The organism is Mesorhizobium sp. M0960, assembly GCF_040319055.1.
Taxonomy (GTDB): domain Bacteria; phylum Pseudomonadota; class Alphaproteobacteria; order Rhizobiales; family Rhizobiaceae; genus Mesorhizobium.
On sequence record NZ_JAMYNN010000002.1, the window covers coordinates 387,714 to 611,540 of the forward strand.

The window sequence follows — 223,827 nt, forward strand, 5'->3', positions numbered from 1 at the left end:
CCATCCGGCCTGGACCGGCGGCCAGCAGACCCTGCTCGACCGCGGCGGCCGCCTGTCGAAGTTCAAGAAGCGCTTCGAAGGTTTTGGCCTGTAAGGTCGAAGAACGCTCAAGCCGCATTGGCTGCCTGCAGATAAAAAACCCGCCCTTGTGGCGGGTTTTTTATTCAGCGGATCGTCGCGCGAACGAAATCGCCCTTGATGACGATCGAGGGTTTGGCGCCGGCGGTGTTGGGAAGCGAACTGTCGACGAAGGACGCCAATGCTGTCACCGAATAGCTGATCGGAACCTGCTGGCCGAAGGACAGCGTGGCATCCAGCGCCTTGCCGGCAATCGCGATGTTTTCGTCCTGCCGGATGCTGCCATAGAAGAGATTGACCTTCAGCGCCTCGCCCTTGAGATCGATGCTCGAAGCATGCCCGTCGAGTGAAACATCGGCGGCCTTGCCGGCGATGGCGATAGTAGAGAAATTCCCCGCCATGTTGGCTTGCAGCGCCGCTTGGTCGATCGACACGGAACTCTCGGGTTGGATGTTGGCGTTGATCTCGACCACGCAGTCCGAAGGATCCAGCCACGAGGAGGGAGCAACATCGATGCGTAGCGTCGAGGCCACCAGCTTCATGTCGCTGGCGGAACGGCAGTCACTGGCGAACCAACTCGAATACCAGCTCGCAAACCAGCCTTCACGGCGGCCGCTGATCGTCGCGTGGTAGGGTGCCGCGGACGAAGTGGTGAGCTTGACGGAACTGGCTTCGCCGGTGATGACGACGGCGCTCACCCCGACGAGATCGAGCGTCTTGGAGGCCTCACCGGTCGCCGGCGATGCCAGGGCAACGCCGGCAAAAGGCAGCAAGACGAGAATTGCGGATTTCATCATTGTCTCCGATCATGTTGGGCGGTCGCGACTGGACCGTGGCGTTGTCGAGATGATCTGAAACGTCGATTTCCGCGACCTTGATCGCGATCCGGGACGACCGCGAACGCAATCCGGGTCATTGTCGGCCGCTGCCCGCTTTGGAACCACGCTTGCGATCATGATCTTCATTCCCCTGCCATTCGTCGTTGCCCTGTTGCTGGTCATCCTGCTCGTGCAGATGGTCCGCCGAAACGAGGCCGATCTGCGTGAAAACATCGCCTTCATGCTGCTGATCGCCGCCTATGCCTTGCAGTCGGTGCTGATCGGCATTCGCTGGGGTTATGATGTCAGGGCAATCATGCCGTTCCAGTCGGTCCTGGCGACACTGATCGCACCCCTTGCCTGGATAGCCTTCAGCGGTTTGACAAAGGAACCGTCCGCGCATCGCCTGGCATCACTCTGGCCGCATTTGCTGCCGGCCTGCCTGGTTGTCCTGCTCCTGATCTTCTGGCGCGAGCCGGTCGGGCCGGTGATCATCCTCGTTTTCCTGTCCTATGGCGCCGCCCTTCTTTGGCTAGCGCTGGCCGGTCCGGATGTTCTTGTCGAATCGCGTCTCGACGGCGTCTTGCGGTCCTACCGATCGCTGTTGGTGACGGCGCTGGCGATCCTTGCATCGCCGGTCACCGACATCATCATCAGCTTCGACCTCGAATGGACAGGTGGCACTCATTCCGGCGCGGTGATTGCCGCCGCCAACGTCCTAGCGCTGATGCTGCTCGGCAGCGCGGCCGCTGTTGCCAGCGAAACCGCTGCTTCCGACGAAGAGGAAGAGGATGTGTCGCACGCCCAAACCACGCCACGGGTGACCAGCGAAGATTCCGCGGTCGCGGCGGCGGTCGACGCGCTGATGACATCGAAATATCTCTACAAGGATGTCGATCTCAACCTCGGGCGCATCGCCAGGCGGCTCGGCCTCCCCGCACGGCAAGTGTCATCGGCGGTCAATCGCGTCCACGGATCGAGCGTATCCCAATACGTCAACGGCAGGAGGATCGATGAGGCCCGCCGCTTGCTCGCGGCGACCGACGAACCGATCACCCGCATCATGCTCGACGCCGGTTTCCTCAGCAAATCGAACTTCAACCGTGAGTTCCTGCGCATCACCGGCCTGAGCCCGAAGGCATGGCGGCGGAAGTATCGGCCGCCGAAGGGCACGATGCCGGCCATCTCCTTGCCAGGCAAGGGAAAATGAATGCGCGCGGCGCCGGTCAAGCGCCGAGCAACTCTCGCAGAGCCATCCGCTTGTAGGCCGCAACCAGCCTGTCACCCTCTTGCCGGTCGACCGAAATCGCAAGCCGCATTGCGGCCTCGCCCATCTGCCAGATGAGAAATGCCGTGGTTTCCAGCGCTTCCGGATCGGCGGACGGCCGCAACCGCTTCAGCACCGTGGTGAGGAATTCGGCGTTGGCCCGGCTGTCGGCAAGCTCAAGCTCGCGCAATGCTTTGTCGGCCTGTGTCCCCGACCAGATGTCGCGCATCACCGGCTCGGCCAGGAATAACCGGTAGTAGATATCCACCAGCTCCGAAAACGCCTGGCGCAAGCCGTCGGCGTCACTGACGTCGGCGAGTGCCGCCGCGATGCAGGCCTGGCTTTCGGCGGTGTAGCGTTCGGCCAGCGCCCAAATGATTGCCCGCTTGTCCGGGAAGAACTGGTAGAGCGAGCCGATCGACACGCCAGCCCTCTCGGCCACCTCGCCCATGCGCATCGCATCGCTGCCTTGCTCGGCGATCAGCGCCGACGCTGCGGCCAGCATGCGCTCGACCCGCTCGCGGCTACGCTGCTGGCTCGGCGTTCGGCGCGGCGATGCGATCTGGCCATCCTGTGAATCCGATACGGCAGAGCCTTCCATCACTGTCTCCAGGCGAACAATCAACAAATTGGCTTGACTCGCAAAATACGAGGGTTTATCACGTTTGGCAAATGTGAGGATTGCTCACATTTGCAAACTGAGGAAAATCGACATGAACCCTACTGTAACGAAACCAACTTTGATCCTCGGCGGCACCGGCAAGACCGGCCGCCGTCTCGCCGAGCGGCTGACGGCGCGGGGCCTGCCGGTGCAGATCGGCTCGCGCTCGGGTACGCCGCCCTTCGACTGGGAAAATAGCACGACCTGGGAGCCCGCGCTTGATGGTGTCGGCGCCGTCTACATCAGCTACTATCCTGATCTTGCGGTGCCCGGCGCGGCCGACACCGTCGGCGCCTTCTCTCGTCTTGCCGTGGAGTGTGGTGTGCGCCGGCTGGTACTGCTGTCGGGGCGCGGCGAAACGGAAGCACAGCGCGCCGAAGAGATGCTCAAAGCTTCAGGCGCCGATTGGACGATCCTGCGCTGCGCCTGGTTTTCCCAGAACTTCAGCGAAGGCTTCCTCGTCGAATCTTTGCAGGAGGGCGAGGTGGCGTTGCCGGTCGGCAGTGTGGGCGAACCATTTGTGGATGCCGACGATATCGCGGAGGCCGCCTTTACCGTACTAACCCGGCAAGGACATGTCGGAGAGCTCTATGAGCTGACCGGGCCGCGGCTGCTGAGCTTTGCCGACGCGGTCGCCGAGATCGGCAGGGCCGCAGGCCGCGACATCCGTTTCAAGCGGGTTTCCCATGCCGAGTTCACCGCCGCCATAGCCGAGCACGAGTTGCCGGCCGAGTTCGCCTGGCTGCTCAACGAGCTGTTCACCGAAGTGCTCGACGGCCGCAACGAAACGCTGACCGACGGCGTCCAGCGCGTGCTCGGCCGCGCCCCAAAAGACTTTTCCACCTACGCAACCGAAACCGCCGCCACGGGCATCTGGAGGAACTGACATGATCATGAAACTGCTTCCCACCCTCACCTTCGTCGCTGCCATTGGCTCAGGCGTTGTCGGCGGCGTTTTCTTCGCCTTCTCCAACTTTATCATGCCGGCGCTCGCCCGCTTGCCTGCCGGAGGCGGCATCGCCGCCATGAATTCGATCAACATCACCGTGATTACGCCGGCATTCATGACCGCGCTATTCGGCACCGGGCTGGTCTGTCTTGTGCTTGCCGCCGGCGCTCTTATCGGCTGGAGCCAGCCGGGCGCGTTCTGGCTTCTCGCCGGCGCCCTGATCTATCTCGTCGGCAACCCGATCGTGACGATGATGTTCAACGTGCCGCTCAACAACGCCCTGGCCGCCGTCGATCCGGCAAGCGCCAACGGCGCCGCGGTATGGGCCACTTATCTCAAGGACTGGGTGATGTGGAACCATGTCCGCACCATCACCGCCATCGTGGCGCTGGGCTGCTTTATCTTCGCGTGGCGGTGAATGCCGGGGCAAGAAGACCCTCAGGCAGGGTCCTTCGACTTATGACCCTTGCGATCGGCATGGCCGAGATCGCGATCCGGATCGATGACGTCGCGAACCAGTTGCTTGAGCTTTGCGGCGTCGGGAAAACCGCCGTCACGTTTGCGGTCCCAGACCAGCGTGTCATTGCAGGAAATGGTGAAGATGCCGCCGGTACCGGGCACCAGCGTCACTTCGCCGAGATCGGTGCCGAAAGTGGACAGCAGCTCCTGCGCCATCCAGCCGGCCCTGAGCAGCCACAGGCACTGCGTGCAATAGGTGATGCGGACTGTAGGCAGCGCGTGTTGGGTCATGCCGCGCTGAGCTTCGCCAAGGTCTCCTCGTCGACCTCGAAATTGGCGTAGACGCTCTGCACGTCGTCGTCATCTTCAAGCGTCGCGACCAGCTTCATCAGCGATTGTGCCCGCTCCTCGTCAACCGCGATATTGGTCTGCGGCTTCCAGATCGGCTTCACCGATTCAGCCTCGCCGAGCGCGCCTTCCAGCGCCTTCGACACCTCGCCGAGATTCTCGAAGGCGCAGTAGATCGTGTGGCCTTCCTCGTCCGACTGGACGTCGTCGGCGCCGGCCTCGATCGCCGCGTCCATCACCTTTTCGGCGCTGCCGGCCGATGCCGGATAGTAGATCTCACCGACGCGGTCCCACATGAACGACACCGAGCCGGTCTCGCCCATCGCCCCGCCGGCCTTGGTGAAGGCAGCGCGCACATTCGACGCCGAGCGGTTGCGGTTATCGGTCAGCGCCTCGACGATCAGCGCGACGCCGCCCGGCCCATAACCCTCGTAGCGCACGGCCTCGTAGGTCTCGGCATCGCCCATCGACGCCTTGTTGATGGCGCGCTGGATGTTGTCCTTCGGCATCGACACCGCCTTGGCGTTCTGCACCGCAAGGCGCAGGCGAGGGTTCATCGATGGATCGGGCGTGCCGCTCTTGGCGGCGACGGTGATTTCGCGCGCCAGCTTGGAAAACATTTTCGATCGCACCGCATCCTGACGGCCCTTGCGGTGCATGATGTTCTTGAACTGTGAATGGCCAGCCATGGCACCCCTGTCGTCTTCTCGGCTAGAGCATCCGCGGCCTGGTGAACCACCCGGCGCCTTGCAAAGTGCTCGAATTCAAAATCTCAGAACGTCCTGCTGCGTCCGGACGGACGTACGGCGCTCTATGTCGGAATGGCCGGCTTATAGATAAATCGGCTCAATTCGTCCAGCCGCGCCGTGGCAGACGACACGCAAGGGCTTGAGACCCGAAAAGGCAGGCTTCGGCGGCCGTTCACCCCTCCAGATCGGACTTCAGCCGGTCGAGAATGCTGATCGCGTGCGTGGCATATTGGCTGATCCAGCGGTCGTGGATGTGCTTGATCGGCAGCGCGTTGAGATGGTTCCAACGCTCGCGGCCCTCGCGCCGCGCCACGACCATGTCGGCCTCCTCCAGCACTTTCAGATGCAGCATGATCGTGCAGCGGTCCATGTCGGGGAAGGCATCGCACAACATGCCGGTGGTCTGCGGCGCATCCTTCAGCCGGTCCAGCAACTCACGCCGGCGCGGATGCGCCAGCGCCTTGAAAACATTGTCGTCCCGCGAATGGCTTGACATGTTATGTTTCTATAACATATCGTTGAGCCATTCAAGGAAGGAGCTGTGGATATGTCTCTTGGATTCAGGGTTTCGGGCCGCATCGGCAAACCTGTCGCCGAAGTCTTCGACGCGGTCGTCAATCCGAAGAAGCTTAGCGGCTATTTCACTACGATCGGCGGCGCCAGCGCGCCGCTGGTGGCTGGTGCCGGTGTTGTCTGGTGGGGCAACGTCCCCGTCGAGGTCGACGAAGTGATCAAGGACAGCCGCATCGTGCTGCACTGGGACGCCTCCGATGCCGACGGCAAGCCAGCCTACAAGACCCGCATCGAGATGAATTTCGAACCGCTCGATGATGGCGGCACCTTTGTCACCATCGCCGAGACCGGCTGGCGCGAGGACGCGGTCGGCCTGAAGAAGTCCTATCTCAATTGCGAGGGCTGGTCGCAGATGCTGGCCTGCATGAAGGCCTATGTCGAATACGGCATCAATCTGCGCGACGGCTATTACCGCAGCGAGATGAAGGGCGAGCCGGCCAACGAGAACAACATCTGAAAAACCACCAAGATGACGGAGGCCTGCGATGAAGCAAGTGACGCCATTTCTGATGTTCGAGGGCAAGGCCGAAGAGGCAATGACCTTCTATTGCGAGACGATCCCCGACAGCAGCGTCCTTGACGTCACACGTTACGGCTCCGGCGAAGACGGCCCGGAAGGGACGGTCAAGCTGGCGCGCGTGTCCATAAGCGGTCTGGAAGTGATGGTCTACAACAGCCCCGTGCACCATGCCTTCACATTCACGCCGTCGGTCTCGCTGTATGTGGATTGCTCCACGGAGGCAGAGCTGAACGGCATTGTCGAGGCCCTGGCCAAGGACGGCAAATTTCTGATGCCGCTGGACAATTATGGTTTCAGCCGCCGGTTTGCATGGCTCAACGACAGGTTCGGAGTCTCCTGGCAAATCAATTTGGCATAGCGGGTTCTGGACCGAACCGGCCAATCGAACCTGAACACGGGAATGGAGCCAGCAAATGACCGCGAAGATCAGCGGCGGCATCAACATCGCCATGAAAGTGCCGCCACATCAATACCAGGCAACGATCGCCTTCTATCGCGACGTCATCGGCCTGAAGCCATTCACGGCCAAGGCGCCCGCTATCGGCTTTGAACTCGGTCCCAATCGCCTGTGGATCGACGAGGCGCCGATGCTTAGTCAGGCCGAGGTCTGGCTGGAACTGTTCACCGATGATTTTCCAGGCGCGGCGGACCATCTCGCCAAGGCCGGCGTCGTGCGCTGCGACGCCATCGAGGCACTGGGTGAAGGCTTTCGCGGCGGCTGGATCACCAACCCGGCCAACATCATTCACCTCGTGCGCGAACCCGATGCTTGGTGAACCGGGGCGGCGCCGTGGAAAGGAGGACGCTATGGAAATCCGTGAAACACCGACCGCCGAAGCCGGCATGCTGATAAGGCGGCCGGTCGCCGACGTGTTCGAAGCTATCGTTGATCCGGCGATCACGACAAAATTCTGGTTCACCCACGGCAGCGACAGGCTGGACAGCGGCAAGGAAATCCATTGGGAATGGCGCAGTATGGCGCCTCGACGACGGTAACGGTCAGCGAGATCGTGCCGAACGAGAAGATCGTCATGCAATGGAGCGATCCACCGACCACGGTGGTGTGGACTTTTACCGAGATGCCCGGCGGCACGACCTTTGTCGAGGTCCGCAATTTTGGCTTTGCCGGTAGCGGCGACGAGCAGATCAAGCAGGCGATCGACTCGACGGGCGGCTTTGCGCTGGTGCTCGCCGGCGCCAAGGCGTGGCTCGAGCAAGGCTTGACGCTTGGCCTGACCGGCGACCGCCATCCGAAGGGTTTGCCGGCGCAGTAAGGTCTTCGGGTGCCAAAAGCCATTCCGCAGCGATCCCTCCGTCCCGCCAACCTCTCAAAGGTTCTGCATGGCCGCGACGATCGAGACCGAGCCCTAGTTCTCTGCGCTGCCGGTTCGCTCCGCTGGACTCAGTGCCCGCCGCCCTTGGCCTTCTTCCGCCGTCGCGCCAGCATGTTGAGTCCTTCGACCAGTGCCGAAAAGCCCATGGCGGCGTAGATATAGCCTTTCGGCACGTGGTAACCCATGCCGTCGGCGATCAGCGTCATGCCGATCATCAGCAGGAACCCTAGCGCCAGCATGACGATGCTGGGGTTCCTGGCGATGAAATCGGCCAGCGGCCCGGCCGCCAGCATCATCACGCTCACCGCCACGATCACCGCGATGTACATGATCGCGATTTCGTCGGTCATGCCGACGGCGGTGATGATCGAGTCGATCGAGAAGACGAGGTCGAGCAGCAATATCTGGAAAATGGCGCCGGCCAGCGACAGCTGCAGTGTTTCGCCCATCATCGTGTCCTGGTGATCATCGAGATCGACCGTGTGGTGGATCTCCTTGGTCGCCTTCCAGACGAGGAACAGGCCGCCGGCAATCAGGATCAGGTCGCGCCATGAAAAGCCGTGGCCGAAGGCGGTGAATATCGGCATCGTCAACTGGACGATGATCGAGATGGTGGCCAGCAGGATCAGCCGCATCACCAGCGCGGCGGAGATGCCGAGCCGCCGGGCGCGGGCTCGCTGCGCTACCGGCAATTTGTTGGTCAAAATCGAGATGAAGATCAGATTGTCGATGCCGAGCACGACCTCCAGCACGATCAGCGTCAGCAGCGCGACCCATGCCGTCGGGTCGGAGACAAAGGCGAAATGCGGCGCCAGGAATTCGACTAGCTGCATGGAGGTCGTCCCCTCTACGATCTAGAGCAGTTTCGCCGGCAATTGGGTATTGCAAGCGTCCATATCAATGTCACGACCAGAAGGATGGAGCCGTTTCCTCCAGCCGCGGGCCGCGGCGAAACGGCGCGATCCGTTCAGTCAGGCCGCTACGGTCGGAAATGTCGACGCCGACGCCGCACAATGTCGCCGGTCCGGTCGACGCCTCGAAACGGCCTTTCGGCACCTTGGACAAAAACCGGTTGAGCGGCTCCTCCTTGTCCATGCCGAGCGAGGAATCGTAATCGCCGCACATGCCGGCATCGGAAATATAACCGGTGCCGCCATTGAGGATCTGGTGATCGCCGGTCGGCTGATGCGTGTGGGTGCCGACAACAAGGCTGGCACGGCCGTCGACGAAATGGGCGAAGCACATTTTTTCCGAGGTCGCCTCGGCATGGAAATCGATGACGGTCGCATCGGCCTGCTCGCCAAGCGGACAAGCGGCAAGTTCGCGCTCGCCGGCCTGGAATGGATCGTCGAGCTCGGGATGCATGAACACCCGGCCCATGATGTTGGCGACCAGCACGCGCGCGCCGTTCCTGGCGATGTAGACGCCCGAGCCGCGCCCCGGCGTGCCTTTCGGGAAATTGGACGGACGCAGGAAGCGTTCCTCGCGCGGCGCGAAAATCAGCGCATCGCGTTGGTCCCAGACATGGTTGCCGGTGGTGACGACATCGGCGCCGGCCGAGATCGTCTCGCGAAAAATCTCCTCGGTGATGCCGAAGCCGCCGGCGGCGTTCTCGCCATTGACGATGACGAAGTCGAGTTTGAAATCCGAGATCAGGCCGGGCAGTTGTTCCCACACCGCCGTACGTCCTGTCTTGCCGACCATGTCGCCGAGGAAGAGAAGTCTCATATAAGCGTGATCCCGAACCGAAGGTCAGCGAAGCAAAAAGCTGCATGACTTTCGAAAAAGACCATGCGTCCAGGAACTTATCTACAATTTCGGCGCGAACAGGCGCAACCCGCTCTCGGTGAGTATTTCCGGAATGATCACGTCATGCGGCTCGTCCGGCACCTGGGCCACCTCCTGGCAGTCGAAGGCAATGCCGATCAGCCGCAGCTGCTGCCCCTTGTCGGCCAGCCGCGCGATCGCCCGGTCGTAATAGCCGGCGCCGTAACCGATGCGGTGGCCGCGCGCATCGAAGGCGGCAAGCGGCACCAGCATCACCTGCGGATCGAGTACCTCGGCTTCCTCATGCGGCCCGACGGTGCCGAAGCCCATGTCGATCATTGGCGCGCCGCGCACCAGTTCGCGAAAAACGATGGTGGTCTTGTCGAGAATGGCCGGCAGGCAGAGCCTCGCGCCCTTCTCGCGCAAGGCAAACATCAGCGGCCGGACGTCGACTTCCGAGCGCATCGGCCAGAAGCCTGAGACGATCTGGCCCGGCTCGACGGTGATCTGGTCGCGCGCCGTCTCGGCCATTTCGAGTGCTGCCTCCACACGCCAGAACGGATCGAGCGCATCGCGGCGCCCGAGGGCTTGGTTGCGAAGATTTTTTTTCAGGTCTTTTGAGGAGGTCATGGAGCCAGGATAGAAAAAGTCGGATCTGGACGGGGTTTTGGGAGCGACGTTTCCTACCGCATGGCCCACTGAAATGTGAGTGACGATCCACACAACCGGTGGAGAGAGCGATCCCGGGAACCTACAAAGTAGGTGGGCGCCGTATGAGAAAACCCACGGGTCTTCCCAGGGACAGCTCCCTAGGGATCATTAAGGCCCCGGGGAAAATGTTCTCCTGCCGGGAAGCGCAGACCGTCCCCGCCAATATAGGCAGACGGCAGGCCCAGCGCCAGAGAGACGACACGCTTCGAGTCTTAAATCGACGCAGAACCCCTCAACGAGGTCAGCGCCGGCAAAATCCCCGCTTCGCCAGCAGCGCCTTGCACACCGAAGGCCGCGTCCTTAGGGTCGCGCGATGAACCCGGGAGCAAAAATGCGTTTCGAAGGCACGGCAGCCTATGTTGCCGACAAGGATCTGATGGTGGCGGTCAACGCGGCGATCGCGCTGGAGCGGCCGTTGCTGGTCAAGGGCGAGCCCGGCACCGGCAAGACCGAACTTGCCCGCCAGGTGGCGGCAGCGCTCGGTCTGGATCTGATCGAATGGCACGTCAAATCGACCACGCGGGCGCAGCAGGGTCTCTATGAATACGATGCCGTCTCGCGGCTGCGCGACAGCCAGCTCGGCGACGAGCGCTTCAACGACATTCGCAATTACATCAAGCGCGGCAAATTATGGAATGCCTTTGCCGCCGGCAAGAAAGTCGTGCTTCTGATCGACGAGATCGACAAGGCCGATATCGAGTTCCCCAACGATCTGTTGCAGGAATTGGATAGGATGGAGTTCTTCGTCTACGAGACCGGCGAGACCATCCGCGCCACCGTCCGGCCGATCGTCATCATCACCTCCAACAACGAGAAGGAATTGCCGGACGCCTTCCTGCGCCGCTGCTTCTTCCACTACATCCGCTTCCCCGACGTCGACACTTTGCACAAAATCGTCGACGTGCATTATCCCGGCATCAAGCAGAACCTCGTGCGAGCAGCACTGACCCAGTTCTACGAGATCCGCGACGTGCCGGGCCTGAAGAAGAAGCCGTCGACCTCCGAGGCACTCGACTGGATTCGCCTGCTGGTCGCCGACGACATCGCGCCCGAGGACCTGCGCGCCGACCCGAAGAATGCTTTGCCGAAACTGCATGGCGCGTTGCTGAAGAACGAACAGGACGTGCATCTGTTCGAGCGCCTGGCCTTCATGGCGAGACGGCAGGGGTGAGGAGCCGGTCAGTCGGAAGCCGACGAAAGCCCTCGGACAGCGGTTTCCCGTCGCTGGACCGTTGCCCTTGGCCAGGCACGGCGGCAGCTTCGGGTTGCCGACTTCAGAGGGAGATGAAATGACCGAGATCACCGTCCGCCCATTGGCGCAATCCGACCATGCCGATTGGCGGCGTCTGTGGACCGCCTACCTCACCTTCTACGAAACCACGTTGCCGGAAGCGGTTTACGCCGTCACCTGGAAGCGGCTGTTCACGGCGGGCGAGTTCGAGCCGAAAGGCTTTATCGCCACCCTCGACGGCAAGGCCGTCGGCCTGACGCACTATCTCTACCATCGCTCCTGCTGGTCGGAGATAAACAACTGCTATCTGCAGGACCTGTTTGCCGACCCCGATGTGCGCGGCAAGGGCGTCGGCGCCGCCCTGATCGAAGCGGTCAGGCAGGAAGCCGGCAAGATCGGCGTCAAGAACGTTTACTGGATGACGCACGAGACCAACACAACCGCACGCAAGCTCTACGACCATGTGGCGCGCAGGACCGGCTTCATCGAGTATGATCTGCTGTAGACCGTGAGATGTTCATTCCCTTCTTCCTCGAACTGAAGGCCGCGCGGGTTCCGGTCTCGCTCCGCGAATATCTGTCGCTGCTGGAGGGGCTGGAGGCCGGGCTGGTCGACTATGATGTCGAGGGCTTTTACTATCTCGCCCGCGCCGCTCTGGTGAAGGACGAGCGCTACATCGACCGCTTCGACCAGGTCTTTTCGCACATCTTCAAAGGTGTCGAGGCGCGGGCTGGCGAAAACCCGGTCGATGTCGCAAACATCCCGGAGGAATGGCTGCGGAGGCTCGCCGAAAAGCACCTGACCGATGAGGAGAAGAAGCTGGTCGAGGCGCTGGGCGGCTTCGAAAAGCTGATGGAGACGCTGAAGAAGCGGCTGGAGGAGCAAAAGGGCCGGCATCAGGGCGGTTCGAAATGGATCGGCACCGGCGGCACCTCGCTCTTCGGCGCCTATGGCTACAATCCCGAAGGCGTGCGCATCGGCCAGCACGAAAGCCGCAACCGCCGCGCGGTAAAAGTCTGGGACAAACGCGAGTTCAGGAATTTCGATGATGCCGTCGAGCTCGGCACCCGCAATATCAAGGTCGCGCTGAAACGCCTGCGCCGCTGGGTGCGCGAAGGTGCCGAAGAGGAATTCGACCTGCCAGGCACCATCCACGCCACCGCCGAGCACGGATATCTCGACGTTAAGACACAACCCGAACGTCGCAATGCGGTCAAGCTGCTGATGTTCTTCGATGTCGGCGGCTCGATGGACGACCACATCAGGAGCCTCGAGGAGCTATTTTCGGCTGCCCGCGCCGAATTCCGCCAGCTCGAATATTTCTACTTCCACAACTGCCTCTACGAGGACGTGTGGAAGGACAATCGCCGCCGCCATGCCGAGGTGATTCCGACCTTCGATCTCCTGCATAAATATGGCCCCGACTACAAGGTGATCGTCGTCGGCGACGCCTCGATGAGCCCCTACGAGATCGCCCATCCCGGCGGCTCGGTCGAGCACTGGAACAAGGAGGCCGGCGCCGTCTGGCTTGGCCGGTTGCTGCAGCAATGGCCAAATGCCATATGGCTCAACCCGGAAGCCGAGAAGAACTGGGGTTTTACCCATTCGATTGCCATGATCCGCGATATTTTTGACGGCCGCATGTTTCCACTGACGCTCGCCGGCCTCGAAGCCGCGACGAAGCAACTTTCAAGGAAGCACTGAATGGATCCACGCAAAACAGGAAGGTCGACCTGTTTCCTTTGCCTGCAATGCGGTGTCCAGTTCGCGGCGACAGCGACGCCGCCGCGACATTGCCCGATCTGCGAGGACGAGCGGCAATATGTGCGTTGGGAGGGCCAGGCCTGGACCACGCCGGAAGAGCTCGCCGCCGGCCATCGGCTCGCGATGAGAGACGACGCCGGTGTGCTCGCCTTCGGCATCGAGCCGCGCTTCGCCATCGGCCAGCGGGCATTGCTGGCGCAAACGCCGCACGGCAATGTGCTGTGGGACTGCATTTCGATGGTCAGCGACGAGGCGGTGGCCGAGATCAACCGCCGGGGCGGCCTCGCCGCGATCGCCATTTCCCACTGCCATTATTATTCGGCAATGGTCGAGTGGAGCGAGGCGTTTGGCGGCGTGCCGATTTATCTGCACGCCGATGATCGTCAGTGGATTATGCGGCCGCATCCGGCGATCATCAGCTGGCAAGGCGAGACGCGCGCCATAAACCCGTCGCTGACGCTCATCCGCTGCGGCGGCCACTTTGCCGGTGGCCAGGTGCTGCACTGGAAGCGCGACGGCGGCAATGCCATCCTGGCCGGCGACATCGTGCAGGTGACGCCGACTCGCCGCCATGTCAGCTTCATGTACAGCTACCCGAACTATATCCCGCTCAACGCGACGAAACTGCACGGCATCAAGGCTGCGCTTGAGCCTTTCGCGTTCGACCATATCTATGGCGCATGGTGGAACCAGAACGTCATCGGAGATGCAAAGGCGGCATTTTCAGCATCGGTTGCGCGCTATCTCGCCGCCATCGCCTGAGGAATTCTTCGCGACAGGATAGAAATACGGGCAAACGCGGTAACAAATCCCTATTTCAGGCGAAGTTGGGAATGCAACCCAAATAGCGACCTAAGCTAAGAGGAAAAAATGGACAGCCACACCTACCCCGTTACCCGCACCGACGCCGAATGGCGCGCCCGGCTGACGCCTGAGCAATATGCGGTGATGCGCAACCACGGCACCGAGCGGCCGGGAAGCTGCGCCCTGCTGCACGAGAAGCGCGCCGGCACCTTCTCCTGCGTCGGCTGCGACCAACCCTTGTTTGAATCCAAGCTGAAATTCGAGAGCGGCACCGGCTGGCCGAGCTTCAACGACCCGGTGCCGGGTTCGGTCGAGACTACTGTCGACCGCAGCTACGGCATGGTCCGCACCGAATGCCATTGCGCCCGCTGCGGCAGCCATCTCGGCCACGTCTTCGAGGACGGCCCGCCGCCGACCGGCCTGCGCTATTGCATCAACGGCGTGGCGCTCAAATTCGAGCCGGCCGCCTGATCGTCAGGCCACGACCACCAGGATCAGCCACAACGTGGCGCCAAGCGTCATCAGCGAGGCCTTGGCGCCACTTGATTTTCCGGCAGTTCGCCAAACGGCAAAAGTCAGGAAGATGTTGTAGGGCACCGGCGCGAAATGCACCGCCAGAACCAGCGCAAGCGGCAACTTCAGCCCGAGCAGAATGAGCGCCGCCACCGATGACGCGACGTTGATCGCTGTGCCGACAACGACCAGGTCGCGCCAGAACAGCCGATCGATCGGCACGCCGCCCAGCCAGCGTGAGCGGAAGAAGGCGGCAACGCGCGACATGATCGTCATCGATCGACCGGCTCCTCGCTCTGCTCACCAGCGCAACCCTTCCACAAGGATTGCGTCTGGAAACCCTGCTTTATTCCTGACCCAGAACTTCGGCAATCGCGCGCTCGAAACGCGAGGCTTCCGTCACCAGCCAGTCGGTCATCGCCGGCCAATTGTCTTCGGCAAAACAATTCACCCGCCACATCGAATTGATGCCGAGGCCGTCGCAACTTTGTTCTGGCCTGAGCTTCAGCCTGTCTTCGATGGCCGGCTGGAACGGCTTCAGCCGCGACCAGGCTTGCGTGGCACCGAACTTCTCGTTGCGGCCGAAGAAGACGCCGACATGATTCTGCGCAGGCGCGACGTACATGGAAAGGACCAATGCGAAGTCGGGCAGCCCACGCTGCCAGAACCACGGTCCACGCCTCGCCAGCAGAGCCCTTTCATCCGGATGCCGTTCCGCGAACAGCGTCCAGAAGCTGCGTTGGCGGAATTCAGAGGCGCGGCGGGCGCCAAAATCGAATTCGCTCATGTTCGAACCGTTGAGGGGCGCCGCAACCGGCGCCCAAGGCTATTACCGGCCTACACCATTCCAAGCGCGGCCTTGTACAGATCGAGGATGGACTCCTCTTCCTGCCGCTCGGCCTGGTCCTTCTTGCGCAGCCGGATGATCGACCGCATCGCCTTGGTGTCGAAGCCGGTGCCCTTGGCCTCGGCGAACACTTCCTTGATGTCGTCGGCAATCGTCTTCTTCTCTTCCTCGAGCCGCTCGATACGCTCGATGAAGGCGCGCAACTGGCCGGCGGCAACAGTCTGGCTGGTCTCGGTGATGTCGTCGGCCATATTCTTCTCTCCGCGTCGTTTTCTCACCGCGACTCGGGGTGACCCGAGCGGCGAATTGCAGCGGTTCGATGCCCGACCGGGCGCGGCGGGTCAAGGTGCTATCGATGCGGCATGAAGGGCTGCTGCCAGGCGCCGACAAGGCTGTCTGATGCCGGCCTATTTCACCCGAATGCGATCAGCAGATCCTTGGCATCGATCTGGTCGCCGGCCTTGACGAGCACCTCGGCGATGGTGCCGTCGCGCTCGGCATGCAGCGCCGTTTCCATCTTCATCGCTTCGATCGACAGCAGCACGTCGCCGGCCTTCACCGCCTGGCCGGCAGCGACCGCAAGCGCCGAGACGACGCCGGGCATCGGCGCGCCGACATGCGCCTCATTGCCCGGCTCCGCCTTGCGCCGTGCCTTGGCAGCGGAGGCGCCATGCGCCCGGTCCGGTACCTTCACGCGGCGCGGCTGGCCGTTGAGCTCGAAGAACACGGTGACCATGCCCTTTTCGTCGACATCGCCCATGGCAAGGCAGCGCACCACCAGCGTCTTGCCTTTCTCGATGTCGACGAAAATCTCGTCTTCCGGCTTCATGCCGTAGAAATAGGTCGGTGTCGGCAGCACGCTGACCGGCCCGTAGGTCTCCTGCGCGGCGGCAAAATCGGAAAACACCTTCGGATACATCAGCCACGACGCGAACTCGAATTCGCTGAGCTTGCGCTCGAGCTTTTCCTCGACCTCCGCGCGGCTGGCCTTGAGGTCCGCCGGCTTGAGCAGCGAACCCGGCCGCGCCGTGATCGGCTTTTCGCCCTTCAGCACCTTCTTCTGCAATGGCTTTGGCCAGCCGCCCGGCGACTGGCCGAGATCGCCGCGCAACATCGACACCACCGAATCCGGGAAGGCGATGTCCCGCGCCGGATTCTCGACGTCGGCGACGGTCAGGTCCTGGCTGACCATCATCAGCGCCATGTCGCCGACGACCTTGGACGACGGCGTCACCTTGACGATATCGCCGAACATCAGATTGACGTCGTGATAGGTCTGCGCCACTTCGTGCCAGCGCGTCTCCAGCCCAAGCGAGCGCGCCTGTTCCTTGAGGTTGGTGAACTGCCCGCCAGGCATTTCGTGCAGATAGACCTCCGATGCTGGCCCCTTCAGGTCGCTTTCGAAGGCGGCGTACTGGTTGCGCACCGCCTCCCAGTAGAACGAGATATTCCTGATCCATTGCGGGTCGAGGCCCGGATCGCGCTCGGTGCCCTTCAGCGCCTCGACGATCGAACCCAGGCATGGCTGCGAGGTGTTGCCAGATAACGAATCCATCGCCGCGTCGATGCCGTCGACACCGCTCTCCACCGCTGCCAGCACGGTGGCCGCCGACAGGCCGGATGTGTCGTGCGTGTGGAAGTGGATCGGCAGGTCTGTCGCATCGCGCAGTGCCTTGAACAGCACGCGGGCAGCACTCGGCTTTAGAAGCCCCGCCATGTCCTTGACGGCAATGATATGGGCGCCCGCCGCCTGCAATTCGCTGGCCAGGCCGACATAGTATTTCAGATCGTATTTCGCCCGCGCCGGATCGAGTATGTCGCCGGTATAGCAGATCGCCGCTTCGATCAGCTTGCCCTCGGCGCCGACCGCATCCATGGCCACACGCATGTTCTCGACCCAGTTCAGGCAGTCGAAGACGCGGAACAGGTCGATGCCGCCAGCAGCGGCCTGGTGGACGAAATGCTGGACGACGTTGTCGGGATAGTTGGTATAGCCAACGCCGTTGGCGCCACGCAGAAGCATCTGCAGCAGAAGATTGGGTGCTGCCTCGCGCACCAGCGACAGCCGCTCCCATGGATCTTCGGTGAGGAAGCGCATGGCGACGTCGAATGTTGCGCCGCCCCAGCATTCGAGTGACAAAAGCTGCGGCAGAGCGCGCGCATAGGTGCCGGCGATGCCGGCGATGTCATAGGTGCGCACACGCGTCGCGAGCAAGGATTGATGCCCGTCGCGCATTGTCGTGTCGGTGACCAGCACCTCTTTTTGCTCGCGCATCCACGCCGCGAATTTCTCCGGCCCGAGCACGTCGAGCTTCTGCTTGCTGCCGTCAGGCACATTGCCGTTGAGATATGGCACCACCGGTGGCGCCGCATCTGCTTTTGGCTGCGGCCGGCCGCGCGTCTCGGGATGGCCATTGACCGAAACGTCGGCAAGATAGTTGAGCAGCTTGGTCGCGCGGTCCTGCCGCTTCACGCTGGCGAACAGTTCCGGCGTCGTGTCGATGAACTTGGTGGTGTAGGAATTGTCGGCGAAGCTCCGGTGATTGATGATCGCCTCGAGAAAGGTGAGATTGGTCGCCACGCCCCGGATTCGGAATTCGCGCAACGCCCGGTTCATGCGGGCGATGGTCTCGGCCGGCGTCGGCGCCCACGCCGTCACCTTTTCCAGCAATGGATCGTAGAAGCGGGTGATGACCGCGCCCGAATAGGCGGTGCCCCCATCAAGGCGGATGCCGAAGCCGGTGGCGCCGCGATAGGCGGTGATGCGGCCATAGTCGGGGATGAAATTATGCTCGGGGTCTTCAGTGGTGATGCGGCACTGCAGCGCGTGCCCGTTGAGCCTGATGTCCTTCTGCGTCGGCACGCCCGATTCCGCCGTGCCGATGGCAAAGCCGTCGAGTATGTGGATCTGTGCTTTGACGATGTCGATGCCGGTCACTTGTTCGGTGACGGTGTGCTCGACCTGGATGCGCGGATTGACCTCGATGAAATAGAATTTTCCGGTATCGGCATCCTGCAGGAACTCGACCGTGCCGGCGCCGATATAGCTGGTTTCGCGCGCGATCCTCAGCGCGTAGCCGCAAAGCTCCTCGCGCTGCGACATTTCGAGATAGGGCGCCGGCGCCCGCTCGACCACTTTCTGGTTGCGGCGCTGGATCGAACAATCGCGCTCGAATAGGTGCACGGCGTTGCCATGCGTGTCGCCCAGCACCTGCACCTCGACATGGCGGGCGCGCTCGATCAGCTTCTCGAGATAGACCTCGTCCTTGCCGAAAGCCGCCTTCGCCTCACGCTTGCCTTCCATCACCTCGCGGGCGAGATCGGCCTCGGAGCGGATGGCGCGCATGCCGCGGCCGCCGCCGCCCCAGGACGCCTTGAGCATCACCGGGTAGCCGATCGTCCTGGCGAGTTCCTTCACCGCCGCCATGTCGTCCGGCAAGGGATCGGTGGCGGGAATTACCGGCACACCGACTTCGATTGCGAGATTGCGGGCGGCGACCTTGTTGCCCAGCCTGCGCATCGTATCCGGCTTTGGCCCGATGAAGATGATGCCGGCCGTGGCGCAGGCCTCGGCGAATTCCGGGCTCTCCGACAGCAGGCCGTAGCCTGGATGGATGGCATCGGCGCCCGAAAGCCTGGCGACGCGGATAACCTCCTCGATCGACAGATAGCTTTCGATCGGCCCCATATCCCTGGTCAGGTGCGGCCCGCGCCCGACCTGGTAGCTTTCGTCGGCCTTGAAGCGATGCAGGGAGTATTTGTCTTCCTCCGCCCAGATCGCCACGGTTTTGAGGCCGAGTTCATTAGCCGCGCGGAAGACGCGGATGGCAATTTCGGAGCGGTTGGCGACAAGGATCTTCGAGATTGCCAAGGACAGGGCTCCGGACACGGGGAAGGGAACTGCCGGACATGATTAGCGCGAAAATGCTGCAGTGCAAACAAAATCGGGCAGCGGCTAAACCGATTTAAATCAACTCGATGTCGTCAAAACGGAAATGCCCGGCGCAAGCGCCGGGCATCTCCAAAATTATCGTCGTCGACAGGCTTACATCTTCTGGATGTAGGTGTACTTGCCGTCGTCGCCCTTCTTCCACTCGTACATGACGTAGCCGGGCAGCGTCGGATCGCCCTTCGCGTCATAGGAGAGGTCGCCCAGAACGGTCTTGAACGGACCCTTCTCATGCAGCGCCTTGGCAACTTCCTGCGGGTCGTTCGACTTGGCAACGGTGGCTGCTTCGGCGATCGCCTGCATGGCGGCGTAGGAGTAAAGCGTGTAGGCCTCCGGTTCGAAGCCCTGCGCGCGGAACTTCTCGACGAGTTCCTTGTTCGTCGGGATCAGACGCGGATCCGGGCCGAACGTGTTCAGCGTGCCCGCAACTGCGTCGCCAGCGATCGAGGCCAGCTCGTTCGACACGATGCCGTCGCCGGAAACCAGCGTCGCCTTGAGGCCCTGGTCAGCCGCCTGGCGGATGATCAGGCCGGCTTCGGTGTGCAGGCCACCCCAATAGATGATGGAAACGCCGGCTTCCTTCATCTTGGCGATCAGCGCCGAGAAGTCCTTGTCGCCGACATTGACGCCTTCGTACATGACTTCCGTCAGGCCGGCTGCGTTCATCGCCTTCTTGGTCTCATCGGCAAGGCCCTGGCCGTAGGTCGTCTTGTCGTGGATGACCGCGATCTTGGCATCCTTGAAGTTCGCCGCGAGATAGGCGCCGGCGATGCTGCCCTGCTGGTCGTCACGTCCGCAGGTGCGGAACGTGTTCCACATGCCGCGTTCGGTGAACTTCGGATTGGTCGCGGCCGGCGTGATCTCGAGGATGCCGTTTTCCGCGTAGACTTCCGACGCCGGGATCGAGACGCCCGAGTTGAAGTGGCCAACCACGAACTTGACGCCGTCGCCGACGAACTTGTTGGCGACCGAGATGCCTTGCTTCGGATCGGAGACGTCGTCGCCGACCGAGAGCTTGATCTGCTCGCCATTGATGCCACCGGCCGCATTGATGTCGGCGACGGCCTGTTCGGCACCCTTCTGCAGCTGCGCGCCGAAGGCGGCATTCGGACCGGTGATCGGACCGGCGACGCCAACCAGGACGTCAGCCCACGCGCTGCCGCTGAACGCGATCAGCGCGGTCAGGGCGACGGCGGACAAAAGTGATTTTTTCATGTAAAACGCTCCCATTTACGGAGTGGGCGTTGGATGATGCTTTCATGCGATGCCCACTTTTACTCGCAGAAAACGTACTTTGCCGATTTTCAGGCACTTGTCACGCCGATTCATCCCCGAAACGGCGTTAATCATGAACGTCAACCTTTCGGCTTCCAGCTCAAAACCGATGCTCTTTCATAGAGCCAATTATACTGTGTCACCATCTGGTTTGTGCGCGTGTATTGATAGCCGATGAAGCCCAATATCATCAGTACGATCGTATCCACGATATAGTAATGCAGCGAGAACATCGTGCCGCCGAACAGCGCGTGATGAATGAACCTTACGCCAATGCCAAGGCCGAGCATGTAGGCGAACAATTGGAGGAAGCTGCGCCATGTCTGGGCGCTGGCCTTGCCGGTCATCCATGCCGCCCAGCCGCCGAGCAGGCAGGTGACGAAGAAGAACTGCCAGATCGAGGGTTCCTCGTAGAGAATGCCCTGCATGATGAAGTCTCCTGAACTCAGTGGTGGCCGCCTTCGAGATAGGCGGCGCGCACTTCCGGATTGGCGAGCAGCTCCTTGCCGGTGCCGCTCATCGTCACATTGCCGTTGACCATGACATAGCCGCGCGTCGCGAGCTTCAGCGCGCCGAAGGCGTTCTGCTCGACCAGGAATACGGTCAGCCCTTGGGTCCGGTTCAACTCGCGGATGGCGTCGAAGATCTGCTTCACGATCAGCGGCGCCAGGCCGAGCGACGGCTCGTCGAGCAGGAGCAGCTTCGGCCGTGCCATCAGCGCACGCCCGATCGACAGCATCTGCTGTTCGCCGCCCGACAGGGTGCCGCCGCGCTGGGCGATGCGTTCCTTCAGGCGCGGAAACAGCGTGAACACCTTCTCGACGTCCTCGTCGTAATGCTTGAGGCCGTCGAGGCTGGCGCCCATCTGCAGGTTTTCCATCACCGTCATGCGCGGGAAGATGCGCCGGCCCTCCGGCGACTGGGCGATCCGCATGCGCGCGATCTCATGCGTTGGCATCTGGGTAATATCGGTGCCGGCGAAGGTGATCGTGCCCGCCCGGGCCCGCGGAGCACCAAAAATGGTCATCATCAGCGTCGACTTGCCGGCGCCGTTGGCGCCGATCAGCGCCACGATCTCGCCCTGCCTGACGGTGACGTCGACACCGTTCAGCGCCCTGATGTTGCCGTAGTAGGTCTGGACGCCTTTGATATCGAGCAGCGTTGTGCCGGCCATCACTTGCGCCCTCCGCGCTTGCCCGCAGGTGCGGCAGCAGTCTTGCCGGCAACTGTTTTCGCAGTTTTCCCGGAAGCGTGGCTCGTTTCCACTTTCCCGGCGTCGACGCGGCGCGAAAATTCCGTCTCCTTGCCGGCGGCGAGAAGCTTGGCCTGACCAACCCAGTCCTCACGGGCGATGCGTCCGTCGAAGGCGAGATAGACCTCGACGGCCGCGACGTCGGCTTTCTTCCATGCCGCGATCTGGTCGAAATGGAAGATGCCGTGCTGGTTAAGCTTCTTCTCGTTGACCGTGCCGATGCCCTTGATGCGGGTCAGATTGTCGGCCTCGCCGCCACGTGGCGCTGTGAGCCGGTTCGAAACGCCCGCGACCTTCGACTTGGCCGGCGCCTTAGCCGTGGAGGGTTTCGCGGTCGGCTTAGCTGCAGCGGGTTCCGCCTTGGCCGGGGGAGCGGCGGCTTGCGCTGCTGCCTTGCTTGCCGCGGCACTCGACTTTGCATCGAACTGCCCGGCTTTCGAGGCGCCTTTCGACACGGTCACGCGCTCGCCCTCGCTGTGGCCGATCGTATCGGTCACCGGTCCGGCGAGATACGAAGACGATGTGCCTGGGCCGTGCGCGGAATCGGGACCGGTGTCCAATTGCTCGATGACGTCCTCGTCGCCGACTTCGGTCAGTACCGTCTCGACTTCCTCGTCTTCGACGCCGAGATAGGCAGCGATGACGCGCGGGTCCGTGCGTACCGAATGCGGGCTGCCGTCCGATATCTTGCGCCCGTATTCGAGCACCACGACGTGGTCGGAAATCTGCATGACCACCGCCATGTCGTGCTCGATCAGCAGGATCGAGGTGCCGGTGTTGTCTTTGATGTCCATCAGCAGCGCGTTGAGCGCCATTGATTCTTTCGGATTGAGGCCGGCAGCCGGCTCGTCGAGGCAGAGCAACTCCGGACCCGTGCACATCGCTCGCGCGATCTCGAGGCGTCGTTGCGCGCCATAGGGCAGGTCGCCGGCCGGGTCGTCGGCACGGTCGACGAGATCGGCCTTCTCCAGCCAGTGCCTGGCCAGTTCGACCGACTCGGCCGATGCCTTCCGGTAGCCGCTGAAGCCGAACAGGCCGAGCACGGTGTAGCCGGACGCCTTCATCAGCTTGTTGTGCTGGGCTACCAGCAGGTTCTCGAGCAGCGTCATGCCCGAGAACAGGCGGATGTTCTGAAAGGTGCGCGCCACCTTGGCGCGTGCCGGGATTTCATGGTTCGGCAGGCGTTCGAGCAGATAGCTCGAGCCGTCGCGCCGGTTGAGCGTGAGCATGCCTTCCGACGGTTTGTAGAAACCGGTGATGCAATTGAACACCGTGGTCTTGCCGGCGCCGTTCGGTCCGATCAGCGCGGTGATCTCGCCGCGCTTGGCCTGGAAGGAGAGATCGCCGATGGCGACCAGACCGCCGAATTTCATCGACAGATGGTCGACCTGCAGGATGGCATCGTTCATGGGAGATGGGTTCGTATCACTCATCAGCCGTGGCCTTCCTTGGTGAAGGAGCCGGATACGGCCTTGCTCTTCTTGAGGAAGGCTGTCGGTTCACGGCTGCCGACGAAGCCGCGCGGCTTCCACAGCATGACGATGACCATGGCCATGCCGAATAAAAGCATGCGGTAGAGTTCCGGGGTGAAGTCGGGGCCGAAGACCTGCTTCAGGAAATCGAGTTCGCGCAGCACCTCCGTGCCGCCGATCATCACCATGGCGGCGACGGCGATGCCAACCAGCGAACCCATGCCGCCAAGCACGACCATAGCCAGAATGATGGCCGACTCTAGGAAGATGAAGGACTCGGGGCTGACGAAACCTTGCCGTGCCGCGAAGAACGAGCCGGCGAAGCCGCCGAACATGGCGCCGGTGGCAAAGGCAGTGAGCTTGGTGGTGGTGGTGTTGATGCCGAGCGAGCGGCAGGCGATCTCATCCTCGCGCAGCGCTTCCCAGGCGCGGCCGACAGGCATGCGCCTTAGCCTTATCGTGACGAAGGCGGTGAGCAGGCAGAGCCCCAGGATCAGATAGTAGAGGAATATCTTGTAGTAAGCGCTCGATGTGGCGATATCCAACACCTTGGCGATATAATTCGGATCCGAAACGTTGAACGTCATCAGGCCGAAAAAGGTGACCTTGGGGATGCCGGAGATGCCGGCCGAGCCGTTCGTAACCTCGCGCCAATTGATCAGCACGAGACGAATGATCTCGCCGAAGGCAAGCGTCACGATCGCCAGATAATCGCCGCGCAGACGCAGCACCGGAAACCCGAGCAATACCCCCCAGAAGGCGGCCATGGCGCCGGCGGCGGGCAGCAGGATCCAGAACGACAGGCCAAAATGCGTGCCGAGCAGCGCATAGGCATAGGCGCCGACCGCGTAGAAGGCGACGTAGCCGAGATCGAGCAGGCCGGCGAGGCCGACGACGATGTTCAGCCCCCAGGCCAGCATCACATAGATCAGGATCTGGATGCCGAAATTGTCGACCCATTTCAGTGAACCCTGGAACCCGCCGGCCATCGACCCTGCGTACACGGCAAGCACCGCCACGACGATGATCGGGTAGAGCGCCAGTGCGGTTATGCCCAACGCCGAGAAATGGGCGAGGATGAAGGTGCGGAAATAGAACAGCACCGAGGCCAGCGCATAGATGATCGCCAGCGCCCGCGCGAAGCGCGCATAACCGGCGAGACCCGGCCCCAGCAAACCATCGAGCGAGCCGGCCAGCAGCGCCAGCACAGCCACTACGACGACGGCAGCAATGAAATACGGCAACCGGAAGAACCGCGTCGCCACGCTTTCCGGCAACAGCCCGGTGGCGATGTCGGCAATCTTCTGGTTGGCCAGGAAGGGCTGGCCGTAGGCAACGTAGAGAAAGCGGCCGAGCATGGTGGCGATCACCACGGCGGCGAGCAGGCCCCAGCGCTGTACGAGGATCAGCTCGTTGGAGATGTTCTGATCGGTCCGCAGGCCGATGAACAGCACGAACAGGCCGAGCGCGATGGCACCAGCATAAAGCGCCTCGCGCGTGGCGCGTTGCACTGGGGTGGCGACGACGCCGCGCTCCGGAGATACAGTGACCGCCATGACCTCAGACCTTTTCGACTTCTGGCCGGCCCAATATGCCGGAAGGCAGGAAGATCAGGACGATCGCCAGGATGGAGAAGGCGGCGACGTCCTTGTAGTCGATCGAGAAATAAGCCGACCACATGCTTTCGATGAAGCCGATCATCAGCCCGCCGAGCACGGCGCCGGGCAGCGAGCCGATGCCGCCGAGCACGGCCGCGGTGAACGCCTTCACGCCGGGCGTGAAACCGTCGGAGAAGGCGATGACGCCGTAATACATCAGGAACAGCGTGCCGGCGACGGCAGCAAGGGCCGCACCCATGACGAAGGTGATCGAGATGGTGCGGTCGACGTCGATGCCAAGCAACGCCGCCATCTTGCGGTCCTGCTCGCATGCCCTTTGCGCCCGGCCCAGTGAGGTCTTGTTGACCAAATACCAGAACAGCGCCAGCAGCAGCGCGGTGACGATGACGATGATGATCTGCTTCAGCGATACGCTGATGCCCTCGATGTTGTAGACCGTGGACACCATCGGCGGGATCGGCTTGTTGCGCGGCCCTTGCGTCACCTGGACGAAGTTCGACAGGGCGATCGACATGCCGATCGCGGTGATCAGCGGGGCCAGCCGGAACGAACCGCGCAAAGGCCGGTAGGCCACCTTCTCGATCGTCCAATTATACAGGCTGGTCAGCAGCATCGCGACGATCATCATGATCAGCAGCGCGATCACCACCGGCAAGGAATAGAACAATGCGCCGAGAATGAGGAAAACGATGAGGGCGGTGAATGCCCCGACCATGAAGATGTCGCCATGGGCAAAATTGATCATGCCGATGATGCCGTAGACCATCGTATAGCCGATCGCTATCAGCCCATAGATCGATCCCAGCGTCAGCCCATTGATAAGCTGCTGGACAAAATACTGCATGCTGTCGTGGCTCCCCTGGAATGTCGCCCATGCAGACGCATTCCTTTTCGTATTTCCCCTAGTCGTAAAGTTTCGAGCCCGGATTGCAACGTGATTTTTCGATGGCTATGCGTGTTTTCGCCGCACGCCGTCCGATTGCCCGTTTTATTCCCGTCCGGCCCCTGGACCATCGCGGACCCTACCATTGGCCTAACGCAATGTCTTTGACGATTCAACCGCACCATGCGCCTCGTTTCGAAGAAATCGCCGTCAAAATAAGTTAATGAGCGGGATCGCTGCGTCGTTGATCGCAATCCGTTTACGCTCTCTTTCTTCCCCTGCGTCAGCGTTTTTTCTATTTGACGACGAAGCCGTGCGCGAACGGGTCGCGGTCGTCGATGAAGATCGTGTTCAATCCGGTCATCCGTGCCCAGCCGCCGATCGACGGAATGATCGCCGGCTTGCCGGCGACGGTGACCTCTTTTTCCACCCTGCCCTTGAACAGCGAGCCGATGATCGATTCATGGACGAAGTCGTCGCCAACCCCAAGCTTGCCCTTGGCGTGAAGCTGCGCCATCCGCGCCGAGGTGCCGGTGCCGCAGGGCGAGCGGTCGATCGCCTTGTCGCCGTAGAAGACGGCGTTGCGGGCATCGGCTTGCGGGTTGGTCGGCGCACCGGTCCACAATATGTGCGACAACTTGTCGATGCCGGGATTCTCCGGGTGGACGAAGGAATATTTCTCGTTGAGCCGCTGCCGCACCACCGGGCTCCAGGCGATCAGCTCGCCCGCCGAATGGTCGGCCATGTCGCGATAGTTCGTTTGCGGTTCGACGATGGCGTAGAAATTGCCGCCATAGGCGACATCGACGCTGATCTCGCCGAGCCCGGGGCATTCGACCGTCAGTCCCTCGGCATAGAGGAAGGACGGCACATTGGTGATGCGCACCTCCTCGACATAGTCGCCGACCTGCTTGTACTCGGCGACGACCAGGCCCGCCGGCGTATCCAGCCTGAGCACGCCCGGCGTCTTCGGCTTGATCAGCCCATGTTCGACGGCAAAGGTCACAGTGCCGATTGTGCCGTGGCCGCACATCGGCAGACAGCCGGAGGTTTCGATGAACAGGATGGCGATGTCGCAATCCTCGCGCGTCGGCGGATAGAGGATCGAGCCGGACATCACGTCATGGCCGCGCGGCTCGAACATCAGCCCGGTGCGGATCCAGTCATATTCGGCCAGGAAATGCGCTCGCCGCTCCATCATCGTCGAGCCGTTGAGCAGCGGTCCGCCGCCGGCGACCAGCCGCACCGGATTGCCGCAGGTGTGGCCGTCTATGCAGAAGAAGGAATTCTTGGCCATGCCGGCTCCCAACTGAATGTCTTCGATCTCAAAACCGTTGCGGACTGAACGGACCGAGATCGAGCGATGGACTCTGCCCGAGAACGAGCTCACGGATCAAGCGTCCGGTCGCCGCGGCCTGGGTCAGGCCGAGATGACCATGGCCGAAGCCATACACCACCGACGGCGTTTTTTGCGACCGCCCGATCACCGACAACGAATCCGGCAGCGACGGCCGGAACCCCATCCATTCGCGGCCATTGGCCGGATCCAGCCCTGGCAGGAATTTTTGCGCCTTTTCGAGCAGTGCTTTCGAGCGCGCATAATTGGGCGGCCTTTCGAGGCCGCCGAGCTCGACCGCGCCACCGACGCGCAGGCCGGTCTCGAGCGGCGTGATGACAAAGCCATGCCCGGAGAAGATCAATTGCCGCTTTACGTCGAACGCAGTCTTCGGCAGCGTCGTGTTGTAGCCACGCTCGGTCTCCAGCGGGATGCCGTCGCCGAGATGTCTCGCCAGTAGATGCGACCAGGCCCCGGCAGCGATGACGACATGCTTTGCCCGACGCGTCGTACCGTCGGCCATGGTCAGGATCGCGTCGCCCTGTCCCGCCTCGATACGCTCGATCCGGGCCTTTTCGAACCCCGCGCCCAACCTCTCGGCATAGGCCCATAAGGCCTTTCCAAGCAGCTTGGGGTCGGCGACGGTCTTCCACCCCGGCACGAACGTGCCCCTGGCGAAGCGCGGCGACAGGCCGGGCTGCAAGGCGGCGAGAGCGCTGCCTTCGACATGGTTGAAGCCGATGCCGAAGCGCTGCCTTGCCGCCCAGCCGGGCAGCGACGCCTTGAACTCGGCCTCGCTTTCGTAGAGTTCGAGCGAGCCGTCCTCGTGCAGCATCGGCCGTGTGCCGGAACGGTCGAGCAAGCCCATCCATTCCGCCTCGGCGAGCTTCATCATCCCGGCCTGCGCGGCAAGGCCGGCTTCATAGCGGTCGCTTCGGCCGGCCCGCCAGAAGCGGACCAGCCAAGGCAACAGCTTCGGCAAATAGGCGGGCGGAATGCTGAGCGGGCCGAGCGGGTCGGCGAGCCATTTCGGCAGCTGCCTGATCATGCCCTTGTGGGCGAGCGGCAGCACATCGGAGAAGGCAAAGGCAGCGGCATTGCCGGAGCTGGTTTCCTCGCAGATCCCCGTCCGATCGAAGATCGTGACGTTTCGCCCCGCCTCGGCCAGAAAGGCGGCGGCGCAGATGCCGATGATGCCGCCACCAATGATGGCAACATCGAGCGTAGCATCATCATTCATTGCCATGCGCCGCGCTGCACATCTGCAAATAGCCTCAAAGTGACTGGATCAGAATGTCGGCAGCTCTGGCCGCACCGCCAGCGCATCCCTGACGATCTTTTCGACAGCCTTGCGGCGCTCGCCCGACAATGGCTGGCGCGGCATGCGCACCCGGTCATTGGTATCGATGGCGAAGACTTCCGCGAGCTTGATGTTCTGCACCAGATAGGTCGATACGTCGAGATCGAGCAGCGGCCGGAACCAGCGGTAGATCTTCAGCGCCTCCTCACGGCGGCCCTGTCTCATCAGCTGGTAGATAGCGACCGTCTCGCGCGGGAACGCGGTGACCAGGCCCGCCACCCAGCCGATAGCGCCGACCGACAGCGCCTCGAAGGCGAGATTGTCGACGCCGGTGAACAAATCGTAGCGGTCGCCGAGGCGGTTGATGATCTCGGTCGAGCGGCGGATATCGTCGGAGGACTCCTTGATGGCGACGAAGCGCTGGTCCTTCGCCAGTTCCTCCATCTGGTCGACGGTGACGTCGACGCGGTAGGCAAGCCGGTTGGAGTAGATCATCACCGGCAGGTCGCCGGCCGCGGCGACGGCGCTGAGTGCCGCGACTGTCTCCTCGGCATTGGTATGGTAGATCGGGCTCGGCACCACCATCAAACCGTTGGCGCCTTCTTTTGCGGCGCGGCGCGCGATCGTCGCCGCCTCGCGTGTGCCGGCTTCGTTGACCGTCAACAGCACCGGTTTGTTGCCGGCGATCTTCTGCGCGGTCTTCAGCACCTCGATCTTTTCGTCATGCGACAGCATCGGTCCTTCGCCAAGCGAGCCACAGACGATGATGCCGTCGCAGCCGGCCTCCATCTGCAGCGCAAAGCAGCGCTCCATCTCGGCATGGTCGAGGCGATCATCCTCGGTGAATTTGGTCGTAACGGCGGGGAAAACTCCGGCCCACATGTCGGTTGCTCCATCTGATATATCAGTCGTATATTTCTTAAGAAGCCGGCTGTCAACGTTGAATCTGATATGATATATCAAAAATATATCAGGAGACGCCGCATTGGTATATGACAACCCAGGCTCCGAGCCGGCGACTGCGAAGGCCTACCGCAGGCTCGAGCATATGATCGTAACGCTCGAACTGGCGCCCGCGAGCTTCATCACCGAGGGGGCGCTGATCGACAGGCTCGGCCTTGGCCGCACCCCGGTGCGCGAAGCGATCCAGCGGCTGGCCTGGGAGGGGCTGCTCGAGGTCCGGCCGCGTGCCGGCATTGCCATTGCCCCGCTTCACCCTGGCGACTGGCTGCGCGTCCTCGACGCCCGCCGCGGCGTCGAGGTCGTGCTTGCCCGCTCGGCCGCCCGCTTCGTCACCCGCGAGGCCGCCGACCTGTTTCATGACGCAGCGCTGGCCATGCAAAAGGCCGTGATTTCGGAAAATGTTCTTTGCTTCATCCAAGCCGACAAGGCGCTTGATGAGGCGCTGGCGCTGGCTGCAGACAACCCGTTCGCGGCGCGCCTGGCGGCGCCCTTGCAAACCCACAGCCGCCGCTTCTGGTTCCGCTACAAGGCCGATACCGGCTTGGCCGAATCCGCCGAGCACCATGTCGCATTGATCCGCTCGATCCTCGCCGGCGACGAAGAGGCCGCGGCCAAGGACGCCAAGCGGCTGATGGCGTTGCTGCGCGGCCACGCTGAGGCAGCTGCTACGCGCTGACGCCGCCCGCTCCCTCATGAGTTTTGGCCGGGCAGGGCCTCCACGCTTTCCCAATTTTCGCCGGCTGCGACAATGCAGCTTCTGCCGGCGACGTCGGTCACGATGACCGTCCAGCTTCCGCTATCGGCGACAAAAACTTCCATGACCGCCTCCTGACCGATCAGTCCGAGAGCAAACTGTCTTTCCTGGAAATTCTCACTCAGGTGGGCGACGAGGTCGCCATGTTCAACGCAGTATTGATATTGGGCGCTTGCGGCATTCGTACCCACCGCGAATAAGCCAGCAAAAGCTACGGTCTTCACCCATCCTAACAGCGATTTGCGTGCCATAGGGCACCTCCTTTGCCATCACGATCCGGCAAAGGGAGGTGATTGACGGCCTCATTTTGCCGGAGCGATCCAGGCCGGTTCCGACGTCATCATCGCGTCGCTCCTTTCCGTGTTCCGGTCTGCCGCCAGCGGGAACGATTCTGGATGTTCTCGCTATGTTCCATATATGGTATCGCTAACGAAAAATAGCAAGCCGTGCGCGCCTCAAGTGGGCGCGGGGAGATCCGTTTCAAGGTCGCCGAGAACAGGGCCGCAGCCCGGCTGTCGTGCCGAGGCTGCGGCCAGGTGAATAGGAAAGGCCTACTTCAGGTACCGGGCAGCGCCGCTATCGTCATCGCGCTCTCCCAGCCTTCGCCGACTGAAATCACGCAGCTTTGACCTTTTGTATCGCTGGCGAGGATGGTCCAGGTGCCCTTGTCGGAAACGAAGACTTCAAGCACCACATTCGGATTGACGACGCCAACCGCGCTCGGGTTTTCATGAAACTTCTCGCCGAGCGCCTTGACCATATCGGCGCGTGCCGCGCATTGCTCAGCAGCCATTGCCGGGATGGCGGAAAGCGCCGCCGTTGCCGCGCAAGCTATGATCGCCATGAGACGTGTCATCTGACATCTCCTTTGCGCCGGACGATATCCCCCGGAGCCGTCACCAGCGCCGTTGGTTGATCTGCCAACTCCTCCTTCGCGGCAGGACTGCAACCTAAGAGGATTGCTGCCTTCTTGGTTCCATCACATTCGTGTTCATGCCGATGAGGACGGCGACAAAAAAGGCCCGGGCTCCAAGCCCGGGCCTTTTCTTGCTTTCTGCGATTTGGATCAGTTCATCGTCGGGATGACGAACTCGGCGCCGTCCTTCACGCCGGCCCGCGCGCCCGCAGCCGAAGCGAGGACGCGCAGACAGGAAACCGTCCGGCTAATTCATCGTCGGGATGACGAACTCGGCGCCGTCCTTCACGCCGGACGGCCAGCGCGACGTCACCGTTTTGGTCTTGGTGTAGAAGCGGAACGCGTCCGGCCCGTGCTGGTTGAGGTCGCCGAACGAGGACGCCTTCCAGCCGCCAAACGTATAGTAGGCGATCGGCACCGGGATCGGCACGTTGATGCCGACCATGCCGACCTGGACTCGCGAGGCGAAATCCCGCGCCGCATCGCCGTCGCGGGTGAAGATGGCGACGCCATTGCCCATCTCGTGCTCGTTGGCGAGCTTGATGGCGTTTTCGTAAGTCGGCGCGCGCACCACCGACAGCACCGGCCCAAAGATCTCTTCCTTGTAAATGCGCATGTCGGCAGTCACGTTGTCGAACAGGCAGCCGCCCATATAGTAGCCGTTCTCGTAGCCCTGCATGGAAAAGCCGCGGCCATCGACCACCAGCTTGGCGCCTTCCTTGACGCCGGTGTCGACATAGGATTTGACCCGCTCCAGCGCCTGCGCCGTGACCAGAGGGCCGAAATCGGCGGAAGAATCCGTCGACGGACCGACCTTCAGGCTCTCGACGCGCGGCACCAGTTTTTCCATTAGGCGGTTGGCGGTGTCGTTGCCGACCGGGACCGCCACCGAGATCGCCATGCAGCGCTCGCCGGCCGAGCCGTAGCCGGCGCCGATCAGCGCGTCGACGGTCTGGTCCATGTCGGCATCGGGCATGATGATCATGTGGTTCTTGGCGCCGCCGAAGCACTGCACGCGCTTGCCGGCCGCGCAGCCGCGCGAATAGATGTACTGGGCGATCGGTGTCGAGCCGACGAAACCGATAGCCTTGATGTCGGGATCGTCGAGGATGGCGTCGACCACTTCCTTGTCGCCGTTGACGACATTGAGGATGCCCGCCGGCAGGCCGGCCTCGATGAACAGTTCGGCAATCCGCATCGGCACGCCCGGATCGCGCTCCGACGGCTTGAGGATGTAGGCATTGCCGCAGGCGATGGCCGGCGCGATCTTCCATAACGGGATCATCGCTGGAAAATTGAACGGCGTGATGCCGGCGACGACGCCGAGCGGCTGGCGCATCGAATAGACGTCGATGCCGGGGCCGGCGCCATCGGTGAACTCGCCCTTCATCATATGCGGCGCACCGATGCAGACCTCGACCACTTCGAGGCCACGCTGGATGTCGCCCTTGGCGTCGGCGACGGTCTTGCCGTGTTCGCGCGCCAATATCTCGGCCAGCGCATCATACTCCTTGGCGACCAGCTCGAGGAACCGCATCAAGACGCGCACGCGCCGCTGCGGGTTGGTTGCCGCCCAGCCGGGCTGTGCCGCCTTGGCGTTTTCGACCGCTGCGCGCAATTCCGCCTGCGAAGCCAACGCCACCGTGCCACGCACCGTGCCGTCCATCGGCTGCATGACGTCCTGCTTGCGGCCGCTGGTTCCGGCGACACGCTTGCCGCCGATGAAATGACCGTATTCGATCATGGTCTCTCTCCCTGGTTCGTGATGAGGCATTGTCCGCCTTTGCGGGAGCGATGGCAACGCGAGTGAAAACGCAACCGTTGTGCAGAAAATAGATAGCGGCGCGCGATTGTGCATCAAATGGCGCAAATGGTAGGGAGTGTACTCCTATCGCTTGGATTGCTGAGTTGAGTTTCTTCACACCCCCCTGTGTCCTGCCGGACATCTCCCCCGCAAGGGGGGAGATTGGCGACTTCGGCCTTACCGCCCTTTTTGCGACGTTGGAGATTGGCGAAAGCCGACCGGACATCCGATCTCCCCCCTTGCGGGGGAGATGGCCGGCAGGCCAGAGGGGGGTGGGCGGGAACACGGCGCTCTTTATCGAAACGGACCATCCCCATGAACTGGGATGACGTTCGCATCTTCCTTGCCGTGGCGCGCGCCGGCCAGATCCTCGGCGCCGCCAGGCGATTGGAGCTCAATCACGCGACCGTCTCGCGCCGCATTGCCGCCCTCGAGGATGCATTCAGGACAAAACTGTTTCGCCGGCTTACCACCGGCAGCGAGCTGACGCCGGCAGGCGAACGTTTCCTCGAAATCGCCGAACGCATGGAGGGCGACATGATCGCCGCGCGCTCGACCGTTTCAGGCGAAGGCGACGACGTTTCGGGCACCGTGCGCATCGGCGCGCCGGACGGTTTTGGCGTCGCCTTCCTGGCCAGGCGCCTCGGCGCGCTGACCGCTCTGCACCGTGAACTCACCATCCAGCTGGTGCCGGTACCGCGCTCCTTCTCGTTATCCCGGCGCGAGGCCGACATTGCCATCACCGTCGAACGGCCGACGGAAGGCCGGCTGGTGGCGGGAAAGCTGGTCGACTACACGCTCGGCCTGTTCGCGTCGCGGGCCTACGCCGACACGCATGGCCTGCCCGGAAGCGCCGCCGAGCTGGGCCAGCACACGCTGATCGGCTACGTGCCGGACCTGATCGTCAGTCCCTCGCTCGACTACGCGGCCGAATTCAGCGCCGACTGGCGCACCAGCTTCGCCATTTCCTCAGCGCTCGGCCAGGCCGAAGCGGTGCGTTCCGGCGCCGGCATCGGCATACTGCACACCTTCGTTGCCCACTCGATGCCGGAGTTGGTGCCTCTCGATATCGTCGCACCCATCCGCCGCGCCTACTGGCTGGTCTATCATGAATCGGTCAGGCCGCTGCGCCGCGTTCAGATCGTCGCGAGCTTCATCACCAAGGCCGTCGAACGGGATCGGGGATTGTTCGCGTGAGATCTATCGGCCGCTGGCTGTCTTAGCTGCTGGGGGTCTTACTTGGCGTATCGTCCCGGCCCGAGATCGCCGACGTCGATGTCTGGCACCCGGCTGGAGATGATGTCGGCCAGAACCTTGGCCGAGCCGCAGGCCATGGTCCAGCCGAGCGTGCCGTGGCCGGTATTGAGATAGAGATTGGAGAAATCGGTGCGCCCGATCAGCGGCGGCCCGTCCGGCGTCATCGGCCGCAGCCCGCACCAGAAGGTGGCCGACCGCATGTCGCCGCCGCCCGCGAAAAGGTCGCCGACCGAATGTTCGAGCGTGCGGCGCCGCGATTCGTGCAGCCGCATGTCGAAGCCGGAGATTTCCGCCGTGCCGCCGACCCGGATACGGTCGCCGAGGCGGGTGATCGCCACCTTGTAGCTCTCGTCCATCACCGTCGACACCGGCGCGGCGGCGGCGTCCTTGATCGGCAGGGTGATCGAATAGCCCTTGACCGGGTAGACCGGGATGGGCCGCTTCAGCATGCGCATGAACCGCGCCGAATAGCTGCCCATCGCCATCACATAGGCGTCAGCGACCATCCAGCCCTTGCTGGTGCTGATGTTGGTGATGCGATCGCGCTTCTTGACGACGCGCCGTATCTCCGTGTCGTATTCGAAGGTGACGCAGCGTGCCGCGCAAAGCTCCGCAAGCCTGTCGGTGAACATCTTGCAGTCGCCGGTTTCGTCGCCGGGCAACCGCAGGCCACCGACGAATTTCTCGCGCACGCCAGCCAGCGCGGGCTCGGCAGCAATGCAGCCGTCGGGGTCGAGGACCTCATAAGGGACGCCATAGGTCTTCAGCACCTCGACATCGCCGCCGACGCCATCGAGCTGCTTTTGCGTTCGGAAAAGCTGCAGCGTACCCTTGGCGCGCTCGTCATAGGCGATGCCGGTCGCCTCGCGCAGCGCCTTCAGCGTGTCGCGGCTGTATTCGGCCAGCGGCACCATGCGCGCCTTGTTCAGCGCGTAGCGTTCAGCCGTGCAATTGCGCAGCATCTTGACCAGCCATATCCACATATGCGGATCGAGCGCCGGCCGCACCACCAGCGGACCATGCTTCATCAACAGCCATTTGACGGCCTTCAGCGGAACGCCGGGCCCGGCCCAGGGCGAGGCATAGCCGGGCGAGATCTCGCCGGCATTGGCAAAGCTGGTTTCCAGCGCCAGGCCTTTCTGGCGGTCGATCACCGTCACCTGATGGCCGGCCTCGGCAAGAAAATAGGCGGTGGTGACCCCGATCACACCGCCGCCCAGCACGAAGATCTTCATCGCTTAGTTCTCCGCAACGGCGTCTCGTCAGGGTTCGGGTCCGGGATCATCGCCGCCTTCTGTCTGCCGGATTCTGCGGCGTCCGCCAAGTGCCGATGCTGAGGGAAACGACATGCGTGAGGACAACAAGCTTGCGTCCTAGCCATTCACATAGCGCCGGTGGAAGCGGTGGCCGAGGCTGGTCAAGACCTCATAGCCGATGGTGCCGGCCTGGCCGGCTACCTGGTCCACGGTCTGCGACGACGGCTCGATCAGTTCGACGAGGTCGCCGGCCTTCAGCTTGCCGGGCGGCAATGCGGAAATGTCAAGGATGATCGAATCCATCGAAACCCGGCCGATGAAGGGCAGCCGCACATTTTCGAACCAGGCAGCGGAAGCGGCGCGTCGATGCCAGCCATCGCCGTAGCCGAGCGAAATCGTCGCCGCGGCAAGCGGGGCCTTGGTGTGGAAAGTGTGGCCGTAGCCGACACCGGCGCCGGCCTCCAGCATCCGCGTCTGGATGACCTTGGCTTGCAATCGCACCACCGGCAGCATCGGGTTGTCCTTCGCCGGCGTCGGATTGATGCCATAGAGAGCGGCACCCGGACGAACGAGGTCGTAGTGATAGCGCTGCCCGAGAAAAATGCCTGATGAATTGGCAAGCGACGCCGGCGCTCCCGGCAGCATCCGGCGCAGCCGTTCGAATTCCAGCCGTTGCTGCTCGTTGGCCGGTTGCTCGGGTTCGTCGGCGCAGGCGAGATGGCTCATCACGAAGGTCAGTTCGACACCATCGAAAGCCTGCGGATCCTGCGCGATGGCTTTCACCTCCTCGGGCGCCATGCCGAGCCGCGACATGCCGCTGTCGACCTGGACGGCGGCAGGCAATTTATGGCCCACCCGCCCGGCCATCTCGCGCCATGCCGCAAGTTGGCTGGCGCTGTTGACGACAGTGCAAAGCCCCGCCGCAACCGCTTCCCGTTCCGCACCTGGCGGAATGCCGTTCAGCACGTAGATGGCCGGGTCTGAGCCGAGCGCCTTGCGCAGCAAGACGCCGCCGGCCAAATGCGCGACGAAGAAAATATCACAGCCTTCAGCCATCAGCGCCGCCGCCACCGGCGCCGCGCCAATCCCGTAACCGTCGGCCTTGACCACTCCGGCACAGCTGACGCCGCCCAGACGCGCCTTCAGCCGCCGGTAATTCTCACGGACGGCGCCAAGATCGACGGTCAGGATCGCCCCCGCCGCCGCTTCGCTGATCGGCTCACTCGGGGCGCCGGCCTGCGGTAGAGAGACGGTCTGCGGAAGGGATTTGCTGGAGATGTCGGTCATGCCGACCTGTTTTAGCGGAAGGCCGGCGGCTACGCCACCAGGTGCCGGAACGCTGCCACCACGTCTTCGTAGACCTTGCGCTTGAACGGCACGATCAGACCGGGCAGTTCCAGCATCGGCCGCCACGCCCACCGGTCGAACTCGGCCTTGTGGCCACCCGGCGGCGGATTGATTTCGATCTCGCTTTCGTCACCGTGGAAGCGGAAGGCAAACCATTTCTGCGTTTGGCCGCGATATCGTCCCTTGAAGGCGACGCCGACCAGATGGGCCGGCAGGTCGTATTTGATCCAGTGCGGCGCCTCGGCCAGCAGCGACACCGAGCGCATGCCGGTCTCTTCGTAAAGCTCGCGCTCCGCCGCGGGCAGCGGCTCCTCGCCATCGTCTATGCCGCCCTGTGGCATCTGCCAGAGCTGCGTGGTTCCAGCGAATTCGCTGTCCGGCTCGGCAATGCGATGGCCGACCCAGACCATGCCATCGCCATTGAGGACCATCACCCCTACGCAGGGCCGGTAGGGCAGTGTCTCGGCGTCAACGAGCTTGTTCTTTGCCATGTCAGCCTTTTTCCGGATCTATGGCCACCGCCGAAATCGGCACGATCTCGATGCCGCGCTTCTTGGCCTCGGTCACCCAGGACGACACGGTATCGACTGTCAGGTCGAAGGCCGAGCCGATGCCGACGGCAAAGCCTTTCGCCCGTGCCGTCGCTTCCAGCCCATCCAGTTTCTTCAATATGGCGCCGCGGTCCTGCACCGCGTCGATCGCCGTATCGCCGCCGACGAACGGCACGCCGTCCTTCAGCGCCAATTCGGATGCCAGGCTGCGCGCCGACGAACCGTCGTCGACATAGGCCAGACCACGCTTGCCAAGCTCGGCCATCAACGGCCCCATCGCCGTCGCGTCGGCCGAAAAGCGGGCGCCCATATAGTTCATGACGCCGGTGTAGTTGGTCGTTCGCGACAGCGCCCAGCGTAAATTCTTCAAATTCTCGTCCGGCGCCGCTGCCACGGTCAGCGTGTTACGGCCGGGGTTGACGTTCGGATAGTCGAACGGCTCGAGCGGCACCTGCATGATGACCTCATGGCCGCCTTGCCGCGCCACCTGCATCCAGCGGCCGATGCTGTTGCCTTGCGGCGCGAAGGCCAGCGTCACTTCCGCCGGCAGCTTGGCGATGGCTGCCTGCGTGCCGGTCTGCGACACGGCAAGCCCGCCGATGACGAGCGCCACGCGTGCACCGCGTGCGCCGGACCACGGCCGCGCATAGACATCGAACGGGCGCCGGCCGTCGGCGGCGCGGATCGGCAGCGGACCGGTCTCGCTGGCCTCGATCAGCGCCTTGTCGGGAATGTGCGCGATCCTGAGGTTCTGGCCGATCGTCGAAGGGTCGCGGATGACAATGGCCGCCTTGGGCGGACCGTCGCCCTCTTCGGTCTGGACATGGATGATCTGCGGACCGCCCATCTTCCCGCTTGTCGTTTGTTCGCCCGTCTTCTGTTCGCTTGCGTTGCTTGGCGCTTCCGTTGCGGGCGTCGCCTTGGCCGGCGCCGCGGCGGGATCCGCCGCTGCCGGCATCTTCGGCGTCGAAACGGCGACTTCTTGCGGCTTGCGGAACGGCTTGTCGCGCAAGGCGATCGCGCCGGAAACGCCGACCACGGCCAGCACGACGAGCGCGGCCGCGACTGCACCGGCGCTGATCCTGCTGCCTGGGCGCGGCGCCCGGATCGCCTGTCCGAGAGGTCGTTCTATGTCCTTGCCGATATCAGCCAAGCCCGCACCCCCGGCGCGCATCTCCGAAGTGAAACCTCCGGAGGCGCAAATCCAAAATGTCGGCGCGTCCCCTCGCTTCACTGGACGCGCAGCATGCCGGCCGCCCCGAATCAAACTGCCGGAGCCTCGCGGCCCGGCAGCATCGCATCGCTTCGCTCAGGCAGCCAGACCTGTTTGGCCCGGCTTGCCTGCCCTTACTGGTTCAACACGGCCTTTTGCGGATTCGGCGGGAACGCCGGATCGGTCTTCTGGCCGCGCAGCAGCTGCTCGGCATAGATGAGCTGCAAATCGTCCTTGGGCTCCGGCGGCACATAGGCTGCCGAACCCGAACCGGTCGTGCCTTCGTCGGCGCCCTTGATATGGCCCTTGAGGTCGGATTCGCCGCGCGTCAGGTCCCTGCCCTGCAGTTCCGCCGGCAGCGGCTGGTCGACCTTGATGTCGGGCGTGATGCCCTTGCCCTGGATCGACTTGCCGGACGGCGTGTAGTAGAGCGCCGTCGTCAACCGCAGCGCCCCGTTCTCGCCGAGCGGGATAATGGTCTGCACCGAACCCTTGCCGAAGGACTGCGTGCCGACCACCGTGGCGCGGCGCAGATCCTGCAGTGCGCCGGCGACGATTTCCGAGGCACTGGCCGAGCCGCCATTGACGAGCACGATCAGCGGCTTGCCGCCGATGTCGTCGCCGGCCCGCGCGTCGAAGCGGGTGACGTCCTTCGGATCGCGGCCGCGCGTCGAGACGATCTCGCCACGGTCGAGGAAGGCATCCGACACGCTCACCGCCTGGTCGAGCAAACCGCCCGGATTGAGGCGCAGGTCGAGCACGTAACCCTTGAGCTTGTCGTTCGGCACCTGCTTCTTGATGGTGTCGATGGCATTCTCGAGGTCGTCATAGGTCTTTTCGGTAAAGGAGGTGATCTTCATGTAGCCGATGTCGTTTTCGACCCGGAACTTCACCGCCTTGACCTTGATGATGTCGCGCACGACCGTCAATTCGATCGGCTTGTCGGCGCCCTGGCGCAGGATGGTGAGCTTGATCGGCGTGTTGACAAGCCCGCGCATCTTCTCGACGGCGTCGTTGAGCGTCAGGCCGCGGACCTCCTCGCCGTCGATCTTGGCGATATAGTCGCCGGCGAGCACACCAGCCTTGGCGGCCGGCGTATCGTCGATCGGCGTGATCACCTTGACCAGGTCGTTCTCCATGGTGACCTCGATGCCGAGGCCGCCGAACTCGCCCTTGGTCTGCACGCGCATGTCCTGCGCTTCTTCGGCATTCATGTAGGAGGAGTGCGGGTCGAGCGAGGACAGCATGCCGTTAATGGCATTTTCGACCAGCGATTTGTCGTCGGGCGGCGTCACATAATTCGCCCGCACCCGCTCGAAGATATCGCCGAAGATCGCCAGTTGCTTATAGGTCTCGGAGCCCGCAGCCTTCGCCGTCGAGCCGGGCGCGCCATAGACCAGGCTCATCGCCGATGCACCCATCAGCGCACCGGCAAACAGAAGCGACAGTTTCCGCATCATTCACGTCCTTCCAGAAAAACGGTCCGCCCACCATGGGGCCGGATCGACGGGTTTTCCATCCTTGCGGAACTCGACATAGAGCTCCGGCGTGGCATTTCCATTCTTCGATGCCGAGGTGCTCGCCACCCGGGCCTCTCCCATCGCGCCGACCGGCTCACCTGCGAGCACCGACTGGCCAGACGCGACGCTGATTCTGCTCATCCCCGCTAGGACGACATGATAGCCGTCACCCGCATTCAGGATCAAGAGTTGACCGTAAGAGCGGAAAGGCCCCGCATAAAGCACGTTTCCATCCGCCGGCGCTGTGACGATGGCTCCCGATTGTGTCGCAACCATGTCACCGAGCATCACCGCGCCGTTACCGTCGTTGGCCCCGAAGCGCCGCTTGATCCTGCCGGTGACCGGCAGCGCGATCTGCCCTTGAAGCGCGGAAAACGGCGCAGCAGCGGTGAGCCTGTTGCTCTCCGGCACCGGCAGCGAGGCCAGTTCCGTTGGCGCCGGGGCCGATGCCTGGCCCTTGTCGGCGTCCACCGTCTTTTGCTCGGCTGCCTTGGCCGCATCCGCCGCCTTGCGGGCCCTGTCGGCCTCGAGCGATGCGATCAGCTCTTTCAGGCTGCCGGCCTTGGCCGCCAGCGTCGCGGACCGTTGCTTTTCGGCGGCCAGCGCGGTTTGCGTATCGGCGGCGAGCTTCTGCTTGGCTTCGAGCAGCATGCCGAGCCGCTTTTTTTCCGCCGCCTGCTCGCCGACCGCTGCCGTCAGCCGCGCCCGCTCGGCCTCGATCGAGGCCGTCACCCGCGACTGCTCTTTGAGATCGGCCAGCAACATGTCGGTCTGCTGGCGCAGTTCCGGCACCACGGCACCGAGCAGGATGGCGCTGCGCACCGACGACAATGCGTCCTCCGGCTTGACCAGGATCGCCGGCGGCGGATTGAGCCCCATGCGCTGCAGCGCGCCGAGCACTTCGGCCAGAACGTCACGTCTGGCGGCCAGTGAGGCGCGTATCTTCTGCTCCTGCGCCTTCAGCCCTTCCAGCTTGCCGCCAATGTCCTCGATGTCCTGGCCGAGCTTCTGCTCGGTCATCGCCGACTGGATCAGTGCCGCGGTGATCGAGGCATGGTCCTTCTTGACCGCCGCTATGTCGGCGGCGAGCTTGGCCAGCCGCTCGGACGACAGCGTGATCTCTTTCGATACCTTTTCGTATTCGGCGCGGCTCTGGTCCGGGTCCGGCGCCAGGTCGAGCGTGTTCTCAGCCCGCGCGATCCCGAGCGAAACCACGATCACCGCCGCTGCGATGCCGTAGCGCACGCGCCAGGAGCCCGTTCGTGATTTCCAGTCTTCAGACATTGAAGCCCAACTCTATGCGCGGCTTCGTTAACGAACCATCAACCATGTTCGAGCCCGGCCGCCATCCGCAAACCCCTATGAGCCCAAACTGTCGATGAGCATTGGGGCAGAAATCCGGGCGGCTGGCGTCAATTCGCTGATCGAACCGGCTTCATGAACGATGGTAGGGGTGGCCGGAAAGGATCGTGGCCGCCCTGTAAAGCTGCTCACCCAGCATGACGCGGACCAGCTGATGCGGCCAGGTCAGAGCGCCGAGCGACACCGTCAGATCAGCCAAGTCACGCAGCGACTGGTCATGGCCGTCGGCGCCGCCAATGGCGATCACCAGCGCCTTGCGCCCGCCATCGCGCAGCAAGCTTATGCGGCCGGCGAAATCCTCGGAGGAAAGGTTCTTGCCGCGCTCATCCAGCAGCATCAGCGCCGTGCCCGGTTGCAAGTGCGTCTGCAGCTTCTGGCCTTCCTCGCGCCGGCGCTCATTGGCCGTCTGCGCGCGGCCTTCGGCAATCTCGGCGATCCCGGCGAATTCGAGGCCTACGGCAGGGCCGCTCTTGGCGAAACGCTCGAAATAGCGGTCGGCCAACTGCTTCTCGGGGCCGGCTTTCATTCGGCCCACGGCATGAACGGTAATCTTCATCCCTGCCTCGGAGAGCCGCTGATGCGTGTCGCACAACGACATGCATCAAGACGAATACGGCTCAGTGGAGGGTCTCTTCCTCAAGATCCGGCGCCTGCCACATCTTTTCGAGATTGTAGAAGTCGCGGACCTCGGGACGGAAGACATGGACGATGATGTCGCCCGAATCGATCAGGACCCAGTCGGCGCCAGCCAGCCCCTCGACGCGCGCCGTGCCGAGCCCGGCATCCTTGAGCGCCTTGAGGAGATGATCGGCGACAGCCGAGACATGACGGTGCGATCGGCCCGACGCGACGACCATGTAGTCGCCGAGGCTCGATTTCCCCTGAATGTCGATTGAGACGATGTTTTCGGCCTTGGAGTCTTCCAGACTGGCAAGGACTGTCTTGATGGCGCGGGACACGGCGTCGTTTACGCTGATCCCGGCCGGCGAAGGCACGATGTCGGCCTTCTTCCGCAGTGCTGTTCTCAGTGTATTTCCTTTCGCAGCAAGAACAACCAAATCACCTTTCAAATCAGGTGACACTGCTTAGATAGGCAGAGTTAGGTTGCAGTTTCAAGACACCGCTCGCAAGCAGACGCCCGGCAACGGCCGAATATGCGGCTTTTCCGGGCCAGAAATTCGGAACCGCCTCGCCCCGCAGCGGTTATCGGCTCATCCACGAACCGGAATCCCGACATGCCGATCGATCCTCAGAACGCCCTCCTCACCGTGCAATCCGGCCTGGCGCAACTCAGCACGCTGATCGTCTCCTACTCGCTTTCGGCGGTCGGCGCCGTCATCCTGCTGGTCATCGGCTACATCGTCGCCGGCCTCGCCGAGCGTTCGATCTATGCCGGCCTCGGCCACGTTCACGGCTTCGACGAAACGCTCCGCCATTTCTTCTCGCAGGTCGTCCGCTACGCCATCCTCGGGCTTGTCGTGATCATGGTTCTCGGCCAGTTCGGCGTGCAGACGGCTTCGATCATTGCCGCCATCGGTGCCGCCGGCCTGGCCATCGGTCTGGCGCTGCAAGGCACGCTGCAGAACATTGCCGCTGGCATCATGCTGCTGGCGCTGCGGCCGTTCCGCATCGGCGAATATGTCGAGGTCGGCGCCATATCCGGTACCGTCGAGGAGATCGGGCTGTTTGCAACAACGCTGAGGACGGTCGAAGGTGTATACGTGCTTGCACCTAACTCGACCCTGTGGAACCAGCCGGTCCGCAATTTCACCCGCAATGGTGTGCGCCGCGGCGACATCACGCTCAGCATCGGCTCGTGGAACGACATCGATTTCGCGCAAAAGACCATGCTCGGTGTCGCCGCCGCCGACCGGCGCGTCAGGCGGCAGCCGGCGCCGATCGCCTTTGTCGCGACTGTCGGGGACAGCACTGTCGCCATCACCTTGCGCTACTGGACGGCGGCTGCCGATTTCTTCGCCGCCCAGATCGACCTCACCAAGAGTGTCAAGCAGGCGTTCGATGCCGAAGGCCTTTCAATTCCGGCGCCGGCGCCGCAAGCGCCGCAGCCGGAGGCCTCAGCCACGCAGCAATAGAGCATTTGAAGCCAGCCCGCAGATGGCCCTCAAAGCTCTCCGCGCCCGCGCTGATCTTCGGGCGCGAAGGCGAGATCGACAGGCAACGGCGCCTGCGCCGTCATCGGCGCGAAACTGCCGGTCTCGGTGGCGGGCACGGGCCGCACCATGCCGACGCGCCAGAGAACGAACAAGCAGTAGGCGGCGGCAATGACGATTGCCACATAGATGAAGGCCTGCGTGCCATAGATGGCGGAAAGCCCGGTCACAATGCCGGGCACGACGAAGCCGGACAGCGACCAGGCAAACAAGAGCGAGCTCGACAGCGCCACCATGTCGTCCTTGCCGGCGCGGTCGCCAGCATGGGCGCTGGCCAGCGAATAGATCGATTCCGAGGCGCCGTCCCAGACCACGTAGATGACGAGCAGCGTCGCCAGAGCGCCACCGTCGAAACCCAGTGCAAACAGGCCCGCCGCGGCGGCAAGCGCCGACGCCGCGATCAGCACAAAGCGCCGGTCGGTGCGGTCGGAAATCCAGCCGAGGGGAATCTGCAGGATCAGCGTGCCGACCGGCATTGCCGAAAGCAGCAAGGCGACGTCGGCCTGGCTGTAGCCTCTGGCGGTGGCATGGATTGGCGCAAAACCCGAAATCGTCATCGACAGGCCGCCGACGGCAAGCATGCCGGCAACGCCGACCGGCGAGATTCGCCAGGCGCGGCCGAGCGCCACCGACGCCGCTTGCGGCGCCGGTGGCTGCGCGAGCCGCGTCAGCCCGACGGGAAGGATCGACAGCGCGGTGAAGGCAATGCCGATCAGCGGCGCATCGGCCGCGCGGATATCGATCAACGCCAGCGTCGAATAGCCGACGCCGAGTCCGGCGACATAGGCAACGTAGAAGATAGCCATGACCCGGCCGCGGATGGCGTTTGCGACGACATCGTTCAGCCAGCTCTGCGCGACAATGAACAGGCCGCATATGGCAAAGCCGTAGAGCGCCCGTGCAGCGATCCATGGCAATGGGTGCGGCCCGGCGCCGACCGCGGCGTTGGACAGCACGATCAGCGCCGACAGTACCATGAACACGCGGGCATGGCCGACACGCCGCACCAGCGGCCCGGTCAGGATGCAGCCAGCGAGGCCGCCAGCCGAAAGGCCGGTGACGATCAGCCCCGCCCAAGTCGGATCGAAGCCCTCGGCGCCGAGCCGGACTGGGATATAGGCGAACATGAGCCCATTGCCGACGGCGATCAGCGCCATCGACAAGAGGATGCTGGCAATGGCGATCGAGGGCGCCGGCTGCCCTAGACCGTTCTTGTCCTGGTCGCGCTCGAGAATCGTCATGACCGAGGATCGCCCATCAAGCAGGTCAAGGCAGCGGCAAATGCGACATGGCTGGACTTGCCTTCCGCCCGCTCAGCCCTTTGCCACATTGCGGATCGCGCTCGACGACAGCGACGAACGCGGGCCGTGGATGAAGGTCCAGGCCGGCGCGTTCATGCGGGCGAGCCGCGGTGCGTCGCCTTCGTCGACGCGGGCATAGTCGAAAGTCTTGGCGACCACGGACGACAGGAACGACAGCGTCGCACCTGGCCGGTCGACCACCGCGATCGGGAACGTCATCACGATACGGCGCCAGCGCTGCCAGCGGTGGAAGTCGCGAAGCGAATCGGCCCCCATGATCCAGACGAAATCGACGCCGGGGTTACGCGCCTTGACCAACGCCAGCGTGTCGGCGGTGAAGCGGACGTGGTGGGCCGCCTCGAAGGCGGTGACCTTGATCTTCGGGTTCTTGGCGATCTTTTCAGACAGCTGCAGCCGCTCGGCCAGCGGCGCAAGTTCACCAGCGTTCTTGAGCGGATTGCCGGGCGTCACCATCCACCACAGCTGGTCGAGAGCAAGGCGTCTGAGTGCGATCTCGGCGACCAGCGCATGCCCGGCGTGCGGCGGATTGAACGAACCGCCAAACAGCCCGACCGCCACGCCTTTCCCGGCATGCGGCATCTTGAGGTAACGGGAGGATATGGCATGTTCGGACAAGGCAAGCATGCGTCAGGCACCCCCCTCTGCCCTGCCGGGCATCTCCCCCTCAAGGGGGGAGATTGTCAGCTTCAATGACAGCTTGAATTCTGCCCGCCCGGCAATTGGCGAAATCGCGAACGAGAGCTGATCTCCCCCCTTGAGGGGGAGATGTCCGGCAGGACAGAGGGGGGTGGCTGGGCGCAAGGCTTCAGGTTCTTTGAACACAAAGCTTCAAGGCCTCACCTGTCCCGACCCGCGTACACGATATTTGAACGACGTCAGTTGCTCGACGCCGACCGGTCCGCGGGCATGCATCTTGCCGGTGGCGATGCCGATTTCGGCGCCCATGCCGAATTCGCCGCCATCGGCAAACTGGGTCGAGGCGTTGTGCAGAAGGATCGCCGAATCGACCTCGTTGAAGAACCGGTCGACCGCTGTGGCGTCCTCGGCGACGATCGCCTCGGTGTGATGCGAGGAGAACGTCTCGATATGCTCGATCGCGCCGCCAATGCCGTCGACCAGCTTCACAGCGATGATCGCGTCGAGATATTCGGTCACCCAGTCTGCATCGGTCGCGGGCTGGGCATCGGCATAAAGCCTCAGCACCTCGGCATCGGCATGGATCTCGCATCCTGCCGCCCGTAGGGCCTCCAGGATCGGCACCAGGTGCGTGACGGCGACGGTACGGTCGACCAGCAGCGTCTCGGCAGCGCCGCACACCCCGGTGCGCCGCATCTTGGCATTGACCGCGATCTTGACCGCCATGTCGAGATCAGCCGATCGGTCGATATAGAGATGGCAGATGCCCTCGAGATGGGCGAAGACCGGCACCCGCGCCTCCTTCTGCACACGCTCGACCAGGCTGCGGCCGCCGCGCGGAATGATGACCTCGAGATTGCCGGAAAGCCCTTTCAGCATTTCGCCGACGGCGGCGCGATCGGTGGTCGGCACCAATTGTATGGCATCCTCCGGCAGCCCGGCTGCCTTCAGCCCCTCGACCAGGCAGGCATGGATCGCGGCGGAAGAATTCGCTGAATCCGAGCCGCCGCGCAGGATCACCGGATTGCCCGCCTTGAGGCAGAGCGAACCGGCATCGGCGGTCACGTTCGGCCGGCTCTCATAGATGACGCCGATGACGCCTAGCGGCGTGCGCACCCGTTCGATGTGCAACCCGTTCGGCCGGTCCCATCCAGCAATGATTTCGCCGATTGGGTCGCGCAACTCGGCGATCTCGCTGATGCCGTCTGCCATGGCGCGGATGCGGACGGGATCGAGCTTCAGCCGATCCATCGACGCTGCCGATAGGCCAGCCTCCTCGCCATTTCTGATGTCGATTGCGTTGGCGTCGAGGATATCCTGCTCATGCCGAAGGATCGCCTGAGCCATGCCGACCAGCGCCTTGTGCTTGCGCTCGGCCGCTGCGATGGCCAGCGGTCGGGCCGCGGCATGCGCGCGGCGGCCGATATCGGCCATCAGCGCGACGGTGTCATCCCGGGATTTTTCATGCAGCGTCAGCATGGCTCATCCTCCGCTATGTAACCTGGTCACCGACTACTTGCTCACCACCGGCATGGCTCACCACAAGGTCGTCGCGGTGGATCATCGCCGAACGCGCCTCGTAGCCGAGCACGGTTTCGATCTCGGTCGTCTTCAGCCCAGCGATCCTTACGGCATCGGCGGCATCATAGGCAACCAGCCCGCGCGCTATCTCGCGGCCCTCGGGCGACAGGATCGCCACCGTGTCGCCACGCGCAAAATTGCCGCTGACCAATTTGACGCCGGCCGGCAGCAGCGACTTGCCGGAGAGCAGCGCGCCGATGGCGCCGGCATCGACGGTCAGCCGGCCAGCCGGTTCGAGCTGCCCGGCGATCCAGGTCTTGTAACCTTTGACCGGGCTGCTGCTCGGCCGGAAGAAGGTGGCGCGCTCGCCGCGCTCGATTGCCAGCAGCGGCGACAGCCGCGTGCCTGATGTGATGATCATGGCGGTGCCGGCGGCGGTTGCAATCTTGCCGGCATCGAGCTTGGTGCGCATGCCGCCGCGCGACAATTCCGAAGCGGCGGCACCCGCCATCGCCTCGATGTCGGGGGTGATGCGGTCGACGATCGGAATGAACCGAGCGTGCGGGTCACGCGCAGGCGGTGCCGTGTAGAGCCCGTCAATGTCGGAGAGCAGCACCAAAAGGTCGGCGCCCATCATGGTGGCGACGCGCGCCGCCAGCCGGTCGTTATCGCCATAACGGATTTCGGAGGTGGCCACCGTATCGTTCTCGTTGATGACCGGCACCGCCTTCATCTTGAGCAGCGTCGAGATCGTCGCCCGCGCGTTGAGATAACGGCGGCGCTCTTCCGTGTCGCCGAGCGTCAACAGGATCTGGCCCGATTTCAAACCATTCTTGCCGAGCGCATCCGACCAGGCGCCGGCCAAGGCGATCTGCCCGACGGCGGCCGCCGCCTGGCTCTCCTCGAGCTTCAGCGCCCGCTTGCCGAGGCCGAGGATGGTGCGGCCAAGTGCAATCGCACCGGAAGACACAACGAGAATTTCGGCGCCGCCATTGGCCAGCACGGCGATGTCGTCGGCAAGCGAGGCCAGCCAGTCGCGCTTCAGGCCCGTCGTGCGGTCGACAAGCAGCGCCGAGCCGATCTTGACGGCAATGCGCCGATAATTTTTCAGCGATTGCGCGGCCATGGCTATGCGTTCCAGCGCGTCTCGACCGGCGCAGCGACAGCTTCGCGCGCCTCCGCCACCACAGCCATCAGCGCGCGCAACACCGCCTCGACGCCCTCGCCGGTGACCGCCGAAAGCAGCATCGGCGCGCGGCCGGCGGCGCGTTTCAGCGAGGCGGCCTTCTTTTTGCGTGCGTCGGCATCGAGTATGTCGACCTGCGAAAGAGCGACGATCTCGACCTTGTCGGTCAGCCCGTTGCCATAGGCGTCGAGTTCGGCGCGCACGGTCTTGTAGGCCTTGCCCGGATTTTCTTCCTGCGCCGAGACGAGGTGCAGAAGGACGCGCGTGCGTTCGACATGGCCGAGAAAGCGGTCACCGATGCCGACGCCTTCATGCGCGCCTTCGATCAGGCCGGGAATGTCGGCAATGACGAATTCGCGCCCGTCGATGCGGGCCACGCCAAGGCCCGGATGCAGCGTGGTGAAGGGATAGTCGGCGATCTTCGGCTTGGCCGCGGTGACGGCCGCCAGGAAGGTCGACTTGCCGGCATTGGGCAGCCCGACCAGGCCGGCATCGGCGATCAGCTTCAGCCTGAGCCAGATATTGAGCTCTTCGCCCGGCAGTCCGGGGTTGGCGCGGCGCGGCGCCTGGTTGGTCGAGGTCTTGAAATGCTGGTTGCCGAAGCCGCCATTGCCGCCCTTGGCCAACAGGAAGCGCTGGCCGACGACCGTCAGATCGCAGATCAGCGTCTCATTGTCCTCGGCAAAGACCTGTGTTCCGGCCGGCACTTTCAGCGTCACGTCGGCACCCTTGGCGCCGGTCATGTTGCGGCCCATGCCGTGCGTCCCGGTCTTGGCCTTGAAATGCTGCTGGTAGCGATAGTCGATCAGCGTGTTTAGTCCGTCGACCGCCTCCACCCAGACATCGCCGCCGCGGCCGCCGTCGCCGCCGTCCGGGCCGCCGAACTCGATGAACTTTTCGCGCCGGAACGACACCGAACCGGCGCCGCCGTCGCCGGAGCGGATGTAGACCTTGGCTTGATCGAGAAATTTCATCGGATTGTATGGTTTCTGCTATTGGCTTTGCGGGATTGCTCTAAAGCAAGGCGGGTCGAAGGGCGAGGGCCGTTTTTGCTACTGTAACGTCGCGCGTATCTCTGGACGCGTAGCATTTGGTTGACCCTTGCCGAAAATCGATCTTCGGCTTTCCAAGCGCGAGATGTCGGAATGAAGCTGGTAACTTACAATATCCACTACGGCATCGGCCTCGACGGCCGCTATGATGTCGGTCGCATCGCCGATGCGGTGCGCGGCGCCGACGTGATCGCGCTGCAGGAGGTCACCCGCGCCAACCCGAAGAATGGCGGCCGCGACATGGTGGCCGAGCTCGGCGAGGCGCTGCCCGACTATTTTGCCGTCTACGGCAGCAATTTCGAAGCCGACGCCGGATCGCGCCTGGAGAACGGCCGCGCCATCACGACCACCTTCCAGCTCGGCAACATGGTGCTGTCGAGAACGCCGATCCATCTGTCGCGCAATCTCCTTTTGCCGCGCAGCCGCAGTTTCGAGGCGATGAACTTCCAGCGCGGCGCGCTGGAGGCGCTGATCGAAACGCCGCTTGGCTTCGTCCGCTTCTATTCCACTCATCTCGACCATCGCAGCCCGGTCGAACGCCTGAGCCAGATCCGCTTTCTGCGCGAACGCCTGTTGAACTACCCGCTCGAGGGCGGTGGGCTCTCCGGCGTCGCCGAGATCGGCTTACCGGACTTGCCTTGTCCCGAAGCCTTCGTCGTCATGGGCGACTTCAACATGCTCGCCGGATCGCCGGAACACGTCGAACTCGCCGGCCAGCCTGACCATGAATTCGGCATGCCGGTGACCGCCGACCTCGCCGTCGATGCCGCCGCGCGCCTCGGCGCGGCCGGCGCCGATCTCGTCACCTGGGTCGACCCCAAGCGGCCGGGCGATGCCAGCCGCCACAAGCGCATCGACTACATCTTCACCAGCGCCTCGCTTACCAAATCGCTGAGGCGCCTGTGGGTCGACCGGCAAGCGGCCGGTTCGGATCACTTGCCGGTCTGGGTCGAGATGGCGTGAGCCGCATCCATCAAAAATGCACCCAATTCCTGAGGCTGGTCCAGGTCTTGCGATCGAGGCGGTAGCGCTCGACCGGCACCTGGCCGGCAACGATCGAATTCAGCATGCCCTGGCCGGCATACTGGAAGCCGCATTTGTGGATGACCCGGCGCGAGGCCGGATTGATCACCCGCGTCGAGGCGTGCAGCACCTGGATCGTGGTTCTCTGGAAGGCAAGGTCGACCAGTGCGTGCGCTGCCTCCGTCGCGTAGCCGCGTTTCCAGTACGGCTCGCCGATCCAATAGCCGAGCTCCAGCCCGCGATCCGTGGTGTTGAGCCCGGCACAGCCGACGAAGGTCTCGGTGCCGGCCAGCGTCAACGCATAGGCGATTCCGGCCCGGCGCGATGCCGTCATAGCCAGGAAAGCGCGTGCCTCGGCCTCGCCATAGGGATGCGGCATGCGGGCCAGCATTTCCGCGACATGGCGGTTATCGGCGAGCGCCACCAATTGCTCGATGTCGCTTTCACGCGGGGTCCGCATGACCAGCCGCTCGGTGACCAGGACCGGGCAATCTATCGCGTAACTTTCGTCGTCTGTCGCTTCCGCTTCGGCAACCATGTCAGTCCTCCAGGCAAGAAAAAGGGGAGATGGAAACCCATCTCCCCTGATCCATTTCCTGGCTTGGCCAGACACCGGTCCCGAGATGGGTGCCGGTGTTCTCTTGCGGAACCGGCTACTCCGCTGCCTTCGTCATCGGGTTCACCGATACGTAGGTTCGGCCATTGGCTTTTTTGTTGAAGGTGACTGCGCCAGCTTCCAGCGCAAACAGCGTGTGGTCCGTGCCAATGCCGACATTGGTGCCGGGATGCCACGTCGTGCCACGCTGACGAATGATGATGTTGCCTGGAATCACGGCTTCGCCGCCGAATTTCTTCACGCCGAGCCGCTTGGAATGGGAGTCGCGACCATTGCGCGACGATCCGCCAGCTTTCTTGTGTGCCATCTAACTACTCCGATGCGCCGCGAGGCGCCTAAACGATCTTATGAACGCGTTCGCGTTCCGTTTCAAGTCCGATCCGGCGACGATTGCGCCAGTTCGTTCTACTTCTTCGCCAATTCCTTGGCCTGCTCGCGCCAGTCCTTGATCTGGTCGGCGCTGAACGGCATGTGCTCGTCGATCTTGGCGACATCCTTGTCGGACAGCTTGGCGATCTGGGCGAAGGTGGTGATGCCCTGTTCGTTGAGCTGGCCGGCGGCAACCGGGCCGATGCCCTTGATCACCGTCAGATCGTCCGGCTCGCCCTTCGGCGCCTTGAACAACGGCGCGGCGGCTTCGGCAGCCTTGTCCCCGGTCGTCTCGGCCTTGCCTTCCTTCTTCGGCGCAGCCTCTGCCTTGGCTGCGGCCTTCGGCGCAGCTTCAGCCTTCGCCTCGGTCTTGGCGGCAACTTCGGCCTTCGCTTCGGTCTTGGCGGCGGTCTTCTTCGCCGGCTTGGCGCCATCCAGCAGGATCTCGGCGATCCTGACAGTGGTCAAAAGCTGGCGATGGCCGATCTTGCGGCGCGAATTCTGCCGGCGACGCTTCTTGAAGGCGATGACCGTGCGGTTCTTGCCCTGCTCGACGACTTCGGCGGTGACCATCGCACCATCGACGAACGGCGCGCCGAACGTGACGTTCTCGCCTTCGCCATGCGCGAGCACATTGCCGATTTCGACGATGTCGCCGACATTGGCTTCGAGTTTTTCGATCTTCAGGAGATCGTTGGCGGCAACGCGATACTGCTTGCCGCCCGTTTTGATGACTGCGAACATTTTTTGCCTTTCGCTGTTCGGTCGGCCTTGATGAACCGCCTGAGGCGGTTCGGCCGTCTTTTTGTCAGTCTGCGGGTTCAAAAAACAAGCGGCGCGGAAGATCCCTCCACGCCGATTGCGCGCTGTCCCTAACCGAAGGTTCGGCTTGAGTCAAGGCAAGCGCCGCGGGCAAGCTGCGAATGGGCTGAGCCCAGTCCGGCAAACATGGAACATCGGGCACCGCAGCTTTGAACGCAGCACGGACGGGAACCTGCGGCGCCGGGGCAGATTGGCCCTTGTAACCTGCCTGTCCAGCCGTTATCTAGTGCGCCGCGCCGGCAACGGCGGACCATGACCGCGGAGAGGTGGCAGAGTGGTCGAATGCACCGCACTCGAAATGCGGCATGGGTGCAAGCCCATCGGGGGTTCGAATCCCTCCCTCTCCGCCAGTGATCCTAATTTCATTTTTTGATTTTTGCCTGCCGAACTCAGCCATAAATGCTCGTGAAGCCGCGGAGCTCAATTGCAGCCCGGCGTTAACCCTTGGCCCGCTAGGTCGTTGACCAAGCAACCGAGCGGTGTTGCGGAAGGTTGTCGGTTCGCAATGTGGGTCAAGCGAGCGTCAGCTGGATCGTGTATTTGGTGATCGACCCGTCGCGAACCTACCCACGACCTCATCGAGCACATGGAACGGAGCAAGAAACCACTTTCGTGGTCGCATTGGATGGTGGCTGGGTTCCGTCGCGAGCAGTTGCTGATCAACGCGGTGACTTGTGTCTGGGTCGGCAAGTTCACCAAAAATCACCGAGCGATGCACTAACTGCTGGAGTGCGCCCCGCCTTCGACGTATAAATGGCGCTACATTCCGGGAGGAAGAGCCATGAATGCAGTGCCTCAATGGTGGCTTGCAGGCGACTGGTTCGACATCTGCAGCTGCGATATCCCTTGCCCTTGCGAGTTCGCCCAGCGGCCGACCGGCAATCACTGCCAGGGCGTGCTCGCCTGGCATGTACGCGAGGGTCAGTATGGCGACGTGAAGCTCGACGGCCTGTCGCTGGTGGCGCTCGGCGAGTTCGAAGGCAATCTATGGGCCGGCGAGGCAAAGGCTGTGATGGGCATGTACCTCGACGAGAAGGCGAACGAGCGGCAACGTGAAGCCCTGCAGGCGATCTTCGGCGGGCAGGCTGGCGGCTGGCCGGCGGGTTTTGCCGCCAACATCGGCGAGATGCGTGGCATGGAGTTCGTGCCGATCACTTTCGAGGTGGCGGGCGACCTTGCCACCTGGCGGGTCGAGATTCCTGGCCTCGTCGTCGGGCATGCGGAAGCGCTTTCAGGTCCCACAACACCACCCGGCAAGCGGGTGCAGACGATCAACCCGCCGGGCTCGGAGGTCGGCCCGGGCCAGGTTGCCACCTGGGGGCGTTCGGTCGAGGTGAGCACCAAAGGCTTCGGGCTCGACTGGACGGGCACGGCGCGCTCGAGCAAACACATTCCGTTCGACTGGACCGGCCCGAACTAGGACGTGCCGATGCCTGACGCGTTCCCCGGGAAATCGTCGCGGCTCCGGAATTTGCGTGGCATGCCGCTCGGTGTTCTCGCATCGCTCGTCGTGCTAACAGCGGCGGCGTGGGCGCTGACCCTCAGCATGGATATGCCTATGGGCATTGCGGTGCGCGGCGGGATGGAGGGTATGGAAGGCATGGCCGGCATGGCGATGGCAGGAATTGCCGCCGACGGCTGGTCACTTGCCGGCGCCGCCGCCTTTCTTGCTGTATGGACGGTGATGATGGCTGCCATGATGCTGCCGGCGGCCGCGCCCATGATCTTTATGTTCGCGGCGGCGCAGGCCAGGCGCGAACAGCACGTTGCCATCCCGACGTGGATATTCGTCGCGGGTTACATGCTCGTCTGGGCGGCGGCGGGCCTTCTCGTGTATGTCCTGGTCCAGTTCGGAAGCGAGTTTGCGACCAGCCTCGATCCGCCTCAGCGTTCGAAATGGGCGCCGCTCGCGCTCGGTATCACGCTTGGCGTCGCCGGACTCTACCAATTCACGACCCTCAAGCACATTTGCCTCAGCCATTGCCGTTCGCCGCTCGCTTTCGTTGCGCAGCATTGGCGCGACGGGCGGGTTGGCGCACTCGAGATGGGGCTGCGGCACGGGCTCTATTGCTTTGGTTGCTGCTGGGCGCTGTTTGCCGTGCTGGTCGCGGTGGGCATCATGAGCGTCGCCTGGATGCTGCTGTTGACGCTGGTCGTCTTCGTCGAGAAGCTGCTGCAGCGCGGCCGCCGCTTCGAAGTTGCTTTGGGCATTGCGCTGATGGCCCTCGGGATCGCTGTATCGTTCGGCGCGATCGAGATGCCTTGGATGAGCGGCTAGCCCCCAGCCGGGTGGTGAAATTCCAAACATATCGGTCCTTAAGGATAAGGGCGGGTCGTTGTGTTTGGCGAACCGATACTAGCAGCTGGCAGCCCTCTGATCGGGTCGGTGATGGCTCAAGATGGCAGACTATGCAGCCTTCCGCCGCAATTGGCTCACACTCAGCCACACCGCCGAAACCAGGAAGTAGAGGGCGCCTACTGCGGCATAGCCGGCCACGTTGGTGATGGATGGCGGCATCGGCATCCGCGCCTGCGCGATGAAAAACGTGCCTGCCAGTGCTGATTGCCCTCCGCTCAGGATCATCGCCCACTGCGCGCCAGAGCTCTTCCAACGGCGGACCGCGGTGCCGAGTTGAAGCAGGCCAGACAGGATCGCCCATAGGCCGAACACCCCGAGCACCCAATTCATGCTCATCTTCAGCGCAACAACGACCGCGAGCGTTGTCGCCACACTGACCACGACGTTGATGGTCTGGGTGCGATTCTGTCCCAATCCTCCGCTGCGCGATGCGTCGACAAAATTGGCGAGGGCATCCCATGCAGGATAAGCCACGAGCAAAACCGCCGCCGCCACCCCGGAATTCTGTCCCACTGTAAAGGCAGCCGCCACCCAGACAGCCGAGACCGCCGTCCGTGCGAAGTAATAGAGCTTGAGCCATTGTTTCTGGCTGGCGCGGGAAAGATCGCTATTGTGAACCGTCATTGGATGTCCTTTCGACTAGTAGGTAGGGCTCTCGACGAACGTCGCAGAGCCGTTACGGCTATGGTTAGTTGAGATCTTAGGATTGTATCTGGAGGGAACGCGGAGCGAGCCGCTCCAGGAGCGGGCGTGTCACGACGGCGAATATCTTCGGATCGCCATAGGCCCGTGCCGAAAGCATCGCGCCGTGGACAGTCGCCATGAACGCTTCAGCCTCGGCACGAGGGGTACTCATCAGTTGAAATCGGCCGAGCCGCGCACCGCGCTCCAGCACGGATGTCAGCCAAGCCGACAGGGAGCGGAAATGCGCCCGGACCTCAAGGCCAACTTCCTCGGGCAGCACGGGGAGTTCGCTTGCCAACAGCGCGCAGATACAAAACGGAGCGCTGGCATCCGCGATGCAGACTTCCCAATAGCCAGCGTAGTCCTGAAGCTGTTCGAGCGGATCGGAGACCTGAAGTTCGAGATTCGCCATCCCCGCTTCAGCTTCTTCCCGATACCGCGCAACCAGCGTTCGGACCAGATCGACCTTGCTTGGGAAATGGTGATGGATGCTCGCCTTACGAATCCCGACCACATCAGCGATGTCGGCATAACTGAAACCGTTGTAGCCGCCAGCGACGATCAGAGAACGCGCACAAGCCAGGATGTCGTCGGAGGTAGTAGACGCGTTGCCCATGCCCTTACCTACCTTCTGGTAGGATGGCAGTCAAGCCCTCTTGCAACGCAACGACCAAAGAGAGAGCAGTAGCGTGGAATTGGGTGGCTATGGCGTAGACGTTAGTCGATGTTCCTTGTGTCTCGGCCGCGATCAATTCAAAAAAGCGTCCGGTGTTTGTCGATCGAAGTAGCCGTCCCACTTCGACGAGAAGGCAACACCCTCCGGCCGACCGGACCACGGCTAATCGCCGCGCGGATCTGGGCGTTTGCACCGACCGCGCTATCTCCCCATCGTTAGCCCTTGCTCTATCGCTGGTTGAGATCGGGAGGTTTCCATGGATCGGCGACTATTTTTGACAGGAATGTTTGGCATTGCCGGGGCCGCGGCCCTTGCAAGCACAGTTCGGCCAATCAACGCAGTGGCCGGCGTTCCAACTGCCAGAAGCGGCATTCTCGATGAACTCGAGGCGCCGGATGTCGAGACCTTCGACGACGACGAAACTCAAGCAGAGTTGCAACCAGTCTATCATCGCCGGTGGCACCGGCCGCGTCGGCGCCGCCGGCGCGCTTGGAGAAGGGTATGTCGCGTTTACTGGCGAAACGGCTATCGGCGCAGACGGTGCTTCCGCAGGCGCGTCTGGGTCTGGTTTCGATTCTAGCAACTGGCCGGCTTGAACCCTGGCCATCGCGGCCGGGGTTTTCGCCTCAGGCGACCGTTAGCGCCCTTAGAGAGTTTGTCTGACGGCGCGCCGGAGGAGGCTGACGGTGTTTGCAGGTTTCAGAGCCACCAGCTTGCGACTGGACTATACGACCATTTTCGCAAGGGTCGGTGGCACCGGTCCGCCGCTGCTGCTTCTTCACGGTTTTCCAGAGACGCATCTGATGTGGAGGGATATCGCCGCAGCCTTGGCGCCCCGCTTCACGGTGGTCGCCGCCGACCTTCGAGGCTATGGCCAAAGCGGATGCCCGGTTTCCTCTGCCGATCATAGCCAATACGCCAAGCGCGCCATGGCCGGCGACATGGTTCAAGCCATGAAGCAGCTGGGGTTTGAGCGGTTCATGGTTGCCGGGCATGATCGCGGCGGGCGGGTTGCCTATCGCCTGGCGCTCGACCATCCCGACAAAGTGCTCAAAATCGCCGTCCTCGACATCGTCCCCACCGCCGCAACATGGGATCGGGCGGATGCCAGGCTGGCGCTCGGCTTCTGGCCCTGGAGCCTGCTTGCCCAGCCGGAGCCCCTGCCGGAACGTCTGATCGGCGCGGCTCCCGATGCAGTCGTCGACGATGCAATAACGCAATGGGGATCGTCGACGAAAATGGGCTCCAAAGAGGTCAGGGACGCCTATGTTGATGCGCTTCGCGATCCCGCGCATATTCATGCGATCTGCGAAGAGTATCGCGCCGCTGCGACGATCGATCGTGAACATGACGCGCTGAACCAGGCAAACGGTCGTCGCATCGAGTGCCCGCTAATGGCGCTATGGAGTGGCGAAGGCGCCCTGGAGAACTGGTATGCGCAAGAAGGCGGGCCGCTGGCTATCTGGAGGAAATGGGCTGACAGAGTGGAAGGACGCGCTGTCCAAGGCGGGCACTTTTTCCCAGAAGAGCACCCCGACACGATAGCAGCGGTTCTCTCGGAATTCTTCGAGGACAAATAGGACGGTCAGGACAGAGGGTTGTAGAGGTCACATGCTTCAGTTACGCGGAACCTCGGGAGTGCTTCGCGGCCCCAGGTCGAGCATCCTCCGATATTCGTCTGTCCGGCATCAACGTGCTTGATAAGAGAATGAAGCCGATCTCCATGGCCACGCCTGTGATATGCAGCCTGATGTTTGTCGGAAGTTGTGCATCGCCTTTGCCTGCATCCTTTGATGCTGCGAAATACGACAAGATGAGTTGCGTCGAGCTCAACGTGGCGATCGGCACGGTCGCTGACGAGATGTCGGCAACAGCCATCGCTCGCGGCAAAGTCGTCCACACCAACATTCCGGATTGGCTGTGGGGAGGGCAGCGTGTCGCCTCGACCGTCGCTGCCCGCCAGAGCGCGAAGATCGAGCGCTTGCGGCAGCAGGAGGCTGCGATTGTGGCGGCGAGACGAAGCAGGTGCTGATTGCGTCACTGAAGTGGGTCTTCAGCCCGCCACACCGGACTGATGCGCAGCGATCGCGCCGAGGAATATCTCGCCGAAATCCTTGAGCTTGGCGGCGCCGACGCCGTTGACCGCGGCGAAGGCGTCCAGATCACGCGGGCAGCGTTCGGCCATATCGATCAGCGTACGATCCGAAAAGATCACGAAGGCCGGCACTTGGCGTTCCCGGGCAAGACGCAGCCGTACCCCCTTGAGCGCGGCCAGCAGTGCCGAATCCAGACCTTCCGTGCCTGCTGCGGTATCCTCAGGACGTATCTTGCCTCGCGATGACTGGCGCGCATCCACGCGATACCGGAACGAGGCCTCGCCCCGGGCCAGCGCACGGCCCTTTTCGGCAATGACGAGGCCGCCATGGCCGGCTGAGTCCAATGTCAGGAACCCTCCCGCGACGAGTTGGCGGAGCAGCGACATCAAGAGATTCTTCTTATGCGCCACACCGGTGCCGAAGCTGGCAAGCCTGTGGTGGTTCCTGGCCAGGACCTTCTCGGTCTCATGGCCGAGCAGGACATCGACGACATGGGCGGCACCAAAGCGCTCGCCGGTCTGTGCGATCGCCGCCAGGATGATCCGCGCCTCGGCGTCGCCATCCGCATGCGGCGCCTGGTCGAGGCAGTTGTCGCAATTGCCGCAAGGCGAAGCACTTTCGCCGAAATAGCCAAGCAGGATCTGGCGGCGGCACTGCGCCGTCTCGCAATAGCCCATCAACGTATCGAGCCGGCCATGCGCGCGCCTCTTGTGCTCCGCCGGTGCGCCCTCGTCGTCGATGAAAAGCCGGCGCATACGGATGTCGCCGAGACCGAAGAGCATATGCGCCTCGGCCGCCCGCCCGTCGCGGCCCGCCCGCCCGATTTCCTGATAGTAGGCTTCCAAGCTGCCCGGCAGGTCGGTGTGGAAGACATAGGCGACGTCCGGCTTGTCGATCCCCATGCCGAAGGCGATGGTCGCCACCATCACCACCCCGGACAAGGTCATGAAAGCGTTTTGATGCGCTTCACGCGCGTCCTTGCTCATGCCGGCATGATAGGCGAGCGCGCGTACGCCGTTCCGCTCGAGGAACGCCGCCATCTCTTCGGTCTTTTTGCGCGACAGGCAATAGACGATCCCGCTTCGGCCGGCATGGCGCTGCACGAAATTCAGCAATTGGCGCTTGCTGTCCTGCTTGGGCTCGATGCTTAGCTTGATGTTCGGTCGGTCGAAGCCGAGCACCACGGTATCGATGCGCCCGTCGAACAGTTGCGCGGCAATGTCGGTGCGCGTCGTCTCGTCCGCAGTCGCCGTCAGCGCAATGATCGGCACATCGGGGAAGATGCCGCGCAGCCGCGACAATTCTTCGTATTCGCGCCGGAACACCGGTCCCCATTGCGAGATGCAATGTGCCTCGTCGATGGCGATCAGCCGGACATCGAGCTTGGTCAACGCCTCGAGCATCCGCGGGGTCATCAGCCGCTCCGGCGCAAGATAGAGCAGCCGTGTCTGCCCTGCCGCGACGCGGCGCCATGCAGCGACATTGGCATCGCGGTCGAGCGAGGAATTGATCGTATCGGCCGCCACACCGGCAAGGCGCAATGCGGCGACCTGGTCCTGCATCAGCGCTACCAGCGGCGAAACGACAATGGTGAGCCCGCCCAGCACCAGCGCCGGGACCTGGTAGCAGAGCGATTTGCCCGCACCCGTCGGCATGACGGCCAGTACATGATGCCCGGCCAGCAGCGCCTCCATCACGGCCGCCTGGCCGAGACGAAAATCATCGAAGCCGAAGACATCCTTCAGGACGCGCCGCTTGGAATCCTCTGCCGGGATGCTCGCCGCAATCTGCATTACAGAACTTTCGGGGATACGACCTGCCGAAATTCCCCGGCGAATCGCCGGGTGATTGCCTGGACAGCAGATTCGAACATTTATTGACCCCTCTGGTCCTGTCCTCGGCACCGCCTGAAGCGAACTTCTCTCTCATTGGCCGATATCAGACCGTCGTTCCAGCCCCTATTCGCCTTAGCTGTGAATATCGCGCCGCCTCGGAGCGGTTAATCCTATCTTCACCATCATTCGGCAGGTTCAGGTTCTGCGGTGATGTTTGAGTACCGCGGCGCCACAAGCGCCCAGGCAACACGCCCGCGTCTCTCCGGAGGCGCGGGTTTTTCGTTCCGAGAACTGACAGCCTGATCTTCGGGCCCGCAGCTCAGTCGAGGAAATCGGCGCGGGGCGGCGTAAAGTTGTCGACCAGTCGTCCCGCCTCCAGTGCCTTGACGCCATGGACCAGGTTGGAAGGAACGATGAAGCTGCTTCCGGTTTCCAAGATCTCGGTCCTGCCGTCGATGGTGACCTCGAAGCGGCCTTCGGCGACGTAGCTCGCCTGGACATGCGGATGCGAATGCAGCGCGCCGACGCCGCCCTTGTCGAAGGCGAACTCGACCATCATCAGTTCGTCCGTGTGCAGGAGCACGCGCCTGCGGTTGCCATCCGGCGTCGGCGTCCACGCACCCTCGCCGGCATGCGAGAAGATCTTGGTTCCGGTCATCGCCAAACTCTCATCTTTGTTGTTCATCGCGCCAGCCAGCCACCGTCCACCGGCATCACCGCGCCGTGCATATAGTTCGACGCCGGCGCCAGCAGGAAGACGGCTGCGTCGCCGATGTCTTCCGGCGCGCCCCAGCGCCCGGCCGGAATGCGCGCCAGGATCGAAGCGCTGCGGTCGGGATCGGCACGCAGCGCCTCGGTGTTGTTGGTCTCGATATAGCCTGGCGCAATGCCGTTGACGTTGATGCCCTTTGCCGCCCATTCGCAGGCGAGCAGTCGGGTGATGCCGAGCACGCCATGTTTGGAGGCGGTGTAGGAGGCGACGCGGATGCCACCCTGAAAACTCAGCACCGAAGCGATGTTGACGATCTTGCCACGCCGTCCCGGGTCGGCAAGCACGCGCCTGGCAAAACTCTGGCTGAGGAAGAACACCGTCTTGAGGTTGACGCCGATGACGTCGTCCCAGTCGGCTTCGGTCAAGTCGACCGCATCGGCACGCCGGATGATGCCGGCATTGTTGACCAGGCCGTCGAGCGGCCCCGTATCGTCCCAGACGCGGTCAAGCATCGCCTGGGCGGCGGCATCATCGCCAAGGTCCCAGCGGACCGCCTCGAAGCGTCCGCCGGCCGCCGCAATCTTCTCCGCCGTCTCGTCCATCGCCGAGCGACCGACGCCGACGACCGCGCCGCCGGCACGCGCGATCGACACGGCGATGCCCTGGCCGATGCCGGTATTGGCGCCGGTGACGAGGATACGCTTGCCGGCAAGGCTGAAGGCCGAGAGGTCGCTCACTTGAGCTCCTCCATCGCCACCAGGTCGACATCGGTATAGTCGAGATTGTCGCCGGCCATCGCCCAGATGAAGGCGTAGTTCGAGGTGCCGGCGCCCGAATGGATCGACCATCCCGGCGACAGCACCGCCTCCTCGTTGCGCACGACGAGATGACGCGTTTCGTCCGGTTCGCCCATGAAGTGAAACACCCGCGCCGTCTCCGGCAGGTCGAAATAGAGATAGGCCTCCATGCGCCGGTCATGCACATGGCACGGCATGGTGTTCCAGACCGAACCGGGGGCAAGCTGGGTCATGCCGACGACCAGCTGACAGGTCTTCACGCCGTCGGCATGGATGAACTGAAAGATCGAGCGCTCGTTGGAGGTCGCCTGGCTGCCGAGATCGAGCCGCTTGGCATCGCCGATGCGGATCAGCCGGTTGGGATGGCTCTGATGCGCCGGCGCGCTGAGCAGGTAGAACTTAGCCGGCTCAGCCGGATTGGTGGCAGCGAACGACACCTCATCGGTGCCCATGCCTAGATAGAGCATGTCGCGCGCCTGCAGCTCGTAGGATTGGCCGCTGGCTTTCACGACGCCTGCACCGGCGATGTTGACGATGATCATCTCGCGGCGGTCGAGAAAATTCTTGGTCCCGGTTGGCTTGATCGCCTGCAGCGGCAGCGGCGCGCCGGCGGGCATGGCACCGCCGACGATCATGCGGTCGTAATGGGTGTAGGTCAGGCCGATACGGCCTGGCTGGAACAAGTCCTCGATCAGAAAATTGTGACGCAGTTCGTCCGTGCCCATCGCCGCGGCAGAAACAGGATCGATGGCAAAGCGCGAGGTGAAATCCGTATGATTGTCAGTGTGATTCATTGCTGTCCCATGGAGCTGCCTCAATTGCTTATTCAGTTGCCGCGGCCTTGACCGAGTCGGCATAAAACACCTGACGCGCGTGCAGGCGTTCGCGATAGCGCTGCTGGCTGGCACCGAGATGCGCGCGCATCGCCTCCCGTGCCGCCTCGGCATCGCCTGCCGAGATGGCATTGAGGATCATCAGGTGTTCGCGCTGCAGGCCGCGCTGGTAGGCATCGGACTGCGCGAATTCGGTCGACCAGGGCGAGGTCACATCGCAAGGGATAGCGCGCCGGCCGAGCACATCGAGCATCTCGACATAGAACGGATTGTTGGTGGCGCTGGCGATTGCGCGGTGGAAGGCGAGGTCGGCCGGTCCCGTCGGCTCGCTGTTGAGGAGCAGCCGTTCGAACTCGAAGAAGGCCTCCTGGATCGCCGCTTCCTGTGCGGCGTTACGGCGGAGGGCAGCGAGCCCGGCGGATTCGATCTCGATGGCCAACCTGACTTCGAGCACGTTGAGGGCGATCGAATCCTTGCTGCCCATCTCTGCTGCCAGAGCACCGAACGCTGTCGAGATATGCTCGGTGACGAAGACGCCGGCGCCTTGGCGCGGTTCGACCAGGCCGTCCGCGGCGAGCTTGGCCAGCGCCTCGCGTATCACGGTGCGGCTGACCCCGAAGGTTTCAGTCAACTGGCCCTCGGTCGGCAGCTTTTGCCCAGGCTGGATCTCGCCCGCCTGCAACTGCTTGCGGATCGCCGCGACGACGGTTTCCGAAAGCTTCGGTCTTCGTTCGACGCGGAGCCCGACTGCGGTGTCCGATGCCATGTCGCACCCCTATTTGAAGACGCTCGGCAGCCATAGCGAAATGGCTGGAATGTAAGTGACGAGCGCCAGCACCACGAGGCCTGCGCCATAGAACGGCCAGATCGAGCGCATCGATTCCCAGACGGATATCTTGCCCACGGCACACGCCACGAACTGCACTGCGCCCACCGGCGGCGTGTTCAGCCCGATGCCGAAATTGAGGATCATGATGACGCCGAAATGCACCGGATCGACGCCGTAGGCCTGCGCCACGGGCAGGAAGATCGGCGTGCAAATGATGATCGTCGGCCCCATGTCCATGAACGTGCCGAGGAACAGCATCAAGAGGTTGAGCAGCAGAAGCACGACCAGCGGATCGTCCGAGATCGCGTTCATGGAGGCTATCAGCGCTGCCGGTACTTTCAGGAAGGCCATCAGCCACGAGAATGCCGCCGCCATGCCGATGATAAGCAGCACCATGGCCGTGGTGCGCACGGCGCCATGGGTGGCATGAACGAACCCTTCCCAGGTCATCTGCCGGTAAACGAAGACAGTCACGAGCAGCGCATAGATGACGGCGATACAGGAACTCTCGGTGGCCGTGAAGACGCCCGATCGTACGCCGCCGAAGATGATCGCGATCAGCAGCAGGCCGGGCACCGCGACGGCGAAAAGATGCGCGACCGCGGTGAAGCCCGGAAACGGCTCGGTCGGATAGCCGCGGGAGCGCGCCACGAAATAAGCGGTGACCATCAGTGACAGGGCCAGCAGCAGGCCCGGGATGATGCCGGCCGTGAACAGATCGGCGATGGAGATCTTTCCGCCTGCCGAGATCGCGTAGATGATCATGTTGTGCGACGGCGGCAGCAGCAGCGCGATCAGCGCCGCCATCGACGTGACGTTGACGGCGTAGTCCGCTCCATATCCACGCGCCTTCATCTGCGGGATCATCAGGCCGCCCACCGCGGCTGCCTCCGCCACCGCGGAGCCCGAAATGCCGCCGAATAGTGTAGCGGTCGCGATGTTGACCTGCCCGAGGCCGCCGCGCAAATGGCCGACGAGCGAGCCGGCGAAGGCAACGATCTTGCTGGCGATGCCGCCGCGCACCATCAAGTCGCCGGCGTAGATGAAAAACGGAATGGCCAGCAGCGAAAAGACGCTCATGCCGGAATTCAGGCGCTGGAAGACGATCAGCGGCGGCAGGCCCATATAGAGGACGGTGGCCAGGCTTGCGACGCCGAGGCAGAAAGCGATCGGCGTGCCGATAAGCATCAGCAGGGTGAAGACGCCGAAGAGAATCCACAGTTCCATGGCGTCAGACCTTCACGTTGGCGGTGTCGAGTTCGGCTGCGACTTCGGCCGGCGGCAATTCATCGAGGGCATCGTCGATCGGCGCGCCGGAGAGGCGAAGCACGATGCGCTCCAGCGTGAAGAGCACGATGAGCGCGCCTCCCGCGACAAGCGGGACATAGTCCCAGCCCCCCGATATGCCGAGTGACGGCAAGACAGAGCCCCAGGTCAATGCGACCAGCTGGCTGCCATACCAGATCATGCCGATGCCGAAGGCGAGCGCGACGAGGTCCGAAATCATCCGCAGCCAGCGCTTGCCGCCTTTTGGCAGCACGTAGAGCAGGACGTCGAAGCCGAGATGATAGTTCTCGCGCACGCCGACGGCAGCGCCGAGGAAAATGAACCAGCTCATCAGCATCACCGAGCCCGGCTCGGTCCAGCTCGGCGAACGATTCAGAACATAGCGGCCGAACACTTGCCAGGCGACGAAGGCGGTCATCAGCACCAGCCCGATGCCGGCGATCGACAGCGCCGCCGTGCTGACGCGCGACATCACTTGCGCGACGCCGGACAGGAGCGGTCTTGGTTTTAGGCTGGAAGTCACCGGTTTTCTCCGCAAGAGGACGGCGGCGCGGGATGTCCGCGCCGCCGCTTGATCACTGCACGGCCTTGATGGCTTCGACCATGGCCTTCAGCTTGTCGTCCTTGACGTGCTTCTCGTAGACCGGGCCCATCGCGTCGATGAAGGGCTGCTTATCCGGCGTCGTGATCTGCGAACCGGCCGCCTCGACCTTGGCGCGCGATTCCTTGACCTTGGCGGTCCACAGCTCGCGCTGCTTGGCGACGCTCTCCTTGGCGGCCGCTTTGAAGATCGCCTGGTCTTCCGGCGTCAGCTTGTCCCAGCTCGACTTCGCCATGACGAAGGCTTCCGGCACCATCGTGTGCTCGTCGAGCGAATAGTATTTGGCGACTTCCGCGTGCTTGGCGGTGTCGTAGCTCGGAAAATTGTTCTCCGCACCGTCGATCACCCCGGTCTCGATCGCCGAATACACCTCGCCATACGGCATCGGCGTCGCGTTGGCGCCGAGTGCCGCCACCATATCGACGAAGATGTCGGACTGGATGACGCGGAACTTCATGCCGGCCATGTCGGCTACAGTGTTGATCGGCTTCTTCGAATTGTAGAAGGAGCGCGAGCCGCCATCGTAAAAAGGCGAGCAGCACCAGCCCGACCTGGTCGAACGCCGCCGCGATCTGGTCGCCGATCGCCCCGTCCATGACCTTGTGCATATGGTCTTCCGAACGGAAGATGTAGGGCAGCGAGGGTACGGTGGTCTCCGGGATGAGCCCGTTGAACGGCGCCATCGAGACGCGGTTGAGATCGATCACGCCGGTGCGCACCTGCTCGATCGTGTCCTTTTCCTCGCCGAGTTGCGCGGAAGGATAGAGTTCGACCACATAGCGGCCGGCCGTGCGCTCTTTCACGAGCTCGCCGAAATATTTGACCGCCTCGACCGTCGGATAGCCGTCCGGGTGTGTGTCAGACGAGCGCAGGACCGTCTGGGCGCTTGCCGTTCCGGCCAGCAGTGCGGCGGCAAGTAGCGTAGCTCCCGCCCGTCTTGAAAAATGCAGCATTGGTTTCCTCCCGTTTGAACGATGGCGGCAAGCGCCGTTAGAGCCGGTACGCCTTTTTCGCGAGCGTATAGGCAAGTTCCTGCGCCAGCTCGTGCGCCTCGTCCTCGCCGAGCCGATGCTCGGCGACGAGACGCGCCAGATATGCGCAATCGACCCGGCGCGCCACATCATGGCGGGCCGGTATGGATGGAAAGGCGCGGGTGTCGTCGTTGAAACCGACGGTGTTGTAGAAACCGGCCGTTTCGGTGGTCATCTCGCGGAACCGGCGCATGCCTTCGGGGCTGTCGTGGAACCACCAGGCCGGCCCGAGCTTCAATGCCGGGTAGACACCGGCGAGCGGCGCCAGCTCGCGCGCATAGCTGGTCTCGTCGAGGGTGAAGAGAATGATGGTGAGATCGCGCACCAGCCCGACACAGTCGAGCAGCGGCTTCAACGCCGTCACATAATCGGTTCGAGTCGGGATATCGAAGCCTTTGTCCCTGCCGAACTTCTGAAAGACAGCCGGCGAATGATTGCGCCAGGAGCCGGGATGGATTTGCAGGACCAGCCCGTCGTCACGGCTCATCTTGGCCATCTCGGTCAGCATCTGGGCGCGAAACAGCTTTCGCTCGCGCTCGTCGTTCGAGCCCCGGCGGATGCGGTTGAACAGCTCCTCGGCGGCGGCATCCGAGAGATTGGCGGTTTCGGCCGTCGGATGGCCGTGATCGGAGGAAGTCGCGCCAAAGCTCTTGAAGAAGGCGCGCCGCTGGCGATGCGCATCGAGATAGCCGGCCCAATTGCCGGTGTCGCAGCCGGTGATCTCGCCAAGCCGGTCGAGATTGGCCGAAAAGCCTTCGAAGTCGGGATCGACGATCGCATCCGGCCGATAGGCGGTGACGACGCGGCCCTCCCAGCCGCTGTCGCGGATCATCTGGTGCCATCTGAGATCGTCGAGCGCGCCTTCGGTCGTCGCGATGACCTCAATGTTGAAGCGCTCGAACAGCGCTCGCGGGCGAAAATTCTCCCACTGCAGCAGCGTCGCGATCGTGTCGTAGTGGCGGTCGGCCGTCTTGGCATTCAGCGGCTCGTCGATACCAAACAGATGGGCGAGCACATGGTCGAACCACAGCCGGGTCGGCGTGCCGCGGAACAGGTAATAATGCTCGGCGAAGCGCCGCCAGATCGTTCTGCCGTCGGTTTCCACCGGCGAACCGTCACGCGTCGGCACGCCAAGCTCCTCAAGCCGAACACCCTGGCTGAACAGCATGCGGAAAATGTAGTGGTCCGGCACGATCAGCAACTGCGCCGGATCGGGAAACGCCTCGTTGAGCGCATACCAGCGCGGATCGGTGTGGCCGTGCGGGCTGACGATCGGCAGGTCCTTGACCGCGGCGTAGAGATCGCGGGCCAGCGAAAGCGGGGGCGCCTCGGCGGCAAACAGCAAATCTGGATCCGTCAATGCGGCCACGTAAATCCTCCCAATCCGGACATCGGTAGGGTTGGAAAGAAATAATGTCAACATACAAAAAATGGGTTGTTGTATGATGACTTTTCGTCGGCCATTGCCCATTGTGCGTGACGGCAACGGGTGATACGCCGCCTGCCAACAGTGACCCAGCAACCTCGATCAGACACGCCGCGCAATGACCAATAGACGCCTTTCCAACAGCACGCTGAAGGCACTGCCGGCTTCGGTCGCGGTTCCCCGCTACGACCGCGGCGCTATTGCGCCAGGCATCGTCCATCTCGGCGTCGGCGCGTTCCACCGCGCCCACCAGGCGGCCTATGTCGACGACTGTCTGGCGGCTGGAGAGACAGGCTGGGGCATTGTCGGCGTGTCCTTGCGCAGTCCAGACACGCGCGACGCACTGGCGCCGCAGGATGGCCTCTACACACTGGCGATCAGGAGCAGCGTCGAAGAAGAGCTGCGCGTCGTCGGTTCGATCCTGTCGCTGCTGGTGGCGCCGGAAGATCCGGCTGCGGTGCTCGCCGCTCTGACCGATCCGCTCACCCGTATCGTCACGCTGACGATCACCGAAAAGGCCTATCTGAGGGCAGCCGGCGGCGGACTGGACAATACCCACCCCGACATCGTCCATGATCTGGCTAACCCGCAAATGCCACGAACGGCGCATGGTTTCCTGACGGAGGCGCTGTCGCGCCGCCGTGCCACCGGCATCCAGCCTTTCACCGTGCTCTGCTGCGACAACCTTCCGGCCAATGGCGCCACGCTGCACCGCCTGCTGGTCGAATTCGCCGCACTGCGCGATGCCAGGCTCGCCACTTCAGGCGATGCCAGGCTCGCCGCACACATCGCCGGCGTCGCCTTTCCGTCGAGCATGGTCGACCGCATCGTGCCGGCGACCACGGATGCCGACCGGGCGCGTATCGCCGTAGAGCTCGGCGTCGAGGATGCCTGGCCGGTGATAACCGAGCCGTTCTGCCAATGGGTGGTCGAGGACGACTTTCCGGCCGGCAGGCCGGCCTGGGAAAAGTTCGGCGTCACTATGGTCGGCGACGTCGGGCCGTTCGAGGACATGAAGCTGCGGCTGCTCAACGGCTCGCATTCGGCAATCGCCTATCTCGGCCTGCTCAGCGGCTACGACACGGTCGACCGCGCCTTTGCCGATCCGGCGATCCGGCAATTCGTCGACGGACTGTGGGCCGAGGCGATCCCGACGCTGCCGCAGGACGCCGGGCTCGATACGGCCGGTTACACGGCCCAGCTCGCCGAACGTTACTCGAACACGGCGCTGGCCCATCGCACGGCGCAGATCGCCAATGACGGCAGCCAGAAACTGCCACAGCGCATCGTCGCCTCGGCCGTCGAGCGGCTGAGTGCCGGTGATCCCCCAGCCCATCTGATGCTGGTGGTGGCCGCCTGGATCGCCGCTTGCGAGGCGCGCGGCAAGACCTTGCCCGAAGCCCATTTCACCGACCCGATCGACACTCGGCTTACGGCGCTCGGCAGCCGGCCGGCTGATGAAGCTGTGACAGCGATGTTCGATCTCGCCGGCTTCGCCAGGGACCATTCCCAGCGCATGACACTGATTGATCTGACGACAGCCCATCTCGAGCGCCTGCGGCGGGGCGGGCCTGCCGCTGCCTTGGCGGCGCTTGGCATAGGGAGTGAGAAGCCATGAGACAGACTTGGCGCTGGTTCGGGCCCGACGACCCGGTGACGCTTGCCCATGTCCGTCAGGCCGGCGCCGTCGGCATCGTCAGCGCGCTGCATCACCTCAATGACGGCCGCGCCTGGCCGGCGGACGAGATCGCCAGGCGCAAGGCAGAGATCGAGGCAGCAGGCCTGACCTGGGACGTGGTCGAGAGCATCGTCGTCCACGAGGACATCAAGACCCGCAGTGGCGACTGGCGCACCCTGATCGACAATTATAAGGCCTCGATCCGCGCCGTCGCTGCCGCCGGCATCAACACCATCTGCTATAATTTCATGGCGATCACCGACTGGACGCGCACCGATCTCGACTATCCGATGCCGCATGGCGGCACGGCGCTGCGCTTCGATGTCGTCGAGCTCTGCGCCTATGACGTCTTCATCCTCGAGCGAAAACGGGCGGAGGCTGATCACCCGCCGGCCCGTGTCGAGGCGGCGCGTGTGCGGCTGCAAGGCATGAGCGAAAGCGACAAGGCGAGACTGGAGCTCAACCTGATCGGCTGGGTGCCGGCGCGCGAATTCATCTTCGATCGAGCGAGCTTCCGCCGCGCCCTCGACCTCTACAAGGACGTCTCTACCGAAGGACTGCGCGAAAACCTGTTTGCCTTCCTGCGCGAGATCGTGCCGGTTGCCGAAGAGGCCGGCGTCAGGATGGCGATCCACCCCGACGATCCGCCTTTTTCGTTGTTTGGCCTGCCGCGCATCGTTTCCAAGGCAGCCGATGCCCGCGCGCTGCTCGACGCCGTCGCTTCGCCGGCTAACGGACTGACACTGTGTACCGGCTCCTACGGCGCGAGCGCGCAGAACGATCTGCCGGCAATGGCGAAGGCTTTCGCCGAGAACATCCATTTCGCCCATCTGCGCAATGTCACCAAGGAGCCCGACGGCTCCTTCCACGAAGCCGAGCACCTCGACGGCGACACCGACATGGTGGCGATCGTGTCGGCGCTGATTGGCGAGGAGCGGCGGCGCAAGGCGGCAGGCAGGGCGGACTGGCAGATTCCGATGCGTCCGGACCATGGCCATGCCATTGTCGACGACATCGGCAAGAAGGTGAACCCCGGCTATTCCTGCATCGGCCGCCTGAAGGGCCTCGCCGAACTGCGCGGCGTCATGCGCGCCGTGGAAGCGCTGACGGTGTGAGCTATTTGCCTGACGGATCCAATACTTGCCGGGAAGAATAGTCGACGCCTTTAGAATTCCAGAACAGCCGCACGGCCTTGCCGACCAGATTTTCACTGGGAATAAACCCGACGCTGAATCGGCTGTCGGAGGAATCGTCCCGATTGTCGCCAAGTGCAAAATAGTGGCCTGCGGGCACGATCCACGAGTTCGTGTTGTCCCCGATGGATGAATCTGTCAGGTTGAGAACGGTGTAGGACGCGCCCTCTGGCAAAGTTTCACGTTGAAGTTTGACTGGATCGGGGAACTCTTCGGACGAAAAAGAGCCGATATCCTCGAGCCCCACCGCTACCTCGTTGATGTAAAGCATCCCGTCGATGATCTGGATCTTTTCGCCCGGAAAGCCGACGATCCGCTGGATGTAGTTCACGCTCGGATCGGGCGGGAACTTGAATGCCATCACATCTCCCCTTTTGGGTTCCGCGCCCAATAGGCGCCCGTCAAATGAGAGCACGTTGAAGGGCACGCTGTAGCGACTGTAGCCGTATGCGGATTTGGACACGAAGAGATAGTCGCCCTCCCGCAACGTCGGCGTCATGCTGCCAGACGAGATCGAAAACGATTGGAACACCAACGAGCGGATTACAAACGCAGCCACGATGGAGGCGTAAAACGCCAACACGAACACCGACACCCCTTGCGCATACCATTTGTCCGGCTTGAACCGATGCGCAAAGGGAACAACGAGCGTCGCCCGCAGGATCATCAAGCCGATACCTGAAAAGTTGCCCGCCGCCGCAAGATCCATGCCCGGCACCACCGGAATTCCGATGTAGCAAAGCGCGATGCTGACAGCACTGATCACAAACAGGCTTATGACAGCCAGTTTGCCAGCGCCAATCCATAGAAATCCGCCAAACGGGCCGCCAAGGGCCGACACCAGGGCCGTCGACCATCTGGATCGCGAGACTGTTTCTTGTTGCACTGTTTGTTCTGTCATCGGCCCCCCACGCCAAGGCAGCCTGACTGTTCACCAAATAAAAAAGCGAGGCAAGCCTCGCTTTCTCGACGCCGAACTGATCCTTCGCGTTAAGCCGGCAGGATGGCGCCTTCAAGCGTGGTGAGCTGGTTAAGGAACTGCTCGGCCTTGCTGCGGGTCTGGTCGTCCTTGGCGTCGGCGGCGTCTTCCCTCGCCTCCTGGATGCGGCGGGCAAGCTCGGCGCGGTCGATGTCGCCGACGGCCACAGCCGATTCCGCCAGCAGCGTGCAGCCGGCCGGAACGATGTCGGCAAAGCCGCCGAACACCACGTAGCGTTCTTCCTTGCCGGAAGCGGTCTTCAACGTGACGACGCCCGGCTTGATCGTGGTCATGACCGGTGCGTGATGCGCCATCACGGTCATTTCGCCCTCGGCGCCTGGGATGACGACGGATTCGACCTGCTCGGAAACCAAGAGGCGCTCCGGCGAGACCAGTTCGAACTTGAAAGCTTCAGGCATGATCAATTTAGCGAATAGGGAATAGTGAGTAGCGAGTAGTGAAGAAACTCGTCCGGCTCATAGACCCCTATTCGCTACTCCCTATTCGCTATTCGCTTTGGCTTACGCCGCTTCAGCCGCCAGGCGCTGTGCCTTCTCGACCGCTTCCTCGATGCCGCCGACCATGTAGAAGGCGGCCTCCGGCAGGTGGTCGTAATCGCCGTTGCAAAGGCCCTTGAAGCCCTTGATGGTGTCGGCGAGGTCGACCAACTTGCCCGGCGCGCCGGTGAACACTTCGGCGACGAAGAAGGGCTGCGACAGGAAGCGCTCGATCTTGCGGGCGCGGGCAACCGTCTGCTTGTCCTCTTCCGACAGCTCGTCCATGCCCAGGATGGCGATGATGTCCTGCAGCGACTTGTAACGCTGAAGGATCGACTGCACCTGGCGCGCGACCTGGTAGTGCTCCTCGCCGACAACCATCGGGTCGAGCATGCGCGAAGTCGAATCGAGCGGATCGACCGCCGGATAGATGCCCTTTTCCGAAATCGCGCGGTTGAGCACGGTCGTCGCGTCGAGGTGGGCGAACGAGGTTGCCGGCGCCGGGTCGGTCAAATCGTCGGCCGGCACATAGATCGCCTGCACCGAGGTGATCGAACCCTTGGTCGTCGTGGTGATACGCTCCTGCAGCGCGCCCATGTCGGTGGCCAGCGTCGGCTGGTAGCCCACGGCCGAAGGAATGCGGCCGAGCAGCGCCGACACTTCCGAGCCCGCCTGCGTGAAGCGGAAGATGTTGTCGACGAAGAACAGCACGTCCTGGCCCTGGTCGCGGAAGTATTCGGCAACCGTCAGGCCGGTCAGGCCGACGCGCGCGCGCGCGCCCGGCGGCTCGTTCATCTGGCCATAGACGAGCGCGGCCTTGGAGCCTTCGCCGCCGCCCTTCTTGTTGACGCCGGACTCGATGAATTCGTGATAGAGGTCGTTGCCTTCGCGGGTGCGCTCGCCGACGCCGGCGAACACCGAGAAGCCGCCATGCGCCTTGGCGACGTTGTTGATCAGTTCCTGGATCAGCACCGTCTTGCCGACGCCGGCGCCGCCGAACAGGCCGATCTTGCCGCCGCGGGCATAGGGGGCCAGCAGGTCGAGCACCTTGATGCCGGTGACCAGGATCTGCGCTTCCGTCGACTGCTCGACATAGGTCGGCGCCGGCTGGTGGATCGAGCGCATCTCGATGCCGTCGACCGGGCCTGCCTCGTCGACCGGCTCGCCGATGACGTTGATGATGCGACCGAGCATGCCAGGGCCGACCGGCACGGTGATCGGCGCGCCGGTGTCATAGACGTCCTGGCCGCGAACCAGACCTTCGGTGGAGTCCATGGCGATGCAGCGTACGGTGTTTTCGCCGAGATGCTGGGCCACTTCGAGCACCAGGCGATTGCCGACATTGATCGTCTCAATCGCGTTCAGGATCGCCGGCAGATGTTCGCCGAACTGCACGTCGACAACAGCGCCGATGACCTGGCGAACCTTGCCCGCCAAGCCGGTTTTCTTGATGGTAGCGGCCGGCGTATTCACGGCGGCGGCCTTGATTGCTGCCGCCTTCTTGGCCGGAGCGGCCTTTGCTGCCGCCGGAGCCTTTGCTGGTGCCGCGGCCTTAGGGGCTGCCGTCTTCGGGGTCGCTGCTTTCGCCATCGTCTTTACCCTTTTCGTCTCTTTGTTTCTCACACGCTTGAGGTCGATGACCTCCTTGGGAGCGTGCCTAGAGCGCCTCGGCGCCCGAAATGATTTCGATCAATTCCTTGGTGATCTGCGCCTGCCGCTGGCGGTTGTAGGTGATCGACAATTTGTTGATCATATCGCCGGCATTGCGCGTCGCATTGTCCATGGCGCTCATCTTGGCGCCCATCTCGCCGGCAGCATTCTCGAGCAGCGCGCGAAAAACCTGCACGGAGATGTTGCGCGGGATGAGATCGGAGAGGATTTCGCCCGGCTCCGGCTCGTATTCGTAGACGGCGCTGCCGCCATCCTTCACTTCCGCGGCAGCCGAAACCACGCCCGCCGGGATAATTTGCTGCGCCGTTGGGGTCTGGCTGATCACCGACTTGAACTGCGAATAGAACAGCGTGCAGATGTCGAAGCCGCCTTCGTTGAACAGATGGATCACCTTCTTGGCGATGGCATCGGCATTGACGAAGCCCAGCGTCTTGACCTCGCGCAGATCGACACGCTCGATGATCAGCGCCCCGTAGTCGCGGCGCAATATGTCGAACCCCTTCTTGCCGACGCAGATGATCTTGACCTGCTTGCCGTCGGCCAGAAGCTTGCGGATGTGGTCGCGGGCAAAGCGGGCGATCTGCGAATTGAAGCCGCCGCACAGGCCGCGTTCGGCCGTGCAGACGACAAGCAGATGCACGTCGTCCTTGCCGGTGCCGGTCATCAGCGCCGGGGCATCGCCGCCGCCGCCGATCGCCTGGGTGATGTTGGCCAGCACCGCGCCCATGCGCTCCGAATAGGGACGCGCCGCTTCCGCCGCTTCCTGCGCGCGGCGCAGCTTCGCCGCGGCGACCATCTGCATAGCCTTGGTGATCTTCTGCGTCGCCTTGACCGAGGCGATACGGTTACGAAGGTCTTTTAACGAAGGCATGCTTCAAACCTGATCCCGTCCGGCCCACTCAAGCAAAGGTCTTGGCGAAGGCGTCGATCTCTGCCTTCAGCCTGGCGCGCAGATCGTCGGACAGCGCCTTCTCCTTGCGGATGCCGTCGAGCACGTCCTTGCCGGTCGAGCGCATGTGCGACAACAGCCCCTGCTCGAACTTGCCGACCTGGTTGATCGCCAGCTTGTCGAGATAGCCGTTGACGCCGGCGAAGATCACCGCGACCTGCTCCTCGACCTTGAGCGGCGAGAATTGCGGCTGCTTCAAAAGCTCGGTCAGGCGCGAGCCGCGATTGAGCAGGCGCTGCGTGGCGGCGTCGAGATCGGAGCCGAACTGCGCGAAAGCAGCCATTTCGCGGTACTGCGCGAGCTCGCCCTTGATCGACCCGGCAACCTGCTTCATCGCCTTGATCTGCGCCGAAGAGCCGACGCGCGACACCGACAGACCGACATTGACCGCCGGACGGACGCCCTGGAAGAACAGATTGGTTTCCAGGAAGATCTGGCCGTCGGTGATCGAGATGACGTTGGTCGGGATATAGGCCGACACGTCGTTGGCCTGCGTCTCGATGATCGGCAGCGCCGTCAGCGACCCGCCGCCATTGTCGTCGTTGAGCTTGGCGGCGCGCTCGAGCAGGCGCGAGTGCAGGTAGAAAACGTCGCCCGGATAGGCCTCGCGGCCCGGAGGACGGCGCAGCAGCAGCGACATCTGGCGATAGGCGACGGCCTGCTTCGACAGATCGTCATAGCTGATCAGCGCGTGCATGCCGTTGTCGCGGAAATATTCGCCCATGGTGCAGGCGGTGAACGGCGCCAGGAACTGCATCGGCGCCGGATCAGACGCGGTCGCAGCGATGATGATCGAATAGTCGAGCGCGCCGCGCTCTTCCAGCACCTTGACGAACTGCGCCACGGTCGAGCGCTTCTGGCCGACGGCGACATAGACGCAGTACAGCTTTTCCTTCTCCGGGCCGTTGTCGTGCACCGATTTCTGGTTGAGCATGGTGTCGAGGATGATCGCGGTCTTGCCGGTCTGGCGGTCGCCGATGACCAGCTCGCGCTGGCCGCGGCCGACCGGGATCAGCGCGTCGATGGCCTTGAGGCCGGTCGACATCGGCTCGTTCACCGATTTGCGCGGGATGATGCCGGGCGCCTTGACGTCGACGCGCTTGCGTTCGGTGGCCTGGATCGGGCCCTTGCCGTCGATCGGGTTGCCGAGCGCATCGACGACGCGGCCGAGCAGGCCCATGCCGACAGGCGCGTCGACGATGGCGCCGGTGCGCTTGACGGTATCGCCTTCCTTGATGTCACGGTCGGCGCCGAAGATAACGACGCCGACATTGTCGGCTTCGAGGTTGAGCGCCATGCCGCGGATGCCGCCGGGGAACTCGACCATCTCGCCGGCCTGGACATTGTCGAGGCCATAGACGCGGGCGATGCCGTCACCGACGGACAGCACCTGGCCGACTTCGGAGACCTCGGCCTCCTTGCCGAAATTCTTGATCTGGTCTTTCAGAATTGCGGAAATTTCCGCGGCGCGGATGTCCATCAGCCGACCTCTTTCAGTGCAAGCTTGAGCGAATTGAGTTTGGTTTTGAGCGACGTATCGATCTGGCGCGAGCCGATCCTGACCACCAGCCCGCCGAGCAGCGACGGATCGACGGTGACGGTGATCGCCACATCCTTGCCGGCGACGCTTTTCAGCGCCGCTTTCAGCTCGGTTTCCTGGGCAGGCGTCAGCGCATGCGCCGAGGTGACCTCGGCGGCGGTCTCGCCGCGGTGTTCGGCGGCGATCTGGCGGAACGCCTTGATCATTCCTGGCACGGCGAAAAGCCGGCGGTTCTGGGCAACGACGCGCAGGAAATTGCCAGTGAGGCCCGTGATCCCCGCTCTGTCGGCGATCGCGGCGATCGCCTTGGCCTGGTCTTCGCTGGAGAAAACCGGGCTCCTGATCAGCCGCGAAAGGTCAGCGCTGCCTTCGAGCATCGCTTCGAAACTGTTGAGGTCGGTCTCGACGCTGGCCACCGAATTGGCCTGCAGCGCGAGTTCGAACAGCGAACCCGCATAGCGTTCTGCGACACCTGAGATTGGCGATGACGATTGGGCCACGGACCGTCTTTTCTCTTGTCTGACAGGCCGCAGATTGTTGGCGCGAGCAAAAACTCTGGCTAAATCTTTGACCTTACTGCATTTTTCCAAGCACGGAGGCGCGGCTTCCGCTATCCCCGGTCGAAAGTCGATTGCCGTCTAGCACAGGCATTTTCAGACCGCAATGCGTCGTCCGGCATGGTTTTCAGGCACTATTGTCGCATCCGCTCGCCGAGTTCAGCAACCAACCCCGGATTGCTCTGTGATTCAGGGCAAAAAGCCGAAGGCGAACGCGAGCGGCAGCGCCGCCAGCACCAGCTCGACGACGATGGATGCCCAGTTGAACGGCGTATTGGCGCCGTCCGACATCATCGACAGCAGCCGGCCGAAGGCGGTGAATAGCCAGGAGAAGCCGAGCGCCATGTAGAGCAGCGGCTGCGCCAAGAGGATGCAGCACAGGCTGACGCCGAGATAGAAGCCCGACATCCGGCCGCGCCCCTCGGCGATCGCCGCTGCCTTCTCCGGTCTGACCTGCAGCCGCAGGATGCGGAACGCCAGCTGTGGAGCCAGGAATAGCAACAGGCCGAGCAATAGAGTCGCGACCGCGCTCGACCATGCCAGCCACTCGCCCTGGCTCATCGGCCATGGAAACGCAAATTCCATCCTTGTCCCCTCGTAAATGGATATTCAAAATTTCGGGCATTCTAGCGAAGCAACTGACATGCGCCAGATGGGCCGTCGGCAATTTGCAGGGCGCGTCAGCTCAACGCGAGCGCGACCGTTGTCTCGACCGGGCTAACAGGACGTTAAACAATGGGCTGTTTTTTTCTGCACAATTCCTATATTGTGACTACATGAGACCACAAGGGGTTCCGCGCATGAAGACGATGCAACTGCGAGAGGCAAAGGCCAGTCTTTCCGCGCTCGTGGAGGCCGCTGAGAACGGTGAGCCCACGGTTATCACCAAGCACGGCAAGCCCGCAGTCATGGTGGTGCCAATCGGTGAGGGACGGAAACTTTATCCGCAGAACAGCCAAAAAGACTTCGTGGATTTCCTGCTTCGGTATCCAGGCGGCATCGAGCTTGAGCGAAACGAATCGCCGTCGCGGGAAGTGGAGTTTTGACCGGCTATCTGCTTGATACGTCTTTTCTCTCGGCATTTGCACCTGGTCGGCCTCTGCTTCCGTCACACGTGCAGAACTGGGTTGCCGTACAAGGAGAACGCGGCTCTTGGCAGCTCTCGTCGATCGTCATCTTGGAGGTGGAACGAGGAATCGCGAAACTGAAGCGGGCGGGCGGGCATATGAAGGCGGACCGCATCAATGAGTGGTTCGAAAGGTTGCTTCTAGAGTTCAACCAGCGCATCCTTCCCATCGATTTAGCAATCGCGCGAGAAGCAGGAAAACTGGAAGACGCCACTATCGCCAGAGGCGCCAATCCGGGTCTGGCGGACATTCTGATCGCAGCTACCGCCCGTTTGCACGGCCTGTCAGTTTTGACGGCCAACACCCGGCATTTTGCGATTCTCGATGTGCCTTACCTGAACCCATTCACCGAACGCGTCTCGAAAGGGTAATTCGACACCTTACAAAAAGCTTTGCGGGTCGATATCGACCTGGACCCGCACCGAGGCCCTTATCTTCGGTCCCTCGGCCAGCATGGTGCGGATGAACCCTTGCATGTCGGCGCGCCGCTCGCCCTGGATCAGCAGGCGAAAGCGATGGCGCCCGCCGATCAATGACAGCGGCGCCTCGGCCGGGCCGAGCACGAACAGGTCGGTGGCTTGCGGCGCGGCACGGCGCAGGCCGCGGGCGTGCCCTTGGGCTTCCGCCCGGGTCGCGCCGCTGACGATGACGCCGGCGAGCCGGCCGAAGGGCGGCAGCCCAGCCCGCTCGCGTTCGGCGATCTCGCGCTCGTAGAAGGCCTCGGCATCGCCGGAGACGATCGCCCGCATCACCGGGTGGTCGGGTTGGAAGGTCTGCAGCAGGCCAAGGCTCTTCTTGCCCGTACGGCCGGCGCGGCCGGTCACCTGGCTGAGCAGTTGGAAGGTGCGCTCCGCGGCGCGTGGGTCGCCATTGGCCAGGCCGAGATCGGCATCGACGACACCGACGAGCGTCATGTTGGGGAAATTGTGGCCCTTGGCGACGAGTTGCGTGCCGATGACGATGTCGGCCTCGCCATTGGCTATGGCTTCGAGCTCGAGCCGCAGCCGCCGCACGCCGCCCATCAGGTCGGACGACAGTACGATGGTGCGGGCATCAGGGAAATGCGCGACGACCTCCTCGGCGATGCGCTCTACGCCCGGCCCGCAGGCGACCAGATGATCGAGCGTGCCACATTCCGGGCAGGCCTCGGGCCGGCGTTCATTGTGCCCGCAATGGTGGCAGACGAGCTGACCGCGAAAGCGGTGCTCGACCAGCCAGGCCGAGCAGACCGGACAGCCGAAGCGGTGGCCACAGACCCGGCAGAGCGTCAGCGGCGCATAGCCGCGCCGGTTGAGAAACAGCAGCGACTGTTCCTTTCTTTCCAGCGTCTGCCGTATATGGCCGAGCAGTACAGGCGACAGGAAGCCGCCGCGTGCAGGCGGCGCACGGCGCATGTCGATCGTCTTGAGATCGGGAAGTGCCGCCTCGGCAAAGCGCGCCGAAAGCACCGCCCTGCTGTAGCGGCCCTGGCTGGCATTGACCCGGCTTTCGACCGACGGTGTCGCCGAGGCGAGCACGACCGGAAACCCGCCGATATGGCCGCGCACCACGGCCATGTCGCGCGCGTTGTAAAAGACGCGATCCTCCTGCTTGTAGGCGGGGTCGTGCTCTTCGTCGACGACGATCAGCCCAAGCTCCCTGAACGGCAGGAACAGCGCCGAGCGCGCGCCTGCGACCACCCGCACGCCGCCTTCCGCCACCTGCCGCCAGACCTTTTCGCGCATTCTTGGCGGCAGGTCCGAGTGCCACTCAGCCGGCTTGGCGCCGAACCGCTCCTGAAAGCGCTCGAGGAAGGCGTGGGTCAGCGCGATTTCCGGCAGCAGGATCAACACTTGCGTGCCGCGATCGAGCGCGGCCGCAACCGCCTCGAAATAGACCTCCGTCTTGCCGGATCCGGTTACACCGTCGAGCAGGGTGACGCCGAATATGCCGGCCGCGACATTGGCGCGCAGCATCTCGGCGGCATCGCTCTGGTCGGGCATCAGTGCCGGCACGGCGTAGCCGGGATCGGGTGCTGCGACCACCGGCCGCGGCGGGATCATCACCGTCTCGAATACCCCCTGCGCCCTCAGCCCGTCCACCACCGTCGACGACACGCCTGCCGCATGCGCCAGGCCCGACCGCGTCCAGGCGAGCCCACCTTCGGCCGTTTCCAGCACGCGCGTCCTCGCCTCCGTCATCCGGTCGGGCTTGGCGAAGGTGCGCTGCAGCCCTTCGATCCACGGCTCCGGATCGAACGCCTCCGGCGCCCTGAGCAGCATGCGCGCCACCATGCCGGGCGGCGACAGCGTGTACTGCGCCACCCAATCGACAAAACGCCGCATCGCGCGGTCGATCGGCGGGCAGTCGAAAACCTGCTCGATCGGCCGCAATTTCTTCGCGTCGACCTTTTCGACGGCGCCGTCCCAGACGATGCCGGCGACCTGGCGGGGCCCAAGCGGAACGCGCACGATCGAGCCCGGCACCACGCGCATGCCAGCCGGCACAGCATAGGTGTAGGGGCGCTCAGCAGGCATTGGGACCAGCACCGGTGCGGCCGCGACAAAGGGCGAATCTTCGATCATGAGGCGTGACCTTGCCCCGACTTTGGTCTAGATCAAAGTCCGACCCCGAATGTGCATGACCTGCACATGAAAAATCTTCAGGAGACCGCCATGAAATTTTTTGTCGACACCGCCGATGTCAAGGAAATCCGTGAGCTGAACGATTTGGGGCTGCTCGACGGCGTAACCACCAATCCGTCGCTGATCCTGAAATCGGGCGGCAAGATCGCCGACGTCACCAGAGAGATCTGCGAGATCGTCAAGGGACCGGTCTCAGCCGAAGTCGTTGCCACCGAGTACAAGGATATGATGGCGGAGGCCAAGATCCTGGCCAGGATCGCCGACAATGTCTGCATCAAGGTGCCGCTGACGCTCGACGGCCTGAGAGCCTGCAAGGACATCCGGTCGGACGGCCGCATGGTCAACGTCACGCTGTGCTTCTCGGCCACCCAGGCGCTGCTCGCCGCCAAGGCCGGCGCCTCCTTCATCTCGCCCTTCGTCGGCCGCATCGACGACAGCGGTTGGGACGGCATGGAACTGATTGCCGATATCCGCACCATCTACGACAATTATGATTTCCAGACCGAAATCCTGACCGCTTCTGTGCGCACGGTGAACCATGTCAAACAGGCGGCGCTGATCGGCGCCGACGTCATCACCGCCCCGCCGGCGACGCTCAAGGCGCTGGTCAAGCACCCGCTGACCGACAAGGGCCTGGAGCAGTTTCTCGCCGACTGGGCAAAGACCGGCCAGAAGATCGGCTGAAGCGAAATGTCCTACGTCGAACAAAAAAGGCCGAGCAATCGGCCTTTTGCTGACAGCGCAATCCGCCACAGACGGAGCGCTTCAATCCAGGATGGAAAGACCTAGCTTGCCGCCGGCTTGCCGTGCTTGATCAGATCTTGGGCGATCGACAGCCGCAGCACATCCGCCAGTTCGCGCGCCGCGCGGTTCTCGGCGTCGATCTGCGCCCGATACGACGCGAATTCCTGGCGCGGCCTATCGTATGAGGACGGGATAGAGCGCTTGCCCCTCGCTATGACCGTGCCGGTCTTGGCATCGCTCAGCACATAGTTGGCGGTCAGCGTCACTGTGCCGGCGGTCGGCTCGTCCTCGTCGGTCGTGACCTGCTCGATTGCCGCCGATTCGACGAGTTCGGAGACGCCGAGATCAAGCGAATAGACCGGCGAAGCAGGCTCGCCGGCGCCCTGGCCGAGCGCGAAGATCAGATTGTTGCGGACCTGCTGGGCGTAGCGGGTCTTGACCGGCTTGACCGAGATCGATGCCAGTTCGGCAGCAGCGCCGACCTGAGAGCCGGCGATCAGCGGCGCGCTTGAATAGAGCGGCCGCACCGTGCAGGCGGAAACCAGCGCCACCGAAGCGAGCAGCCCGTAGAGCATGATACGGCGCGGCGTCAGCTCCGCTTTTTTCGGATCAGGCAACAACATTGACGATCCTCTGCGGCACGATGATCACCTTGCGCGGTGCCTTACCTTCGAGCGCTTTCTGCACGAAGTCGAGAGCCAGAACCGCTTTTTCGACCGCACCTTGGTCCGCGTCGCGGGCAATTGTCAAATCGCCGCGCTTCTTGCCGTTGACCTGGACCGGCAGCACGATCTCGGCGTCGACGACAAGCGAGGGATCGTAGTCCGGCCAGGGCCGTTCGGCGACAAGGTCGGTGCCGCCGAGCGTCTGCCAGCACTCCTCGGCCAGATGCGGCATGACCGGCGCGATCAGGTGCACCAGGATCTCAACGGCTTCACGGCAGGCCGCTTGGAGCGCCGGACCGGCCTTGCCTTCGGCTGCCTCGTTGAGCGGTACGGTCAAGGCATTGGCGAGCTCATAGATACGGGCGATGGCACGGTTGAAGGCGAGCTTTTCAATATCCTCGCCGACAGACTTGAGGATCTTGTGCGCGGCCTTGGACACTGTTCCGGCCTCGCCGTCCTTCGCCGCCTCTGGCCGAACTCCGGCGAGCGAATCGGCAGCCGTCAACACCAGCCGCCAGATGCGCTGGATGAAGCGATGCGCGCCGGCCGCACCCTCGTCGGTCCATTCGACATCGCGTTCGGGCGGCGAGTCCGACAGCATGAACCAGCGCGCCGTATCGGCGCCGTAGCCGTCGGTGATCTCTTCCGGGCTAACGGTATTCTTCTTCGACTTCGACATTTTTTCGAGCGGACCGATCACCGCCTCTTCGCCAGTGGCGATTTCGAAGGCGCGGCGCTTGCCGTCGGCGTCCTCCAGCCTGACCTCGCTCGGCGCAAGCCAGCGGCCGTTCGAGGCGCCGCCAACCCGATAGGTCTCGTGCACCACCATGCCTTGCGTGAACAGGCCCCTGAACGGCTCGGCGAGATCGACATGGCCGGTCTCGCGCATGGCGCGGGTGAAGAAGCGCGAATAGAGCAGGTGCAAAATGGCGTGCTCGATGCCGCCAATATACTGGTCGACCGGCAGCCATTCAGTCGCGGCCTTGGGATCGGTCGGATCGTTGGCCCAGGGCGCGGTGAAGCGCGCGAAATACCACGACGAATCGACGAACGTGTCCATCGTGTCGGTTTCGCGCCGCGCATCCTTGCCGCAACGCGGGCATTTGACGTGCCGCCATGTCGAATGACGGTCGAGCGGATTGCCCGGCCGGTCGAACTCGATATCGTCAGGCAGCCTGACCGGCAGGTCGGCTTTCGGCACCGGCACAACGCCGCAATCCTCGCAATGGATCATCGGGATCGGGCAGCCCCAATAGCGCTGGCGCGAAATGCCCCAGTCGCGCAGGCGGAAATTCACCTTGCGCTCGGCCATCGGCCGGTTGCCGATGGTCTTCTGTTCGAGCAGCTTCGCCACCTCGTCGAATGCCTGATCCGGCTTCATGCCGTCGAGGAAGCGCGAATTGATCATCACGCCGTCGCCGACATAGGCCTCGTCGATGATCTGGAAGCTTCCTTGATTCTCGCCTTCCGGCATCACCACTGGAATGACCGGCAGGCCGTATTTGTTGGCGAAGTCGAGGTCGCGCTGGTCACCGGACGGGCAGCCGAAAACGGCGCCGGTGCCGTAGTCCATCAGCACGAAATTGGCGACGTAGACGGGCAGCGTCCACTTCTCGTCGAACGGATGGACGACGCGGATGCCGGTATCGAAGCCCTTCTTCTCGGCCGTCTCCAGGGCCGCCACCGACGTGCCCATGTGGCGGACCTCGTCGATGAACTTTGCCAGCGCCGGATTGTCTTCGGCCGCCTTTTTGGCCAGCGGATGGTCGGCCGCAATCGCCATGAAGGAGGCGCCGAAGATGGTGTCGGGCCTTGTCGTATAGACTTCGAGCTCATGCTCGCCGGCGACTGGCTTGGCCAGCGGCCAGCGGATCAGCAGGCCTTCAGAACGGCCGATCCAGTTCGCCTGCATCAGCTTCACTTTTTCCGGCCAATCGTCGAGCTGGTCGAGCGAATCCAGCAGATCCTGCGCATAGTCGGTGATCTTGAAGAACCATTGCGTCAGCTCGCGCTGTTCCACCAGCGCGCCCGAGCGCCAGCCGCGCCCGTCGATGACCTGCTCGTTGGCAAGCACCGTCATGTCCTCCGGATCCCAGTTGACCTTGGAGGATTTGCGCGTCACCAGGCCCTTCTCGACGAAATCGAGGAACAGCATCTGCTGGCGGTGGTAATAATCGACATCGCAGGTAGCGAACTCGCGTGCCCAATCGAGCGACAGGCCCATGACCTTGAGTTGCTCGCGCATGGCAGCGATGTTCTGATAGGTCCAGTCCTTGGGATGGACCTTGTTCTGCATTGCTGCGTTTTCGGCTGGCATGCCAAAGGCATCCCAGCCCATCGGGTGCAGCACGTTGAAACCCTTGGCCCGCTTGTAGCGTGCCACCACGTCGCCCATCGTATAGTTGCGGGTATGGCCGATATGGATGCGCCCCGACGGATATGGGAACATCTCCAGCACGTAGTATTTCGGGCGCGGGTCGTCGTTGTCGGCTTCGAACAGCTTCTTGGCGTCCCAGGCGTTCTGCCATTTGGGCTCTGACGCGCGCGGATTGTATCGTTCGGTTGCCATCGGGTGTTTTTCACTTAAAAGCATGCGCGAGCCGCCGGACAATGCCCGGGCGGCTCAGGAAATGTCGTCGCGGTGTTCACCATGGATTACCGGACCCGTCAACTGCGGCGATCCGGCGAAAAGCCAAACACAGGCAGGATATAGGCATGGCGAGCGCCGTCGAACAGCTTTTCACCGTCAAAGCAAGGATCGCCACTGCCGAGCGCGAGGCCGGGGCGGTGACGCTGGTTGCGGTCTCGAAAACCTTCGATGCCACCGATATCCGTCCGGTTATCGAGGCCGGCCAGCGCGTCTTCGGCGAGAACCGCGTCCAGGAGGCGCAAGCCAAGTGGCCGGCGCTGAAGGAAGCTTTCCCCGACATCGAGCTGCACCTGATCGGGCCGTTGCAATCGAACAAGGCAAAGGAAGCGGTGGCATTGTTCGACGTCATCGAAACCGTCGACCGTGAAAAGATCGCCGCCGAACTCGCCAAGGAAATCGCCAGGCGGGGCCGGTCACCAAGGCTGTATGTCCAGGTCAACACCGGCTCGGAGCCGCAAAAGGCCGGCATCGAGCCGCGCGAGGCCGTCGCCTTCGTGGCCCGCTGCCGCTCGGTTCACGCCCTCGCCATCGAAGGGCTGATGTGCATTCCGCCGGCGGACGAGAACCCCGGTCCGCATTTCGCGCTGCTAGAAAAGCTTGGGCTTGAGGCCGGCGTTGACAAGCTCTCTATGGGCATGTCCGGCGACTACGAAACGGCGATCGCCTTCGGCGCGACCAGTGTCAGGGTTGGATCGGCGATTTTCGGCGCCAGATGAGGCGCAGCCGGCCTTAGGCCACAGGCTGACGCTGACTATGCCAGCAATAGAAACGGAACGTTTCGTTCCTATATGGTTCGAGTTATCCCAAAGCCTCTGGAGCCACCATGCGTTACAATCAACTTGGAAATACGGGGATGTTCGTCTCCGAACTTTGCCTCGGTACGATGACATTCGGCGCGGCCGGCGAGAATGCCCAATGGGGCCTGATCGCCAGCCTCGACCAGGAGGGCGTCGACGAGATCGTCGCCCGCTCGCTCGCCGCCGGCGTCAATTTCTTCGACACGGCGGATGTCTATTCCTTCGGCGCCTCGGAACGGCTTCTCGGCCAGTCGCTGAGAAATCTCGGCGTCAATCGGCAGGACGTGATCATCGCCACCAAGGTTCACGGCGCCATGGGCGGCGGCCCGAACCAGCGCGGTTCTTCGCGCGGCCATATCATGGATTCGATCGAAGGTAGCCTCGAACGGCTGCAGCTGGACCATATCGATCTCTATCAGCTGCACGGCACCGACACGGTCACGCCGATAGACGAAACGCTGCGGGCGCTCGACGACCTGGTTGCCGCTGGCAAGGTCCGCTATGTCGGCGTCTCGAACTGGCAGGCCTGGCGCATCGCCAAGGCGTTGGGTATTGCCGAGCGCAAGGGCTTTGCCCGTTTCGAAACCGTCCAATCGTATTACTCGATCGCTGGCCGCGATCTCGAGCGCGAGATCGTGCCGCTGCTCAACGACGAGAAGCTCGGGCTGATGGTCTGGTCGCCGATGGCTGGCGGACTGCTCTCGGGCAAGTACGGACCCGGTGCCCCCGGCAATGGCGAAGGTCGCCGCGCCAGCTTCAATTTCCCGCCGGTCAATGAGGACCGTGCCTGGGCAGCGGTCGCCGTCATGCGCGAGATCGCCGCTAAGCACGGCGTCAGCGTCGCCACGGTGGCGCTCGGCTTTGTCCTGGCCAAACCGTTCGTGATGAGCGTCATCATCGGCGCCAGCCGCATGGACCAGCTGGAACAGAACCTTGCGGCAACCGAGTTGAAGCTCGATGCCGACGATCTTGCTCGTCTCGACGAAGTCAGCGCGCTCCCGCCCGAATATCCGGGCTGGATGCTCGAACGCCAGGCGGCGGGCCGCAGGCCGGCGCCGTTCACGCCAAAGAAGTAGTTCCTTGTCGACGTGACATTTCGGCAGCCAAATTCGGGAGCCAAGTGGCTCCCGAATGCCTTCCGCTTCAGCCCAGCCGCGCGGTTTCGGCCAGGAAATCTAAAATGGCCCGTACCCGCGCCGGCAAATGCTTGCCTTGGCCGACATAAACCGCATGGGTCAGTTCCTCGTCGCCGGGGTTGAACTCTTCCAGCAGCGGCAGCAGCCGGCCGGCGGCAATGTCGGCCTCCACGTGCCAGCGTGCCAGCCGGGCGATGCCCGCCCCTGAGAGCGCCATCAACCGCATCGCCTCGCCGTCGCTGACCAGCGTGTTTCCAACGATCGATATGGTGATCGGCTTGCCGGCCGCGTCGACAAAAGGCCAGCCCTCGACGTGGCGCACGAAGCAGAAGCCCATCCGGTTGTGACGATCGAGATCGGCGGGCGTCTTGGGTGTGCCACGCGCTTCGAGATACGATGGCGCGGCAACGACGACCACCCGGCTCTGCCCGAGCTTGCGCGCCACTAGCCGTGATTCGCCGAGCGGGCCGGCACGTATGGCGACGTCGGCGCGCTCCTCCATCAGGTCGATAACACTGTCGGTCAACACCAGATCGACCGAGATTTCGGGGTATCGTTCTAGAAAACGCGGCAAAAGCGGGATCAGCCGGTGCTGCCCGAAAGGCACGTAGCTATTGATCCGCAGCCGGCCACGCGGCGCGGCGCCCGCCGCTGCCTCGCGCTCGGCTACCGCCATGTCGGCCAGGATGCGCACGCCGCTGTCGAAGAAGGCCGCCCCTTCCGGTGTCAGTCGCAGCTTGCGCGTCGAGCGGATGACCAGCCGGGCGCCAAGACGCCCCTCCAGCCGCGCGATCAGCTTGCTAACCGCCGACGGGCTCATGCGCAGCGCACGTGCAGCGGCCGAAAAGCTGCCGGCCTCGACGACGCGGACGAACACTTCGATCTCGCCGGAGCGGTTGATGTCGGGCCTGGCCATTGGTGAATCTATTTCACAGGCAATGTGCCCTAGGCAAGGCTGGTTCACAGTTCGGTGCATCACGATCTTTCGGGCCGGGCGTGAGAGGACACGGCGCCCGTCGTCGAAACTGGCCGTCATCGAAGTGGGAACCGCCATGCCTCTTGCTCTCTACGCTCTTGCCGCCGGCGCCTTCGGTATTGGCGTCACCGAATTCGTCATCATGGGCCTGCTGCTCGACGTCAGCACCGATCTCGGCGTCTCGATCTCAGCTGCCGGCCAACTGATTTCCGGCTATGCGCTGGGCGTCGTCATCGGCGCGCCGCTGCTGACGATCGCCACCGGCCGGTGGCCGCGCAAGACCGTGCTTCTGGCGCTGATGGCAATCTTCACGCTAGGCAACCTCGCGTGCGCGCTGGCCCCAGACTACTGGACGCTGATGGGTGCGCGCGTGCTCACCGCCTTCGCCCACGGCACCTTCTTCGGCGTCGGCTCGGTCGTGGCGACCGAGCTGGTGGCGCCCAACAAGAAGGCATCGGCGATCGCCCTGATGTTCACCGGCCTGACCATCGCCAACATCCTCGGCGTCCCCTTCGGAACATGGCTCGGCCAGGCCTTCGGCTGGCGCGCGACCTTCTGGGCGGTGACCCTGGTCGGCATGGTCGCTTTCGCCATCATCCTGCTGCTGGTGCCGCGCGGCCAGACAGCGCCTGAGCAAAGCAATTTGCGCGCCGATCTCGCCGTGCTCGGCCGCACGCCCGTCCTGCTTGGCTTTGCCACCACCGTGCTCGGCTATGCCGGCGTCTTCGCCGTCTTCACCTACATCGCCCCGTTGCTGACCGAGATCACCGGTTTTGAGGAAGCAGCGGTGTCGCCGATCCTGCTGGTCTTCGGCGGCGGCCTCATCGCCGGCAACCTCGCTGGCGGCAAGTTCGCCGACCGCTGGCTGGTGCCTTCCGTTCTCGGCAGTCTCGTCGTGCTGGCGCTGGTGCTCGGCACCATGACCTTCGCCCTGCACAGCCAGGTTATGGCCGTCATCTATGTCGGCCTGCTCGGCGCCGCCGCCTTCGCCACTGTGGCGCCGCTGCAGATGTGGGTACTGGAAAAGGCACAAGGCGCCGGCCAGAGCCTCGCCTCGTCCTTCAACATCGCCGCCTTCAATCTCGGCAATGCGGCCGGCGCCTGGCTCGGCGGCGTGGTCATCGCCCATGGCCCCGGCCTCGGCGCCGTCACCTGGGTCGCGGCCCTGCTGCCGCTCTCGGCGCTTTCCGTGGCAGCGCTGGCGCTACGCCTCGATCGCCCAACGCTCGGTGAACCGGCACCCGCCCGCTCGTAGCAACTCGAAGAACCCTTGTACACCATAGGAGAAACAGATGGATTATCGAAATCTTGGCGCATCGGGCCTGAAAGTCCCGGCGCTCTCGTTCGGCGCTGGAACCTTCGGCGGGTCAGGGCCGCTGTTCGGCGCCTGGGGCAACAGCGATGCGACGGAAGCCCGGCGGCTGGTCGACATCTGCCTGGAGGCGGGCGTCAACCTGTTCGACACCGCCGACGTCTATTCGAATGGCGCTTCCGAACAGGTGCTCGGCGAAGCGATGAAGGGCCGCCGCGATGCCGTGCTGATCTCGACAAAGACCTCGCTGCCGATGGGCGACGGTCCCAACGACGCCGGCTCGTCCCGCTCGCGCCTCATCAAGGCCGTCGAGGACGCACTGAGGCGTCTTGGCACCGACTACATCGACCTGCTGCAGCTGCACGCGTTCGACGCCGCAACACCGATCGAGGAGGTGCTATCGACGCTGGATAGGCTCGTGCGCGCCGGAAAGCTGCGTTATGTCGGCGTTTCCAATTTTTCCGGCTGGCAAGTGATGAAGTCGCTCGGCCTGGCGGACAGATACGGCTATCCCCGATACGTCGCCCACCAGGTCTATTATTCCCTGGTCGGGCGCGATTATGAATGGGAGTTGATGCCGCTCGGCCTCGACCAGGGCGTCGGTGCGCTGGTGTGGAGCCCGCTCGGCTGGGGCCGCCTGACCGGCAAGATCCGCCGTGGCCAGAAGCTGCCCGAGAAAAGCCGGCTGCACGACACGGCAAGCTTCGGACCGCCCGTCGACGACGAGCATCTCTATCGGGTCGTCGACGCGCTTGATGTTGTCGCCGAGGAAACCGGCAAGACCATACCGCAGATCGCCATCAATTGGCTGCTGCAGCGGCCGACCGTCGCCTCCGTCATCATCGGCGCGCGCAACGAGGAGCAGTTGCGCCAGAATCTCGGCGCCGTCGGATGGTCGTTGACCCCGGATCAGATGAAAATCTTGGACACGGCAAGCGAGGTCACCGCACCCTACCCGTATTTTCCCTATCGCCGGCAGGAGGGTTTTGCCCGGCTGAACCCGCCCGCCGTCTGACGCTCCAAAAGCTGGGCGGCGGCTCCCAGGCTGCCGCCCGCGTGCTTTAATGCAGCACGAACTCGCCGTCGACCTTGCGCCATTCGTTCGGCGCGATCAGCTTCTGGTGCGTGTAGCTGACTGAATGCAGCGGGCCTTCGAGCTTGGCCTGCCAGAACTCGATGAAGCGGATAAGCACCGGAAATTTCGGGGCGATGTCGTAATCCTGCCAGATGAAGCTCTGCAGCAGATGCGGATGATCGGGAAAGTGATAAAGAATCTTGGCCGTGGTCAAGCCATAGCCCTTGAGCATCAGGTCCATTTCGGAATGGTCGCGCATTGCGGTCCCCTGGTTGATTCTCTTTCCTCCCAGCCTGAAATTGTGCACCCCATTTGCTTAATCGTCTATTGATATTTCTGCGGTCGAGCCAGATTTCTGCCGCAAAAACATGCGGTTAGCAGCCGTCTCGCTAGAGTGCTGACACCACCCGGGAAGGGACCTGCGGCATCCCGCCGCGCAAATCCAACGTCTAATGTTGCCGTCATCGCCGAACTGTTAATAATGCGCGCGAATTCGCGGCCGCAACGCTGCGATCCTGCCGGCAGTCAAGCCGGCGGTTTGGTTTCGGGAGGAAGGCGAAGAAATGTCCGATGTTCATGTCCATCGCGTCCAGCCGGCGTGGAAGAAGAACGCGCTGATCGACAATGACACCTACCTGAAATGGTACGCCGACAGCGTCAAGAGCCCGGACAAGTTCTGGGGCAAGCACGGCAGGCGCATCGACTGGTTCAAGCCGTACAGCAAGGTCAAGAACACGTCCTTCGACGGCAAGGTCTCAATCAAATGGTTCGAGGATGGCCAGACCAACGTTTCCTGGAACTGCATCGACCGGCATCTGAAGAAGCGCGGCGAACAGACCGCCATCATCTGGGAAGGCGACAATCCCTACGACGACAGGAAGATCACCTATAACGAGCTTTACGGACATGTCTGCCGCCTCGCCAATGTGATGAAGAAGCACGGCGTCAAGAAGGGCGACCGCGTCACCATCTACATGCCGATGATCCCGGAGGCCGCCTATGCGATGCTCGCCTGCACGCGCATCGGCGCCATTCATTCGGTGGTCTTCGGCGGCTTTTCGCCGGACGCGCTGGCCGGACGCATCGACGACTGCAAGTCGACCTTCCTCATCACCGCCGACGAAGGCCTGCGCGGCGGCAAGCCGATCCCCTTGAAGGAGAACACCGACAAGGCGATCGAGATCGCCGCCAAGGCCGGAACGAAAGTCGAAAAGGTCTTGGTAGTACGCCGCACCGGCGGCAAGACCGGCTGGGCCGCCGGGCGCGACGTCTGGTACCATGACGAGGTCGCGACGGTTAAGGCCGAATGCAAGCCCGAGAAGATGAACGCCGAGGATCCGCTGTTCATCCTCTACACGTCGGGCTCGACCGGCAAGCCGAAAGGCGTGCTGCACACCACCGCCGGCTATCTCGTCTATGTCTCGATGACCCACCAATATGTCTTCGACTATCACGACGGGGACGTCTACTGGTGCACCGCCGATGTCGGCTGGGTCACCGGCCACAGCTACATCGTCTACGGGCCGCTCGCCAACGGCGCCACCACGCTGATGTTCGAAGGCGTGCCGAATTACCCGTCGCAGTCGCGTTTCTGGGACGTGATCGACAAGCACAAGGTCAACATCTTTTACACCGCGCCGACGGCGCTGCGCGCGCTGATGGGCGCCGGCGACGCCCATGTCACCAAGACGTCGCGCAAGTCGCTGCGCGTGCTCGGCACCGTCGGCGAGCCAATCAATCCAGAAGCCTGGGAATGGTATTTCAACGTTGTCGGCAACGGCAAGGTGCCGATCGTCGATACCTGGTGGCAGACCGAGACCGGCGGCATCATGATCACGCCGGTTCCGGGCGCCACCCACCTCAAGGCGGGCTCGGCGACGCGGCCCTTCTTTGGCGTCAACCCGCAGCTGGTTGATGGTGACGGCAAGGTGCTGGAGGGTGAAGCCAGCGGCAATCTTTGTATTGCCGACTCATGGCCGGGCCAGATGCGCACCGTCTATGGCGATCACGACCGCTTCGTGCAGACCTATTTCTCGACCTACAAGGGCAGGTACTTCACCGGCGACGGCTGCCGCCGCGATGCTGACGGCTACTACTGGATCACCGGCCGCGTCGACGACGTCATCAACGTCTCCGGCCACCGCATGGGCACCGCCGAGGTCGAATCGGCGCTGGTTTCGCATGAGAAGGTCTCGGAAGCGGCCGTCGTCGGCTACCCGCACGATATCAAGGGCCAGGGCATCTACTGCTATGTCACGCTGATGGCCGGCGAGACGCCAAGCGAGGAATTGCGCCAGGAGCTCGTCGCCCATGTCCGCAAGGAGATCGGCGCCATCGCTTCGCCCGACAAGATCCAGTTCGCGCCCGGCCTGCCGAAGACCCGTTCCGGCAAGATCATGCGGCGCATTCTGCGCAAGATCGCCGAGGACGATTTTGCCGCGCTCGGCGACACCTCGACGCTGGCCGATCCGGCGGTCGTCGACGACCTGATCGCCAATCGGCAGAACAAGAAGAGCTGATGCAAGCCATATTGGGTGCCGTCACCGAGCTTTGGCGCTATCCCGCGAGCTCGCTCGCCGGCGAGCGCCAGCAGGCGATCTCGGTCGCCCGGCATACCGTTGAAGGCGACCGCCTGTTTGGTCTTATCGACACGTCGAACAATGAAATCGCACGGCCGGACCGCGAAGTGAAATGGCACAAGGTGCCCCGCATCCGAACCCGGCTGTCGCCGGCCGGCGCACTGGAGGTTGCGGTCCCGGATGGCGACTGGCTAGCCGCACCGGGCGCTGATAGCGACCGCGCCATTTCCGCCTATCTCGGCTTTGCGGCCTCCATCCGGCCGTTCCGCCGCGAGAATACTACACCGGGATACGCCGGTCCCCTGCTGGCGGAACGCTATGTCAAAGCCCCCATTCATCTGCTGACCACCGCTTCGCTGGCGCAGTTGAAGTTGCTGCATCCAGACGGCACCGCCGACCCGCGCCGCTTCCGCCCCAACATCGTCGTCGACATGCCGAAGATCGAGGGGTCATTCCCCGAAACCGAATGGATCGGGCGCAAGCTGGCGATCGGCGACCTGCTCCTGACCATCTCCGAGCCGTGCCGCCGCTGCGGCTTCACCATCATTGGCCAGGACGGGTTCGACCACGACCCGGCAATCCTGCGCAGCCTGGTCCGCCACAACGCCCATAATTTCGGCGTCTACTGCACTGTCGATCGACCGGCCCGCGTCGAGATCGGCGCCACGATGCGTCTCCTGTAGCTATTAGTATAAATCCGCCCGCGTCGGCGGCAGGCCGCTTGGGCCGCGCGCGCGCCTGGTGGCGACGGTCTGGAAAATCTGCGCCGAGGCGCGTTCGAAGGTAATCGAGCAGCCGGTGAGATAAAGCAGCCAGAGCCGCGCCTTGGATTCGCCGACCTCGGCGATGGCCTCGTCAAAGCGTGCGTGGAGGCGCTCGGCCCATAGCCGGCAGGTGCGCGCATAGTGCTCGCGCAAGTTTTCGACGTCATAAATGAGGAAGCCGTGCGCCTCGAGATTGCCGAGCGTCATGCCGATCGTATCGAGTTCGCCGCCCGGAAAAATGTATTTGATCAGCGCTTTGAATTCCGGCCCCTTGCGCAGCGTCTTCTTCATGCTGCCCTTGTCGCGGCGGGTGATGGCATGGTGCAGATAGATGCCGCCGGGTTTGAGCAGGCGATGGATGGTCGAAAAATAGGCGGCATGGTTGGCAAGCCCCAGATGTTCGAACATGCCGATCGACGAGATCTTGTCGAAGGAACCGGACAGCTCGGCATAGGACTTTATCTCGATGGTGATGCGATCCTCCAGCCCCTCAGCGCGGATGCGTTCGCGGGCGAACTCGGTCTGTGCCTCCGATAGCGAAACGCCGTGGCCGACGACGCCATAATTCTTCACGGCATGGATGAGCATCGCTCCCCAGCCGCAGCCGATGTCGAGCAATCTGTCGCCGGGCTTCAGCCGAAGCTTGCGGCAGATATGGTCGAGCTTGTCTCTCTGCGCCTGATCGATATCGTTGGCGAAGTCCTTGAAGTAGCCGCAGCTATAGACCATGCGCTCGTCGAGGAAGAGCCGGTAGAATGCGTTGGAAATGTCGTAGTGATGCTGGATCGCCTCCTTGCTCGAACCGCTGACGTAAGGATTGCGGCCGGAAAGATCGGTTCGCGCCGTCATCTGTTTTCGCGAAAACAGCACCGCCGGCAGGTCGCGCAGGATCGCCAGCTTCGGCAGTGTCTTGAGCTTCGTCCTGAGCTTGCCGTGCGTGGGCAAGGCATAGAAATCGAACAGCGATCCGTCTTCGACGTCGACCGCCTTGGCAATCCACATCTCGATCAGCGTCGATAAAGAGGGCCGACGTACGATCTGCCAGACGATGTCCTGGTCGTTGATGGTGAGCACCGGGCCGGCAGCCGGGCCGATCCGCTCGCCCGTCCACAGCCTCACCGCAAAACCCGGCTTCATCGTTTCGATGACCGTCCGAACAATCCGGGCCGCTCTCTCGGCTGCCTCCATCCCCGTCCTCCCTTACCCGGCAAAATAGTGGCCCGGAACAATAGCGGCCCGATCTTGCCTGCCAGATCGGCCGGCCGCAAGCCGCCTGGGTGCGCAAGCACGCTTGTTCAGGATTTTTGGATGCCGCGCCTTGCCATTTCCCGGGTGACACCCCATCATGGGGGAGTGTTCAACAAATCGAAAGGAGGTGATCCGATGTCGAGTGATTTCGTTTTCCAGAACGTGGCCTCAGCGGATTGCACTTTCGGGAAGCAGTCTTCCCGTTAAGGCGCGAGATGCGCGGCTGGCGACCAGTGTCGCCGCCAGGAGCCGCGCCATGGACGGAAACACGGAAGGCCGCCGACTTCGCAAGAAGCGGCGGCCTTTTCCTTTTGAGCTGTTGTCCCCTATCTGGTTACGGTCAACATCTCGACGTTGCGCGCTATATCCTGGAAAGCCTGGTTGAGTTCGGTTCCATTGGCCGCCTGATAAAAGTGCTTGATCTTGGCGGTGTCCGGGCTGGCGCAATCCTGGAGCGTCGCCTTGGCATTCGTTTCGTTTAGGTCAAACCCAATGGTGAAGACCTCAATGCCCTTGTTGCGCATGGCAGCGCAGAGTGTCTTGGCGGCCGTGCGGGTCGGCTCCTTGCCGGCGTCATTGTAAACGTCGCTCACCGTGCTCGCATCGAAGTAGGATAGGTTGAATTCGCCGTCGGTCATCAGGATCGCGATTTTGGCGACCTTTTTTGGATCCATCTTGGCCGGCCGTTGCGAAGTCCTCATGATGCTCCCCCAGTTCTCCGACAGCATGTACCAGGTCCACTGCACGCCGATATGGCCGGCGGTGCCGCCGGATGCGACGAAATTCTTGATGACCGTCTTGAGCGCCGTCGCATCCGCCGTCAGCGGCATCAGCGTGGCGGCCGGGCAGGCGGCGGTGCCGGTTTGCCAAGCGAAGGACGACAGCAGGTAGTCGCGGTTGACCATGCTGGCGTCGGGGCCCGCGTCCGAATATTGATAGATCCCCTTGCGTTCGGTGGCGCAATTGTCCGGACGGATGAAGCCCGAGATATATTGCACGGCGTCATTGGCCGGCGCCTGTTTGCGTTGGCTGGTGCTGGTTTCCACATAGACGCTGCTGGGCGCAAGTGTACCCGCATTCACCGAATTTGCGTAAGGCACGATGGCAACCCGCACTCGTGGCTTGGAGGGGTCCTGACCGCCCAGGAAACTGTCGACGGCATTCGCCGCAGCCGTCCGCAGATCGATGATTTTCTGGCCGGCCATCGACCCGGTCACATCGAGCATCATTGCGACTTCGATCTGCTTGTCCGAATAGAGCGCCATCGTCGATGCGGGAACGCTTTGCATGCCACTCGTGCCGAAAAGCGGGAAATAGTAGCTGACATTGACATGGACATCCGCCTGGACCGTGTTTGCAGTCCGGTCGACGGTCAGCTTGTCGAGAACGATCTGGTTGTCCTGCAGGATACCCGCCGTGCTGTTGGCATCGAGAAAGGCCTGCACTGATTTGCTGGCGTCGGCCTCGCTGATGACGCCGGTTGTCAGGTCCCGCGCCGTCGAGGTGACCGCAGCGTCGACGACGCCTTGCAGGCTCGATTTCACATTGTAGAGTTGGGACACGTTGACGGCAAAGCCGACACTCAGCGCCAGCACCGAGCCGATTATACCAAACAGCACCGCGAAATTTCCGCTGCGATCCCCGGCAAAGCCGCCGATCGCCTGAACAAGACCCCCGAAACGCTGCATTCCTTCCGCCTCCATTCGCCACAGCCTGCAGCTGTCCGAAGGCGCATTGCAGGAATCCGGCCGGATCGCGCCGCCAGGCGCGAGAAAGCGAGCGGCTCTCGCTCAGGCCATTGTTTCCAAACGGTTTCAAGCGACGGCAAGGTAAACAGCCGGTAAATGAAAGTCGCGTCAGCGCGGCTTTGTTGACAAAGCGCTTACCATGATCAGGCTCGCAATTCAGGACGGCTGGACTGCGTCCCAATCCGGTACAGACGAGATGTATCGAACCGGATCAGCACGACCGCGGTGGCGGGAGGTGGAAATCTGGACTGTGAAAGGACTATGCCAGCATCCGTGCGCTGATGGTCTTGTCGACGCCGCGATAAGGCGGCTTGAAGAGATTGCCTTCCTGCTCGTGCGTCCAGACCTTGAATCGGCTGAGCCGATGCGGGCCGAAACTGTGCAGCAGCGGCACGTCGGTGGCATCGCGGCCGCGCGCTATGACGACGCGGCCGATCCTCGGCACATTGTGGCGAGGATCGAACGTGTACCATCTGCCGTCGAGGAACACTTCCACCCACGCCGAGAAATCCATCGGCGCCGGATCGGCGGGTACGCCGATATCGCCAAGATAGCCGTTCACGTAACGGGCCGGGATATTCATGCAGCGGCAGAGCGTGATCGCCAGATGGGCAAAGTCGCGGCAGACGCCGACGCGCTCCTCATGCGCCTGCGCCGCCGTGCGGGTCGGGCGCGCATAGCCGTAGCCAAAGGACAGGCGGTTGTGGACATAGTCGACGATCGCCTGCACCCGCGCCCAACCCGGCGGAAGCTGGCCGAAAAGTTGCCAGGCGAGATCGCTGAGATGATCGGTCTCGCAGTAACGGCTGCCAAGCAGATAGCCGAGCACCTCGTCCGGCAATTCCGCGACCGGGACTTCCCCGGCCAGCGTGTTGACCTCGTCCGTCTCGCCACCGTCCTCGATCACCGCGTCATAGAGGATGCGAAAGCTTCCTGCCGGCGCCGTGAAGCGGCGGCAGCTATTGCCGAAAAGATCGTGGTAGACCCTGGTGGGCACGGATGGCGACGTCAGTACGCGCGTCTGCCGCTTGATGTCGGCCTGACGATCCCCGTGGATGTCGAGCAATGAAACGACCGGCGTTGGTGCAACGCATTCAATGCCAATTTCATAGCCGAGCCGAATCAGCATCGCCCTCCCCTGCGATCGTCATGGAAGATAGTGCTGGTCAACGCAGGAGAGTGCGCGCGGTTCCTTGCGAACGTCGAAAACGAGGTCTCGCGGCTTCCCATACGGACGCGGCAACGTTACGGTCGATCGATATGCTCCCTTCGAAATAATCCTTCCAAGATGACCCCGGGAAAACCGATGTTTGCAGGCAGAAAATTCGCGGCCTTCCTGTTCGATATGGACGGCACGATTCTCAATTCGATTGCCGCGGCGGAAAGGGTCTGGGCAGCCTGGGCGCACCGGCAAGGTCTTGACGTCGCTGCATTCCTGCCGACCATCCACGGCGTGCGGGCGATCGAGACCATCGGCCGGCTGGCGCTCCCAGGGATCGATCCTGCCCGCGAAGCCGATGCGCTTTTGCAGGCCGAAGCAGCCGACGTCGAAGGCATCCACCCGATTACCGGCGCCGCGGCATTCCTGGCGTCGCTGCCGCCCGGGAGCTGGGCGATCGCCACTTCGGCGCCCCGTGAACTCGCTCTGCTGCGCCTGCAGGCCGCCGGCATTCCGGCTCCCGCCGTGATCGTTGCGGCAGAGGATGTGTCCCGCGGCAAGCCGGCGCCCGACTGCTTCCGGCTGGCGGCCGAACGGCTCGGCGTCGACGTGCGCGATTGCCTCGTCTTCGAAGACGCACCGGCAGGCATAGCAGCAGCCGAGGCCGCGGGCGCCGCGGTCGTCGTGATCAGCGCCACGCACCGGCATCCGTTGGAGACGCCGCATGCCGCCATCGCCGGCTATGACGCGATCGGCGTCGCCGTCGATGCCAGCGGCTGGATTGCCATCGAAGCGGAGCGGGCCGCCCAGCCTGCTTAGCTGGTACCCTGCTTAGCCAGCACCCTGCCTGGGCTAAAAGTCGCTGGTCAGGCCCTTGACCTCCCAGTCGCCGTAGCGGCCGGGTTCCTTGCCGCCGCGCCCACCGATCTCCCTCGGCAGCGTGGCTTCCTTCTCGCGATATTGCTCCCGCCGGGCCTCGGCCTCGGCCAAGGCGCGCCGGGCTGCCGGCGTCAGTGGCTTGTGCGGCGAGCCGTTAGCATGCGTTTGGCTGGTTTTGTCGATCATGCGATCTTCCGCTAGATTGAAACAGGCCCCGATTGAAACGGGAACCGCTGTTTCCCATCATATAGCGATGGGCCCACAAGGATCGACCCCTTTGTTGGGCCAGAACGGAGCAGACGATGAACACCCTTCGCACCGCCATGCTTTTGGCCGCAATGACGGCCCTGTTCATGGGTGTCGGCTATCTGGTCGGCGGATCCGGCGGCATGATGATCGCCTTGCTGATCGCCGCCGGCACCAATTTGTTCAGCTATTGGAACGCCGACAAGATGGTGCTGTCGATGCACCGTGCGATCGAGGTCAACGAAAGCAACGCGCCCGAATATTACGCCATCGTGAAGGGTCTCGCGCAACGCGCCGGCCTGCCGATGCCGAGAACCTATCTCATCGACAATCCTCAGCCCAATGCCTTCGCCACCGGCCGCAATCCGCAAAATGCCGCTGTCGCCGCCAGCACCGGCCTGCTCGAGCAGCTCTCACATGAAGAAGTCGCGGCGGTGATGGCGCATGAGCTTGCCCATGTGCAGCACCGCGACACGCTGACCATGACGATCGTCGCGACCTTTGCCGGCGCAATTTCGATGCTCGGCAATTTCGCTTTCTTCTTCGGCGGCAACCGCGACAACAACAATTCCTTCGGCATCGTCGGCGTGCTGGTGGCGATGATCGTCGCGCCCCTGGCCGCCATGATCGTGCAGATGGCGGTGAGCCGCACCCGCGAATACGAGGCCGACCGGCGCGGGGCCGAAATCTGTGGACACCCGCTGTGGCTCGCCTCGGCACTTGACAAGATCGCGCGGGGCGCCGAACGCATCCGCAACCCGGATGCCGAGCGCAATCCGGCAACCGCCCATCTCTTCATCATCAATCCTCTTTCCGGCGAGCGCATGGACAGTTTGTTTTCCACTCACCCGAGCACAGAAAACCGCATCGCCGCATTGCAGAGGATCGCGAGCGAGATGGCCGGCGCAGCCGAAGCGGCCGCGACGCCAAAGCCGGCGCCGAAAGAGACCGGGCAGCAGCCGTCAGGTCCGTGGGACAGGGCCGCCCGGCCCGAGGGGCCGGTTGAGCCGGCCAAGCCGAGACCCAATCCCTGGGGACGCAATCCGACCGGACCCAAAGGTCCGTGGTCGTGAGCGCAGCACAACGCCGGCACGCAATTCCAGGTGATCGCGAGCACAATTCGGGCAGCGAGGCCGTAGCCGGTCTCGCCGCGCGCAAGGCAGCCGCGCGCCTGCTTGCCGCCGTCATCGACGCGAGGACGCCGCTCGACGGGCTGACCGACCATGAAAACGGCCATCCGCAATACAAGGCGCTCGACCTGCGCGACCGCGCCCTGGTACGCGCCATTCTGGTCACCGCCCTGCGCTACCGCATGACCATATCGGGCCTTTTGGCCCGCCGCCTGGAAAAGCCGCTGCCGCCCAACGCCACTGCGCTTTCGCACATCTTGCATGTAGCGGCGGCACAGATCCTGTTCCTCGATGTTCCCGACAGCGCCGCCGTCGACCTCGCCGTCACCCACGCCAAGTCCGATCCGCGCACGGCGCGCTTTTCCGGCCTCGTCAACGGCGTGCTGCGTACGCTGGCGCGGTCCAAGCAGGACGAGCTCGCGGCAGCACTTGCCGCCACCGACGAGGCGCCGAAATGGTTTTCCGACCGTTTGAAAACGGTCTACGGCCCCGACAAGGCCAGGCAGATACTGCTCGCCCATCGCCATGAGGCGCCGGTCGATTTCTCGGTCAAGTCGGACCCGGCGCTGTGGGCCGAACGGCTCGGCGGCTTCGTCTTGCCGACCGGCACGGTGCGGGTCGAAAAGCTCAGCGCTTCCGTGACCGAACTGCCCGGCTTTGGGGAAGGCGCCTGGTGGGTTCAGGATGCAGCGGCCAGCCTGCCGGCCCGGCTGTTCGGCGACATCAATGGTTTGCGAATCGCCGATCTCTGTGCCGCCCCCGGCGGCAAGACCGCCCAGCTGATCCTCGCCGGCGCTCACGTCACCGCGCTCGACATGTCCAGAACGCGGCTGGCGCGGCTCACGCAGAACCTCGAACGGCTCGGCCTTTCCGCGGAGATCGTCCAGGCAGATCTGCTCAAATACGAGCCGAAGGACCTCTTCGACGCCGTCCTGCTCGACGCACCTTGCTCTTCGACCGGCACGGTGCGGCGGCATCCCGACGTTCCCTGGACGAAGACGGCGGCCGATGTCGAAAAACTGGCCGACCTGCAACGCCGGCTGCTTGCCCGCGCCATCACCTTGGTCAAGCCTGGCGGTCGCATCATCTTTTCCAACTGTTCGCTCGATCCGCTGGAAGGCGAAGAGCTCTATCGCGACTTTCTCGCCGGCAATGCGGAGATCATCGACGACCCGCTTCGGCCAGGCGAGATTGCCGGCATCGACCCATTCCTGACGCCGCAAGGCACGTTGCGCACCACGCCTGCCGATCTGGAGCTTGGCTCACCAGCGCGTTCCGGGCTGGACGGTTTCTTTGCCGCCCGCATGCGCAGAGCCGGCTAAGGGCCGATCTTGAAGCGCCATCCGACTTCTTGGGGCGAGGAGGCATGGAAAACAGGCTGAACGGCCCCACTGCCGCGGAATTCGCCTTCGCACAAGTTCTTGAATCATATAAACTTGTGCTTGGGTGAGGACGATCAGGAGGGGTTTTGGCAATCGCTGCCGGTAACACGACGCGTCTGTGGACGCTTGTCGCGAGGGAGTTCTGGCGCAAGACGCGCCGGCGCTTGCGCGCCGGGCCACTCTATCGCTGGCGCTACTCCGGCCGCACGCCGGAGCGCGTCCTGATTGCCCCGCCGGACCTGCGCCTCGCCGATCCTCAGATCGCGCTCGAGATCTATTACGGCCGCTATCCGCTTTCGGGGCATCTGGTCGAGACCGGTGGCAAATCGCCCTTCCAGATCGACGTGCCCAATCCCGGCTGGCAAAAAACGCTGCATGGCTTTCGCTGGCTGCGCCACATGCGTGCCGCCAGCACGGAGCTCGCCGCCGCCAACGCGCGGGCGTTGGTTTCCGACTGGATTGCAATCCATGGCAGCCATATTTCCGGCGTCGCCTGGGAGCCCGGCACGACGGCCAAGCGTGTCATTGCCTGGCTGCAGCATTCCTCGATCGTGTTGCAGGGCGCCGAGTTTCCGTTCTACCGTGCGTTCCTGAAATCGCTTGCCGTCCAGATCCGCTATCTGCGCGCCATGGTGCGCGAGATGCCGGACGGCAAGGACAGGCTGCGCGCCCGCATTGCGCTGGCCTTTGCCGCTTTGTCGCTGCCGGCGCCGGCCTCGGCGCTGCGCGGTGCCACCCGCAATCTCGCCGAGGAGCTCGACCGCCAGATCCTGCCTGACGGCGGCCATATCTCGCGTAATCCGATGACCGTGCTTGAAATCCTCGCCGACCTTCTGCCATTGCGCCAGACATACGCCAATCAGGCCGAGACACCGCCGGCCGCCCTGATCGGCGCCATCGACCGGATGCTGCCGGCACTGCGCTTCTTTCGCCATCAGGATGGCAGCCTTGCCCGCTTCAACGGCATGGGCGCCACCATCCACGACCGCATCGCCAGCATCCTGCATCACGACGACACCGCCGGCGCACCACTGCTGCACGCGCCGCATTCGGGTTATGAGCGCCTGTCGATGGGTGGTGTCACGGTGATCGCCGATACCGGCCCGCCGCCGCCCGTCGACGTGTCCAATGCCGCTCACGCCGGATGCCTCGCCTTCGAATTGTCGTCGGGCCGCCAGCATTATATCGTCAATGCGGGCATAGACACCTATGGTGCCGCCGAGTTCCGGCCGCTTGCCCGCGCCACCGCCGCCCACTCCACCGCCACCATCAACGACACGTCGTCGGCACGCTTCAACCACTCCTTGCGCGTCAACGACCTGCTCGGCACGCCTTTGATAGGCGGGCCGCAGCATGTGCCTTGCAAGCGCACCGACCAGAAGGGCAGCCAGGGCTTCATCGCCCGCCATGACGGCTATGTGGCGCGCTTCGGCTTCCTGCATGAGCGCGAGCTGAAATTGTCGACCGAGGGCAATGTGCTTGCCGGCAGGGACCGCTTCCTGCGGCCGGGCGGCGCTTCTATCCGCAACAATGGCCGTGATTTCGTTACAGTGCGTTTCCATGTCCATCCCGACATAAACGTGCTCCAGGATGAGCATGACCGTCTGGTGCTGACCGCCGACCACGCCGACACCTGGGTGTTTACCTCCACCGAAGTGGCACCCGAGGTCGAGGAATCGATCTATTTCGCCGGGCTTGGCGGCCCACGCCGCAGCCGCCAGATCGTGCTTGCCTTCAAGGCCTCGGAGATTCCCGAGGTCCATTGGCAACTGACGCGGACAATTATCGCCGGCCGTCAGGAAAAAGCTGAAGCTGGTGGCAACGGCAGACACTGATCAAGCCTTGCGGCTTGATTTCCGGGCCTCATATGCTACGGCCCGCGGACGCTCTCCAACCACACGTGGAAAGGCCGCCAGCCCATGGCCGTCGCCGCCAAGAATATTCCCGCGCCCGACCTTGTACCCATCCGTCGCGCGCTGCTCTCCGTCTTCGACAAGACCGGCCTGATCGATTTCGCCAGGGCGCTGGCTTCGGCCGGCGTCGAGCTGGTCTCGACCGGCGGCACGGCAAAGGCCCTCGCCGATGCGGGCATGGCGGTGCGCGACGTATCCGAGCTCACCGGCTTTCCCGAGATCATGGACGGGCGCGTCAAGACGCTGCACCCGTCGGTGCATGGTGCACTGCTCGGCGTGCGCGACGATCCAGAGCACGCCGCGGCGATGCGCGACCACGGCATTGAGCCGATCGATCTCGTCGTCTCCAATCTCTATCCATTCGAGGAGGTGCGCCGCTCCGGCGCCGACTACGCCGCGATCGTCGAAAACATCGACATCGGCGGCCCGGCGATGATCCGTGCCTCGGCCAAGAACCACGCATACGTCGGCATCGTCACCGACCCTGACGACTATGCCTCGGTGCTCAACGCGCTGGAGATGAATTTCGGCTCGTTGTCGCTGGATTTCCGCAAGAAGCTCGCAGCCAAGGCCTTTGCCCGCACCGCCACCTACGATGCGGCGATCTCGGGATGGTTCGCCGAGGCGCTTGAGATCGAGCATCCGACATGGCGCGCCTTCGGCGGCAAGCTGCAATCGGTGATGCGCTATGGCGAAAACCCGCATCAGGGCGCCGGCTTCTATGTCAATGGTGACAGGCGGCCGGGCGTCGCCACGGCACGCCAGCTTCAGGGCAAGCAGCTTTCCTACAACAACATCAACGATACCGACGCCGCCTTCGAGCTGGTCGGCGAGTTCGATCCGACCCGCTCCGCAGCGGTAGCCATCATCAAGCACGCCAACCCGTGCGGCGTCGCCGAAGGCGCTTCGCTGCAAGCGGCCTATGCCAAGGCGCTGGCCTGCGACCCGGTCTCGGCCTACGGCGGCATCGTCGCCATGAACCGTATCCTCGATGCCGCAGCCGCCGAAGAGATCGTCAAGACCTTTACCGAAGTGATCATCGCACCGGAGGCGTCCGATGATGCAATCCGCATCATTGGCGTCAAGAAGAATCTACGCCTGCTGGTCACCGGCGGCCTGCCCGACCCGCGCGCGGCGGGCCTTGGCTTGAAATCGGTTGCTGGCGGCTTGCTCGTCCAGGGCCGCGACAATGCGGTGGTGGATGACCTCGAGCTGAAGGTGGTGACCCGGCGCGCTCCGACGCCGGCCGAAATGGCCAATCTGAAATTCGCCTTTCGCGTGGCAAAGCACGTCAAGTCGAACGCGATCGTCTATGCCAGGGACGGCGCCACCGTCGGCATCGGCGCCGGCCAGATGAGCCGTGTCGATTCCTCGCGCATCGCCGCGCGCAAGGCGCTCGACGCGGCCGACGCTGCCGGTCTGACGGAGCCTTTGACCAAGGGCTCGGTCGTCGCCTCGGATGCCTTTTTCCCGTTCGCGGATGGGCTTTTGTCGGCAATCGAAGCCGGCGCCACCGCCGTCATCCAGCCCGGCGGCTCGATGCGCGACGACGACGTCATCGCCGCCGCCGACGCTCACGGCATTGCCATGGTCTTCACCGGAGTGAGGCACTTCCGGCATTGAACTCCCTCCCCCTGTGGGAGAAGGGAAGAGCAGCTCACTCCGCCGGCCGATCCGCCGGATAGGGCGTGCCGATCAGGATCGCCATGCCTGCGCCGAGGAACAGCACGATCGCCGCCATTCCGAGCCGCGCCGAGCCGCTGGCCAGGGTGATCGTGGCCACCATGAAGGGCGCTGCAAAACTTGTTGCCCGACCGGCCAGCGCATAGATGCCGAAATAGCGGCCGGATTCGGCTGCGGAGACGCTGCGCGCCATGTAGGAGCGCGACGATGCCTGCACCGGCCCGAAGGCAAGCCCGATCAGCAGGCCGTAGAAAATGTAGGCCTTTTCCGCCGCCGTGCCGAACAATCCGCCACCGTCCAGTCCGGGCATCACCCAGGCGCCGAACAGCGTATAGCCCGGGCCGGTCGAGACGATGCCGATCGTGGCAATGCTCAGCATGACCAGCGAAATCATCACGATGGTCTTGGAACCCAGTGCAGTGTCGAGGCGTGCGGCAACCAGGCAGCCGACGATGGCAACGACGTTGAGGATGATGCCGAACAGGCCGATCTCGGTGATCGACCAATGGAACATCGCCGCCGCAAACGTTCCGCCCAGCGCCAGCAGCGCGTTGACGCCGTCCTGATAGATCATGCGGGCGACGAGAAAGCGAAAAATACCGCTGCGCTTGCTTACTTCGGCTAGCGTCGACTTCAGTTCCGACAGGCCCTCGCGCACCGCCGGCCCGATTGGAATGCCTTTGATCGCATCAGGCGTGAAAAAGAACATCGGCAGGATGAACAGGAAATACCAGGCCGCCGACAACGGTCCGGTGGCGCGCGCGTCCTCGCCGAGCCTGGGGTCAAGGCCGAAGATCGGGTCGAGCCCGACGACGGTCTTGCCGGTTTCAGGCGAGCCGGCCATGACGGTAACGACGAAGATTAGCGCGATCATGCCACCGAGATAGCCGAGCCCCCAAGCCATGTTCGAGATCCTGCCGATGTCGCTCTTCGGCACCAGGCGCGGCATCATCGAGTCATTGAACACGGTCGAGAATTCAGCCGCGACCGATGCCAGCGAGAACAACGCCACGACCAGAAAAAGGTTGGAGCCGGGCGCGGCGAACCACAGCAAGGTGAGGCTGGTGATCTTGACCGCGGCGAAGAAGGCTATCCACGGTTTGCGTGGTCCGGTCTGATCGGCGATCGAGCCGAGGATCGGCGACAAAACGGCGATGACGAGGCCGGCGGCGGCGATGCCGTAGCCCCAGGCCGCTTGCCCCGTCTCGGGATTGCTGGCCATTCGCGAGACGAAATAAGGACCGAAGATGAAGGTGGTGACGACCGTGAAGAACGGCTGGGCCGCCCAGTCGAACAGCATCCATCCCCAGATGCCGCGTCCCGACGCACGCTGCACTGCCACCTCAGCCATGTCCCCTCCGCTGGAGCTCTCCATGCCGATCGAATCGGCATGATGCTCCGTCTTCTTGTTGAGCACGATCTTGTCCAAAAGCCGATCGTTACGTTCGCGATCATGCTCCGGGCGCCCCAACGCCGCGCGCCGTTCGCTCTATAGCGCAGTTCTTCCCGGCAATCCCGCGCGATGTGGAAGACTTCTCACAGCGCCGTCAGATCACTCATCAGGCCGGACGCCACCGACAGCCGGGACACGGTGATGTCGCCGCCCTCGGTCAGCGCCTGCAGCCGCTCGCGGATGCGTCCGACCCGTTCGCCGCCGGACTCCAACCATCCAGTCACCGGATCCGCCGCCTCGGCATGGCCGGTGAGTGCCGCCACGGCGATGCCGCGCCTGGCCGCCCCAATCGTGTCGGTGGCGCGGGAAAGGGCCAGCTGATCGTAATAATCCGAGGGCGTGATCGAGCGCGCCGCGTCCTCGACGCGCGGGATGCGGAAGACATCGCTGACTGCAAAGAACGCCTTGGCGGCAGCGACGATGCCGGCACTCGCCGTCCGCGCCGTCAGCGCGATGTCGGGGATGAGTTCCGCCACGTCGGTCAGCGCCAGCTGTTCGGCAAGACTCTCCGGCGCGCCGCCCTTCGACAGGCCGTGCCGCCGCTCCTCGATCCGCTCGCGAGAGAAGGCCGGCAGCAGCGACACGAGCTTCGGCTCCAACGCCTTGCGCGCATCCTGCAATTCGGTGATCCGCTGCCCGAGCGGCGCGGTGCCGGCATCGTTCTTCAGGTACCAGCCGCTGGTCACATAGATCAGCCGGCTGACCGCCTGATAGAGGTCGAGCTGGATCTGTCCGTCGATCTGGTTGTCGAGCGCGTCGATCTGCCGGTAGAGCGCCGGCAGCGCAAAGCCATCCCGCACCACGGCGAAGGTGCGCACGACATCGGCGGCACTGCGGCCAGTCGCTTCCTGCAGCCTGTTGACGAAGGACGGGCCGCCGCGATTGACCAGATCATTGGCGACGACACGGGCGATGATCTCGCGGCGCAGCCGATGGCCGTGGATTTCTCCCGCATATTTCTTCGCCATGCGATCGGGGAAATAGCCCATCAGATCACGGTCGAAATGCGGATCGTCCGGCACGTCGCTGGCGACGATATCGGAAAACAGCACGATCTTGGCATAGGCGAGCAGCACGCCGAGCTCGGCCCGGGTCAGCGGCTCACCGCGCGTCTCGCGCTCGGCAAAGGCCGCCGGCGACGGCAGCGCCTCGACGGCACGGTCGAGCAGTCCGCGCGCCTCCAGCGCCGCCATGAAGCGGCTCTGATGGGCGATGTCGGCGAGCCCGCGCTTACGGGCAAGGGACAGCGCCAGCGTCTGCTGGTAATTGTTGGACAGCACCAGGGCGCTGACCTCATCGGTCATCTCGGCCAGCAATTTGTTGCGCGCCGGCCGGGTCAGCGATCCCTTGCGCATGGCGGAAGCCAGCGCGATCTTGATGTTGACCTCGACGTCGGAGCAATTCACGCCGCCCGAATTGTCGATCGCATCTGAGTTGCAGCGGCCGCCATTCAATCCGAATTCGATGCGCGCCCGCTGCGTGACGCCGAGATTGGCCCCCTCACCGATGACCTTGGCACGCAGGTCGAGCGCGGTGATGCGGATCGCGTCATTGGCACGGTCGCCGACGTCCTGGTTGGTCTCGCCCGATGCCCTGACATAGGTGCCGATGCCGCCAAACCACAAAAGGTCTGCCGGCGCCTTGAGAATGGCACTCATGATCTCGACTGGCGTGGCCGTTGTCTTGCCGAGGCCGATCGCCGCAGCCGCGGGCGCCGGCAAGGTGATCGACTTCTGGCTGCGCGAGACGATGATGCCGCCCTCCGACAGCTTCGTCTTGTCGTAATCCTGCCAGCTTGAACGGGCGAGAGCGAACATACGCCGGCGCTCGGCCATCGAAGCCGCCATGTCGGGATCGGGATCGATGAAGATGTCGCGATGATCAAAGGCGGCGATCAGCCGGGTCTGCTCCGACAGCAGCATGCCGTTGCCGAACACGTCGCCCGACATGTCGCCGACGCCGACGACAGTGAACGGCGTGGTTTGGATGTCGCGGTTCATCTCGCGGAAATGCCGCTTGACTGCTTCCCAGGCGCCCTTCGCGGTGATGCCCATCTTCTTGTGGTCGTATCCGGCCGAACCGCCGCTGGCGAAAGCGTCGTCGAGCCAGAAGCCGTGCCTTTCGCTTATGGCGTTGGCGGTGTCCGAGAAGGTCGCCGTTCCCTTGTCCGCGGCGACGACGAAATACGGATCATCCTGATCGCGCCGCACCACGCCGGCTGGCGGGATGACGCCGTCCAGGCCGATATTGTCGGTGATCGACAACAGGCTGGAAACGTAATTCTTGTAGGCGGCCGTGCCGGCCTCGAAAATGGCGTCGCGCCCGGCGCTCATCGGCAGCTTTTTCGGGTAGAAGCCGCCCTTGGCGCCAACCGGCACGATCACCGCATTCTTGACCTGCTGTGCCTTGACCAGGCCAAGCACCTCGGTGCGATAGTCCTGCGCACGGTCCGACCAGCGCAGGCCGCCGCGCGCGACCGGGCCGAAGCGCAGATGCACGCCCTCGACCTCGGAGCCATAGACGAAGATCTCGCGCCATGGCCGCGGCGCCGGCAGCCCGTCGACCGATTGCGAATCGAGCTTGATCGCCAGTGATTGGCCCTTCTCTTTCGTATCGGCAACGAAATGATTGGTGCGCAGCGAGGCTTCGATCAGGTTCAGATAACGTCGGATGATGGTGTCGTCGTCGATGTTGGGAACGTCTTCCAGCGCATCCGTGATCTTGGCCTTCAGATGTTTGGCCTGAACGACGCCTTCCGTCTCATCCGTCGGGCCGAGGCGGGCGACGAACAGCGCATGCAGTCCGCGGGCGATCTCGGGATAGCGGTTGAGTGCGGCGGCGATGAAGTCCTGGCTCTGCGGGATACCGGCCTGCTGCAGATAGCGGCCATAGGCGCGCAGGACGGTGATCTCGCCCGACCACAGGCCTGCGGTCTGGGCGAGGCCGTTATAGCCGTCATTGTCGACATTGCCGCGCCAGACGGAAAGGAACGCGTCCTCGAACAGCGCGCCGCCATTGCCGAGGTCGATCGGCCTGCCGTAGCTGTTCTCAAGTTCCATGTCGTGGATGAAGACCATGCCGGATTGATTGTCGCCGACCTCGAAAGTACGCTCGCTGATGACGCGGAAACCGATGTTTTCCAGCACGGGCACGCGCCGCGACAGCGCCACCGGGCTGCCATGGTGATAGATTTTCAGCGCCGCCTGATGCGGCTTCTGGTCGGCGTGACGGTAATAGTCGATGGCGATCGGATTTGACGCATCGAGCCTGGCGATGCGCCCGGCATCGGCCAGCGCCACGGCCGGCGGGAAACTGTCGCGATAACTTTCCGAAAAGCGCGAGGCGATGGCCGTTAGCTTCGCGTCGGCCCCGGTCTCGGTCGCGGTCTCGCGCAGTGCATCGTCCCAGGTCCGTACGATGTCGCGAATCGCCGCCTCGATCGTCGCCTGCTCGACCTTCGGCGTCTTGCCGCCGGAGCGGCCGATGATGAAGTGGACGCGCGCCAGCCCGCCTTCCGGGAAGGCCGGATAATAGGCCGACAGCCGGCCTTCGAAGACGGTCTTCAGATAGGTGCCGATCTTCTCGCGCACGACGCTGTCGTAGCGGTCGCGCGGCACGAAGACGAGCACGGAGACGAAGCGGTCGAACTGGTCGACACGCACCAATGCCCTGACGCGCGGCCGCTCGATCAAGCCCAGTATGGCTTCGGCATGCTTGCGCAGGATCGGCACCGGAACCTGGAACAACTCGTCGCGCGGATAGCTCTCCAGCACGTTGATCAATGCTTTGCCTGAGTGGTCGCCGGGATTGAAGCCGGATTTGGCAATGACGGTTTCGGCCTTCGAGCGCAGATAGGGGATTTTCATCACCGAGCGCGTATAGGCAGTCGAGGTGAACAGTCCGACGATGCGCAGCTCGCCTGAAAGCACCCCTTTGCCGGTGTAGGTCTTGACGCCGATGTAGTCGAGGTAGATGCGGCGGTGCACCGATGACTTGGCGTTGGCCTTGGTGACGATCAGCGGTTCCGGCCCATGCAGGAAGGCGCGGATTTCCGGCGTCGTGCTCACCGCTTCGGTGCCACGCCTGAGCACCAGCACGTCGGGATCGGAAAGGATGCCGAGGCCGGGCTTTTCGGCACGCTCGAGCATGCCGCTCTTCTCGCCGCCGGTGTATTTGAATTCACGCATGCCTAGAAAGGTGAAATTGTCGTCGCGCAGCCATTCGAGGAAGGCGATCGCCTCGGTGACATGGGCCTTGTCGAGCGGCACCGGCGAGTAGCGGAATTCCGAGATCGCCTGGTCGAGGCGGGCAAGCATCGGCTTCCAGTCGATGACGGCGGCGCGCACCTGACCGAGCAGCTTCGTCAGGCGTGCGGAAAGGCCTTCGGCCTGCTCGGCCGAAAGGCGGCCGATATGGACATGGATGACGCTCAGCCGGTCATGGCTGTGCTCGCCCTTGGCATAACCGCCATCGCCGAGGATTTCCTCGACGCCGTTCTTGCCGTGCCTGACCACGATGACCGGGTGGGTAACCAGCAGCGGCTCGCCGGCGCTCTCTGTAATCTCACCGAGGACGGAATCGAACAGGAACGGCATGTTGTCGTTGACGACGGTGATCACCGTCATCGGCCGGCCTTGGCGGACGACACCGGAATCGACGTCTATGGCAACGACGCAGTCGTCCTTCTTGTGCCGGGCGACAGCGCGGCCGGCGAGTTCGGCAGCGCGTTCGAGATCGATGACGTCGTAGGCGGCGACATCTTCGGCCGGAGCTCGGGCCAGCAAGTAGTCGGCAAGCCTGCCGGGCTTTTCGCTGCCCTTGGCCGGACTCATCTTTTTCAACTGGCTTGCGGATTTCAGGCCGGCCATGAGCTAATTCCCTCCCGTCATGTTTTTACAACTATCGTAGCAGATGACGGGTATTTGGCGACAAAGGTTTGACGGCTTGCGACGAAATGTCGGAATTCACCGGCAGCCTGGCGGAAAACGAGGAGAAATCCCCTATGACAGACAAAATCACCGCGCTTGACCTCGCACCGGCGGAGCTGAGCGAAGCGACCAACGCCTATTTCGCCAAATGCCGGGAGAAGCTCGGCCTCGTTCCCAATGTGCTGCTCGCCTACGCCTTCGACGAGAAGAAGCTGCGCGCTTTCACCGACATGTACAATGATTTGATGCTGGGTGAATCCGGCCTGTCGAAGCTGGAGCGAGAGATGATCGCGGTGGTCGTCTCATCGGTCAACCATTGCTATTATTGCCTGGTTGCACATGGCGCGGCGGTGCGCCAGCTTTCCGGCGACCCGGCCTTCGGCGAGATGATGGTGATGAATTTTCGCGCCGCCGAGCTGTCAGACAGGCAGCGCGCCATGCTCGAATTCGCGGTGAAGCTGACCGAGCAGCCGGCAAAGATCGTCGCAGCCGACCGGGCGGCGCTGCGGCAAGTGGGCTTTTCCGACCGCGACATCTGGGATATCGCCTCGACTGCCGCGTTCTTCAACATGTCGAACCGGCTGGCATCGGCGATCGATATGCGGCCGAACGATGAATATCACGCGATGGCGCGATAGGGCACCGCGGTCGTATATATTAGCTACATCGCATTCTCGTTGCTTGTTTGCCGGTTTGGTCCGATGATCGGCATGCGGCATGACCGCATGCCGGTTCGATGCCGCCGATCAAAGGAGGAGAACATGGCGAAATTTCTCTACGTCTATCACGGCTCGGGCAAGATGCCGACCGAGGAGGCCGAACGGAAGGCAGCGATGGATGCCTGGAACGGCTGGTACGGCAAGCTTGGCTCAGCCGTGGTCGACGGTGGCAATCCAGTCGGCATGTCGAAGACCCTGCTGCCCGGCGGCAAGGTCGAGAACAATGGCGGCAGCAATCCGACCGCCGGTTACACCATCATCGAAGCGAAAGACATCGACGATGCCGTCCGCAAAGCCAAGGATTGTCCTATCCTGACGGACCCGGGTTTCAGCGTCGAGATCGCACCGATAATCGAAATGGGTTGACGCGGCGGCTCAAGACCGCGCCGCGATCGCCGCCGCAGCGCCGGCCATGGTGCCGGCGCTGACGCGGTTGGCGATCTTCATCGCCCGTTTGCTCCTCAAGAGCTTGCGCGCCTGCGATGCGGCGAGCACCCAGGTCAAATCGATGGCGACCAGCACCACGGCCATGGTCGCCGTCAGCTCGACCCAGCCGATCACGCTGACTGAACCGAGATCGATGATGGTCGGCAGCAGCGCCAGGTAGAACATCATGATCTTGGGGTTGCCGAGCGTTACCGCCATGCCGGCAAAGAACAGTCTGACGGGCGAATCTTCGCGCGGCAGCGAACCTTCTTTTGCCTCGACCGGTGCGGTCCACATCTTCCAGGCAAGCCAGGCGAGATAGACGACGCCAACCCATTTCACGACGACAAAGGCGAAGTGGAACGTCTGCGCCACCACGGCGAGGCCAAACACCGCCAGTGATAGCCAGATCGCTTCGCCGATCCACATGGCAAGCAGGAACGGAAACACGTCGCGAAACCCTTTTGCGATGACCCGCGCCACAAGTGCGGCAATCGACGGGCCCGGCGAGCCGGCGGCAACAAGCAGGGCGCCGGCAAAAATCAGAAGCGACGTGAAATGCATGACGCGGATCTCGTTAGAAATTTTTGGACGCTTCAACATAACCCAACTGTTCCGGCGACGGTAGCGTCCACCGAAAGAAGGCTTGTCGGCCAGGCACCTCGCGGCTAGAAGTGTCGTCTCGAAATCCTTTCCGAGCTTCACTTTGCCTACGTAACCGCCGGTCTCGCCAACTCCCCCGACACAGAGCAGGGCGTCGCAGTCGCGGTGCCTGTTTTCACATCATCTGTTCTTCAGGGTGGCGGTTCGAGACCGGTTTGGCACTGCTGAACCGCTGTCGCGCATAACCCGCGACACCTGATTTCCAACTGCCGCAGTCTCTCGCCACGCCGTGCCCGCAGGGGCATCTCGACATCGCCGATCTGACGAACTTCCCGACGGGAAGGGCTTTTCGGCATGCCTTCGATACTGCGTATCCGCTGGACGATCGCGCCCAAGACCGCACCGCGACCTCACCTCAACTGCAATCGCTGCGGCGGTCTGAAAGCCTATCGCTGCAGCGGCAAATTCCGGGTCAATGCCAATGGCAAACGCATTGATGCCTGGTTGATCTACCGCTGCATCGATTGCGACAATTCCTGGAATTTCGGCATTCTGGAGCGATGCAGTCGCCGCGATATCGAACCGGCAATATTGCAGGCGCTCGAACGCAACGATCCGGTCCTGGCGCGGCGCCATGCTTTCGATACTGCCGCACTGCGAAGCAGGATCGGGCGCGTCGAGGAGTTTCCTGAAGCCGCCGTTCATAAGCAGGTGCTCGGGGACAGGCCGGAAAACACCGCCGCCCTCGAACTCCAGCTCGAGCTCGAAATGCCGACAGCGCTGCGGCTCGACCGGTTGCTCGCCAACGAACTCGGTGTCTCGCGATCGCGGCTTCAGGTTTGGGAAGAGAAGCGATTGCTGGTGGTTGGTCCGGATGGGGCCAAAGCCTTGCGCAGGCCGGCCCGGGCGGGAACGGCGATCCGCATCGACCTGTCTAGCGATCCAGACCGGGACGGCATTATCGCGGCTGCCGGCGGGTAAGATAAAGGGAGGAAGCACGCACGTGCTCCCTCCCTCATAGTGGCTGAGAAAAGTGGCTTACGCCGCGCCGACCACTTTCGCCGACTTCTCGAAACGCTTGCGCTCGTTCGGGTCGAGATAGAGCTTGCGCAGGCGGATGGTCTTCGGCGTCACCTCGACCAGCTCGTCGTCCTGGATCCAGGCCAGCGCGCGTTCCAGCGTCATGCGGATCGGCGGCGTCAGTTTTACCGCCTCGTCCTTGCCGGCGGCGCGGATGTTCGTCAGCTTCTTGCCCTTGAGCACGTTGACTTCGAGGTCGTTGTCCCTGGAATGGATACCGATGATCATGCCCTGATAGACCTTGACGCCGGGGTCGATGACCATCGGGCCGCGGTCTTCCAGGTTCCACATGGCATAGGCCACCGATTCACCCTGTTCGTTTGAGATCAGCACGCCGTTGGTGCGGCCGGGCAGCTCACCCTTATAGGGTTCGTAGGCGTGGAACAGCCGGTTCATCACGGCGGTGCCGCGCGTGTCGGTCAGCAGTTCCGACTGGTAGCCGATCAGGCCGCGCGTCGGCGCGTGGAAGACGATGCGCTGGCGATTGCCGCCCGAAGGGCGCAGCTCGACCATCTCGGCCTTGCGCTCCGACATTTTTTGCACGACGACGCCGGCATGCTCCTCGTCAACGTCGATGACGACTTCCTCGATCGGCTCTAGCAATTCGCCGTTCTCGCCCTTCTGCATGACGACGCGCGGCCGCGACACGGCGATCTCAAAACCTTCGCGGCGCATCGTCTCGATCAGCACGGCCAGCTGCAATTCGCCGCGTCCGGAGACGAAGAACGAATCCTTGTCCGGCGATTCCTCGATCTTCAGCGCGACATTGCCTTCGGCCTCGCGCAGCAGGCGGTCCCGGATGACGCGGCTGGTCACCTTGTCGCCTTCGGTGCCCGCCAGCGGTGAATCGTTGACCAGGAACGACATCGTCACCGTCGGCGGATCGATAGGCTGCGCGTGCAGCGGCTCGGTCACCGACAGGTCGCAGAACGTGTCGGCGACGGTGCCTTTCGACAAGCCGGCGATGGCGACGATGTCGCCTGCCTGCGCTTCGTCGATGGGCTGGCGCTCGAGCCCGCGAAAAGCAAGGATCTTCGAGATGCGGCCGGTTTCGACCTGGGTGCCATCATGGTGCAGCACCTTGACCGCCTGGTTGGATTTCAGTGTGCCGGATTCGATACGGCCGGTGATGATGCGGCCGAGGAACGGATTGGCTTCCAGAATGGTGCCGATCATGCGGAACGGGCCAGGATGAACGGTCGGCGCCGGCACGTGCTTGATGACGAGGTCGAACAGCGGCGCCAGAGCCTGGTCCTTCGGACCTTCGGGGTTTTCGGAGACCCAGCCGTCACGGCCCGAACCGTAAAGGATCGGGAAGTCGAGCTGCTCGTCGGTCGCGTCAAGCGCGGCAAACAGGTCGAACACCTCGTTGACCACCTCGACGTGGCGGGCATCCGGCCGGTCGATCTTGTTGATGACGACGATCGGCTTCAGTCCGACCTTGAGCGCCTTGCCGACGACGAATTTGGTCTGCGGCATCGGCCCCTCGGCGGCGTCGACCAGCACGATGGCCGAATCCACCATCGACAGGATGCGCTCGACCTCACCGCCGAAGTCGGCGTGGCCGGGCGTGTCGACGATGTTGATGCGGGTGCCCTTCCAGTCGACCGAGGTCGCCTTGGCCAGGATGGTGATGCCGCGTTCCTTTTCGAGATCGTTCGAATCCATGGCGCGCTCGGCGACGCGCTGGTTGTCGCGGAACGAGCCGGACTGTTTCAGGAGCTGATCGACGAGGGTGGTTTTTCCATGGTCGACGTGCGCGATGATCGCGATATTGCGGATTTTCATGTTTTGGTCTCGGGAGCGTTGCAGGCAGCAGGCCAAAAGGCGCTGCCTCTTTCGGTTGGGCGGCTCATACAGGGTTTTTCGCAATTGCGAAAGAGGAGGCGAGTCACCAAATAAAGTCACCAAATCTTAAATGTCTTGGTGTGAAGTGGAATTATTAACCAAGGCGGAACCTTTCATGGTCCGGGCAGTTCGAATTTCATGATCGACGCAGGCAGCAGACTCCGGCCGATTTTGGCATGTAGCGCACTCGCCGTCCTCCTCGCGGCAGGCGCGGCGCAGTCGGCCGCGTCGTTCAAGGAGACGCGGACTGCCCTGCCGTCCGACAAGCGGTCGGCGGAGCAGCTTTTTGCCGATGCTCCCGATGGCGTCGACCCGGTGGTGACCGGGCCAGTCAGCGCCGCCTTCAAGCAAAGGCAGCAAAATGCCGGATGCGACAGCGCCGTCTGGCCCAACATTCCCGTCGTCTGCTATCCCGATTGATACACGTCCTACCCTCGGGCTGGCCCGAGGATAATGGTGCAGTCGCTCACGCCGACCGGACCGGATCGAGCGTGACCTTGTAGAGTTCGCTGTCGTCGCGATCCATCAGCCGCACCGTCAGCTGCTCTGTAGCGCCATCGATATCGACAAGTCCGAAGAACTGCAGGCCGGCCGACGGCGGCAGGTTCTGACCCTGCTCGGCAGTCGGTGCCTTGATGAACTTCAGCTCCGGGCCGAAGGTCATGTCGAAACCATTCGGTCCGAATGTGCCTGAATGGATCGGACCCGAAACGAATTCCCAGAACGGATTGAAGTCCTGGAACTGCGCCTTGTCCGGATTGTAGTAATGCGCGGCCGTGTAATGCACGTCTGCGGTGAGCCAAACGGTATTGCTGATGCCCGCGTTCTTTATATAGCGAAGAAGGTGGGCAATTTCCAGCTCGCGCCCCTTGGCCGGGCCATTGTCGCCATTGCTGACTGCCTCGGCCCCGACCTTCTTGGTACCGTCATTCCAGACCACGAGGCCGAGCGGCATATCGGCGGCGATGATTTTCCACGTCGCGTTGGAATTTGCCAGCTCACGCTTCAACCACTTAATCTGCTGTTCGCCTAGGATGCGCGATTGCGGCGTCATCGTCTCCTGCATATCCGGGCCGTTGGGGCCGCGGTAGGAACGCATGTCGAGGAAGAACACATCGAGCAGCGGCCCATAAGCGATCTTGCGGTAGACGCGGCCCGGCTCCGACAGTTCGTAGCGGATCGTCGTCATCTCGTGGAAGGCGCGCGCAGCACGTGCCGCCAGCACATGGATCGATTTTTCGGTGTAGCGGTCGTCGGCGGTCAGGTCCTTCGAGTCCGACCAGTTGTTAAGCACCTCATGGTCGTCCCACTGATAGAAAGTCGGGCAGATGGCACTGAGCGCAAGAACGTTCTTGTCCATCATGTTGTATTTCCACTGCGCCCGGTATTCGTCCAGCGTCTCGGCAACCTTGCGCTTTTCGTCGATCAGCACTGTGTTTTTCCACTTGTCGCCATTGGGCAGGTCGACCTCGTCCTTCATCGCACCATCGGCATAGACCGTATCGCCCGAATGCAGGAAGAAGTCGGGCGTGTGCTTGGCGATCGTGGCGTAGGTCTTCATGCCGGTCTCGTCGATGCCCCAGCCTTGGCCGGCGGTGTCGCCCGACCAGGCGAAACGAATGTCGCGCTTCGAGGCAGGTGCCGTGCGGAAGCGGCCGACGATCGGCTCCGAAACGGCGTTGATGTCGGCAAGATCGGCCGCGACCATGCGGTAGAAAATGTCCTGGTCGGAGGCGAGATCGGTAAGCAGCCGCTTCACCGTATAGTCGCTGGCCGGCGACGTATCGAGCGGCGCCAGGCGGACGGCATTGGCGAAATTTTCCGTCGACGACACTTCGAACATGACGCGCGACGGCCGGTCCGTGCGCGTCCAGACCATGCCGCTGGTCGCGTCGACATCGCCGGACTGAATGCCATGGGTGAAGGCCGGGCGCTGATTGGCGCGCGAGTAATAGGGAAGGGCGAGACCCGAGGCGCCGACCAGGCCAACGGCGCTGGCCGACGTGACGAAAGCGCGCCGCGTCATTGAAATCTTGTTCATGGCTGTCTCCTGGATGGCGTTGAACGTCGCCGCCAAGCTCCAGCTTCAATGTTTCAGGCACATTTCGAAACGATGAAGGTTTTCTGACATCAACAAGCGGGAAGGCTGGACCGCTCGGCGGCGAAGCTGCTGATCTCCCCCTTGCGGGTCCCTTGCGGGGGAGATGGCCGGCAGGCCAGAGGGGGGCGCTGTCCCGCCGACGTACAAATCAGAAAGAAATCAGACGGAGCAGCGGAGTTTGGGCAGAACATTGCGTAAAGTCGGAGGCTGGCGAACCTTCGCGCCCCCTCTGCCCTGCCGGGCATCTCCCCCGCGAGGGGGGAGATCGGCAATTTGGCCGACGGCATCTCTCCTGCAACGAGAAGCTATGCCGCCTGCGGTTCAGGATCGAACGCCGGGCGGCTGGTGTTGATCAGCAGCGAGATGCAGGCGGCGGCTATTGCCGTCATGCCGGCGATCAGGAAGGCAAGCTCGTAATTGCCCTGCAACTCACGCATAGTGCCACCGAAAAAGGCCGCTGTCGCTGCGCCGACTTGATGGCCGGCGACGATCCAGCCGAAGACGATCGGCCCGCTGCGGTCGCCGAACGCCTCGTTGGAAAGCCGCAGCGTCGGCGGCACTGTGGCGATCCAGTCCAGTCCGTAAAATACGGCGAAGATGATCAGGCTGGTCGCCGAGAAGCCGGAATAGGGCAGATAGATCAGCGACAGGCCGCGAATGCCGTAATAGATGCCGAGCAGCTTGCGCGGGTCGAAACGGTCGGTGAGCCAGCCCGACAGCGTCGTGCCAATAAGATCGAAGATACCCATCATCGAGAGCAGGCCCGCGGCCTGCACTTCGCCGATGCCCATATCGCCGCAAAAGGCGATCAGGTGCGTGCCGACCAACCCGTTGGTGGTGAAGCCGCAAACGAAGAAGGTGGCGAACAGGTACCAGAACACACGCGTACCGGCGGCGCGGCGCAACGTGCTCAGCGTATGCGCGAGGAAATTGCCTCGCGCGGCCGGCGGCGCGGGCGGCACATCGTCGAGCTCGGCGCCATAGCGGACCATGCCGATCGCGGCCGGACGCTCCGGTACCAGCATATAAACCAGCGGCACCAAGGCGGCGGTGGCCACGGCAATGGCAATAGCGACCGGCTTCCAGCCGCCAGACTGGGCGAGCGAGGCGAGCAGCGGCAGGAAGACCAGCAGCCCGGTGGCGCTGGACGCCGACATCAGTCCCATCACAAGGCCGCGATTGGTCTTGAACCAGCGGTTGACGATGGTGGCGCCGAGCACGGTGGCGACGGCGCCCGAGCTGATGCCGGAAAACACGCCCCAGGTGAGGAGCAGATGCCACGGCTTGGTCATCAGCAGGCTGAGCGCGGTCGATCCCGACATCAACAGCAGCGCGGCAAGCAAGGTGCGGCGCAGCCCGATCCGCTCCATCAGCGCCGCGGCAAACGGCCCAGTCAGGCCATAGAGGAAGATGCCGGTGGCCGCGGCCAGCGAGACGACGTCGCGCCGCCAGCCGAAACTATTCTCCAGCGGCAGCATCATGACTGCCGGCGCCGAACGCAGGCCCGCGGCGATCAGCAGGCAGAGGAAGATGACGGCGACCACGACGAAAGCGTAGCGCTGGCCAAACGGGCGGGATTGAGCTATCATGTTACTGACCGGTACGTTTCAGATGTGCGGAACATACGTACCGACCGGTAACATTGTCAACCAGGCAATCGGCAAACCAGACATGAAAAGCATTGAACCAACGATCAAGGAGAATGGCGCACCGCTGCCTCGCGCCGCCGAACGGATTCTCCAGGTGGCGCGCGACCTGTTCTACCGGCAAGGCATCAGGGCGATCGGCGTCGACGAGATCGTACGGCGTGCCGGCGTCACCAAGCCAAGCCTCTACCGCAGCTTTCCGTCCAAGGATGAGTTGGCCGCATCCTATCTTCGGCACTATGACCTCGAATTCTGGGAGCGCTTCGACGAGGCGGTGAATGCCCATCCCGGCGATGCGCGCGCGCAGATCGTCGCCTTCCTGACGCGTGTCGGCAAGCGCACGCAAAGGCCCGACTATCGCGGCTGCGGCATGACCAATGCCGCGGTCGAATATCCCGAACACGGCCATCCGGCCCGCGTCGTGAGCGAGGCCAACAAGCAGGAATTGCGCCGGCGCCTGCGTGCTATGGCGGCGGCGATGGGCGCCGGCGACGCCGACACGCTGGGTGACGGGCTGCTGCTCCTGATCGAGGGAGCCTATATCAGCGGCCAGTTGTTCGGTGCCGGCGGACCGGCGCAGTCGGTGGCCCGCAACGCCGATCTTCTGATCGAGGCAAGCTTGAGGAAATAGCGTTCCGTTTACCAGGTCACTGTGAGCAGCCTGACTTCGTCTAGGCTGCTGCTGAATTTGACGGTACGCTGCGGCAGCCCGAACGGAGTTGTCCGCCATGCGCGCTCTTTTGATCCCGCTTGTCCTCGCCGGTTTCTGCCAGGCGGCTCGGGCTGGCGACATATCCAGCGTCTATACCGATCTCGTCTGGGAGAAGGACTGCGTGACTTATGCCCAGGCGGAGGAAGGCGACGGCGACTGGGCCGACCTCGCCTGTTCGGGCTATGGCGGCTACCCGGTGATGGTTTCCTACGACGACGCGCGGGAATCTCTGTTCTACGGGTTTCCACCTGGCGACATGACCACGGTCTGGGAAAGCTTTTCCGGCCTCAACTCGGCTGGACCCAAAGTCGAGTGGCGTATCGAAACCAAGGGCGATATGGCCGTTCCTTTCGCAGTCATCCATCGTCGCTCGATCAGCGATAGCGAGGGCGAGAACAAGTCGACGGAAGTGCTGATCGTCGCCAAGGTTGCCCAGCCTGGCGCCCACGAAGGCTGCACGATCGCTCTTGTGCTCGCCACCGGCAATCCCGCCGCCAACGATCAGGCGCGCAAGCTTGCCGACGAGAAGGCACGCACCTTCGCCTGCGGCAAGGACAAGCGTGTGGTGATCGGCAACACGCCCGATTTCGGCCGCGTCGACAACTGACGATTTGCGCCCGTTAATTACTTGCGCTTGGCCCGCTCGATTGCCTCGACGATCATCTTCTTGGCATAGGCGGCATCGTACCAGCCCTCGATCTTGACCCATTTGCCGGGTTCGAGATCCTTGTAGTGCTCGAAAAAGTGCTGCACCTGCTGGCGGGTGATATCAGGCAGCTGCGTGTATTCGTGAACGTCCTCATAGCGCAAGGTCAGCTTGGGCGAAGGAACCGCGATGACCTTCTCGTCCTGGCCGGCATTGTCCTCCATCACCAGCACGCCGATCGGCCGCACATTGATGACGCAGCCCGGCACCAGCGCGCGTGTGTTGCAGACCAGCACGTCGATCGGGTCGCCGTCGCCCGACAGCGTGTGCGGTACGAAACCGTAATTGCCGGGATAGCGCATCGACGTGTGCAGGAAGCGGTCGACGAACAGCGTGCCGGCCTCCTTGTCCATCTCGTACTTGATCGGTTCACCGCCGATCGGCACCTCGATAATGACGTTGACGTCCTCGGGCGGGTTCTTTCCGCTGGCAATCGCTTCGATACGCATCGCTTTATCCCTCTCTCGATTGAAGATCGATAGCGGGCGACGGCGAATGGTGCAATGCGGCGAATGGTACTGGGGGATCGTCCGAACCGAAACCGGTCGGATCATGCGCTGGCCGTCATTCCCAGACGAAAGCGACCTTCTTCAGCGCCTTCTGCTCGAATATCTCGACGCCCTCGGCCACATCGCGACCGCCGGCGCCGGCATAGAAGGCAAGTGCGTTCTGATTGTCTTCCAGCGCCCACACGACCATGCCCTTCAAGCCATGGTCGGCCAGCCGTGCCCGTGCCGCCGAGAACAGCCGGCTGCCGAGCCCGATGCCTTGATATTCCGGCCGCAGGTAAAGCTCGTAGATCTCGCCCTGCTGCCTGAGTTCGCGGGCACGGTTCTTGCCGATCGTCGCGTAGCCGGCAATTTTGCCGCCGATTTCGACGACCAGGACGGTGGCGGCGCGGCGAATGGCATTCGCCCACCAGTCGGCACCGCGGCGGTTGATCATCGATGTCAGAGTGCGGTGTGGGATGATGCCCGAATAGGCGCCGCGCCAGGCCTCGAGATGCACGTCGGCAATGGCGGCTGCATCGCGCGGCTCGGCTTTCCTGATGTCGATGCTCAGCGTATTCATGATTGGTTAACCATAAACCCGCGGCGCCCGATTGCAAGAGTCCGGTCAGCCACTGCGATGCTTTCGCACAGCCGAACGGTGCGTCCTTGAGACGCTGCAAAACCGCCTTTAGCGAGATCAAATCTCGACCAGATGGTCGTCCAGTTCGTTGCTGTCGCCGGTCGACACCGGAAAATGCTCGGCCAGTACCGCACCGACCGCTTCGACCGCCCTGACGAAGCCGTCGGCAAGCCGATCGTCGCCGGCATGCGCCGTAAGGTCGCGGACGACACCGTCCCAGACATGCTGGCCGACACGAGAATCGATGCCGCTGTCGGCGACCACTTCAGCATAGCGCTCGGCGATCGAGACGAACACCAGCACGCCGGTGCGCGCCGCGGTGCGGTGGACGTTGCGGGCGAGGAACTGCTTCATCGCATTGGCGTGGGCGGCCTGGTAGCGCAGCCGCCTCGGCACCAAATGGATGCGCAATGCGGGCAATGCCCACAACAGGATGAGCACACTGGCAAGCGCCAGAAGCTCGGCTATGACGAAATGCGGCAAGCGGATCGACAGCCACCAGGCTTCCAGCCCGTAACCGACGGCGAGGCTGACGACGAGCATGCCGAGCATCGCCATGAAGGCGGCCGGGAAGAAATAGCCGTCGCTTGCATGCGCCACGACGCAGTAGATCTCGCCGTCGGTCTTTGATTCGGCAGCGCGGATCGCATCGGCGATGCGCTCATGATCCTCGGGGCTGATCGGTCGTGTTGCCATGATTGATGTCTCACCAGCTTCCTGAAGAACCGCCGCCGCCGGACGAACCGCCGCCGCCGGAAAACCCGCCGCCGGAACTTCCTGACGACCAACCACTGCCTGAACTTCCCGACGACCAGCCACTGCCGGACGAGGTCCCCGACGTCCAGGCACCGCCACCGGAGGGTGACGAACCTGGCCCGCGGCCGTAGCGGAACGTCATGCCCAGCCACTTGTACACGCCCGGCGACAGTTTCGTGCCGAAGATCGGCGGCAGGAACGCCATTGCCAAGCCGCCGAAGAACATCGTCGCCCACAGGATGATGAACAGCATGAAGATGGGATCGACAGGATTGTCATTCGCCGGATTGCGCTTGCCGCGCGCCTCCAGCTCTTCGGGATTGCCTTCCAGCACCATGATCATGTCGTCGACGGCCTTGCTGATGCCGCCTGAGAAATCGCCGGCACGGAAGGCCGGCACCATGTCGTTTTCGATGATCAACTTGGTGTGCAGGTCGGTCAGCGTGCCTTCAAGCCCATAGCCGACCTCGATGCGCATCTTGCGGTCGTTCGGCGCCACCAGAAGCAGGACGCCGTTGTTCTCCTTCGCCTGGCCGAGTTTCCAGGCGCGAAACAACCGGTTGGCGTAAGGCTCGATCTCCTCGCCGTCGAGGCTGGGAATGGTCGCGACGACGATCTGGTCGGACCCCTTGGTCTCGAAATCGGCAAGCTTCTGCGTCAGCGCCACCTCGGTCGCGGCATCGATGATGCCGGCATTGTCGACGACCCGTCCGGTCAGCGCCGGCAATTCGGCGGCGAAGGCCGCGAAGCCGAACAGCAGCACCGCTATGGCCAACAGCGCGGTGCCGGTCATTTTGATGAAACGGCCGGATTCCACCGGGCTGACGGCGTGTCTTGTCATCTCGTCACCAGCTTCCCGAGGAGCCGCCGCCGCCGGACGAACCGCCGCCGCCGGAAAACCCGCCACCGCTTGAACCCGACGACCATCCCCCGCCGGAACCTCCCGACCAGCCGCCGGACGACCGCCGGCTCGGCTCGAAGGTCATGCCCAGCCAGCGATAGCGGCCGGGACCGATCTTCTGGCCGAAGATCGGCGGCAGGATGGAGGCTGCGAGGCCGCCGAAAAAGATGATTGCCCAGATGGCTATGAAGATGGTGAAGAACAGATCGTCGCTGTTGAACGGCGGCTGCTGGTTGCGTTCGCCGCGCGCTTCCAGCTCTTCGGGATTGCCTTCCAGCACCATGATCATGTCGTCGAGGGCCTTGCTGATGCCGCCGGAGAAATCGCCGGCACGGAAGGCCGGCACCATGTCATTTTCGATGATCAACTTGGTGTGCAGGTCAGTCAGCGTGCCTTCAAGCCCATAGCCGACCTCGATGCGCATCTTGCGGTCGTTCGGCGCCACCAGCAAAAGCACGCCGTTGTTCTCCTTCGCCTGGCCGAGTTTCCAGGCGCGAAACAACCGGTTGGCGTAAGGCTCGATCTCCTCGCCGTCGAGGCTGGGAATGGTCGCAACGACGATCTGGTCCGAACCCTTGGTCTCGAAATCGGCAAGCTTCTGCGTCAGCGCCGCCTTGGTCGCGGCATCGATGATGCCGGCATTGTCGACGACCCGTCCGGTCAGCGCCGGCAATTCGGCCGCGAGAACGGTGAGAGGGAGGAGGAGAAAGCTTAGAACGAAGCCAAAAAAAATCCGGCCGGCATTTCTTCCCACCCCCCTCTGTGGGGAGATGGCCGGCAGGACAGAGGGGGGTGGGACGGAGTACAAGGCCAACGGGAACAGACCCGCTAAGCGCCGTTCACCCGCCCTGCTGCGTGCCGAAATCGACCTTCGGCGGCTGCATCTTGTCCTCCTCGATGGTGAAATTCGCAAACGGCTGGTTGCCGCGGAACCACAAGGTCGCCCAGATCACCGACGGGAAGGTCCTCAGCGTCAGATTGTACTCTCTCACCGCCTGGATATAGTCGCGGCGGGCGACCGTGATGCGGTTCTCGGTGCCTTCGAGTTGTGCTTGCAGCGCCAGAAAGTTCTGGTTGGCCTTGAGATCGGGATAGTTCTCCACCACCGCCAGCAGGCGCGACAGCGCGCTGGTCAGGCCGGCCTGGCTGTCCTGGAATTTCTTGAAGGCTTCCGGATTGTTCAGCGTTTCCGGCGTCACGGTCACCTGCGTCGCCTTGGCGCGCGCTTCGACCACGGCATCGAGCGTGTCCTTCTCGTGCGCGGCATAGCCCTTGACCGTGTTGACCAGATTGGGGATGAGATCGGCGCGGCGCTGGTATTGATTCAACACCTCGCTCCATGCGGCCTTGGCGTTTTCCTCAGCCGTCGGGATGGTGTTGTAGCCGCAGCCGGCAAGCAGCGGCAGCATGACGGCCATCACCAGGAACGCAGCTAAATTACGGAAGATTGGCGGTAAAGCAAGGCGCTGGACAAGCATGATAAGGTCCCCTCGATAGCATTGGCACGCGAAGCATTAGCACAATCCTTGCGCAAGAAAATGACTTCGGCCGAGAAGCGTTACTGGTTTCTACCATTCGCCGTCAGGCCCTGTGACAGACGAGGCGAACGGGTTAAGCTCGGGATGAAACGGGATATCACCATGGCGAAACGCCACGACAGCGACGCGGAATCGCGCCGCATCATCGAACGGGTGGCGCGCGAGACCGACCCGGGCGGCACCTCGTTCCTCGCACGAACCGCCAGAGGCGCGCGCGACCACGTCACAGCGGCCGATGCCGACCGATCGGACCCGATCGAATATTGGGGCACCCGTATTGGTCGGGCGGCAGGCTTGCTTATTGCCATCGGCCTGTTGATCTGGCTCGTGCTTTTCATCACCAGGGGCGGTTAGGACAAAGATCAATGAGCGCCGAAAAAGCCGACGCGCCGCGCGCGGTCATCGTCGTCTCCAGCCATGTCGCACGTGGCTCGGTCGGCAACCGTGCCGCCGTGTTTGCGCTGGAGACGCTGGGGTTTCCGGTTTGGGCGGTGCCGACCGTCATTCTGCCCTGGCATCCGGGGCACGGCCGGGCCACCCGCATCGTGCCGCCGCTGGACCAGTTCAAGGCGCTGATGACCGACCTCGAGCGCGCGCCGTGGCTGGGCGAGGTCGGCGCCGTGCTGTCCGGCTATCTCGGCGAGGCTGGCCAGGCCGAAGCCGTCGCTTCGCTGGTCGGCGCCGTCAAGGCGAAGACGCCGGACGCCCTCTATATCTGCGACCCGGTGATGGGCGATTCGGGCGGCCTCTACGTACCTGAGCCGACCGCAATCGCCATGCGCGACCGGCTGATGCCGATCGCCGATATCGCCACGCCCAACCGCTACGAGCTGGAATGGATGGCCGGAGCGCCGCTGCCCGACCTGAAATCGGCAATGGCTGCTGCCCTGCAAGCCGGCCCACCGGCCATGCTGGTCACTTCGGCACCGGCGATGATGGCCGGCGGCATCGGCAATTTGCTGCTCAACGGCAGAGAGGCGCTGCTTGCCGAACACCGGCTAATCGACAAGCCTCCGAATGGGCTCGGCGACCTGACGGCGGCCGTCTACCTGGCGCGCATCCTGTCCGGCCAAACGGCCGCCAAGGCGCTGCAATCGACCACGGCAGCGGTCTACGAGATCCTGGCGCGCACCGCCAAGCGCGGCGGCGACGAATTGCAGCTCGAGACCGATGCCCAGAGCCTGTCGCACCCGATGGCGATGGTGCAGCTTCGCCATCTCCTGCATCCGGGACGGGATCGCCGGGCGTGACGCAGGCCGAAGACGCCGTGCCCCAGGATGATGCGCCCAAGGGTGCTGCGCCCGACCATGTTGTGCCTGGGGATGTTGTGCCCGAGGATGTTGCGCCTAGGGATGTTGTGCTTGTCGGCGTCGACGGTTGCAAGACCGGCTGGATAGCCGTCCGCCGCGATTCCGGTGCCGCACCGTCGACAGCCGTTTTCCCAAGCTTCGCGGCGTTGCTCGACCAGCTACCCGTCAATGCAATCGTAGCGGTCGATATGCCGATCGGCCTGCCCGATTTCTCGCAAAGAGGCGGTCGCGGTCCGGAGGCGCTGGTGCGGCCATTTCTTGGCGCCCGGCAATCCAGTGTCTTTGCCATCCCCTCCCGCGCCGCGCTCTATGCGGAGATCGAAGCCTTCACCACGGTCGAAGCCTGGTACGCGGCACATCGCAGGGCAAGTGACGTGGCCAAGACGACCTCAGATCCGCCGCGCGGTGTCTCGATCCAGGCCTTCGGCATCTTTGCCAAGATCCGTGAGATCGATTCGCTGCTGATCGCGCGGCCCGAACTGCGCAGCCGCGTCTTCGAATCGCATCCGGAAGTTGCCTTCTGCAGACTGAACGGCGACCGGGCGATGCGTCTGCCGAAGAAGATCAAGGGCAACATCAATCCGGCCGGCATGGCCGAACGCAAGGCGCTGCTTGCCCGGCATGGTTATGGCCAGCATTTTCTCGACCAGAGGCCGCCGCGCGGCGCGGCCACCGACGATTTCCTCGATGCCGCGGCGATGATGCTGATTGCCGGCCGCATCGCCAGAGGCGAGGCAATGCCGTTTCCGGATCCGCCGCTCGCCGATCGTTTCGGCATTCCCGTCGCCATCTGGTCTTGAGGACCAGGGCTAACGTTTTAGGTGGCATGCGTCAGGAGCGTGATCTGAGCGCCTCGTTGAGCGCCCACATATCCTTCTCCTCGGGCGCGGTCTCCAATCCGAGCACGGGAATTTGCTTGCGCAAATGGTCGTGGTGGGTGCGCACGCCATATTCGAGATCGGAGAGGTAAAAACCTCCGAAGGCTTCTGACAGCATGGATTCGTTGGACCATATCGAAAGCTGTACATCTTCGGCCAGCGTGTCGCGGTCGATGCGGTAGGATAGGTAGCGGGCAGCCGCCTGCTCCCTGCTCTCGTCGCGATAGCGGTAGATGGCGCCGCGCAGCAGCGTCTCACCCGTCGACAGCGGGAACTCCTGATAGAACTGCACCGACTCCGGCATGATCGACAGCGCGTTGTTCGGGAAGATGCCGTAATAGATCCAGGCCTTGCGCAGGTGCTCCGGCAGTTGCTTCGCCTCGGGTGCGAGCTTGATGTATTGCGCGACGCTCCAGCGCCGTCCGGCATGCGGGTTGTAAGTGGCGAACGAGCGCGACACGCCGTTGACGAACGGCTCGTCGAAGTAGGTCGCGCCATAAAGATCCTGCAGCGCCGGATGCGCCATGGCGACGTGGTAGCCTTCATTGTCGACGTCGCGCACCGACTTCCAGTTGACCGGCGTCTTTTGGGTCCAGATGCCCCAGGACGGCACCATCTCGGCGACGCCGTAATGGGCAATCTCGGCTTCGATCGGCTTCAACAGCTCGGCCACGGATGGCTGCGGGCCACCCTTGCGGAAGCGGATGAAGATGAAGCCCATCCAGATTTCGAGCTCGAGCGGCATCAGGCCGAATTCGGTCTTGTCGAGGTCGGGGAAGGACCGCGGGCGGGCAGCGCCGCGCAACGTGCCGTCGAGATTGTAGACCCAGCCATGAAAGGGGCAGACCAGCGCATTCTTGCAAGTGCCTTGGCTATCGGCAACGACGCGACTGCCGCGGTGGCGGCACATATTGTTGAAGGCGCGCACCACGCCATCCTTGCCGCGCACGATCAGCGCCCGCTCGCCGACCACATCCATCGTCAGATAGTCGCCGGCGTTCGGCAGGTCGCAGACATGGCCGGCGATCTGCCAGTGATTGCGGAAGACGTGCTCTTTCTCGAGTTCGAGCAAGGCGTCGGAATGATAGCTCCAGCCCGGCAGGCCCCGCCGATCCCAATCGTTGGGGATTGCCACGTCACGCAGATGCGGGTTCATAAAAGGCTCTTATTTATTGAATGGCCGTTCAATACAAGCATATTTTCTGTTGAAATGCAATAGCTTGCGAGAATAGGGCGAATTCCCGACGCGAAACCGATCGGCAATTGAGAGCCGAGCTCGAACGATCGAAGCCGGGAAAATCCCGGGAATTCCGGGCGTTAATCCCCTTACGCTTGTTGAGCGCCCAGCCCTCCGTGGACCGGAAAAGTCGACGTGGATCCGGTGCCGTGGATAGCGGAAAACGAGCGCTGAATGTCACCGGTGCGGCCAGCTACGCATCGTCGGTTTGCCCCCGGAATGGCCGCGGGCCTGGTTTCATGCCGGTTACACAATCGTTAATCCATCATCGTTGGCCCGTTACAAGGTGCGGTTAAGTTCGTTTCAACAGGGAAAAGAAGAACACCGAAGGAAACGACGATGCCTACGAAAACCCAGATCACCGACAACGACCATCGCCTGCAGGGTCCGCAGCGCAACGACCGGCGCCCGAAGCTGGCGCTGCGCCAGCGCGCCAGCGATCACCCGATGGCGATGTTCCTGCTGCTTGCCGCTGCCGCGTTTGCCGGCATGGCGTTCACGCCGACCGTCGGTCCGGCCTTCGCCTCGCTGAACCCGCCGGTCAACCTCATCGACGGCGCGACGACCACGACCAAGACGGCGCGCCTGCCGATCCCGGACATCGATTTTGCCTGCAAGGGTCAGGCCTGGGGCGCCGAGAGCCTGGACTGCCTGCGCGCCATCGCTGCCCAGTCGGGCAAGGCACGGCCCGTCCGCATGATCGCCAACGCCGCCCCGCTGGCCGATACGCCGAACGTTTTTTGATCTTTTCGCGAGCGCCCTCCAGCACTCCAGTCAGGCTCCCGCCGCAATGTCGGCTGGGAGCCTTTTTTCTTTCCTTTTTGTCTCTCTGGGAGTCTAGCCGCCCAAAGCGACCTGCTCGGCAATGGCCGAGAGCACGCCGCGCACATCCAGCGTGCTGAACGGCTTTTCGAGGATTGGCGGCCGCTGCGGCGCCGGCAGCGCCTCGATTTCGCCTTTTGCGCCGATCAGATCGCCGGTGACAAGCACGAAACGCCGCGCCAGATCCGGCATTTCGGCAAGCAGCTCGCGATAGGCGGCTATGCCGCTGGTGCCGGGCATGCGCAAATCGGAAAACACGATGTCCGGCGGCATGTGGCCGCTCAGGGTCGCGGCGGCCGAGACCCAGGCCGGCACGATCCGCGACTTGATGCCCATCAACTCCAGAATGTCGGACAGCGACGCCGCGACATCCGGCTCATCGTCTATGATCAGCGCGTGACGCAAGCCGCTCGACCGCGACGGACTGTCGCCGGCGGCGACCGCGCCGGCAGCGATCGCCGGCAACTGCACGACAAAACGCACGCCTCTCGGCGAAACCTCCTCGAACCAGATATTGCCATTGTGCCGCTCGATGATCGATTTGGAAATCGACAGGCCGATACCGGTACCGACGCCGACTGGCTTGGTGGTGAAATAGGATTCGAATATGCGTGAGCGTATCGCTTCCGGCACGCCTGGCCCGTTGTCCTCGACCGAGAATCCGGGATTGCCGCGGTCGCTGCGAAACGTCCGGACCTTGATCCGCCGGTCGCCGGCAATGCCGGCCAAGGCATGCTGGCTGTTGATGAGGAAGTTGGCGGCTACCTGCGTCACGTGGTCGGCATCGGCCATGGCCAGCAGCGGGCCGCCGGCGAAATCGGTGTCGATGATGATGCCGCTTGATCGCGCGCCATAGGCGGTCACTTCGAGTGCCGCGCGGATCACCTGGTTGAGGTCGGTCTCGGCCTGCGCCGTCGGGTGCAGGCGGACCATCGACAGGAAGCTTTTGACGATACGGCCGCAGCGCTCGGCAGCGGCGCGCACCTTTTCGGCGCGTACTTTGGTCTGCGGATCGGCGGCGAATTCATGCAGCAGCGTCGACTGGGCGACGACCACGGCCAGCGGGTTGTTGAGCTCGTGCGAAACCCCCGCAAGCAGCGAGCCCATCGCCGCCATCTTCTCGTTCTGGTGCAGTTTTTCGCGCTGACGGTTGATTTCCTCCTCAGCGCGCAATCTGTCGCGCAGGTCGCGGATGGAGCCGAAGATCAGATGGCGATCGGCGACCCGCATCTCGGTCGCCGTCAGCTCGATCGGAAAAACCTCGCCGGCGGCATTCTGGGTGACCGTTTCGAGCCGCTGGCCGACCATCGGCGCGCCGCGGCCCGACATGTATTCGGCGCCCGACGCATAGCCTTTGCGGTAATATTCCGGCACGACCGTGTCGAGCAGGTCCTTGCCGAGGATATCGCTGCGTCGATAGCCGAACATCTTCTCGGCCGCCGGATTGAATTCGATGATCGAGCCGGTCTCGTCGATGACGATGATGGCGTCGAGCGAGGCCTGCAGCATGGTGCGGCGAATGACGTCACTGGCATGCGCGTCGGAGGGCGACCGTTCGATGGCGTCGCCAATGGCGAGTGCCACCATGTGCAGCGCCGCCTCTTCCTGGTCGGTCCATTCGCGTTCGTTGACGCAGTCGTTGACCGCCAGCGTGCCCCACAAATTGCCGTGCGAAAAGACCGACACCGACAGGAACGACTTGATGTTCTGCTTTTCGAAATCGGTCCGCAGAAAGCCTTCGAGATCGCGTGTGTGCCCGGCGAATATCTTGCCTTGGCGCTCGTCCTCCGCCAGCTGTTCCAGCAATGGGTCCGAATCGACGACCGACTGCATGATGACGGTCGGTGACGCCAGCTCGCCGCCAAACCGGGGGGCGATCCAATAAGCGGCGACCGACTGGGCGAAGCCCTGGCCGGGCAGTTCGCGCAGGCGAAACAGGATGCCGCGGTGACAATCCATGGCTTCGCAAAGCGTTTGGAGGATACCCTCCATCTCGCGCTGCCAGTCGCCGGCTTCGCGCAGCCGGCGAACCACATGCACGGCCGCCATCGCCGCGCCCTGCCTGGCGCCCTGCGAGTCCGCGCGTGCTGTTTCAGCCGTCATGGTCATTTCCTGGCAGTGGCTTGCTCAAGCCGCCAGGCCTCAGTTATTTTCGCCGGCTGGCAGCGAGAAGATATAGCCTTCGCCGCGCACCGTGCGCAGGAATTTCGGATTGGCCGGATCCGCCTCGATCTTCTTTCTCAGCCGCATGATGCGGATGTCGACGGCGCGGGACGATTCCGCGTCCTCGACGAAACCGATCGCCTCGGAGATCGCCGCCCGCGTCAACAGCCGGTTGGCGCGGGTAAGGAACACCTCCAGCACGTCGAACTCGCTCTTGGCCATGTCGATGACCGCACCGTTGGCGCCGGTGACGAGCCTGCCGTCGAGGTCGGCGTGAAAGGCGCCGAAGCTCACGGACCGGCGGCCACCGGATGTTTCAGCCTTGGCTTTTTGTGGTTCGGTCGGCTCCGGAACGCGGCGCAGCACGCTGCGCACCCTGGCCAGCACTTCGCGCAACTCGTAAGGCTTGACGATGTAGTCGTCAGCGCCGAGCTCCAGTCCGACGATGCGGTCGAGCGCGGTACCGGCGGCCGTCGCATAGATGATGCCGATCGGCATTTTCGACCGCATCCAGCGGCCGAGCGACAGGCCGTCCTCGCCCGGCATGGCGATGTCGAGAATGGCCAGATGGAAGGACTGGGCTTCCAACAGGTCGCGCGCCGCCACCGCACTTTCGGCCGTGGCCACATCATAGCCGCTGGCGCCGAGATACTCGGCGACCGCGTCCCTCAGGTCGGGCTCGTCCTCGACAATGACAATTCGTGCCCGCACGATGCGTTCGCTCCCGCTTTCAGCGGAAAGTAGATTGGGTATAAACATGATGTCCAGCACTCTTCTTGGGTTGCCGTATGCGGGGTAGAAAAACATGGCTGCACGATCCGTCATCGCGCTTGTTTCCGTCGCTGAAGTAATTGCGACCGATCTCGCCGATCATCTCAAGCGACGCGGTCATGACGTCCGCGCCGCGCGACAGCCGTGGGAAGCCGAATCGCTGCTTTCTGAAAAGGGTATCGATGTCGTGGTTGTCGGCGACAGCGTCAGCCAGGCGGAGGGGCGCGACCTGCTCAGGCGACATGGCGGCGAAGGTGGACCGGATTTCATCCTGATCTGCCGCCCGGCCGATCTGGTCGACAAGGTGCTGGCGCTCGAGCTCGGCGCCGCCGACGTCGTCGAAAGCCCGCTCAATGTCAGGGAGCTTGCCGCCCGCGTTGGCGGCCTGCTGGCTCGGCGCGGCAGGAGCGCCGGGGAATTGATCGTGCTGGAGAACGCGACCGTCGATCTCCGGTCGGCCATCGTCATGCACCGCTCGGGCACGGAAGAACAGCTGTCCGCCGGGCAGGTGGCGCTGCTCAGGCTGTTCCTGGCCAGCCCGCGCAAGGTGCTGACGCGTGACGACATCATCGCCGCCGCGCCCGCCGAAAATGCCGAAGCCTTCGACCGGTCGATCGATTCGCGCATCGTGCGGCTGCGCCGCAAGCTCGACACCGAAACCATCACCACCATACGGGGTGCGGGTTACCGGTTCGATCCGCCAACGCAATTCGCCGATTGAATGCAGGACAGCCACCCCTTTTTTGAGTATCGGATTTTCCTAAAACCGGTTCCCGCTTTTGGGTCCGATGCTCTTTCCTCAGCGCGCCACGAGAAGCGACGGGCCTGACGGCATGTCACTGTTCGTGCTGACCTCGCCGGCATGCGCACGTTCCTTCAGCAGCACGGTTGCGAGGCCGGCAATGCCGAGCAGGCCCTGCACGTAGAGCAGGGCAGAAAGCACGGAAGCGGCGAATTTCGTTTTCATCCTGTTCTTTCCTCAAAATTGGGATTTACGGGCGCTTCAGGGGAACCCCCGAAGCGCCCCCGCCGCCAGCGGAGCCCCCCGTTGCGGCGCGGGCCTTCGGTCCTCTCGGCTGCAAGTTGCCGGAGGCGCCGCGCATCCTCAACGGCTCTAAGCCGCCCCCGCCAGAGGGGCTTGAGCCGGTCGACGCGCAGGCTGGAAACTGTCCAGACAATCCAGACCGTAGCGAAAACAGTGTTGGCTTCCGATCGTTCGTTGCCCGCTGTTTTCGTTACGTCAACTTTGCCCGTTCGCTGTATCCGGATCATGCCGCCGAGGCCGCGCTTTGTTGCAGCTCGGTTTCGGAGTCAGGTGGAATTCCTCTCAAACGAAAGACAATCGCGTATTCGTGCCGCGGTTTGGCTGATCCGCTTAGGCAAACACGCCGCCGCTGTCATGACGACGTCCAACAGCTGTAAGCCGCTTTGCACGGCGTTTTCTGTTAACCCGGGGGAAACAGAATCGAAACACAAACGAGCATCTAGCGAAATCGGCTCGAAACATGACGCCCCGATAAGCCGGTCATCGAATTGAGCCGGCCCCGACCGGCAGAATAGGGGAGACATCATGTACACCGCCATTTCCGCCAAGCTCATCAACATCGCCGCCGCCGTCATCACCGGTGCTGCCTTGCTTGTCAGTGCCGGCAACAGCGCAGCCCACGCCGCCGCCAACAAGATCGTCGCGCGTGTGTCGCTATCGCAGCAGACCATGGAAATCCTGGTCGACGGCCGGCCGACATTCGCCTGGAAAGTCTCGACCGGCGACAGGACGCACGTCACGCCGACCGGTTCGTTCAAGCCGACCCGCATGCATGAAATGTGGTATTCGAAGAAATACGACAACGCCCCGATGCCGCATTCGGTGTTCTTCAGCGGCGGCTACGCCGTACATGCGACAAGCGCCATCAAGCGCCTCGGCCAGCCGGCCTCGCATGGCTGCGTGCGTCTGCATCCGGACAACGCCGCCGATTTCTATCAGCTCGTCGAGGTCTTCGGCCCGGCCAACACCAGCATCGTCATCGTCAAATGAGCGATGCTTTTCGTAGCTCCCAAGAAAGGCCGGAAATCCGGCCTTCTTTATTGTGCAATGTTAGTACAATCTAATCCGGCATCACCGGCATCAGCTTGGGGTCCGGCTTTTCGGCGTGATGCGGCAGGTCCTTGCTGGCGATAAACGTGTAGAACATCGGCACCACGAAGAGCGTGAACATGGTTCCGACCAGGATGCCGGTGAAGATCACCAGGCCCATCGAATAGCGTGCCGCGGCACCAGCGCCGCTGGAGATGATCAGCGGCACCACTCCGAGCGCCATCGCCGCCGTCGTCATCAGGATCGGCCGCAGCCGCACCTTGGCCGACGCGATGATCGCATCGCGCCGCCGCATGCCGTGCATTTCACGCTGCTGGTTGGCGAACTCGACCAGAAGGATGCCGTGCTTGGTGATCAGGCCGATCAGCGTAATCAAGCCGACCTGGGTGTAGATGTTGAGGGTGCCGAGCCCGACATTAAGCGGCACGATCGCGCCGAAGATCGAGAGTGGCACCGCCATCATGATGATCAACGGATCGCGGAAACTTTCGAACTGCGCCGCCAGCACCAGATAGATGACGAGAACGGCTGCCGCGAAGGCGATGATGATCGTGTAGCCCTGTTGCTTCTCCTGCCGCGACTGGCCGGTATAGTCGATGAAGAAAGTGTCGGGCAGGCTCTCCTTGGCGATATCCTCGATCGCTTTCAAACCGTCGCCGGTGGTGACGCCAGGCAGCGGCAGGGCGGAAATCGTTGCGGAATTCAACTGGTTGAACTGCTCGATCGCCGCCGGCGACGCGTTGGTCGAGATCTTCACCACCGCAGAGAGCGGCACCATCTCACCCGAGACGCTGCGCACGAAATACTCCCCCAGTTTTTCGGGATTGTCGCGAAAGCTCTGCGGCACCTGCGGGATGATGTCGTAGCTGTTGGATTCGCGGTCGAATTGCGCCACCTCGGCGCCACCGACCAAGAGGGTCAGCGTCCGGCCGATATCGGCGATCGGCAGGTTGAGTGCCGCGGCGCGGTCGCGGTCGATCGTCACCGTCACTTGCGGCGCATCGTAGGACATCGAATTCTGCACCGCGAGGAAGCGACCGGAGGCCTGCGCCTTGTTCTTGATGTTCTCGGCCGCCTCGTACACTTGGGAGGCCTCGCCGGTCGAGCGCACCACCATCGTGATTGGCAGGCCGCCGCCGGAGCCGGGCAGTGTCGGCGGTGCGAAGACGAAAGCCTCGACGCCCGCCACCTTGGCAAGGCGGGCAGTGATGTCTTCCTGAAGTTCCTTCGAGCTGCGCGCGCGCTCGGCCCAGTCCTTGAACGCAAAGCCGACGAAAGCGCTGTTCGTCGGGCCTTGGAACGCGACGGCGGAGAACCGCGCCCTGGTTTCGGGGATATCATTCACTAGCCCGAGAATCTGGTTCACATAGGTCTCGGTGTAGTCCGACGTCGCATAGCGCGGTGCGTTCACAATAGACAGCAAGAAGCCCTGGTCTTCTTCCGGCGCCAGTTCGCTCGCGGTCTTGGTGAACATGAAGCCGGTCGTGGCGACCAGTGCGATGACGATCATCAGCGTCACCGGGCGATATTTCAGCGAGCCGCTGACCAGCCGCTCATAGACGTTTTCGACGCGCCCGAACGTGTTGTCGACAATGCGCTGGAAGCGGCTGTGCGAGCCGGCCCTCAGGATGCGTGCCGACATCATCGGCGTGACGGTTAGGGCAACGACACCCGAAAGGACCACCGAGCCGGCAAGCGTCACTGCGAATTCGCGAAACAGTGCGCCTGTCAGGCCGCCGGTGAAGGCCAGCGGCGCGAACACGGCGGCCAACGTTATCGTCATGGCGACGACGGCGGAGGAGATCTCCCGCATGCCGTTGAAAGCCGCCTGCATCGGCGACAAGCCGTCTTCCTCCATGTGGCGGTGGATGTTTTCCACCACCACGATGGCATCGTCAACAACCAGTCCGATCGCCAGCACCATGGCCAGCAACGACAAAAGGTTGATCGAATAACCCAAAGAAAACAGCAGGAAACAGACGCCGATCAGCGACAGCGGAATGGTCACGATCGGCATCAGCACCGAGCGGAACGAGCCGAGGAAGAGCAGGATGACGACGATGACGATGGCGACCGCCTCGCCGATGGTCTTGAACACCTCCTCGATCGACGCGCTGATCTGCTCGGTCGAGTCATAGACGATCTCGATCGTCATGCCGAGCGGCAGCGTCTCCTGGATCGTCGGCACAATCTTGTGGATCGCCGCCGCGGTGGTCAGTGGATTGGCGGCCGGCGTCGGAAAGATGGCGAGAAAGATGCCGGGCTTGCCGTTGAAGGTGACCCTGGTGTCGGTGTTCACCGCGGCGAGCTCGACGCGGGCCACGTCGCGCAGTCTCACCACATTGCCGTCTTTCGAGCGGAGCGGAAGGGCAGCGAAAGCCTCCGGCGTCTGCAGGGTCGAGCGAACCGTGATCGAGGAAGCCACATATTCGTTTTCGGTATCGCCGGGCGCGGAGAGGAAATTCGATTCGTTAATGGCGGTCAGCACTTCCGCCGCCGTCACACCGCGCGCCGCCAGTTTGATCGGGTCGATCCAGACACGCATCGAATATTCGGCGGCGCCGAAAATCTGCACGTCGGCAACACCTTCGACCGTCGACATACGCGGCCGCACGACGCGCTCGATATATTCGGTGAGCTGTTCCGGCGTCATGTTCGGGTTCTGCATCGAGATGTACATCATCGCGAACTGCTGGCCGGTGCCCTTGACGATCACCGGGTCTTTGGTTTCGTCCGGCAGATCGCCGCGAACGCTCTGAACCTTCGACAGGACTTCGTTCAGCGCAACGTCGGGGTCGGAGCCGAGTTTCATCTGCACTGTCACGGTGCTGGATGACGGCCGGCTCGCCGACGTGACATAATCGATGTTTTCGGTCGAAGCGACAGCACGCGCGATCGGCGCGGAAATGAACCCCTGGATCAGGTCGGCGCTGGCGCCGGGATAGGCCGTGGTGATCGTGATGGCCGTTTCTTCAACCTCTGGATACTGCCGGATCGAAAGGTTGAAGATGCCCTGAAAACCCAGAAGCAGGATCATGCAGGCAAGCACGGTCGAAAGGACCGGGCGGCGGATGAAGAGGTCGGAAAAGCTCATTGCTGGGCTGCCTGCTGGTTCCCCGGCTTGCTCGGATCGATTGTGTTGTCGACGGCAACGGACATGCCGTTGGAGAGCCGGTTCTGGCCGGCGGTAACGACTTCGTCGCCGGGCTGGATGCCTTCCAGGATCTCGACCAGGCCGGCGTTGTGGCGGCCTGGCTTGACGAACACCTGGGCGAGCACGAGCTGCGGCTTCTGTTCTTCCGCTGCCGGTTTGGCTTCCGCTGCCGGTTTGGCTGGGGTAGCGCCCGGCTTTTCTTCGGGTTTTGCCGCGGGTGCTTCGGCAGCGGGCTTGGCAGCATCCGCGGCTGGTTTTTCTTCCGGCTTTGCGTCGGGAGCCGCGCCGTTGACTTCTGCGGATTTGGCCGGGCGCACCACGAAGACGAAGTCACCGTACAGGCTGGAGGTCAGCGCAGTCTGCGGCAGCGCCAGCACGTTGTTCTCCTCCGGCAGTTCGACACGCACCTGGACGAACTGGCCGGGCGTCAGCTTGCCTTCAGGATTGGCGACCTCCGCCCTCACCGTCACCAGCCGGCTCGTCGGGTCGATCTTCGGATCGATACCGCGGATGCTGCCGGCGAACGGCATGTCGCCGCCGCCAATGCCCAGCCGCACCGTCTGTCCGATCTTCAGCAGCGGAAGCTGCTGCTCCGGCACGGTGAAATCGACACGCATCGTGTCCATGTCCTGCAAGGTCACCACGGCGGTGCCGGGTGTGAGATACTGGCCAATGTCGATTTTCGGAATACCGACGGTGCCCTTGAAAGGGGCCGTCAACTGCTTTTGGTCGAGCACCGCTTGCAGCTTGTTTACCTGCGCGGAGGAGACCGATGCTGCCGCCTGCGCCGTGTCCAGCGTAGCGTCGGTGCCGACCCCGCGCTTCTGCAGCTCAAGAGCGCGCATCAGCGTCGTCTGGTCGGATGTGGCTTGCGCCTTCGACGCCACGAGGTCGGCCCGCTCGACGGCATCGTCGAGCTGCAGCAGCACGGCGTTGGCGGCGACCTTCTGATTGGCATGAAACTGGATGTCCTTGACGATACCCGCGGTTTCGACGGTCAGGTCGACGCCGCGCACGGCACTGACAGTACCGATCGCCTCGACGCCGGGCGTCCAGGACATCGGTTTGACGATGACCGTCGACACGGTCGCGGCCGGCGGCTTCATGGTGGCGAAAAACTGTTTGATCGCATTGTCGCGGAACAGGTTGAATCCGACGATGCCGCCGCACACCAGCACGAGCAGAATGAAGGCGATGATGAAGCGCTTGATCACGAACAGTCCCCTCGGCCATGGCCCAGCATAACGGTCGGATGACCGGAACACATACCTGTGACTGGTCCCAATTTCAAATGACGGCAATCTTACTGTACCGTCTGGACGGTCTTGTCAATTCCGCTTAAGCTAATGAATGGGGAACGATTGATGAAGGCCCGCAGAACAAATTCGCGCGAGAAGATCCTCGCCGCCGCCGCCGACGTGGCGCGCGAGACGGGTCCCGGCAGCCTGTCGCTGGATGCGGTCGCCAGCCGTGCCGGCGTGTCGAAGGGTGGTCTTCTCTACAATTTCCCGACCAAGGCGAAATTGATGCAGGCGCTGGTGGAGGATTACCTCAGCGCGTTCCAACAGGCGCTTGAGGCCGCCCGCACCAACGGCGTCAGCGGTGAGAGCCCGCTTGCGGCCTATATCAGGCTTTCGGCCGAGCATGCCGAGGAGTCGAAACCGTCGGCGACCTGGATATTTTCGGCGATTGCCGAGGATCCCGATTTCCTGACGCCGATAAAATCGTTCAGGCGGCAAGTGTTCGAGCGGCTGAAGGAGGAGACGCCGAATCTCAAGGCGCTGCTGGTCTGCTATCTCGCTATCGAAGGGCTTCGCAGCATGAATCTGTTCGGTTCGGACATTCTCTCCGCCGACGAGCGCCGGTTGCTGATATCGACCCTGCTGGAGATCGCGGAATAGATCAGGAACCACCGTCCAGCACTATCTGCTCCAATCTCAAAGTGCTCTGCCGTCACACAGGCTTCATTGTGCCGACATAGCGTCCTCCCATTCTTTGCTGCAACGCAAGAGGAGTGGGGTATGGTCGATATTGTTTCCAGCGAAGCAGGAATTCCAAGGCCGGAGCATCCGCTCGACCGGCCAAACAGCACCGGCAAATGGTTTCTGCCGGCCTTTGCCGTCATCATCCTGGGCGGCCTTGCCTATGTCGGCTACGCGCTCAGCCAGGACCTGACCAGCACCGTCGCGGTGCCGTGGATTCTGCTTGGCCTGGCGCTGCTGATCGCGCTCGGCTTCGAATTCGTCAACGGTTTTCACGACACCGCCAATGCGGTGGCAACGGTGATCTACACCCATTCCATGCCGGCCGAGCTTGCAGTGATGTGGTCCGGCTTTTTCAACTTCCTCGGCGTGCTCACCGCCAGCGGGGCGGTCGCCTTCGGCATCATTTCGCTGTTACCGGTCGAACTGATCCTTCAGGTCGGATCAAGCTCCGGGCTGGCCATGGTCTTTGCGCTGCTGGTCGCAGCGATCATGTGGAACCTCGGAACCTGGTATCTCGGCCTGCCTGCCTCGAGCTCGCACACGCTGATCGGTTCGATCATCGGCGTCGGCCTCGCCAACCAGTTCACGGCGCCGGCCGGTTCCATCACCAGCGGCATCGACTGGTCGCAGGCAAGCAATGTCGGCCTGTCGCTTCTGATCTCGCCGCTGGTCGGGTTTTGCCTGGCTGGGCTGCTGCTTCTGGTGATGAAGCTGCTGGTCAGGAACCGCGAGCTTTACGAGGCGCCGAAGTCGAGCGCCCCGCCGCCGCTGTGGATCCGGGCGCTGCTTATCTTCACCTGCACCGGCGTCAGCTTTGCCCACGGCTCCAATGACGGGCAAAAGGGCATGGGCCTCATCATGCTCATCCTGATCGGCGTGGTGCCGACCGCCTTCGCGCTCAACCGCACGCCGGATATCAATTATCTCGAAGCCTACAAATCGGCGGCGACGCAGGTCGAAACGGTACTCGGCAAATACGTCAAGCCCGGCGTCGCCGTGACCGACGCGGCGACCGTGGTCGGTGACGCCGTTCGCACCAAGACCTGGAAGGACGAGACCACGCCTGCGCTGCAGAGCTTCATCCACGACACTAGCGCAATGTTGTCGCCCTATCCGTCCGTGGAAAAGCTGCCGACAACGCTGGTCAGCAACGCCCGCAACAACATCTATCTTATCGGTGAAGCGCTGAAACTGATCGACAAGAAGAAGCTGCTGCCGATGGAGACCGACGACCTGAAGGCGGTGACGACCTATCACAAGGCGGTCGACAACGCGACGAAGTTCATCCCGCTCTGGGTCAAGGTCGCCATCGCGCTGGCGCTCGGCCTCGGCACCATGGTCGGCTGGAAGCGCATCGTCGTCACCGTCGGCGAGAAGATCGGCAAAAGCCATCTGACCTACGGCCAGGGTGCGTCCGCAGAGCTTGTTGCAATGGCGACCATCGCATCGGCCGACTATCTCGGCCTGCCGGTCTCGACCACCCATGTGCTGTCGTCGGGCGTTGCCGGCACCATGGCGGCGAACGGCTCGGGCCTGCAATGGTCGACAGTGCGCAACATGCTGATGGCCTGGATACTGACCCTTCCGGTCTCCATCTGTCTTGCCTTCGTGCTGTTCGTCATCTTCCGCCAGATATTCTGAGCGGGGATAGGACTTGGCCAGAATGTCGCGGCGCCGGCTCCGGCGCCGCCCAGATCCTGAACGTGCATTGTCTCGGCGGCGGCCATGAATGACGCATCGCATCTGACATTGCTTGCCGCGGACGACCAGCATCATGCCCCCGGGCTGGTCTGGGCCTATCATGCCGCTCCCGGCAAAGCTCCCGAATCGCTGGCGCCCCGGGACACAGAGGCCGCGCTGGCCTCACTGGACGGCTGGGTCTGGCTGCATGTCGACCTTGTCGACCGGCGCGCCCATTCCTGGGTCAGCCATGCCTGCGCGCTGCCGGCGTCGGCTCACGCAATCCTCGAAGGACATGAGGACAGCCTGGTGCTGGCGCATGAGAATGGCGTCGTCCACGGCATTTCCGCCGACCTGCATGGCGAGATCGCCCATCAGTCGACGACCATCGGCAGATTGCATTTTGCGGTCTCGGAGCGGCTGCTGGTCACCGGCCGCCGCCATCCGCTCGCGGCGGTGGAGGAAGTGCACACCGCCCTTGCCGCGGGGCTGCGGCCCGCCACAGCATTCGAGCTGTTCGAAACGCTGGTCATGGCTTTTTGCAAGACCACCAGCCTGCGGCTCGCCGCGGCGACGAAGCGGCTCGATGCGGTCGAGGACCATCTCGTGACCGAGCGACTTGCCGACGAAAGACGACAGCTGAAGGATGTGCGCCGCCTTGCCGTATCCTTGCATCGGCCGATCTCGGCCCTGGCAGCACTTTTCCAGGATGAAGACCGTTCCGCCTGGAACCTTTCCGCCGGCGCACATGAAGTTCTGCGCCGGCTTGCTGCCCGCCTGGAACGGCTCGACCGCGAGGTCGTCATGATCAACGACCGGGCAAGGCTGCTGCAGGAGGAGCTTGCGGCCGAGCTTGCCGACGAATCGAACCGCAGCCTCAAGGCGCTGGCGGTGATGAGCGCGCTGCTTTTGCCGGGCACCCTGATCGTCGGCATATTCGGCATGAACACCGGCGGGCTGCCATTCACCGACAGCCCCAGCGGCTTCATCCTGACGATGCTGCTCGCGGTCGGCGCGACCGGCCTGTTCTACTGGCTTTTGCTGCGCGCCGGCGCCAAACTGCGGTTCTGAGGCCGGTCAGGCGCGCGGCGCGCTTTAAGTCGGATCTTCGCGGTCCAGGTCGTGGATGGCGACGCCCTCGACATTGGTCGGCAGTGTCAGCCATTGGCGATGGCGCAGCGTCCGCTGCGTGTCTTTCAGCCCCATCTCCCAATGCTCGCGCATCGAGGTGCCCGAGAATTCGTAATCCTTGGCGTGCCCCTCATAGCCTTTGTGCTGGTAGATCAGGTGGACGATGTTGACCACGCCGGCATCCGAATAGTCCGCGATCAATTCCTGCTCCCCTTCTTTCAGTAACTCGACGGGGACGCGCTTCAGCGCATCGAGCAGCTTCATCTTCAACGCATGGATGCGCTGGAAGTTGTCGGTATTCTGGCGCGTGCGGCTTGAATACATGATGTCCTTGTGCCGTGACAAAACATCGGCCATGCCGCGCGGCAAGGCGCCGCGGGCGCTGAGCAAATCGACCTGGAACACCAGCGAACTGCGGTCCTCTTCCTGGTCGAGCAAATATTGCAGCGGCGTGTTGGAGACGATGCCGCCGTCCCAATAATACTCACCCTCGATGCGGATCGACGGGAAGGCCGGCGGCAGCGCGCCGCTTGCCATGATGTGCTCCGGTCCGATGCGCACCTTCTCGGTGTCGAAATAGACGAAATTGCCCGTCCTGACATTGACCGCGCCGACGCTGAGCCGCTTCTTGCCGTCATTGAGCACGTCGAAATCGATCAGGCTCTCCAGCGTCTCTTTAAGCTCGGCGGTGTCGTAAAAGCTGGTAGCGCCCTCGGCGCCCGACTGCTCGAACCACGGATTGGGATGGCGCGGCTTGAAAAAGCCGGGCTGGCCCATCGTCATCGTCATCCACGAACTGGTGCGGTTGCGGATGTCCCGGTAGATGTCGCCCTCGGGCGTATAGGCCCAGATCTTGCGGCCGGAAATGGTCTGCCAGAACTGCTCGAGCCGCTGCTGCCGGCGGCTCGGCTCGTTGCCGGCTATGATCGCTGCATTGATCGCGCCGATCGACACGCCGGAGAACCAGGTCGGCTCGCAGCCGGCATCGGCCAATGCCTGGTACACCCCGGCCTTGTTAGGCGCCCAGCGCACCGCCGCCCTGGAACACCAGCGCGACGCGGTCGTATTGCGCCGAGATTTCCTCGATGGTGGCGGCCTTCTTGGTGTTGCGTTCAAGCACGACTGAATGCCTCCAGATTTGGACTGACTGACCGCTCGCGTCCGGCGAGATAGTCGTAAACCACTTCGCCAAGGCCGAGCGTCAGGTCGGCGATGAAGTGAACCGCCGAGACGATCTCGAGCACTGGCAACCGCGCCACGTCGGCCATGACATGGGGCCTGAGATCGAGCGCCGCCGGCGCTGTCCAGGCCTCCTTCAACGTCACGTCGGTGAGGTGATAGCGTACCAACTCGCAAATGCGCGGCGTGCCGTCGACATGCGGGATGATCTTGATCAGGAAATTGGGCGCCGCGAGCGAGGCGAGAATCTGGCCGTGATCGGCCGGCCTGTGCTTGTAGCCCATCGTGCCGGTGGCGCACAGAACGCTGCCGTAATGCAAGGTGCCGACAACCACTTCGCCCTCATGCACGATCTTCGGGCTGGCAAGCTTCTTGGGAAAGCCCCAGAGCTCGCGTCCGCCGGCGATCGGTGCATCGTCGTCGAGAAACATCGAGTGGACATAGGTGCCATGCTGGCCGTGGAAGCGGACCGGGATGACCTGCCCGGTCTCGGTATAATCGCCGAAGCCGGTCGAATCCGGCATGCGGATGAACTCGTATTTGACCAGCGGCTCGTCGATTTCCAGCGGCGCCGGCACGACGGCCTCGAGGGCTTCGCGCGTCGTACGATAGGTGATGATGACGTATTCGCGGTCGAAGAAACGGTAGGGCCCGGGCGGGAAGGACGGGTTGGTGAGCGGCATCGCATAGGCGCGCTTCACGACATCGGCGATTTCCAAGCTGCTCCCCCATGTACTGCAGGAATGACCGCGCGATTGCGCACCGGTTATGTTGCACGCACCATGACAACGCCGTGTCAGCCTGCCGCCAGCACCTGAAGGCCGTTGGACTGCCACAGCGCTGTAATCGCGCCGACACACGGCGATGGCATGGTCATGCTGCGACGCACACCAAGCATCGCCGTTCCCTCCTACCTTTCGCGAGATCATCATGGGTTTCCTGTCGTCCAAGAACGCCCTCGTCACCGGCTCGACCAGCGGCATCGGTCTGGCGATTGCCCGCGCCCTTGCCGCCGAAGGCGCCAACATCACCATCAACGGTCTCGGCGATGCGGCCGCCATCGAACAGGAGCGCGCCGGCATCGAAGCCGATTTCGGCGTCCAGTGCCGCTACTCCAGCGCCAACATGATGGACGGCGCGGCGGTGGCTGCCATGGTCCGCGAGGCCGAGGAAGCCTTCGGCAGCCTCGACATCCTGGTCAACAATGCCGGCATCCAGCATGTCGCGCCGATCGAGGAATTTCCCGACCAAAAATGGGAAGCCATCATCCGCATCAATTTGCTTGCGGCCTTCTATGCCATCAAGGCGGCGCTGCCCGGCATGAAAGCGCGCAAATGGGGCCGCATCATCAACACCGCGTCGGCACATGCGCTGGTCGCCTCGCCCTTCAAGTCCGCCTATGTGGCGGCCAAGCACGGCATATCTGGCCTGACAAAGACAGTGGCGCTGGAGACAGCGCAAGCCGGCATCACCGTCAATGCGATCGCACCTGGTTATGTCTGGACGCCGCTGGTCGAAAAGCAGATCCCCGACACGATGAAGGCACGCGGCATGACCGAGGAACAGGTCAAGCACGACGTGCTGCTCGCTGCCCAGCCGACCAAGGAATTCGTCACCGTCGAGGAGCTTGCGGCATTGGCGCTGTTCCTGTGCTCGGATGCGGCCAAGCAGATTACCGGCACGACCTTGCCGATGGATGGCGGCTGGACGGCGCAGTAGGCACTCTGGAGAGAGCCGACCTACAAAGTACGCTGCAATGCTTTGAACCTGCGTCTCCGCGCTTCCGAAAATCGGTTCCGATTTTCGGGCCGATGCGCTAGAGCCTTTCGGGATTGAACCGTGCCTTAACCCGGAAAGGCTCCTACCGCTGCCCATGCCCCACCTTCCCGAGCATCTTCTCGCCGGCTACCGCAGTTTCATGGGTGGCCGCTATCTCACCGAAAGCGGCCGTTATCGCTCGCTGGCGCGGGAGGGCCAGGCACCGGAAACGATGATCGTCGCCTGTTGCGATTCCCGCGCCGCGCCCGAAGCGATCTTCGATGCCGGGCCCGGCGAACTGTTCGTGCTGCGCAATGTCGGCAATCTGGTGCCGCCCTATGCGCCCGACGATCAGTTCCACTCGACATCGGCGGCGCTCGAATTTGCCGTGCAGAACCTCAAGGTCAAGAACATCGTGGTGATGGGCCACGGCCGCTGCGGCGGCATCCGCGCGGCACTCGACAGCACGGCCGCACCGTTGTCGCCGGGCGATTTCATCGGCAAATGGATGAGCCTGATCGCGCCGGCGGCCGAGACCGTATCGTCCAGCACCTTCATGACCGCGACCGAGCGCCAGACCGCGCTGGAGCGCATCTCGATCCGCTATTCCATAGCCAATCTGCGCACCTTCCCTTGTGTTTCGATCCTCGAAGGCAAAGGGCGGCTGTCGCTGCATGGCGCCTGGTTCGATATTTCGACCGGCGAGCTTTGGGTGATGAACAAGGACACCGGCGATTTCGAGCGGCCGGAGACGGAGTAGGAGACGAGGCATGGTGCGAGCTCGGTTCGTGTTCGCGGCGGCAGCACTGCTGTGCTCGGCAAATGTCGCCAGCGCCGACGATAGCGCGATCATCGACCGCTGGTATTCGGCACTGCTGGTCGCCGACCGCACCGAATTGTCGGACCTGCTTGCCGACAACGTCCGCATCAAGCTCGACGACCTCGGCGTCGTGCAAAGCAAGCAGGAATTCATCGCCTCGATCGCCGAGTGGCAAGGTGCCGTCGCCGGGGCCGAAATCCGCCACCGGATTGAGAAATCCGAGGGCGGCGTCACCACTGTGATCGCCTGCTATGATTTTCCCAGCAACGACATGCTGATGCAGGAGACCTTTGCGGTCGCCAACGACCAGATCACCGCTAGCTCGCAAGCCGCGATCGCCGAAAACTGCGACGGCTACTGACGGGCTTTTTCGCCCGCGACTTTTTGGTGACGGTCGCTGGAATTGCCCGCGTTATCACGTCTAAAAAGTGCACTGTTGTCGTAATTCCCGTAATTCCACCCGATATCGAAGTCCCTAAAACGATATAGACGACACGATTGCTTTGGCAACGCCCAATTCTTTCAGACAATCCGTATCATTAGCCATCCCGACGTATGTCATGAATACAACATCATTCCCATTCGACAAATACCAGGCAGATGTCAATTGATCCCCGGTCTCTGACAATACGCCAACAGAGGTTATACCGTCAGACTCGATGTTTGTGATATGTCCTACATCTATGGAATTATTGTGACAAAACTGAATCATAAATGTTCTCAGAACGTTAAAGTCTACGTTTGGTTTTTCTCCGCGACGATACTTCGCAATAGAGAATTGAATCGCGCCGCAGCCGTCCGTTTCTTTGGCTAAGGTAGGTGGCGATCCCTCAGGAAGATCGCTGGCTATGTCTACCCATCCAGCAGGCAGGTCGAAGGTGAGACCATAGAATTCTACTCTCATTAAGGTTCCTTTGGATCGGGTGTCAGGATACGAGTGGAAGCCTCAGTCGAAGGAAAATGCAGGTTACAAGATAATATCTTGGTGGGCATAAAATTCGGCTCGAACGATACTCACGGCACCATGTGGGCACGCTTCAGCGCTACCAGGCGCTGTTGCGTGGAGCCGGCCGGCGTCCTACATCGGTGACGATCCGCCTCCTCCCGCCATCCAGCGAAAGTTTGCCCATGCCGTCCGCCGTCGACCTCGCCGCCCATCCGCTGACTGAATGGCAAGGGCCGCTCGGCCTGCCCGATTTCACGCGCATCGGCGACGGCGATTTTTCTCCGGTCTTCGATGCTGCCCTGAAGGCCCATGAGGCCGAGATCGAGGCGATTGCCGGCAACACCGGGACGCCGACCATCGACAATACACTTGCCGCGCTCGAACTCGCCGGCGAGGCTCTCGACCATGTCTCGTCGATCTTCTGGTGCCGCGCTGGCGCCCACACCAACGAGGCAATCCAGGCGCTGGAGCGCGACATTTCGCCGAAGATGTCGCGGCATTTCTCGGCGATCTCGATGAACGAGCGCCTCTTTGCCCGCATCGACGATCTCTATCAACGCCGCGAGACTCTGAAGCTCGATGCCGAAACGCTGCGCGTACTGGAAAAGACCTGGAAAAACTTCGTCCGCTCCGGTGCCAAGCTCGACGCCGAAGGCAAGAAGCGGCTGGCGTCGATCAACGAGGAATTGTCGTCGCTCGGCACCAATTTCGGCCAGAACCTGCTTGCCGACGAGCGCGAGTGGGCGCTGTTCCTCGACGAGGCTGACCTTGCCGGCCTGCCGGAATTCCTGAAAAGCTCGATGGCGGAAGCCGCCGAGATGCGCGGCCAGAAGGGCCGCTACGCCGTCACCTTGTCGCGTTCGATCTACGAGCCGTTCTCGACCTTCTCAGAACGCCGAGACCTGCGCGAGACGGCGTTCCGCGCCTTCATCATGCGTGGCCAGAATGGCGGCGCCACCGACAACACGGACGTAGTGCGCGACATGCTGCGCCTGCGCGCCGAAAAGGCGAAGCTGCTCGGCTACGAATCATATGCCGCGTTGAAGCTCGACGACACAATGGCCAAGACGCCGGAGGCGGTGCATACGCTGCTCGACCCGGTTTGGAAAAAGGCATTGGAGAAGGCCGCCGCCGACCAGGCCGAATTGCAGCGGCTGGCGGCCGAGGCCGGCAGCAATGAAAAATTCGCCGCCTGGGACTGGCGCTTCTATCAGGAGAAGCTGCGCGCCGAGAAATTCGCTTTCGACGAGGCCGAACTGAAGCCGTATCTGCAGCTCGACCGCATCATCGACGCCTGTTTCGACGTGGCGACACGATTGTTCGGCATTTCTTTCGAGGAAAAGAAGGGCATTGCCACCTGGCATCCGGACGCACGTGTTTTCGTCGTGAAGAATGCCGACGGCAGCGAGCGCGGCCTTTTCCTCGCCGATTATTTCGCGCGACCCTCGAAACGCTCCGGCGCTTGGATGAGTGCACTCAAATCCGGCTATAAGCTTGGTCCTGGCTCGAAGCCGGTCATCTACAATATCATGAATTTCGCCAAGCCGCCGGCCGGCGAGGCCGCCTTGCTGTCGGTCGATGAAGCCAAGACGCTGTTCCACGAATTCGGTCATGCCCTGCACGGTATGCTGACCGACGTCACCTGGCCATCGGTCGCTGGCACCTCGGTCAGCCGCGATTTCGTCGAGCTGCCCTCGCAGCTCTACGAACACTGGCTGACGGTACCGGCGGTGCTGGAAAAACATGCGCTGCATGTCAAGACCGGCAAGCCGATGCCAAAGGCGCTGGTCGACAAGATGCTGGCGGCGCGCACCTTCGGCGCCGGCTTCGCCACGGTCGAGTTCACCGCCTCGGCCTTGGTCGACATGGCCTCCCATGCGCGCCCGGAGGCGCCGCAAGAGCCGCTTCGTTTCGAAGCCGAAACGCTCGAAAGGCTCAATATGCCGGACACCATCGCGATGCGTCACCGCACTCCGCATTTCGGCCATATCTTTGCCGGCGATGGCTATTCGGCCGGCTATTATTCCTACATGTGGTCGGAAGTGCTCGACGCCGACGCCTTCGCCGCCTTCGAGGAAGCAGGCGATCCGTTCAACCCGGCGCTGGCCGAGCGGCTGCGCAAGAACATCTACGCCGCCGGCGGCTCGAAGGACCCCGAAGAACTCTACACCGCCTTCCGCGGCAAGATGCCTTCACCGGAAGCAATGATGGCCAAGCGCGGACTGGTCTAAGCCTTGCCCGGCCCTTCTCGGGCCGGCTCGGCCTCACCGGCCGCGGCTGTCTCGTTGAGGAAGCCGGCGATCCGCTCCGCCGTCTTGGTCGTGGCAAAGGAGAGCAATCGGCCGCGATGGACCACGGGCTCGCCGCTCTCATTGTCCCAGATATCGAACCGGCAGCTTGGGTTCGCTATGGCTTCGAAGCGGTCCTTCATATCGACAGCTCCGGTCATGGTGTCGCCACGGGTGCCAGAGATTGAGCGGTGCGCCCGACGGTACTCGCCCCTTGCTGCGTTTGCGTGAAGCAGACGCCGCGCTGCAGCATCGGCAGGATTGCCGCCGGCACGTCGGCAACAAGACATGCCGTCGACACGTGGCCGCTGAGAAACCCCGGCTCCTCGAGATGATCGAGCAGGTCGAGCCAGGGCGACCAGAAACCGAAGAAGTCGGCGACCCGGATCGGCTTGTCGTGCCGGTCGAGCTTGCGCCAGGTCATCACTTCGGCCAGTTCCTCGATGGTGCCGATTCCGCCCGGCAGCGCTACAAATGCATCCGCATAGTCGAACATCAGCCGCTTGCGCATGTGCATGTCCGGAACCGCTATGATTTGGGCGACGCCGCGCGGCATCCGCATCCGCTCCAGAAGGAAGTGCGGCGCAATCGCGATCACCTCGCCGCCGGCGTCTGCCGCCGCGGAAGCCACGGCGCCCATCAACCCTTCACCGCCGCCGCCATAGACGAGGCGGATGCCGGCACTGCCGATTTCGCGGCCCAGCGCCGCGGCCGCTTGCGCGAGGCGCCGGTCGTTGCCGGCGCGGGCGCCGCCGAACACGCAGACGGTGCCGATACGGGTCTGCGTCGGATAGAACAGCCCCTCCAGGGAAGGCGCATCGTCGTCATTGAAAATTCCGAACATGGCTCTGTCTCCATTTGGCTTCAGTTGAACGATGGTCCTGCGGGCGCGGCTCTAGTCGCCCTGCCCCGCCGCGGCGGAACGGGTTGGTGGGCTTTCGCCGGCGTCGGCAAACAGCAGAAGGTCGGCCCTCGCCCACAGCGCGTAGCAGGCGAGCAATGTCAGCGGCGCGGTGACAAGGGCGGGTGAGGCCCCCGACCACACTTCAGGCACGGCGGAGCCGGCCGAAAGGGCTGCCGCCAATGCCGCAGGCAGGCGGCTGGCCAACACTGCACTGCGGAACGGATCGGGCCACCTGGCCGGCCAGCCGGGCACAATCATGCCGGGCACGGCGCTGCCGAATTTTCCCAACGCATGCAGCAGTCCGGCAGTCGCAGCCAGCACCGGTTGGCCGAGCAGGAACAGCGCTACGCCGAGCCCGATCGCGCCGAGCCCCGACAGGAGATCGGCGCGCCGGTTAAGCGCCGGATCGGGGACATCGCGGCCAGCCCAGGCGCGGTGATACACTTCGCCGCTGCAGAAGAAGATCGACGTCGCCAGCGTCAACGCCACGGCGCTGCCGCTGCCGGCAAAATAGTCGAACAGGGTGCCGGCACCCCATTCAGGGCCGGTGGTGAGCTGCATCGCCACGCCCATTGCCAGCCCCAGCGCGTTGCCAAGATTGTAGTAGCCGCCCGGACCGGAAATGCGCGCCCGGATGGCAGCCGCAAATCGCGACACCGCCCGGGCGGTCCGACTGGGGCCGGCAGATTTCGGTTTTAAGTCGATAATCGACGGCTCGAAGGAGAGGCGATCGACCAGCCCGGAGGCATCACGCCAGCTGGCCGGCGCGTCGTTCCAGATTGAAAGCGCGAAATGCCGGCCGAACGGCGCACGGTCGTTGTCGAATTGCATTGGATCCTCCTTTTCAGCTGCGGTGGCATTTGACGGCACGATGAGCGGGCGTTTGCTACGGGCGGTCATGGCGAGACGAGCCCCACGGCCATGACCAATGCGACGGTGGACAGGATGAGCCCGGAGATGAGATCGAAGATGCGCAGGCTGGCACGGCTGCGCAGCAGCGGCGCCACGAGGCCGCCGCCGAGCGCATAGCCGTAACAGCCGAGCGCCGACATCAGGATCAGCGTCACCATGAATTCGAGCTGCGTACCACTCGCAGCGAAAGACTGGCCGAACGCCGCCGGCACGAACAGCCGCTCGACGTAGGTCAGCGGGTTCATCCCGACCACGCCCATGACGCGGGCTACGCAGGAGCGGCTGGTCTCGGCCTTGCCGGAGCGGTCCTCGGCCTCGCCGACGGCCAATGCTGCACGAAAGGATTTCACCGCAAACCAGGAGACCGCCGCCAGGCCAAGCCAGGAGAGCGCCGTTCCGAGTGAGGGATCGAGGCCGGCGATCGAGCTGCCGAGCATATAGGAGATGGCGATCAGGGCGACATAGGTCGCCCACACCAGGCTCGCCACGAACATCACCCGCCCGCGCAGCAAGCCTTCCCTGATCATCATCAGGTTGTTCGGCCCTATCGAGGCCACCGAGGCCATGCCGAGCGCAAGCCCAGCCTGGAATCCGCTCGCGTCGGCAAAGCTCATGGAGCTCCCTCCAGCGATGATATGACGGGATCGGCCGGATTCGCCGGCCCGGGCGAGGTGACGAGATAGAGGATGGTGCCGAGCATCATCATCGCGCCGAGAGCCCCCATGGGCGAGATCCGCTCACCGAGAAAAAGGGCGGCGCCAGTCGCGCCGAACAGGCTTTCGGCGCTGACGATCACCGCTGCGTGGCTGGCAGAGGTAAAGCGCTGGGCAACGGTCTGGATGCCGAAGCCGGCGGCAGTCGAGAACACGCCGAGCACAAGCAGTTGCGGCCAGGCATCGAGTGCCGTCGCGACCGACAAATTGCCATGCGAGAGGGCTAGCGGCAGGGTGACCGCCGCAGTGCCGAGGAACTGCGCCGCCATGGTGGCAAACGGGCGCCCATGGGTTTGCATGTGGCGGCCGAGCTCGACCGTCCACAATGCATAGCATGCGGCCGACAGCACCACCGTCGTGTCGTTGCCATTGAAGCCGGCGATGCCGCCAGACAATAGCAGCGCGCCGATCAGGGTCATGCCGGCGGCAAACCCGACCGTCGCGGTCAGCCGCTCCCCGACCAGAACCCACGCTGCAACCGGCGTCATCACGGTCGCGGTGCTGATCAGGAAGCTGGCATTGGTGACCGAGGTGCCGAGATAGGCAATCTGCTGCAGAACGATCGAAATGGCGAATAGCGCGCCGACCCTTGCCAAGCTGGCGCGAAAACCTTTGGTCTTCGCTACCCGGCTTTCTCCAATCATCAGCGGCAGCACCAGAAGTCCGGCGATCAGGCAGCGCATGCCGGCCGCGCTCAGCGGGTCGAGATATCCGAGCACAGTCTTCTGCGAGACATTGCCGAAACCCCACAAAGCGGCGGCAAGCAGGAGAAGCAGGTTGGCGTGAAGCTTCGACATCGGCTCTTCCCCCTAGAGCCGATTGCAGGCATGTGCCGATTCAAGCTGTTTGCGAGAGCCTGGCGGGCTTCGGCCGGCACGCCCTGAAGACGCGCTGGAACTGCGCTTGCAGGCTGCCGGTGGTGCTGTGTGCCGGCCGCGCTGAGAACCTTTGGAACCGCTCTGCGCGCTCGGTCCGGCGTCGCGGATTTTGTCTCGAAGTGCTGAAGTAGCCGCCATTTCAAACCCCCGCCGCCTGATCGATGGACACAGGCGAAGGGCCTGCGGCAATCGACTTTTATCGACGGGGTGAGGTTCCGATAACGTGGCTTACGGATTACGGGGCGTTTTTCGAGGTGGTCATGGTGCCGAAGCGACGCTCAGCGCAGCAAGGTTAGGGGGTCGTTCGGAAGGTTGGAGAAGGAGGCAACGCCCTCTGGCCTGCCGGACGAGCGACCTGAGAGGCTGATCTTTGCCGCCCGATGCCTAACGCGTTCGTAAACGCCGGTCGATGGCCGCAAGTCGCGAGCGGCCTTCTCTCGGCGTCGCGAAATCGCCCCTGCCCGAGTAAGCTTGCGCAAGCGGAACAACGCCCAAGGCCGCTGTCTTCGGCATGCAACCAGGCAAGGGGATTCGAAAAATCCGCTGGTGGAGCTGAGGAGGATCGAACTCCTGACCTCGTCATTGCGAACGACGCGCTCTCCCAGCTGAGCTACAGCCCCGTCCAGCGGATGGGGCTTTTATCGGCCGCTGAGGTTTCCTGTCAAGGCTGTGCGTGTCGCCGAATTCTCGCCTGCCGCTGGTCCGGCTTCGCCATGCGGCAGAGGCGGCTCTTGCCGCTTTCCCCTGCAGTGGCTACATGTCGGGCGTTCGCAAGGAGCAACCGATGATCGCAGTCTTTTACACGCTGCATGCCGCGATTAATATCTATTGGTATATTGTGATTGGCGCGGCTATCTTCTCTTGGCTTTACGCCTTCAACGTCGTCAATTCGCGTAACCAGCTTGTCGACTCGATCGGCAACATGCTCTATCGACTGACCGAGCCGGCATTGCGGCCGATCCGCCGCGTCCTCCCGGACCTTGGCGGCATCGATATCTCGCCGATCATCCTGTTGCTGGCGCTGACATTTATCAGCGTGTTCCTAGACACGACGGTTCAGCCGATGTTCGGTATCGGATCGATGTGAGTCACGGGACGAACCGTTTCTTTCGACCTCGCGCCGACGGCATCGACCTTTTCGTTCGGCTAACGCCGAAAGCGGCGATGGACAGGCTGGAGGGGATCGAAACATCGGCGGATGGGCGAAGCTATTTAAAAGCCCGCGTCCGCGCCGTGCCGGAAAACGGAGCCGCCAATCGAGCGCTGGAAAGGCTGGTCGGCAAAGCGCTTGGCGTGCCGGCATCGGGCGTCTCGATCGCCGCCGGCGGCACAGCTCGGCTGAAGACGCTGCGCGTGCTTGGCGATCCCGCGGCGCTGACCAAACGCATCGATACGCTGGGCTCGCCTGCGCCATGATCTCGGCTCGCTCACCTACCCCGCAGAAAAAAGGCCGGGCTGCGAAGCCCGGCCAGATGTGAAGGTCGAAAAACCTTCAGAGGGGAACGCGCCGGACGAATGGGAGGAAACATCCGACGCGGATTGCATATGGGTTGGCGTCGACGACGTTTCAATGAGGTCGGGGGAACCGCCCTTCGCGATCAGGCTTTTAAACATTTCGATTATCTGATCAGCAGCTCGACGAGGCCGATCCGTCCTATCGCGACCGATGCGGCAGGACACGCACCGCAACCCGACCGGAAAGCTCAATATGACCGCTACTCGAGTTCTATTCTTCGACGTTCTGGGAACCGTCGTTGACTGGCGCAACGGTATTGCAAGGGAGGCTGGCGCCTTCCTCGCGCGAAACGGTGCACAGCAGGTCGATCCCGGTGAATTCGCGGATGCATGGGCGTTGCGCTATGACGCCTCGACCGAGGCGGTGCGGACGGGGCACCGGCCTTTCGTTTCACTCGACGTGATCAACAAGGAGAATCTGGACGCCGCCTTCGTCCAGTTCGGGCTAATCCCATCCGCGCTGCCGGCCACCGAAGTTGAGGAACTCAATCTCGCCTGGCACCGGCTGGAGCCGTGGCCCGATTCGCTGAAAGGCCTTGCGAGGCTGAAGGAACGCTTCATCATCGCGCCCTTGTCGGGGGGCAATACCCGGCTGTTGCTGGACATGGCCAAGCGCGCCGGCCTGCCTTGGGACACCGTCCTTGGCTCGGACGTGTTCGGCACCTACAAGCCTGCGCCACAGGCTTATCTCCGCGCAGTGGATATCCTGGGGGTGCGACCTTCGGAGGCCGTGTTAGTCGCCGCGCATAACGACGACCTGGCTGCGGCACGAAGGTGCGGTATCGGAACCGCTTTTGTTGCTCGGCCGAAAGAGCATGGTCCGGCGCAGACGACCGATCTCTCGCCTCGTGAGAGCTGGGACTTTGTGGCCGACGACCTTGTCCATCTCGCCCAAGTTCTCCCGTAGGCCGAGGGCAAAAAACCTAAGCGATGTCGTCGCGGATGCAGGCCTTCAGATGACCCTCGGCTGTCGCCCTCAGCGGCGGCATAGCCCCGGCGCAAGCCTCCAGCGCAAACGGGCAACGGGTCCGGAAAACACAGCCCGACGGCGGGTTTGCCGGGCTGGGAATATCGCCCTTGAGCACCTGCCGGTCTTGCCTGGCCAACGGATCGAGCGACGGAATGGCCGACAGCAGCGCGCGCGTATAGGGATGCTGCGGCCGGGCATAGAGCTCGGCCGCCGGCGCAACCTCCATGATGCGCCCGAGATAGAGCACGATGACCGTGTCGCAGATGTACTCGACCACGGCCAGATCGTGCGAAATGAACAGCATGGTCAGCCCAAGCCGGAGCTGCAGATCGCGCAACAAATTGATGATTTGGGCCTGGATCGAGACGTCGAGCGCCGAGACCGGCTCGTCGGCGACAATGAATTCCGGCTCGAGCGTCAGCGCCCGGGCGATGCCGATGCGCTGGCGCTGGCCGCCCGAGAATTCATAGGCGTAGCGATCATAGGCGTCGACCGGCAACTCGACCGCGGCAAGTGCCTTCTCGGCCTTCGCCCGCCGCTCGGATTTCCTGCCAATGCCTTGAATGTCCAAGCCTTCGGTGAGGATCTGCCCGATGGTCATGCGCGGCGACAGGCTGGCGAAGGGATCCTGGAAAATATACTGCATCTTGCGGCGCTGGCGGCGCAACTGGGCGGCACCCAGCCTGGTGATGTCGGTGCCGCCATAGCTGATCTGGCCGGATGTCGGCTCGATCAGACGCAGCACCGAGCGGCCGATCGTGGTCTTGCCGGAGCCGGATTCGCCGACCAGCCCGACCACCTGACCACGCCTGACCTCGAACGAAATATCCTCCAGTGCCCTGACGATGGGGCCGCGCGAAAACGCGGTCGGCGCAAAATGCTTGGTCAGGTTTTTGACCGATAGGAAGGGGGCGCCGTCCATCAGAGCTCCTCCCAGCGCAGGCAGCGGCTTTGCTGGGTCGGCGTCGCCGCAAATAGTGGCGGCACCGCGGCGCGGCAGGCAGTGATAGCCATCGGGCAGCGCGGCGCGAAGGAACAGCCCTTGGGCAGCAAGGCGAGCGACGGAACATTTCCGGCAATGGTCGGCAGCGGCGTCCCCGCCATCTTCAGCGCCGTGGCCTCGCCGAGCCGCGGCACCGAGCGCATCAACCCCGCCGTATAGGGATGACGCGGGCGGGTGAACACTTCGCTCACCGGACCTGTTTCGACGATACGCCCGGCATACATCACCGCTACCCGGTCGGCAATTTCGGCGACGACGCCGAGATTGTGAGTGACGAACAGGATGCCCATGCCGCGCTGCGCCTGCAGCTCGGCCAAAAGATCGAGAATCTGGGCCTGGATTGTGACGTCCAGCGCGGTTGTCGGCTCATCGGCGATCAGCAAGCCTGGATCGCAGGACAGGGCCATGGCGATAGTGGCGCGCTGGCGCATCCCGCCCGACAGCTCGTGCGGATACTGTCGCGCCCGCCGCTTCGGATCGGGAATGCCGACCTGCTCCAGCAGCCGCACCGCGTCTGCTTCTGCCTCGCGATGCGATTTGCCGAGATGGATGCGGATCGGCTCGGCAATCTGCTCGCCGATCGTGTAGACCGGGTTGAGGCTGGCCATCGGCTCCTGGAACACCATGCCGATCTCGTTGCCGCGTATCTTGCGCAGCGACTCGGCATCGAGGCTGGTCAGCTCGGTGACCGTGCCGTTCTTGCGCCGCAGCGCGATCGAACCCTCGGCGATATGCCCGACCCTTTTCGGCAACAGGCCGATGATCGACAGGCTGGTGACGGATTTGCCGGACCCGGATTCGCCGACGAGCGCCACCGTCTCGCCGGAGCCGATCGTCAGGTCGACATCCGTTACCGCCGCGATGTCGCGCCCCGCAATGCGGAACACCGCGCGCAGGCCGGAAATCGAGAGGATCGGCGCGACACTCAGCGGAGCAGCCCCACGTCGCGAAGGATCATGTCGATCTTCGCGGTTTCCTCCTCGTTCAGGCTGCGCTGCGGCCGCGCCATGGTGTTCGAGGCGATGATGCCGAGGCTCTTCATCGCTGCCTTGAAGGCGCCGACGCCGGCCGAGCCGGCGCTTGTCCTGCCGAGCGAGATCCAGACGATCTCGAACAGCTTTAACAGCCGCTCCTGCTCTAGCCGGGCTTCGGCATGCTGGCCGGCCTGCATCAGCTTCCACAGCCTGACATAGCCATGCGGGTCGACATTGGCGAGGCCCGGCACGACGCCATGCGCACCCATGGCCAGCACGCTGTCGACCAGGATCTCGGAGCCGGTCATGCCGAAGAACCCCGGGTCATCGGCCATATCCTTGAGCACGTAACGCAGATTGCCGTCATCGCCGCTGGAATCCTTGATGCCCGCGATGGCGCCTTCCCGGGCGAGGCCGACCGTGGTCTTGCGCTCCAGCTTGATGTGAACGCAGACCGGGATGTCGTAGGCGATGACGGGAATGTCGATCGCATCCTTGATATAGCGGAAGTGGTCGCCGATCTCCGGCTGGCTGGTGCGGGTATAAAACGGCGCGGTGACGACGATGGCGTCGACGCCGGCCGATCTGGCGATGCGGGCGTGATTGATCACACGATCGGTCGTCGGGTCGATGACCCCAGCGAAGATCGGAACCCGGCCGTTATTGACCCTGACCGCGTGCTCGAGGATGGCCCTGCGGCCCGCCTCGTCGTGGAAGACCACCTCGCTGGTCGAGCCGAGCACGAACAGCCCGTGGACACCGCCGTCGAGCAGGTTCTCGATGGTGCGGGTGAACGAGGGAAAGTCGATGCTGAAATCGGCATTGAGCGGGGTGACGACAGGTGGCACGACGCCGGTAAACAGGGGCATTTTGATGAACCTTTGAGGTCAGTTGAGATCGGAGCGAGGATCGAATGCATCGCGCAAGCCGTCGCCGATGAAATTGATGGCGAGCACGGTGAGCACCAGTGCGGCGCCCGGGAACATCCATTGCCAGGGGTAATTTTCCAGCACGACGGTGGAGCGGGCGAGATTGAGCATGTTGCCCCAGCTGGCTTCTGGCGGTGCGATGCCCAGGCCGAGAAAGGACAGGCCGGCCTCGAGCAGGATAGCGTTGGCGATCTGCAAGGTGGCGTAGACGACCAGGATATCGATGCAGTTGGGCAGGCCATGCCGGAACAGCAGATGCGGCAGCCCCGCGCCCATGCCCCGGGCCGCAACGACGAAATCGCGCTCGCGCAGTTCGAGCAGCCGGGCGCGCACCATGCGCGACAGCACTGGCCAGGAGAGCAGCGAGATCACCAGGATGGTCGGGGCGATGCCGGTGCCGGCAATCGAAGCCAGCACCAGCAGGAAGATCACCGGCGGCAGCGTCATCGCCAGATCGACCAGGCGCATCACCGTTCCGTCGACGAGACGCCCGCCAAAGCTGGCGACGGCGCCGATCAGGAAGCCGATGACGGTCGAGATGGCAACCGAACAGATGGCAACCAGCAGTGAGATCCGCCCGCCTTGCAGCAACCGTGCCATGACATCACGCCCAACGCCATCGCTGCCCAGCCAATGAATGGCGGACGGCGCCTTGTTCATCGCCCTGAGGTCGATGGCGTTCGGGCCGAACGGCCACCACAGAGGATAGGTCGAAACCGCCAACAGGATCGGGATGACGATCAAAAGCCCGGCGCGTGCCGCTCGGTTTTCAAAAAAGCGGTCGAACGCGCGGCGAAGCGGGCCTTTGGTTTGCGGCACGGCTGTCGGGTCAACTGTAGGATCTGGCGCGGTGATTGCCATCATGCCACCTGAATGCGCGGGTCGACGACGGCATAGACGACGTCGGTCAAGAGGTTGACCAGGATGACGCAAACGCCGATCACCAGGGTAGCGCCCATGATCACCGGGTAATCGCGGGTGCCGACGGCGTTGACCAGAAGCAGTCCCATGCCCGGCCAGTTGAACACGCTTTCCAGGAAGATGGCGCCGCCGACGGCGATGCCGACGGTCGAGCCGATCAGGGTAATGACCGGCAAGAGCGCATTGCGGGTGGCGTGCTTGATGATCACCCAGAACTCGCGCACGCCCTTGGCGCGCGCCGTCCGCACGTAGTCCTGGTTGAGCACTTCCAGCAGCGAAGCGCGCATGTAGCGCATGATCAGCGCGGCATGGCCGATCGATAGCAGGCAAGCGGGCAGGATGAGGTGCGCTAGCACATCCGTCATCGAGAACGGCGCGCCGGCCGTCTGCATGCCGCCGGACGGCGCCCAGCGCAGCAGCACTGAGAAGAAATAGAGACCGAGCAGCGCCGTCAGGAAAGCCGGGCTGGAGATACCGATAAACGACAGCACCGACAGCGCGATGTCGGACGGTTCGTTACGGCGCACCGCGCTGAAAATGCCGGCGGAAATGCCGAGCACGATGGCGATCGCCAGGCCCGTGCCCATCAGCAGCGCCGTCGGGCCGATGCGTTCCATGACCAGTGGCAGCACGGCAACGCCGCTGCGCTGGATCGAATAGCCGAAGTCACCGCTCAGCGCCGCGCGCAGCCAGGCGAGATATTGCACGGGAAGCGGCCGATCGAGCCCGAGCCGTTCGCGCAGGCCCTCGAGGTCGGAAGCCGACATGGGGACCGACGGGTTGATATAGGCGTCGATCGGATCGCCCGGCGCCAGCCGCAGCAGGATGAAGATGAGGACGCTGAGCGCGACCAGCATCAGCAGTCCTGTGGCGCTGCGGCGGGCGATGAAGCTCAACATGGGCTTTCCGTGGCCGTGGCAGGCGGCGCCAAAGTGGTTCCGCCTGCTCGCTTGGTTGCGGAGTTCTTACTGGATGTCCCAGCGCTCGGGGTGAGCTGCATAAGGACCGCCGCCCGGCGCCGGCGTCCAGACGAAGTCACGCAGCTTGTTGGAGGCCACGCCATAGCGGTTGGCCACCCACAACGTCGCCCAGGGTAGCTCCTTGTTCATGACCTTGCAGACCTCCTGCCAGGATTGATCGAGCTTGGCCGGATCGGTTTGGCCGAGCGCGGCGTCCAACGCGGTGCTCAGGTCGTCGAACTCGATGCGCATGGTGTTGAAGCCTGCCGGCGGAATCTGCGACTTGTTGAGGCCGGGATTGAGGCCGGCCGGGTTGGGGCCGTTCTGCAGGCCGGCATAAACCATCGGAAATGCATTCCAGTCCGGCGTGCCTTGCTTGTAGACGATGCCATTGTAGGTCGGCGTATCGACGACGCGCGGCACCACATTGATGCCGACCTCGGCCAGCATCGACTGGACAGCGGCCATCACATTGGCGGCTTGCGGCGAGCCGTAATAGGTCAGCAAGGTGATCGGCTTGTCGCCATTGATCTTGTCCCAGCCCGCCTCGGTCAGCAGCGCCTTGGCCTTTGCCGGATCGTAGGCATAGGGTTCGAGGTCTGCCGGAACGAGATGCGGCGCGACATAGCCGCAATTGGCTGGCTTGGCGGCACCGCCGTAGAGGCTGTCGATGATGGCGTTGCGATCGATCGCATACATAATCGCCTGGCGGACACGGATATCCCTAAACAGGTCGACCTTCTGGTTCAGGCCGATATAGTTGACCACGTACGAGGCACCTTCGATCACCTTGAAATTGCTGTCGCTCTTGAAGGATGCCGCATCGTCGGGCTCGACATAGGTGAACTGGATCTCGCCGGCGCGGAGCGCGGCGACGGCCGCCGCCGGCGACTCGAAATAGCGGTTGATGAGCACGTCTACCTTCGGCTTGCCGCTGCGATAGTCGTCATCGGCTGCCAGTTCGACATATTGGTCGGTCACGTAGCGCTTGAACTTGAACGGGCCGGTGCCCACCGGAGCGGTCGACCACCAGGTGCTTGTCGCCAGTGATTCCGGCGGCAGAGCGGCCAGGGCATGCTCCGGCAGGATCATTAGCTGCGAGAGGATGGATAGAAACGAGCCGTTCGGTTTCGATAGCTTCACCACTGCGGTGTGGTCATCCGGTGCATCGACCGAGGCGATGTTGGCGAGGCGGGCGGCAAACAGGCTGCCGGAGGCCTTGTTCTTGGCAAGCTCGAGGGTGAACTTGACGTCCTTCGAGGTGAACGGTTTGCCGTCATGCCAGGTCTCGTTGACCAGGTTGAACGTATAGCTCAGCTGGTCGTCGCTGATCTTGTAGTTCTTGGCGAGGTCGCCTTCGATCTCGGTCAGCCCGGCATTGAAGATGACCAGCGGTTCGAAATAGGTGCTGAGCCAGGTGTAGCCGCCGGTCGCGACCAGCGGGTTGAAGTTCTTGGGAAAACCGCCCGGGCCGACGTCGAAGCCGCCCGCAATGGTCTTGGCGCTTTGTGCCTGGACATTGGTCAATGGGGCAATGCTGGCGAGCAGCAGCCCGGCGACTGAGAATGCGATGGTCCTGATGCGCATGGTTTCCTCCCTTGGCATATTCAGGTTGTTCTTCAGCTTGCTCGGTTTTTGGCGATAACCTGCTGGATCCCCCGGTAATGGTCGTCGAGCCGCCGACGCGCCTGGTCGACATCCTTGGCGGCGACAGCCTCGACGATCTCGTGATGGTCGCGCCATGTCGCCAGCGGCGTCGGATTATCGAGATTGGTGAAATTCGAGGCCTTGTCGAACGCCGTCCAGAAGATGTCGATCAGTGCGCTCAGCATGTGATTGTTCTGGCAGCGGAACAGCAGCTGGTGGAATTGCTGGTCCTCTTCGGCGAAGCTCTCATGGCGCTCGGCACGTTGCCGCATGCGCTCGGTCAACTGGCGCAGCGCCTCGATATCCTCGGCACTGATCATCTCGATCGTCTTGGCGATGAGGCCGGTTTCCAGCACGCGGCGGATTTCGCGCAGCTCTTCGACATCGCGCAGCGAATCCTGCAAGCCGTATGCCAGGTTATCCAGCAGCGGCTTGAACGAGAACTCCTTGACGAAGACGCCGATGCCGCGCCGCGTCTCCAGGATGCCGATCGATTCCAGCGCCTTGATGGCTTCCCGCACGGAGTTGCGGCCGACGCCGAGCCGCTGCGCCAGGAACGTTTCCGGCGGCAAGGGATCGCCTGCCTTGAGCTGGTTGCTTTCGATATAGGCCCTGAGGCTTTCCTGCACGGTGACGTGAAGAAGCGGCGGTCTGCTCAACGGTTCGATCGACTTCAGTTCCGCCATCCCACTGCTTTCATCATCCGCCGGATTAGCCTGCCCGCTTGTCGTATAGCTACTTGTAGGATATCCTGCAAGCCCATAACAAACCTGCTGCCTTCGAATGAAGATTACCCTCGCCGGCTCGAGCCACTGGCACGCCGAAATGCACCTCGACGCCGCACGCTTTTACGGTGCGGAGATCGCCGGCATCTGGGACGAGGATCCTGGCCAAGCGCATGGGTTCGCCGCGCGTCATGACCTGCCGTTCATCGAAGATTTCACGGAGATACTCTCCAGCCCGCCGGATGCGATCCTGTTGATGGGGCACCCTTCGATGGTGCCGGCGCGGGCACGCGCGATCATCGCGGCAGGGATACCGCTGATCCTGGAGAAGCCGGCGGCCAGCCATACGAGGGAACTGATGGCGCTGTGCGAGCTTGCCAGGCAGCACCAGGCTTTTGTCGCTGTTCCCCTGCCCAACCGTTTCGGGCCGGCCGTTGCCGGCTTTGAACGGCTGCGCCGGCAAGGTCGCGCCGGGCCGGTGGCGCATTGCCAGTTCCGGCTGGTCAACGGCCCGCCGCAACGCTACATCGCCGACGGTGTCGCCTGGGTCGTCGATCCGGCGGTTGGCGGCGGGGGTGCGTTGAGGAATCTTGGCATACACGGCGTCGACGCGGCACTCAGCCTCGCAACCGGCAAGCTCGGCCTGAAAAGCGTTTCGATCGCGAACCGCATTCATCCCGGCCCGGTCGAGGACCATGCGCTGCTGGTGCTGGAAGACGAGGCCGGCGCGGTGTTCATCGTCGAGGCCGGTTACACCTTTGCCTCGATGCGCCCCGGCGGTGACTTCGAGTGGCGTATCGTCAGTGCCAATGCCACCCTCATCGATCATGGCGACCATGCCACCTGCGCAACGCTCGACGATGCGGCCGTTGCCGATTTGCCGGTCGAACTGCCGGCAACGCGCTATCGTCTGTTCATGCGCGATACGCTTGACCGGCTGGCCAGAAAGGCGCCTCCGCCGGTGTCCATCGAGGATTATGTTGCGGCGATGTCTCTGATCGACGCCGCTTATGAAAAGGCAGGATCATGATTGGAATAGGAATTATCGGCGCCGGCGATTTCGGCGCAGCCCATGCGCGGGCAATCCGTGAGGTTGGAGGGATTCGTCTCGTCGCCGCCTCTCGTGGAAATGCCGATGCGCTGCAGCGCTTCACCGCCGAATATGGCGGCCGCGGCTACACTGATTGGCGCAAGCTGCTGGACGACAAGGAGGTCGACGCGGTCCTCATTGCCACCCCGCACCATCTCCATGCCGAAATGGCCATCGGCGCAGCAAACGCCGGCAAGCACATCCTGCTCGAAAAGCCGATGGCGCCGACGGCGGCTGCCTGCGACGCGATCAACGCCGCCGTAACCGATAGCGGCGTCAAGCTGATGGTCGCCCATCTCATGCATTTCGCCCTGCCCTGCATGGCAGCCAGGCAGAAGCTGGAGCAAGGAGAGCTCGGCCGGCCGCTCATCGGATCGAGCTGGATCATCAAGCTATGGATGGAGCACAATCGCCGCGACTGGCATCTGCGCAAGTCGACCGGCGGCGGCATGCTGTTGACGGCCGGCATCCACGCGCTCGACCGCCTGGTCTGGCTGATGGATGACGATGTCGTGTCGGTGAGCGGCATGCTCGGCGCCAAGTTCCATGACCAGGAAGCAGACGACAGCGCCTTGCTTGGGCTGCGCTTCGCCGGCGGCGGCATCGGCCAGGTGCAGAGCATCGGCTATCGCACCGGCGCTACCACCTACGCCATGGATCTGGTCTGCGAGCAGGGAACGCTGCGCATCGACATGGATCGCGGCACGATGCTTGGACGCGATACGGTCTGGACCGAGTTGCCCGGTTCATTCGAACCGAACTGGATGCACAACGCGCTGGTGCGCGAATGGAGCGCGATGCGCGATGCCATTGCCGACGACACGCCGGTGCCGGTCGACGGTCTCTATGCACGCAAGATCATCGGCATTATCGAGGCTGCCTTCGCGTCGAACGAAACCCGCCACGAACACGAGATCGCCGGTGCACGCTGACCTCGACGACCATCTGGCCCGCTTGCCCGCACACGCACCGCGCGGCGTCTGGGGCGCGGTGATGCTGGCCATCGACGATCGCGGAGCGATCGACTGGCAGGCGACGGAAGAGACGATCGCGCGGCTTTGCGCGTCAGGCGTCGACGGCGTCTATTCCAATGGCACGGCCTGCGAATTCCATTGCCAGACCGAGCCCGAATTCGACCGGCTTTGTGGGCTGGTCGCCGCAACAGCCGGCGGCGCGCGCCTTCCTTTCCAGATCGGCATCAGCCAGTCCAATCCGCGCGTCGCACTGGAGCGGCTGACGCGGGTCTCGGCGTTTGGCCCGGCGGCGGTGCAATTCACACTGCCCGACTGGTGGCCGCCCAGCGACGACGAGGTCATGCGTTTTGTCGGCCGCCTCTGCGAGGCCGCGCCCGAAACGCCGCTGGTGCTCTACAACCCGCCGCACGCCAAGCGTCGCCTGACGCTCGACGGCATCGCCAGGCTGCGTGCGGCCATGCCGTCGCTGGTCGGCGCCAAGCTGCCGGGCGGCGACGCCGGCTGGTATGCCGATATGCGCCGCCAACTGGACGGATTTTCCGTCTTCGTCCCCGGCCATACGCTGGCAACAGGCTATGCCGGGGGAGCCCATGGCAGCTATTCCAATGTTGCCTGCCTCAACCCGAAGGGCGCGGTGCAGTGGTGGCGGATGATCCGTACCGATTTGGTCGCCGCTGCCGAGGTCGAGGCCCGCATACAGGCCTTCCTCGCCGCACATGTCCTACCGTTTCGCACCCGTTACAATGTCGGTGATGCAGCACTCGACAAGGCGATGGCGGCGGCCGGCGGCTGGGCGCCGCTCGGCCCGCGACTGCTCTGGCCCTACAGCTCCGTTCCCGATCAGGAAATCCCGACGCTGGCCAGGGCCGCTCACGCGGCTTTCCCGGAATGGTGGTAGGATCCGTCAGCCAAGGTGCGTGACGACGGCGGCTCTTCAGCACTCGGCTCGCAGGCCCGGTATCGCGCGTGACACAAACGTCCCCGATGCAGGGGCATCCGCCTCGCGCCGTGCCAGTGAGTTGCGCAGCAGTGCGATCGCCTCGCGGCCGGCAGTCGCAATCTCGCGCGGCCTGTCGACGCCGACGATCATGAACTCCTTGATCCCCAAAGCGGCGTAGGAAAGCAGCGACAGCGCGACCTGCGCCGGCGGCCCGGCAAGTTCGACCGCCTTCTGGCAGGAAGCGGCAGGTTTGTCTGCCGAACGGATTCGGACGGGAAGCGCGAAACGCAGCTTGCCGGCCCGACCGTGTTCGGCGGCAGCGCCGCGCACGCGCTCCATTGACTGTCGGATTTCTGCAAGCGAGCCGGGCGCCAGCTCGAACACATCCGCATGCCTGCCCGCGACCCTGAGCGCCGTGCCCGACTGTCCGCCCATGCGGATGGTCACGTCGGCACCATGCAGCCCCTTGCGCGGCACATAGCCGCCGTTGACGCTGTAAAAGGCGCCTTCATGGTCGAACGGCCTGTCGTTCGACCACAACCGCTTCAGCAGCACCAGATATTCGTCGATGCGTTGCCAGACCACCGTATGGCCGGCCGGACGTGCCTCGGCATCGTCGTCGCTCAGCGGCTCGCTGAGCATCCTGAGCGACAGCCGGCCACGGCTTCTCGCGTCGAGGGCAGCGAGCTGCCGCGCCGCCACGGTTGGTTCGATCACGCCTGCCCAATGGGTGAGCACGACCTCGAGGGAGGAGGTCCGGTCCAGCGTCTGGGCGGCAAGGTCCATATTGGTCAGCAGCCCGGCCTGGTCGTCGATGACGATCTTCTGGAATCCGGCATCCTCGATCAGCGACAGCTTCGTCGCGGTCTCGACAAAGTCGTAGAAAAAGCTGGCGTCGGCAGCGTGGATCTTACCGGGAACATGCGTGAACTCGATCGGCATTGCCATCTCCTCCATCACGTTGAATCAGGGCACGCAAAAGCGCACCGGCATTCGGTTCATTCAACTCCGGAATTTCTGCAAACGGCAGGCCGCTATCCCGAGCAAGCCTCGACGATCAGAGCCTTACTAATCAGGGGATCAGCCCCAGTACCACTGCCCCGGTGAATACGAACGCAAGGGCAAAGACGAGATAGGCGAAAGCGCCGGCATAGGCCGGCCGCCACACCTGGTCGGAACCCAGCCTTTGGCCTTTGCGGGCAGTCTGAGCGTTCTGGCTATAGGACATATCGACCTCCGTCTCGGCGCTTAATCTATAAAATCAGTAGACTTTGTCGAGTGCTATTTTCGTGCGATCTTTAGAACAATTTTCCCCAAACCGCAGACAAATTGGTGTTTTTGCTGCTTAGCGCTGGCTTTTGGGCGTGCCGGGGAAGACGGCAGAAAACGTCAGGTCCATGTGTGTGTGGCTCCTTGGCCATCCAATGGATGCGGGATAGCATCGCTGCTTGAGCGGAAGCCGCGACGTCACGGCAAGGCAGCAGGGAGCAAAACATGGGCACAAGACTGGCCGGCAAGGTCGCCATCATTTCGGGCGGCGCGACGGGAATGGGCGGTGCGGCCTCGGAGCTTTTCGCGGCCGAGGGCGCCAAGGTGGCGATCGTCGACCGCAACGGCGAAGCGGCGGCTGCCACCGCAGCGGCAATCAGGCAACGCGGCCATATCGCCGAGCACTGGGTCGCCGACGTATCGGACGAGCGGCAGGTCGAAGCGGCGGTGAAGGGCGTGATGGAAAAATTCGGCCCGGTTACGGTTCTGTTCAACCATGCCGGCACCATCGTCATCAAACCCTTCCTGGAGACCACGCTGCAGGAATGGGACTGGCTGCATGCCGTCAATGTGCGTTCGATGTTCCTGATGACGCGCGCCGTGCTGCCCGGCATGATCGCCGCCGGCGGCGGTTCCATCGTCTGCACCTCGTCGATCTCGGCGGTGGCGGCGACGCCGATGGAGGTGCTTTACGACACCACCAAGGGTGCCTGCCACATGTTCGCGCGTGCCATTGCCGTCGAATTCCGCGACCGCAACGTCCGCTGCAATGCGGTCTGCCCCGGCTTCATCAGGACACCGCATGGCCTGCGCGAGGTCGCCGATCTCGACAAACTTGGCGTCGATGTTTCAGACGCGGCAATGGCCGCGCAGCAAGGCCGGATCGGCGAGCCGGAAGAGGTGGCGAGGGCAGCCCTGTTCCTGGCCAGCGACGAGGCCAGCTTCGTCAACGGCGCCCATCTGTTCGTGGATAACGGCTTTACCGCGATGTGAAGGACGGCGCGCCGCTACCGCTCTTCGTGCCGGAACGGCTTGAGCAGTGCCGAAGGAGCCACCGCATTGCGCGACATCACCGCCATGGCGACGATGGTGAAGATGAAGGGCAGCATCAGGAACGCCTCATAAGGAATGTGGCCGAGCCCACTTGCCTGCATGCGCAATTGCAGCGCGTCGACGAAGGCGAACAGCAGTGCGGCGCCTGCCGAGCGCCATGGATCCCAGCGGCCGAAGACGACGAGTGCGATCGCCACCCAGCCACGCCCGGAAACCACGCCGAAGGTGAAAGCGTTGAATTGCGCCATCGACAGGAAGGCGCCTGCAAGCCCCATCAAGGCGCCGCCGAGGATCACCGCCTGGGAGCGCGTCGCGATGACGCTGACGCCTGCCGAATCGGCGGCGCGCGGGTTTTCACCGACCATGCGAACCGACAGACCCCACGGCGTGCGGTAGAGCACGAAGGCGGCCAGGGGAATAGACAGCATCGCCATGTAGACCAGCGAAAACTGGTTGAACACCGCCGGCCCGAGCACCGGAATGCCGGATAGTATCGGGATCGGCAGCGTCTCGAACCCCTTGATGTTCGGCGGCACCGATTGCTGGCCGAAGATCAGCCGGTAGAGGAAATAGGCAAGACCTGAACTGAACAGCGTCACGCCGATGCCGCAGACATGCTGGCTGAGGCCGAGCGCCACCGTGAACAGCGCGTGCACGGCGCCCATCAGCGCCCCGGTCAGCACCGCCGCAAGCACGCCAAGCCAGAGGCTGCCGCTGAGGCTCGCCGCGGTGAAGCCGGTCATTGCCGACAACAGCATGATGCCTTCGATGCCGAGATTGAGCACGCCGGCGCGCTCGGAAAACATCTCGCCCAGCGTCGCGAAGGCAAGCGGCGTGGCGATGCGGATGATGGCGGCCAGGAAGCCGACCTGGAATATCTGCTCCAGCACCACGCTCATTTGGCTATTCCCACGCGACGGATGCGATAGGCGGTGAACAGCAGCGCCACCAGCATGGCGAGCAGCGCCGTTCCCTGGATGACATCGCTGAGGAAGGCCGGAACGCCGGTCGCCCGCGACATCGCCTCGGCGCCGGTCATGACGGCAGCAAGGAAGATCGCCGCCGGCACGACGCCGAGCGGATTGAGCCTCGCCAGCATGGCGACGACGATGCCGGAATAGCCATAGCCCGGCGAGATGTCGCTCATCACCTGGAAATGCACGCCGCCGACCTCGCCGACGCCGGCAAGGCCGGCCAGCGCGCCTGATAGCAGCGCCGTCGAAATCAGCACCCGCTCGACATTGATGCCGCCATAGCGCGCGGCTTCCGGGTTCTCGGCGGTGACCCTGATGCGGAAACCAAGCGTCGTGCGCGCGACCACGAACCAGATGACCGGTGCGGCGACCAGCGCCGCGACGACGCCGAGATGCAGTCGCGTGCCTTCGAGCAGCACTGGGAAATTCGCTGAATCCTCGATCGGCGGCGAGATCGGGTAGCCGCTGAAACTATCCTTCCATGGGCCCTCGATCAGCGCCATCAGCGCGTAGAAAATGACCGAATTGAGCAGCAGCGAGCTGACCACGTCATCGACCCTGAATTTTACCCGCAGTGTGGCAGGGATCAGGGCGACGGCCGCGCCGGCGGCGGCGCCCGCCAGCGCCATCAGCAACATGGCGAGCGGCCCCGGCATCGGGATGGCGCCGACGGCACAGCTCGCCACCGCACCGGCCAGCAATTGCCCTTCGGCGCCGATGTTCCAGAATTTGGCGCGGAAAGCGACCGCCACGGCAAGACCGGTGAAGATCATCGGCGCGGCACGCACCAGCGTTTCGGTGATGGCGTAGCTGTCGCCCAACGACGCCGAAAACATCACGCCATATGCCTCGACGACGCCGGCGCCGGCCAATGCAATGAGGCCGCTGCACAGGATCAGCGTCGCGCCGATGGCGAGCAGCGGCAGCGCCAGATTGAACCAGGCGGGCGTTGAGGTGCGGGCCTCGAGACGGAACATCAGGCCTCCGCCCCGGTCATCATCAACCCGAGTCTGGCGACGCTGGCATCGGCGCTGTTCAGCGTGCCGACGATGCGGCCCTCATACATCACGGCAATGCGGTCGCAGAGCATCAGCAACTCTTCCAGGTCCTCGCCGATAACGATAATGCCGCAGCCCTTGGCGCGCATGTCGAGGAATTTTTCGTGGATGAAGCGCGCGGCACCAATATCGAGGCCGCGTGTCGGCTGCGAAACGATCAGCACCTTTGGGTCGAAGGCGAGTTCGCGCGCCAAAAGCGCCTTCTGCAGATTGCCGCCGGACAGCGCCCCGGCGCGCGTCATCGGCCCGGGGCAACGTATATCGTAGGCCTTGATCTGCGCCTCGGCGAAGGTGCGGATCGCATCCTGTCTGAGCAGGCCGTTGCGGCTGAACGCCACCGTGCCGATGCGCGGCAGCACCATCGAATCGGCAAGCGGCAGATTGGTGACCAGCCCGGTCGTCATACGGTCTTCCGGGATGCGGCCAAGGCCGAGCGCCTGCACTGCGCTCGGCGAGAACCGCGAAACGGCTTTGCCGGCTATCGTCATGCGGCCGGCATCGGGCGCTCGCACGCCGGAGACGACCTCGGCAAGCGCCCGCTGGCCGTTGCCGGAGACGCCGGCAATGCCGAGGATCTCGCCGCCGCGTACCGACAGCGACACATCGCGCAGCGCCATGCCGGAATGATGCGATGTCGAGATACCATCGAGGGTCAGCACCGCCGGACCCGGTGTCGACGGTCCCCTGGCCGGAGGCACGATCTCGTGGCCGCACATCAGCCGCGCCATCTCCGAAGATATCGTGCTGGCCGGCGTATCGACGCGGCCGGCAACGCGCCCGTGCCTGAGCACGACGCAGCGATGCGTCAGCGCCCGCACCTCGTTGAGCTTGTGCGAGATGAAGATGATGCCGAGCCCCTGTGCCGCCATCGAGCGCAGCGCCGAAAACAGTCCGTCGACCTCGGTTGGCGCCAGCACCGCCGTCGGCTCGTCGAGGATCAGCAGCCTTGCGCCGCGAAACAATGCCTTGACGATTTCGAGCCGCTGTTGCTCGCCGACCGACAGCGCCGAAACGGGAAGGTCCGGGTCGAGCGCCAGCCCATGCTGGCGGCCGATCTCGGCGAGCCGCGCCAGCCCCCCGGCGCGGTCGATCCGGCCCGATCTGCCGGGAATGCCGATCAAGAGGTTCTCCAGCACCGAAAGTCGCGGTGCGAGATGAAAATGCTGGTGCACCATGCCGATGCCGGCGGCCAGCGCATCGGCCGAGCTGTTGATCGCCACTGGCCGGTCCTGCACCAGGATCTCGCCGGCGTCGGGCGCATAGGCGCCGAACAGCACGTTCATCAGCGTCGTCTTGCCGGCGCCGTTTTCGCCGAGCAACCCGAGGATTTCACCCGGCGCGACGCTGAGATCGACGGCCTCGTTCGCCTTGACGGCGCCGAAGCTCTTGGTGATGCCGCGCATTTCGATGAGAGGGGCGGGCAAGGGCACTCCTGGTGAGAGATGGCGCGGATACCCTTCCCCCTTGCGGGGAGGTACCGAGCGAAGCGAGGCGGGAGGGGTCGCCTCAACCGCCTCGACTTTTGACTTAAGAGACGGAGCGCGTCGCGGAGGACCCCACCCGGCCCTGCGGGCCACCCTCCCCTCAAGGGGGAGGGGCGGGCGCACTCAGTCCGAGACCGGCGTATTCTCGTCCACGTCGACTCGGAAATTGCCGTCGAGGATCTCGGCCTTCTTCCTCTCGACCAATTCCTTGACCTCGGCCGGCAGCGTCTTGTCGAATTTATGGTACGGCGCGAGGTAGGAGCCGCCCTTGGCCATGCGCGAGAAATCGCCGTAATCCTGCGCGGTGAAGACCCCGGCCTTGACCAGCTTGATCGCCTGCTCGACGGTCGGATACATGTCCCAGACCGGCCCGGTGATCACCGTGTCGGGGCCGAGGCTCGACTGGTCCGACATGTTGGAGATGGCGAGGATCTTCTTCTCCGCCGCCGCTTCGATGACGCCGAAGCGCTCGGCATAGATGACGTCGACGCCAGCGTCGATCTGGGCAACAGCCGCTTCCTTTGCCTTTGGCGGATCGAAGAACGAGCCGATGAAGGCGACCTTCTTCTTGATGTTGGGATTGACCTCCCTGGCGCCGGCAAAGAAGGCGTTGACCAGCCGGTTCACTTCCGGAATGCCCATAGCCGCGACCGCGCCGATCGTGCCCGATTTCGACATCTTTCCGGCGATCATGCCGGACAGATAGGCCGGCTCGTGAATCCAGTTGTCGAAAACGCCGAAGTTCGGCTCGGCCGGCCCGGCGCCGGAGCCGAACAGGAAGGCGGTCTTCGGGAACTGCTTGGCGGTCCTGCGGGATTCGCGCTCGGCGGCGAAGGCATCGCCCAGCACCAGCTCATAGCCGCCTTGCGCATATTCGCGCATGACACGGCTGAAATCGGCGGTCTGCACCTTCTCCGACCATTTGTACTCGATGCCGAGTTCCTTCTCGGCCTTCTGCAGGGCGACGTGGATCTGGTTGTCCCACGGCTCCTCGATCGGCGTGGCGAAGATCGCCGCCACTTTGAGCTTCTTGGTCTTAGCAAAGGCGCTGCCCGGCAGCATCGCCGCCGCAAGGCCGAGCGCGCCCAGCTCCAGCACGTTGCGTCGCGAAAGCCCTTCGCGTTTCGATTGGATTCTGCTCTTCCCGTTGTCCATTGCATGCCCCTCTGATTGGCGCCGTGTCGAGCCGGCTCTCTTCTCTGGAATATCAGCGAAGGAACTATGGAACGGTGCCCGGCTTTTGTCCACATGGTCAAATTTGAAGGGCGGAACGACGTGGGAATTCGCGCAGCCGCACCTTCAGAACGGCCGGAGTTGCTCGCTCACAATCTCTCCAGCGCCACCGCTATGCCCTGGCCGACACCGATGCACATGGTCGCGAGGCCGTAGCGGCCGCCGCGTTCGCGCAGTTCCAATGCCGCCGTGCCGGTGATGCGCGCCCCGGACATGCCGAGCGGATGGCCGAGCGCGATGGCGCCGCCATTCGGGTTGACGTGCTCCGCATCCTCGGCAATGCCGAGTTGGCGCAGCACGGCGATGCCTTGCGAGGCGAAGGCCTCGTTGAGCTCGATGACATCGAATTGTTGCGGCTCCAGGCCGAGCCGGGCGCATAGCTTCTGCGTGGCCGGCACCGGACCAATGCCCATGATGCGCGGCGCCACGCCGGCGGTGGCACCGCCGAGGATGCGGGCGATCGGCGTCAACCCGTATCTTTTCACGGCGGTTTCCGAGGCGACGATCAGCGCCGCGGCACCATCGTTAACGCCCGACGCGTTGCCGGCCGTAACCGTGCCGCCTTGCCGGAACGGCGTCGGCAATTGGGCCAGCGCCTCGATCGTGGTACCCGAGCGCGGATGTTCGTCCTTCGAGACGACGATCGGGTCACCCTTGCGCTGCGCGATCGTCACCGGCGTGATTTCCTTTGCCAGCCGGCCATTGGCTTGTGCGGCGACCGCCTTGTCCTGGCTGCGCACGGCAAACGCATCCTGGTCGGCGCGAGAGACGGCGAACTCTTCCGCCACGTTCTCGCCCGTCTCCGGCATCGAATCGACGCCGTATTGCTTCTTCATCAGTGGATTGACGAAGCGCCAGCCGATCGTGGTATCGTGAACTTCGGCATTGCGCGAAAACGCGGTCTCGGCCTTCGGCAGCACGAACGGTGCGCGCGACATCGATTCGACGCCGCCGGATATCATCAGCTCCGCCTCGCCGGCCTTGATCGCGCGCGCTGCGATGATGACGGCATCCATGCCCGAACCGCAGAGGCGATTGACGGTCGAGCCGGAAATCTCCTTCGGCAGGCCGGCCAGCAGCAGTACCATGCGCGCCACATTGCGATTGTCCTCACCGGCCTGATTGGCGCAGCCATAGACGACGTCGTCGATGGCAGCCCAGTCGATGCCGGGATTGCGCTCGACCAGCGCCCTCAGCGGGATTGCGCCGAGATCGTCGGCACGCACCGCCGACAACGAACCGCCGAAGCGGCCGATCGGCGTGCGGATATAGTCGCAGATATAGGCCTCGGCCATTATGCAGCTTCCCTTTGCGCTGACGATTTCTGCTCCCGGCCCAGCCATGTTGGCCGCATTCTCCTTGAGACGAAAGCACATCTTGCCGCCGGCCGTTAGGCCAAAGGGAATTTCAGCTCCCGCCCGCCGGGAGCTGCGGATCAGCCGATGCTTTCACCGCCGTCGATCACCAACGCCTGCCCGGTCATGAAGGACGAGCGGTCGGAAACGAGAAACAGGATCGCTTCGGCGATTTCCTGGGCGCTGGCCCAGCGCTGCATGGGGATCTTGGTGCGGACATAGTTTTCGATCGCCGCCCGCCCGCCCATCTGCGCGATAAACGGTTCGTTGAAGGGCGTGTCGACCCAGCCGGGGCACAACGCGTTGACGCGGACATTGTGCCGGGCATAGTCGAGCGACATCTGCCGGGTCATCGCCACCACGGCATGTTTTGAGGTCGCGTAGGCGATCATTTCGCGGTCGTAGAACACACCCGAATTCGAGGCGGTATTCAGGATCACCCCGCCGCCTTGCGCGATCATCGACGGCATGACCAGCCTGGCCGCGAGGAACTGCGCCCGCACATTGATCCGCCAGGAGGCATCCATGCCGTCGGCGCCGACTTCGGTCAGCGTGCCGCCGACCTGGATCCCGGCATGATTGTGCAGGATGTCGATCCGCCGATGCCGGCCCAGCGTTCCTGCGACGAGCTGCTCGACCGCCGCATCGTCGCCGACATCGGTGGCGACGGCTTCGGCCCGACCGCCGGACGCACGAATGTCGGAAGCGGTTGCTTCCCCCGCCGCCTGGTCCCTGTCGGCGATCACCACGAGCGCGCCTTCCCTGGCCATTATCATGGCGCCGGCACGCCCGATCCCCGACCCGGCGCCCGTCACCACGGCGATGCGATCTTTCAGAATCATGTTTTTGTCTTTCAGTGGGATGGTTTTCGCTGGCGCAATTGCCATTGGGCGAGCACCACGAGCAGAACGGAGGCGACGAGCACGATCGTCGCGATGGCATTGATCTCCGGCGTGACCCCGCGCCGGATCGAGGCAAAGACATAGATTGGCAATGTCGTCTGCGCGCCGGCGACGAAAAAAGCGACGATGAAATCGTCGAAGGAGAATGTGAAGGCGAGCAGGAAGCCGGCGACCACCGCCGGCATGATCTGCGGCAACACGATGCTGCGGAACGTCGTCAGCGGGGTGGCGTAAAGATCGCTCGAAGCCTCGACCAGATTGCGGTCGAGGCTGCCGAGGCGCGTGCCGACGATCATCGCCACCAGCGCCATCGAAAACAGCCCGTGCGCGGCGATGATCGAGCCATAGCCGAGCGCCAGGCGCGGTGGCTGATCGTTCGGCCACAGCGAAGCGACAAACGGGTTGACCACCCCGAATAGCTGGACCAGCGCGACCAGCGTCGAGATGCCGATGACGACGCCAGGAACGACGATCGCAGCACCCAAAAGCGCATCGAAGACGGCTCGCGTCCGCGCGCCGACACGCGCCAGGCCAAGCGCCGCCGCGGTGCCGCAGAGTGCCGCGAGCAAGGCGCTGGTCGTGGCGATTAACAGGCTGTTCTTCAGCGCTTCGACCAGGAACGGGTTCGCCAGTGCCTTGCCGTACCATTGCACCGAGAAGCCAGTGAACTCGCTGGCGTGGTGGCCGGCGTTGAACGAGAACAGCACCACCAGCGCGATCGGCAGGTAGAGAAAGGCAAAGACCGCAACGACGAAGGCACGCATCAGATCAGGTCCACCCGGCGGGCACCCGAAAGCCGTGTCGAAATGCGGTTCGCGGCAAGCAGCACGACCACGGAAACCGCTACAAGGGTTATGGCGATTGCCGATCCGAACGGCCAGTTGCGCGATTGCAGGAACAGATCGACCAGCGCGTTGCCGATGAAGAAGACCTTGCCGCCGCCGAGTAGCGTTGGGATCAGATATTCGCCGAGCAACAGGATCATGACCAGCGAGAAGCCGGTCATCACACCTGGCAGCGACAGCCGCAGCGTCACGCCGAGGAATGTCGAGATCGGCGTCGCGCCGAGATCGGCGGAGGCCTCCAGCAGCCGGCGATCGAGCCGCTCGAGGCTGACATAGATCGGCAGGATCATCAGCGGCAGATAACCATAGACGATGCCGAGCAGAACCGCTCCCGGCGTATTGATCAGCCGCACATCCTCCATCCCGACATAGGCCAGCAGAGCTGGGACGCCGCGCCCGCCAAGCACATACATCCAGGCATAAGTCCGCATCAGCAGGCTGGTCCAGAACGGGATGACGACAAGCGCAAGCAGGATCAGCCGCCACCGCTCCGGCGCGCGCAAGGCGAGGTAATAGGCGACCGGATAGGCAACGAGAAGACAGGCCAGTGCACCGGCCGGCGCCAGCACCATGGTGTTCCAGAAGGCGGTCGCCCGCGCCGGAAGATTGGCATACTGCGCCAAGGTGAAAGCGGCCTGATAGCCGCCTTCCGGCGCCCGCTCGCCGACGCTGAAAACGGCGATCGCCACGAACGGCAAAACTAAAAACACCAACAGCCATGCGGTCGCCGGACCGAGCAGCAGGGCGGTCAGGAGATTGTGACGAAGAACATTGCTGCGCATTGAAAAATCGCCCCGATGCCGGCGGACATCTGTCCGCCGGGGGAGTTGCCTGCATCGGACCTTTGGTCCGCCCGGTTCAAGCCGACTTGAAGCGTGCCATCAATTCGGCCCGGCCCGGGTCGGTCAAGGTCGCGGCTGCACCGAATTCGAGTGGCTTGAGCAGATCCGCCGCCGGATAGAGGATCGGATTTTCCAGCACCTCCTTGGGCAGCAGCGCATTGACCCGCGCATCGGTGGAAGGCGCACCGTTGGCCAGGTGCTCCCTGACCGCGACTTTCGGGTTCATCAAATAGTTGAGCAAGGCATAACCCGCAGGCTTGTTGGGCGCATCCTTGGGGATTGCGTAGAAGTCGGTCCAGATCTCGCCGCCTTCCTTGCCAAGCACGTAGGCGATTTCGGGGATGTCGCGGTGGAGCTGCGCCCCGTCATTGGTCCAGCACATCGTCATCCAGGCGTCGCCGGCACGCATCGACGGCTGGTAGTCGCTGGAGACCGCGAACAGATGCGGCTTGACCTTCAGCAGCAATTCCTCCGCCTTGGCGAGTTCGTCCGGCTTCAGCGAGTTGAACGAGAAGCCGAAATATTTCAGCGCGTTGCCGATCGTGGTCAGCTGGTAATCATGAACCATGGTCCGGCCGTCGCCCTCCGCCATCGCCGTGTCCCAGAATTCCTTCCAGCTCGTCATCGGCTTGGCCAGTTTCTTGGTGTTGACGGCAAAGCCGGTGGTGCCCCAATTCTTCGGCACAGCGTAGGTCACGCCGTCGATGGTGCCTTCCCCAGTGAAGCGCGGGTCTTCTTGCGAGCCGTCATAATTGGCAAGCTTGGCCATATCGAGCGCTTCGATGATGCCGAGCTTCTTGTAAGTCGAGATCGTGTAGTTGGTTGGAACGAAAAGGCTCCAGCCCGAGGCGCCGGCCTGCAGCTTGGCCAGCATCTCCTCGTTTGAGCCGAACACATTGACCTCGACGGCAACGCCGGTCTCGGCCTGGAAATTCTCGAACGTCGCCGGGTCGTGATAATTGGGCCAGGTGGCAATCGACATGCGGTCGCCAAGACCTTCCTGGGCGAAAGCCGGCGTCGGCATGATGCCGAGCTCGCGGGCCATCACCGCCGTTGCGATGCCCAGGCCGGTAAGGCCAAGGAACTCGCGGCGGCCGATGGAACCCCGCTTGAGGCGCATCAATTGATCGACGAACTTTTCAGGGCTTATCGGCAGTCCGTCACGATATGATTTCGACATTTTTGTTTTCCCTCTGGTTGGTCCCGTTATTCTCCGGAAACGCCAGCGGCGTTCCGGCTGCAAAGCCGATGGCAACAGGTTCACCCGGCTTGAAGAGATTTCCACCGCCAATCAGATGATCGGCCTTTGCGAGCAGCGTCCCGATGCCCTGGACCTCGATTGCATATTCCGCGGTCGAACCGAGAAAGATCCGGTTGCGGACAAGCCCGTTCAGCCGGCCGCTTCCGGGCGCGCCGAGGCTTAGCGATTCAGGGCGCAGGCTGACCGAAACGGCTTCACCCTGAGCCAGCGAAGTCCGCTTGCGCGCGGCAATGACAGTGCCATCGGCAAGCGCCACCTCGACGAGCTTGCCCGAGAGCCCGACGACCTTGCCGCTCAACAGATTGGTCTTGCCGACGAAATCGGCGACAAAGAGGTCGGCGGGTTCGTCGTAGATTTCGCTCGGCTGCCCAAGCTGGACGATACGCCCGCCATTCATGACGCAGACGAAATCGCTCATCGACAGTGCTTCTTCCTGATCGTGGGTGACCAGGACGAAGGTGATGCCGATCTCGCGCTGCAGGTTCTGCAGCTCTATCTGCATGTCGGTGCGCAGCTTCTTGTCGAGCGCCGCCAGGGGCTCGTCGAGCAGCAGCACCGCCGGTTTGTTGACCAGCGCCCGCGCCAGGGCGACACGCTGCTGCTGGCCGCCGGAAAGCTCATGGATCTTGCGGCGTCCATAGCCGGCAAGCCGCACCATGGCGAGCGCCTCGCCTGCTTTCAGGCTGATCTCGCGCGACGACAGGCGCGGCCGCGCCTGGCGCAGGCCATAGGCGATGTTGTCCTCGACATCCAGATGCGGAAACAACGCATATTGCTGGAACACCATGTTGACCGGCCGCCGATAGGGCGGCGTGCCGGCCATGTCGTGGCCACGGATGAATACCGCGCCTTCGCTTGGCTGTTCGAAGCCGCCGATCATGCGCAAACAGGTTGTCTTGCCGCAGCCGGACGGCCCGAGCAAGGCGACAAAGGCAGACGGCGGGATGGCAAGATCGATGCCGCTGACCGCGATCACGCTGCCGTAGCGTTTGGTGACCCCGCGAAACTCGATGTCGGGCACTGCGGTCAAAGCTGCGGGCTCCAGCGGCTAGTTGATCTCGAAACGCTATCAGAGCCAATGGCGGCTAGTATATACCTCCCAGGTGGTATATTTTGTCTATTTTCTCGTCTGGAGGGGTATGAATTGGGCGTTTCGCGCAGCGATGAATACAGCCGGCTCGCTGCGCTCATCGCAGCGACGCGGGAGACCAGCGGCGAGCTTTTCGGCAAGGCAATGGTGGCCTGGCTCCGGCAGCATGTCAGCTTCGATCATTGCGTGATCTTCGGCTATCGCGGCGCCTTACGCCCGCCGCTGCTGTTCGAGACATTCTCGCCGGCCGACAGCCACGTCTTCGTCGCGCTCTATCAGGAAGGGCCTTATCTGCTCGATCCGTTCCACCATGCTGCGGTCGAGCGCAAGGAAGGCTTTTGGCGCATGCGCGAATTGGCGCCGGATCGCTTCTATGCCAGCGAATATTACCGCTCCTATTACAGCCAGACCAGACTTGCGGAGGAGGTCGGCTTTTTTGTGCCGCTGCCGGGAAAGGACGCACTGGTGCTCTCGCTGATGCGATTGCGCGCTTCGGGACCTTTCGGAACCGCCGATGCGAGGTTGCTGCGCGACATGGCGCCTGCGGTGATCAATCTCATCAGGCTGCGCTGGCATGATCTTCCGGCCGACAAACCGGCAGAGACGAAGCAGGACGAAACGATTGCTCCAGTCAGCGAGTTCGAACGTGCTCACATCTGGAAGAGCCTTTCGCTCACGCCGCGCGAACAGCATGTCGTCGACCTGGTGCTTCAGGGCCATTCCACGGAATCAATCGCCAGGGCGATGCGCATCGTGCCGGGAACCGTAAAAGTCCATCGCCGCAACATCTACCGCAAGCTCAAGATAAAGTCGCAGGCGGGTCTGTTCGCGCGTTTTGTCGAGATCATGGACGCACGGATTCGGTAGTCCCAAGTTCAGCCGGCAGCGTCCCAGGAACCGGTTTCGGCCATTTGCCTGAGCAGAGGTGCCGCCCGGAAGACGTCCTCGCCGGTCTGCTGGTGCCAGTGATCCAGCCGCCGGATGATCTTGTCCACGCCTTCGCGGCTTGCCCAGAACATCGGCCCGCCCTTGCCGACCGGGAAGCCATAGCCGTTGACCCAGACGACGTCGATATCGGACGCGCGGGCGGCAATCTGTTCCTCGAGGATTTTGGCGCCCTCGTTGATCATCGGATAGAGCGTGCGCTCGATGATCTCCTCGGCGCCGATTGCCCGCGGTGCAATGCCGCCTTCAGCAGCCTTGTTGTGGATGAGCGCTTCGACCTCCGGATCGGGCAGCGGCGTGCGCGAACCGTTCTCATAGCGATAGAAGCCGCTGCCGGTCTTCTGGCCGAAATGGCCCTGTTCGCACAACGTGTCGGCGATGTCAGCCGTCTGGCCACGCGCCTTGCGGTTGCGCCAGCCTATGTCGAGGCCGGCGAGATCGCTCATCTGGAACGGCCCCATCGGCCAGCCGAAATCGGTGAACACCTGGTCGACCTGGCGCGGCATTGCACCCTCGAGCAGAAGCGCCTCCAGTTCCGCACCCCGCGCCGCCAGCATGCGGTTGCCGACGAAGCCGTGGCAGACGCCGACGACGACCGGCACCTTGCCGATCCGCCGCGCCAGATCGACGATGGTCGTCAGCACGTCCGGCGAGGTCTTGTCGGCGCGGACGATTTCCAGAAGCTTCATGACGTTAGCCGGCGAAAAGAAATGCATGCCAAGGAGATCTTGCGGCCGCGACGTCGAAGCGGCGATCTCGTTGACGTCGAGATAAGAGGTGTTGGTGGCAAGGATCGCGCCCGGTTTGGCCACCGCATCGAGCCTGCCGAATACCTCCTTCTTGACCGCCATTTCCTCGAACACAGCCTCGACGATCAGGTCGCAATCGGCGAGGTCTGCATAGTCGGTGCTGCCCCTGAACAAAGCCAGCCGCTGGCGCTTGGCGTCTTCGCTCAGCGACCCGCGGGTGACGGAAACGGCATAGTTCTTGTCGATCGTCGCCAGCCCGCGTTGCAATGCTTCCTGCGTTGTTTCCAGCAAGGTCACGGGAAGACCGCCATTGGCGAACGCCATGGCGATGCCGCCGCCCATCGTGCCGGCGCCGATGACGCCGACCCGGGCGATCTTGCGCCTGACGACATCCTTGCCGGCAAGCTTTGCCGCCTCACGTTCAGCGAAGAACAAATGCCGCTGCGCGCGTGATTGGTCGCCGGCGACAAGCTTGACGAACAGGTCGCGTTCGGCCGCCAGCGCTTCGTCGAAGGGCAGCGTGAGGGCGTCGCGGACCGACTGCGCACAGGCTATCGGCGCCTCGAGACCGCGCGCTTTGCCCGCAAGCGTTGCCGCCTCCTTGTCGAAGGCCGGCAAGTCGGCCTGGTCGAGGCGATCGTTGCGGTCGCGCACCGGCGTGAACGGACCGCCTTTCGCGGCCGTTTCGCTGGCGAAACTCACCGCTTGCGCGGTCAGGTCGCCATCGAAGACGGCATCCACCAGACCGGCGGCGCGCGCCTCGGCCGCATTGATCGGCGTTCCCGAAACGATCATGCTGAGTGCCTTCAGCGGACCAACCAAGCGCGGCAGGCGAACCGTGCCGCCGCCGCCCGGCAGCAGGCCGAGCTTGACTTCCGGCAGGCCGAGCCTTGCCGCTCGGTCGGCAACACGGAAATGGCAGCCGAGCGCCAGTTCCAGGCCGCCGCCGAGCGCAGTGCCGTGAATGGCGGCGACCGTCGGCTTGGCGATGGTTTCCAGCACGGCGACAATGGCGCGCAATTCCGGCTGCTGCGCCGGTCTGCCGAATTCGGTGATGTCGGCGCCGGCGACGAAGGTCCGCCCGGCGCAGGCTATCACGATTGCTCCCACCGACGGCTCGTCCCGCAGGGAAACGAGCGCCCGCATCAACGGCTCGCGCACATGGAAGCTCAGCGCGTTGACCGGCGGATTGTCGATGGTCACCAGCGCGACGTTGCCGTGCCTTGTAGTGCTGACGAAATCGGGCACGCAAACCTCATACAATGATGTTGGCCAGGAGCCCGACGGGATTTACAGCGCTGGCATGCGGATGGGAACCACATGTTTGCGGGCCGGATCGATATCCTCTCGCCGCCGGGTGGCCTTGCCTTAGCGCAGCGCCTTCTGCCCGCCGGCCGCGGTGATGACGCCGACGATGATCAGCCCGGTCAGCACCAGGCGCACGCCGACGCTTACGCCGAACGTGTTGAGCATGGTCAACAGCAGCACGAGGAACAGCGCCGCGCCCCAGACCCCCGGCACATTGGCCTTGCCGCCGGCTACCGACGTGCCACCGATGACGACGACCGCGATCGACGCCAGCAGATACTCATTGCCGATATCGACATTGGCGCCGCGGAAATAACCGGCGAGCAGTGCACCGTCGAGGCCGCCGAGCGCGCCCGACAGCGTGTAGGTGAGGAAGCGGGTGCGGCCGACATTGACGCCTGCCAGCCAGGCGGCGCGGATGTTCTGGCCGATCGCCAGCACCGAGCGTCCGTAGATCATGCGCTGCAAAACGATGCCGGCGCCGATGGTGAACAGCACGGTCAGGATCGCCAGCACCGGGATACCGAACACCTGCCAGTTGGTGAAATCGGCAAAGCCCGGCGGCGGCTTGATCTGCAAGCCGCGCCCATAGCTGATATCGACTGACTGGATGACGAAGCTGGCCGACAGCGTCGCGATAATCGGCGGAATGCGCAGCGCCCATATCAGCAGGTAGTTGACGGCACCGATCGCCATGCCGCAGGCAAGCGCGGCCAGCAGCCCGACCGCGATCATCGCCTCATTGCCGTCCATGACCTTCATGGCGACAGCACTGGCAAGGCCGATATTGGCCGGCAGCGACAGGTCGACATTGCCCGGCCCGAGCGTGATAACGAACATCTGCCCGACGCCGACGATGACGGTGAAGACGGCGAGCGACAGCGCCGCCGTGATCATCCCGCCTCCGCCATAGCCGCCGGTGAAGGCGATCGTCGCCAACCACACCAGCAGCGCCCCGAAGAACGACCAGATCCAGGGTCTGGCGAGCAGTGTCCGCAGCGAGACCATGCTCACCTCTCCCTGCGGCTGATCAGCACCCGGGCCGCCAGCACGATGATCAGGATGGCGCCATTGGCGGCAACCTGCCAGTCGGGCGGAATGTGCATGAACGTCAGCAGTGGCGATGCGGCCAGCGCCAGCGTCAACGCGCCGATGACGGCGCCGATCGGCGACACCCGGCCGCCGACGAACTCGCCGCCGCCGAGGATGACGCCGGCGATCGAAAGCAACGTGTAGCCATTGCCGATATTGGCATCGGCCGAGGTGGTGATGCCGATCAGCGCCATGCCGGACAAAACGCCGAACAGGCCGGTCAGCGCAAACAGCGCGATTTTGGTACGGAGCAGCGACCAGCCGGCGCGCTTGAGTGCGGCTGAATTGCCGCCCGATCCACGCAGGATGACACCATAGGAGGTGCGCATCAGGCCAAAGTGGACGACCGCCGCGATCAGCAATGCCGCGATGATCGGGAACGGAATGACGGGTGGCTTGAAGGCCATCAGCGCCAGCAGCCAGTCCGGCGCCTTGCCGCCGGGCTTTGGTAGGATCAGGATGGCCAGGCCCTGCCAGACGAAGCTCATGCCGAGCGTCACCACGATCGAGGGCAGGTTGCGCAGATGGATCAGCGCGCCGAGCAGCGCGTAGACACCGATCGACCCGAGCAGGATGACGACGCCGAGCAACGGCGCGTCCTTCAGCCATGTCGCCGTGACGCAGCCGACGAAGCCGACAAAGGTGCCGATTGACAAATCGAGCTCGTTGCCGGCGATGACGAACATCTGCGCGATCGTCGCCAGCGCGATCGGGATCGCCAGATTGAGCATCAGGCTGAAGCCGAAATAGCTGATGGCGCGCGGGTTGAGCCAGGCGATAGCGATGAGCACCAGCGCCAACGACAGTGCCGGCAGCAGGCTGCGCAGCATGCGCGCCCGCCTCGTGGCGCGAGCCGACGATTTTAGCCCATTCTCGATGGATGCCGCCGTCATCTCAGGCCGCGTCGCCAAACGAGGACTGGATGATCTTTTCCTCCGTCAGTTCGTCGCGACGAAGGTTGGCGACGATCCGGCCGTTCTTGAACACATAGATGTGGTCGCAATTGTCGAGCTCTTCGGTTTCGGTGGTGTACCAGAGGAATGTGCGGCCATGGCGAGCTTCTTCGCGCACGAGATCGTAGACTTCGAGCTTGGTTCCGATATCGACGCCGCGCATCGGATCGTCCATCAGCACGATCTTGGCGTCGGAGCCGAGCGCCCGCGCGAACAAGGCCTTCTGCTGGTTGCCGCCGGACAGCGAGAAGATGTTGTTGTTCATGTCGGGCGTGCGGATGCCGATTTTCCGCTGCCACAGCTGGGCGAGCTCGGCTTCGCGCTGCGGCGAGATCAAGAGGCCGTTGCGCAATCGCGCCAGCGAACGGATGCCGATGTTCTCGGCGATCGACCATTGCGGAAAAATCCCGTCCGACTGGCGGTCGCCGGCAACCAGCGCCACCGGCGCGGTGACCTCGATGCCGGTCTTGGCGCGGGAAGCCGCGGCAAAGATCGCCAGCAACAGGTCGGTCTGGCCATGCCCGGCAAGTCCGGCAAGGCCGATGATCTCACCGGCACGGGCGATGAGCTCATTGCCGTCCTGCTGTCGCGCCGGCCGCGCCCGGACCCGCAGCGGACCGGGCTCCGGCTTGCCGCTCGCAATCTCTGCGGCGGCCTTCTCGCGCGCCTCCGCTCCGCCCATCGCCGTCACCAGCCTGTCGCGGTCGAAGGCGTCGGCCTGCCCGGCGGCGACCACCTTGCCGTCGCGCATCACCACGATGCGATCGGCATTTCCGAGCACTTCGCCCAGCACATGCGAGATCAGGATGCAGCTCTTGCCGGCGGCGATGAAGCGGCGCACGAACGCCAGCAGCTGGCCGGCGGTATGCGCATCGAGCGAGGATGTCGGCTCGTCGAGGATGACCAGTTCGAGCGGCTCCTGCGTGACCGTGAAGGCGCGCGCCACCTCCACCATCTGCCGGCTGGTGATGGAAAGATCGCCGACGATGTCGGATGCCGAGATGCTGTGGCCGGGGAATATCTCGTCGAGCTTGGCGGCAATCAGATGGGCGGCCTTGCGCCGCCAGCCGAAGCCATTAAGCGAGGCGTGGTTGATCCGCGTATTCTCGGCGACGCTGAGGTTCGGGCAGAGCGACAGTTCCTGGAAAACGCAACGTATGCCGAGCTGCTGTGCGCGCGGCACCGAATAACTTGCCTCGACGCCGCCGCGGACCGCGATCTGCCCGCTGTCGGGGGTAAGCGTGCCGGCCACCATATGCATGAGCGTCGACTTTCCGGCGCCGTTATGGCCGACGAGACCGACGCATTCTCCGGCACGAACGCTGAAATCGACACCGTCGAGCGCCCTGACGGCGCCGAAATGTTTTTCGGCTCCGTCCAGTCTTATGATGTCCATACTGACGGCGCCGAAATGTTTTTCGGCGCCGTCAGGCCTGATGATGTCTGCACTGGCCTCGGGCATGCCTCAACGATACCCGGTTATCTGTGGCGGCAACAATAGTGCCATGCTCACTTGATGTTGGCCTTGATCGCCGCGACGGCGTCTTCCTGCGTGTATTCGTGGCTGGCGACGCCGCCCTTCGGAATCTTCGGCAACGCTGCCTCGAAATCGTCCTGTGTGAAGGCGAGATAAGGAACCAGCAGGTCGTGCGGCACGTCGGTGCGGCCGTCGAGCACTTGCTGCGCCACCCAGAAGGCAAGCGTCGATACGCCTGGCGCGATCGAAGCCGACCAGGTCTGGTAACCGTCCTTTTCCTTCTGCTCTTTCCACCATTGCAACTCGTCCTGGCGATTGCCCATGATGATGGTCGGGCGCGGCTTGCCGGCGGCGGCAAAGGCCTGCGCCGCGCCGTAGCCGTCACCGCCCTGGTCGACGACACCGACCACATCCGGCAGCGACGGCAGGATCGTCGCTACGGCCTTCTGTGCCGTGGTCTGGTCCCAGTCGCCGGTCACCGAGCCGACGATCTTGAACTCGGGATGGGCGGCGACACCTTCGAGGATGCCGGCATGGATGGCATCGTCGATCGAAGTGCCGGCAAGGCCACGGATTTCCAGCAGATTGCCACCCTTGGGCTGGAACTTGGCCATCTGCTCGACTTCCTGCTTGCCCATGTCCTTGAAGTCGACGACGACGCGGTAGGCGCAGGGTTCGGTGACGATGCCATCGAAGGAGACGACGACAATGCCGGCGTCGCAGGCCTGCTTGATGGCGCCGTTGAGGGCATCCGGAGATGCCGCGTTGATGACGATCGCGTCATAGCCCTGCAGGATCAGGTTCTGCACCTGGGCTGCCTGCGTCGGCACTTCCTTGTCGGCCGTCGTGAAGACGTCGGCGGCGCCGACCACCTTGTCGGCGACTGCCTTCTTGGTGACGATGCCGTAGCTGTCCAGCATCGCCTGCCGCCACGAATTGCCGGCGTAATTGTTGGAGAAAGCGATCTTTTTGCCGCTGGTATCGGCAAGCGCGGTGCCTGCGGCAAGCATCGCTGCAAGGGCGCCCAAAACGAATATTTTCTTCATGTCATACTCCTCCCGTGAGTTGCTGTCTTACTGGTGGCTAATGGCTGGCTGGTGGCTAATGGCTGATACGCTCACAATGCTGTTTTTTATCTATTATCAGACAAATGCAGATAGCCAGCAAGCTGTCAACATCAATCCATGGCCGACGATCAACTTGCGGTGCAATCATTGAAACCGGTTCGACTCCTGGTCTAGGGATGGCGATGGAGACCGATTAAATGGCAGTGAACCTTGCCCCGGGTGCACCCGGCATTCCGGCGCGCTGGACGTCGAGCGCCAAGAGCGGCGTCGGCACCGCGCTGTCGCCGGCCTGCCCGATCTGGTTCACCATCAGCCACGGTATCCTCAACGAGATCTACTATTCCCGCCTCGACAGCGCATGCACCCGCGATCTGGGGCTGATCGTCACCGGACCCGACGGCTATTTCTCCGAAGAGAAGCGCGACGCCGAACATCGCATCGAACCCCTCGAGGACGGGGTGCCTGCCTATCGGCTGGTCAACACCGCAGCCGATGGAAGCTACCGGATCGAGAAGCGCGTCCTCACCGATCCGGAACGTCCCGTCTTGCTGCAGGAGATCATGTTCACGTCGCTCAAGGGTGCCGCCAGCGACTACCGCGTCTACGCGCTGCTGGCGCCGCACCTCGTCAATGCCGGCATGGGCAACACTGCCTGGATCGACGACCATGAAGGACAGCCTGTTCTGTTTGCATCGGGACGCGGCGTCTGCCTGGCGCTCGCCTCGTCGCGGCCGTGGAAGGCGTGCGCGGCCGGCTATGTCGGCGTCTCCGACGGCTGGCAGCAGCTTCGTCAAAGCGGCCGGCTCGATCCGGCCTGCCGCAGGGCCGAGGACGGCAATGTCGCGCTGACCGGTGAGATCGCCTTTTCGGCTGCGAACCCAAAAATGTTGCTGGCGCTGGGCTTCGGCACGACGCCGCAACAGGCGGCGGAAACTGCTTTCGCCAGCCTGAACCAAGGTTTTGGGCCCGCAGCCGGATCCTACGTCGACAAATGGCGCCAATGGCAGGCCGGATTGCTGCCGCTGGACCGGCATGCGGTGTCCGCCCTCAATCCCTACCGCCTCAGCACGGCGGTGCTGGCGACACACCGCTCGTCGACCGGAGCAGCCGTGGCCAGCCTGTCGATCCCGTGGGGCTTCAACAAGGGCGACGACGATCTCGGCGGCTATCACCTGGTCTGGCCGCGCGATCTGGTCGAAACCGCCGGCGGATTCCTCGCCGCCGGCGACCCGGCGGAAGCCTTGCGCATCCTTGGCTATCTGCGCTCGATCCAGCAGCCGGACGGCCATTGGCCGCAGAACGCCTGGCTCGACGGGTCGGTCTATTGGCCGGGCATCCAGATGGACGAGTGCGCCTTTCCGCTGCTGCTCGCCGACGCGCTGCGCCGCGCCGGGCATTTGCCGCCTGCGGTACTCTCCTCCTTCATGCCGATGATCGAGCGCGCTGCCGCCTATGTCGTACGCAACGGCCCCGTCACCGGCGAGGACCGCTGGGAGGAAGACGCCGGCTACAGCCCGTTCACGCTTGCCGTCGAGATCGCCGCGCTGCTTGCGGCTGCGGACATGTTCGATGCCGCCGGCAAAACAGAGCCGGCAAACTATCTGCGCGAAACCGCCGATGTCTGGAACGATCAGATCGAGCGCTGGACCTACGTCACCGGCACCACCGCATGCGACGAGGCCGGCGTCGAAGGCTACTATGTCCGCATCGCCCCGCCCGACAGGGCCGGCGCCGCATCGCCGAAGGACGGCTTTGTGCCGATCAAGAACCGCGCGCCCGGCGATACAGACCGCCCGGCCGAAGCGATCGTCAGCCCGGATGCGCTGGCGCTGGTCCGCTTCGGCCTGAGGGCAGCCGACGATCCGCGCATCCTCGACACGGTCAAGGTCATCGACGCGCAATTGCGCTGCGAACTGCCGCAGGGCCCGCTCTGGTACCGTTACAATGGCGACGGCTATGGCGAGCATGCCGACGGCGCACCGTTCGATGGAACCGGCCAGGGCCGGCCCTGGCCGCTGCTGGTCGGCGAGCGCGCCCATTACGAGTTGGCGGCGGGACGCAAGGACAGAGCGGCAAGCCTTCTCAACACGTTCGAGAACTCTGCCGGGCCGGGCGGCCTGCTGCCGGAGCAGGTCTGGGATGGTCCCGATATGCCGGAGCGCGAATTGCGGCATGGCGGCCCCTCCGGCAGCGCCAAGCCGCTGGTCTGGGCGCATTCCGAGCACATCAAGCTGCTGCGGTCGCTGCGCGACGGCGCCGTGTTCGACATGCCGCCGCAAGGCGTCAAGCGCTATATCGAGGGCAGGACGGTGTCGCGCCTCAGGGCATGGCGCTTCAACCACAAGATCCGTACCATACCGGCAGGCAAGGCGCTGCGCATCGAACTTCTGGCTCGGGCGGTGGTTCATTGGAGCAGCGACAATTGGGCCACCGTCCATGACAGCGAGACCGCTGCGAACCTTTTCGGCATCCATCTTGCGGAATTGCCGGTTGCCGACGCCGCTCCGGGCAATAGCCCGGACAATAGCATTGTCTTCACATTCTTCTGGTCCGATGCCGGACGTTGGGAGAATGTCGACTTTTCCGTTGGTATCGACGATGCCGCACAGCCACTAGATCATCGATCCCTCAAGTAAGGCAGGACGAGACCATGCAGATAGGAATGATGGGACTGGGCCGGATGGGCGCCAACATGGTTCGGCGCCTGCTGCGTGATGGCCACGAATGCGTCGTCTACGATATCAACCCGGCGAGCGTCGCGGCGCTTGTGACCGCCGGCGCGGTCGGAGCCCCCTCGATGGAGGAGTTCGTCGGCAAGCTGGCGAAGCCGCGCAGCGCCTGGCTGATGCTGCCGGCGGCGATCACCGGCCGGATCGTCGACCAGGTGGCCGCCTTGATGGAGCCGGGCGACATCATCATCGACGGCGGCAATTCCTATTATCATGAGGCCGTCGACCACGCCGCACGCCTGGCCTTGAAAGGCTTGAGCTATGTCGATGTCGGCACCAGCGGCGGCGTCTGGGGCCTCGAGCGCGGCTATTGCCTGATGATCGGCGGCCCCGACAGCGCGGTGCAGCATCTCGATCCAGTCTTCGCAACGCTGGCGCCCGGCGCCGACGCCGCTTCGCCTGCGCCCGGCAAGGACGCCGGAACCGCTCCCTTCGGCTATCTCCACTGCGGACCAAGCGGCGCCGGCCATTTCGTCAAGATGGTCCATAACGGCATCGAATACGGCGTCATGGCCGCCTATGCCGAGGGCATGAACATCCTGAAATCGGCGAACGCCGGCAAGCGGCAGCGCACCGCCGACGCCGAAACCAGTCCACTCGAGAACCCGCAATATTACCAGTTCGACATCGACATCGCTGAGGTGGCAGAGGTCTGGCGGCACGGCAGCGTCATCGGCTCGTGGCTGCTCGACCTGACGGCCGGCGTGCTGAAGGCCGATTCGTCGCTGACACAGTTCGGCGGGCGGGTCTCGGATTCCGGCGAAGGCCGCTGGACGCTGAAGGCGGCGATCGACACCGGCGTGCCGGCGCCGGTGCTGTCGTCGGCGCTGTTCGACAGGTTCTCCTCGCAAGGCGAGTCCGAATTCGCCGACAAGCTTCTGTCCGCCATGCGCTATGCCTTTGGCGGCCATGTCGAAAAACCCAAGGCCGGCTCGTGACGGGCGACAGGGAGGCACGCCCATGAGCCAGGAACGATCGGACACGCTGGTGCTTTTCGGCGCCACCGGCGATCTCGCCCACAAGAAGATCTTCCCCGCCCTCTACGCCATGGTGGCCAAGGGAACGCTGAACGAGCCGGTGATCGGCGTCGCCTTCGATCCTTGGGATATCGCCAAGCTGCAGGCGCGCGCCCGCGACGGCATCGTCAACGCCATCGGCAGCATCGACGAGAAGATCTTCGCAAGGCTCGCGTCGCTGCTGCGCTATGTCAGCGGCGACTACCGGGCGCCTGCGACCTTCGATAAACTGAAGACCGCGCTCGGCAGCGCACAGCGGCCGCTGCACTATCTGGCGGTGCCGCCCGCCATGTTCGAGGTCGTCGTCCAGGGACTGGAGCAGTCGGGCGCCGCCCAGGGCGCACGCCTGATGGTGGAAAAGCCGTTCGGCCATGATCTGCAATCGGCGCGCTGGCTGAACCGGGTACTGCATCTGGTCTTCGACGAAAAGTCGATCTTCCGCATCGACCATTATCTCGGCAAGGAGGCGATCCAGAACTTGCTCTATTTCCGCTTCGCCAATTCCTTCCTCGAGCCGATCTGGAACCGCAACTTCGTCGAGAGCGTGCAGATCACCATGGCCGAGGATTTCGGTGTCGAGGGCCGCGGCCGCTTCTATGACGAGGTCGGCTGCATCCGCGACGTCATCGAAAACCATCTGCTCAACATCCTCTTGCTGCTCGCCATGGAGCCGCCGGTCGGCCGCTCGGCCGACGATCTGATCGACGAGAAGGTGCAGGTGCTGCGGGCGATCCGGACGCTGACCAGGGACGATGTCGTGCGCGGCCAGTTCGACGGCTATCTCAACGAGCCGGGCGTGGCGCCGAACTCGCCGGTCGAGACCTTCGCGGCGGTGCGCTTTTTCGTCGATACCTGGCGCTGGCAAGATGTGCCGTTCTTCATCCGCGCCGGCAAATCCCTGCCGGTGCACGCCACCGAGGTCATCGTGCGGCTGAAACGGCCGCCGCTCGACGTCTTCGATCCAATCAAGCCCGGCGACTGCAATCACGTGCGCTTCCGCATCGATCCGCAGGTGGCGATCTCGATCGGAGCCCGGCGCAAGGCGCCCGGCGACGACATGGTCGGCGAGCAGGTCGAGCTCACCGCGCTCGACGATTCGACGGGCGACATGCCGCCTTACGAGCGGTTGATCGGCGACGCTATGAACGGCAACGGCCAGCTGTTCACCCGCCAGGACGCCAGCGAGCTCGCCTGGCGCATCGTCGGCCCGGTGCTCGGCGACACCACGCCGCCCGCGATCTACGCGCCAAAGACCTGGGGGCCGACCGAAGCGATGACTGGATTCGGCCCGCCGAACGGCTGGATCAATCCATCGAAATGATTTCTGGGAGGCGAAAGCGATGGCCAAAGCGGTGAAGCGACCGGCACCCGACGCCGAAAAGATCGTGCTTGCGATCGATATCGGCGGCTCGCACGTCAAGATCCGCACCAGCGCCGGCGGCGACGAGCGCAAGACCGCTTCCAGACCGGAGCTGACGCCGCAGCAGATGGTCGCGGCGGTGAAGACGCTGGCCGAAGGGCTGCAATACGATGTCGTCTCGATGGGCTATCCGGGTCCGGTGCACCACAACCGGCCGCTCACCGAACCCGCCAATCTCGGCAAGGGCTGGGTCGGCTGCGATTTCGCCGCTGAGTTCGGCAAACCGGTGAAGGTCGTCAACGATGCGCTGATGCAGGCCGTCGGCAGCTATGAAGGCGGCCGCATGCTGTTCCTCGGCCTCGGAACCGGCCTCGGGGCCGCGATGATCGTCGACAACGTCGCCCAACCGATGGAGCTTGCCCATCTTCCCTACAAGAAGCGCGGCAGTTTCGAAGACTATGTCGGCGAACGCGGCCTGCAAAAGCGCGGCAAGAAGAAATGGCGCAAACACGTCTTTGACGTGGTCGACCGGCTTCGCGCCGCCATGCAGCCGGATTACGTGGTCATCGGCGGCGGCAATGTCGAGGAACTCGCCGACTTGCCCGCCGATTGCAGACGCGGCGACAATACACGCGCCTTCGAGGGCGGATTTCGACTGTGGCGCGACAAATCCCTGATTATCTGATATTGCTGATTGTCTGATATTATCGAGCACCGGCTCAGGGTTGTTAATCCCGCGCTGCCGTTAGTATTATTATTCAAAATAATGTGTGACGTGGTGCGGCGTCATTGCATTGCGCAGATTTGCCGACTAGGAATTTCTGCGACCCCCACGGACGGAGAAATAGATTGACCGACGACAACAACAACGCTCGCAAAGACATCGACCTGCTTGAGCTGACCGCCCATATCGTGTCCGCATATGTCGAGAAGAACCGCTTGCCGGCTTCCGGCCTCGGCGATCTCATCGCCAGCGTCAGCGCTTCCATAGGCGGGCTCGGGCAACCGGCAGTGCCGGTCGCCGCGCCGCTGACGCCTGCCGTCAATCCCAAGAAATCGGTGACGCCGGACTACATCATCTGTCTCGAGGACGGCAAGAAGTTCAAATCCTTGAAGCGCCATATCGGCGTCCATTTCGGGCTGACGCCCGACGCCTATCGCGCCAAATGGGGCCTGCCGTCCGACTACCCGATGGTCGCCCCCAACTACGCGGCCTCGCGTTCGCAGCTGGCCAAGGCAATCGGTCTCGGCCGCAAGGCCGCCCCGCCCGCGCCCGTCAAGGGCAGGGGCAGGAAGGCCAAGGCGACGGCCTAAAGCGTTCGGAGCAGGTCCGGTCGCTCCGCCAGCGGCAACGCCCGGCGGAGCGGAAATTGTTGATCCAGGCCGGATTTTTGCGCGCGCCCTGCGCTGAACTGCGCTAAAGGCTCTCTTGGCCGGACCAGCGCCCATCGTGGAAGTGCCCCGCCGGCCGACATCGCCGCCACGGGGCCTGATCCATGACCACAGAATCCCAAGTACCGCCTGACCAGCGTTATGCCGCCTTTCGCCATCGGCCGTTCCTGAGCTACTGGGCGGCGCGCTTCCTCTCGACATTCTCCACCCAGATCGTGTCGGTCGCCGTCGGCTGGCAGATCTACGATCTGACCCGCGACCCGTTCGACCTTGGGCTTGTCGGCATCGTCCAGTTCCTGCCTTCGCTGCTGCTGGTGCTGGTCACTGGCGACGTTGCCGACCGTTTTGGACGCCGCCTGATCATGGCGCTGGCGGTGCTGGTCGAGGCGGGCTGCGCTTTGGCGCTTCTGTTGCTGACGCTGCGCGGCCTCTCCGGGCCGATGCCGGTCTTCATCGTGCTCGCCATGTTCGGCATCGCGCGCGCCTTCTTCGGGCCGGCCTCGTCATCATTGTTCGCCAATCTGGTGCCGCCCGAGGATTTCGCCAACGCCATCGCCTGGAACTCGTCCGCCTGGCAGACGGCAACCATCGTCGGGCCGGTCGCCGGCGGTCTGCTCTACGGGCTTTCGGCCGAAGCCGCCTACACCACCGCGGCCGCGCTGATGCTCATCGCCGCCGTGCTGATCTTCACCATCCCGAAGCCCGCCCAGCGCAGCCGGACCGACAGACCGACGGTACGGACCCTGTTCGCCGGCTTCGGCTATATCTGGAGCGAAAAGATCGTGCTAGGCGCGATTTCGCTCGATCTGTTCGCGGTGCTCCTGTCCGGCGCCTCGGCGCTGCTGCCGGTCTATGCGCGCGATATCCTCGAACTCGGCCCATGGGGGCTCGGCCTGTTGCGCTCGGCGCCCGGCGTCGGCGCCATCTGCGTCGCCATCTGGCTGGCCGGACACCCGATCCGCAACCATGCCGGCCTTGTCATGCTCGGCTTCGTTGCGCTGTTCGGCGCGTTCACCGTCTTGTTCGGCCTCTCGACCATCACCTGGCTGTCGATCGCAGCCCTTGCCCTGCTCGGCGCCACCGACATGTTCAGCGTCTATATCCGCGAGACGCTGATCCAGCTGTGGACGCCGGACGACGTTCGCGGCCGCGTCAACGCCGTCAACCAGGTGTTTGTCGGCGCCTCCAATGAGCTCGGCGAATTCCGCGCCGGCACCATGGCCGCGCTGATCGGCACGGTTCCGGCCGTGGTGGTCGGCGGCGTCGGCGCGATCGCTGTCGCCGGTCTATGGGCGGTGCTGTTCCCACAGCTGCGCAAGGTGCGTCATCTCAGGGGGCGAAACTAAAGCGCGACGCGCTTTAGTTCGTTTGTTTGTGCATGTCGTTTTCCCAAAACCGCTGCACACTTTTGGGCGACATGCACCGACTTCACCGCAGCGCCGGCTTGCCAAAAATCATGGGCAGGAACTCGCCGAGCCAGCGCTTGAGGTGCATGTCCCAGATCAGCCGGCCACCGAGATGGTCGCGGCCGGGCTGCGCGCCGGGCAATTCGAAGCGATGGGCGCCGCGCACCACCCAGCGCTGCATCATCGCCCGGGTCAATTCGCCATGGAACTGGATGCCCCAGGCATTGTCGCCATAGCGGAAGGCCTGGTTGGGGTAGGTTTCGGCCGTCGCCAAAAGCGTCGCGTCCTTCGGCAGCGAAAAGCCCTCACGATGGAACTGATAGACCATCTCCGGCCAATGCATCAGCCTGCTGCCTGCTTCAGTCGCCTTTAGCGGATACCAGCCGATTTCGACGAGGCCCTCGCCATGGCCCTCGACCCTGCCGCCGAGATGCTTGACCAGCATTTGCGCGCCGAGGCAGATGCCAAGCAGCGGCCGGTTCTCGTTGAGTGGAATTTTGAGCCAGTCGGTCTCGCGGCGGACGAACTCGTCGCCGTCATTGGCGCTCATCGGCCCGCCGAACACCACGGCGCCGGCATGGCCATCCAGCGTCTGCGGCAAGGCCTCGCCGAGCGGCGGGCGGCGGATGTCGAGATCGAAGCCTTCCTCGATAAGCATATGGCGGACCCGTCCCGAGCTCGAAAGCTCCTGATGCAGCACGATCAGGATCTTTGGTCTCGGGCTTGGCTTGGGCGGCATTGGAAGGCGGGATCCTGTCTATTCGTCGCTTGACGTTCCGGCAGCACCAGGAGCCGCGGCCGCCGCCTTGAGGCGCGCCTCGACGCGGTCGCGGCGTTCGACGCCGATCAGCTCGGCGACCCGCCAGACGGTATTGTCCTCGAGTTCGTGCAGCTCGCCATCGGCATAGACGATCTCCCACATCAGGCCGATAAAGGCCTTTCGCGCCTCGGCGTCGAGATGGCGCTTGAGCACGCTGGTAAAGGCGTAAAGGTCGATCGCCTCATTGTCGGCCCGCTCGCCGGCAGCCGCCAACGCATCGAGTTCGTCGCCGCTGATAGAATAGCTTTCCGCCAGCACCTTCTTGAACCGTTCCCATTCGGTATCCTGGCGCACGCCGTCGGCGTTCATCACGTGGAAAAGGAGGGCGGATGCGGCAACGCGCGGATCGTCGGCGCTGGCGCTGGCGCCACTACCGGACGGCAGGTCCCTTAGAAACGACAGAACGCGTTCGAACATCAAATCATTCCCAATAAGACCGGGTCCACTCGACCCGGATCAGAACAAACGAAACCGGCGCGTCGATTTACCCGCCTCGTCGTCGGGGTCGACGCCGGGGTCGTCGGGCAGCCGCGTCAACTCCTGCGCCGGCTCGACGGCTTCGGCATCGTCCGGCACCGCGGCAAACGCCGCCGCGGCGACCGGTGTCACATGATCCTCGCCGGCACGGTTTTCGGTCTTTGCTTCGGTCGCGGTGCCCGGTGTCTCGGCAGCAACCGCTGTGTGCTCGATCGCCTCGGCTGTTTCCTGTACCGGCTTGGCTGAAGCCGCAATTGCCGGCACCGATGCCTCCTGCGTATCCTCATCGCTGTCGATCAACTGGCCGAGCCGCTCCATCGGCGCTCGCCATTCGAATGCATCGAGCCTGCCGGTGATCGGCGATACCGGAGCCCAGCGGTCGGAGACGACGCCGTCGGCGACCCAGGCCGGGTCGCGCGGCGCTCTCACCGCCTTCGACAGCAACTGCCGCACCTTGCCCTGGTCGCCGGTCTCGGCCTCCTCGATATCGGCCAGCAGCAGATAGGCGCCTTCGCGGCGATCGATGCGGATGGCGGCTTCGGCCTCGCGGCGGGCGGTTGAAAAGTCCTGCGCATCGAGCGCGGCGCGCGCCACGGCAAGCGAGGCCTCGGCATGGTTCTTCTTCAGGTCCTGCAGCTTCTTTGCCCGGTTCAGCCGGTCGAGCACGGCATCGCCGGGCCTGGCATGGGTGTAGAGCTCGGCGATCTCCGGGTGCGGCTCGGCCTTCCACGCCGCCTCGAGGATTTTCGAGCCCTTGCGCACGTCGTTCAGCCGAAACAGCAATTTCGCCGCGGCGACCGCCGCCGGCGGGAAATCCGGCCGCAGCCGGTTGGCTTCGAGAGCCGCCGTCCGGGCGGCATTGGCATCGCTGTCGATCAGCGCCTGCGCCTTGGCGGTCAGCAGCACAGCGCGGCGCCGGTTAGCGGCGTCGCGCTCGATCTGCCGCGTTGACTTCTGGGCGTCGACAAGTTTCAGCGCACCATCCCAGTCGCCACGCCCGGTCAGATCTTCCAGCGTCGATTCGGCCGCCCAGGCCAGCTGCGGCGCCACCGCCGCCGCACGGCCGGCATAGTGGCGGGCTGCGTTGCGGTCGCCGAGCCGCTCGGCTTCGAGATACAGTCCGCGCAGGCCGAGCAGCCGCATTTCGGGATCGTCGAGCATGGTCTCGAACTTTTCGCGGGCGCCCTCATGGTCGCCTTCGAGCAGCGAGGCCTGCGCGTCGAGCAGCTGGATCAGCGGCTCCTGGTCGGAGCGGATCAGCTTTGCCGCTTCCTTGGTCTTCTTGCGGGCGAGCGCGCCGTCACCGGCGCCGGCGGCGATCATGCCGGTCGACAGCGCCTGATAGCCGCGGTCGCGGCGCCGCACGCGGAAATAGCGCGAGATCGTATAGGGGCTGGTCCACAGCGCCTTGACCAGCCACCAGACGATCATCACCGCGGCAACCACGGCAACGATCGCCACCGCCGCGACCATCAGGCTGACCTGGTATTGATAGCCGTTGAAGGTGACGAGCATTTCACCCGGCCGGTCGGCCAGCCAGGCGAACCCGAGCCCGAGCGCAAAGACGACGGCAAGGAAGGCGAGGATGCGGATCATCGGGTTCCTCACGCCTTCATCGCGCCAGCGATGAGCGAATCGATCTGCGTCTCGACCTCCATCCGCGCTTTCAGTTTGCCGGCAAAGTCGGCGCCGGCGGCCTTGGCCGCTTCAGGCAGCGTTTCGTATTCGCTGAGCGCCTTGGCGTAGTCGCCCTGATTGACGGCGACCTCCATGCGGGCGACGGTTTCCGGGGCGCCGGCGCCCTCGACCGCACCGATCGGCCTGACCTTGACCAGCGATTCGGCGCTCGACAGCAGCTTTTGCAGGATGCCGGCATTCTGGTCGACAGGCGTCGCGGCAGCGACCATGGCGTTGGCGGTGGCGTCCGCTTCGGCGGCGATCTCGGCGCGCGTTGGGACGCCCTTTTCGGCATAAGCGCGCAGCGTCGCGATCTCGGGTGCATCGGGTGAGATCGCGGCAAAGGTTTCGAGTTCGGTCGCGAACGGCGCACCGCGGTCGAGCGCTGCCTTGAGCGCCGAGGCGGCAATGGCCAGCGCGATCTTCGGCTGCGAAGCCTGTGCATCGACCTTGCCCGAGAGCTGTGAAACCGACTGTTCCAGCGCCGCAAGCCGGCCTTCCTGCGCCTTTGCCGTCTCGCCGGCCGATTTCACCAGCGCGTCGAGCGCGGCCAGCCTTTCGTTGAGCGGCCCGAGATCGACCGGCGCCGTGCCGCCGGCCTTGCCGAGGCCCGCGACCGCCGTCTCGATCTGCCGGACCTTGTCGCCAAGTGCGGCCAGCCCGGCATTGTCGCCGGCGCCGCCTTGCTCGACCGCCGATTTGAGCGCCGTGACGTCCGCCCTGACCTGATCCAGCGCCGACGACAGCCCGTCCACCTTGGCTGATGCGTCATTGTTGGCGTCGGCCTGTCTGAGGTCCGCGACCTCGCGTTTCAGCGAAGCGATCTCACTATTGACGGGGTCGAGCGACACGCCGCCCGACCCCGGCGCCCCGAGCAGGCCGGCAAATTGCAGCCCGCCGGCGGCGGCCAGCGCGATGACGCCGCCGACAATACCGGCGGCGATGCCGTTGATGCCGCTCCGCTTCGGCTGCGCTGCCATATGGTCGTCCCTCGTCTCAGCTGTCTTCTCGCCGGAACCTGGTATCCTCGGTTCGTTGGCCCCGGTTCCGCTGGGTGCATCTTCGAAACTGTAGTCGGAAGCCGTGAAGCGACCGACCGGCGCATCCGAACCGGCCGGATAAGGGATTTCCGCTTCCCTGGCAGAATCGGCGCCTGCGTCCGTCGGCTCTTGCGTGCCGGCCCGCGCGGCTGCGTCGGCATGTTCCCATGGTTCGAGATCGGTCTGGTCGGCATGCACCGGCTCCTCAGGCGGCTCCGGCTGCGATGCGTTCGCCGCTTCCTCGGCCCGCGCCTCGTAGGTCTGCGCCGCGGCCGGCTGCTGCGAGCTGGCATCCTGTTCGTCGGCGACTCGCGAGACGGCGCCGGGCTCGAGATCGATGGTCACCGGCTCACGGCGGCTCTTGGAATGCCGCATCTTCGGCGTCTTGACCATGCTCGGGCTCCGCAAAATTCGCTTCGGGATGGTTTGAAGGGTCTAGCACATCACCAAGCGGTGAAAAGGGGCGGCGTGATGACGCCACGGCTTGGAGTTCAGTTTTGGCAAAACGCCGCAGCGGTTTTGGGACACGGCATGCGGAACCAGAAATGAAAAACCCGCCTCGGCGGCGGGTCGTTGGGGCGAATCAGCACCATAAGTGATTTTCTAGCATAGCTGCCGGCACAAAGCAAGAACAAAATAGCTGTGTCGCGGACAATCGCCCCAGCTTAGCTGCGGAATGTTTCAGGAGCCCGCAGGAGGTATGCCAACGTCCGGAACAGGCGGATGCCGGTCAGCGCCGCGCCTGCAAAAGCCCCAGCAAGGCATCTTCGCTGGGCTCAGGCGCAATCCGGATCCTTTCGCCAGCGGCATCATCCAAGGCCGCGGCAATACGTCCCGACAATGCGAAAAAGCGCGTCTCTTCAAAAAAACCGCGCACCGCCGGCCGGCTAGCCAGGGCCTGCATCGCCATGGCCGCCTTGGCCGAATAGAGCAGCACCGCCTCGACCGGCCGGGCGGACAGGCGCGCAAGCACGGCCTCGTCGGAGTAATCCAGCACAACGGTGTCGTAGGTCTCGACGGCGCGGACCTGAGCGCCCGCCGCCTGCAGCCGCTCCTCGAAGCCCGGAAAGCGCACCCGCCCGCAGAGATAGACGATCGTCTGGCCCGCGTAACCACCAGCAAGCGCATCGGCCAGCGCCTCGGCATTCCCTGGGCCTTCGCTGACCGACAGAAACCCGGCCGCGCGGGCGGCTTCCGCCGTCTTCCTGCCGACGGTGTGGCACGGCAAGCCGGCGAGCGCCGCGATGACCTCTTTCGGCGCATGGCGAACGCCGTTGGCACTGGTGGCCGCGACCGCCGCAGCCGCATCGGCGACCGCGCCGACGTCGACGGGCAGCGCCACCGTTTCGGTCAGCGGCAGCAGGATCGGCTGAAAGCCGGCATCCGCAAGCCGGCGCGCCGTGCGCAAGGCGCCCGGTTCGGGTCTCGTCACCAGGACGCGGAGCATGTCAGGTCCAGCCGTCGAAGAATGTTTCGCCGGCTTTGGCCCGAACGGTCGCGGCGGCTTCCGCGCCAATGCGCGCCGCCTCCTGCGCTGGCCCTTCCAGCCTGACTTCATGCGACTGCGTGCCATCGGGCGAGATGATCAGCCCGGCAAAGGAAACCGTTGCGCCGGATATCGTCGCATGGCCGGCGATCGGGGTGCGGCAGGAGCCGTCGAGCGCCGCCAGGAAGGCGCGCTCGCAGGCCAGCGCCTGGCCGGTCGGCACGTCGTGGATTGCCGCCAGCATCGCTTCCACGTCGCGGTCGCCGATGCGGCTCTCGATACAGATCGCGCCTTGCCCCGGCGCCGGCGGAAAGACGTCGAGCGGCATCAGGTCGGTGACGACATTTTCGAGCCCGAGCCGCTTCAGCCCGGCATAGGCGAGGATGGTGCCGTCGGCGATGCCTTCGTCGAGCTTGCGCAGCCGCGTCTGCACATTGCCGCGAAACATCACCACGTCGATGTCCGGCCGCATCCGCCGGATCAGTGCCTGGCGCCTGAGCGACGACGAGCCGACCCTGGCGCCTTGCGGCAGGCCGGCAATCGTTCGCGCCGCCTTGCCGATGAAGGCATCGCGTGCGTCCTCGCGCGGCAGGAAGGCGGCCAGTTCCAGCCCCTCGGGCAACAGCGTAGGCATGTCCTTCGACGAATGCACGGCGATGTCGATGCGCCGCGCCAGCAACGCCTCCTCGATCTCCTTGGTGAACAGGCCCTTGCCGCCAGCTTCCGACAGCGGCCGGTCCTGGATGCGATCGCCGCTGGTCGAGATGACGACCACCTCGAACGCCTCGGCCGGCATGCCATGCGCCGTCATCAGCCGCGCCTGCGTTTCATGCGCCTGCGCCAATGCCAGCGGGCTGCCGCGTGTTCCGATTTTCAAGGTTGTTTGCATGGCGCGCCGTCCGTGATAACCCCCGGCAGGATCGAGGTCCGTCTTCCCGGCTTTCTCCTATCGGGGAAAGGCAGGCCGTACAATCCTTGGAGACAGCGACGAATTGATCCGCGTTCTGGGCATCGAGACGAGTTGCGACGAGACCGCCGCCAGCGTGGTGGCGCTGGACGATCGCAGCGCGCCCCAAATCCTGTCGAACATCGTGCTCAGCCAGATCGAGGAGCATGCCGCTTTCGGCGGCGTCGTGCCGGAGATCGCCGCGCGTGCCCATGTCGAGGCGCTGGACGGCATCATCGAGGCAGCGCTTGCTGATTCCGGCGTCGATCTCGCCGACATCGATGCGATTGCTGCCACCGCCGGTCCCGGTCTTGTCGGCGGACTGATCGTCGGCCTGATGACGGCAAAAGCCATCGCCGCGGCAGCCAAAAAACCGCTGATCGCCATCAACCATCTCGAAGGCCACGCGCTCACCGCCAGGCTGACCGACGGGCTCGACTTTCCCTACCTCTTGCTGCTGGTCTCCGGCGGCCATACCCAGATCGTCGCCGTGCGCGGCGTTGGCGACTACCAGCGCTGGGCGACGACCATCGACGATGCGCTTGGCGAAGCCTTCGACAAGACGGCTAAGATGCTCGGCCTGCCCTATCCCGGCGGACCGAATGTCGAGAAGGCGGCGGCAAATGGCGACGCGGCCCGTTTTGCGTTTCCGCGCCCGATGAAGGGCTCGGTGCAGCCCGATTTTTCCTTCTCCGGCCTCAAGACCGCGGTGCGCCAGGCGGCAACCGCGATTGCCCCGCTGAGCGACCAGGACGTCGCCGATATCTGCGCCTCGTTCCAGGCGGCGGTGGCGGATGCGCTCGGCGACCGTGTTTCGCGGGCGCTGACCAGGTTCCGTCAGCAATTCCCGGACAAGGCTGAGCCTGCGCTGGTTGTCGCCGGCGGCGTCGCCGCCAACCGGACGATCAAGGCGACATTGCAAGCGCTGTGCGAGCAGGCCGGGTTCAGCTTCGTCGCCCCGCCGCTTAACCTCTGCACCGACAATGCGGCGATGATCGCCTGGGCCGGCATCGAGCGCCTGCGCGCCGGCATATCAGGCGAAAACGCCGCCGATTTCGTGCCGCGCTCGCGCTGGCCGCTGGACAGCGTCTCGGCCCCGATGGTCGGCTCTGGCCGGCGCGGGGCCAAGGCGTGACGAGCAAAGCCATGACGCGCAAAGCCAGCACCGGCTGGCGTGTCGCCGTGCTCGGCGGCGGCGCCTGGGGCACGGCGCTGGCGCTGGCCATGCTGCGCGCCGGTCATTTCGTCCGCCTCTATGCGCGCGACCCGGAGACCGTCGCGGCGATCGACCGTGGCGAAAATCCGCGCTATCTGCCCGGCATCGCGCTCGATCCCGGCATCGCGGCGACAAGTGACATCAAACTGGCTCTCGCCGACGCCGACTGCGTGCTGGCGGTGGCGCCGGCGCAATCGTTGCGCGCCATGCTGACGGCCGCGTCCAGCCATGTGCCGAAAGGCGTGCCGCTGGTGCTCTGCGCCAAAGGCATCGAGCGCGACACCGGCGCGCTGCTGTCGTCCATTGCCGAGGAAATCCTGCCGGCAAATCCGGTCGCCGCCCTGTCGGGCCCAAGCTTTGCCACCGACGTCGCCAGGGGCCTGCCGACGGCCGTGGTGGTCGCCGCCCGTGACGAGGCCCTGGCCGCCGACCTTGCCGCCCGTTTTTCGGCTGAAAACCTGCGCTGTTATTCGAGCGACGACCTAATCGGCGTCGAGATCGGCGGCGCGCTGAAGAACGTCTTTGCCATCACCGCGGGTGCCGTCACCGGCGCCGGGCTCGGCGCCAGCGCCCAGGCCGCAATGGTGACGCGCGGCTTCGTCGAATTGCGCCGCATCGGTGCCGCCTTCGGCGCAAAGCCGGAGACGCTGATGGGGCTTTCCGGCCTCGGCGACCTGCTGCTCACCTGCTCGTCCGCCCAGTCGCGCAATTTCGCCTATGGGCTGGCGCTCGGGCAAGGCAAGCCGCTTGCCGGCCTGCCTCTGGCTGAAGGCGTGCCGACGGCGGCGATCGCCGCCCGCATCGCCGGCGAGCGCCGGATCGACGCGCCGATCATCGCCGCCGTCGCCGCCATACTGGACGGCACCGTCACCATAGACCAGGCTGTGTCGGCGTTGATGACCAGGCCGCTCAAAACCGAAACCGACATGTAATCCCGAACGATTGCGGAGATGTAAAGATGCTGTTTGCGTTGATTTGCAAGGACAAGCCAGGAAGCCTGCAGGTGCGGCTCGATACGCGGCCTAAGCACCTTGCCTTCCTGGAAGGGCTGAACGGTGACAAGAAATTGGCCTTCGCCGGCCCGTTCCTCGACGCAGACGGCAAGCCGAACGGCACTCTCGCCGTTGTCGAGGCGCCCGATCTGGCTGCGGCAAAAGCCCTGTCGGCGGCCGATCCCTATACCAAGGCAGGGCTGTTCGAAAGCGTCGAAATCCGGCAGTGGAACTGGAGCTTCAACAAACCGGCGGGTATCTAAATGCATGTCGCGCAAAAGTGTGCAGCGGTTTTGTGATAACGACATGCATAAAACAAGAACCTGAAGCGCGTCGCATGACGCCGGTCGAACGCGACGCGCTTTTAGTCGCGACGGCACCTGAGGAGGAGCAAGACAATGAACTACTGGCTGTTCAAATCCGAACCCTCGGTCTTCTCCTTCGAGGACCTCAAGGCCAAGGGCAAGGCCGGCACGCAATGGGACGGCGTGCGCAATTATGCGGCGCGCAACAACATGAAGGCGATGCAGATCGGCGATCTCGGCTTTTTCTACCATTCCAATGATGGGCTCGACATAGTCGGCATCGCCGAAATCTGCGCTCTGGCCCATCAGGACAGCACGACCGACGATCCCCGCTGGGAGTGCGTCGATATCCGCGCCTTCAAGGACATGCCGAAGCCGGTGACGCTGGAACAGGCCAAGGCCAATCCAAAGCTGGCCGACATGGCGCTGGTGCGGCTCGGGCGGCTGTCCGTGCAGCCGGTGACGCCTGCCGAATGGCAGGAGGTCTGCCGCATGAGCGGACTGACGCCGGCGCCATGACGGCGCTGACGCCGGACAGCGCCAAGAAATTCATCCTCGACAACACGGCGCTGATGGCGCCGCCGCATGTGCCGGAGATACGCCTGCAGCTGGCCGACGAGGCGCATGAATTGTGGCAGCGGACCGAGGACGAGCTGACCGAAATCGGCCTGCCGCCGCCCTTCTGGGCCTTCGCCTGGGCCGGCGGCCAAGGCCTTGCCCGCTACATCCTCGACAATCCGGCGGCGGTGCGCGGCAGGCGCGTGCTCGACTTCGCCTCCGGCTCCGGCCTTGTCGCCATTGCAGCAGTGAAGGCCGGATCTGCCGAGGTGATCGCCGCCGACATCGACCCGTTCTGCGCGACCGCGGTCCGCCTCAATGCCGAGGCCAATGGCGTCGAGATAGAATTCCTCGCCGGCGACTGCATCGGCACCGATGCGGGCTGGGATCTGGTGCTGGCCGGCGACGTCTTCTACGACAAAGCTTTCGCCGACAGGCTGATGCCGTGGTTCGCAGCGTTGAAGGCGCGCGGCGCCGACATCCTCGTCGGCGATCCCGGCCGCTCCTATCTGCCGAAGACCGGGCTGGAACCGCTTGCCGTCTACGAAGTGGCGGTGACCCGCGCGCTGGAGGACGCCGAGGTCAAGCGCACCACCGTCTGGTGCCTTGCTTGACGGCATCGCCGAACAGGCGTTCCATCGCGCAATCGACCGGAGGGAATCATGGATTTTTCAGCAATCAATTGGCTGGCGGTAATCGTCGCCGCCGTGGTGGCGTGGCTGTTCGGCGCGGCCTGGTATATGGGCTTGAGCAAGCCGTGGCTGAAGGCCGCCAAGCTTGATCCGGCGACGATGAGCAAGTCGATGCTGCCCTTCGTCGTCTCCTTCGTCGCGGAGCTTGTCATGGCGCTGGTCATGTCGCTGATCATCGGCGCCGTGACCGGCGGCGAACCGAGCCTGCTTGCCGGGGTGATCTTCGCCTTCGTTCTCTGGCTGGGGTTCGTCGCCACGACGCTTTCGGTCAACCATCGCTACGAAGGTTTCGGCTGGGATCTGACGCTCATCGATGTCGGCCATTGGCTCGGCGTGATGCTTCTCATCGGCGCGGTGATCGGCTGGTTCGGCGCGGCGGCGACAGGCTGACCTTTAGGTTGGGGTCTTGCCGACTTCCTCGAGAAGCCAATCGCGAAAGGCGACGATGCGTGGATCGTTCGCCGCATTTTCGGGATAGACCAGGAAATAGGCGAACTCGGGCGCGACCTTGATGCCGAGTTCGAACGGCCGGATCAGCCGGCCTTCCGAAAGGTCGTTTGCCACCATGGCGAAATCGGCGAGCGCAACCGCGTTGCCGTCGAGCGCGGCCTGCACGGCATCCGTCGAATTGCCGAACACGATGGTCCGGCTGTCGTCGAAATCGTCGACGCCCGCAGCCGCCATCCACATGCTCCAGTTCGGCCAGGTGACGCCCTGGCGTGACCAGTCGATATGGGCCAGCGTGTGATGAAACAGGTCGCGCGGCTCCTTGAGCGGCGGCCCTGACCGCAGCAAGGCCGGGCTGCAGACGGGGATGATGACGTTTTCGAACAGCCGGTGCGAGCGAAGCCCCGGATACTTGCCGGTGCCGAAACGGATGCCGACATCGACATCGTCGCGGTCGAAATCGCGCACCTCATAGCTGATATCGAAGCGCAGCTCGATTGCCGGATGCTGTTTGCGAAAATCGTCGACGCGCCGCATCAGCCACTTCGTCGCGAATTGCGCATCGAGGGTGACCTTCAGCAGCGCCGATCCGCGCGCCGTCTTCTGCGCCCGTGAGACCGCGCGGCCAAGCAGGTCGAGCGCGTCGGTCGAGGCCTCGAACAGCACCGCACCCGCCTCGGTGAGCCGAATTGTGCGGCTGGTGCGTGTGAACAGCATGATGCCGAGCTGATCCTCGATTTCCTTGATCTGGTGGCTGACCGCCGCCGGCGTCAGGCCGAGCTCGTCGGCGGCGCGGGTGAAATTGAGGTGCCGGGCCGCTGCCTCCAGCGTCCGCAGCGCACGGGTTCCAGGCAGCAGGCGCGCCATCAGTGCCAGACGAGGAGAGTTCGGTCGAGCATTCCAATCCTCAAACAAAACTTGAAGATGTAGAAAAAACTACTCGTTTCCTGTTTGAATTTCAATCCGCCATGATTTGAGTATCGAAGAAACATCAAACCGGATTTGATGTCCGGAGAAGCGGATTGCACCATGTCTGATATCGCCTTGCGCTCTGTAACCCTCCGCCCGGCCTGGCTGCGCGCCGTGCTCGACTGGCTTCGGCACGCGAGAATCGCGGCCAATCTTCCCTACGAGAATGTCGAGGATCTCTCCGATCGCCAGCTGCGCGACATCGGTAGCGAACGCAAGGACATCGCACGCGCCATGGACCGCGAACTCGGCCGGCTCGGCCTTCTCGACATAGGGTGGCAAAGGAGTAGGGGAGTAGGGGAGTAGGGGAGTAGGGGAGTAGAGGAGTAGGGGAGTAGGGGAGTAGGGGAGTAGGGGAGTAGGGGAGTAGGGGAGCTAAGCGGCGCGCCCGCCCTGTCTCTACTTTTACTGCCCTATTCCCCTACTCCCTTATTCCCCTATTCCCTTACCTTACCACCCTCACCACCGTCCGCTCCGACAGCAGCGGCAGCAGCCGTGCCATGGTGCGGGCTGTTACCGCGACGCAGCCTTGCGTCGGCGTGAAGCCGGGGCGCGCCAGGTGGAAGAAGATGGCGCTGCCGCGCCCGCGCCGGCGCGGCACAATGTTCCAGTCCAGCACTAGGCAAGCATCGTAGAGATCGTCGGCCCGCTGCATCCGCTCATGGCTGGCGCCATAGGGGATTTTGACCGGGCGGTTGTAGTTGCGGTCCCCAGGCACTTCGCACCAGCCGAGGTCGCGGCCGATCGGCGTCATCGCCAGCCGCGTCCGGCGGCCGCTGGAAAAACGGTCGCCGCGAAAATATCCCGACAATATCCGCATCGAGGCGAGCGGCGTGGCGCCATCGCCCTCGCGCTTGCCGGCCGAGATGCCGCCATGCCCCAGCGCACATGGAAACACGAGTTTGCCGGCCTGTAGAAAGCCCTGGCTGGCATGGCCGGGCCGCGCGCGCACGGTGAGCACGGTAAGCCCTTTCGGCAAAATTGCGCCGACTGCATTGCGATCGTGTTTTTTCTTGTATGATCGTGCCACGGAACAAATCACTGTGAACGGCTGTTGTGCCGGTCAGCTTCCGCATAAACAGGCAGCGGTCAACTGAAATCTCTTTTCAAAACAACGGATTGATCCATGACTTCACGCACCATTCTGATCGTCGACGACGATGACGACCTGCGCGGCACCCTTGTCGAGCAATTGTCGCTTTATGAGGAATTCGATGTCCTGCAGGAAGCGACCGCCGCCAAAGGCGTCGCCGCGGCGCGCGGCGGGCTTATCGACCTGCTCATCATGGATGTCGGCCTGCCCGACATGGATGGCCGCGAGGCGGTGAAGATATTGCGCAAGGGCGGCTACAAGGCGCCGATCATCATGCTGACCGGCCACGACACCGATTCCGACACGATCCTTGGTCTCGAGGCCGGCGCCAACGACTATGTGACCAAGCCGTTCCGCTTTGCCGTGCTGCTGGCCCGCATTCGCGCCCAGCTGCGCCAGCACGAGCAGAGCGAGGACGCCACTTTCTCGGTCGGCCCCTACACGTTCAAGCCCAGCCAGAAGCTTCTGATCGACCCGCGCGGCGCCAAGGTGCGGCTGACCGAAAAGGAAGCCTCGATCATCAAATATCTCTACCGCGCCGACCAGAAGGTGGTGACCCGCGACGTGCTGCTGGAGGAAGTCTGGGGCTACAATTCCGGCGTCACCACGCATACGCTCGAAACCCACGTCTACCGGCTGCGCCAGAAGATCGAGCGCGATCCTTCCAACGCGGAAATTCTCGTGACAGAAAGCGGCGGCTACAAGCTGGTTCCTTAAACATTTCATTATTCAAATAAGCGATCCGGGCGGGGCGCTTTTCGGGTACGGTCCTGAGCTGGAGGTGGGTCTGGATCGAACTCGCGGAGGCATCGGGTCCAAGGAGCGGAACCGATTTTTGAAACGCCTTGCGCGTCCGGGGGACGCGCGGCGCTCTAGGGAGGAGTGGGACTGACGGTTCGGGGACATAGCTAGATGGCGCTGGATGACGACATCCGCATCCTGTCCACCGTGAGGCTCTTCGAGGGCTTTACGCAGGAACAGCTGCGTCTGCTCGCCTTCGGCGCCGAAACCACCATGCTGAAAGCCGACCACAAGCTTTATCGCGAGGACGACGAAGCTGATTCGGCCTACATCGTGGTCAGCGGCCGCATCGTGCTCTATCGCGAGCACGACGGGGAGCGCATCCCGATCGGCACCGCCGGTCCCGGCACCATACTCAGCGAACTGGCGCTGATCGCCGACACCAACCGGCTGACCAGCGCCTCCGCCGAAATCGATTCGGAAGTGCTGCGGCTCAGCCGCAAGATGTTCCGCCGCATCCTCGAGGAATACCCGGAGCTGGCGGTTCACTTGCACCAGCGCATATTGGAGGATTTCCAGGCGATGATCCGCCGGATCGAGGAACTTGGGCCGCGTTTTGCCGGCTAATGTAGCGCCTCTGGTTTAACCAGATTTCGGAATTTGCGAGTTCTCAAGGCCGGTGCGTTGCGGAAACAAGCTCCGCCTTGCGCCGCGCCGTCTCCAGTCCGAGCGCAATGAAGCGGCGCGCATGTTTGGCCAGCTCCATATTGTCGGTCCACAGATTGCGCCAGATCGCGGTTTTCCGCGACAGGTTCTCGTCGACGATTTCCGACGAGAAGGATTCGAAGCTGAGGTCGTCGCTGTAGCCGATAGCGGTCAGCGCATCGAATATCCCGGCGAAATCGATATTGCCGGTGCCGAGGAAGCCGCGATGGCTCTCGCCGATATGGACATAGCCGATTTTCTTTGCGGCGTTGCGGATGGCCAATCCGACATCGGCCTCCTCGATGTTCATGTGGAACGTGTCGAGATGCAGGAAGATGTTGTCGGAGCCGCTGTCCTCGAGAAAGGCCATGCCTTGCGCGGCGGTGTTGAGCAGGTTGCTTTCGAAGCGGTTGACGATCTCGAGGTTGAGGGTGACGCCGGCTGACTTTGCCGTCTCCGCCACCTCGGCAAGCGTGCCGGCGCTGCGGTTCCACTGGTCGCGCGTCGGCGCCTCGCTCTGCAAACCGTGGCTGGTGCTGAGGATGCCGGCAACCTTCTGGCCGCCGAGATCGCGAGTCAGCGCGATCGTACGTTTCAGGATTTCGACGCCGTGCGCCGCAATCGTTTTGTCGGCGCTCGAAATATCGCCGTCGGCCGGCAGTCCGATGCTGATCGCGACGCCGAGGCCGAGATCGGCTATCCGCTTGGCCAAGCCGTCAATGTCGACATTGGCGGGGTCGAGATAGGAGAATTCGATCAGGTCGAAGCCGGCTTCGCTGGTGTTGGCCAGCGTCCGCTCGAGATCGCTCTGCGTCGAGCTCGCCGACCAGACGAATGAGTGGATTCCGATGCGCGACATGATTGTCTCCGGTTATTCCAGCAGTAGCGGACCCAAGTCCAAATCGGTGTTTGGCAATCCGTTGCTCAGACAAAAAAGGTGCGGCCGGTCATCCCGGCCGCACCAGGCTTGGGAGGTTTAGCGAGCTGCGGTCCAGCCCTTGTAATCCTTCAAATTGTCGGCCGTGATCAGCTTCGGGTCGAGCAGCACCGTCGGCTCGGCCGGCTTCTTGCCGGCAAGCAGGTCAGCCGCCATCGTCAGCGACTGGCCGGCCATCACATAGGGATCCTGCGAGGCCGAGGCCTTGATCATCGACGTGCCGGAAGCGAGTTCCTTCTCGATATCGGGCGCGCCGTCGACCGCCGTGAAGATGAACTCCGAGCGGTTGAGCTGCTTGGCCGCAAGCTGGGCGCCGATCGCCGTCGGATCGTTGATGGCGAACACCGCGTCGATCTTGTCGAAACGGGTCAGCAGCGACTGGAACACTTTCAAGCCGCCGTCACGTGAGCCTTCGGCGTTCTGGTCGTCTGAAAGGACCTTGATGTCGGGGTGTTTTGCCAGCACGTCCTTGCAGCCCTTGACCCTCTCCAGGATCGACGACGAGGCCGGGCCGTTGAGGATGACGTAGTCGCCCTTGCCGCCGGTATGGTCGACCAGATACTGGCACGCCTCTTCGCCGGCCTTGACATTGTTGGTCATCACGGTGACATCGGCGCCCGGCGCCGAAACGTCAAAAGCGGCAACGACGATGCCGGCCGCCTGTGCCTTCTTAACCGCCGGTGCGATCGCCTTGGCATCGACGGCATTGAGCATGATGACGTCGACGCCGGCGGCGATGAAGGAATCGACCTGCGAGACCTGCTTGTTGAGATCGTAGTCGGCCGATACCGATGTCACCTGCACATTCGGGTTGATTTTCTTGGCCGCGTCCTCGATGCCCTTGATGGTTGCGACGAAGAACGGGTTGCCGAGCAGGCCGACCGAGATGCCGACCTTGTTCAGGTCCTTGGCCGATGCCGGCGCGATGACGGCGGCTGCAAGGGCGACGCCGCAGAGCAGTTTAGCGATGATCTTCATTGTTTTATTTTCCTCCTGATGCCCGCGCCTCTCACGGTGCGTTACACATGAAACCGGCTCGATGGACGCCGGCGACTAAGGGCCATCACGTTCTTGCTCCTGCCTGGAGCCGGTAACGGTCGAGGGCGACCGCCACGATGATGACCAATCCCTTGATGATGTACTGCCAGATGTCGGAAACACCGGCGAGGATGAGCCCATTTGACAGCACGGCGATGATCAGGCCGCCGATCAGCGTGCCCCAGATCGAGCCGACGCCGCCGACGAAGCTGGTGCCGCCGAGGATGACCGCGGCAATGGCGTCGAGTTCGTAGGACTGGCCGAGCTGCAGCCCGTTGGCGGCATAGAGCCGGGCCGCCGACATGGCGCCGCCAAGGCCGGCCAGAAGGCCGGAAACGCCGTAGACGAAGAGCAGCACCAGCGGCACCTTGATGCCGGTCAGTCTGGCGGCCTCGGCGTTGCCGCCGACGGCGTAGATCCAGGTGCCAAGCACGGTGCGCTTGAGCACCAGCCAGGACAGCACCACGACCGCCAGCGCGATGATGACCAGCCATGGAACGCCGAACAGCGAACCGTTGCCGATGAAGTCGAACGGCAGGTCCGAGTTGAACACCGTCGTGTCCTGGCCAAGCAACCGGGCGACGCCGCGCACGGCGGTCAGTGATCCCAGCGTGACGATGAAGGGCGGCAGCTTGATGTAGGCGATCAGCAGGCCGTTGATGACGCCGAAGCCGAGCCCGACGAGAATGGCCGCCGGCACGCCCAGCAGTCCCCAATCGGGCACCAGCGACACCATCACCGCCACCATCGCCGAGGCGGCAAGGATCGAGCCGACGGACAGGTCGATGCCGCCGGTCAGGATGACGAAGGTCATGCCGGCCGCCAACACGATGTTGATCGACGATTGCTGCATGACGATCAGCAGATTGGTCTGGGTGAAAAAGCGCGGGTTGATGAACTGGAAGCCGACCGCCAGCAGAATCAGGATCGGCAGCATGCCGAGCGCAGCGATGGCGGTGCGCCACCTTGTGCTCCTGCCGACCGCCCGGTCGTCCGCTTTCATCGTATCGGCCACCTTGTCGGTCATCGCTGAGCCGCTCCCGTTGCAAGTTCCATGATCGCTTCCTGCCGCAGTGGCTCGCCCTCCGACGCCGTTACCTCGCCGGCAATGGTGCCGTCGCGCATCACCAGCACGCGGTCGGCGATGCCGATCACCTCCGGCAGTTCGCTGGAGATCATCAGGATGGCGATGCCTTTCTTGGCCAGATTGTCGATCAGCCGGTAGATTTCCGACTTCGCCCCGACGTCGACGCCGCGGGTCGGCTCATCGAGGATGACGACCTGTGGCTCTGTTTCCAGCAGGCGGGCGAGCAGCACCTTCTGCTGGTTGCCGCCCGACAGCGAGCCGGCATTGGCCTGCACCGAGCTGGTGCGGATGGAGAGGTCTGACACCGCCTTGGCGGCGCGCCTTTCGGCGGCCGTGAAGTCGCGCAGACCGCCGGCCTTCGCGTCCCTTGCCAGCACGCCCATGCTGATGTTGTCGGAGATCGACATGTCGAGGAACAGGCCAAGTTGCTTGCGGTCCTCGGTCAGGTAGGCGATGCCGGCATCCAGCGCCTCGCTTGGCGAACCGATGGATATCGGTTTGCCGCCGAGCTCCAGCGTGCCCGATATGTGCCTGTCGGCGCCGAAGATCAGCCGTGCCAGTTCGGTGCGGCCCGAGCCGACCAGGCCTGCCAGTGCCAGCACCTCGCCTTTGTGGAGGTCGAAGGAGCAATTCTTTATGAGATTGCCGTCCGACATGCCGCGCACCGACAGCGCGACGGCGCGCTTGCTGTCCGGCGGGCGGTGATCCTTCTTGTAGAACGTCGACAGATCGCGCCCGACCATCATCGATACCAGGCGTGAGGCGTTCAGATCGGCGCGGTCGAGCGTGCCGACATAGCCGCTGTCGCGTAGCACGCTGACGCGGTCGGCGAGCTGGTAGACCTCTTCCATGCGGTGGCTGATGTAGATGATGGCAATACCTTGCGACTTCAGCGTCGCGATCACCTCGAACAGCCGGTCGGTCTCACGCGAGGTCAGCGACGTGGTCGGCTCGTCCATGACGATGATGCGCGCATTGGTCGACAGCGCGCGGGCGATTTCGACCAACTGGCGTTCGCCGAGCGACAGGCTGGTGACCGGGGTGCGCGCCGAAAAAGTCACGCCGAGCCGCGCGATGATGTCGCTGGCGCGCCGGTTACACTGCTCGCGATCGACGATGCCGAACCGTCGCGGCTCGTTGCCGAGGAAAATGTTCTGCGCCACCGACAGATTGGGCGCCAGCGACAGCTCCTGGTAGATGACCGCAATGCCGGCGGCGCGTGCCTTGATCGGGTCGCCGGTGGCGGCCGGCATGCCGTCGATCAGGATCTCGCCGCCGGGATCCGGCCGGTAGGCGCCGGACAGCACTTTCATCAGCGTCGACTTGCCGGCACCGTTCTCGCCCATCAGCGCGTGCAGCTCGCCGGCATGGACGGTCAGCGACACATCGTGCAGGGCGCGGATCGGGCCGAATGTCTTCGAGATGTGGCGCATCTCCAGCACCGGCTGGCGCACCGTCTCGATCCGGGCGATGGCGCTCATCGCGCACCTCCCGCAGCTGCTCTGGGGGCACCCCGATCGGCGGCAAGGCCGCGCCAGTCGTTGCGGTAGCCGGCAAGGCCGCTGAAGCTTGCCGCATGCACCGCCTCCGGCGCCTCGGTGGCAAACTCGCGTCCGACGCTTTCGAAGGCAAGTGCTGCGGCACCGGTGGCGCTGCCCTCCAGCGTTGCGCCCTGCAGGAAGGCCTGCCCGGGACGCACTTGCGCCAGCAGCGCGGCAAGCAGCCCGCCATTGTTCAGGCCGCCGTCGACGATGACGGTATTATCGGAATGGATCAGCTCGAGGCACAAATCGACCATCAGCGCGACATAGAGCAGCGCCATGGCCGCGCGTTCGTCGGCGTTGGGCGTGCGCCCGACCAGTTCGCCGCGCCGGTGTGCCATCGGGCCGCCGGGCGCGAAGCTCGGCAGCGCCATAATGCCGGCGTCGATCACCCGCTGTATCGATGACGGCGCGATGGCGCCCTGCCAGCCGGCGCTGATCGTCGCGAATTCGCGGCCGCCCATGAAGCGGATGGTTGGCACCGGGCCGCCATCGACATCGACGTTGACCAGCATGTCGCGCTCGCCGTCGAGTGCGTCGAGAGGACAGTCCGGGTTGAGAACGACGACCCAGGTGCCGGTCGAGACCACGGTCACCGGCCCGAGCTGCTGCCGGCGGTAGGCATGGAGCGCGGCATTGCTGTCGTGGACGCCATTATGGATGGCGACCGGCTTCGCGGCTCGGCCGAAGCGCTGCTCGCCGATCACCGCGCCGGCACGCTCGAAGGCGGGCATCTGGCCGCGCCAGCCCTCGGCATCGACCAGCGAGCTGAAATCGCGTTTGCGCGGCGCCCATAAATGCGAGTGGCAGCCGAGATAGGACACTTCCGATACCGGCCGGCCACCAAGGCGCCAGCTCCAGTATTGGGGGTAGCCGAGGATCGATTTCGCTGCGGCGAAGGCACCGGGGTCCACCTCCTTCAGCCACAACATGTGGCGGCCGTAGTTGAAGCCAAGCGGCAGGCGCGGCGAAAAGGTCTCGGCAAAATCCGGAATGCGGCGATCGATTTGCGCGGCGATCTCGGCCGGCGGTTCCTGCTCGTAATCGAGGATCGGATGCGTCAGCGCGGCGTCGTTGACCAACGCGAAGGTGCAGCCATGGCCGGATACCATCAGCCCTTCCACGCCATGCGTGTCGACGGCGTCATCGATGGCGCGGGCCGCCCAGTCGTGCAGCGTTGCCTCGTCGAGCACGCTGAAGCCGTTTTTGCGGATCCAGCTCGGCTGGGTGCGGCGCTCGTCGAGGATGCGTCCGTCCTGGCCGAAGACGAACAGCTTCGAATTGGTCTTGCCGAAATCGAGGACGGCTACTTTCACTGGGCGCCTCCCGAGGAAGCGGCGATGCGCACCATGACGCCGGCATCTTCGAGCATGCGCGCGTCGGTGTCGGACAGGCCCTCATCGGTGACCAGCGTACCGATCCGCGACAGCGGCAGCGCCACGTTGCGGGCGTGGATCGACAGTTTGCGGCTGTCGGCCAGCACGACGATCTGGTCGGCGCAGAGGCTGAGCTCGACGATCGAGCGAACCAGCAGCGGGTGCGATTCCAGAAGGCCTTCCTGGCCGATGCCTTGCGCGCCGAGAAAGAACTTCGAGGCGTAGAACGGCACCGTCTGGGTCAGCGAATGGATGATACCCGGCTCGCGGTGCAGTTCGCCGCCGGCGACGGTCAGGCTGCAATGGCCGTGATCGCTGAGATAGGCCGCGAGCGGCATCGAGTTGGTGTAGAGCCGGATGTTGCGGTCGGCGAGCTTGACGCCGAGATGGAAGCAGGTCGAACCGCCATGCACGATGACCGCGTCGCCGTCGCGCACCATGGTGGCGGCGAGAGCGGCGATCTGCCGCTTGGCCTCGACGGCGAGGTCGCGGTTCTCGTCATAGGGCCTGGCATAGGCGACGCCGACTTGCGAAGCGCCATCGAGCGCCGAGATGCCGCCATAGACCTTGCGCGCTTCGCCGGCCTCGTCGATCTTGTCGATGTCGCGCCGCACCGTCGCCGCCGACACGCCAAGCCGCTCCTGCAGCTCGCGCACCGATGCGAAAGGCCGGTCTCGCAAAAGCTCGACAATCTGGCGCTGGCGGCCGGAGTCGCTCAACCCTTACCTCCCAATGCGCTTGCCTCCCAAGCCATTTTGCACGGCATTGCCATTTTGCACGGCAATTGGTGCAACTTACTCAACGGGCCTCGGATTGCAAGCGTGATTTGACGCGATAACATCACTGTTGACGTAACTTACTCGCATCTGCGATACCAGCGTCGGTCTTAGTCCCGGCAACGGGCCGTCCAAAGCCGTGGCCACGCGGCCGGTTTGTGGAGGAATTTCGATGACGATCAGTGCGGATGCGCAGGAATTGGCAGCGCTGCGGTCGCTTTCGGCCGTCATCGGCAGCGACCCGCATCTGACCCAGGCCGCCGGCGGCAATACCTCGCTGAAAGCCGGCGACACGCTCTGGATCAAGGCCTCCGGTACCTGGCTGAAGGACGCGCTTACCGCAGACATCATGGTGCCGGTCAGCATCCCGCCATTGCTTGAAGCCATCGAACGGCGCGACCCGGCCGCCGAACAGCCGCAGGCCTTCGCCATCGGCGCCCTCAATCCACGCGGCTTGCGTCCGTCGATCGAGACCACGGTGCATGCGCTGATGCCGCAGCGCATCGTTCTGCATGTCCACTGCGTCGAGACCATTTCGCTGGCAGTGCAGGCCGATTGCGAGGCCGAGATCGCCAGGCGGCTCGATGGCCACCAATGGGCGTATGTTCCTTATCGCCGGCCGGGGCTGCCGCTCGCCCAGGGCATCGCCGAGCGCCTGCGGCCAGGCGTAGACATCCTGATCCTCGGCAATCACGGCCTGGTCGTTGCAGCCGAGACCGTCGCCGCGGCCGACATGCTGCTACGGCGCGTAACCCGGCTCTTGGCGCGGCCGCCGCGCCAGGTGGCAGAACCGGACATCGTGGCGCTGACGGCGCTCGCCGGCGGCAGCGGCTACAGACTGCCGGCCGACGTCGAGGCGCATGCGGTGGCGATCGACCCCGAATGCTGCCGCATGGCGGCAGGGGGCAGCCTCTACCCCGACCACGTCATCTTTCTCGGCGAGGGTTCGGTCGTGGCGAGACCGGACGAGGATGTGAAGCGCGTGATCGAGCGCTGCGGCGCCGCACCCGTGGCGATCCTGTTTCCCGGCCTTGGCGTGCTGATGCGCGGCGACGCCGGCGCCGGCGCCGACGCCATGCAGCGCTGCCTCGCCGACGTGACGGCGCGGGTCGATGTCGCTGCGAAGCTGAATTATCTGACAGCGGCGGAGAATGACGAACTGATCAACTGGGACGCCGAAAAATATCGCCAGAAACTCAATGCCGGAGGCAGCTGACATGCCGCGTTCGTCAAGTCCGCTATCAACTGGCCCGCTTGCCATCGGCATCGACATCGGCACATCCGGCGCGCGCGCCGTCGCAATGCGCCCGGACTTTTCCATCGCCGCGCATTCCGCAATTGCCCTTGAGCGATTTGGGCTGAACGGCCGCGACCCCGCCGTATGGTGGGAGGCGGTCGGCGCGACGTTGGCGGAAGTGCTCAAATGTATCGATCGCGCGGCAGTGCTCTCGATCGCCGTCGACGGTACGTCGGGCACGCTGCTGCCGGTCGACGGCTCCGGGCGGCCGCTGGCCGAACCGCTGATGTACAACGACAAGGTCGCCGACGACATTATTCTGACTGCAATAGCCGGCGCGGCACCGGCAACGAGCGCTGCACTTGGGGCGACGTCCGGTCTCGCCAAGGCGCTGTCTTTCCAGCACCTGCCCGGCGTCGCCACTGTGCTGCACCAGGCCGACTGGATCGCCGGACAGTTTTCCGGCCGCTTCGATGTCAGTGACGAGAACAACGCGCTGAAAACCGGCTACGACGTCGAGGCCCGGCGCTGGCCGGACTGGATCGCGGCGACGGGCATGCGCATGGAATTCCTGCCCCGAATCGTGCGGCCGGGCGATGTCACGGGCACGCTCACCGCCAGCGCTGCGAAAATGTTCGGCCTGCCGCGCGACGTGGTTGTCGTCGCCGGCACCACCGATGGATGCGCGTCGTTCCTGGCGACCGGTGCGACTGCCGCGGGCGCCGGCGTCACCGCGCTCGGCTCATCGCTGACCATCAAGATCCTCTCCGACCGGCCGATCTCGGCGCCGCAATTCGGCATCTACAGCCATAGGCTGGGAGACACCTACCTGGCGGGCGGTGCCTCGAACTCCGGCGGCAAGGTGCTGGCCCAGCATTTCCCCGTCGCCCGCATTGTCGAGCTCAGCAAAAAGATCGACCCGGCGACAGAGACCGGCCTCGATTATTACCCGCTGCCGGCGCCGGGCGAACGCTTCCCCATAGCCGATCCGGCGCTGCCGCCCCGCCTCGAGCCGCGGCCCGCCGACGACGCCGATTATCTGAAAGCGATGTTCGAGGGTATTGCGGCGATCGAAGCGCTCGGCTATCGCCGGCTTGCCGAACTCGGCGCCCCCCGGCTTACATCGGTCAGGAGCGTCGGCGGCGGTGCGGCCAATCCGGCCTGGACGGCGATCCGGCAGCGCAAGCTTGGCGTCGCTCTCGTGCCGGCTCTTTCGGAGGAGGCCGCCGCCGGCACGGCGCGGCTGGCGCTGATGGGCGCAGGCGCAGCGGGGCTTTTATGACGGCCAAGATAATTCAGCACCTCGACGGCATCGCCGCGCTGGCCGAGCGCTATCAGGTGTTCCTGCTCGACCAATTTGGTGTGCTGCACGACGGCACCAGCGCCTATCCAGGCGCTATCGAAGCCTTGTCGGCACTCAAGCGCGCCGGCAAGACCATCGTGCTGATCTCGAATTCCGGCAAGCGGGCGCAACCCAATGAGCGCCGCCTGCTGAAGCTCGGCTTCGCACCGGGAAGCTGGGACCATTTTGTCTCCTCCGGCGAGGTGGCGTGGCGCTCCTTCCACGAAATGGCGGCATCGGGGACCCTGCGCCCGCAGACAAAATGCCTGCTGATCAGCCGCGATAATGACCGTTCGGCTGTCGACGGCCTGCCCTTCGTCCTGGCCAAGGACGGCGACGATGCAGAACTGGTACTGATTTCCGCCAGCGAGGGCGATCGCTACGACCTCGACCATTATCGCCGGCTTCTCGGTCCGGCGGCGAAGCGCCAGGTGCCGTGCTTCTGCACCAACCCCGACAAGATCATGCTGACTGCCGTCGGGCCTTGCTTCGGCGCTGGCCGGCTGGCCGATCTCTATGAGAACCTCGGCGGCAGCGTCACCCGCATCGGCAAGCCCTATCCGCAGATATTCGAGGCAGCGCTGGCGCTGGCGGGCAACCCGGAGCGCGGCAACGCGGTCTGCGTCGGCGACAGCGTGGAGCACGACATCGCCGGCGGCAACGGCGTCGGCGTCGCGACGACGCTGGTCCTGTCGGGCATATTGGCGGGGGCGCCTGACCTGGAGGACGTTTTCGCCACGCTGAACGCCCGCCCCGACTATATCGCGGATGCCTTCAGGTTTCGGTGAGGGGGAAGAGGGCCAGGATGTGTTGAGATCCAGGTCACGCCGGGCCGAAAATCACGGGTTCCGAGAACCGGAGCGGAGCGTACTTTTTGTACGTGAGCACCGGAAGCGCAGGAAGCCGCCATTTGCAGGCCGGCATCACCTGAATCTCAGCACATCCTAGTCCAGATCGAAGCGCGCTATCACCGGCACATGGTCCGAGGGCCGTTCCCAACCGCGCGCCGGCCGCAGGATTTCATAGCCGGCAAACTGCGGCACCAGGTTTGGCGACGACCAGATATGGTCGAGGCGGCGGCCGCGATTTGAGGCCTGCCAATCCTGAGCACGATAGCTCCACCAGGTGTAGAGCTTCTCCTCGTAAGGCACATTGAGCCGCATCAGGTCGACCCAGTCGCCGGCGAGCCGCATCGCCTCGAAATTTTCCGTCTCGACCGGCGTATGGCTGACGACGTTGAGGAGTTGCTTGTGCGACCAGACATCGTGCTCGAACGGCGCGATATTGAGATCGCCGACCAGGATCGAGCCGGAGTGCTCGTCATGCTCGGCGCGTACGGCGTTCATCTCGGCAACGAAATCGAGCTTGTGCTTGAACTTGCGGTTGACGGCCGGGTCGGGCTCGTCGCCGCCGGCCGGCACATAGAAATTGTGCAGCAGGATCGCCTTGCCGCCAGCCTTGACGGTAACCGACAGATGCCGGCTGTCGTCGATCTCGCAGAAGCGGCGTTTTTCGACCACCTCGATCGGCCGCCGTGCCACCGTCGCAACGCCGTGGTAGCCCTTCTGGCCATGGAAGGCGATGTGCTCGTAGCCAAGCTTGCGGAACGCCTTCTCCGGAAACAATTCGTCAGGAACCTTGGTTTCCTGCAGGCAGAGCACGTCCGGCGCCTGCTCGACCAGCAGACGCTCGACGATCGGCATGCGCAGCCGGACGGAGTTGATGTTCCAGGTAGCGACGGAAAACGGCATGTGGGGTTCCGGACAACGCAAGATCCGCCGGATGGCCCGACGGAAGTCAATCGCGGAAACTACTGCCAGCCGCGCACCGCAAAAACAAGCCGGCCGCGCCTTGGGGGCGCGGCCCATGACTTTCCAGAAATATCAATACAGGAACCAAGCCCAAGGTGTGCTGAGATTCAGGTCAGGCCGAGTCGGAGTCGAAGACGGGCGCGAAGCGACCAGAATGGTGGATTCCGAGAACCGGAGCGGAGCGTACTTTTGGGTACGTGAGCACCGGCCTACGCCGGCCGTAGCCTTAACTGCCACGACCGCTCATGAGTGCTTTGGCCGGCGAAGGCCGGAAGCGCAGGAAACCGCCGTTGCAGGCCGGCATCACCTGAATATCGACACACCTTAGCGCGACTTGGTGTTCAGTTCCCGGTTGGCCGTATAGTCGATGGCAAAGGTGTCGGGCGCGAAACTGACGCCCTCCTTGGTGTTGAAGATCATCACCGTCGTGTCCTTGCCTTGCGCATCGGTGATGGTCCACTGCCGCAATTCATAGGATTTCGGATCGAACATCATGGTGATCTTCGAATTGCCGAACACCGATTTGTCGGCAAGCTGGATGGTGGTGAGATCGTTTTCTTCCTTGACGCTTCTGACGCGTCCGCCCGACAGATCGATCTTGTCGTCGAGCAGCAGCTTCAGCGGTGTCTTCGACAGCGGGTAGAGGTCGGAGGTCCGCAGCTTCTTGTTGAGGATGACCACCGACTTGCCGTCGGAAATCACCCTGAAATTCGAGGCGCCGTCATAGTTGAAGCGGATCTTGCCCGGCCGTTCCAGAAAGAACTTGCCGCCGGTCTGCTCGCCCTTGGGCCCGAACTGCACGAACTCGCCGCTCATCGATTTGACCGAGGAGAAATGATCGGCGATCTTCTGCGCCGTCGCCGGAACCGCTGCTTGCGCCGACGCCAGCAGCTGGAAGCCGGGCACGACGTTGACGGCCGCGGCACCGGCCAGGACCAGACCGAGGCCGAGCACCTGTCGGCGGGTTGGGGCGAAATCCCTGCTTGGGGCGAAAGATGCGTTTTTCATGCCGGTCACCATCATCTGATTGCTTGCTCGTTATATTGGTCTGCCCCCCCAGTTGGGCTTAAGTTTGGCGGGCGCGCAGCGCTCATCCGTTGCAACGCGCCGAGAGGTTCAAAGTTGCCGGCGCGGATGCGCTCTAGAACTTGTCGTCCTCCGTCGGCACCAGGATTTCGCGTTTTCCGGCATGGTTGGCCGGGCCGACAATGCCTTCCTTCTCCATCTTCTCGATGATCGAGGCGGCGCGGTTGTAGCCGATGCCGAGCCGGCGCTGGATGTAGCTGGTCGAGGCCTTACCGTCGCGCAGCACCACCGCGACCGCCTGGTCGTAGGGATCGTCGGAATCCTCGAAATTACCGCCGTCGCCACTGCCGCCATTGCCTTTGCCCGACGGCTCATCATCATCCTTGTCGTCGTCCTCGGTGATGGCGTCGAGATATTCCGGCACGCCTTGCAATTTCAGATGCGCGACGATCCTCTCCACCTCGTCGTCGGAAACGAAGGGACCGTGCACGCGCTGGATGCGGCCGCCGCCGGCCATGTAGAGCATATCGCCCATTCCGAGCAGCTGTTCGGCGCCCTGCTCGCCCAGGATGGTGCGGCTGTCGATCTTCGATGTCACCTGGAAGGAGATGCGGGTCGGGAAGTTGGCCTTGATGGTGCCGGTGATGACGTCGACCGACGGCCGCTGCGTTGCCATGATGACATGGATGCCGGCGGCGCGCGCCATCTGCGCCAGGCGCTGCACTGCGCCTTCGATGTCCTTGCCGGCGACCATCATCAGATCGGCCATCTCGTCGATGATGACGACGATGTAGGGCATCGGCTCGAGGTCGAGGTTCTCCGTTTCGTAGATCGCTTCACCGGTCTGGCGGTCGAAGCCGGTCTGCACGGTGCGCGAGATTCTTTCGCCTTTTTTCTCGGCCTGCTGCACGCGCGCGTTGAAACCGTCGATGTTGCGGACGCCGACCTTCGACATCTTGCGGTAGCGGTCCTCCATCTCTCGCACGGTCCATTTCAGCGCCACAACCGCCTTCTTCGGATCGGTGACCACCGGCGTCAGAAGATGCGGGATGCCGTCATAGACCGAGAGTTCCAGCATCTTTGGATCGATCATGATCAACCGGCAGTCCTGCGGCGTCAGCCGGTAGAGCAGCGACAGGATCATGGTGTTGATGGCGACCGACTTGCCCGAGCCGGTGGTGCCGGCGACCAGCACGTGCGGCATCTTGGCGATGTCGACGATGACCGCCTCGCCATTGATGGTCTTGCCCAGCGCCAGCGCCAGCTTGGCCTTGGTGGTCTCGAAATCGCGGCTGGCCATGATCTCGCGCAAATAGACGGTCTCGCGCCTGGCGTTCGGCAATTCGATGCCGATGGCGTTGCGGCCAGGCACCACGGCGACACGGCAGGCGATGGCGCTCATCGAGCGGGCGATGTCGTCGGACAGGCCGATCACCCGCGACGATTTGATGCCGGGCGCAGGTTCCAGCTCGTAAAGCGTGACGACCGGACCCGGGCGCACATGGATGATTTCGCCCTTGACGCCGAAATCCTCCAGCACGCCCTCGAGCAGGCGGGCGTTCTGCTCCAGCGCGTCCTTCGACAGGCTGGCGTCGCGCACCACGTTCTTCGGTTCCGACAGGAAATGCAGTGACGGCATCTCGAATTTTTCCGAGCCGATCAGCGAGGTCTGCGCCTCGCGCTGGACCCGGGCGCCGGGTGCCGGCCGCGGCGCCGGCGCCTCGACGCGTGTCGCCGCATCGGAACGGAAGTTCTGCACCTTCGCCGTCGGCGCGGCGCGGCGTTGGCCGGCCGGCTCGGGCGCGAAATCCATGTCGTCGTCATTGTCGTCGTTATCGAAGACATCGGCATCGTCGGGGTCGATCGAGGCACTGCGGTCGTTGACCATGGCGGCGAAGAATTCCGGCTCGACGCGGGCGCGCCCGCCCGGGCTCATCCGCGCCTCGGCGAACTCGGCCGATTCGACCCGTTCTGCCGCCCGCCGCCAGGCGCTGGCCCGCGGCTCCATCTCCGGCTCGAAATCGTCGCGCTCGCGCCGGCGCGCGGCGCGGCGACGCAGATAGGCCCGCAGCGACAGCCACCAATGGGTGATGGCGCCAAGCGCCAATATGCCTTCGTCGCCCTCGTCCTCTTCATTGTCGAAAAGCAGGTCGTCCTGCGGATCGGCAGCAGTGGGCTGATCAAGCACGGCAAAGCCGTTCTTGCGTGAAATCAGCGCCGAACCATACAGAAACAGCCCCAGCGCCGGTGCTGCAAGGAGCACGGCAAGCACGCTGGCGACGAGGCCGGTCGGATAGCCGCCGATGACCAGGCCGGGAATGTTGAGCACCATGTCGCCAAAGACGCCGCCGAGGCCGGTCGGCAGCGGCCAGGTCTTGGGCGGCACCACGCAGCCGGCAATTGCCGCGCCAAGCAGCGAAAACCCGAACCAGGCCAGCGCCCGTTTCGGCAGCCGGTCGACGCCGCGCGCGGTAAACAGCAGAAATCCCCAGATCACCGCCGGCACCAGCGCCGCAACGGCGGCGAGTCCGAAGAACTGCATGGCAATGTCGGAAAAGACGGCGCCGGCATAACCCATTGCATTGGTGACGATATTATCGGTGGCGTGCGAGAAGCTCGGATCGGCGACGTTCCAGGTGGCAAGGGCGGCGACGCCGAAGCCAACCAGAGCAAACAGCCCGGCACCGACCAGCCGCCCGACCTGGCGCCTCGCGAACGCCCGGATGCCGTGCCCCGTATCGGCCAGCGCAAGCGGTGCTGAAGCCCCTGAACGCATGCTCTTCCTCGTCTGTCGTTGCCCGGCCGGGCGCGGACGCGCAACACGGCAGATTCGGCTGTCAGACTAGCGGCGGGAAGGTTAAGGGCGCATTAACCATGGGCAGCCTGCGTCTGCGGAACGGGCGCAGGATGTCATGCCTGACTTCCTGTTCAAACGCGGCGGTGATCCTGCGACAGGCATTGGCAACCACGCTGACTCGGCGAAAATGGCGGGCACGCTGGAGCCGCTGCGGCAGATGTTTCACGCCGCCGACGGATCGAGCACCTTGATCAAGCGATCGTGATCGAGCCGTCACGGCCATCCGCGCACAAAAAGAGGCCCGGAAGATTTCCGGGCCTCAAGGCGTCAGCCCTTGCGGGAGCATCACGACGGGATGGGACGTCGCGAGGCGGCCGAGGGCCGCCCCGGACGAGCTTACGGGTGATAGGCCACTTCGCCGTGCGAGGTGAGATCGAGCCCTTCGCGCTCTGCATCGGCTGTCGGACGCAGGCCGACGATCAGGTCGACGATCTTGTAGAGGATCGCGCTGCCGATACCCGACCAGAGGATTGTCACCAGCACACCTTTGAACTGCGACATCAGCTGGGTGGCCGTGCCGGCGTAGCCGGCGGCGAAGTCGGCTGTCGAGTAATCGACGATGCCGGCGCCGCCGAGAGCGGGATTGACCAGGATACCGGTGCCGAGCGCGCCGATGATGCCGCCGATGCAGTGGATGCCGAAAACATCGAGGCTGTCGTCGTAGCCGAACTTGTTCTTCACCACCGAGACGAAGAAGTAGCAGACGCAAGTGGCGACGAGACCGAGCACGATGGCGCCCATCGGTCCCG

Annotated in this window: 215 protein-coding genes, 2 tRNA genes, 1 other RNA gene and 3 pseudogenes (2 of these 221 running past the window's edge); 84 read left to right on the forward strand and 137 right to left on the reverse strand. The window is 63.6% G+C overall.

Annotation, left to right across the window (positions count from 1 at the left end; genetic code table 11):
• Positions 1-94: the 3' end of a 50S ribosomal protein L31 gene (rpmE, locus tag NKH63_RS06930; protein WP_006327661.1), read on the forward strand. 128 nt of this gene lie to the left of the window's left edge; only the last 94 of its 222 coding nucleotides appear in the window; the start codon falls outside the window, past its left edge; its stop codon occupies positions 92-94.
• Between the two features lie 70 nt (positions 95-164).
• Here the strand turns inward: rpmE and NKH63_RS06935 are convergent, their stop codons facing one another.
• Positions 165-872, reverse strand: coding sequence for a hypothetical protein (locus NKH63_RS06935; RefSeq protein WP_352640134.1), 708 nt, complete (start codon positions 870-872; stop codon positions 165-167).
• 160 nt (positions 873-1,032) lie between these two features.
• Between NKH63_RS06935 and NKH63_RS06940 the strand changes: the two genes are divergently transcribed.
• Positions 1,033-2,106 (forward strand): helix-turn-helix domain-containing protein, encoded by a 1,074-nt coding sequence (locus NKH63_RS06940; RefSeq protein ID WP_352480931.1) that lies wholly within the window; start codon positions 1,033-1,035, stop codon positions 2,104-2,106.
• Between the two features lie 16 nt (positions 2,107-2,122).
• Here NKH63_RS06940 and NKH63_RS06945 read toward each other — a convergent pair whose 3' ends face one another.
• Positions 2,123-2,764 (reverse strand): TetR/AcrR family transcriptional regulator, encoded by a 642-nt coding sequence (locus NKH63_RS06945; RefSeq protein WP_352480932.1) that lies wholly within the window; start codon positions 2,762-2,764, stop codon positions 2,123-2,125.
• A gap of 112 nt (positions 2,765-2,876) precedes the next feature.
• Between NKH63_RS06945 and NKH63_RS06950 the strand changes: the two genes are divergently transcribed.
• Positions 2,877-3,710 carry a Rossmann-fold NAD(P)-binding domain-containing protein gene (locus NKH63_RS06950; RefSeq protein ID WP_352640132.1) on the forward strand — a complete coding sequence of 278 codons (834 nt, stop codon included), beginning with the start codon at positions 2,877-2,879 and terminating at the stop codon, positions 3,708-3,710.
• Position 3,711: 1 nt separating this feature from the next.
• Positions 3,712-4,191, forward strand: coding sequence for an anthrone oxygenase family protein (locus tag NKH63_RS06955; RefSeq protein ID WP_352480934.1), 480 nt, complete (start codon positions 3,712-3,714; stop codon positions 4,189-4,191).
• A gap of 20 nt (positions 4,192-4,211) precedes the next feature.
• Here NKH63_RS06955 and NKH63_RS06960 read toward each other — a convergent pair whose 3' ends face one another.
• The 3 genes from NKH63_RS06960 to NKH63_RS06970 form a co-directional block, all read right to left on the reverse strand.
• Complete coding sequence (locus tag NKH63_RS06960) at positions 4,212-4,523, reverse strand: Rdx family protein (RefSeq protein ID WP_023719638.1); 312 nt, start codon at positions 4,521-4,523, stop codon at positions 4,212-4,214.
• Positions 4,520-5,269, reverse strand: coding sequence for a YebC/PmpR family DNA-binding transcriptional regulator (locus NKH63_RS06965; RefSeq protein WP_023678028.1), 750 nt, complete (start codon positions 5,267-5,269; stop codon positions 4,520-4,522). The genes NKH63_RS06960 and NKH63_RS06965 overlap by 4 nt, the downstream gene beginning before the upstream one ends.
• A 232-nt stretch (positions 5,270-5,501) precedes the next feature.
• The gene (locus NKH63_RS06970) at positions 5,502-5,825 is read right to left on the reverse strand and encodes an ArsR/SmtB family transcription factor (RefSeq protein WP_023719639.1); all 324 of its coding nucleotides are present in this window, start codon (positions 5,823-5,825) and stop codon (positions 5,502-5,504) included.
• A 51-nt stretch (positions 5,826-5,876) separates the two neighbouring features.
• On the opposite strand from NKH63_RS06970, the gene NKH63_RS06975 reads away from it, so the two are divergent.
• The 4 genes and pseudogenes from NKH63_RS06975 (at position 5,877) to NKH63_RS06990 (ending at position 7,696) form a co-directional block, all read left to right on the forward strand.
• Positions 5,877-6,359 (forward strand): SRPBCC domain-containing protein, encoded by a 483-nt coding sequence (locus NKH63_RS06975; RefSeq protein ID WP_352787918.1) that lies wholly within the window; start codon positions 5,877-5,879, stop codon positions 6,357-6,359.
• A gap of 28 nt (positions 6,360-6,387) precedes the next feature.
• Positions 6,388-6,780 carry a VOC family protein gene (locus tag NKH63_RS06980; RefSeq protein WP_352640129.1) on the forward strand — a complete coding sequence of 131 codons (393 nt, stop codon included), beginning with the start codon at positions 6,388-6,390 and terminating at the stop codon, positions 6,778-6,780.
• Positions 6,781-6,835: 55 nt separating this feature from the next.
• Complete coding sequence (locus NKH63_RS06985) at positions 6,836-7,198, forward strand: hypothetical protein (RefSeq protein WP_352640128.1); 363 nt, start codon at positions 6,836-6,838, stop codon at positions 7,196-7,198.
• A 31-nt stretch (positions 7,199-7,229) separates the two neighbouring features.
• Positions 7,230-7,696, forward strand: a pseudogene (locus tag NKH63_RS06990) (SRPBCC family protein).
• Positions 7,697-7,824: 128 nt separating this feature from the next.
• On the opposite strand, the gene NKH63_RS06995 reads toward NKH63_RS06990, so the two are convergent.
• The 4 genes from NKH63_RS06995 to ssrS form a co-directional block, all read right to left on the reverse strand.
• Positions 7,825-8,589: a TerC family protein gene (locus NKH63_RS06995; RefSeq protein WP_352494148.1), complete on the reverse strand. Its 765-nt coding sequence runs from the start codon at positions 8,587-8,589 to the stop codon at positions 7,825-7,827.
• A gap of 70 nt (positions 8,590-8,659) precedes the next feature.
• The gene (locus NKH63_RS07000; RefSeq protein ID WP_352787920.1) at positions 8,660-9,484 is read right to left on the reverse strand and encodes a TIGR00282 family metallophosphoesterase; all 825 of its coding nucleotides are present in this window, start codon (positions 9,482-9,484) and stop codon (positions 8,660-8,662) included.
• 81 nt (positions 9,485-9,565) lie between these two features.
• The gene (locus NKH63_RS07005; RefSeq protein WP_352787922.1) at positions 9,566-10,153 is read right to left on the reverse strand and encodes a 5-formyltetrahydrofolate cyclo-ligase; all 588 of its coding nucleotides are present in this window, start codon (positions 10,151-10,153) and stop codon (positions 9,566-9,568) included.
• A gap of 80 nt (positions 10,154-10,233) precedes the next feature.
• A non-coding RNA gene (gene ssrS / locus NKH63_RS07010) (6S RNA) lies at positions 10,234-10,389 on the reverse strand.
• 176 nt (positions 10,390-10,565) lie between these two features.
• Between ssrS and NKH63_RS07015 the strand changes: the two genes are divergently transcribed.
• The 5 genes from NKH63_RS07015 to msrB all read left to right on the forward strand — a co-directional run bounded on the left by NKH63_RS07015 (position 10,566) and on the right by msrB (position 14,504).
• The gene (locus NKH63_RS07015) at positions 10,566-11,405 is read left to right on the forward strand and encodes an AAA family ATPase (RefSeq protein ID WP_352917736.1); all 840 of its coding nucleotides are present in this window, start codon (positions 10,566-10,568) and stop codon (positions 11,403-11,405) included.
• Between the two features lie 118 nt (positions 11,406-11,523).
• Complete coding sequence (locus tag NKH63_RS07020; RefSeq protein ID WP_352815018.1) at positions 11,524-11,970, forward strand: GNAT family N-acetyltransferase; 447 nt, start codon at positions 11,524-11,526, stop codon at positions 11,968-11,970.
• An 8-nt stretch (positions 11,971-11,978) separates the two neighbouring features.
• On the forward strand, positions 11,979-13,169 hold the full coding sequence (locus tag NKH63_RS07025; protein WP_352917737.1) for a vWA domain-containing protein: 1,191 nt from the start codon (positions 11,979-11,981) through the stop codon (positions 13,167-13,169).
• The gene (locus NKH63_RS07030; RefSeq protein ID WP_352917738.1) at positions 13,170-13,991 is read left to right on the forward strand and encodes an MBL fold metallo-hydrolase; all 822 of its coding nucleotides are present in this window, start codon (positions 13,170-13,172) and stop codon (positions 13,989-13,991) included.
• Between the two features lie 108 nt (positions 13,992-14,099).
• Positions 14,100-14,504, forward strand: a complete 405-nt coding sequence (gene msrB / locus NKH63_RS07035) for a peptide-methionine (R)-S-oxide reductase MsrB (RefSeq protein WP_027152870.1) — start codon at positions 14,100-14,102, stop codon at positions 14,502-14,504.
• Between the two features lie 3 nt (positions 14,505-14,507).
• Here msrB and NKH63_RS07040 read toward each other — a convergent pair whose 3' ends face one another.
• From NKH63_RS07040 to NKH63_RS07100, 13 genes are all read right to left on the reverse strand, one after another.
• Positions 14,508-14,822, reverse strand: coding sequence for a hypothetical protein (locus NKH63_RS07040; RefSeq protein ID WP_352917739.1), 315 nt, complete (start codon positions 14,820-14,822; stop codon positions 14,508-14,510).
• A 70-nt stretch (positions 14,823-14,892) separates the two neighbouring features.
• Positions 14,893-15,333 carry a hypothetical protein gene (locus tag NKH63_RS07045; RefSeq protein ID WP_023719652.1) on the reverse strand — a complete coding sequence of 147 codons (441 nt, stop codon included), beginning with the start codon at positions 15,331-15,333 and terminating at the stop codon, positions 14,893-14,895.
• A gap of 50 nt (positions 15,334-15,383) precedes the next feature.
• Positions 15,384-15,644 carry a DUF2312 domain-containing protein gene (locus tag NKH63_RS07050; RefSeq protein ID WP_023719653.1) on the reverse strand — a complete coding sequence of 87 codons (261 nt, stop codon included), beginning with the start codon at positions 15,642-15,644 and terminating at the stop codon, positions 15,384-15,386.
• 161 nt (positions 15,645-15,805) lie between these two features.
• Positions 15,806-19,264: a pyruvate carboxylase gene (gene pyc / locus NKH63_RS07055; RefSeq protein WP_352917740.1), complete on the reverse strand. Its 3,459-nt coding sequence runs from the start codon at positions 19,262-19,264 to the stop codon at positions 15,806-15,808.
• A 174-nt stretch (positions 19,265-19,438) separates the two neighbouring features.
• Entirely contained in the window at positions 19,439-20,557 is a 1,119-nt protein-coding gene (locus NKH63_RS07060; RefSeq protein ID WP_023719655.1) for a branched-chain amino acid ABC transporter substrate-binding protein, read from the reverse strand.
• Positions 20,558-20,697: 140 nt separating this feature from the next.
• Positions 20,698-21,045: a DUF6867 family protein gene (locus tag NKH63_RS07065; protein WP_023719656.1), complete on the reverse strand. Its 348-nt coding sequence runs from the start codon at positions 21,043-21,045 to the stop codon at positions 20,698-20,700.
• A gap of 17 nt (positions 21,046-21,062) precedes the next feature.
• A complete protein-coding gene (locus NKH63_RS07070) occupies positions 21,063-21,791 on the reverse strand; it encodes an ABC transporter ATP-binding protein (protein ID WP_023719657.1) in 729 nt (242 codons plus the stop codon).
• Positions 21,791-23,302 (reverse strand): ATP-binding cassette domain-containing protein, encoded by a 1,512-nt coding sequence (locus NKH63_RS07075; RefSeq protein WP_352917741.1) that lies wholly within the window; start codon positions 23,300-23,302, stop codon positions 21,791-21,793. Before NKH63_RS07075 ends, NKH63_RS07070 begins: the two co-directional genes overlap by 1 nt.
• Positions 23,302-24,897 (reverse strand): high-affinity branched-chain amino acid ABC transporter permease LivM, encoded by a 1,596-nt coding sequence (livM, locus tag NKH63_RS07080; protein WP_352480943.1) that lies wholly within the window; start codon positions 24,895-24,897, stop codon positions 23,302-23,304. The genes NKH63_RS07075 and livM overlap by 1 nt, the downstream gene beginning before the upstream one ends.
• A 4-nt stretch (positions 24,898-24,901) precedes the next feature.
• Positions 24,902-25,804, reverse strand: a complete 903-nt coding sequence (locus NKH63_RS07085) for a branched-chain amino acid ABC transporter permease (protein ID WP_023719660.1) — start codon at positions 25,802-25,804, stop codon at positions 24,902-24,904.
• A gap of 334 nt (positions 25,805-26,138) precedes the next feature.
• A complete protein-coding gene (locus tag NKH63_RS07090) occupies positions 26,139-27,140 on the reverse strand; it encodes a 4-hydroxyproline epimerase (RefSeq protein WP_023719661.1) in 1,002 nt (333 codons plus the stop codon).
• Positions 27,141-27,168: 28 nt separating this feature from the next.
• Positions 27,169-28,419, reverse strand: coding sequence for an NAD(P)/FAD-dependent oxidoreductase (locus tag NKH63_RS07095; protein ID WP_352815015.1), 1,251 nt, complete (start codon positions 28,417-28,419; stop codon positions 27,169-27,171).
• A gap of 48 nt (positions 28,420-28,467) precedes the next feature.
• Complete coding sequence (locus NKH63_RS07100) at positions 28,468-29,361, reverse strand: dihydrodipicolinate synthase family protein (protein WP_023719663.1); 894 nt, start codon at positions 29,359-29,361, stop codon at positions 28,468-28,470.
• Positions 29,362-29,464: 103 nt separating this feature from the next.
• Here NKH63_RS07100 and NKH63_RS07105 point away from each other — a divergent pair, with 103 nt between their 5' ends.
• On the forward strand, positions 29,465-30,118 hold the full coding sequence (locus NKH63_RS07105; protein WP_023719664.1) for a GntR family transcriptional regulator: 654 nt from the start codon (positions 29,465-29,467) through the stop codon (positions 30,116-30,118).
• A gap of 14 nt (positions 30,119-30,132) precedes the next feature.
• Here NKH63_RS07105 and NKH63_RS07110 read toward each other — a convergent pair whose 3' ends face one another.
• The 3 genes from NKH63_RS07110 to NKH63_RS07120 form a co-directional block, all read right to left on the reverse strand.
• Positions 30,133-30,447, reverse strand: a complete 315-nt coding sequence (locus NKH63_RS07110) for a hypothetical protein (RefSeq protein WP_352917742.1) — start codon at positions 30,445-30,447, stop codon at positions 30,133-30,135.
• Positions 30,448-30,752: 305 nt separating this feature from the next.
• The gene (locus NKH63_RS07115) at positions 30,753-31,052 is read right to left on the reverse strand and encodes a hypothetical protein (RefSeq protein WP_023719666.1); all 300 of its coding nucleotides are present in this window, start codon (positions 31,050-31,052) and stop codon (positions 30,753-30,755) included.
• 307 nt (positions 31,053-31,359) lie between these two features.
• Positions 31,360-32,856, reverse strand: a complete 1,497-nt coding sequence (locus NKH63_RS07120; protein ID WP_023719667.1) for a CoA-acylating methylmalonate-semialdehyde dehydrogenase — start codon at positions 32,854-32,856, stop codon at positions 31,360-31,362.
• 375 nt (positions 32,857-33,231) lie between these two features.
• On the opposite strand from NKH63_RS07120, the gene NKH63_RS07125 reads away from it, so the two are divergent.
• Positions 33,232-34,113, forward strand: a complete 882-nt coding sequence (locus NKH63_RS07125) for a LysR family transcriptional regulator (protein ID WP_352480948.1) — start codon at positions 33,232-33,234, stop codon at positions 34,111-34,113.
• A gap of 38 nt (positions 34,114-34,151) precedes the next feature.
• On the opposite strand, the gene NKH63_RS07130 is transcribed toward NKH63_RS07125, so the two are convergent.
• The 8 genes from NKH63_RS07130 to rsfS form a co-directional block, all read right to left on the reverse strand.
• Positions 34,152-35,408, reverse strand: coding sequence for a D-amino acid dehydrogenase (locus tag NKH63_RS07130; protein WP_352917743.1), 1,257 nt, complete (start codon positions 35,406-35,408; stop codon positions 34,152-34,154).
• Between the two features lie 138 nt (positions 35,409-35,546).
• Entirely contained in the window at positions 35,547-36,716 is a 1,170-nt protein-coding gene (alr, locus tag NKH63_RS07135; RefSeq protein WP_352917744.1) for an alanine racemase, read from the reverse strand.
• A gap of 29 nt (positions 36,717-36,745) precedes the next feature.
• Positions 36,746-37,267 (reverse strand): RNA pyrophosphohydrolase, encoded by a 522-nt coding sequence (locus tag NKH63_RS07140; RefSeq protein WP_352480951.1) that lies wholly within the window; start codon positions 37,265-37,267, stop codon positions 36,746-36,748.
• A 1-nt stretch (position 37,268) separates the two neighbouring features.
• Positions 37,269-38,480, reverse strand: a complete 1,212-nt coding sequence (locus tag NKH63_RS07145; protein ID WP_352494139.1) for a divergent polysaccharide deacetylase family protein — start codon at positions 38,478-38,480, stop codon at positions 37,269-37,271.
• A gap of 194 nt (positions 38,481-38,674) precedes the next feature.
• Complete coding sequence (locus NKH63_RS07150) at positions 38,675-40,000, reverse strand: S41 family peptidase (protein ID WP_023719673.1); 1,326 nt, start codon at positions 39,998-40,000, stop codon at positions 38,675-38,677.
• Complete coding sequence (locus NKH63_RS07155; RefSeq protein WP_352917745.1) at positions 40,001-41,344, reverse strand: murein hydrolase activator EnvC family protein; 1,344 nt, start codon at positions 41,342-41,344, stop codon at positions 40,001-40,003.
• A gap of 151 nt (positions 41,345-41,495) precedes the next feature.
• Complete coding sequence (gene rlmH / locus NKH63_RS07160; protein WP_023719675.1) at positions 41,496-41,978, reverse strand: 23S rRNA (pseudouridine(1915)-N(3))-methyltransferase RlmH; 483 nt, start codon at positions 41,976-41,978, stop codon at positions 41,496-41,498.
• Positions 41,979-42,039: 61 nt separating this feature from the next.
• Entirely contained in the window at positions 42,040-42,417 is a 378-nt protein-coding gene (gene rsfS, locus NKH63_RS07165; protein ID WP_023678068.1) for a ribosome silencing factor, read from the reverse strand.
• Between the two features lie 240 nt (positions 42,418-42,657).
• On the opposite strand from rsfS, the gene NKH63_RS07170 reads away from it, so the two are divergent.
• Entirely contained in the window at positions 42,658-43,515 is an 858-nt protein-coding gene (locus NKH63_RS07170; RefSeq protein WP_023719676.1) for a mechanosensitive ion channel family protein, read from the forward strand.
• 29 nt (positions 43,516-43,544) lie between these two features.
• On the opposite strand, the gene NKH63_RS07175 is transcribed toward NKH63_RS07170, so the two are convergent.
• The 5 genes from NKH63_RS07175 to obgE all read right to left on the reverse strand — a co-directional run bounded on the left by NKH63_RS07175 (position 43,545) and on the right by obgE (position 49,232).
• Positions 43,545-44,834, reverse strand: coding sequence for an MFS transporter (locus NKH63_RS07175; protein WP_023719677.1), 1,290 nt, complete (start codon positions 44,832-44,834; stop codon positions 43,545-43,547).
• Between the two features lie 72 nt (positions 44,835-44,906).
• Positions 44,907-45,494, reverse strand: coding sequence for a nicotinate-nucleotide adenylyltransferase (locus NKH63_RS07180; protein WP_031194203.1), 588 nt, complete (start codon positions 45,492-45,494; stop codon positions 44,907-44,909).
• 249 nt (positions 45,495-45,743) lie between these two features.
• Complete coding sequence (locus NKH63_RS07185) at positions 45,744-47,030, reverse strand: glutamate-5-semialdehyde dehydrogenase (protein ID WP_352917746.1); 1,287 nt, start codon at positions 47,028-47,030, stop codon at positions 45,744-45,746.
• Between the two features lie 13 nt (positions 47,031-47,043).
• The gene (proB, locus tag NKH63_RS07190; protein ID WP_023719680.1) at positions 47,044-48,198 is read right to left on the reverse strand and encodes a glutamate 5-kinase; all 1,155 of its coding nucleotides are present in this window, start codon (positions 48,196-48,198) and stop codon (positions 47,044-47,046) included.
• Positions 48,199-48,200: 2 nt separating this feature from the next.
• Positions 48,201-49,232: a GTPase ObgE gene (gene obgE, locus NKH63_RS07195; protein WP_023719681.1), complete on the reverse strand. Its 1,032-nt coding sequence runs from the start codon at positions 49,230-49,232 to the stop codon at positions 48,201-48,203.
• A 171-nt stretch (positions 49,233-49,403) separates the two neighbouring features.
• Between obgE and NKH63_RS07200 the strand changes: the two genes are divergently transcribed.
• Positions 49,404-50,273 carry an endonuclease/exonuclease/phosphatase family protein gene (locus tag NKH63_RS07200; protein WP_352588214.1) on the forward strand — a complete coding sequence of 290 codons (870 nt, stop codon included), beginning with the start codon at positions 49,404-49,406 and terminating at the stop codon, positions 50,271-50,273.
• A 10-nt stretch (positions 50,274-50,283) separates the two neighbouring features.
• Here NKH63_RS07200 and NKH63_RS07205 read toward each other — a convergent pair whose 3' ends face one another.
• The 3 genes from NKH63_RS07205 to NKH63_RS07215 all read right to left on the reverse strand — a co-directional run bounded on the left by NKH63_RS07205 (position 50,284) and on the right by NKH63_RS07215 (position 52,062).
• Complete coding sequence (locus NKH63_RS07205; RefSeq protein WP_352588211.1) at positions 50,284-50,871, reverse strand: GNAT family N-acetyltransferase; 588 nt, start codon at positions 50,869-50,871, stop codon at positions 50,284-50,286.
• A 115-nt stretch (positions 50,872-50,986) separates the two neighbouring features.
• Positions 50,987-51,256, reverse strand: coding sequence for a 50S ribosomal protein L27 (gene rpmA / locus NKH63_RS07210; protein ID WP_023678077.1), 270 nt, complete (start codon positions 51,254-51,256; stop codon positions 50,987-50,989).
• 98 nt (positions 51,257-51,354) lie between these two features.
• A complete protein-coding gene (locus NKH63_RS07215) occupies positions 51,355-52,062 on the reverse strand; it encodes a 50S ribosomal protein L21 (RefSeq protein ID WP_352917747.1) in 708 nt (235 codons plus the stop codon).
• A 338-nt stretch (positions 52,063-52,400) separates the two neighbouring features.
• Between NKH63_RS07215 and NKH63_RS07220 the strand changes: the two genes are divergently transcribed.
• From NKH63_RS07220 to NKH63_RS07230, 3 genes are all read left to right on the forward strand, one after another.
• Positions 52,401-52,490: transfer RNA gene (locus NKH63_RS07220), tRNA-Ser, on the forward strand.
• A gap of 431 nt (positions 52,491-52,921) precedes the next feature.
• Positions 52,922-53,560, forward strand: coding sequence for a DUF1326 domain-containing protein (locus NKH63_RS07225; protein ID WP_352588206.1), 639 nt, complete (start codon positions 52,922-52,924; stop codon positions 53,558-53,560).
• A 9-nt stretch (positions 53,561-53,569) separates the two neighbouring features.
• On the forward strand, positions 53,570-54,418 hold the full coding sequence (locus tag NKH63_RS07230; RefSeq protein ID WP_352547127.1) for a DUF2182 domain-containing protein: 849 nt from the start codon (positions 53,570-53,572) through the stop codon (positions 54,416-54,418).
• A gap of 129 nt (positions 54,419-54,547) precedes the next feature.
• On the opposite strand, the gene NKH63_RS07235 is transcribed toward NKH63_RS07230, so the two are convergent.
• Entirely contained in the window at positions 54,548-55,123 is a 576-nt protein-coding gene (locus tag NKH63_RS07235) for a DUF308 domain-containing protein (RefSeq protein WP_352917748.1), read from the reverse strand.
• Positions 55,124-55,199: 76 nt separating this feature from the next.
• Positions 55,200-55,799: a TetR/AcrR family transcriptional regulator gene (locus NKH63_RS07240; RefSeq protein ID WP_352815004.1), complete on the reverse strand. Its 600-nt coding sequence runs from the start codon at positions 55,797-55,799 to the stop codon at positions 55,200-55,202.
• A 746-nt stretch (positions 55,800-56,545) separates the two neighbouring features.
• Between NKH63_RS07240 and NKH63_RS07245 the strand changes: the two genes are divergently transcribed.
• Positions 56,546-57,439, forward strand: a complete 894-nt coding sequence (locus tag NKH63_RS07245; protein ID WP_352917749.1) for an alpha/beta fold hydrolase — start codon at positions 56,546-56,548, stop codon at positions 57,437-57,439.
• A 128-nt stretch (positions 57,440-57,567) separates the two neighbouring features.
• Complete coding sequence (locus NKH63_RS07250) at positions 57,568-57,891, forward strand: hypothetical protein (RefSeq protein ID WP_352917750.1); 324 nt, start codon at positions 57,568-57,570, stop codon at positions 57,889-57,891.
• Between the two features lie 21 nt (positions 57,892-57,912).
• Here the strand turns inward: NKH63_RS07250 and recQ are convergent, their stop codons facing one another.
• From recQ to uxaC, 9 genes and pseudogenes are all read right to left on the reverse strand, one after another.
• Positions 57,913-59,748 (reverse strand): DNA helicase RecQ, encoded by a 1,836-nt coding sequence (gene recQ / locus NKH63_RS07255; protein WP_352917751.1) that lies wholly within the window; start codon positions 59,746-59,748, stop codon positions 57,913-57,915.
• A 361-nt stretch (positions 59,749-60,109) separates the two neighbouring features.
• A complete protein-coding gene (locus NKH63_RS07260; RefSeq protein ID WP_023719692.1) occupies positions 60,110-60,448 on the reverse strand; it encodes a cupin domain-containing protein in 339 nt (112 codons plus the stop codon).
• Between the two features lie 23 nt (positions 60,449-60,471).
• Positions 60,472-61,239, reverse strand: a complete 768-nt coding sequence (gene kduD / locus NKH63_RS07265) for a 2-dehydro-3-deoxy-D-gluconate 5-dehydrogenase KduD (RefSeq protein WP_352815001.1) — start codon at positions 61,237-61,239, stop codon at positions 60,472-60,474.
• Positions 61,236-62,093 (reverse strand): 5-dehydro-4-deoxy-D-glucuronate isomerase, encoded by an 858-nt coding sequence (kduI, locus tag NKH63_RS07270; protein ID WP_352814999.1) that lies wholly within the window; start codon positions 62,091-62,093, stop codon positions 61,236-61,238. The genes kduD and kduI overlap by 4 nt, the downstream gene beginning before the upstream one ends.
• A 28-nt stretch (positions 62,094-62,121) precedes the next feature.
• Entirely contained in the window at positions 62,122-62,898 is a 777-nt protein-coding gene (locus NKH63_RS07275) for a FadR/GntR family transcriptional regulator (RefSeq protein WP_352480962.1), read from the reverse strand.
• Positions 62,899-62,907: 9 nt separating this feature from the next.
• Positions 62,908-64,188 carry a TRAP transporter large permease gene (locus NKH63_RS07280; RefSeq protein ID WP_023719696.1) on the reverse strand — a complete coding sequence of 427 codons (1,281 nt, stop codon included), beginning with the start codon at positions 64,186-64,188 and terminating at the stop codon, positions 62,908-62,910.
• A 4-nt stretch (positions 64,189-64,192) separates the two neighbouring features.
• Positions 64,193-64,720, reverse strand: a complete 528-nt coding sequence (locus tag NKH63_RS07285) for a TRAP transporter small permease (protein ID WP_023719697.1) — start codon at positions 64,718-64,720, stop codon at positions 64,193-64,195.
• A gap of 103 nt (positions 64,721-64,823) precedes the next feature.
• A pseudogene (locus tag NKH63_RS07290) lies at positions 64,824-65,802 on the reverse strand (TRAP transporter substrate-binding protein).
• A gap of 37 nt (positions 65,803-65,839) precedes the next feature.
• A complete protein-coding gene (gene uxaC, locus NKH63_RS07295) occupies positions 65,840-67,249 on the reverse strand; it encodes a glucuronate isomerase (RefSeq protein WP_352917752.1) in 1,410 nt (469 codons plus the stop codon).
• 175 nt (positions 67,250-67,424) lie between these two features.
• Here uxaC and NKH63_RS07300 point away from each other — a divergent pair, with 175 nt between their 5' ends.
• Positions 67,425-68,924 carry a mannitol dehydrogenase family protein gene (locus NKH63_RS07300; RefSeq protein WP_352917753.1) on the forward strand — a complete coding sequence of 500 codons (1,500 nt, stop codon included), beginning with the start codon at positions 67,425-67,427 and terminating at the stop codon, positions 68,922-68,924.
• Positions 68,921-70,099 (forward strand): mannonate dehydratase, encoded by a 1,179-nt coding sequence (uxuA, locus tag NKH63_RS07305; RefSeq protein ID WP_352917754.1) that lies wholly within the window; start codon positions 68,921-68,923, stop codon positions 70,097-70,099. The genes NKH63_RS07300 and uxuA overlap by 4 nt, the downstream gene beginning before the upstream one ends.
• Before the next feature lies 1 nt (position 70,100).
• Here the strand turns inward: uxuA and lepB are convergent, their stop codons facing one another.
• The 7 genes from lepB to NKH63_RS07340 form a co-directional block, all read right to left on the reverse strand.
• A complete protein-coding gene (gene lepB, locus NKH63_RS07310) occupies positions 70,101-71,078 on the reverse strand; it encodes a signal peptidase I (RefSeq protein ID WP_352917755.1) in 978 nt (325 codons plus the stop codon).
• 89 nt (positions 71,079-71,167) lie between these two features.
• Positions 71,168-71,575: a F0F1 ATP synthase subunit epsilon gene (locus NKH63_RS07315; RefSeq protein ID WP_023719703.1), complete on the reverse strand. Its 408-nt coding sequence runs from the start codon at positions 71,573-71,575 to the stop codon at positions 71,168-71,170.
• Positions 71,576-71,677: 102 nt separating this feature from the next.
• Positions 71,678-73,243 carry a F0F1 ATP synthase subunit beta gene (atpD, locus tag NKH63_RS07320; RefSeq protein ID WP_023719704.1) on the reverse strand — a complete coding sequence of 522 codons (1,566 nt, stop codon included), beginning with the start codon at positions 73,241-73,243 and terminating at the stop codon, positions 71,678-71,680.
• 67 nt (positions 73,244-73,310) lie between these two features.
• Complete coding sequence (locus NKH63_RS07325) at positions 73,311-74,195, reverse strand: F0F1 ATP synthase subunit gamma (protein ID WP_352588186.1); 885 nt, start codon at positions 74,193-74,195, stop codon at positions 73,311-73,313.
• 28 nt (positions 74,196-74,223) lie between these two features.
• Complete coding sequence (atpA, locus tag NKH63_RS07330; protein WP_352917756.1) at positions 74,224-75,753, reverse strand: F0F1 ATP synthase subunit alpha; 1,530 nt, start codon at positions 75,751-75,753, stop codon at positions 74,224-74,226.
• Complete coding sequence (locus NKH63_RS07335) at positions 75,753-76,313, reverse strand: F0F1 ATP synthase subunit delta (RefSeq protein ID WP_023719707.1); 561 nt, start codon at positions 76,311-76,313, stop codon at positions 75,753-75,755. Before NKH63_RS07335 ends, atpA begins: the two co-directional genes overlap by 1 nt.
• Positions 76,314-76,559: 246 nt before the next feature.
• Positions 76,560-76,955 carry an AGROH133_08824 family phage infection protein gene (locus NKH63_RS07340; protein ID WP_023719708.1) on the reverse strand — a complete coding sequence of 132 codons (396 nt, stop codon included), beginning with the start codon at positions 76,953-76,955 and terminating at the stop codon, positions 76,560-76,562.
• Positions 76,956-77,170: 215 nt separating this feature from the next.
• Between NKH63_RS07340 and NKH63_RS07345 the strand changes: the two genes are divergently transcribed.
• Positions 77,171-77,416, forward strand: coding sequence for a type II toxin-antitoxin system Phd/YefM family antitoxin (locus tag NKH63_RS07345; protein WP_023719709.1), 246 nt, complete (start codon positions 77,171-77,173; stop codon positions 77,414-77,416).
• Positions 77,413-77,868 (forward strand): type II toxin-antitoxin system VapC family toxin, encoded by a 456-nt coding sequence (locus NKH63_RS07350; protein WP_352917757.1) that lies wholly within the window; start codon positions 77,413-77,415, stop codon positions 77,866-77,868. The genes NKH63_RS07345 and NKH63_RS07350 overlap by 4 nt, the downstream gene beginning before the upstream one ends.
• A gap of 9 nt (positions 77,869-77,877) precedes the next feature.
• Here NKH63_RS07350 and NKH63_RS07355 read toward each other — a convergent pair whose 3' ends face one another.
• On the reverse strand, positions 77,878-80,061 hold the full coding sequence (locus tag NKH63_RS07355) for a primosomal protein N' (RefSeq protein WP_352917758.1): 2,184 nt from the start codon (positions 80,059-80,061) through the stop codon (positions 77,878-77,880).
• A 90-nt stretch (positions 80,062-80,151) separates the two neighbouring features.
• On the opposite strand from NKH63_RS07355, the gene fsa reads away from it, so the two are divergent.
• Positions 80,152-80,805 (forward strand): fructose-6-phosphate aldolase, encoded by a 654-nt coding sequence (fsa, locus tag NKH63_RS07360; RefSeq protein ID WP_023719712.1) that lies wholly within the window; start codon positions 80,152-80,154, stop codon positions 80,803-80,805.
• Between the two features lie 101 nt (positions 80,806-80,906).
• On the opposite strand, the gene NKH63_RS07365 is transcribed toward fsa, so the two are convergent.
• Positions 80,907-81,488, reverse strand: coding sequence for an LPS assembly lipoprotein LptE (locus NKH63_RS07365; protein ID WP_023719713.1), 582 nt, complete (start codon positions 81,486-81,488; stop codon positions 80,907-80,909).
• Positions 81,475-84,099 (reverse strand): leucine--tRNA ligase, encoded by a 2,625-nt coding sequence (gene leuS, locus NKH63_RS07370; RefSeq protein ID WP_352917759.1) that lies wholly within the window; start codon positions 84,097-84,099, stop codon positions 81,475-81,477. The genes NKH63_RS07365 and leuS overlap by 14 nt, the downstream gene beginning before the upstream one ends.
• Positions 84,100-84,245: 146 nt before the next feature.
• Between leuS and NKH63_RS07375 the strand changes: the two genes are divergently transcribed.
• Positions 84,246-84,896 carry a YggS family pyridoxal phosphate-dependent enzyme gene (locus NKH63_RS07375; RefSeq protein WP_352917760.1) on the forward strand — a complete coding sequence of 217 codons (651 nt, stop codon included), beginning with the start codon at positions 84,246-84,248 and terminating at the stop codon, positions 84,894-84,896.
• Between the two features lie 107 nt (positions 84,897-85,003).
• A complete protein-coding gene (locus tag NKH63_RS07380) occupies positions 85,004-86,053 on the forward strand; it encodes an aldo/keto reductase (protein ID WP_352917761.1) in 1,050 nt (349 codons plus the stop codon).
• 67 nt (positions 86,054-86,120) lie between these two features.
• Here NKH63_RS07380 and NKH63_RS07385 read toward each other — a convergent pair whose 3' ends face one another.
• Positions 86,121-87,029, reverse strand: coding sequence for a LysR family transcriptional regulator (locus NKH63_RS07385; RefSeq protein WP_023719717.1), 909 nt, complete (start codon positions 87,027-87,029; stop codon positions 86,121-86,123).
• A 136-nt stretch (positions 87,030-87,165) separates the two neighbouring features.
• Here NKH63_RS07385 and NKH63_RS07390 point away from each other — a divergent pair, with 136 nt between their 5' ends.
• Positions 87,166-88,344 (forward strand): MFS transporter, encoded by a 1,179-nt coding sequence (locus NKH63_RS07390; RefSeq protein ID WP_352917762.1) that lies wholly within the window; start codon positions 87,166-87,168, stop codon positions 88,342-88,344.
• A gap of 37 nt (positions 88,345-88,381) precedes the next feature.
• Positions 88,382-89,416: an aldo/keto reductase gene (locus tag NKH63_RS07395; RefSeq protein WP_023719719.1), complete on the forward strand. Its 1,035-nt coding sequence runs from the start codon at positions 88,382-88,384 to the stop codon at positions 89,414-89,416.
• Positions 89,417-89,462: 46 nt separating this feature from the next.
• On the opposite strand, the gene NKH63_RS07400 is transcribed toward NKH63_RS07395, so the two are convergent.
• Positions 89,463-89,735 carry an usg protein gene (locus tag NKH63_RS07400; protein ID WP_023719720.1) on the reverse strand — a complete coding sequence of 91 codons (273 nt, stop codon included), beginning with the start codon at positions 89,733-89,735 and terminating at the stop codon, positions 89,463-89,465.
• 304 nt (positions 89,736-90,039) lie between these two features.
• On the opposite strand from NKH63_RS07400, the gene acs reads away from it, so the two are divergent.
• Together acs and NKH63_RS07410 are read left to right on the forward strand one after the other, a co-directional pair.
• Complete coding sequence (gene acs / locus NKH63_RS07405; protein ID WP_023719721.1) at positions 90,040-91,995, forward strand: acetate--CoA ligase; 1,956 nt, start codon at positions 90,040-90,042, stop codon at positions 91,993-91,995.
• Entirely contained in the window at positions 91,995-92,738 is a 744-nt protein-coding gene (locus NKH63_RS07410) for an MOSC domain-containing protein (RefSeq protein ID WP_023719722.1), read from the forward strand. Before acs ends, NKH63_RS07410 begins: the two co-directional genes overlap by 1 nt.
• Before the next feature lie 3 nt (positions 92,739-92,741).
• Here the strand turns inward: NKH63_RS07410 and NKH63_RS07415 are convergent, their stop codons facing one another.
• The 3 genes from NKH63_RS07415 to NKH63_RS07425 form a co-directional block, all read right to left on the reverse strand.
• Entirely contained in the window at positions 92,742-94,007 is a 1,266-nt protein-coding gene (locus NKH63_RS07415; protein WP_023719723.1) for a class I SAM-dependent methyltransferase, read from the reverse strand.
• 386 nt (positions 94,008-94,393) lie between these two features.
• The gene (locus NKH63_RS07420) at positions 94,394-95,755 is read right to left on the reverse strand and encodes a pilus assembly protein TadG-related protein (RefSeq protein ID WP_352494119.1); all 1,362 of its coding nucleotides are present in this window, start codon (positions 95,753-95,755) and stop codon (positions 94,394-94,396) included.
• Positions 95,756-96,074: 319 nt separating this feature from the next.
• The gene (locus NKH63_RS07425) at positions 96,075-96,944 is read right to left on the reverse strand and encodes a transglutaminase-like domain-containing protein (protein WP_352494118.1); all 870 of its coding nucleotides are present in this window, start codon (positions 96,942-96,944) and stop codon (positions 96,075-96,077) included.
• Positions 96,945-97,121: 177 nt separating this feature from the next.
• On the opposite strand from NKH63_RS07425, the gene NKH63_RS07430 reads away from it, so the two are divergent.
• Positions 97,122-97,793, forward strand: coding sequence for an HAD-IA family hydrolase (locus NKH63_RS07430; protein ID WP_023719726.1), 672 nt, complete (start codon positions 97,122-97,124; stop codon positions 97,791-97,793).
• 33 nt (positions 97,794-97,826) lie between these two features.
• Here the strand turns inward: NKH63_RS07430 and NKH63_RS07435 are convergent, their stop codons facing one another.
• A complete protein-coding gene (locus NKH63_RS07435) occupies positions 97,827-98,039 on the reverse strand; it encodes a DUF1674 domain-containing protein (protein ID WP_023719727.1) in 213 nt (70 codons plus the stop codon).
• Positions 98,040-98,155: 116 nt separating this feature from the next.
• Between NKH63_RS07435 and htpX the strand changes: the two genes are divergently transcribed.
• From htpX to purH, 4 genes are all read left to right on the forward strand, one after another.
• Positions 98,156-99,172 carry a zinc metalloprotease HtpX gene (htpX, locus tag NKH63_RS07440; RefSeq protein ID WP_352856419.1) on the forward strand — a complete coding sequence of 339 codons (1,017 nt, stop codon included), beginning with the start codon at positions 98,156-98,158 and terminating at the stop codon, positions 99,170-99,172.
• A complete protein-coding gene (locus NKH63_RS07445; protein WP_352917763.1) occupies positions 99,163-100,551 on the forward strand; it encodes an RsmB/NOP family class I SAM-dependent RNA methyltransferase in 1,389 nt (462 codons plus the stop codon). Before htpX ends, NKH63_RS07445 begins: the two co-directional genes overlap by 10 nt.
• Positions 100,552-100,697: 146 nt before the next feature.
• Positions 100,698-102,446: a heparinase II/III family protein gene (locus NKH63_RS07450; protein ID WP_023719730.1), complete on the forward strand. Its 1,749-nt coding sequence runs from the start codon at positions 100,698-100,700 to the stop codon at positions 102,444-102,446.
• Between the two features lie 84 nt (positions 102,447-102,530).
• Complete coding sequence (purH, locus tag NKH63_RS07455; protein WP_352917764.1) at positions 102,531-104,147, forward strand: bifunctional phosphoribosylaminoimidazolecarboxamide formyltransferase/IMP cyclohydrolase; 1,617 nt, start codon at positions 102,531-102,533, stop codon at positions 104,145-104,147.
• Between the two features lie 34 nt (positions 104,148-104,181).
• On the opposite strand, the gene NKH63_RS07460 is transcribed toward purH, so the two are convergent.
• Together NKH63_RS07460 and NKH63_RS07465 are read right to left on the reverse strand one after the other, a co-directional pair.
• On the reverse strand, positions 104,182-105,558 hold the full coding sequence (locus NKH63_RS07460) for an MFS transporter (protein WP_352494236.1): 1,377 nt from the start codon (positions 105,556-105,558) through the stop codon (positions 104,182-104,184).
• Between the two features lie 185 nt (positions 105,559-105,743).
• On the reverse strand, positions 105,744-110,528 hold the full coding sequence (locus NKH63_RS07465; protein ID WP_352814979.1) for an NAD-glutamate dehydrogenase: 4,785 nt from the start codon (positions 110,526-110,528) through the stop codon (positions 105,744-105,746).
• Between the two features lie 134 nt (positions 110,529-110,662).
• Between NKH63_RS07465 and NKH63_RS07470 the strand changes: the two genes are divergently transcribed.
• Together NKH63_RS07470 and NKH63_RS07475 are read left to right on the forward strand one after the other, a co-directional pair.
• The gene (locus NKH63_RS07470) at positions 110,663-111,226 is read left to right on the forward strand and encodes a peroxidase-related enzyme (protein WP_023719735.1); all 564 of its coding nucleotides are present in this window, start codon (positions 110,663-110,665) and stop codon (positions 111,224-111,226) included.
• A gap of 123 nt (positions 111,227-111,349) precedes the next feature.
• Entirely contained in the window at positions 111,350-111,673 is a 324-nt protein-coding gene (locus NKH63_RS07475; RefSeq protein ID WP_352494112.1) for a YciI family protein, read from the forward strand.
• A 9-nt stretch (positions 111,674-111,682) separates the two neighbouring features.
• Here the strand turns inward: NKH63_RS07475 and NKH63_RS07480 are convergent, their stop codons facing one another.
• Complete coding sequence (locus NKH63_RS07480) at positions 111,683-112,297, reverse strand: LysE family translocator (protein WP_352480973.1); 615 nt, start codon at positions 112,295-112,297, stop codon at positions 111,683-111,685.
• A 393-nt stretch (positions 112,298-112,690) separates the two neighbouring features.
• Here NKH63_RS07480 and NKH63_RS07485 point away from each other — a divergent pair, with 393 nt between their 5' ends.
• Positions 112,691-113,317: a DUF1062 domain-containing protein gene (locus NKH63_RS07485; protein ID WP_352494111.1), complete on the forward strand. Its 627-nt coding sequence runs from the start codon at positions 112,691-112,693 to the stop codon at positions 113,315-113,317.
• 57 nt (positions 113,318-113,374) lie between these two features.
• Here the strand turns inward: NKH63_RS07485 and typA are convergent, their stop codons facing one another.
• Positions 113,375-115,204, reverse strand: coding sequence for a translational GTPase TypA (gene typA, locus NKH63_RS07490; RefSeq protein WP_352917765.1), 1,830 nt, complete (start codon positions 115,202-115,204; stop codon positions 113,375-113,377).
• A 198-nt stretch (positions 115,205-115,402) separates the two neighbouring features.
• On the opposite strand from typA, the gene NKH63_RS07495 reads away from it, so the two are divergent.
• Complete coding sequence (locus tag NKH63_RS07495) at positions 115,403-115,684, forward strand: hypothetical protein (RefSeq protein WP_023719739.1); 282 nt, start codon at positions 115,403-115,405, stop codon at positions 115,682-115,684.
• A gap of 46 nt (positions 115,685-115,730) precedes the next feature.
• On the opposite strand, the gene NKH63_RS07500 is transcribed toward NKH63_RS07495, so the two are convergent.
• Positions 115,731-117,305, reverse strand: coding sequence for an alkaline phosphatase D family protein (locus NKH63_RS07500; protein WP_352494110.1), 1,575 nt, complete (start codon positions 117,303-117,305; stop codon positions 115,731-115,733).
• Between the two features lie 365 nt (positions 117,306-117,670).
• Complete coding sequence (locus NKH63_RS07505; protein ID WP_352480977.1) at positions 117,671-118,954, reverse strand: MFS transporter; 1,284 nt, start codon at positions 118,952-118,954, stop codon at positions 117,671-117,673.
• Positions 118,955-119,036: 82 nt separating this feature from the next.
• Here NKH63_RS07505 and NKH63_RS07510 point away from each other — a divergent pair, with 82 nt between their 5' ends.
• Positions 119,037-119,642: a TetR/AcrR family transcriptional regulator gene (locus NKH63_RS07510; RefSeq protein WP_352917766.1), complete on the forward strand. Its 606-nt coding sequence runs from the start codon at positions 119,037-119,039 to the stop codon at positions 119,640-119,642.
• Between the two features lie 97 nt (positions 119,643-119,739).
• Positions 119,740-120,330 (forward strand): hypothetical protein, encoded by a 591-nt coding sequence (locus NKH63_RS07515; RefSeq protein WP_352494108.1) that lies wholly within the window; start codon positions 119,740-119,742, stop codon positions 120,328-120,330.
• Positions 120,331-120,347: 17 nt separating this feature from the next.
• Here NKH63_RS07515 and ppa read toward each other — a convergent pair whose 3' ends face one another.
• The 6 genes from ppa to NKH63_RS07545 form a co-directional block, all read right to left on the reverse strand.
• Positions 120,348-120,878: an inorganic diphosphatase gene (gene ppa, locus NKH63_RS07520; RefSeq protein ID WP_023721304.1), complete on the reverse strand. Its 531-nt coding sequence runs from the start codon at positions 120,876-120,878 to the stop codon at positions 120,348-120,350.
• Between the two features lie 115 nt (positions 120,879-120,993).
• Entirely contained in the window at positions 120,994-121,500 is a 507-nt protein-coding gene (locus tag NKH63_RS07525; RefSeq protein WP_023678138.1) for a GNAT family N-acetyltransferase, read from the reverse strand.
• A 117-nt stretch (positions 121,501-121,617) separates the two neighbouring features.
• Positions 121,618-122,256: a TPM domain-containing protein gene (locus NKH63_RS07530; protein WP_352494107.1), complete on the reverse strand. Its 639-nt coding sequence runs from the start codon at positions 122,254-122,256 to the stop codon at positions 121,618-121,620.
• Positions 122,257-122,266: 10 nt separating this feature from the next.
• Positions 122,267-123,109 carry a TPM domain-containing protein gene (locus NKH63_RS07535; RefSeq protein ID WP_352481111.1) on the reverse strand — a complete coding sequence of 281 codons (843 nt, stop codon included), beginning with the start codon at positions 123,107-123,109 and terminating at the stop codon, positions 122,267-122,269.
• A 52-nt stretch (positions 123,110-123,161) separates the two neighbouring features.
• On the reverse strand, positions 123,162-123,971 hold the full coding sequence (locus tag NKH63_RS07540; protein WP_502895830.1) for a TPM domain-containing protein: 810 nt from the start codon (positions 123,969-123,971) through the stop codon (positions 123,162-123,164).
• 85 nt (positions 123,972-124,056) lie between these two features.
• Positions 124,057-124,695, reverse strand: coding sequence for a LemA family protein (locus NKH63_RS07545; RefSeq protein ID WP_023721309.1), 639 nt, complete (start codon positions 124,693-124,695; stop codon positions 124,057-124,059).
• A gap of 162 nt (positions 124,696-124,857) precedes the next feature.
• Between NKH63_RS07545 and NKH63_RS07550 the strand changes: the two genes are divergently transcribed.
• From NKH63_RS07550 to NKH63_RS07560, 3 genes are all read left to right on the forward strand, one after another.
• Complete coding sequence (locus NKH63_RS07550; RefSeq protein WP_023721310.1) at positions 124,858-125,109, forward strand: hypothetical protein; 252 nt, start codon at positions 124,858-124,860, stop codon at positions 125,107-125,109.
• A gap of 11 nt (positions 125,110-125,120) precedes the next feature.
• Entirely contained in the window at positions 125,121-126,005 is an 885-nt protein-coding gene (gene pdxY, locus NKH63_RS07555) for a pyridoxal kinase PdxY (RefSeq protein ID WP_023721311.1), read from the forward strand.
• A 107-nt stretch (positions 126,006-126,112) separates the two neighbouring features.
• Entirely contained in the window at positions 126,113-126,865 is a 753-nt protein-coding gene (locus NKH63_RS07560) for a DUF429 domain-containing protein (RefSeq protein ID WP_502896312.1), read from the forward strand.
• Positions 126,866-126,896: 31 nt separating this feature from the next.
• On the opposite strand, the gene NKH63_RS07565 is transcribed toward NKH63_RS07560, so the two are convergent.
• Positions 126,897-128,099 (reverse strand): aromatic ring-hydroxylating oxygenase subunit alpha, encoded by a 1,203-nt coding sequence (locus NKH63_RS07565; protein ID WP_352480981.1) that lies wholly within the window; start codon positions 128,097-128,099, stop codon positions 126,897-126,899.
• Positions 128,100-128,519: 420 nt separating this feature from the next.
• Between NKH63_RS07565 and NKH63_RS07570 the strand changes: the two genes are divergently transcribed.
• Positions 128,520-128,924 carry a hypothetical protein gene (locus NKH63_RS07570; protein WP_352480982.1) on the forward strand — a complete coding sequence of 135 codons (405 nt, stop codon included), beginning with the start codon at positions 128,520-128,522 and terminating at the stop codon, positions 128,922-128,924.
• A 93-nt stretch (positions 128,925-129,017) separates the two neighbouring features.
• Here the strand turns inward: NKH63_RS07570 and NKH63_RS07575 are convergent, their stop codons facing one another.
• Together NKH63_RS07575 and NKH63_RS07580 are read right to left on the reverse strand one after the other, a co-directional pair.
• A complete protein-coding gene (locus NKH63_RS07575; protein ID WP_031194628.1) occupies positions 129,018-131,105 on the reverse strand; it encodes a PAS domain S-box protein in 2,088 nt (695 codons plus the stop codon).
• Positions 131,106-131,144: 39 nt separating this feature from the next.
• Positions 131,145-131,924, reverse strand: a complete 780-nt coding sequence (locus NKH63_RS07580; RefSeq protein WP_352788054.1) for a response regulator — start codon at positions 131,922-131,924, stop codon at positions 131,145-131,147.
• A 46-nt stretch (positions 131,925-131,970) separates the two neighbouring features.
• On the opposite strand from NKH63_RS07580, the gene NKH63_RS07585 reads away from it, so the two are divergent.
• Positions 131,971-132,657 (forward strand): winged helix-turn-helix domain-containing protein, encoded by a 687-nt coding sequence (locus NKH63_RS07585; RefSeq protein ID WP_352588153.1) that lies wholly within the window; start codon positions 131,971-131,973, stop codon positions 132,655-132,657.
• Positions 132,658-132,735: 78 nt separating this feature from the next.
• Here the strand turns inward: NKH63_RS07585 and NKH63_RS07590 are convergent, their stop codons facing one another.
• The gene (locus tag NKH63_RS07590; protein ID WP_352641299.1) at positions 132,736-132,903 is read right to left on the reverse strand and encodes a hypothetical protein; all 168 of its coding nucleotides are present in this window, start codon (positions 132,901-132,903) and stop codon (positions 132,736-132,738) included.
• Between the two features lie 603 nt (positions 132,904-133,506).
• Here NKH63_RS07590 and NKH63_RS07595 point away from each other — a divergent pair.
• Positions 133,507-133,971: a L,D-transpeptidase gene (locus NKH63_RS07595; protein WP_023721319.1), complete on the forward strand. Its 465-nt coding sequence runs from the start codon at positions 133,507-133,509 to the stop codon at positions 133,969-133,971.
• A 70-nt stretch (positions 133,972-134,041) separates the two neighbouring features.
• Here NKH63_RS07595 and NKH63_RS07600 read toward each other — a convergent pair whose 3' ends face one another.
• Together NKH63_RS07600 and NKH63_RS07605 are read right to left on the reverse strand one after the other, a co-directional pair.
• Positions 134,042-137,125 (reverse strand): efflux RND transporter permease subunit, encoded by a 3,084-nt coding sequence (locus NKH63_RS07600; protein ID WP_352480983.1) that lies wholly within the window; start codon positions 137,123-137,125, stop codon positions 134,042-134,044.
• Positions 137,122-138,399 carry an efflux RND transporter periplasmic adaptor subunit gene (locus NKH63_RS07605; RefSeq protein ID WP_502896307.1) on the reverse strand — a complete coding sequence of 426 codons (1,278 nt, stop codon included), beginning with the start codon at positions 138,397-138,399 and terminating at the stop codon, positions 137,122-137,124. Before NKH63_RS07605 ends, NKH63_RS07600 begins: the two co-directional genes overlap by 4 nt.
• Before the next feature lie 150 nt (positions 138,400-138,549).
• On the opposite strand from NKH63_RS07605, the gene NKH63_RS07610 reads away from it, so the two are divergent.
• From NKH63_RS07610 to NKH63_RS07620, 3 genes are all read left to right on the forward strand, one after another.
• A complete protein-coding gene (locus tag NKH63_RS07610) occupies positions 138,550-139,086 on the forward strand; it encodes a TetR/AcrR family transcriptional regulator (RefSeq protein WP_352641294.1) in 537 nt (178 codons plus the stop codon).
• A 120-nt stretch (positions 139,087-139,206) separates the two neighbouring features.
• Positions 139,207-140,811: an inorganic phosphate transporter gene (locus NKH63_RS07615; protein WP_352917767.1), complete on the forward strand. Its 1,605-nt coding sequence runs from the start codon at positions 139,207-139,209 to the stop codon at positions 140,809-140,811.
• Between the two features lie 84 nt (positions 140,812-140,895).
• Entirely contained in the window at positions 140,896-141,921 is a 1,026-nt protein-coding gene (locus tag NKH63_RS07620) for a transporter (protein WP_352857100.1), read from the forward strand.
• A 24-nt stretch (positions 141,922-141,945) separates the two neighbouring features.
• Here NKH63_RS07620 and NKH63_RS07625 read toward each other — a convergent pair.
• Positions 141,946-143,101 (reverse strand): annotated as a pseudogene (locus tag NKH63_RS07625) (patatin-like phospholipase family protein).
• Entirely contained in the window at positions 143,094-143,879 is a 786-nt protein-coding gene (locus NKH63_RS07630; protein WP_352917768.1) for an acetoacetate decarboxylase, read from the reverse strand. Before NKH63_RS07630 ends, NKH63_RS07625 begins: the two are co-directional and overlap by 8 nt.
• A 211-nt stretch (positions 143,880-144,090) precedes the next feature.
• On the opposite strand from NKH63_RS07630, the gene NKH63_RS07635 reads away from it, so the two are divergent.
• The 3 genes from NKH63_RS07635 to NKH63_RS07645 all read left to right on the forward strand — a co-directional run bounded on the left by NKH63_RS07635 (position 144,091) and on the right by NKH63_RS07645 (position 146,099).
• The gene (locus tag NKH63_RS07635; RefSeq protein WP_352917769.1) at positions 144,091-144,879 is read left to right on the forward strand and encodes a 3-hydroxybutyrate dehydrogenase; all 789 of its coding nucleotides are present in this window, start codon (positions 144,091-144,093) and stop codon (positions 144,877-144,879) included.
• A 154-nt stretch (positions 144,880-145,033) separates the two neighbouring features.
• A complete protein-coding gene (locus NKH63_RS07640; protein ID WP_352917770.1) occupies positions 145,034-145,678 on the forward strand; it encodes a carbonic anhydrase in 645 nt (214 codons plus the stop codon).
• 10 nt (positions 145,679-145,688) lie between these two features.
• A complete protein-coding gene (locus tag NKH63_RS07645; protein ID WP_352917771.1) occupies positions 145,689-146,099 on the forward strand; it encodes a nuclear transport factor 2 family protein in 411 nt (136 codons plus the stop codon).
• 114 nt (positions 146,100-146,213) lie between these two features.
• On the opposite strand, the gene NKH63_RS07650 is transcribed toward NKH63_RS07645, so the two are convergent.
• A complete protein-coding gene (locus NKH63_RS07650; protein ID WP_352917772.1) occupies positions 146,214-146,642 on the reverse strand; it encodes a hypothetical protein in 429 nt (142 codons plus the stop codon).
• Between the two features lie 218 nt (positions 146,643-146,860).
• On the opposite strand from NKH63_RS07650, the gene NKH63_RS07655 reads away from it, so the two are divergent.
• On the forward strand, positions 146,861-148,915 hold the full coding sequence (locus NKH63_RS07655) for a M3 family metallopeptidase (protein WP_352917814.1): 2,055 nt from the start codon (positions 146,861-146,863) through the stop codon (positions 148,913-148,915).
• On the opposite strand, the gene NKH63_RS07660 is transcribed toward NKH63_RS07655, so the two are convergent.
• The 6 genes from NKH63_RS07660 to NKH63_RS07685 all read right to left on the reverse strand — a co-directional run bounded on the left by NKH63_RS07660 (position 148,912) and on the right by NKH63_RS07685 (position 152,999).
• Positions 148,912-149,133 carry a hypothetical protein gene (locus NKH63_RS07660; protein WP_023721327.1) on the reverse strand — a complete coding sequence of 74 codons (222 nt, stop codon included), beginning with the start codon at positions 149,131-149,133 and terminating at the stop codon, positions 148,912-148,914. The genes NKH63_RS07655 and NKH63_RS07660 overlap by 4 nt on opposite strands.
• Positions 149,130-149,816, reverse strand: coding sequence for an LOG family protein (locus tag NKH63_RS07665; protein WP_352850036.1), 687 nt, complete (start codon positions 149,814-149,816; stop codon positions 149,130-149,132). Before NKH63_RS07665 ends, NKH63_RS07660 begins: the two co-directional genes overlap by 4 nt.
• A gap of 51 nt (positions 149,817-149,867) precedes the next feature.
• Positions 149,868-150,707: a hypothetical protein gene (locus NKH63_RS07670; protein WP_352917773.1), complete on the reverse strand. Its 840-nt coding sequence runs from the start codon at positions 150,705-150,707 to the stop codon at positions 149,868-149,870.
• A gap of 65 nt (positions 150,708-150,772) precedes the next feature.
• A complete protein-coding gene (locus NKH63_RS07675; protein WP_352917774.1) occupies positions 150,773-151,402 on the reverse strand; it encodes a LysE/ArgO family amino acid transporter in 630 nt (209 codons plus the stop codon).
• Positions 151,399-152,298 carry a DMT family transporter gene (locus NKH63_RS07680; protein ID WP_352494097.1) on the reverse strand — a complete coding sequence of 300 codons (900 nt, stop codon included), beginning with the start codon at positions 152,296-152,298 and terminating at the stop codon, positions 151,399-151,401. The genes NKH63_RS07675 and NKH63_RS07680 overlap by 4 nt, the downstream gene beginning before the upstream one ends.
• Positions 152,299-152,923: 625 nt before the next feature.
• Positions 152,924-152,999: transfer RNA gene (locus tag NKH63_RS07685), tRNA-Ala, on the reverse strand.
• Positions 153,000-153,163: 164 nt separating this feature from the next.
• Between NKH63_RS07685 and NKH63_RS07690 the strand changes: the two genes are divergently transcribed.
• From NKH63_RS07690 to NKH63_RS07700, 3 genes are all read left to right on the forward strand, one after another.
• Positions 153,164-153,466, forward strand: coding sequence for a YggT family protein (locus NKH63_RS07690; RefSeq protein ID WP_292657287.1), 303 nt, complete (start codon positions 153,164-153,166; stop codon positions 153,464-153,466).
• Positions 153,463-153,795, forward strand: coding sequence for a DUF167 family protein (locus NKH63_RS07695; RefSeq protein WP_352917775.1), 333 nt, complete (start codon positions 153,463-153,465; stop codon positions 153,793-153,795). Before NKH63_RS07690 ends, NKH63_RS07695 begins: the two co-directional genes overlap by 4 nt.
• A 250-nt stretch (positions 153,796-154,045) precedes the next feature.
• Positions 154,046-154,801 (forward strand): haloacid dehalogenase type II, encoded by a 756-nt coding sequence (locus tag NKH63_RS07700; protein WP_352917776.1) that lies wholly within the window; start codon positions 154,046-154,048, stop codon positions 154,799-154,801.
• Between the two features lie 16 nt (positions 154,802-154,817).
• Here the strand turns inward: NKH63_RS07700 and NKH63_RS07705 are convergent, their stop codons facing one another.
• The 7 genes from NKH63_RS07705 to NKH63_RS07735 all read right to left on the reverse strand — a co-directional run bounded on the left by NKH63_RS07705 (position 154,818) and on the right by NKH63_RS07735 (position 161,983).
• Entirely contained in the window at positions 154,818-155,786 is a 969-nt protein-coding gene (locus NKH63_RS07705) for an ABC transporter ATP-binding protein (protein ID WP_352917777.1), read from the reverse strand.
• A complete protein-coding gene (locus tag NKH63_RS07710; RefSeq protein ID WP_352917815.1) occupies positions 155,786-156,796 on the reverse strand; it encodes an ABC transporter ATP-binding protein in 1,011 nt (336 codons plus the stop codon). The genes NKH63_RS07705 and NKH63_RS07710 overlap by 1 nt, the downstream gene beginning before the upstream one ends.
• Positions 156,793-157,710: a dihydrodipicolinate synthase family protein gene (locus NKH63_RS07715; RefSeq protein WP_352917778.1), complete on the reverse strand. Its 918-nt coding sequence runs from the start codon at positions 157,708-157,710 to the stop codon at positions 156,793-156,795. The genes NKH63_RS07710 and NKH63_RS07715 overlap by 4 nt, the downstream gene beginning before the upstream one ends.
• Before the next feature lie 18 nt (positions 157,711-157,728).
• Positions 157,729-158,634, reverse strand: coding sequence for an ABC transporter permease (locus tag NKH63_RS07720; protein ID WP_502896308.1), 906 nt, complete (start codon positions 158,632-158,634; stop codon positions 157,729-157,731).
• Entirely contained in the window at positions 158,631-159,590 is a 960-nt protein-coding gene (locus tag NKH63_RS07725) for an ABC transporter permease (RefSeq protein WP_352480994.1), read from the reverse strand. Before NKH63_RS07725 ends, NKH63_RS07720 begins: the two co-directional genes overlap by 4 nt.
• Before the next feature lie 66 nt (positions 159,591-159,656).
• Positions 159,657-161,237, reverse strand: a complete 1,581-nt coding sequence (locus tag NKH63_RS07730) for an ABC transporter substrate-binding protein (RefSeq protein ID WP_352917779.1) — start codon at positions 161,235-161,237, stop codon at positions 159,657-159,659.
• A 32-nt stretch (positions 161,238-161,269) separates the two neighbouring features.
• Positions 161,270-161,983, reverse strand: a complete 714-nt coding sequence (locus NKH63_RS07735) for a FadR/GntR family transcriptional regulator (RefSeq protein WP_031194640.1) — start codon at positions 161,981-161,983, stop codon at positions 161,270-161,272.
• 97 nt (positions 161,984-162,080) lie between these two features.
• Here NKH63_RS07735 and NKH63_RS07740 point away from each other — a divergent pair, with 97 nt between their 5' ends.
• From NKH63_RS07740 to NKH63_RS07750, 3 genes are read left to right on the forward strand one after another with little or no spacing between them, the layout of a single operon-like run.
• Positions 162,081-163,052 (forward strand): Gfo/Idh/MocA family protein, encoded by a 972-nt coding sequence (locus NKH63_RS07740; RefSeq protein ID WP_352917780.1) that lies wholly within the window; start codon positions 162,081-162,083, stop codon positions 163,050-163,052.
• Positions 163,049-164,044 (forward strand): Gfo/Idh/MocA family protein, encoded by a 996-nt coding sequence (locus tag NKH63_RS07745; protein ID WP_352917781.1) that lies wholly within the window; start codon positions 163,049-163,051, stop codon positions 164,042-164,044. Before NKH63_RS07740 ends, NKH63_RS07745 begins: the two co-directional genes overlap by 4 nt.
• Positions 164,034-164,984 carry a dihydrodipicolinate synthase family protein gene (locus NKH63_RS07750; protein WP_352917782.1) on the forward strand — a complete coding sequence of 317 codons (951 nt, stop codon included), beginning with the start codon at positions 164,034-164,036 and terminating at the stop codon, positions 164,982-164,984. The genes NKH63_RS07745 and NKH63_RS07750 overlap by 11 nt, the downstream gene beginning before the upstream one ends.
• Positions 164,985-165,020: 36 nt before the next feature.
• Here the strand turns inward: NKH63_RS07750 and NKH63_RS07755 are convergent, their stop codons facing one another.
• A complete protein-coding gene (locus NKH63_RS07755; RefSeq protein WP_352858641.1) occupies positions 165,021-165,968 on the reverse strand; it encodes an LLM class flavin-dependent oxidoreductase in 948 nt (315 codons plus the stop codon).
• A 130-nt stretch (positions 165,969-166,098) separates the two neighbouring features.
• Positions 166,099-166,254: a hypothetical protein gene (locus tag NKH63_RS07760; RefSeq protein ID WP_023678176.1), complete on the reverse strand. Its 156-nt coding sequence runs from the start codon at positions 166,252-166,254 to the stop codon at positions 166,099-166,101.
• Positions 166,255-166,520: 266 nt separating this feature from the next.
• Between NKH63_RS07760 and NKH63_RS07765 the strand changes: the two genes are divergently transcribed.
• A complete protein-coding gene (locus tag NKH63_RS07765) occupies positions 166,521-167,288 on the forward strand; it encodes an SDR family NAD(P)-dependent oxidoreductase (protein WP_023721347.1) in 768 nt (255 codons plus the stop codon).
• A gap of 14 nt (positions 167,289-167,302) precedes the next feature.
• Here the strand turns inward: NKH63_RS07765 and NKH63_RS07770 are convergent, their stop codons facing one another.
• The 10 genes from NKH63_RS07770 to NKH63_RS07815 all read right to left on the reverse strand — a co-directional run bounded on the left by NKH63_RS07770 (position 167,303) and on the right by NKH63_RS07815 (position 178,332).
• Positions 167,303-168,247 (reverse strand): ABC transporter permease, encoded by a 945-nt coding sequence (locus NKH63_RS07770; protein ID WP_352917783.1) that lies wholly within the window; start codon positions 168,245-168,247, stop codon positions 167,303-167,305.
• The gene (locus NKH63_RS07775; RefSeq protein WP_352917784.1) at positions 168,244-169,299 is read right to left on the reverse strand and encodes an ABC transporter permease; all 1,056 of its coding nucleotides are present in this window, start codon (positions 169,297-169,299) and stop codon (positions 168,244-168,246) included. Before NKH63_RS07775 ends, NKH63_RS07770 begins: the two co-directional genes overlap by 4 nt.
• Complete coding sequence (locus tag NKH63_RS07780; RefSeq protein ID WP_502896309.1) at positions 169,299-170,804, reverse strand: ABC transporter ATP-binding protein; 1,506 nt, start codon at positions 170,802-170,804, stop codon at positions 169,299-169,301. Before NKH63_RS07780 ends, NKH63_RS07775 begins: the two co-directional genes overlap by 1 nt.
• A 183-nt stretch (positions 170,805-170,987) precedes the next feature.
• Positions 170,988-172,019, reverse strand: a complete 1,032-nt coding sequence (locus tag NKH63_RS07785) for a BMP family protein (protein WP_023721351.1) — start codon at positions 172,017-172,019, stop codon at positions 170,988-170,990.
• 167 nt (positions 172,020-172,186) lie between these two features.
• Complete coding sequence (gene pcaF / locus NKH63_RS07790; protein ID WP_352917785.1) at positions 172,187-173,392, reverse strand: 3-oxoadipyl-CoA thiolase; 1,206 nt, start codon at positions 173,390-173,392, stop codon at positions 172,187-172,189.
• 140 nt (positions 173,393-173,532) lie between these two features.
• Complete coding sequence (locus NKH63_RS07795) at positions 173,533-174,294, reverse strand: SDR family NAD(P)-dependent oxidoreductase (RefSeq protein ID WP_023721353.1); 762 nt, start codon at positions 174,292-174,294, stop codon at positions 173,533-173,535.
• Between the two features lie 11 nt (positions 174,295-174,305).
• Positions 174,306-175,118: an ABC transporter permease gene (locus NKH63_RS07800; RefSeq protein WP_023721354.1), complete on the reverse strand. Its 813-nt coding sequence runs from the start codon at positions 175,116-175,118 to the stop codon at positions 174,306-174,308.
• The gene (locus NKH63_RS07805) at positions 175,118-175,981 is read right to left on the reverse strand and encodes an ABC transporter permease (RefSeq protein ID WP_352481004.1); all 864 of its coding nucleotides are present in this window, start codon (positions 175,979-175,981) and stop codon (positions 175,118-175,120) included. The genes NKH63_RS07800 and NKH63_RS07805 overlap by 1 nt, the downstream gene beginning before the upstream one ends.
• Positions 175,982-176,057: 76 nt before the next feature.
• On the reverse strand, positions 176,058-177,221 hold the full coding sequence (locus tag NKH63_RS07810; RefSeq protein ID WP_023721356.1) for an ABC transporter substrate-binding protein: 1,164 nt from the start codon (positions 177,219-177,221) through the stop codon (positions 176,058-176,060).
• On the reverse strand, positions 177,202-178,332 hold the full coding sequence (locus NKH63_RS07815; RefSeq protein ID WP_352788040.1) for an ABC transporter ATP-binding protein: 1,131 nt from the start codon (positions 178,330-178,332) through the stop codon (positions 177,202-177,204). The genes NKH63_RS07810 and NKH63_RS07815 overlap by 20 nt, the downstream gene beginning before the upstream one ends.
• 114 nt (positions 178,333-178,446) lie before the next feature.
• Between NKH63_RS07815 and NKH63_RS07820 the strand changes: the two genes are divergently transcribed.
• The gene (locus NKH63_RS07820; protein ID WP_352481005.1) at positions 178,447-179,259 is read left to right on the forward strand and encodes a response regulator transcription factor; all 813 of its coding nucleotides are present in this window, start codon (positions 178,447-178,449) and stop codon (positions 179,257-179,259) included.
• An 8-nt stretch (positions 179,260-179,267) separates the two neighbouring features.
• Here NKH63_RS07820 and NKH63_RS07825 read toward each other — a convergent pair whose 3' ends face one another.
• The 5 genes from NKH63_RS07825 to NKH63_RS07845 all read right to left on the reverse strand — a co-directional run bounded on the left by NKH63_RS07825 (position 179,268) and on the right by NKH63_RS07845 (position 185,962).
• On the reverse strand, positions 179,268-181,334 hold the full coding sequence (locus NKH63_RS07825) for a 3-hydroxyacyl-CoA dehydrogenase NAD-binding domain-containing protein (protein ID WP_352917786.1): 2,067 nt from the start codon (positions 181,332-181,334) through the stop codon (positions 179,268-179,270).
• A gap of 120 nt (positions 181,335-181,454) precedes the next feature.
• On the reverse strand, positions 181,455-182,402 hold the full coding sequence (locus NKH63_RS07830; RefSeq protein WP_352641265.1) for an ABC transporter permease: 948 nt from the start codon (positions 182,400-182,402) through the stop codon (positions 181,455-181,457).
• Between the two features lie 2 nt (positions 182,403-182,404).
• The gene (locus NKH63_RS07835) at positions 182,405-183,379 is read right to left on the reverse strand and encodes an ABC transporter permease (RefSeq protein ID WP_352494089.1); all 975 of its coding nucleotides are present in this window, start codon (positions 183,377-183,379) and stop codon (positions 182,405-182,407) included.
• A 1-nt stretch (position 183,380) separates the two neighbouring features.
• Positions 183,381-184,901 carry a sugar ABC transporter ATP-binding protein gene (locus NKH63_RS07840; protein WP_023721362.1) on the reverse strand — a complete coding sequence of 507 codons (1,521 nt, stop codon included), beginning with the start codon at positions 184,899-184,901 and terminating at the stop codon, positions 183,381-183,383.
• Between the two features lie 47 nt (positions 184,902-184,948).
• A complete protein-coding gene (locus NKH63_RS07845; protein ID WP_023721363.1) occupies positions 184,949-185,962 on the reverse strand; it encodes an ABC transporter substrate-binding protein in 1,014 nt (337 codons plus the stop codon).
• Positions 185,963-186,180: 218 nt separating this feature from the next.
• Between NKH63_RS07845 and NKH63_RS07850 the strand changes: the two genes are divergently transcribed.
• From NKH63_RS07850 to NKH63_RS07875, 6 genes are all read left to right on the forward strand, one after another.
• A complete protein-coding gene (locus NKH63_RS07850) occupies positions 186,181-188,619 on the forward strand; it encodes a glucan 1,4-alpha-glucosidase (RefSeq protein WP_352588114.1) in 2,439 nt (812 codons plus the stop codon).
• Positions 188,620-188,633: 14 nt separating this feature from the next.
• Positions 188,634-189,650 (forward strand): phosphogluconate dehydrogenase (NAD(+)-dependent, decarboxylating), encoded by a 1,017-nt coding sequence (gene gnd / locus NKH63_RS07855; protein ID WP_352588112.1) that lies wholly within the window; start codon positions 188,634-188,636, stop codon positions 189,648-189,650.
• Between the two features lie 22 nt (positions 189,651-189,672).
• Complete coding sequence (gene zwf / locus NKH63_RS07860) at positions 189,673-191,049, forward strand: glucose-6-phosphate dehydrogenase (RefSeq protein ID WP_352788046.1); 1,377 nt, start codon at positions 189,673-189,675, stop codon at positions 191,047-191,049.
• Between the two features lie 19 nt (positions 191,050-191,068).
• Positions 191,069-191,773, forward strand: coding sequence for an ROK family protein (locus NKH63_RS07865; protein WP_352917787.1), 705 nt, complete (start codon positions 191,069-191,071; stop codon positions 191,771-191,773).
• Positions 191,774-191,937: 164 nt separating this feature from the next.
• Positions 191,938-192,402, forward strand: coding sequence for a Ros/MucR family transcriptional regulator (locus NKH63_RS07870; protein WP_023721369.1), 465 nt, complete (start codon positions 191,938-191,940; stop codon positions 192,400-192,402).
• 182 nt (positions 192,403-192,584) lie between these two features.
• Positions 192,585-193,826 carry an MFS transporter gene (locus tag NKH63_RS07875; RefSeq protein ID WP_352641260.1) on the forward strand — a complete coding sequence of 414 codons (1,242 nt, stop codon included), beginning with the start codon at positions 192,585-192,587 and terminating at the stop codon, positions 193,824-193,826.
• An 82-nt stretch (positions 193,827-193,908) separates the two neighbouring features.
• On the opposite strand, the gene NKH63_RS07880 is transcribed toward NKH63_RS07875, so the two are convergent.
• From NKH63_RS07880 to hemC, 6 genes are all read right to left on the reverse strand, one after another.
• Positions 193,909-194,625 (reverse strand): glutamine amidotransferase, encoded by a 717-nt coding sequence (locus NKH63_RS07880; protein ID WP_352917788.1) that lies wholly within the window; start codon positions 194,623-194,625, stop codon positions 193,909-193,911.
• Positions 194,626-194,643: 18 nt separating this feature from the next.
• On the reverse strand, positions 194,644-195,123 hold the full coding sequence (locus NKH63_RS07885) for a tellurite resistance TerB family protein (RefSeq protein ID WP_352481012.1): 480 nt from the start codon (positions 195,121-195,123) through the stop codon (positions 194,644-194,646).
• Positions 195,124-195,162: 39 nt separating this feature from the next.
• The gene (locus tag NKH63_RS07890) at positions 195,163-196,779 is read right to left on the reverse strand and encodes a heme biosynthesis protein HemY (protein ID WP_352917789.1); all 1,617 of its coding nucleotides are present in this window, start codon (positions 196,777-196,779) and stop codon (positions 195,163-195,165) included.
• A gap of 8 nt (positions 196,780-196,787) precedes the next feature.
• On the reverse strand, positions 196,788-198,293 hold the full coding sequence (locus NKH63_RS07895; protein ID WP_352917790.1) for a COG4223 family protein: 1,506 nt from the start codon (positions 198,291-198,293) through the stop codon (positions 196,788-196,790).
• A 337-nt stretch (positions 198,294-198,630) separates the two neighbouring features.
• Entirely contained in the window at positions 198,631-199,347 is a 717-nt protein-coding gene (locus NKH63_RS07900; protein WP_023721375.1) for a uroporphyrinogen-III synthase, read from the reverse strand.
• Between the two features lies 1 nt (position 199,348).
• Positions 199,349-200,275: a hydroxymethylbilane synthase gene (gene hemC, locus NKH63_RS07905; RefSeq protein ID WP_023721376.1), complete on the reverse strand. Its 927-nt coding sequence runs from the start codon at positions 200,273-200,275 to the stop codon at positions 199,349-199,351.
• Between the two features lie 106 nt (positions 200,276-200,381).
• On the opposite strand from hemC, the gene tsaD reads away from it, so the two are divergent.
• The 6 genes from tsaD to NKH63_RS07935 all read left to right on the forward strand — a co-directional run bounded on the left by tsaD (position 200,382) and on the right by NKH63_RS07935 (position 204,485).
• On the forward strand, positions 200,382-201,467 hold the full coding sequence (gene tsaD, locus NKH63_RS07910) for a tRNA (adenosine(37)-N6)-threonylcarbamoyltransferase complex transferase subunit TsaD (protein ID WP_352588416.1): 1,086 nt from the start codon (positions 200,382-200,384) through the stop codon (positions 201,465-201,467).
• Between the two features lie 11 nt (positions 201,468-201,478).
• Positions 201,479-202,480, forward strand: a complete 1,002-nt coding sequence (locus NKH63_RS07915) for an NAD(P)H-dependent glycerol-3-phosphate dehydrogenase (protein ID WP_352917791.1) — start codon at positions 201,479-201,481, stop codon at positions 202,478-202,480.
• A 26-nt stretch (positions 202,481-202,506) separates the two neighbouring features.
• The gene (locus NKH63_RS07920; protein ID WP_023721379.1) at positions 202,507-202,803 is read left to right on the forward strand and encodes a YciI-like protein; all 297 of its coding nucleotides are present in this window, start codon (positions 202,507-202,509) and stop codon (positions 202,801-202,803) included.
• 135 nt (positions 202,804-202,938) lie between these two features.
• Positions 202,939-203,364, forward strand: coding sequence for an EVE domain-containing protein (locus tag NKH63_RS07925; RefSeq protein WP_352494080.1), 426 nt, complete (start codon positions 202,939-202,941; stop codon positions 203,362-203,364).
• Positions 203,361-204,017: a class I SAM-dependent methyltransferase gene (locus NKH63_RS07930; protein ID WP_023721381.1), complete on the forward strand. Its 657-nt coding sequence runs from the start codon at positions 203,361-203,363 to the stop codon at positions 204,015-204,017. Before NKH63_RS07925 ends, NKH63_RS07930 begins: the two co-directional genes overlap by 4 nt.
• Positions 204,018-204,065: 48 nt before the next feature.
• Complete coding sequence (locus NKH63_RS07935; RefSeq protein WP_352917792.1) at positions 204,066-204,485, forward strand: DUF1761 domain-containing protein; 420 nt, start codon at positions 204,066-204,068, stop codon at positions 204,483-204,485.
• Between the two features lie 3 nt (positions 204,486-204,488).
• Here NKH63_RS07935 and gcvA read toward each other — a convergent pair whose 3' ends face one another.
• On the reverse strand, positions 204,489-205,409 hold the full coding sequence (gene gcvA / locus NKH63_RS07940; RefSeq protein WP_352917793.1) for a transcriptional regulator GcvA: 921 nt from the start codon (positions 205,407-205,409) through the stop codon (positions 204,489-204,491).
• A 162-nt stretch (positions 205,410-205,571) separates the two neighbouring features.
• Between gcvA and NKH63_RS07945 the strand changes: the two genes are divergently transcribed.
• The gene (locus tag NKH63_RS07945) at positions 205,572-205,817 is read left to right on the forward strand and encodes a hypothetical protein (RefSeq protein WP_023721384.1); all 246 of its coding nucleotides are present in this window, start codon (positions 205,572-205,574) and stop codon (positions 205,815-205,817) included.
• 139 nt (positions 205,818-205,956) lie between these two features.
• On the opposite strand, the gene NKH63_RS07950 is transcribed toward NKH63_RS07945, so the two are convergent.
• The gene (locus NKH63_RS07950) at positions 205,957-206,493 is read right to left on the reverse strand and encodes a L,D-transpeptidase family protein (RefSeq protein WP_245278686.1); all 537 of its coding nucleotides are present in this window, start codon (positions 206,491-206,493) and stop codon (positions 205,957-205,959) included.
• Positions 206,494-206,637: 144 nt separating this feature from the next.
• Here NKH63_RS07950 and NKH63_RS07955 point away from each other — a divergent pair, with 144 nt between their 5' ends.
• Positions 206,638-207,321, forward strand: a complete 684-nt coding sequence (locus NKH63_RS07955) for a response regulator transcription factor (protein WP_023721386.1) — start codon at positions 206,638-206,640, stop codon at positions 207,319-207,321.
• 195 nt (positions 207,322-207,516) lie between these two features.
• Positions 207,517-207,972 (forward strand): Crp/Fnr family transcriptional regulator, encoded by a 456-nt coding sequence (locus NKH63_RS07960; protein WP_023680480.1) that lies wholly within the window; start codon positions 207,517-207,519, stop codon positions 207,970-207,972.
• A 43-nt stretch (positions 207,973-208,015) separates the two neighbouring features.
• On the opposite strand, the gene NKH63_RS07965 is transcribed toward NKH63_RS07960, so the two are convergent.
• The 6 genes from NKH63_RS07965 to NKH63_RS07990 all read right to left on the reverse strand — a co-directional run bounded on the left by NKH63_RS07965 (position 208,016) and on the right by NKH63_RS07990 (position 214,748).
• Positions 208,016-208,909, reverse strand: coding sequence for a sugar phosphate isomerase/epimerase family protein (locus NKH63_RS07965; protein WP_023721387.1), 894 nt, complete (start codon positions 208,907-208,909; stop codon positions 208,016-208,018).
• Positions 208,910-209,026: 117 nt separating this feature from the next.
• The gene (locus tag NKH63_RS07970) at positions 209,027-209,965 is read right to left on the reverse strand and encodes an ABC transporter substrate-binding protein (RefSeq protein ID WP_023721388.1); all 939 of its coding nucleotides are present in this window, start codon (positions 209,963-209,965) and stop codon (positions 209,027-209,029) included.
• 85 nt (positions 209,966-210,050) lie between these two features.
• Positions 210,051-211,028, reverse strand: a complete 978-nt coding sequence (locus NKH63_RS07975) for an ABC transporter permease subunit (RefSeq protein WP_502896313.1) — start codon at positions 211,026-211,028, stop codon at positions 210,051-210,053.
• 20 nt (positions 211,029-211,048) lie between these two features.
• A complete protein-coding gene (locus tag NKH63_RS07980) occupies positions 211,049-212,593 on the reverse strand; it encodes a sugar ABC transporter ATP-binding protein (RefSeq protein WP_352494077.1) in 1,545 nt (514 codons plus the stop codon).
• Positions 212,590-213,969, reverse strand: coding sequence for an FGGY-family carbohydrate kinase (locus NKH63_RS07985; protein WP_352588085.1), 1,380 nt, complete (start codon positions 213,967-213,969; stop codon positions 212,590-212,592). The genes NKH63_RS07980 and NKH63_RS07985 overlap by 4 nt, the downstream gene beginning before the upstream one ends.
• Positions 213,966-214,748: a DeoR/GlpR family DNA-binding transcription regulator gene (locus NKH63_RS07990; protein WP_023721392.1), complete on the reverse strand. Its 783-nt coding sequence runs from the start codon at positions 214,746-214,748 to the stop codon at positions 213,966-213,968. The genes NKH63_RS07985 and NKH63_RS07990 overlap by 4 nt, the downstream gene beginning before the upstream one ends.
• Positions 214,749-214,977: 229 nt before the next feature.
• On the opposite strand from NKH63_RS07990, the gene NKH63_RS07995 reads away from it, so the two are divergent.
• The 3 genes from NKH63_RS07995 to NKH63_RS08005 are packed head-to-tail and all read left to right on the forward strand — an operon-like array spanning position 214,978 to position 218,172.
• Positions 214,978-216,021: a class II aldolase/adducin family protein gene (locus NKH63_RS07995; RefSeq protein WP_023721393.1), complete on the forward strand. Its 1,044-nt coding sequence runs from the start codon at positions 214,978-214,980 to the stop codon at positions 216,019-216,021.
• A gap of 1 nt (position 216,022) precedes the next feature.
• A complete protein-coding gene (locus tag NKH63_RS08000; protein WP_352910320.1) occupies positions 216,023-217,324 on the forward strand; it encodes an FGGY-family carbohydrate kinase in 1,302 nt (433 codons plus the stop codon).
• Positions 217,321-218,172 (forward strand): TIGR01459 family HAD-type hydrolase, encoded by an 852-nt coding sequence (locus NKH63_RS08005; protein WP_352481023.1) that lies wholly within the window; start codon positions 217,321-217,323, stop codon positions 218,170-218,172. Before NKH63_RS08000 ends, NKH63_RS08005 begins: the two co-directional genes overlap by 4 nt.
• 156 nt (positions 218,173-218,328) lie before the next feature.
• Here the strand turns inward: NKH63_RS08005 and NKH63_RS08010 are convergent, their stop codons facing one another.
• The 3 genes from NKH63_RS08010 to NKH63_RS08020 all read right to left on the reverse strand — a co-directional run bounded on the left by NKH63_RS08010 (position 218,329) and on the right by NKH63_RS08020 (position 222,997).
• A complete protein-coding gene (locus tag NKH63_RS08010; protein WP_352856378.1) occupies positions 218,329-219,135 on the reverse strand; it encodes an exodeoxyribonuclease III in 807 nt (268 codons plus the stop codon).
• Positions 219,136-219,519: 384 nt separating this feature from the next.
• Entirely contained in the window at positions 219,520-220,203 is a 684-nt protein-coding gene (locus NKH63_RS08015; RefSeq protein WP_352481025.1) for an outer membrane lipoprotein carrier protein LolA, read from the reverse strand.
• 133 nt (positions 220,204-220,336) lie between these two features.
• Positions 220,337-222,997 (reverse strand): FtsK/SpoIIIE family DNA translocase, encoded by a 2,661-nt coding sequence (locus NKH63_RS08020; protein WP_352588073.1) that lies wholly within the window; start codon positions 222,995-222,997, stop codon positions 220,337-220,339.
• 136 nt (positions 222,998-223,133) lie between these two features.
• Between NKH63_RS08020 and NKH63_RS08025 the strand changes: the two genes are divergently transcribed.
• Entirely contained in the window at positions 223,134-223,283 is a 150-nt protein-coding gene (locus NKH63_RS08025; protein ID WP_023722684.1) for a hypothetical protein, read from the forward strand.
• Positions 223,284-223,414: 131 nt separating this feature from the next.
• Here NKH63_RS08025 and NKH63_RS08030 read toward each other — a convergent pair whose 3' ends face one another.
• Positions 223,415-223,827, reverse strand: partial view of an ammonium transporter gene (locus NKH63_RS08030; RefSeq protein WP_352481028.1) — the end only. Its footprint extends 1,009 nt past the window's final position; the window shows 413 of its 1,422 coding nt (coding positions 1,010-1,422); its start codon lies beyond the right edge, outside the window; it ends in the stop codon at positions 223,415-223,417.

What these genes read in the sequence shown, in the direction of transcription:
- NKH63_RS07090 (WP_023719661.1), bottom strand. Translation starts at nt 27,140, where the DNA reads ATGGCCAAGAATTCCTTCTTCTGCATAGACGGCCACACCTGCGGCAAT.
- NKH63_RS07965 (WP_023721387.1), bottom strand. Translation starts at nt 208,909, where the DNA reads ATGTCGCGCATCGGAATCCACTCATTCGTCTGGTCGGCGAGCTCGACG.
- NKH63_RS07725 (WP_352480994.1), bottom strand. Translation starts at nt 159,590, where the DNA reads ATGTTGAGCTTCATCGCCCGCCGCAGCGCCACAGGACTGCTGATGCTG.
- NKH63_RS07150 (WP_023719673.1), bottom strand. Translation starts at nt 40,000, where the DNA reads ATGATGCGGAAACTGTCGCTTCTGTTTGCCGGTGCGCTGATGGGTGCA.
- NKH63_RS07275 (WP_352480962.1), bottom strand. Translation starts at nt 62,898, where the DNA reads ATGGCATCGGACACCGCAGTCGGGCTCCGCGTCGAACGAAGACCGAAG.
- NKH63_RS07650 (WP_352917772.1), bottom strand. Translation starts at nt 146,642, where the DNA reads ATGAGAGTAGAATTCTATGGTCTCACCTTCGACCTGCCTGCTGGATGG.
- NKH63_RS07025 (WP_352917737.1), top strand. Translation starts at nt 11,979, where the DNA reads ATGTTCATTCCCTTCTTCCTCGAACTGAAGGCCGCGCGGGTTCCGGTC.
- atpD (WP_023719704.1), bottom strand. Translation starts at nt 73,243, where the DNA reads ATGGCGAAAGCAGCGACCCCGAAGACGGCAGCCCCTAAGGCCGCGGCA.
- NKH63_RS07670 (WP_352917773.1), bottom strand. Translation starts at nt 150,707, where the DNA reads ATGCAATTCGACAACGACCGTGCGCCGTTCGGCCGGCATTTCGCGCTT.
- NKH63_RS07170 (WP_023719676.1), top strand. Translation starts at nt 42,658, where the DNA reads ATGCCGATCGATCCTCAGAACGCCCTCCTCACCGTGCAATCCGGCCTG.
- hemC (WP_023721376.1), bottom strand. Translation starts at nt 200,275, where the DNA reads ATGCAAACAACCTTGAAAATCGGAACACGCGGCAGCCCGCTGGCATTG.
- NKH63_RS07615 (WP_352917767.1), top strand. Translation starts at nt 139,207, where the DNA reads ATGGTCGATATTGTTTCCAGCGAAGCAGGAATTCCAAGGCCGGAGCAT.
- NKH63_RS07510 (WP_352917766.1), top strand. Translation starts at nt 119,037, where the DNA reads ATGAAAAGCATTGAACCAACGATCAAGGAGAATGGCGCACCGCTGCCT.
- lepB (WP_352917755.1), bottom strand. Translation starts at nt 71,078, where the DNA reads ATGACAGAACAAACAGTGCAACAAGAAACAGTCTCGCGATCCAGATGG.
- NKH63_RS07690 (WP_292657287.1), top strand. Translation starts at nt 153,164, where the DNA reads ATGATCGCAGTCTTTTACACGCTGCATGCCGCGATTAATATCTATTGG.
- NKH63_RS07700 (WP_352917776.1), top strand. Translation starts at nt 154,046, where the DNA reads ATGCGGCAGGACACGCACCGCAACCCGACCGGAAAGCTCAATATGACC.
- NKH63_RS08015 (WP_352481025.1), bottom strand. Translation starts at nt 220,203, where the DNA reads ATGAAAAACGCATCTTTCGCCCCAAGCAGGGATTTCGCCCCAACCCGC.
- NKH63_RS06945 (WP_352480932.1), bottom strand. Translation starts at nt 2,764, where the DNA reads ATGGAAGGCTCTGCCGTATCGGATTCACAGGATGGCCAGATCGCATCG.
- NKH63_RS07325 (WP_352588186.1), bottom strand. Translation starts at nt 74,195, where the DNA reads ATGCCTTCGTTAAAAGACCTTCGTAACCGTATCGCCTCGGTCAAGGCG.
- NKH63_RS07075 (WP_352917741.1), bottom strand. Translation starts at nt 23,302, where the DNA reads ATGAGTGATACGAACCCATCTCCCATGAACGATGCCATCCTGCAGGTC.
- NKH63_RS07485 (WP_352494111.1), top strand. Translation starts at nt 112,691, where the DNA reads ATGCCTTCGATACTGCGTATCCGCTGGACGATCGCGCCCAAGACCGCA.
- NKH63_RS06970 (WP_023719639.1), bottom strand. Translation starts at nt 5,825, where the DNA reads ATGTCAAGCCATTCGCGGGACGACAATGTTTTCAAGGCGCTGGCGCAT.
- NKH63_RS07515 (WP_352494108.1), top strand. Translation starts at nt 119,740, where the DNA reads ATGCGCGCTCTTTTGATCCCGCTTGTCCTCGCCGGTTTCTGCCAGGCG.
- rpmA (WP_023678077.1), bottom strand. Translation starts at nt 51,256, where the DNA reads ATGGCACACAAGAAAGCTGGCGGATCGTCGCGCAATGGTCGCGACTCC.
- NKH63_RS07375 (WP_352917760.1), top strand. Translation starts at nt 84,246, where the DNA reads ATGGCGAGCGCCGTCGAACAGCTTTTCACCGTCAAAGCAAGGATCGCC.
- NKH63_RS07200 (WP_352588214.1), top strand. Translation starts at nt 49,404, where the DNA reads ATGAAGCTGGTAACTTACAATATCCACTACGGCATCGGCCTCGACGGC.
- NKH63_RS07840 (WP_023721362.1), bottom strand. Translation starts at nt 184,901, where the DNA reads ATGCCCGAGGCCAGTGCAGACATCATCAGGCCTGACGGCGCCGAAAAA.
- NKH63_RS07425 (WP_352494118.1), bottom strand. Translation starts at nt 96,944, where the DNA reads ATGCTGATTCGGCTCGGCTATGAAATTGGCATTGAATGCGTTGCACCA.
- NKH63_RS08025 (WP_023722684.1), top strand. Translation starts at nt 223,134, where the DNA reads ATGCCTGACTTCCTGTTCAAACGCGGCGGTGATCCTGCGACAGGCATT.
- recQ (WP_352917751.1), bottom strand. Translation starts at nt 59,748, where the DNA reads ATGCAGATTGCGGCGAGCATCCCGGCAGAGGATTCCAAGCGGCGCGTC.
- NKH63_RS07935 (WP_352917792.1), top strand. Translation starts at nt 204,066, where the DNA reads ATGGATTTTTCAGCAATCAATTGGCTGGCGGTAATCGTCGCCGCCGTG.
- NKH63_RS07830 (WP_352641265.1), bottom strand. Translation starts at nt 182,402, where the DNA reads ATGGTCTCGCTGCGGACACTGCTCGCCAGACCCTGGATCTGGTCGTTC.
- NKH63_RS07865 (WP_352917787.1), top strand. Translation starts at nt 191,069, where the DNA reads ATGGCCAAAGCGGTGAAGCGACCGGCACCCGACGCCGAAAAGATCGTG.
- NKH63_RS07060 (WP_023719655.1), bottom strand. Translation starts at nt 20,557, where the DNA reads ATGAAAAAATCACTTTTGTCCGCCGTCGCCCTGACCGCGCTGATCGCG.
- NKH63_RS07185 (WP_352917746.1), bottom strand. Translation starts at nt 47,030, where the DNA reads ATGCTGACGCTGCATGAAAAATCCCGGGATGACACCGTCGCGCTGATG.
- NKH63_RS07755 (WP_352858641.1), bottom strand. Translation starts at nt 165,968, where the DNA reads ATGCCGATCGAGTTCACGCATGTTCCCGGTAAGATCCACGCTGCCGAC.
- NKH63_RS07760 (WP_023678176.1), bottom strand. Translation starts at nt 166,254, where the DNA reads ATGTCCTATAGCCAGAACGCTCAGACTGCCCGCAAAGGCCAAAGGCTG.
- NKH63_RS07635 (WP_352917769.1), top strand. Translation starts at nt 144,091, where the DNA reads ATGGGTTTCCTGTCGTCCAAGAACGCCCTCGTCACCGGCTCGACCAGC.
- NKH63_RS07495 (WP_023719739.1), top strand. Translation starts at nt 115,403, where the DNA reads ATGATCGACGCAGGCAGCAGACTCCGGCCGATTTTGGCATGTAGCGCA.
- atpA (WP_352917756.1), bottom strand. Translation starts at nt 75,753, where the DNA reads ATGGACATCCGCGCCGCGGAAATTTCCGCAATTCTGAAAGACCAGATC.
- NKH63_RS07390 (WP_352917762.1), top strand. Translation starts at nt 87,166, where the DNA reads ATGCCTCTTGCTCTCTACGCTCTTGCCGCCGGCGCCTTCGGTATTGGC.
- NKH63_RS06950 (WP_352640132.1), top strand. Translation starts at nt 2,877, where the DNA reads ATGAACCCTACTGTAACGAAACCAACTTTGATCCTCGGCGGCACCGGC.
- zwf (WP_352788046.1), top strand. Translation starts at nt 189,673, where the DNA reads ATGAGCCAGGAACGATCGGACACGCTGGTGCTTTTCGGCGCCACCGGC.
- NKH63_RS07660 (WP_023721327.1), bottom strand. Translation starts at nt 149,133, where the DNA reads ATGACCGGAGCTGTCGATATGAAGGACCGCTTCGAAGCCATAGCGAAC.
- NKH63_RS07590 (WP_352641299.1), bottom strand. Translation starts at nt 132,903, where the DNA reads ATGAAAACGAAATTCGCCGCTTCCGTGCTTTCTGCCCTGCTCTACGTG.
- NKH63_RS07015 (WP_352917736.1), top strand. Translation starts at nt 10,566, where the DNA reads ATGCGTTTCGAAGGCACGGCAGCCTATGTTGCCGACAAGGATCTGATG.
- proB (WP_023719680.1), bottom strand. Translation starts at nt 48,198, where the DNA reads ATGGCCGCGCAATCGCTGAAAAATTATCGGCGCATTGCCGTCAAGATC.
- NKH63_RS07430 (WP_023719726.1), top strand. Translation starts at nt 97,122, where the DNA reads ATGTTTGCAGGCAGAAAATTCGCGGCCTTCCTGTTCGATATGGACGGC.
- NKH63_RS06940 (WP_352480931.1), top strand. Translation starts at nt 1,033, where the DNA reads ATGATCTTCATTCCCCTGCCATTCGTCGTTGCCCTGTTGCTGGTCATC.
- NKH63_RS07040 (WP_352917739.1), bottom strand. Translation starts at nt 14,822, where the DNA reads ATGACGATCATGTCGCGCGTTGCCGCCTTCTTCCGCTCACGCTGGCTG.
- NKH63_RS07240 (WP_352815004.1), bottom strand. Translation starts at nt 55,799, where the DNA reads ATGGGCAACGCGTCTACTACCTCCGACGACATCCTGGCTTGTGCGCGT.
- NKH63_RS07345 (WP_023719709.1), top strand. Translation starts at nt 77,171, where the DNA reads ATGAAGACGATGCAACTGCGAGAGGCAAAGGCCAGTCTTTCCGCGCTC.
- NKH63_RS07285 (WP_023719697.1), bottom strand. Translation starts at nt 64,720, where the DNA reads ATGTCGCGCGTCAGCACGGCGGCGCTGTCGATCGCCGGCATCGGGCTG.
- NKH63_RS07580 (WP_352788054.1), bottom strand. Translation starts at nt 131,924, where the DNA reads ATGTTTATACCCAATCTACTTTCCGCTGAAAGCGGGAGCGAACGCATC.
- NKH63_RS07470 (WP_023719735.1), top strand. Translation starts at nt 110,663, where the DNA reads ATGACAGACAAAATCACCGCGCTTGACCTCGCACCGGCGGAGCTGAGC.
- NKH63_RS07640 (WP_352917770.1), top strand. Translation starts at nt 145,034, where the DNA reads ATGCCCCACCTTCCCGAGCATCTTCTCGCCGGCTACCGCAGTTTCATG.
- NKH63_RS07395 (WP_023719719.1), top strand. Translation starts at nt 88,382, where the DNA reads ATGGATTATCGAAATCTTGGCGCATCGGGCCTGAAAGTCCCGGCGCTC.
- gcvA (WP_352917793.1), bottom strand. Translation starts at nt 205,409, where the DNA reads ATGGCGCGCCTGCTGCCTGGAACCCGTGCGCTGCGGACGCTGGAGGCA.
- acs (WP_023719721.1), top strand. Translation starts at nt 90,040, where the DNA reads ATGTCCGATGTTCATGTCCATCGCGTCCAGCCGGCGTGGAAGAAGAAC.
- NKH63_RS07550 (WP_023721310.1), top strand. Translation starts at nt 124,858, where the DNA reads ATGGCGAAACGCCACGACAGCGACGCGGAATCGCGCCGCATCATCGAA.
- NKH63_RS07410 (WP_023719722.1), top strand. Translation starts at nt 91,995, where the DNA reads ATGCAAGCCATATTGGGTGCCGTCACCGAGCTTTGGCGCTATCCCGCG.
- NKH63_RS07930 (WP_023721381.1), top strand. Translation starts at nt 203,361, where the DNA reads ATGACGGCGCTGACGCCGGACAGCGCCAAGAAATTCATCCTCGACAAC.
- NKH63_RS07920 (WP_023721379.1), top strand. Translation starts at nt 202,507, where the DNA reads ATGCTGTTTGCGTTGATTTGCAAGGACAAGCCAGGAAGCCTGCAGGTG.
- NKH63_RS07505 (WP_352480977.1), bottom strand. Translation starts at nt 118,954, where the DNA reads ATGATAGCTCAATCCCGCCCGTTTGGCCAGCGCTACGCTTTCGTCGTG.
- NKH63_RS07875 (WP_352641260.1), top strand. Translation starts at nt 192,585, where the DNA reads ATGACCACAGAATCCCAAGTACCGCCTGACCAGCGTTATGCCGCCTTT.
- NKH63_RS07890 (WP_352917789.1), bottom strand. Translation starts at nt 196,779, where the DNA reads ATGATCCGCATCCTCGCCTTCCTTGCCGTCGTCTTTGCGCTCGGGCTC.
- NKH63_RS07900 (WP_023721375.1), bottom strand. Translation starts at nt 199,347, where the DNA reads ATGCTCCGCGTCCTGGTGACGAGACCCGAACCGGGCGCCTTGCGCACG.
- NKH63_RS07355 (WP_352917758.1), bottom strand. Translation starts at nt 80,061, where the DNA reads ATGATCGAAGATTCGCCCTTTGTCGCGGCCGCACCGGTGCTGGTCCCA.
- NKH63_RS07070 (WP_023719657.1), bottom strand. Translation starts at nt 21,791, where the DNA reads ATGGCCGGCACAACGCTGCTCGATATCAAAGGCGTCCAGACCTACTAC.
- NKH63_RS07475 (WP_352494112.1), top strand. Translation starts at nt 111,350, where the DNA reads ATGGCGAAATTTCTCTACGTCTATCACGGCTCGGGCAAGATGCCGACC.
- NKH63_RS07610 (WP_352641294.1), top strand. Translation starts at nt 138,550, where the DNA reads ATGAAGGCCCGCAGAACAAATTCGCGCGAGAAGATCCTCGCCGCCGCC.
- NKH63_RS07465 (WP_352814979.1), bottom strand. Translation starts at nt 110,528, where the DNA reads ATGGCCGGCCTGAAATCCGCAAGCCAGTTGAAAAAGATGAGTCCGGCC.
- NKH63_RS07885 (WP_352481012.1), bottom strand. Translation starts at nt 195,123, where the DNA reads ATGTTCGAACGCGTTCTGTCGTTTCTAAGGGACCTGCCGTCCGGTAGT.
- NKH63_RS07835 (WP_352494089.1), bottom strand. Translation starts at nt 183,379, where the DNA reads ATGACGGCGGCATCCATCGAGAATGGGCTAAAATCGTCGGCTCGCGCC.
- gnd (WP_352588112.1), top strand. Translation starts at nt 188,634, where the DNA reads ATGCAGATAGGAATGATGGGACTGGGCCGGATGGGCGCCAACATGGTT.
- NKH63_RS07235 (WP_352917748.1), bottom strand. Translation starts at nt 55,123, where the DNA reads ATGACGGTTCACAATAGCGATCTTTCCCGCGCCAGCCAGAAACAATGG.
- NKH63_RS07480 (WP_352480973.1), bottom strand. Translation starts at nt 112,297, where the DNA reads ATGCATTTCACGTCGCTTCTGATTTTTGCCGGCGCCCTGCTTGTTGCC.
- NKH63_RS07380 (WP_352917761.1), top strand. Translation starts at nt 85,004, where the DNA reads ATGCGTTACAATCAACTTGGAAATACGGGGATGTTCGTCTCCGAACTT.
- NKH63_RS07995 (WP_023721393.1), top strand. Translation starts at nt 214,978, where the DNA reads ATGACGATCAGTGCGGATGCGCAGGAATTGGCAGCGCTGCGGTCGCTT.
- NKH63_RS07030 (WP_352917738.1), top strand. Translation starts at nt 13,170, where the DNA reads ATGGATCCACGCAAAACAGGAAGGTCGACCTGTTTCCTTTGCCTGCAA.
- NKH63_RS07970 (WP_023721388.1), bottom strand. Translation starts at nt 209,965, where the DNA reads ATGAAGATCATCGCTAAACTGCTCTGCGGCGTCGCCCTTGCAGCCGCC.
- NKH63_RS07260 (WP_023719692.1), bottom strand. Translation starts at nt 60,448, where the DNA reads ATGACCGGAACCAAGATCTTCTCGCATGCCGGCGAGGGTGCGTGGACG.
- NKH63_RS07045 (WP_023719652.1), bottom strand. Translation starts at nt 15,333, where the DNA reads ATGAGCGAATTCGATTTTGGCGCCCGCCGCGCCTCTGAATTCCGCCAA.
- NKH63_RS07400 (WP_023719720.1), bottom strand. Translation starts at nt 89,735, where the DNA reads ATGCGCGACCATTCCGAAATGGACCTGATGCTCAAGGGCTATGGCTTG.
- NKH63_RS07915 (WP_352917791.1), top strand. Translation starts at nt 201,479, where the DNA reads ATGACGCGCAAAGCCAGCACCGGCTGGCGTGTCGCCGTGCTCGGCGGC.
- NKH63_RS07545 (WP_023721309.1), bottom strand. Translation starts at nt 124,695, where the DNA reads ATGCTTGTCCAGCGCCTTGCTTTACCGCCAATCTTCCGTAATTTAGCT.
- NKH63_RS07435 (WP_023719727.1), bottom strand. Translation starts at nt 98,039, where the DNA reads ATGATCGACAAAACCAGCCAAACGCATGCTAACGGCTCGCCGCACAAG.
- NKH63_RS07155 (WP_352917745.1), bottom strand. Translation starts at nt 41,344, where the DNA reads ATGTCTGAAGACTGGAAATCACGAACGGGCTCCTGGCGCGTGCGCTAC.
- NKH63_RS07785 (WP_023721351.1), bottom strand. Translation starts at nt 172,019, where the DNA reads ATGGACAACGGGAAGAGCAGAATCCAATCGAAACGCGAAGGGCTTTCG.
- NKH63_RS06980 (WP_352640129.1), top strand. Translation starts at nt 6,388, where the DNA reads ATGAAGCAAGTGACGCCATTTCTGATGTTCGAGGGCAAGGCCGAAGAG.
- NKH63_RS07735 (WP_031194640.1), bottom strand. Translation starts at nt 161,983, where the DNA reads ATGGCGGAACTGAAGTCGATCGAACCGTTGAGCAGACCGCCGCTTCTT.
- NKH63_RS08020 (WP_352588073.1), bottom strand. Translation starts at nt 222,997, where the DNA reads ATGCGTTCAGGGGCTTCAGCACCGCTTGCGCTGGCCGATACGGGGCAC.
- alr (WP_352917744.1), bottom strand. Translation starts at nt 36,716, where the DNA reads ATGACCGACATCTCCAGCAAATCCCTTCCGCAGACCGTCTCTCTACCG.
- NKH63_RS07205 (WP_352588211.1), bottom strand. Translation starts at nt 50,871, where the DNA reads ATGGTTGCCGAAGCGGAAGCGACAGACGACGAAAGTTACGCGATAGAT.
- ppa (WP_023721304.1), bottom strand. Translation starts at nt 120,878, where the DNA reads ATGCGTATCGAAGCGATTGCCAGCGGAAAGAACCCGCCCGAGGACGTC.
- NKH63_RS07300 (WP_352917753.1), top strand. Translation starts at nt 67,425, where the DNA reads ATGACCAATAGACGCCTTTCCAACAGCACGCTGAAGGCACTGCCGGCT.
- NKH63_RS06960 (WP_023719638.1), bottom strand. Translation starts at nt 4,523, where the DNA reads ATGACCCAACACGCGCTGCCTACAGTCCGCATCACCTATTGCACGCAG.
- NKH63_RS08010 (WP_352856378.1), bottom strand. Translation starts at nt 219,135, where the DNA reads ATGCCGTTTTCCGTCGCTACCTGGAACATCAACTCCGTCCGGCTGCGC.
- kduI (WP_352814999.1), bottom strand. Translation starts at nt 62,093, where the DNA reads ATGAATCACACTGACAATCATACGGATTTCACCTCGCGCTTTGCCATC.
- NKH63_RS07765 (WP_023721347.1), top strand. Translation starts at nt 166,521, where the DNA reads ATGGGCACAAGACTGGCCGGCAAGGTCGCCATCATTTCGGGCGGCGCG.
- NKH63_RS07975 (WP_502896313.1), bottom strand. Translation starts at nt 211,028, where the DNA reads ATGAAAGCGGACGACCGGGCGGTCGGCAGGAGCACAAGGTGGCGCACC.
- NKH63_RS06935 (WP_352640134.1), bottom strand. Translation starts at nt 872, where the DNA reads ATGAAATCCGCAATTCTCGTCTTGCTGCCTTTTGCCGGCGTTGCCCTG.
- NKH63_RS07665 (WP_352850036.1), bottom strand. Translation starts at nt 149,816, where the DNA reads ATGTTCGGAATTTTCAATGACGACGATGCGCCTTCCCTGGAGGGGCTG.
- NKH63_RS07810 (WP_023721356.1), bottom strand. Translation starts at nt 177,221, where the DNA reads ATGTCGAAATCATATCGTGACGGACTGCCGATAAGCCCTGAAAAGTTC.
- NKH63_RS07675 (WP_352917774.1), bottom strand. Translation starts at nt 151,402, where the DNA reads ATGAGCTTTGCCGACGCGAGCGGATTCCAGGCTGGGCTTGCGCTCGGC.
- msrB (WP_027152870.1), top strand. Translation starts at nt 14,100, where the DNA reads ATGGACAGCCACACCTACCCCGTTACCCGCACCGACGCCGAATGGCGC.
- NKH63_RS07575 (WP_031194628.1), bottom strand. Translation starts at nt 131,105, where the DNA reads ATGACGGCTGAAACAGCACGCGCGGACTCGCAGGGCGCCAGGCAGGGC.
- NKH63_RS07945 (WP_023721384.1), top strand. Translation starts at nt 205,572, where the DNA reads ATGTCTGATATCGCCTTGCGCTCTGTAACCCTCCGCCCGGCCTGGCTG.
- pdxY (WP_023721311.1), top strand. Translation starts at nt 125,121, where the DNA reads ATGAGCGCCGAAAAAGCCGACGCGCCGCGCGCGGTCATCGTCGTCTCC.
- NKH63_RS07565 (WP_352480981.1), bottom strand. Translation starts at nt 128,099, where the DNA reads ATGAACCCGCATCTGCGTGACGTGGCAATCCCCAACGATTGGGATCGG.
- NKH63_RS07740 (WP_352917780.1), top strand. Translation starts at nt 162,081, where the DNA reads ATGAAGATTACCCTCGCCGGCTCGAGCCACTGGCACGCCGAAATGCAC.
- NKH63_RS07770 (WP_352917783.1), bottom strand. Translation starts at nt 168,247, where the DNA reads ATGAGCGTGGTGCTGGAGCAGATATTCCAGGTCGGCTTCCTGGCCGCC.
- NKH63_RS07225 (WP_352588206.1), top strand. Translation starts at nt 52,922, where the DNA reads ATGAATGCAGTGCCTCAATGGTGGCTTGCAGGCGACTGGTTCGACATC.
- NKH63_RS07130 (WP_352917743.1), bottom strand. Translation starts at nt 35,408, where the DNA reads ATGAAGATCTTCGTGCTGGGCGGCGGTGTGATCGGGGTCACCACCGCC.
- pcaF (WP_352917785.1), bottom strand. Translation starts at nt 173,392, where the DNA reads ATGGCCGAGGCCTATATCTGCGACTATATCCGCACGCCGATCGGCCGC.
- NKH63_RS07620 (WP_352857100.1), top strand. Translation starts at nt 140,896, where the DNA reads ATGAATGACGCATCGCATCTGACATTGCTTGCCGCGGACGACCAGCAT.
- NKH63_RS06995 (WP_352494148.1), bottom strand. Translation starts at nt 8,589, where the DNA reads ATGCAGCTAGTCGAATTCCTGGCGCCGCATTTCGCCTTTGTCTCCGAC.
- NKH63_RS06955 (WP_352480934.1), top strand. Translation starts at nt 3,712, where the DNA reads ATGATCATGAAACTGCTTCCCACCCTCACCTTCGTCGCTGCCATTGGC.
- NKH63_RS07005 (WP_352787922.1), bottom strand. Translation starts at nt 10,153, where the DNA reads ATGACCTCCTCAAAAGACCTGAAAAAAAATCTTCGCAACCAAGCCCTC.
- NKH63_RS07980 (WP_352494077.1), bottom strand. Translation starts at nt 212,593, where the DNA reads ATGAGCGCCATCGCCCGGATCGAGACGGTGCGCCAGCCGGTGCTGGAG.
- NKH63_RS07385 (WP_023719717.1), bottom strand. Translation starts at nt 87,029, where the DNA reads ATGGCCAGGCCCGACATCAACCGCTCCGGCGAGATCGAAGTGTTCGTC.
- NKH63_RS07120 (WP_023719667.1), bottom strand. Translation starts at nt 32,856, where the DNA reads ATGATCGAATACGGTCATTTCATCGGCGGCAAGCGTGTCGCCGGAACC.
- NKH63_RS07460 (WP_352494236.1), bottom strand. Translation starts at nt 105,558, where the DNA reads ATGGCTGAGGTGGCAGTGCAGCGTGCGTCGGGACGCGGCATCTGGGGA.
- NKH63_RS07775 (WP_352917784.1), bottom strand. Translation starts at nt 169,299, where the DNA reads ATGTTCCGTCTCGAGGCCCGCACCTCAACGCCCGCCTGGTTCAATCTG.
- obgE (WP_023719681.1), bottom strand. Translation starts at nt 49,232, where the DNA reads ATGAAATTTCTCGATCAAGCCAAGGTCTACATCCGCTCCGGCGACGGC.
- NKH63_RS07955 (WP_023721386.1), top strand. Translation starts at nt 206,638, where the DNA reads ATGACTTCACGCACCATTCTGATCGTCGACGACGATGACGACCTGCGC.
- purH (WP_352917764.1), top strand. Translation starts at nt 102,531, where the DNA reads ATGGCCGTCGCCGCCAAGAATATTCCCGCGCCCGACCTTGTACCCATC.
- NKH63_RS07800 (WP_023721354.1), bottom strand. Translation starts at nt 175,118, where the DNA reads ATGCGTGCCTTCGTCGTTGCGGTCTTTGCCTTTCTCTACCTGCCGATC.
- NKH63_RS07280 (WP_023719696.1), bottom strand. Translation starts at nt 64,188, where the DNA reads ATGGAACTGTGGATTCTCTTCGGCGTCTTCACCCTGCTGATGCTTATC.
- NKH63_RS07340 (WP_023719708.1), bottom strand. Translation starts at nt 76,955, where the DNA reads ATGGAATTTGCGTTTCCATGGCCGATGAGCCAGGGCGAGTGGCTGGCA.
- NKH63_RS07850 (WP_352588114.1), top strand. Translation starts at nt 186,181, where the DNA reads ATGGCAGTGAACCTTGCCCCGGGTGCACCCGGCATTCCGGCGCGCTGG.
- NKH63_RS07415 (WP_023719723.1), bottom strand. Translation starts at nt 94,007, where the DNA reads ATGGAGGCAGCCGAGAGAGCGGCCCGGATTGTTCGGACGGTCATCGAA.
- NKH63_RS07110 (WP_352917742.1), bottom strand. Translation starts at nt 30,447, where the DNA reads ATGGCACGCAAATCGCTGTTAGGATGGGTGAAGACCGTAGCTTTTGCT.
- NKH63_RS08005 (WP_352481023.1), top strand. Translation starts at nt 217,321, where the DNA reads ATGACGGCCAAGATAATTCAGCACCTCGACGGCATCGCCGCGCTGGCC.
- NKH63_RS07050 (WP_023719653.1), bottom strand. Translation starts at nt 15,644, where the DNA reads ATGGCCGACGACATCACCGAGACCAGCCAGACTGTTGCCGCCGGCCAG.
- NKH63_RS07100 (WP_023719663.1), bottom strand. Translation starts at nt 29,361, where the DNA reads ATGTGGGCCGGAGTTTTCCCCGCCGTTACGACCAAATTCACCGAGGAT.
- livM (WP_352480943.1), bottom strand. Translation starts at nt 24,897, where the DNA reads ATGGCGGTCACTGTATCTCCGGAGCGCGGCGTCGTCGCCACCCCAGTG.
- NKH63_RS07000 (WP_352787920.1), bottom strand. Translation starts at nt 9,484, where the DNA reads ATGAGACTTCTCTTCCTCGGCGACATGGTCGGCAAGACAGGACGTACG.
- NKH63_RS07595 (WP_023721319.1), top strand. Translation starts at nt 133,507, where the DNA reads ATGTACACCGCCATTTCCGCCAAGCTCATCAACATCGCCGCCGCCGTC.
- NKH63_RS07570 (WP_352480982.1), top strand. Translation starts at nt 128,520, where the DNA reads ATGCCTACGAAAACCCAGATCACCGACAACGACCATCGCCTGCAGGGT.
- NKH63_RS07525 (WP_023678138.1), bottom strand. Translation starts at nt 121,500, where the DNA reads ATGAATACGCTGAGCATCGACATCAGGAAAGCCGAGCCGCGCGATGCA.
- fsa (WP_023719712.1), top strand. Translation starts at nt 80,152, where the DNA reads ATGAAATTTTTTGTCGACACCGCCGATGTCAAGGAAATCCGTGAGCTG.
- NKH63_RS07805 (WP_352481004.1), bottom strand. Translation starts at nt 175,981, where the DNA reads ATGCGCAGCAATGTTCTTCGTCACAATCTCCTGACCGCCCTGCTGCTC.
- NKH63_RS07420 (WP_352494119.1), bottom strand. Translation starts at nt 95,755, where the DNA reads ATGCAGCGTTTCGGGGGTCTTGTTCAGGCGATCGGCGGCTTTGCCGGG.
- uxuA (WP_352917754.1), top strand. Translation starts at nt 68,921, where the DNA reads ATGAGACAGACTTGGCGCTGGTTCGGGCCCGACGACCCGGTGACGCTT.
- NKH63_RS07745 (WP_352917781.1), top strand. Translation starts at nt 163,049, where the DNA reads ATGATTGGAATAGGAATTATCGGCGCCGGCGATTTCGGCGCAGCCCAT.
- NKH63_RS08000 (WP_352910320.1), top strand. Translation starts at nt 216,023, where the DNA reads ATGCCGCGTTCGTCAAGTCCGCTATCAACTGGCCCGCTTGCCATCGGC.
- leuS (WP_352917759.1), bottom strand. Translation starts at nt 84,099, where the DNA reads ATGGCAACCGAACGATACAATCCGCGCGCGTCAGAGCCCAAATGGCAG.
- NKH63_RS07230 (WP_352547127.1), top strand. Translation starts at nt 53,570, where the DNA reads ATGCCTGACGCGTTCCCCGGGAAATCGTCGCGGCTCCGGAATTTGCGT.
- NKH63_RS06985 (WP_352640128.1), top strand. Translation starts at nt 6,836, where the DNA reads ATGACCGCGAAGATCAGCGGCGGCATCAACATCGCCATGAAAGTGCCG.
- NKH63_RS07365 (WP_023719713.1), bottom strand. Translation starts at nt 81,488, where the DNA reads ATGTTGTTGCCTGATCCGAAAAAAGCGGAGCTGACGCCGCGCCGTATC.
- NKH63_RS07115 (WP_023719666.1), bottom strand. Translation starts at nt 31,052, where the DNA reads ATGACACGTCTCATGGCGATCATAGCTTGCGCGGCAACGGCGGCGCTT.
- NKH63_RS07715 (WP_352917778.1), bottom strand. Translation starts at nt 157,710, where the DNA reads ATGCCCCTGTTTACCGGCGTCGTGCCACCTGTCGTCACCCCGCTCAAT.
- NKH63_RS07500 (WP_352494110.1), bottom strand. Translation starts at nt 117,305, where the DNA reads ATGAACAAGATTTCAATGACGCGGCGCGCTTTCGTCACGTCGGCCAGC.
- NKH63_RS07140 (WP_352480951.1), bottom strand. Translation starts at nt 37,267, where the DNA reads ATGGCAAAGAACAAGCTCGTTGACGCCGAGACACTGCCCTACCGGCCC.
- NKH63_RS07600 (WP_352480983.1), bottom strand. Translation starts at nt 137,125, where the DNA reads ATGAGCTTTTCCGACCTCTTCATCCGCCGCCCGGTCCTTTCGACCGTG.
- NKH63_RS07020 (WP_352815018.1), top strand. Translation starts at nt 11,524, where the DNA reads ATGACCGAGATCACCGTCCGCCCATTGGCGCAATCCGACCATGCCGAT.
- NKH63_RS07085 (WP_023719660.1), bottom strand. Translation starts at nt 25,804, where the DNA reads ATGCAGTATTTTGTCCAGCAGCTTATCAATGGGCTGACGCTGGGATCG.
- NKH63_RS07795 (WP_023721353.1), bottom strand. Translation starts at nt 174,294, where the DNA reads ATGATTCTGAAAGATCGCATCGCCGTGGTGACGGGCGCCGGGTCGGGG.
- rlmH (WP_023719675.1), bottom strand. Translation starts at nt 41,978, where the DNA reads ATGAAGATTACCGTTCATGCCGTGGGCCGAATGAAAGCCGGCCCCGAG.
- NKH63_RS07215 (WP_352917747.1), bottom strand. Translation starts at nt 52,062, where the DNA reads ATGTTCGCAGTCATCAAAACGGGCGGCAAGCAGTATCGCGTTGCCGCC.
- typA (WP_352917765.1), bottom strand. Translation starts at nt 115,204, where the DNA reads ATGAAAATCCGCAATATCGCGATCATCGCGCACGTCGACCATGGAAAA.
- NKH63_RS07680 (WP_352494097.1), bottom strand. Translation starts at nt 152,298, where the DNA reads ATGTCGAAGCTTCACGCCAACCTGCTTCTCCTGCTTGCCGCCGCTTTG.
- NKH63_RS07705 (WP_352917777.1), bottom strand. Translation starts at nt 155,786, where the DNA reads ATGGACGGCGCCCCCTTCCTATCGGTCAAAAACCTGACCAAGCATTTT.
- NKH63_RS07730 (WP_352917779.1), bottom strand. Translation starts at nt 161,237, where the DNA reads ATGCGCATCAGGACCATCGCATTCTCAGTCGCCGGGCTGCTGCTCGCC.
- NKH63_RS07645 (WP_352917771.1), top strand. Translation starts at nt 145,689, where the DNA reads ATGGTGCGAGCTCGGTTCGTGTTCGCGGCGGCAGCACTGCTGTGCTCG.
- NKH63_RS07925 (WP_352494080.1), top strand. Translation starts at nt 202,939, where the DNA reads ATGAACTACTGGCTGTTCAAATCCGAACCCTCGGTCTTCTCCTTCGAG.
- NKH63_RS07845 (WP_023721363.1), bottom strand. Translation starts at nt 185,962, where the DNA reads ATGAAGAAAATATTCGTTTTGGGCGCCCTTGCAGCGATGCTTGCCGCA.
- NKH63_RS07720 (WP_502896308.1), bottom strand. Translation starts at nt 158,634, where the DNA reads ATGATGGCAATCACCGCGCCAGATCCTACAGTTGACCCGACAGCCGTG.
- NKH63_RS07065 (WP_023719656.1), bottom strand. Translation starts at nt 21,045, where the DNA reads ATGCAGGGCATTCTCTACGAGGAACCCTCGATCTGGCAGTTCTTCTTC.
- NKH63_RS06975 (WP_352787918.1), top strand. Translation starts at nt 5,877, where the DNA reads ATGTCTCTTGGATTCAGGGTTTCGGGCCGCATCGGCAAACCTGTCGCC.
- NKH63_RS07095 (WP_352815015.1), bottom strand. Translation starts at nt 28,419, where the DNA reads ATGAATGATGATGCTACGCTCGATGTTGCCATCATTGGTGGCGGCATC.
- NKH63_RS07125 (WP_352480948.1), top strand. Translation starts at nt 33,232, where the DNA reads ATGAACTGGGATGACGTTCGCATCTTCCTTGCCGTGGCGCGCGCCGGC.
- NKH63_RS07250 (WP_352917750.1), top strand. Translation starts at nt 57,568, where the DNA reads ATGAAGCCGATCTCCATGGCCACGCCTGTGATATGCAGCCTGATGTTT.
- NKH63_RS07315 (WP_023719703.1), bottom strand. Translation starts at nt 71,575, where the DNA reads ATGCCTGAAGCTTTCAAGTTCGAACTGGTCTCGCCGGAGCGCCTCTTG.
- NKH63_RS07880 (WP_352917788.1), bottom strand. Translation starts at nt 194,625, where the DNA reads ATGCCGCCCAAGCCAAGCCCGAGACCAAAGATCCTGATCGTGCTGCAT.
- htpX (WP_352856419.1), top strand. Translation starts at nt 98,156, where the DNA reads ATGAACACCCTTCGCACCGCCATGCTTTTGGCCGCAATGACGGCCCTG.
- NKH63_RS07585 (WP_352588153.1), top strand. Translation starts at nt 131,971, where the DNA reads ATGGCTGCACGATCCGTCATCGCGCTTGTTTCCGTCGCTGAAGTAATT.
- NKH63_RS07535 (WP_352481111.1), bottom strand. Translation starts at nt 123,109, where the DNA reads ATGACCGGCACCGCGCTGTTGGCCATAGCGGTGCTGCTGTTCGGCTTC.
- NKH63_RS06965 (WP_023678028.1), bottom strand. Translation starts at nt 5,269, where the DNA reads ATGGCTGGCCATTCACAGTTCAAGAACATCATGCACCGCAAGGGCCGT.
- NKH63_RS07180 (WP_031194203.1), bottom strand. Translation starts at nt 45,494, where the DNA reads ATGCCGCATGCCGGGAAAGGCGTGGCGGTCGGGCTGTTTGGCGGTTCG.
- NKH63_RS07960 (WP_023680480.1), top strand. Translation starts at nt 207,517, where the DNA reads ATGGCGCTGGATGACGACATCCGCATCCTGTCCACCGTGAGGCTCTTC.
- NKH63_RS07175 (WP_023719677.1), bottom strand. Translation starts at nt 44,834, where the DNA reads ATGACGATTCTCGAGCGCGACCAGGACAAGAACGGTCTAGGGCAGCCG.
- NKH63_RS07895 (WP_352917790.1), bottom strand. Translation starts at nt 198,293, where the DNA reads ATGGTCAAGACGCCGAAGATGCGGCATTCCAAGAGCCGCCGTGAGCCG.
- NKH63_RS07530 (WP_352494107.1), bottom strand. Translation starts at nt 122,256, where the DNA reads ATGGCAACACGACCGATCAGCCCCGAGGATCATGAGCGCATCGCCGAT.